Origin of the sequence: Shewanella sp. FJAT-52076 (assembly GCF_019457455.1) — a bacterium.
GTDB classification, from domain to species: Bacteria; Pseudomonadota; Gammaproteobacteria; order Enterobacterales; family Shewanellaceae; genus Shewanella; species Shewanella zhangzhouensis.
Genome location: NZ_CP080415.1, coordinates 816,200 through 1,046,885, shown reverse-complemented (window position 1 = coordinate 1,046,885; position 230,686 = coordinate 816,200). Strand labels below are relative to the sequence as shown.

Sequence of the window (230,686 nt, the reverse complement as noted above, 5' to 3'; positions counted from 1 at the left end):
GTCAATCCTGTAACTTCAGCAATTTACCTAAAGCTTAGTCAAGCTTTACCGAATTGCTGAAGATAAATGGCTGGCGGGATCTTTTTCATAAAAAAAGGAGGCCGTTGGCCTCCTTTTGCGAATGTAACATTGCTCAATGGCGTAGGGTTTCAAACAAATGGGCCTTGAGTGCGGCAAAGTCCGGCGCCAGATTGGCCGACAGAACCAGCTTATCAGCAACCGCCGCAAGCTCTGGAGGCAAAGGCAAGTCCAGGGACAGCTCATGGTCGACCACATCTTTGAACTTCGCCGGATGAGCCGTACCGAGGAAAATACCCCGCTCACCCTCGCCAAGCGTGATATTAAGCGCTTGTGCGGCAATGGCCGCATGGGGTTCAGACAAGTAGCCATCTGCCTGCAATGCCAGCAAAGCGCTACGGGTTTGTTGCTCGCCCAGCGCAACTCCATCAATCTCAGCAAGGGACCACCCCATGACCTTGGCGATGGCTTCCACACGAGGCCAGTTGCTGGGGTCGGCCACATCCATGGCATTGGACATGGTCGCCACTGTGGGTTTGACCTGCCAGTTTGCGCTGGTCAGATAGCGTGGCACAGTGTCGTTGCTGTTGGTGGCGGCCACAAAACGCTTCACCGGCAAGCCCATGGCCTTGGCAAAGAATCCCGCAGTAAGGTTACCGAAGTTGCCGCTGGGCACCGCAATAACAGGCGCATCTGCGTGATCCTTGCGATACTGGGCCACGGCCTCGAAGTAATAGCAAATCTGCGCCAGCAAACGGCTGATATTGATGGAGTTAGCCGAGTTAAGGTGCAACCCTTCACGAACATCCGCATCATCGAATGCCTGCTTCACCAACGCCTGACAGGCATCAAAATCGGATTCAACCGCTACCGTATGGATGTTGTTGCCAAGGGTGGTGAACATCTTTTCCTGCAGCAGGCTGATTTTACCCTTGGGATAGAGCACGCACACCTGCACCTTATCCAGCCCATAGAAGGCGTCGGCCACGGCAGCCCCGGTATCACCGGAGGTAGCAGTGAGAATAGTTAGCCGCTCATCACCGGCAAGCACATTCAGGCACTGGGCCATGAAGCGGGCACCAAAGTCTTTGAAGGCCAGGGTCGGGCCGTGGAAAAGCTCCAGGCAGTAACGCTTATCGTCCACTTTCACCAGCGGGACCGAGAAGGTAAAGGCCTTGTCAACCAAGGCATCCACCACCTCCTGACCCAATTCATCGGCGAGCCAGGCACCCAGCACTTTTTTACTGCGCTCAACAAAGGGTAAGGTCAACAGGGTTTCAACATCATCCAGCTTGGGAATATGAGTCGGGAAAAACAGCCCGCGGTCTTTACCCAGTCCCAGCTTTACCGCCTGGGAGAAACTTACCCGTTCATCGGGATGCTTAAGATTATAAAGTTCCATTGCGTATCCTTAACCTTTACTCGCTACGACTCGGGTGCCCCGCATATCCAGGCGGCACACGTGGGCAAATCCGCCCTCTGTAAGATAATGGGCTTCCAGCCAGGCCTTGGCCGCCTCAGCGGTCTCGGGGCTCGAAGTGACTGAAAAGAGCGTGGGGCCGCTGCCGGAAATGCCGCTGGTCAGCATACCAAGCTTAGCCAGAGCCTCGCGCGCCTCAACATACCCTGGGATGGCGGGGGCACGATAAGGCTCGGCCAGCACATCCTTGAGTACCGAGAGCGCCAGCGCTTCGTCCTGACGATAAGAGGCGTGCACGAAGGCCGACAGATGACGACCAAAATCGATAACCACTGACTTGTCGTAGCTGTCTGGCATCAGCGCCCGCATCTTGGCGGTAGACAGGGAAATCCCAGGATATGCCACCACCCAATACCAATGCTCAAAGCTGGGGATGGACTCGCAGATGCGCCCGGGCAGATCCAGCATCAGCTGCATGCCACCGAGATAACAGGGCGCCACGTTATCGTAATGCACAGAGCCGCTGATTTTTCCTTCAAACTCGCCCATCAGCGCCAGCAGCGCCTGCTCATCAAACGGCTTGTCGAAATACTCGTTCAGGGCATAGAGGGCTGCCACCACAGAGCTGGCACTGGACCCCAGACCACTGCCCACCGGCAGGTTCTTCTCAAGGGTCAGCGCAATACCAAGCTCTTCTTTGCCTAACCGCTGCAAGAAGAACTCGGCACATTGCCAAACGATGTTCTCCTTGGGATTGGCTGGCAGCTTGTGAACCCATGCACCAGTGGTGTTAAGCGTCAGCCCCGCATCCGCCTTGGCAATCATGACTCTGTCACCCAGCAAACTGCCGTCGATGGGCGCAAGTGCCGCACCGAGCAAATCGAATCCTACACCCACGTTACCCATGGAGGCCGGGGCATACACGGTCAAACTCATAAACTCACCTCGCGGGTCCAGTTCAGGGTACGCAGCAGGTCAGCAAAGGCGCCGGCCGCAGTCACATCGGTACCCGCACCATACCCCCGCAATACAAACGGAATGGGTTGATAGTATCGGCTATAGAAAGCGAGCGCATTCTCGCCGCCCTTTACGCTGAAGAGTGGATCATCCGCTCCCACGGCCTGAATACTCACCCGGCAGCCAGACTCATCAATCTGGCCCACGTAGCGCAGCACCTTGCCCTCACTGCGGGCGTTTTCCACCATGGCGGCAATCTCAGCATCCGCCTTGGGCAGATTGGCCATAAAGGTACTTACATCGCCACTGGCATCGAAGGATGCGGGCAGCACCGAGTCCACCACCACATCGTCAAGCTCAAGCTCCATGCCCACCTCTCGGGCGAGAATAAGCACTTTACGGGCCACGTCCATGCCGGAGAGATCATCCCTCGGATCCGGCTCGGTAAAACACTTGTCACGGGCGATGGACGTTGCCTCAGACAGACTCATGCCCTCTTCCAGTTTGCCGAAGATAAATGAGAGAGACCCAGAGAGTATGCCATTGAACTTATGGAGTTTATCGCCCGCACACAGTAGCTTTTTCAGGTTGTCGATAACCGGCAAACCCGCGCCCACATTGGTCTCGTACAGGAACTGACGTCTGTGCCTGAGCGCAGACTCACGCAGGGCACGATAGTAATCAAGGTCGCGGGTGTTGGCTTTCTTGTTGGGGGTCACTACGTGCATCCCGGCTTCCATCACCTCAAGATAGCGGTCGGCAATGGCTGCGGACGAGGTGCAGTCCACCAGCACAGGATTCAGCAGTTGCTTTTCTTTAGCCCAGGCAAGCATGGCACCAAGGTCACAGCCCGTTTCGCTGTCATTAAGTAGCCCCTGCCAGTTAGCCAGATCAATACCACGTTCATCCAGCAACATGTTGCGGGAGTTGGCGATACCGCAGACGCGGATGCTGATGTGCTGCTCTTTCAGCGCTTCAGCCTGATTTTTCACCTGTGCGAGGAGCCCCGCGCCCACGTTACCCGCGCCAACCAGGAATACATCCAGGTACTGCTGCACATCGAAAAAGCGCTGATGACAGGCGCCGATGGCATTTTGCACCTTGCGCTGCTCCACCACGGCGGAGATAGAGCGCTCAGAAGAACCCTGAGCTATGGCCCGGATATTCACACTGGCCTGTGCCAGCGCCGAGAAAAACTTGGCTGCGACGCCCTTGTGGGTGCGCATGCCGTCACCAATGAGGGACACTATCGCCAACCCGGATTGCATTTCCAGCGGTTCCAGCAGCTCACTCTTGAGCTCCAGCTCAAACTCCTGTTCCAGCGCCGATTGCACCTTGGCTGCATCTTTTCCTGCCACACAAAAGCTGATGGAGTATTCGCAGGAACTTTGGGTAATGAGGGAAACAGATACACCGGCGCGGGCGATAGCACCCAGGGTGCGGCTTGCCATACCTACCATACCTTTCATACCCGGACCTGACACATCAAACATGGTTTGATTGTCGAGGCTGGAAATGGCTTTTACCTGCAGGCCGGTTTCATCGGCCGCATTGGACACCAGGGTACCCGGGGCCTCGGGATTAAAGCTGTTTTTGATGTAGCAGGGAATGTGAAACTGGGCGATGGGCGCTATGGTCTTGGGGTGCAACACCTTGGCACCGAAGTACGACAGCTCCATGGCCTCCTGATAAGACAATTGCGACAGCAACTTGGCGTCAGCCACCACCCGCGGGTCGGTGTTATATACCCCATCCACGTCGGTCCAGATTTCACAGCTGCTGGCATCAAGGCAAGCGGCAAGCACGGCTGCCGAATAGTCAGAGCCGTTGCGGCCAAGCGTAACTGTACGCCCGTTTTCATCGGCGGCAGTGAACCCCGGCATCACCCAAACCCGTTTGCTGTCCAGGGGCAGCTGTTTGAATCTGGGTTTGCTGACACCTATGTCCACCACAGACTCAAGCGGCGTGCCGTGGGCTAAAAACAATGCCCGGGGGTCGAGTCTATCCGCGCTCAATCCGTGGGCGCTCATCAAGGCCACCATCAGCTCGGTGGACAGACGCTCGCCCGCCACCACAATTTCGGCACGCACGCCGTCGGGGCATTCTCCCAGCAAGGCCACACCTTCAAGACGTGTTTGCCATGCCTGTTTCTGTTCGGACAGCGCGGCAAACAGGTGTTCACGGCAATGGGATACCTGATGTTGACACGCATCATCAAACAACGCCTCAAACACACCGACAACCCGCCCAAGCACCGCCTGATAGTCACCGCCAGTGACGGCCACATCCACCATTTCCAACAGTCCATTGGTCACAGTAGCCGGCGCCGACAGCACGGCTGCGACTTGCGATGCTTTTGCCGCTTTGGCCACGATAGCGGCCGCCATATCAAATCGCTGCCAGTTGGCCAGCGAGGTTCCCCCAAACTTCATGACTTTCATCTTGCTACTCCGTTTACCTCGCTCGCCCCCAGAAACAAAAAACCCGCTCCTTTTGGGGGAGCGGGCCTTAGTGTTCATTCTTTTCAGGGTAAAATCAGCCCGCCCCCACTCCGGTAATGGTGGTGGTAGTAATAATAGTGGTTACTACTGCGCCTGACTGATGCATGGAAAAATCCACTTCCTGATTTAACTGAGCCCACAGAATTGCTTGTTTTGGCAATCCTTGTCAACCCCCAAAATCAAGTATTTTTTACAGATTGGCAACAATATTTCAGATACTGCAATCAATGATGTCAGTTAATGAAAATACCCCAATAAATATCCGTTATATACTTCATTTCCGCCACTTGACGTAAAGGTAATCCACGTCAGTTAAATAGCATCTAACCATCTGACTTTAAAATATTTAAAGCTGATTAAGCCTCTTGTGATTGAAATGTATTTCTACGCGGGCCAATCGGCGTTATCCAGACCGCACAGAAAAAAGTGGCCTAAGTTAACAATCACTGATGTAAATCATCGCCTGAGCATAAAAAGCAGAGTATTATGCGCGCACATTGCGAATATGGAGGCAGTATGAAAATCACCAAGAACAGTGCGGTAACCATCCACTATCGCCTGAGCGACAGCCAGGGCCAGCTGATTGAAAGTTCCTTCGAGGCCGATCCCATGGTGTACCTGCACGGTGCAGAGAACCTGATCCCGGGTCTTGAGAATGCCCTGGAAGGTAAACTGGCCGGTGATACCCTCGAAGTCACTGTTGACTGTGAACAAGCCTATGGTCCATACCACGATGGCCTGCGTCAGGAAGTGCCACTGGAAGCCTTTGGCGATATTCAGGACATAGTGCCCGGCATGCGCTTTATTGCTGAAACTGAAATGGGTCAGCGCCCTGTGCAAGTTACTGAAGTGCTTGAAAACACAGTTGTGGTTGACGGTAACCACCCACTGGCTGGCCAGTCACTGACCTTCTTTGTTGAAGTGAAAGATGTGCGTCTGGCGACCGATGAAGAAGTTGCCCATGGTCATATCCATGCCCACGGTGGCTGTGGTGGTCATCATCACCATCACGACGAAGGTGGATGCTGTGGCGGCCATGATCATGACCACGGTCACTGCGAACATGACCCAGAGAAAGAAGCCAAACCCGGCTGTGATGGTAACGGCGGCTGTGGCTGTCGCGGCTAAGCTGTAACGCTTTCTTATTAAATTTATGCAAAACGCCGATCTCTTTTGAATCGGCGTTTTCTTTTGGCCTAATATAAAACCCGGCAAGGACTGCCGATATTAAAAAAGGACCTTTACATGCTCAAACAGCCACTCTACGAAAGTCTCCCCTATCTGTGCATGTTGTGTGCAACTGCAACCCTGCTTTGGCAACAAAATACCCTCGCCCTGGCTGCAGGACTAATGCTTTTTTTTGTTGGGGCTCGGGTCTATATCCTTCGCTCTGATAATCGCCGCACCGATCCGGCGCGCAAGCGAAAAAAAGGAGGGTTACCCAAGGGGCTTTATGAACTGTTGCCATTTGCTTGCCTGGCCCTAAGCGTTTTACTGCTCGCCCAACCCGGCAGCGCCTGGCTTATCTTTCCTGCATTAATGCTGCTGGCATACGGGCTCTATGTGCTCGCAAGCCGTTCGAGCTATCGAGATCACCAGTTACCGTCTCAGGGCCATTTGTGATCAGCGGATATCGGCGGGGTCCGTTACTATCAATTTGGCTATCACAGCACGCTCAGCCTCATTCATGTGCTTGAGGTAATTAGAGCAGCGGGTGATGGTTGCAATGCTGATTTGGTATTCAGCGGCTATTTGGCGCTGGCTCAATTCACCGGCGAGCAGCAATTGGAATACCTTCAAACGCCCGGCGATGGCGCTGCGCTCTTCCTCGGTCAGCAATAACTGAAACAGAGTAATCAGCTCATCCCGCTCGGGATGGGTCAGTATTTTATCCAGAACCAAATTCCAGGACGCCCGCATAATATCCTCTCGGTCGGGGATCTAGTGATGTGCGGCAGTGTAGCAAGCCCCTGTCGGCTCTACAAACGCCCAAGAGAAGGTTTGCCAAACAAAATTTAACAAAATGCGTCATTTAGTTTGAGCAAGTTCCGGTTACAATGGCTGCCTTTACGTCTTACCCATTCACTCCACAAGGAAGAATAACAATGAAAAAGACATTGCTTTGCCTGAGCGCCCTGCTGGCTTTTGGTGCCAGCGCCAACAACTTCGAATCTGCCGATGACGCCATTCACTATCGCCAGTCAGCCTTCGGTTTGATTGCCTATCAGTTTGGTGACATGAGCGCCATGCTCAAAGGAAAGAAAGAATTCAATGCCGACGTGTTTGCCCAGCGCGCCGAAAACGTAGCGGCTCTCTCCAAGTTGCCTGCTGAAGGTTTTATCGCCGGCTCTGACAAAGGCAACACAGAAGCCCTGGGCAAAATCTGGGAAAACCAGGCGGACTTTGACAGCCGTATGAGTGAGTTCCGGGAAAATGCCGCCAAATTGGCCGTGGCAGCCAAAGGCAGCGACAAAGATGCCATCAAGGCGGCATTTATGAATACCGGCAAGAGCTGTAAAGGCTGCCACGACAACTACAAAAAAGACTAAGCTTCGGTTGTCTGATAAAAAAGCCTGCATCTGCAGGCTTTTTTAGTATTTCAGTATCACCCGTTACAGTGCCTGAATGGCTGGCCACAGCAATAAATAACCAACGGGTAAGGCAACGAGCACCAACAAAATCGCAGCTTTCCACAGCGGTGCAAAGCGGATATCTGATTTTACGTCAATGTCATCACGGCGCCTGCGGCCCGTCACCATGGCTCCCAGCAGCCTGTCTCCTTTGAGTAGGTGCCACACCACCGCCAATACATGCACCGCAGCAAGGATTAACAACAAATCGAAATTGCGCTTGTGAAGCCAGGTCATCCAGGAGGCGGTGTCACTGCTCACCATGCTGACCAGGGGGCCTTCGGTAAAGACTTCATCAGTGGCAAACAGGCCTGATATCAGCTGAAGAGCAAGACACAATAGCAGCACCAGCACCATGTAGCCGCCAAGCGGATTGTGGCCATGGTGGCCTTTCACGCCTTTGCTGACTGTCGTTTTGGCGTATTCCACTACGGTGAGCGGATGATGCAGAAAGTGCGCAAAGCGTGCGGTATCACTGCCAACAAAGCCCCACAACACCCTGAACAGCAGCAGCGCCATCAAACTATAGGCAAACACCTGATGCCATTGCATCTCGCCCACCTCGGCGCTCCACCAGAGCAATCCGAGCAAGGTCACCATCAACCAATGAAACAGCCTGACGGGCAAATCCCACACCTTGGCGTGCGTCATTACATCCTCCGCATACACAGGAAGTAGCCTTAAAAAGTATGGGGATGGTAATCAAATTGAGGGGGAAAGAGAAGGATATGAGTGTAAGCAGGGATGAGTTATCCATTCGAATATGCGCCTCTTTTGGGGCGCATTCAAGCAAATCCGGGGCTTTTTTGGGCTTTTGGGTTCAAGCGTTCAAATAAGAAGCGAACGATATTTCCGCCTTGATAAAACGTGATTTTACTCACGACTTTCAGATTTCAGCTTGGTAGTCTGAAGTCACGGAAACAAAAAAAGAGGCTCGACAATATGTTGAAAATCACCAGCAAACAGTTCGAAGTAACTACTCCTATCCGTGAACGTGTTGAAAGCCGCTTTGAAAAGCTCGCTCGTCACGATGTTCCGCTGATCAATCCACATATCATTATCAGCCAGGAGAAAACCCTCTTTAAAATCGAAGCCTCTGTTGGGGTACCACAAGGAGATTTATTTGCCCAGGCGAAAAGTGAAAACCTGTATGCAGCCATTACGGCCATGGGACAAAAGCTGGAGAAACAGCTCAATCGCCTGACCCACAAACCCGAAGCCAAGCGTGCCGATACCCAAGGGGTAGCCGACGAAGAAGTTGACTTCGAATACGACGATAAGGAGGAATACGCAGCTTGACCCCGTTCAATCACACGACAAAGCGCACCTCAGGGTGCGCTTTATTTTGTGCAACATATGCAGATTTTTTGATTGACACCCAAGGGCGCAGTCTTTAGTTTTAATGCCATGAAATTTACCGTGAACGCAGTTTTTACTTTCTTTTTTATTCACTTCCCCTGAGGAGGCGGATTTTCTGTGTAAAAACGAAAGTGAAAATTCAAAGCCTCCCACCACCGGGAGGCTTTTTTGTTCTTAGGCGATGCAGTTAATACCAACAGAGGTCAGCATGGAGAAACCACAGCCCCTGAGTGAAACCCGGGAGCAGATCACCGACATTGACAACACAGTGCTGCAATTGCTGGCACGGCGTCGGGAACTCAGCCTCGAAGTAGCTCGCAGTAAAGAAGTGGATGTGCGCCCGGTGCGCGATACCCAGCGCGAGCGAGAGCTGTTGTCGAGACTGGTGCAAAAAGGCCGCGAGCAAGGGCTGGACCCGCACTTTGTTATGCAGTTATATCAGAGCATTATCGAAGACTCGGTGCTGAACCAACAGGCCTATCTCCATGGCCGTGCCAACCCGGAAACCCAAAAACAACAGTATTGCATTGCTTATCTCGGTGCCCGAGGCTCCTACTCATACCTCGCCGCCAATCGATACTGTCAGCGCCGCCAGGTAGACATGGTGGATTTGGGCTGTCAGAGCTTCGATGAAATCGTTCATGCTGTCGAATCCGGTCATGCCGATTACGGATTCCTGCCAATTGAAAACACTTCTTCTGGCTCCATTAATGAAGTCTACGATGTGCTTCAGCACACCAGCCTGGCCATCGTGGGTGAAACCACCATCGAGGTGGGTCATTGCCTGCTGGCCAAACCCGGCACCAAGGCATCGGATATCAAGACTCTGTATGCCCATCCACAACCCATCAGCCAATGCAGCCGCTATTTGGCGCGCCATCCCGGGCTCAGACTCGAATACTGCGCCTCCAGCGCCGAAGCCATGGAAAAGGTGCAGGCTGCTGACAGCAAAGATGTCGCCGCCATCGGCAGCGCCGAGGGCGGTGCCCTGTACCAGTTGGAAGCAATCGAAAAGGGACTCGCCAATCAAAAGGTCAACCAAAGCCGCTTTATCGTTGTGGCCCGTAAAGCCGTGGCCGTGCCAGAGCAATTGCCCGCCAAGTGCACCCTCATTATGGCAACAGGCCAAAAGCCAGGTGCCCTGGTAGAGGCCTTGTTGGTGCTCAAGGCCAACAACCTCAATATGAGCAAGCTCGAGAGCCGCCCTATTCCGGGTACCCCTTGGGAGGAGATGTTTTATCTGGATATCGACGCCAATCTGGCCAGTGTCCCGATGCAACTGGCACTGAAAGAGCTTGAACGTATTACCCGCTTTATCAAGGTGCTGGGCTGCTACCCCTGCGAAACTGTGGCACCTACGCAGCTCTCCAACGCCCAGCTGCTCATTGAGCCCGAGCATTTCCGTGCCGATACACCCGAGTCCACCAAAACCCAGTCACAGGCTATCGACGATGCCCCTGCACGCCACAGCCTGGGGTACAAAGAAACTGCCAGCGAAGTACAAGCGGGCGCTTTGCTCGTCGGCAATGGTCATTCTAGTGCACTCGCACTGCTCTCTTTGCCGGATACCCTTGAAGGGTGCGAACCCTTCCTAAAGCAGCTAAAGGCGGCCGGTTTTGCAGGCCTTGTGCTGGATAATCTGTCAGAGCGACCAGAGCCCGCCAAAGCACTGGATGCCTGCACCAAGGCCGCAGAAAAGTTTGGTCTCATCACCGCGGCGGCCGTGAACAGGGAGGATGAACTCGAGCATGCCATCTCCCGGGTCGAGCTTATCCTGATAAAGGGCAAGCAAATGTTCAATCACCCCCTTCTCGAGCGCCTCGGTAAGCTGCATCTCCCCTTGGTGCTCGAGCGGAATACCATGGCTGATATTGACGAACTTCTGGCTGCTGCCGATACCATTCTGGCAGAAGGCAACCAACAGCTGATGCTGTGTGAGTCAGGGGTCAGCAGCTTTAAGAGCAGTACACGCGCCACTCTGGATTTGGCAGGTTTGGTAGAGCTTAAAGCGCGAAGCCACCTGCCGGTGTTGGTCAATCCAAGCTATGCGGTGACAGCAGAAGCCTGTCCGCGTCAGGCCAAAGCGGTCAAGCATCTGGGTGCCGATGGACTCATTGTGGAGGTCTCTCTGGATGCCTCAATCACTGACAGTCATCTGGGTGACACTTTGCGGCAGTTTTTCGTCTGAAGAAATAGAGAATGACAACGCAAAAGGGGCCAACATGGCCCCTTTTCGTTATTCAGATATTGGAGTCTGGCTTACCCAAAAGTATCTGTAGCCTCTTTGCGCTGAGGCACAGGTTGAATGGCAACCCCATCAACCAGACTCACCCACCCCTTGACAACCCGCAGTACAAACCAGGCAAGCACGACCACGAGCGCCGTTGCCGCCATCCAACCAGCTGGCAGCCAATACCAGGCCGCCGAACCCAGTACCAGCCCTAACATCGAGTTGCGTTGCCACTTAAGATGCGTGTCACAAATGCTGCAGCTATCAGTCTTGCGCAGTGACAGATTCAGGGCCAGGGCAAAGAGCACTGGAAGCACCAGAGGGAAGGCACTCATCATCCCATATTGCAAATGAATAAGGCTGGTGTCCTGGGCAGTGGCGTTGGGCAAGCTCAGTTGGGCCATAGTTCGCTCCGGTAAGGCTGACGAGAAACGGTGAATCGAACCGATTTCAAAACTGTGATCACGGCCCTGATTTAACCTTACTTTCCCATTGGGAAAAGCGCAACCATGGCCCCCAAAAACAGCCCAAGTATACCCACCAACACTGACTTAAAGCTTAAGGCTGATATGCGAAAGCGCCCGGGCAGAGCAAGCCAGCACCATACCATTGGCCTTGTCTTCTTCGGTCAGGGTCATCTCTGACAGCCTTTCAACATCCCCCTCCAGCACCTGACATTTGCAGGCACCACACACACCGCTGCGACAGGCGGCAATGATGGGTAGCTTTAGCGCCTCAATCCCCTCAAGCAGCACACCCGACTCGCCGAGAGGATGCAGCTTGTCTCCCACCTTCAGCATAAATCCCTGCCCGCTACTTTTGACGGGCGTGCCCTGCTTGCCAAAGCTTTCCTTGTGGAAGCGCGACATGGCAAATCCTGCATCCCTGACCATAGCCTCTACTCCAGCCATATAAGCCTCGGGGCCACAGACATACAAGGTTCTCTCACGCCAATCACTGACCAGGGAGTCCAATCCTGATAGCGTCAATCGCCCCGGCAGCGCGGTGGCATAGGGCCAGTCAGGGTAATTCCCCTGTTCGATAACGTACCCGAGACGAAAGCCACTGTGGTTATTGGCCATGGACTCAAGCCTGGGAGCGAATATCAGGTCATCGACGCTTTTGGCGCTGTGTACAAAAGCGATGTCGGCGCCCACACGGGTGTCAGTCAGCCAGCGGCTCATACTGAACATAGGCGTAATGCCGCAACCAGCGCTTAAAAACAAATACCTGTCGGCAGGAATATCCACCAGATTAAAGCTGCCAGATGGCCCCATGGCATCAAGGGCATGGCCAGGCCTTAAACTATCAATCAGATAGTTGGAAACCTTTCCCCCCTCGACCCGCTTAACTGTGATGCTGATGCTGTAGGGTCTGGATGGAGAAGACGACAGGGTATAGGCCCGGCTGTGGGGCTCACCGCCAATCTCCAGCAACAGGGTGATAAACTGTCCCGGTTTATAGCTGAAACGCACAGGTTCCCCTGCGGCTTCAAATCGAAACGTCACCACATCGTGGGTTTCATCCGTCCGTTCTATGCAGCAAAGACGAAAAGGCCCGGCGGCAGGTAAATTCTGCCAGGGTTTGGCTGCCAACAAGGCAGCGTCCCGGTGTTGACTCATAACTGGTTATCCCCAATACAATGTAAAAGACGGCGCCGTGCGCCGTCTTGCATCAACTCAGGCGACATTCAGAATCGCATTCAGATCGGCTTCAACCGTGGTGGTATTTTTAAGACCAAACTTGTCTTCGAGAACCTTGAGCAGATTTGGTGTCAGGAATGCCGGCGGTGTCGGACCGGTGCGAATATTCTTCACCCCCAGCGACAGCAGCGTCAGCAAAATCACGATTGCCTTTTGCTCAAACCAGGACAGCACCAGGCTCAATGGCAGCTCGTTGATATCGCACTTAAACACCTCCGACAGGGCAATCGCCAGCTGAATGGCTGAGTAAGCATCGTTGCACTGACCAATATCCAGCAGCCTTGGAATACCGTTGATGTCACCAAACTCCAACTTATTGAATTTGTACTTACCGCAGCCCAGAGTCAGGATCAGGCTGTCTTTCGGCGTTGCCTTGGCAAAATCGGTAAAGTAGCTGCGCTCGGCCTTGTCACCGTCACAGCCCCCGACCAGGAAGAAGTGGCGGATACTGCCATTTTTCACATTTTCGACCACGGCCGGAGCCGCTGCCATCAGGGCATTACGGGCGAAACCTATGGTGATCAGATGGGGGATCTCGTCATAGAGGAACCCCTCCAGCGACAACGCTTTCTCGATCACGGCAGAAAAGTCATCGCCTTCAAGGTGCACAACCCCCGGCCAGCCCACAATGCTGCGGGTAAAGATACGGTCGGCGTATTGGCCAACGTTGGGATCGATAATGCAGTTGGATGTCATCACCACAGCGCCGGGGAAGTTGGCAAATTCCTTCTGCTGGTTTTGCCAGGCACTGCCGTAGTTTCCTGCCAAATGGGGGTATTGCTTAAGTTTGGGATACGCCAGCGCCGGCAGCATCTCGCCATGGGTGTAAACGTTAATCCCCTTGCCCTGGGTTTGCTTGAGGATAAGCTCAAGGTCTTTCATGTCGTGGCCTGACACCAGAATCGCCTTACCCTTTACCGGCTTGGTATTCACCTGGGTGGGCTCCGGATGGCCGAAGGCAGCGGTTTCGCCCTCATCGAGCATAGCCATCACCTTGAAATTCAGCTGACCAATGTCCATGGCGGCGGTAAAAAGTGCATCGGCATCCACACTGTCGGTACCCAGGAAGGCCATGATGCGATGAAACTCAGCGGCTATCTCAGCGGATTGTTGCTCCAGTACCCGAGCGTGTTCCATATAGGCCGCAGCCCCTTTCAAACCGTAAAGGCACAAAAGCCTCAAGGCCATCACATCTTCGTGGATTTCATCCTTACCCAGGTTAGGCAGCGCCAGCCTGGCCTGCTCCAGCAGCTCTGGCTTGGAGGTCCCGAGCAGCAGGGAAGCGCTATCAGGTAAGGTATCAAGGCGAATGCCAGCCTGTTGGGCAGCCTCAATGCATTGGGTTTTGAGTTCGTTACGCAGACTCTCGGCCTTTCTTGCGTAGTCTATGATGCGTTCATCGTCGAAATTCACATTGGTCAGGGTCGCAAAGAAAGCCTTGGGCACAAAGGTATCGGCCTCGGTTACAGGAAGTCCCAACTCACGGGCTTTCACCGCCCAGGCGGAAACGCCCTTGAGCATATAAATAAGCAGGTCTTGCAGGTCTGAGGTTGCTGCCAGCTTGCCGCACATGCCCTGGGCATAGCTGCAGCCGTTGCCGGCGGGGGTACGAATGGTCTGTTCACACTGAATACAAAACACGACGTGGCTCCTTTTATTTTCATGCTTTATTTATGCATGTTAGGAGCGAAGGATACGGATATTACTGCATTTAAAAAGCAGCAAAACTCGGTTCCTTGAAGCAGATCATCTTAAGGAGTTGCTGATTTAAAATGAAAAAAGCGCCTTAATGGCGCTTTTTCAGCATAAAGAACAGCATCTTAAACCGAACGCATATCATTGACCGATTGCAGCATGGCGCGGCTCTCGGTGAGGAACTGTTGGGAGTAATTGCCAAACCAGTTTGAGACTTCATTAAAGCGGGCGATAAAACCGGCCCTGTCGCCTGCTTTCAGGAGCTCCAGCGCATCGCGGTAGTTATCGAGGAAGTCTGAAATCGCCGTCAGGCTTTCCTCCTGGGCAAAAATAATGTCGGCGTACAGCTCGCCGCTCTGGGCAAAGAGACGCCCCACCATCGCAAGCTCCAGCCGATATATAGGCGAGCTGAATTCAAGCAGCGTGTCTATATCCGCCTGCTCACGGCAAAGGTTCAGACCATACACAAACGATGAGAAGTGACGCATCGCCTGCACCAGCTGCATCGCCTTATCATGGCGACCCGCATCGGCCTCCACTAGTCTTGCACCCCAGATGCCAATTTGCTCCATCAGCCACTGGTACTTGTCCGGCGCACGGCCATGGCACACTACCACCACCTGTTTGGCCAGACTGCCCACGTCCGGACCAAACATGGGGTGCAAGCCCACCACAGGGCCCTTGTGAGTCTCCAACATGGCCTTGAGTGGCGCCCCCTTAATGGAGGTCAGGTCCGCCAAAATACAGTGCTCTGGGAGGTGAGCCAGGCGCTCACGGATAAGTGAGCAGGTAGCGGCAATAGGCACAGTCACCAATACCAGACCGGCACCAGCGAAAAGCTCATCGGCATGGTCCCAATCGTCTTTATCCAATAAACGCACTTCATAGCCGGACAAGGCAAACATCTGGGCAAACAACCTGCCAAGCTGTCCCTGACCACCAATGATGACGACATGGCCCAGCTCAGGATTCACCTGCTTGAAACCCACGTCTTTTTCGCTCATGTAGGATTCGCGCATCAGGCGTCTGAGAATATCTTCAATGAGCTGCGGGCTGATACCCATGGCTTCGGCTTCGGCGCGGCGTTTACCGAGCATGGCCGCCTCACGGGCAGGCGCGTAAATGGGCAGTCCCGCCGCATGCTTGACTGTTCCAACCTGTGCCACCAGATCGAGACGTTTCCTCAGCAGCGACAGCAACTGGCTGTCGACACCATCAATAAGGCCCCGTAAGTTCTCGAGCTCGGCGGTGGTCTTTTCACTCATATCAAATATCCTGTCAGCCATTGGCGGCCCTTGGGATGGCAAAACGGCCCGGGATCACCCCGGCGAGGGTCTTGGCGCCATCACGAAGCAAGGTTTCAGTACTCTGCCAGTCGATGCAGGCATCGGTAACAGATACGCCGTATTTAAGCTCAGACAGGGGTTTGTCACAAGGCTGGTTACCGGCATTCAGGTGACTTTCCAGCATTACGCCGATAATGGCGTCACTGCCTGCAGCCACCTGAGCAAACACGTCGCGACATACGGGGTCCTGACGGTTGTGATCTTTTGAGGAGTTGCCGTGACTGCAATCTATGACCAACTTGGGGTCGAGCCCGGCCCAGCGTACCTGCGCCTCACATTCGGCCACGCTGTCGACGTCATAGTTGGGCTTGCTGCCACCGCGCAGGATAATATGGCCATCAGGGTTACCGTTGGTTTGTAGAAGCGCTACCTGCCCTTGCTGGTTAATGCCCATAAAGCGGTGACCACTGGCGGCGGACTTCATGGCATTGATGGCCACATCCAGCTTGCCGTCGGTGCCGTTTTTAAAGCCCACCGGCATGGATAGGCCAGAGGCCATCTCCCTGTGGGTTTGAGACTCTGTGGTGCGCGCGCCAATGGCAGACCAGGTGACAAGCTCTGAAATGTACTGGGGGCTGATGGGGTCGAGTGCCTCTGTGGCCACCGGCAGTTCAAGCTCCGCCAGAAAAATCATCAACTCGCGGGCAAGACGCAGTCCCTTTTCCACATCGAAAGACTCATCCATGTCAGGGTCGTTAATCATTCCCTTCCAGCCCACCGTGGTACGTGGCTTTTCAAAGTACACCCGCATCAGAACAAAGAACTCATCTTTGAGCTCGTCATGGAGCTTTTTTAGCTTAAGGGCGTATTCTTTGGCGGCGGCGATGTCGTGGATGGAACAAGGACCCGCCACCACCAACAGCCGAGGGTCGCGCTTGTGTACTATGTTTGCCACAGTGCGGCGGGCGCGCAAAATATACTGGTACCCATGCTCAGACAATGGCAGTTCGCGTTTTAGCTCCTGTGGCGTGATAAGCACCTTTTCGGCGCTGATGTGCACATTGTTGATGGTATCTTGCTGCATGGGATCACCTTTTGTGTTTAACGACGCTGACGCTGCCCCATCGACAACCTCAGCTGACATCTATATATCCAACTCGTATTTTTGTAATGTTACACCATTACATTCGAGAGCACAGTGTGCCCGTTTACCCGACCGGGCGCAAGGCCAGTTGATAAAAATTCATTCAAAATTCGCGAAGATGGTGCCGAGAGGCGAGTGGAATGGCTTGGCTGTGGGGGCGTTGTGTTATCAGCACCAACAAAAAACCGCCACGAGGGCGGTTTTCTGTGCGAACACTTGCGTCTTTTTTAGGCGATTACTTGGTCGCCAGCTTCTCACGGATACGTGCAGACTTACCTGAACGCTCACGCAGATAGTACAGCTTGGCGCGACGAACGCGGCCACGACGCTTAACTTCGATGCTGGAAATCAGAGGGCTGTGAGTTTGGAAAGCACGTTCCACACCTTCACCGTTAGAGATCTTACGAACGGTGAAAGCAGAGTGCAGACCACGGTTACGCTTGGCGATAACAACGCCTTCGAACGCCTGCAGACGCTCTTTGTCACCTTCTTTAACACGTACCTGAACCACTACGGTATCACCTGGGCCAAAATCAGGAACGTCTTTTTTCATTTGCTCATCGTTGAGCATTTTGATGATGTTGTTCATGTAAACTCCATACTAGGATTAACTGAGCTACGACTTCTGTGGACTGTCCATTTCGTCGACAAACTGCGCCAGCAGGCGGGTTTGTTCGTCAGTCAGAGCTAGATTTTCAAATAATTCCGGCCTTCTTAAAAAAGTTCTTCCGAGACTTTGTTTAAGACGCCAGCGTCTAATGTCTTCGTGGTTGCCACCGAGCAGCACTGCCGGTACCTCCAGTCCATCCAAAGATTCGGGCCGGGTGTAATGAGGACAATCGAGCAAGCCGTCGGAGAAGGAGTCCTGCTCCGCCGAAGCCTGTTTACCCAGCACGCCGGGCACCAGACGGGACACTGCATCAATCAGGGTCATTGCCGGTAACTCACCGCCCGAAAGCACGTAGTCGCCGATTGACCATTCCTCGTCCACTTCAGTCTGAATGATGCGCTCATCGATACCTTCGTAACGTCCGCACACCAAAATCAACTTCTGTGTTTCTGCCAGCTCAGTTGCGCCCCGCTGTGTCAGCTTGCGCCCCTGTGGCGACAGATATATCACCTTGGCTCCGTCACCCGCCGCCGTTCTGGCAGCCTGGATGGCGTCCTTCAGTGGTTGCACCATCATCAACATTCCCGGGCCGCCGCCATAAGGTCGGTCGTCCACGGTTCTGTGTCTGTCATGGGTGAAATCGCGGGGATTCCACGTGTGCAACTCCAGCAGGCCATTTTTGATGGCCCGACCCGTGACCCCAAAATCAGTGATGGCACGAAACATTTCGGGAAACAGGGTGATTACCCCTAACCACATGTTTTGTACCTCGATTTAGAAGTCAGGATCCCAATCCACAATAATCTGTTTTTCTGCCAGCTTGACGTCAATGACAAACTGGTCAGGCAGATACGGAATCATACGTTCCGTTTTGCCGAAAGCATCTTTGGCGTTGGCCTTGACCATGAGTACGTCGTTAGAGCCTGTTTCCAGGATCTGATCCACCTTACCCAGGTTGTAACCCTTGGTGTTGAGTACCTCACAACCAATGAGATCGCGCCAATAGAACTCGTCTTCGGGCAACTCAGGCATTTGTTCGGCCAGGATCCCAATCTCACAGTTGGTGAGCATTTGAGCCTGCTCCCGGTTGCTGACCCCCTCAAGCTCGGCGACAACCGCCTTGCCGTGGAAGCGCCACTGGGACACCTTCACCTCGCGCCATTCGCCATGTTCTTTGAGGAGCCATGGAGAATAGTCGAAAATACCTTCAACGGAATCGGTATAGGCGGTGATCTTCATCCAACCCTTTACGCCGTAAGTAGAGCCGATTTTGCCTACTACTACAGGTTGTTGATTACTGCTCATCAATCTATACCTTCACGCCATTAAGCAGCAGCTTTACGGGCGTCTTTGATCAGCTTGGCTACGCGATCGGTAGTAGAAGCACCGTTGCCAACCCAGTGATCAACACGGTCCAGATCCAGACGCAGAGTTTCTTCCTGACCTTTGGCCAGTGGGTTGAAGAAACCAACGCGCTCGATGAAACGGCCGTCACGGGCGTTACGAGAGTCAGTTACTACGATGTTGTAGAAAGGACGCTTTTTAGCGCCGCCGCGAGCTAAACGAATGGTAACCATGCGTTTTTTTTCCTCTAATGATTTGCCAGAAGCAAAAATAAAAACTGGAACCCCGTGTTCGCAAAAGAGTCCCAGCAAGAAAGCCGGAGAATTTTACCTGAGTTTCAGGCGAATGCAACCGAAACTGGCCAATTTTACGGCTGCATTGAATCCGGGCTTAACGCCCGGGAAGCTTCATACCGCCGGGCATCATACCGCCCATGGCGCGCATCATTTTCTGCATCCCACCCTTGGAAGACATCTTCTTCATCATCTTCTGCATCTGGGTGAACTGCTTAAGCAGACGGTTAACGTCTTGAATTTGTGTGCCACTGCCCGCTGCAATGCGACGCTTGCGGGAGCCCTTGATGATATCAGGATTCTGACGTTCCCCCGGGGTCATGGAGTTAATAATAGCCTCCATTTGACGGGTCATTTTACCATCCTGAATTTGTGCCATGGCTTCCGGAGGCAGTTGACCTACGCCGGGCAATTTTTCCAGCAGGCCCATCATGCCGCCCATGTTTTTCATCTGCTGCAACTGCTCGCGGAAGTCTTCGAGGTCGAAATTGCCACCCGATTTGACCTTGGAGGCCAGCTTCATGGCTTTTTCTTTATCAACGCCGCGCTCTACCTGCTCAATCAGAGAGAGTACGTCACCCATGCCGAGGATGCGCGAGGCAACACGGTCAGGGTGGAATGGCTCAAGGGCATCGGTCTTTTCGCCAACACCGAGGAACTTAATGGGCTTACCTGTGATGTGGCGGATAGACAACGCCGCACCACCGCGTGCATCACCGTCCACCTTGGTCAGTACCACACCGGTCAGCGGCAGCGCCTCGTTAAAGGCCTTGGCGGTGTTGGCGGCATCCTGACCTGTCATGGCGTCTACCACGAACAGGGTTTCTATGGGCTTGACTGCCGCATGCAGCGCCTTGATTTCATCCATCATGGCTTCATCGACGTGCAGGCGGCCTGCGGTGTCGAGGATCACCACATCGATGAATTTCAGCTTGGCGTGTGAAATAGCCGCAGTGGCGATGTCGATGGGCTTTTGGCTCACATCGGAAGGGAAGAATTCCACTTCCACTTCTTTGGCCAGAGTTTCGAGCTGCTTGATTGCCGCAGGACGGTATACGTCAGCACTAACCACCAGTACAGATTTTTTCTGACGGGTACGCAGGAACTTGGACAGCTTGGCCACAGAGGTGGTTTTACCCGCCCCCTGCAGACCTGCCATCATGATCACAGCCGGAGGCTGGGCGGCGAGATTCAGGGCCTCGTTGGCCTCACCCATCGCCTTTTCAAGCTCGCTTTGAACGATTTTGACAAACACCTGACCGGGCGTCAGGCTCTTGGCCACTTCCTGGCCCACTGCGCGCTCTTTAACGGCGTTCACAAATTCACGGACAACCGGCAAGGCCACGTCGGCCTCAAGGAGCGCCATACGGACTTCCCGCAGGGTGTCTTTAATGTTGTCTTCCGTTAAGCGACCGCGACCGCTGATAGTCTTCAGCGTACGCGACAGTCTGTCGGTCAGGTTCTCAAACATCGTCCTGTGCAAACCTTTAATAATGTCAAATGTGGGCTTGTATTATAGCGATGCCTGCGGTTTATGCTACCTGTCCGCTTGCCTGTATGGATGCCGGGCAGAGAATACTTCGGCTAACAATCAGAATTGGCTAAAATTTGCAACTTACATCACTGCCCATTTGCGCAAGGGTCGTGTTATTCTAATTCCCAAATCAGCAATCCCGCTTTCGCATCGCGAAGCCCAAGAGAAACTAAAAGCAGGTTGTAATCCATGGTTCTTTTCTCTGCGTCAGCCATGTTCTTCTACTGTATCGCCCTGATACTGGTGACCAGTCGACTGTTTCACGCCGAAGGCCCAAACCGCCGTGCCGTTGCCGCCGTTGCTTCCATCGCTGTGGTATTGCACGCCGCCGCCCTGCAGCAAGCCATTTTTACCGACGATGGTCAGAACTTCAGCCTCACCAATGTGATATCACTGGTGAACTGGATTATCGCTTTCACCTTCAGCGTGCTGATTTTCCGTCTGAAAGTGATAGTGGTGGTGCCCGTGGTATACGCCTGCTCTGTCTTGTCGGTGGCGCTTTTATGGTTGGTGCCGCCCAAATACATTACCCATTTTGAGCACAATCCCGAGGTGCTGGCCCACGTGGTGCTGTCACTCATGGCCTACAGTGCACTGATGATTGCGGCACTTTATGCCATTCAGCTGGCGATGATCCAAAACAAGCTCAAGAAAAAGCAGCTGATATTAAGCCCGGCCATGCCGCCACTGATGACTGTGGAAAAACAGCTCTACCATTTGGTGATCATCGGCGTGATCCTGCTGAGCCTTGGTCTGGCAACCGGCTTTATCTTCCTTGATGACATGTTCGCCGAGGGTAAAGGTCATAAAGCCATTCTCTCCATCATGGCCTGGTTTGTGTACATCGCCATGCTGTGGCAGCAATACTCAGTAGGTTGCCGTATCCGTACCGCTATCGCCTACACCCTGACCGGTGCGACCCTGTTGTCGCTGGCCTATTTTGGCGCCCGCATCGTCAAGGAACTCATTCTCAGTTAAGTCCCCGCCGGGGGCTTAGCCCCTTGGCTAACTTGACACCCCTTTAAAATGCCAGTATTTACTTACATCTCCTGGCCATAGTGGAGCCTTTGCTTGGACGCGATATCGACCGGAACACTCCTGCTGTCGCTTTTAGTGTTAATCCTGATTTCTGCCTATTTCTCTGGCTCTGAAACGGCCATGATGTCTTTGAACCGCTATCGGCTCAGACACCTCGCCAGCAGCGGACACAAGGGCGCCAAACGTGCATCCAAGCTGCTGGACCGCCCCGACCGCCTGATTGGCCTTATCCTGATTGGTAACAACCTGGTGAACATCCTCGCCTCAGCCATAGCGACCATTATTGGTATGCGGATATGGGGTGACGTGGGTGTGGCCATCGCCACAGGTTTGCTGACCGTAGTGGTGCTGGTATTTGCCGAAGTCACCCCAAAGACAGTGGCCGCCCTGCATCCTGAGCGCATCGCTTACCCATCGAGCCTGCTGCTTAAATGGCTGCTGGTGATATTGCAGCCCCTGGTAAAAGTGATGAATATCATCACCTCCGGCATTTTACGGCTTATCGGTGTTCGCAACGTGGCGACCAATGATGCCCTGAGTCAGGAAGAGCTGCGTACCGTGGTACACGAGGCCGGCGCCCTTATCCCCCAGCGTCACCAGGACATGCTGCTGTCTATTCTCGACCTTGAGAAAGTGACGGTGGAAGACATCATGATCCCCCGCGCCGAAATTTATGCCATCAACGTCAACGATGATTTCAAGCAAATAAACCGTCAGGTGGTTACCAGTCCCCACACACGGGTACTGGTATACCGCGATACCATAGATGACGCCGTGGGCTTTATTCACCTGAGAGATGCCTTACGCCTGCAGTCCAAAGAAGAGTTCAGCAAAGCCACCCTGCTCAGGGCGGTAAAAGAGCTCTACTTTATCCCCGAGGGTACGCCCCTGAACGTGCAGCTGGCCAACTTCCAGCACAACAAGGAACGTATCGGTCTGGTGGTGGATGAGTACGGTGATATCCAGGGTCTGGTCACACTGGAAGACATTCTGGAAGAGATTGTGGGTGATTTCACCACTTCCATGGTGCCTACAGCCAGTGAGGAGATCCATCCCCAGGAAGATGGCAGCCTGCTGATAGATGCGAGTATCAACATCCGTGAGCTCAACAAAGAGATGAAGTGGGAGCTGCCCACGGATGGCCCGAAAACGCTGAACGGCCTTATCCTCGAATATCTGGAAGACATCCCCTCCCCCAATACCAGTTTGCGCCTCGAAGGCTACCCCATTGAGGTCATGGAGGTGGCAGAGAATATGGTGAAGACCGTGAGGGTGATGCCGGACCTGTATCAGGCCCCCGATAACGCAAAAAAGACGCCCTGAGCGTCTTTTTTCTTATCATGAGTCTCGTTAATCAAGCCGTCTTGCGGCCCGCTTCAAGGGCTCTTCGCAACGCTATGGCCTGTGGCGTAATCTCACGCTCGAGCGCTTTTTCGAGGCCCAGTGCAAAATACACCTCAGCCATCAAAAAGAAAGGCCCAATCAACAGCTGATTCATATCATCCACAAACGCCGGTTTTGCCTTTTCGTACTTATGGCCAATCAGTTGAAACACCCAGCCAATGATAAACACCACGGCAGCTATCCAGGCGACGTGGGGCACGGATGCCATCATGTCTGAGGTGTACAGCACCGGCAGGATAAACACCAGCATGCCAACGGCGAGGCGCACGTGCAGTTTAAGGTAGTAAGCCAGCACTATCAGGGTAAACACCATGGCTGCGCTGGCCTCACCCAGAGTGCCCAGTTCGAACCGGATAAGCCCAAGCCAAACAAAGGCTGACCAGATGATAAGCGGGATACCGACAAAGTGGGTTTTAATGTTGGTGGGGTTCAGGTGCACACTCTTATAGCGCGCAAGTTGCTCGGCTGCTGTCTTCATAACGCTCTCCCTGGCATAGATTCTTATTGTGGTTTTACTGCCCAAAGGCGGACTGAACACACATCATTTGGTACTAATGTACCAGTAAAGCAAAGAAAGCCGTCATTAACAAGCCACCTTTTACCGGCCATAAAAAAGGGAGCCTGGCTCCCTTAATCTCATGCTCTCTTAACAGAGTATGGCGGTTGCCACCGCATAATGCCGCTCATCGGCGATGGACAGACGGATTTGGCTGCCGCCGAGCTGCTGCATACGCGCCAGGGCGCCGTCAGTCAGGCGCACACAGGGGGCACCAAACTCATCGCTGTAGGTTTCAATATGTTGAAACGACACGCCGCGACCTATACCTGTACCCAGTGCCTTTGCTACCGCCTCCTTGGCGGCAAAGCGCTTGGCCAGGTACAACTCGCGCTGACCGCTGCCGACAAAAATCGCCAGCTCGGATTCCGTCAGTACCCGCTTGGCGAGCCTATCGCCGCCGCGCTCAAGTTGGCTGCGGATACGCTCAATCTCAACTATGTCTGTCCCCAGCCCCAACACTGACATTACTCGCCCCGGCGACCTTCAAGCATCAGCTGCTTCATATCGCGCACAGCCTTCTCCAGACCGTCAATGGCTGCACGGGCCACAATGGCGTGGCCGATATTGAGCTCATATAGCTCGGGAATGGCGGCGATGGGCTTGACGTTGTGGTAGTGCAAGCCATGGCCTGCATTCACGGTAATACCCAAGCCATGGGCGTATTTAGCCATGGAGGCGATTCGCTCAAGCTCGGTTTCTGCTTCGGCCTCGGTGTGGGCATCGGCATAACGGCCGGTGTGGATTTCGATATAAGGTGCGCCAACTTCGTGGGCCGCATCAATTTGAGCCTTGTCGGCATCGATAAAGAGCGACACCAGAATACCCTGGGCAGCCAAACGCTCGACAGCAGCACGGATTTTATCTTTCTGCCCAGCCACATCCAGTCCGCCTTCAGTGGTCAGCTCTTCACGCTTCTCGGGCACCAAACACACATAGGTGGGTTTGACCTCACAGGCGATATTGAGCATCTCTTCAGTTACGGCACACTCGAAGTTCATCCTTGTTTTCAGGGTTTTGGCCAGCAGGTACACATCGCGGTCGATGATATGGCGTCTGTCTTCACGCAGGTGAATGGTGATGCCATCGGCGCCGGCATGCTCAGCCACGGCGGCGGCATGTACCGGATCAGGGTAGTTGGTGCCACGGGCCTGGCGCAGGGTGGCGATGTGGTCGATGTTCACGCCCAGAAGAATGCGGCTCATCGGGTACTCCTTCAGAATTGTCTTGGCAATATTGACAGGCATTGTACTGAATCACTCCGTGCCTTGATATAGGCTGACACGCATTTGCCACTGGCAACAAACGCTTGTGTGAACTCAGCTTTTGTTTCGATTGGCAAAGAGTTGTCTGCTGACCAAGGGCTTATTGCCAACAAAGGGCGCCAATAAAAACCTGAGCAACTGCCGTGCTGCGGCAAAATCGGCTTCTGAGAGTTCCTTCTGTGCCAACGCAAGAATCGCCCGACCTGAAATGGCTTTTTCCAGTGTACTGGGGGCCAAGCCACCCTCGGGACAAGGCCTGTAGGCACATTCGGCACTGATGGCCGCGCCCAGGGTATCATCCGAGAGTGATGGACAGGCACCAAGCTCTTCAAGCAGTGCCAGCTCAAAGTATCTCAGTTGACTCTGGCAAAACCCCTTGGCCATGGACATCAGTGTCTGGTGATAGCTGAAAAACAGCCCCTCGCCCGCATGACTGTGGCTGAGGCAACGCATCAGGAGTTCATTGAGGTACATGGCGGCATAGAGAGCGTCGCCCTGCAGCGGAATGGCGGGGGCATAGGCTTCGGGCTGAATAAGGGTTCTGAGCTCACCCTTACCCGACAGTGAAAACAGTAGTGGCTGAAAAGGTTGCAGCAGCGCCCGGCTGGAGCGCTTGCCGCTGCCGAGCCGCACAATGGCATCGACCCGACCTGCGCCATCCACCAAGAGGTTTACGATGGCGCTGTTTTCCCGATAGGGACGCGAATGCAGCAGGTAACCCCTTTCCATCGCGGCCCCGGGATTAATCTTCGCCGTAACCCAGGCTGCGAAGGGCCCGCTCGTCGTCGGCCCAGCCGGATTTCACCTTCACCCACACTTCGAGGAACACCTTGTTATCGAACAGGCGCTCCATGTCTTTGCGGGCCTCGGTGGCGATAGTGCGAATACGCTCGCCTTTTTTACCAATAACCATGCGCTTCTGGCCATCACGCTCGACCAGCACCAGGGCATTGATTTGGTACACGCCGTTTTCCATCATTTTGAACTGCTCGATTTCCACTGTGGCATCGTAGGGCAGCTCATCACCGAGGAAGCGCATCAGCTTTTCACGGACAATCTCAGAGGCCATAAAGCGCTGGCTTCTGTCGGTTACATAGTCTTCCGGGAAGAAGAACACTGACTCGGGCAAAGATTCACGGGCCAAATCCAGCAGTCGTTCCACGTTGGTGCCCTGCTTGGCAGATACCGGCACTATGTCATCGAAGGGGTATTTCTTGGACACTTCGATAAGGTACGGGAACAGCTCTTCCTTTTCCTTGATACCATCTACCTTGTTGATGGCCAGCACAGTCTTGCGATGCTCGCCGCCGCGGCGCAGCTTGTTCAGCACCATTTCATCATCGGCAGTCCACTCCATGCCGTCCACCACAAAGATGACCATGGAGACATCGGCCAGGGAACTGGCGGCAGCACGGTTCATCAGGCGGTTAATGGCACGCTTTTCTTCAATGTGCAAACCGGGGGTATCGATAAAGACGATTTGATTCGGCCCCTCGGTGTGAATTCCCATAATGCGGTGACGGGTGGTCTGGGGCTTACGGGAAGTGATGCTGATTTTTTGCTTCAGCAACTTGTTGAGCAAGGTGGATTTACCTACGTTGGGGCGACCAACGATGGCCACCATGCCACAATAGGTAACATCGTAGTGCTCTTCGGGTTGATTCTGGCTGTTCATCTGTGCCAGCAAATCTTCCAGGCTTGGTTCGTTTTCCGGTACACCTGGTTCGGGTTTCTTGCTCATTGATTCAATAATTCCAAAACTTGTGCCGCCGCCATTTGTTCGGCTTTGCGGCGAGAACTGCCCACACCCACGACGGCATCGGCAAGGTCGGTCACCCGGCATTCCACGGTAAAGGTCTGATCGTGCGCCTCACCTTCTACCTGGGTCACCTGATATTCAGGCAGGGGCTTTTTCATCCCCTGCAAATACTCCTGCAGCAGGGTCTTGGCATCCTTTTGGCCAACCCCGGGCTTGATGTCGGCAAGCCTGGTTTCGTACCAGCCCAGCAATAAACTGCGGCAGGTTTCAAGGTCCGCATCCAAATACACGGCACCTATGATGGCTTCCACCGCATCCGCGAGGATGGATTCCCGACGGAAACCACCACTCTTGAGCTCACCGGGTCCCAGATTGAGGTAATCCCCCAGTTTGAACTCCTTGGCAATCACCGCCAGGGTATCGCCCCGCACCAGGGTGGCACGCATGCGGCTCAAGTCACCTTCGGTGGCCTTGGGAAACTGATGAAACAGCGCATCGGAAATCACGATAGAGAGGATGGAATCACCCAAAAACTCCAGCCGTTCGTTATGCTGGTTTGAGGCACTTCTGTGGGTCAGGGCCTGCTCAAGCAGACGGATATCGCTGAACTCATAGCCCAGGGTCCGGCATAGTCTCGGCAGATTTTTAATCGGCTCCATCATACTCACTGAATACCGCCTACACGCTCAAAACGCACGCCTGTGGGAACCCAGGTTGGTAGGACATCTGACGGCTTACGATCAAACTCGAAGCTTATCCAGATGGCCACGGCTTTACCCACAAGATTCTCTTCGGGCACAAAACCCCAGAAACGGCTGTCGGTACTGTTGTCACGGTTATCACCCATCACAAAGTACTGGCCTTCCGGCACCACAAACTCACCGGCTGGCGCACTGCCCTTACGATAGAACATGCCGCGCATGTCGGGGCGGGCAGGATTAATCAAAATTTCGTGCTCAACGTCACCAAGCTGCTCTTTGTAGTGCTTAAGACGCACGCCATCCTGCACAAACTCACTGTCACCGAGGGCAATACGGTCAACCTTGGCCGGGACGCTCTGGCAAATCTCGCCCTCAACACAGGCTCGTTGAATATAAAGCTCTTTGTTTTGATAAAACACGCGGTCTCCCGGCAGGCCTACCACACGCTTAATATAGTCAATTCTGGGATCTTCAGGGTATTTGAAGACCACCACGTCACCGCGCTGTGGCTTACCTGTGGCGATAACTTCTTTGCGCCACATAGGCTCTTTAATGCCGTAGCTGAATTTTTCCACCAGAATGAAGTCCCCTACCAGCAAGGTTGGCATCATCGAACCGGACGGGATTTGAAAAGGTTCATACAGGAATGAGCGCAGCACCAATACAAAGGCGATGACCGGGAACACAGAGTGTGCGGTTTCGACTATATAGGGTTCCTTGGTGATGGCTTCGACAGCTTCCTCTGACAGGTTAGCGTCGCCGGACTGTGCCACCGCCAATGCGGCCTTGCGCTTGGGGGCCTGAAACAGCACATCAAATAGCCAAATCAGCCCTGACACCAGGGTAACTATCACCAGAATTTGTGAAAAATACGCAGCCATTAACGGGTTAACTCCTTGGCATTAAAAGTGATTGGCTTAACTCTGCGGCAAACAGTTTTGACACAGAGCCAGTCGCTTTGGTGAGCACACCCAAAGGATCTGCTAACCAAAGCGCCGCATACTGCGGCGCCTTTATCGTTGTTTTACCTAAGCAGGGCTTAGGGAAGCAAGTAAAAGAGTGTGATCATTCGTTAAGCTTGAGCACTGCGAGGAAGGCTTCCTGAGGCACTTCCACGTTACCCAGTTGCTTCATCCGCTTCTTACCTTCTTTCTGCTTCTGCAACAGTTTCTTCTTACGGGACACGTCACCACCGTAACACTTGGCCGTTACATCTTTACGCAAGGCCTTCACGGTAGAGCGGGCAACGACCTGGTTACCCACGGCCGCCTGAATCGCGATATCAAACATCTGCCTTGGGATCAGCTCTTTCATCTTCTCCACCAGGGCAATACCCTTGTGACGAATGTTGGAGCGGTGGATGATCATCGCCAGCGCGTCCACGCGGTCGCCGTTGATGAGCACGTCCAGGCGTACCATGTCAGCAGGCTCGAAGCGAATGAAGTTATATTCCAGCGAGGCATAACCACGACTGGTCGACTTGAGGCGGTCGAAGAAATCCATCACCACTTCAGCGGCAGGAATATCGTAAGTCAGTGCCACCTGGTTACCGTGGTAAACCATGTTCTTCTGTACGCCACGCTTCTCGATACACAGGGTGATCACGTTACCCAGATACTCTTTCGGCACCAGAATGTTGGCCTGAACGATAGGCTCACGCATCTCTTCGATGTGGTTGATGGCCGGCAGATCGGACGGGTTATCTACATATACGGTTTCGCCGTTGGTCAGCAGCACTTCGTATTCCACGGTAGGTGCCGTGGTGATGAGGTCCAGATCGTATTCACGCTCCAGACGCTCCTGGATGATTTCCATGTGCAGCAGACCCAGGTAACCGATACGGAAACCAAAGCCGAGAGCCGATGAGGTTTCTGGCTCAAACTGCAAAGACGCATCGTTGAGGCTGAGCTTGTTCAGCGCATCACGGAAGCTTTCATAGTCGTCGGTGGAGATGGTAAACACACCGGCGTATACCTGAGGCTTAGCCTTCTTAAAGCCCGGCAGTGGCTTGTCGGCACCGTGCTTTGCCAGGGTCAGGGTATCACCCACGGGTGCGCCGTGAATTTCCTTGATACCAGCGATAACATAGCCAACTTGACCGGTTTTCAGCTCAGCCTGGTCTTTCATCTTCGGCGTGAAGATACCAACACGATCCGCGTTGTAGGTCTGGCCTGTGCTCATCACCTTGAACTTGTCGCCCTTCTTGAGCACACCGTTCTTGATACGCACCAATGACACAACGCCGAGGTAGCTGTCGAACCAGGAGTCGATGATAAGCGCCTGCAGTGGCGCCTCAGGGTCTCCTTCTGGGGAAGGGATCTGCGCCACTATGGTCTCGAGCACTTCATCGATGCCAACACCGGTCTTGGCAGAGCAGCGCACTGCATCTGTGGCTTCGATGCCGACTATGTCTTCAATCTCGGCGGCCACACGCTCAGGCTCGGCCTGGGGCAGGTCGATTTTGTTCAGTACCGGCACCACTTCCAGATCCATTTCCAGCGCGGTGTAACAGTTGGCCAGCGTCTGGGCTTCTACGCCCTGACCGGCATCCACCACCAGCAGCGCGCCTTCACAGGCAGCCAGTGAACGGGATACTTCATAGGAGAAGTCCACGTGGCCGGGGGTATCAATAAAGTTCAGCTGATAGGTCTCACCATTTTTGGCGGTGTAGTCTAGGGTCACGCTCTGGGCTTTAATGGTAATGCCACGCTCACGCTCAAGATCCATGGAGTCCAGGACCTGTTCGGCCATCTCACGGTCCGTCAGACCACCACACACCTGAATAAGGCGATCAGACAGAGTGGACTTGCCGTGGTCGATGTGGGCAATGATGGAGAAGTTTCTAATGTGTTTCATTCTTCGGTAATGACCAAACTAAAAATGGAAGACAAAATCAAAGGTGCGAAATTGTACCCGATTACGGGGGCAATACCAATCTGATCCGCAGGAAAGTCAGACTGCTTTAGTCAGGCAAGAGGGTTCCAGCGCTTTGCCCAGGCGGGCGAGGATGACGGGTTGAGTTTGACGCTCAAGATTTTTCGCGAGCCGCTTACCCCAGAGCCAGGCCACTATGGCCCCCAGCAGTGAAAACACCAGACTGGCAGTTTCACTGCCAAAGCTTAATGCTGAGCCAGCCATCTTGCCGCCGAAGGCCCCCAGCAGCAATCCGGCAAGCGGCAGCAGGTACACAAGCGCCGCTGCTTTGAGCAGCGCAGATTCAGGCAGACCGAGGCGGATAAGCTCACCGTCCTCAAAAGCCTCCGCGCTCTTGATTGAGAACTGTTGGGTTTTACCGGCAAAAGCACTGGCGATTGCACCTGTGCCACAGCTTTCACTGGCAGCACAGTGCCCACAGGCGGTTTTGACTTCCACTTCGACCGTCACCCAGCCAGAGGATTCGCCCCGCACGACACGGGCCAGCTCTTCCATCATGATGACTTGTCCAGTGCCAGACTGCGTATAATGCGACTCAGGGTCTCCATGGGCACTCGCCCTACCGCAACCACCTCAGCATTACCTACTTTTTCGCTGACAAGCCCAAGGCCATTGCGGGTCATAAGCTCGTCTGGCATGGGCACATTACCGGCGCGGCCTACATACACAGAGATGTTGGCGATGCCGTCGGTGATGGCGACATACTCCACCGGCTCCTGTGAGCCCATCAATCTGTGATGATCCCGCGCCACCACTTTGAAGCCTTCCGGCAGCCAGGTGAAGGTCCAGTTTTGACCATCGTGCCTGTCCAGTTGATTAATCACCGGAGGCCAGTCCTGCTTGGCCGCTTCCACCAAAAGTGGCGCAGGCTCTTCAAGCACCAGCAGTTCTACTACCATGATCTGCTCCAGCAACTCTTTCTCGTCGGTCAGCAGCTCATAGCGCAGTGGCAGATAGGTTTCCATATCCACCCAAACCTGCAGCGGATAACGGTGGGGATCGTTGGGTATTAAACGCACCAGCTGCCCGGGTCGACCTGCAATGCGGCTGCGGCCGCCCAGCACAAACTGGTAGCCCGCCTCGATGCCAGCAGGGTCATTGGCGAATACCACTGGCCACAACCCCTGAATTCTGTCGGCATTTACCGTAAACGCAGGCTGGTCGTGCTCGATAAAGGTCACTCGATTATCAATGCGAACCGCATTTTTTATGGGGCCATTGAGATGCTCAAGGAAGGCCACTTCCTGACCATTGACCTTGCCATGGAGATACACCAGAGGACGTATATGATCGGCCTGAAGATGAATGACCGACATTTTGAACTGTTCTTGATTGAGAGCCCGGCTCATTTCCTCAAGCCAGGCCTTGGCAGACAGGTCCTGGGCAGATACCGGCAGGACCATGGCCACGAGGGCCAGAAGAATGGATCGCAAGCTAACTCCTTCAGCGATTGACTGGAATTGGGGTTACCTCGCTATTGTCGTCCACAACCGCCCCGGTGTTCAATCTCTGCTGCAACATATGATCTTGCAGATAGGCGTTAATACGGCGACGCTGTTCGAGCAACTGATCGTTGGCATTGCCCTGATTCTGGTTGGCAACGGGTCCGGTTTGCAGGCTCACAGGCGTGGCTGTGCCGACCAGAGGACGGGTATTGAGTACTGGCAGTGGCGCATCGTCCTGGGTGCTCTGATAATTCTGCACACCAACAACGGCCATCAGTGCCACGGCGGCGGCGATACCGTACTGACCAAGCTGGCGCATCAAGGGAACAACCACAGCACGGGAGGGTGCCTGAGGAGCTTCGCGCTCAACCTTGGGTGCCAGGATAGTAGGCTCATCCTCGAGTGCGGCCGCGATGCGGGCAGACAAATCGAGTGGCATTGCCTGAGGCAATTCATCGCGCATGGCATCACCCATCAGGTGATAACGCTGCCACTTGGCATGAGAATCCGTATCTGCTGCAAGCTCGGCAAGAGTCTGACGATCGGTTTCGCCATCAACACTCGCAGATACCCATTCCTGTCCGGTCTTTTCCATTACTCAAGTCTCTCTTAAGGGTGCAAAAACATGGCTGACGTACCCTGAGGTTTCTCAGGACTCCAGCAGCGGCTGCAGCTTCCTGTCTATCACTTCCCGCGCCCGGAAAATCCGCGAACGTACCGTGCCCACAGGGCATTCCATCACGTTAGCGATATCTTCGTAGCTCATACCATCGAGCTCACGCAGGGAAATGGCCATCTTTAGCTCTTCGGGCAACTCTTCCAACGTCTCAAACACCACACGTTTGATTTCGTCAGACAACATCAGCCGCTCCGGCGAGGCAAACTCTTTTAATGCATCACTGCCGTCATAGTACTCGGCATCATCGGCATCCACATCGTTGGCCGGCGCTCTGCGACCCTGGGATACGAGATAATTTTTTGCCGTGTTGACCGCGATGCGGTACAGCCAGGTGTAAAACGCACTCTCGCCGCGGAAATTAGCCAGCGCCCGATAGGCCTTGATAAAGGCTTCCTGTGCCACATCGGCCACATCGGCCTGATTGCGCACATAACGGGAAATCAGGTTAATCACCCTACTCTGGTAACGGAGCACCAGAAGGTTGAATGCGTTTTTATCTCCCTGCTGCACCAGCTCTACGAGCTCTTGATCGCTTTTTTGTCCACTCATTCGAGCCGACTTCTCCCAAATCTAACACACTGATTTTTCAGTCGCTCGAATCATAACTACTTATGTAGACCAGCGTATATTGAAAAAGTTCTGCGATTTTTATTAAAAAAACCCCGACCGGGGCAAGTACCCTAAATTCCCAACAAGGTTTATCATAGCGGGACATTTGAATCCGTCATGATACCCGATGAAACAAGCAGTTGAACACCAGTCAGACATTCTGGTCATCGGCAGCGGTGCTGCTGGCCTGACTTTGGCACTCCATCTTGCTGAAAAAGCAAAGGTAATTCTGATTTCCAAAGGGCCGCTCAGCGAAGGGTCTACCCTGTACGCCCAAGGAGGCATCGCCTCAGTGTTCGACGAGGGCGACACCATTGAGTCCCACGTAGAGGACACTCTGGTGGCCGGAGCGGGTATCTGTGATGAGGCTGTGGTCACCTATACCGCCGCCAACGCCAAGGCCGCCATGCAGTGGCTCATCAGCTGCGGCGTGCCCTTCGATAAAGAAGAGCACATCACCAACGAAGCCCAGCCCTACCACCTGACCCGGGAAGGTGGCCACAGCCACAGACGCATTCTGCACGCAGCAGACGCCACCGGCAAAGCGGTGCAGACCACCCTCCAGGAGCTGGCCGCCAACCACCCCAACATTCAGGTGCTGGAACGCTACAACGCCATCGACCTTATTACCACCCGCAAACTGGGCCGCACCGGCAATCGGGTGCTCGGCGCCTATGTGTGGAACCGCAGCCAGGAGCAGGTTGAAACAGTGAAGGCCCGCTTTGTGGCGCTCGCCACAGGCGGCAGCTCCAAGGTGTACCAGTACACATCCAATCCGGACGTGGCCAGCGGCGATGGTATTGCCATGGCCTGGCGCGCCGGGTGCCGGGTGGCCAACATGGAATTTAACCAATTCCACCCAACCTGCCTGTACCATGCAGAGGCCCGTAACTTCCTGCTGACTGAGGCCCTGCGCGGCGAAGGCGCGTATCTGCGCCGCCCCGATGGCAGTCGCTTTATGCCGGACTTCGATGAACGCGCCGAACTCGCACCCCGCGATATTGTCGCCCGCGCCATCGACTATGAGATGAAACGACTGGGTGTGGACTGCATGTATCTGGACATCAGCCACAAACCGGCCGACTTTGTTATCAAGCACTTCCCCACCATCCATAGCCGCTGCCTGGAGTTGGGTCTGGATATTACCAAAGAGCCCATCCCCATAGTGCCTGCTGCCCATTACACCTGCGGTGGTGTGATGACAGATTTGCACGGTCAGACAGATCTCAACGGTCTCTATGCCATAGGCGAAGTGGCCTATACGGGTCTTCATGGCGCCAACCGTCTTGCCAGCAACTCGCTGCTGGAGTGCCTGGTGTTTGCCCGTGCCGCCGCCCAGGACATTGAGAGTTTGATGGGCAAGATTGCCATGCCGGGTCAGCTGCCCGCCTGGGATGAAAGCCGGGTGAGTAACTCAGACGAAGAAGTGGTCATCGCCCACAACTGGCATGAGCTGCGCCTCTTTATGTGGGACTACGTGGGCATAGTTCGCACCGATAAACGTCTCGAGCGGGCGCTGCGTCGGGTCACCATGCTGCAACAGGAAATTCAGGAGTATTACTCCAATTTCCGGGTCAGCAATAACCTGCTGGAGCTGCGTAACCTGGTGCAGGTGGCCGAGCTTATTATTCGCTGTGCCATGGCACGTAAAGAAAGCCGTGGCCTGCACTGTAACCTCGACCATCCTGAAAAACTCGACGTCTCGGGCCCTACGATTTTAACTCCTGAGCGTTAATGGACAGCAGCAAGCGGCATAAATCCCGATAAGGCCCGTCATCGAGCATATCGGCAAATACAAATCGAAGGCGGCCTTGGCCGCTTTCTTTTTTTATCAGCAAGATACAAGCGAGTGGCAACACCCAAGCCCGCTGCACCCTGTGACGCCCTTCGCTGTCATCCAGACAGCCGTTGTCGAATAACCCAAATTGCCAGTGCCAGATCTTGAGCCGCCACAGGGTGTGAATAAAGAAACCGCTAACCGCCGCGGCCATCAATAGCTGCAGCGCAAAAAACGGGAGGGGTAAATTGGCAGGCCAGGCGAGAAAGGAAGTAAGGAAAAGCGCCCAAAGGATCACCACGGCAAAGTACTGATCCTTTGAAGCAGAGACAGAAAAATTATGGCGCCGGACGTCCACGAACCGTGACTACCATGTCAGCAAGTTCAGGGTTCGGGCATTGCTCATGCCCCATAAACCAGGCAAAGAGCTCGGGATCTTCGCAGGCCAGCAATCTTACAAACACAGCCTTTTGCTCGTCGCTAAGTGCCTCGTAGTGGTTTTCCACAAACGGCTGGAACAACACATCCAGCTCCAGCATGCCACGGCGGCAAGCCCAGCGAACGCGGGCAGTACTCATCAACTCAGTCACTTATTGCTTCCTTAAGCCTCTGAAAATTTGTGGCCAAGTTTAACAGGAAATTGGCAACGGAACACCTTGGCGCCACCTAAGGAAGGTGCGAATCAGTCCCGTGCTTGCTCTGCGTGTGCTTAAAGTGGATAGATGCAAGGCACAGTTTGCAGTGAATGGCCCTAGTCCTTCGCAAGAACTGTAACGCAGCAGATGCCGCTGTAAGCCACTCCCTGCGGGGCTTAGATAGCAACACCATTTCGGCGTTATTCAACTTCTGCAGGACGGCGGGGGCGCCCAGCCATGCTATCAGTTGAATGCCTTGAACTGTCGCTGCTATCAAAGCCAGAGCTGTGCGACGACTTGTTCGCACCTTCCCTAAGACAGCAGTCTCGAATTTAAAAGCTCTGAACCTGACTGTCGAGCCCTGAAAACAGGTCATCAAAACGGGTTTCAAGCAATCGTTGAACCGCGGGATGCTGGATCATGCGTTCGGCGAACATCACATGATATTCCTCCCGCACATCCAGAGTCTCCCCCAGAACCCGCATGCCATGCCCCAAGATATCCTGCTTGTAAATCGACGGGGCGACAAAAATCCCTTGGCCGAAATAGCCAAAGGCTTTCATCATGGCCGCATCATCGAACTCCCCCAGAATACGCACTTCGAGGTTCTTTTCAGCAAACCAGCGGTGCAGCTGCTGCCCAAGGCTGGTGCGCTTGCCCGGGATGAGCAGCTTGTCTTCCTCCAGGCAGGCTGGGAAAGGCTTGGTGTAGGTTTTGGAAGAGAAGAAACTGACGCCGCACTCTCCCAACTTCTTGGACAGAATTTCCGGATATTTGAGCGACTCACCGGCACAGTCAGACAGGATCATGTCCAACTTATGCTCCCGCAATCGTGCCATCAGACTCTCGTGGGTAGCTTCATAACAGGCCAGACGCATACTGCCGTCTGTGGGCAACACAGACAGCAGTACCCTGCTCGACAGCGCCTTGGACAGGGCGTCGGCAATGCCAACCTCAAACAACATGGCGGCGTCTTTGCGGTAGTTCAGAATGTCCAAAAGCTCATAGCTTAAGTTGAACATCTTGTCAGCGTAGCGAAAAACCAGCTCTCCCAAATCAGTGGGTTCCAGCTGTCGTCCAACCCGCTTGAACAGTGCGCCACCCAGCCTGTCTTCCAGCGCTCGGATCTGCCCGGTGACGGTTTGTGGTGTTAAGCACAGGGCCTCGGCGGCTTTTACCACCGAGCCCTTGCTCTGTACCATCCAGAAATAATAAAGGTGGTTGTAATTCAGATGCTGCATTACTTAAGACGCTGACAATCTAGCAGGCTGTACATGGCCTGGGCCAGGCTTTCCTGATCCTTCACTTCACCAGAGCTCACGGCTTCGGTCAGTCCTTCCACCAACACATTGCGATCGGGAATTCGGTCCACACAATAGCGGCGATTGGCATCCTGGAAACGACTGCCGCCACGATACTTAAGTGCCCTGCTCTCAAATCCATCGGATTCAGGTCTGGCACCCAGTGCACTGGTTTTGTACATCAGAGCCCCATCAACCACGCCTTCAAGATATAGCTGGCACCCCGGGGAGCGACTGTCTTCAGAGCAGGTGTCGAGCGCTGATGCCGCGGCAAACAGCGGCAACAAGGATAATCCGAGGGCAGATACAATAGTGAGTCTCATATTCTTTCTCCTGCTTTAGGCAACACTTTTGACAACCAAAAATAGCCAATTACCGCAGCAAACAGTGAACCCAGCAAGATGCCAATACGGGCCAAATCGCCGTAGAGTTCGCCGCCATGCTCAAAGGCCAGAGAAGCAATAAACATCGACATGGTGAAACCGATACCACACATTACGGCCACCGGCGCTATCTGCTGCCAGCCAATCCCCTTTGGCAGCTCGGCCCAGCGCAGTTTCACCGCAAGATAACTGAACAGCAGCACACCTATGGGTTTACCCAACAGCAGCCCCAGGGCAATACCAACCGGCACGGGTGACAGTATGCTGTCAAATCCAACGTTCCCCAGCGGCACCCCGGCATTGGCAAAAGCAAACACCGGCAGAATGAGGAAGTTACTCCAGGGGTGCAGGCTGTGCTCAAGGTGCTCCGAGGGTGAACTGCCATCTTTGGCCCTCAGTGGAATACAGAAGGCGATAACCACACCGGCGAGGGTGGCGTGCACGCCGGACTTGAGTACGGCTATCCACAATATGATGCCAAGCACCCCATAAGGCGCGAGTGACGTTACGCCCTTACGATTAAGCGCCACCAACCCTGTAACGGCAATCGCCGCAATCACCAGGCTCAGCATAGACAAGTCGGTGCTGTAAAAGAGCGCGATAATCACAATCACACCCAGGTCGTCTATGATGGCGAGCGCCAGCAAGAATACTTTCAGCGCCACCGGCACCCGGTTACCCAACAGCGCCATAATCCCCAGGGCAAAAGCGATATCCGTGGCGGCGGGAATGGCCCAGCCGACCTTGGTAACAGGATCGTCAAAATTGAAAAACAGATAGATGGCTGCGGGAACCAACATACCACCGATGGCGGCAAAGGTAGGCAGGGACGCCTTGGACGGGCTCGACAAGGCCCCTTCCAGCAACTCACGTTTAACTTCCAGACCAATCAACAGGAAGAACAGCGCCATCAGGCCGTCGTTAATCCACAGCAGCAGAGGCTTGTTGATGTCCAGCGCCCCAAAACGAACCTGCATTCCGGTATTGAGAAACCCTTGATACAGGCCGGAAAGCGGTGAGTTGGCGAGCAACATGGCCAGTGCAACAGCCACCAGCAGCAAGATGCCACCGGCAGACTCCTGGCTCAAAAAATTACGAATAGCTTTTTCCATTTCGTTACCCCCAAATAAAGCGAATGCATTGAGTGTAGCGAAATAAGATTATCAAACATAATCGTAAGTTTCTGCCTGAAACCTCGAAATTTCCGAGGTATCAGGCGAAAGTTCACCCATTTTAGATGGCAACGGGCGCCTTGATGTGAGGATGGGGGTCGTAACCGCTGAGTTCAAAGTCTTCAAAACGGTAATCAAAAATCGACTCTGGATGGCGGACGATCTTCATGGTGGGCAGAGGACGAGGCTCCCGTGAGAGCTGCAATTGAGTCTGCTCCATGTGGTTGCTGTAGAGATGGGTATCCCCACCGGTCCAGACAAAATCGCCCAAGCCAAGATTACACTGCTGCGCCACCATCATGGTCAGCAGCGCATAACTGGCGATGTTAAAGGGCAGGCCCAGGAACACATCACAGGAACGCTGATAGAGCTGGCAGCTCAATTTGCCATCGGCCACGTAGAATTGGAAAAACGCATGACAGGGCGCCAGCGCCATCTTATCCAGCTCGCCCACGTTCCAGGCCGATACGATTAACCTGCGAGAGTCCGGCGTGGCCTTGATCTGTTCAATAACTTGAGAAATCTGATCAATATGGCGGCCATCCGGAGTTGGCCAGCTGCGCCACTGGGCCCCATACACTGGTCCCAGATTGCCTTCTTCATCGGCCCACTCGTCCCAAATCGACACCTTGTTTTCGCGCAGGTACGCCACATTGGTTTCGCCTTTCAGGAACCACAGCAGTTCATGGATGATGGAGCGCAGGTGGCACTTTTTGGTGGTCACCAGCGGAAACCCCTCATTGAGGTCAAAGCGCATCTGATAACCGAAAACCGAACGGGTGCCTGTACCGGTTCTGTCACTTTTATCTGTCCCCTTATCGAGGATGTGCTGCATTAAGTCGAGATACTGCTTCATCAGCGGGTTTCCTGTTTACGCAAAATCAAATAGAGACCGAAGAGGATCATCGGCAGAGAAAGAATTTGGCCCATGGTAATAAAACCAAGGTAAAAGCCCAAGTGTGCATCGGGCTGGCGTACGGTTTCAACGACTATCCGAAAGACGCCATAGCCCAAAAGGAACATGCCGGAGACGGCGCCCACCTTGTTGGTGTGTTTGGCAAACCACCACAGCAGCAAATACAGGGCAACACCTTCCAGCGCAAATTGATACAGCTGTGATGGATGCCTTGGCTCGGGTCCACCGGTGGGAAATACCATGGCCCAGGGTACATCGGATACCCGGCCCCACAGCTCACCGTTGATAAAGTTGCCAATACGACCAGCTCCTAGGCCAATGGGCACAACAGGCGCCACCATGTCTGCGACTGCGAAAAACTGCCTTTCCTGACGCCAGGCAATATAGACCATGGCGCTTATCACCCCGATAAGGCCGCCGTGGAATGACATACCACCCTCTGAAATCCGAAACAGGTACACAGGATCTGCAAGAAAGAGGTCGAAATGATAGAAGAGCACATAACCTAAACGCCCCCCCAGCACTACGCCGAGAAAACCATAAAACAGCAAGTCTGATACCTGCTCCCGGCTCCAAACACCGTTCGATTGGTCGGCTTTACGATTTAACAGCCACAGGGCCGCCAAAAAGCCTACGAGGTACATAAGCCCATACCAGCGCAAAGCCGGTTCAAAGCTCTGACCGAACAGCTCAAAGGGCCCAAACTTGGCAATGACTGGGTCGATGTCAGGAAAATTCAATGGCATGTCAGTTCCGGGGTAACCGAGTTGAGTTGGCTGAAGAACTTCACCCCATTACCAGGCGCAGGCCAATCAGGGTCAACAGCGCGGCAAAAATCTTCTTGAGCACGGCAGTTGGCCAGGTGCTGGCGGCCTTGGCACCCAAAGGTGCGGTCAGCATCGAGGTAGAGACTATGCCAAGCAACGCAGGCAAATACACATACCCCAGAGTAAAATCAGGCATACCCTGGGTGTTCCAGCCGGCCAGCACGTAACTGACACTGCCGGACACCGCAATCAGCAGTCCCGTAGCCGCCGACACGCCCACGGCAGTGCGCATGGCCACGCCAAAGTACATCATCAGGGGCACCAGCAGCACACCGCCACCAATACCCATCAAGCCGGCCAGTAGGGCAACAAAAAACACGGCGATAAAAATCAGTACCGCATGTGGCATGGGTTTGGCTGCTGCGGCTTTAAAGGGAAAGGCCATTTGCACAGCCATCAGGATCACGAAGATGGCGAAAGCTTGCCTGAGCTGTTCTGCGGGAATTTGCTCGGCAACAAACCCGGATACCAATGCGCCCACCAATACGGCGGGGGCCAATATCTTAAGCAGCTGAAAATCGATATTACCGCGGCCGTGGTGTGCCCGGGCTGAAGAGATGGAAGTTAAAATGATGGCCGACAGGGAGGTGGCAATGGCAACATGGGGTAAATAGTCGGCAGAAAATCCAACGCCTGGCAGCAAGTAAAGCAGGGCCGGCACTATCATGAGCCCACCGCCAATGCCCAGCAGACCCGCCATAAAGCCAACAAAGGCCCCCAGCGCCACACAACAACCAATCACCCAAAGTATTTGTTCCACACTTAAACCTTGCTGATTTCCTTGATGGGCCGATAGCTTAAAACATTCGCGTCCGGGATGCGAAATTATCCCAGGATGGCGCTCAGTTCCCGCGTATCGAGATATTCACGCACCAGTTCACGCACATCCTGCCCATTGGACATTTGCATCACCAGTGCAAGCAGTTGCTCCAGCTCGCTGCGCTCAACGCGCCGCAGCAGGTAATTTATTTTGGCAAGACTCCCCTGGTTCATGGAAAGCTCATCATAGCCCATGGCCACCAGCAGCAGCGCGCCCATGGGCTCACCGGCAAGCTCACCGCACACACTCACATCCAACCTGTGCTGGCGACATTCCTGCAACGCCAACTGCAGCGCCCGCAGAACGCCGGGGTGATATGAATCGTACAGGCTGCTGACGCGGGGGTTATTTCTGTCAACCGCCAACAAATATTGAGTCAGGTCGTTGCTGCCCACCGAGACAAACTCGACCCGTTGGGCAACTTCCCTTAGCTGGTAAAGCAGCGCCGGGACTTCCAGCATCACACCAACGGGAGGACGCGCCAGTGTTGGGTTAACGTCTGCCCTCAGTTCACTGAACGCCTGATCCAGATACAAAAGCGCCTCATCTATCTCATCGAGGCTGCTGACCATGGGCAGCAGAATTTTCAGATTGTCGGTGTCACCGGCCGCCTGCAGCATGGCCCTGAGCTGTACCAGAAACAGTTCGGGATGATCCAGTGACAGACGAATACCACGCCAGCCCAGGAAGGGGTTTTCTTCGGAGATAGGAAAATAGGGCAGCGGCTTATCGCCACCCACATCCAGAGTTCGCATCACCACGGGCCGACCGGCGGCCGACTGCAACACGCTGCGGTACACCTTTATCTGCTCGGACTCACTGGGGAAACGCTGCTGCAGCATAAAGGGAATTTCGGTGCGGTAAAGCCCAACACCATCTGCGCCATCGGCAATTTCGCTCGACACGCCACTCATGAGTCCCGCATTGAGATACAGATGAATACGATGACCGTCCAGGGTCAAGGCGGGCTCTTTCAGCTCCTCGGCGTACTGACGGTCGAGGGCCTTTTGGGCACTGATAAGATTGCGATACTCGTCCACCACGCTCGGCGACGGCGAAACCATCAAGATACCGCGGCTGGCATTGAGCACCAGAAGCTGCTTGTCCAGATTGGCCTGCAGCACCTGCTCAACCCCCATGATGGCAGGTACACCCAATGCTCTGGCCAGGATGGCCGCATGGGAGTTCACACCACCGGCCTCGGTCACTATCCCCGCCAGCTTTTGCCTTGGAAACTCGGCCAGCATGCTGGTGTCGGCTTCACGGGTCACCAGGATTACGGGCTTATCGGGGTCCAACATCATGCGGCCGGGCTCAATCAGTTGGCGAAGTACCCTCTGCCCCAAATCCCGAATATCGCTCGCCCGTTCCCGCAGATAAGCATCTTCCATGGTTTCAAACTGAGCCACGTAGCGCAGCGACACCCGGCTCACCGCGGTTTCAGCGCTACAACCCGCCAGCACTTCCCGCTGATATTCTCCGCCAAGGCTGGCGTCTTCCAGCAAAGACTGCAGCGAGGTGAAGATGGAGCTCAGCTCATCGTCATGGTCATTTTCAAACTTTTGCGCCAATGCCGTTAAGGCATCACGACTGCGCCCCATGGCCTGGCGTAACCGGCTCACCTCTGCGTCCACATCGGTCGCACAGGCTTCGGGTTGTTCCAGGGAGATTTCTCCGCCGATAACCAGAGCATGGGCAATGGCAACACCAGTGGAGGCGCTGGTGCCAGTGAATAGCACCTGATGATCCAGTGAATGCACTTCTGCGCGCCGTTTCAGGCCCCGAATGGCCATGGCAAGCTGCGCGGCCAGCGTCATCAGGAAGGCTTCTTCACCCTCATTGAACTGACGGGCCTTTGCCTGCTGCACCACAATAACGCCAAGCAATTGCTTTTGATAAATGATGGGGGCGGCCAAAAAAGCACGGTATTCGTCTTCGTTGGCCTCCGGGAACAGCTTGAATCTGGGGTGCAGATGGGCATCTGCGAGGTTAATGGCTTCTTCACGCTGGGCGACCAGACCAACAAGCCCTTCGCTGAGGGGCATCTTGACCCGGCCCACGGCGGATTTTTCAAGCCCATCGGTGGCAGATAACACCAATTGTTGTTGTTCGAGGATATAGATGGAACAACACTCTGTTTCCATGGCGGCCTTGGTCTGGCCTACCAGGGACTCGAGTGCCAACTCGAGGGTATGGGCCGACGCCACCGATTGTGTGATATCCCTGAGCGTATTGAGCACTGCCTTTATCTCCCCCGATTTTCAGACACGCCGTTAAGGTTACCGCCCTCTGTTTCGCTTACCCCGTGGAATTTCCCTTGCCTGCAGCGCTAGTGCCACAGGGGCAAACTCTTTCATCACCTTTCGGTAAACATCACGCTTGAACGACACAACTTGCCGAACAGGATACCAATAACTGACCCAGCGCCAGTCATCAAATTCGGGATGACCGGAGGAATTCAGGTTAATGGCGCTTTCCTGACTCTTGAGCATCAACAAAAACCATTTCTGTTTTTGCCCGATACAGACAGGTCTACTGTCTTGCCGTACCAAACGTTTGGGCAAACGATACCTGAGCCAGGATCGCGTTGAAGTGAGGATTTGTACGTGTTCAGGCCTCAGGCCCACTTCCTCATATAATTCACGGTACATGGCATCTTCGGCAGTTTCGCCGTCATCCAGGCCCCCTTGGGGAAATTGCCATGAATGTTGTCCAAATCGTCTGGCCCACATGACTTGGCCATAAGCGTTACAGATGATGATGCCCACATTTGCGCGAAAGCCGTCGCTATCAATCACATGGACTCCAAAGTACATAAATCGTAATAGAAGGATTGTTTCACAAAGCCAAGCCCGCAGCAAACCCCTATTTACTGGACTTCTTTGGATAATTTTCTGAGCCAAGCACTCTTATCAACAGAGCTTACTGAGCAAATTCGATTCTATCCACAAAATCTGTGGATATGTCTGTAGGCAAGTAACGAGAATCCTTGGAAATGTTCAATATTAGTTCAGATCGATGTAGATCAATCAATCACCAAAGCCATTTTATCCATATGTTTTTATTGAACTAATAAAACATAAATCGAAGAGCGTATGACTAACCACACAGGATCGCACAAAAATAAACCAAGTAGCTGACTACAGACTTTTGCCGCTCCTAACGCTCAGTTTTATGCACATCCCAGCACAGGGGTGATGGAAAATAATCGAGAAATGTGACGATATTTTCCGTTGACTCAGGGGATTTTCTCCAGTATTGGCAGGTTTGGTTGGCAGTTATCCCATAAATCTGTGGATAAATATGTGGGGAATAATGGGGAAATACGCGAGTAACTTTCATGTAATTGCGAGTCGTCAAATTTCACCTTTAAAAAATAAAATTAATACAATAAGTTAGTCGATACAATTATCGAAAAACTTATCCAAGCCAAAGTGAAGCTCAAAAATGCATCAATATTGATCTTATCCCCAAAGTGGGTAGAATCCGCTCCATGAACACTCCCCTCCCCCCGCAAAGTCTCGACGAATTGCTGAGCCGGGCCAAAATGATGGCAGGCCTTTCCCTTGGGCAACTCGCAGCAGGGCTGGGCTGGCCTGTCCCCGCAAACCTGAAGCGGGACAAGGGTTGGATAGGTCAGCTGATAGAACAGGAGCTGGGCGCCACCGCAGGCTCAAGACCGGAACAGGACTTTCTGCATCTGGGGGTGGAGCTCAAAACAATTCCCATCGATCGCACCGGTAAACCGCTGGAAACCACCTATGTGTGTGTTGCTCCGTTAATGAATACCCGTGGGCTGCATTGGGAGCAAAGTCTGGTAAAACACAAACTCGAGCAGGTGCTTTGGGTACCGGTAGAAGGCGAACGAGACATACCCGTCGCCGACAGACGCATAGGCACTGCTATTTTGTGGCGACCCACGCCACAACAGAGTGCTTCGCTTCGCCAGGACTGGGAAGAAATCATGGAGTTCATCGCCCTGGGTAAGGTGCATCGCCTCAGCGCAAGCCACGGTGAGGTGTTACAGCTTCGTCCCAAAGCTGCCAATGCAGCCGCCAAAACCGAGTGCATTATGGAAGATGGCACCGTCGGACTGACCAATCCCCGAGGCTTTTACCTTAAGATCCCCTTCACTCAAGCCATACTGCGCCAGGCTTTTGACTACTAGCCGTCATCGAATCGACACCTGAATTGATTCAGATCACGTTAAAGGCTGGTAATGAGGCATAGGTTTTCTATACACTAGCTCCTTCTTCGTAAAGGCTAATTTTTCGGGTTTTGAAGCTGCAGTGAGAGCGATTCGTCAGGCAAAAAAGCTGTTGTTTGCCATCCTGGCCTGGGGCATCGCCATGGCCGCCTTTGTGTTCTTTCGTTATGCGCAAACGCAAGACCTGCCCCAATGGGCGGTAGGCTCCGCCGATCTCGCGACACTGGCCATTTACATGGGGATCATCTTCGGCAGTCTGCACTGGATGTCCAATCTCATTGCCGATTTCAGTGCCATTAATCGCCTGCCTTATCTGTTTTCTGTGCTGTTCAAGGGACTTTTCCTGCTCCTTGGTGCTACCACCCTCGCCTATATCACCCAGTTTCTGAATATGTGGGCCATCGAAAACCACATGACAACACTCAGGCAGATGCTGACTGTCCATGTACTTTACAGCCCATCCTTCCAGGCACTGATTGTCTATCTGGTGGCGGTGCGAATGGGGCTCGCCTTTATTGAGCAGATGGCACTGCTGGTTGGCCCCAGGGTTTTATTCAATATCGGCCTTGGCAAATACCACAAGCCCAGATACGAGCAGCGGCTATTCCTCTACCTGGACATGGTCGCCAGCACCACCCACGCGGAATCCCTCGGGGATTATCGTTTCAGTCGCCTTATTCAGGACAGCTTCAGCCTGCTGTCAGACACGGTGGCCAATAACGAAGCCGAGATTTACCGCTATATGGGCGATGCCGTGCTGATCCATTGGCCGCTGAATGAAGGGATCCAGAAAGACCGCTGCATGAACATCTATTGGGAGTTCAGTCAGCAACTGAATTGGCAGCGGCAGTATTTTGAAGAGCATTATGGCTTTGTGCCCAAGTTCAAGGCGGCGGCACATTGTGGTCAGGTCGTAGCGGCCGTTGTCGGGGTGCAGAAGCAGGAAATCAGCTTCTTCAGTGACGTGCTCAATACCCTGGCGAGACTCCAGGATCAGTGCAATCCACTGGGCCAGAGAATGCTGATTTCAGGGGCGCTTGCGGCGCGGCTCGATAATGATGACAGTGACTACCAACTGAGTTCCCTCGGACCGGTGAAACTCAAAGGCAAACAACATTCCATTGAAGTCTTTGGCGTAACACCAAAGCGGGGCGACTGAAGTCTCGCCCCTTTATCCTGCTTGTGTGCTCAGCCCTGCCTGGATTCTCCACCGAGCAACTTTTCAATTTCCAACCCTAATGTTCTGAAAGTTCGGATGCGGCTGGTCGTTTGACGCCACACCAAACCTATATCCCGGTAAGGTGCGCTGCCCGGCGGATCCATGACCGCAAGCTCAGTGTCTTTGAGGATACCCGCATCAATGGCCATTTGTGGCAGGAAGGTGGTGCCCAGCTTACTGTTCACCATTTGCACCAGGGTGTGCAGGCTGGTTGCGGCAAAGGGATTAATCTTGTTGGAGTCGCCCAACTTACAGGCGCTGATGGCATGTCCTGTAATACAGTGTTCATTCTGAAGCAGAAAAATACTTTCGTCCGGTAACGCCTGATAGTCCACCGGCTGATGCACTTCATGGGACAAGTCCTGGTGCATCACCATCTTGAACGGATCGACTCCCACTTTCATGCTGTGAAATCCCGCGGTATCCACAGGCAAAGCCAGCAGCAGTAAGTCCAGTTCACCTTTACCAAGGGCATCGAGCAGGCGCTCGGTGGTGTCTTCCTTCAGCAGTAATACCATGTTGGGATAGTGCTGCTGACAGTGGCGCACCACCCTACTCAGTAGAAAAGGGGCAATGGTGGGGATACAGCCCAAACGGATTTCCCCGGTCATGGGTTCGCCCTGATTGCGCACCAACTCCACCAAATCATCCACATCGGTCAGGATTTTGCGGCAGCGGCCAACAACTTCTTCGCCGATGGCCGTAAACATAAATGACTTATGATCCCGCTCAATCAATTGATGCCCCAGTTGCTCCTCCAGGTTTTGAATACCACTGGAGAGGGTCGACTGACTGACATTACATACCTTGGCGGCGCGATTAAAATTCTGTTCCTGATAGAGATTCACCAGATAATAGAGATTTTTAAGGCTGGGAAGATGTTTCATTTTATCGATTACCGCCGCTTGGATGGATTGATAGGACACTTTGCACTTTAACACAGGCTTTACCTGAGTTCATAAGGTCCTCACGCGGATATGTGAGCAATATCTGCACAAGTGAAACACTCCAGGGTACAGCGATACCCCAGGGCCATGCAGCAGAGGCAGGGGTCAGGGTGAAAGTTGAGATCACGCTGACTAAATGCGAGTGCAACCGCATCGGGGAATACACACTGACGAAAGACAAACTGCCTTAATCAGCAGAGCCGGATGAGAGAGATAAAGTGAAAATTCAACGGGAGTAACCCGGTAAAACAAGCGCAATACAGTGGAGAGATTACTGTGGAAAGATTACAGGGCAGGTAATACAGGAGAGTTTACCGGCGCAGGCTAAGTATGCCTTACGCCGGTGGCAGCACCTATCAGGCTTTAGCCTGGAGGAAGGCTTTAAGTGCAGCGAGGTCGTCAAAGGCATGGGTGGCAATCACATCCAGCCACTGGACATGGCCGGCTTGCCAGCCTTCGTCATTGCCGTGTTGCAGCAATTGAGCATATTGCTGGATGCGCTTAAGACCAACACTGCCGGCCGCCCCTTTAAACTTGTGTGCCTCAGAGCAAAGGGTGTCCTTATCGCCGGCTTCCTTTGCCTTGACCAGGTTGCCCACATATTCGGGCATCAGCTGCTCAAACAGCACCACACTCTTGAGCAAGGTTCCGGCCCCAATCGCGCTGCAATATTGTTCAAGAGTGTTCAAATCCAAAATCTCGTCCAGTGCAGCAGTTGCCATCAAGGCCCCCTTAACAGTCATAAAATGGTCCACATCGGCAGTCAATTGCCGACAATACTATCGCACATAATACCTTCTCTGCCCCACGGTGCAACCGTATGGCGTTTCAGCTATGTGGATATTTTCCAATTTTAACAAATAATTAACCACTTATCGCCATTAAAGAGACTTAAGAAACTTACGTCTTTTTATCACTGAGGTAAGGATATTCAGTCAAACAGCCCTGCCCGCCCGTTTGAGCCAGAGTGCTGCAAATGGCTCCCATCCCCAACCATTTATGACCACACCAGTCGGGTGCCAATAACAAAGGCGGCCTGGCATGGGCCGTAACCCGATGGAAAATTATGTCAGCGGGGGTACGCTGAATAAGCTGTACCGCGGCGTTCACATAATCATCCAAACTCAAGGTATCCAGCCTACCTGCCCGCCATTGCCGTGCCATGATACTGCCCTCCACTATATGCAGTGGATGCAGCTTGAGGCCATCGACACCAAGTGCCAGCACCTGCCGGTGCGACTCTATGAAATCCTCTGAGGTCTCTCCGGGCAAACCCAAAATAAGATGGGTACAGACCTTGATGCCCAACCTTCTTGCACGGGTCACCGCATCGGCATACACGGCAAAATCATGGCCTCGATTGATTCTTTTCAGGGTGTCATCCCGGGCGGTCTGCAGCCCCAAATCCAGCCACACATCAATCCCCTGCTGTTGATAGTTAGCCAACAATTGCAGCACTGCATCGGGAACACAGTCTGGGCGTGTCCCCACAAATAGCCCCGCCACATTCCCAATCGACAGCGCCTCATCGTATCTGCGCTTAAGTACGGCAACCTCATCGTAGGTACTGGTGTAGGCCTGAAAATAAATGAAATACAGCGCATCAGTGCGCCCGGCCATCTGCCGTTTAAGTTGCGATGCGATATCAAATTGCTGCCCATCGTCGGCGTTGAAAGAAGGCACATGACAGAAGGTGCAGCCACCAATGCCGAGACTGCCATCGCGGTTGGGGCAGGTAAAATGCGCATCCAGGGTCAGCTTGCGTACACGCTTGCCAAACCGCAGACGGCAGTCATTACCAAAGGTGTTTACCAGCGCATCCAATGTGGGCGTTACGCTAACCGATTGAGACACAGGCGCCTCCATAAAAAAGAAAGCGCCAGTATGGACTCGTGGACTCGGTAACGCCCGGATCCAGGTCAAAGGGACTGCCTTTTTCCCATTTTTGCTGCGCCAGTCATCTTTATGGCGGGTAAAACAGGATGTTAGTCACAGTTTTTGAATAGTTAATCAATGGCATTTATTTAAAAACAAGCTACTGTGCCTGCAAAAAAAATCACTATTTGCAAACACCAAACAATCGCCGCCCCTGTTACATAATCGTAAACCAAAAAATAACGCAATTTTAAAATTGCTATAATTCATAATGTTATACAACGCTTTCACCAGTTGACGTTAACGTAACCCAATTATCAAAACTGTATGAAACATGATTTTTTACCCATGTTTTATGCAATCTTTAAGTTTGACCTTTGTAAATTCTCAGGATAATTTGGGAGATTCGGGTGCATATCTATCATTATCTTTTGCGTGATTCCCCGAGCAGTATCAGTCACAGGTTTTCAGGTGGGGAATTAGTATGAGCTTGTATCATCCCAGTTTTGAGCGGGACAATTGTGGATTTGGTCTGATTGCCCAGATGGACGGCGAAGCCAGTCACCGTATTGTGCGTACCGCCATTACCGGACTGGATCGCATGAAGCACCGCGGCGGCATAGCCGCAGACGGTCGCACGGGTGATGGTTGCGGCCTCCTGATGCAATTGCCCATCAAGTTTTTCGAGTCGATTGCCGCCGAAAATGACTGGCACCTGTCGCGCAAGTTTGCCGTCGGCATGTTCTTTTTAAGCCAGGATGAAGAAAAAGTCTCTGCCGCCCGCTTTGTACTGGAGCGCGAGCTTGAAAAAGAAACCCTCTGCATCGCCGGTTGGCGCGAGGTGCCGGTTAATCCCGATGTGCTCGGTGAAATAGGTAAAGCCAGCCTGCCACGTATCGTTCAGGTACTCATTAATGCGCCCATTGGTTGGCGTGAAAAAGACCTTGAGCGTCGCCTTTATATGGCCCGTCGCCGCCTCGAGCAGCAAATGACTGCCGACCCAGACTTCTATGTGGCCAGCCTTTCCGGTCAGGTGATTGTTTATAAAGGCCTGATGATGCCGGCGGACCTGCCCGCTTTTTACCCCGATCTGGCCGATCTGCGTCTGGAAAGCGCTATCTGTTTATTCCACCAACGCTTTTCAACCAATACCTCCCCCAAGTGGCCATTGGCTCAGCCATTCCGCTATTTGGCACACAACGGTGAAATCAACACCATTACCGGCAATCGCCAGTGGGCCCGCGCCCGGGCCTATAAGTTCAACTCGCCGCTGTTGCCCGATTTGCAGCAAGCTGCTCCCTTCGTAAACGAAACCGGCTCCGACTCATCCTCTTTGGATAACATGCTGGAAATGCTGCTCTCCGGCGGGATGGACCTGTACCGCGCCATGCGTTTGCTTATTCCGCCCGCATGGCAGAGTAACCCTGAAATGGACGAAGAGCTCAAAGCCTTCTACGACTTTAACTCCATGCACATGGAGCCCTGGGATGGCCCGGCAGGCATAGTCATGACCAACGGCCGCCACGCCGCCTGCGCGGTGGATCGTAATGGCCTGCGTCCATCCCGTTATGTGATTACCAAAGACCGCATCCTGACCCTGGCCTCTGAAGTGGGGATCTGGGATTATCAGCCCGACGAAGTGGTGGAAAAGGGGCGCGTAGGCCCGGGTGAGCTGTTGGTGCTCGATACCCTCAACGGCCGCCTGTATCAGTCATTCGAGATTGATAACGATCTCAAACGCCGTCACCCCTATAAAGAATGGATGGCGAAAAACAGTCGCACTCTCAAGAGCGCGGAAGAGATGAGCAACGAGCAGCACGGCGCCAGCGAATTCAGCCGCGATACCCTGCTGCAGTACCAAAAGCTGTTTGGCTACAGCCGCGAAGAGCTTGAGCAGGTCATTTGGGTGCTGGCAAGCCAGGGTGAAGAGGCCGTGGGCTCCATGGGTGACGATACCCCCATGGCGGTGCTGTCCAACAAACAGCGCTCGCTTTACGACTACTTCCGTCAGAAATTTGCCCAGGTAACCAATCCGCCCATCGACCCGCTGCGTGAAAAACACGTGATGTCGCTGGCGACCTGTGTAGGCCGAGAGCAGAACCTCTTTAACGAGACCACGGGCCACGCCTACCGGGTAATGTTTAACTCGCCTGTTTTGCTGTTCAGCGATTTCAATCAGCTGATGTCCCTCGATAAGGCCTATTACCGCGCCAATATCGTTGACCTCAACTACGACCCGGCAGAAGGGCTCGAGGGCGCCATTCGCCGCATCACAGATGATGCCGAGCGTCTGGCCCGCACCGGAACTACGCTGCTGGTGTTGTCTGACCGCGCCGTGGCCAAAAATCGCCAGGTGATCCCGGCAGCCATGGCGGTGGGCGCCGTGCAGCAAATGCTGGTATCCAAGAGCCTGCGCTGCGACACCAACATCATTGTGGAAACCGCCTCAGCCCGCGACCCACACCACTTTGCGGTGTTGCTCGGCTTTGGTGCCACGGCCATCTACCCCTACCTGGTGTATGAATCCATTGCGGATCTTGCCAAGCGCAATGACAGCGCCGACGACATGGTGGCCCTGATGCTGAACTTCCGTTACGGCATCGAGAAAGGGCTGCGCAAGATCATGTCCAAGATGGGTATCAGCACAGTCGCCTCCTACCGCTGCAGTCAGCAATTCGAGGCGATAGGTCTGGCTCGCGATGTGATTGAACTCTGCTTTAAAGGCGTGGTGAGCCGCATCGAAGGGGTGAACTTTGAGCACCTTGCCAAAGATCAGCAAAAGCTGCATCAGGCGGCCTTCCGCCCCCATGTTCCCTTGCAACAGGGTGGTTTGCTCAAGTACGTGGAAGGTGGCGAATACCATGCGTTCAACCCCGATGTGGTCAATACGCTGCAGGCGTCACTCATCAGCCGCGACTACAGCAAATATAAGGCATTTGCCAGGCACGTTGATGAACGTCCGGTGGCAATGCTTCGGGATCTTTTGGGCGTGAAAGGCACCCTCGATGCCATTCCTGCCGAAACGGTAGAAGCCGCAGCCAGCCTGTATCCCCGCTTCGACAGTGCTGCCATGAGTATCGGCGCCTTAAGCCCCGAAGCCCACGAGGCGCTGGCCATCGCCATGAACCGCCTTGGCGGCCGTTCCAACTCCGGGGAAGGCGGCGAAGATCCACGCCGTTTCGGTACCGAAAAGAACTCCGCCATCAAGCAAATTGCCTCTGGCCGCTTTGGTGTCACCGCCCATTACCTTATCAACGCCGAAGTGCTGCAGATTAAAGTGGCTCAGGGTGCCAAACCCGGCGAAGGCGGTCAGCTGCCCGGTCATAAGGTGAGTGTGGAAATTGCCGGGCTGCGTTATGCCCGTCCGGGCGTGACCCTGATTTCACCACCGCCGCACCACGACATTTACTCCATCGAAGATTTGGCGCAGCTGATTTTCGATTTGAAACAAATCAATCCCAAGGCTCTTATCAGCGTGAAACTGGTATCTGAGCCGGGTATTGGCACCATAGCCACCGGCGTTGCCAAGGCCTATGCCGACATGATTACCGTGTCAGGCTATGACGGTGGCACAGGGGCCAGCCCCCTCACCTCGGTCAAGTATGCCGGCTCGCCCTGGGAACTGGGCCTGGCAGAGGTGCATCAGGCTCTGGTGGACAACGGCCTGCGCCACAAGATCCGCCTGCAGGTGGATGGCGGCCTTAAAACAGGTACCGACGTTATCAAAGCAGCTCTCCTTGGCGCCGAAAGCTTTGGCTTCGGTACCGTGCCCATGATTGCGCTTGGCTGTAAGTATCTGCGGATCTGCCACCTGAACAACTGCGCCACCGGCGTGGCAACCCAGGATAAAAATCTGCGCGATAAACACTTCCACGGCTTGCCCGAGCGGGTGATGACTTACTTCGAATTTGTTGCCGAAGAAGTACGTGAATGGATGGCAAAGCTGGGCGTTGCAAAGTTTGAAGAACTGGTGGGTCGCAGCGACTGGCTGTACGCACTGGCAGGGCAAACCGAGAAACAGCATGGTCTGGACTTGTCCCCCATCCTGTATCAACCACAGGTGCGCGCGGGCTCCTCCAGAACCTGGAAAGAGATAAACCCACCGACGGATACCGGCGAATTGAACCAGCGTCTGCTGAAAGATGCCGCCGATGCCATCAGCCGCGGCGAAGGTTTCAGCGCCGCCTACAGCATCAACAACACAGATCGCTCAGTGGGCGCCGCCCTCAGTGGCCACATCGCTGCCTGCTGTGGTCTCAAGGGCACCAAGGCACCTGTCAGCCTGTCGTTTAACGGCACCGCCGGCCAGAGCTTTGGTGTATGGAACGCCCCCGGACTGGAAATGAGCCTGTGCGGTGATGCCAACGACTATGTGGGCAAGGGGATGTCCGGCGGTAAGCTGTCCATCTACCCGCCACTTGGCAGCGCCTTTCAGAGCGAGCGAACAGCCATTGTGGGCAACACCTGTCTCTATGGCGCAACCGGAGGTCAATTCTTCGCCGCAGGCCAGGCCGGGGAGCGCTTTGGTGTACGCAACTCAGGTGCCGTGGCCGTGGTGGAAGGACTTGGCGACAACGGCTGCGAATATATGACCGGTGGCATTGTGGTAGTTCTGGGTAAAACCGGGGTGAACTTTGGCGCCGGTATGACTGGTGGCTTTGCCTATGTGTTCGACCAGTTCGGCCGATTTGGCCGCAGGGTTAACACCGAAATGGTTGACACCCAAAAGGTGGAGTCAGCCATTCACCAGAAACACCTCAAGGGCCTGATTGAGGCCCACGTCAAAGAGACCGGCAGCGAACATGCCCGGGCGATTTTGAGTGACTTTGATAACTGGCTCGACTGCTTCGTGCTGGTCAAGCCGAAGAATGTAGCGGTGGCCGATCTGCTCAAGCTCGAGCAGCAGAGCCCTGAACTGGCAGTAAAGGCGGGGTAACAGCAAGATGAGTAACGACTTTCAGTTTATTCAGGTAGGCCGCAAAGACCCGACCAAGCAGCCCATCAAGCTGCGCGCAACACAGTTTATTGAAATTTATCAGCCTTTTACTCAGCCACAGGTCAACGAGCAGGCAGACCGCTGCCTGGACTGCGGCAACCCTTACTGTGAATGGAAGTGCCCGCTGCACAATTACATTCCAAACTGGCTGAAACTCGCCAAACAGGGACGCATCATGGAAGCGGCAGATCTGGTGCACGAGACCAACACCCTGCCGGAAATCTGCGGTCGGGTTTGCCCCCAGGACAGGCTCTGTGAAGGCGCCTGTACCCTGAATGATGATTTTGGCGCAGTAACCATAGGCAACGTCGAGAAATACATCACAGATACCGCCCTCGCCCAGGGGTGGCGCCCTGACATGAGTAAGGTCACGCCCCGCAAAGAGCGGGTGGCGATTGTCGGCGCTGGCCCTGCGGGCCTTGGCTGCGCCGATATCCTAGCCCGCAACGGCATCAAGGCGGTGGTGTTTGACAAGTATCCGCAAATCGGCGGCCTGCTTACCTACGGTATTCCCTCATTCAAACTGGATAAGTCGGTGATGCAAACCCGCCGCACCGTGCTGGAAGGCATGGGCATTGAGTTTCGTCTGGGTGTGACTGTGGGCAAGGACATCGCCTTCGCCGACCTGCTCAAAGATTATGACGCCGTATTCCTCGGCATGGGCACTTACAGCGCCATGAAGGCCGGGCTGCCCGGAGAAGACGCTGAAGGTGTACTGCAGGCATTGCCCTACCTGATTGGCAACACTATGTCGCTGCTGGGTCAGCAAAGCGAACAGAACCCCTATATCGACCTGGCGGGTAAAAAGGTAGTGGTACTGGGTGGCGGTGACACCGCCATGGACTGTGTGCGCACCGCAGTGCGTCAGGGCGCCAGCGAAGTCACCTGCGCCTACCGCCGTGATGAAGCCAACATGCCCGGCTCCCGCCGCGAGGTGCAAAACGCCCGCGAAGAAGGGGTGAACTTCCTGTTCAACCGCCAGCCGGTGGCCATCAAGACCGAAAACGGCGCCGTGGTGGGTATCGAGTGCATCGAGACCCGCATGGGCGAGCCCGATGCCAATGGCCGCCGCTCGGCCGAGCCAGTCCCCGGCAGCGAACAGCTCCTCGAAGCCGACGCCATCATCATCGCCTTTGGCTTCCAGCCAAGTCCGGCGCCCTGGTTTGCCGACTTTGATATCGCCTTGGATGACAAGGGCCGGGTCAAGGCCAGCAAAACCGATGACAATCCATTCCAAACCAGCAATCCAAAAGTGTTTGCCGGTGGCGACATGGTCAGAGGCTCAGATCTGGTGGTCACTGCCATCGCCGAAGGCCGCGATGCGGCACTGGGGATCCTCAACTATCTGGAATCGGCCAAGGCCTGATCCCAACAACAAGTTGCTTGTGTCTTGCGCATCCAAAGGCTCGCCTGAGGATGCGCTTTTTTATCTCTGCAGCTTGCCTGTGTGCCGCTCAATCGACTGTGGTATATTGGCTGCCATTCTCTAAAGCAGTTCAAAGGCAAGTTTATGAAAATTGGTATTATCGGCGCCATGGAGCCCGAAGTTGCTCACCTTATTGCTTCTCTGGAAAACCCTGTCGTCAGCCAGATAGCCGGCATCGAATTCACCCAGGGTGAACTCAATGGCAAGCAGGTCATAGTGACCCGCTCCGGTATTGGCAAGGTTGCCGCGGCGCTCGCCACCACCCTGCTTATCGATAAGTTTGCCCCCGATTATGTGATAAATACCGGCTCAGCCGGTGGCTTTGTGGACAGCCTGACCATTGGCGATGTGGTGATTGGCAGCGAAGTGCGTTACCACGATGTGGACGTGACGGCATTTGGCTATGAAATCGGTCAGATGGCCCAGCAGCCAGCCGCCTTTGTGTGTGATGCGCGCCTGGTGGCAGCCGCCAAAAATGCCGTGGCCAAACTGGGTGAAGTAAAAACCGTCGAAGGCCTTATCTGCACCGGTGACAGCTTTATTTGCGACCCGGTACGCACCGCCAAAATGCTGGCCGACTTCCCCACCATGGCCGCCTGTGAAATGGAAGGCGCCGCCATCGGCCAGGTCTGCCATCAGTTCGCGACTCCCTTCGTGGTGATCCGCTCCCTGTCTGATAATGCCAACAACGACAGCCCGGTCGATTTTGAGTCTTATCTGGTGAAGGCCGGACATCACTCGGCCCTGATGGTAATGGCGCTCATTGAAGGCCTGTAAATGACCGAAAGCCAGTTTGTCAGCCAGCTTATTGCCCTGGATGGAGCCTTGTTTGAAGGCTTCCTCATCATCCTGTGCGCGCTGCCACTGGCACGACTGGCTCCTTTGCCGAGGGAAATGCAGCCACTGGTGTGGTTTGGGGTGCTGGCAAGAGAGCTTGCACGCAAAGTGAATCACCCATCGCGAGGACCGCGCCAACAGCTTATCGCAGGCATCATGGCGACAGTGCTGCTGGTGCTGCCCTTTTGGCTTATCGTCGCCTTTTTGCTGGACTTGGCAGCCTTTCCCTGGTTTTTCGAGTTTTTAATTCTCTACCTCTGCCTGTCGGATGCCAGTTTTGCCCAGGTCGCCGAAGAGGTGCAACGGGCGCTGGGCCATGGCGATAAAGACAGGGCCAGAAAGCTGCTGAGTCAATATCTGTCACGGGATACCACCGAGCTGTCTGAGACAGGACTTGCCAAGGCCACCATCGAAAAACTGGTCACGGCCCCCATTTACGGCACCGCAGGAGTGGTGTTTTTCTATGCGCTGGCCGGTGCCCCCATGGTGCTGCTGGTGCGTATGCTCAAGCAGCTGGAGTTGGTGTGGCCCCCCATGTCACCGGATTTCCGTGCCTTTGTCGCGCCGGTTAATCAGCTGGTTTTGGCGCTGCTTTACATTCCTGCCTGGCTTTGGAGCCTGACACTCGCCATCGTTGGCGGCCCCAGCGGCTTTAAGGCCCTGCTAACCCCCAGACGCTGGCAGCCCCTGTCCAACGCCATGCGGGCGGCATATGTAGCCGCAACAGTGCTGAATACCGAGCTTGGCGGACCACACAAATACCGCGGCAGCCGGGTGGCCATCGATAAGGTCGGCAAAGGCCCCCTGCCCGATACGGCCAAAATCGGTGAAGCCATAAAACTGTCGAACCGGGCCTGCTTCAGCTGGTTGGCCTTTCTGCTGTTTTTACCCTTTGCATGGACCCTGCTCAGATACAGTCAGACGCTGTAATTTGTTAAGCGACACACTATAATGGCTCGCCTCAGGGGAATCTCTCCACTTTCCATAACGGGCACTCAACGTGTTAGAACAACTGCATATCTCGCTGACAACACCGGCGCTGCTGTTTCCGGCCATTTCATTACTGCTGCTGGCTTATACCAATAGATTCTTTTCACTGGCCGCACTGATACGAAGCCTCTCCAGTGGTAAAGAACCTGTGCATCAGAACCAAATCACCAATCTGAAAAAGCGAATTGTGATCATCAGACGCATGCAGGAAGCGGGCGTCAGCAGCTTTGCCCTGTGTGTGCTTTGCATGATTTTTATCTACATCGGCATGAATAAAACCGGCTCACTCATCTTCGGTGCCAGCCTCTTGTTACTGCTGTACTCGCTGATCCTCTCGGTTGTTGAAATTCGCATCTCAGTCGATGCGCTCAATATCCACTTGAAAGAGATGACCGAATGAGCTGGTTTTATTTTTTTGACCTGTGCGGCACCGCCGTGTTTGCGCTCACCGGCGCCCTCGCGGCCGGCAGGCACAGAATGGACCCCTTTGGTGTGACAGTACTGGCCGCCGTCACGGCCGTGGGTGGGGGAACCATTCGGGATGCCATTATCGGTGCTACCCCGGTGTTTTGGCTGCGTGACCCCAATTACCTGATTGTCATCCTGGCGACCGTGGGCTTTACCCTGGTGTTTATCCGGCGCCCCCGTAAAGTACCCCAATACACCCTGCCCATCGCCGATGCGCTGGGATTGGCTCTTTTTACCGTGATAGGCGCCCAAAAAGCACTCAGCCTCGGCCTTAATGGCATGTCTGCTGTGATCATGGGCTTGATTACCGGCGTGGGTGGCGGCATTATCCGGGATGTGCTCTGTCGCCAAATACCCATGGTGCTCAGAACCGAAATCTACGCAACCGCCTCCATTCTGGGTGGCATTGCCTATACCCTCAGCCTGCAATTAGGCATGAACAGCCAAACCGCTCTCTGGCTGTCGATGCTCAGTGCGCTGATCTTGAGGCTTGCGGCCATTCGCTGGCACCTTTCATTGCCGGCCTTCGACCTGAAAACCCGGAGAGACTGACTTTTGCGATATCTGGTGTTACTGCTTTATTTTCTGACGTCCTGGGCGACCGCCAGCAGCGGTGAGATGCCTGAAGAGCAGCAAATGGCAGTAAACTACATTCAAGCGCTGACCGAACATGACTACGCCGCTCTCGCCCGATACTACAATCGCGACAGTGTTTTTCAGGACAGAACCGCCGGACGCAAATACAAGGGTGGGCGTTTTATTATCGAATTTTTCGAGCGCGCCCACGCCGGTGTACTGGAATACAACTTCAGTATTGAGCACATGTACAACTCAGGCTCTCTGGTGGTCATGATAGGCAACTACCGTTTCAAGGGGCCGGGTGAACAATTCGGTAAGCCGGGTAAAATCATTGACGTGGCCGTGCCTGCGGTCACCACCCTGAGACTGGATATGCGCAATCACAGGGTGACCGAACACACCGACCTTATCGACTATCAGACCATGGCCGACCAGCTGTCCATGCAATAGAGGCCGTCTCTGCAAAAGGCAATGTCCCTGCAAAAGACGTTATGCGTTTAAAGACAGGGTGGGCAGCAAATCTTTAAAAACAAAACGGGCGCTTAAGGCGCCCGTTTTGTTTGATGAGATGAAAGAGCTGGATTAGCTCAATGTCACCTTGGCGAACTTACGCTTGCCTACCTGGAATACGGCGCTCAGACCGGCACTGAATACCTGCTTGGCATCTTCCAGCTTTTCACCGTCCATCTTCACCGCACCCTGCTTAATCATACGCATAGCATCGGAGGTCGACCCCACGAGACCGGCTTCTTTCAGCAGGTTGGCAACTGCCATGCCTTCGCCACCGGCGCTTAGGGTCACTTCTTCGATATCATCGGGGATGGCACCCTTCTGGAAACGGTCGATAAAGTTCTGGTGAGCGGCATCAGCAGCGGCCTGGTCATGGAAACGGGCAATAATTTCCTTGGCCAGCGCAATCTTGATGTCTCTTGGGTTGGCTCCGGCTTCCACATCGGCCTTGAACTGCTCAACTTCGGCCAGCGGGCGGAACGACAGCAGGTCGAAGTAGCGCCACATCAGCACGTCTGAAATAGACATCAGCTTACCGAACATTTCGTCCGGCGCTTCGCTCACACCTATGTAGTTGTGGGCAGACTTGGACATCTTCTTCACGCCATCCAGGCCTTCCAGCAACGGCATCATGATCACGGTTTGTGGCTTTTGACCTTCGGCCTTTTGCAGCTCACGACCCATCAGGAGGTTGAACTTCTGATCGGTACCACCCAGTTCAATGTCAGCCTTCAGTGCAACCGAGTCCCAGCCCTGCAGCAACGGGTACATAAACTCATGGATGGCGATGGGCTGACCGCTGCCATAACGCTTTTTAAAATCATCACGTTCCAGCATGCGGGCAACGGTTTGGTGGGAGGCCAGGCGGATCATGCCGGCAGCCCCAAGCTGTTCGAGCCAGCTGGAGTTGAATTCGATGCGGGTCTTGGCCGGATCGAGAATTTTGTACACCTGCTCCTTGTAGGTTTCGGCGTTGGCCAGAACCTGCTCACGGGTCAGTGGTGGACGGGTGCTGTTTTTACCACTAGGGTCGCCCACCATGCCGGTGAAGTCACCGATAAGGAAGATAACTTCGTGGCCCAGCTCCTGAAACAGACGCAGTTTGTTCAGAATAACCGTGTGGCCCAGATGGATATCGGGAGCGGTAGGATCGGCACCCAGCTTCACCCGCAGAGGACGGCCCTCTTTCAGTTTCTCAATCAGATCTGCTTCAAGCAGGATCTCGTCTGTGCCCCGTTTAATTTCTGCTAATACCTGGTCCAAATCAGCCATGTTGGCAGCTACCTCTGTGGTTATCCGATTTCAATCAAAGAGACCTATGTTACTTGTTAGCCTGGGCAAATGAAAGTGTGTACACTAGGCCCAATCGACAGGAAATAGGGATTTGGTACCCGGGTCAAATGACAAAGGTTATTACGCTTCTCAAGCTGCTCCCCAAAAAGCATCAGGTCATTCTGAGCATTCTTTTATTGTTAACCACAGTCACCCTGTTTTTCCCCTCTGAGGATGCCGAAGCCTCACGGCAAACCCCAGTAGCCAACGACAATATCGACTTTACCCTGCCCTTGTCACAGCGCACCCCCACGCCGCCAATGGGGCAGGCCGCAGACATAGACATAGCCGCTCCAAACGGTGAAAGCGTGCAGGAAGCCATGCCAAGTGCGAAAGCCAGCGCCACGCCATCCAACCGCGAAGTGGAGCATTTTGAAGTCTCCAGGGGGGACACGCTGGCAGCACTGTTTCAGCGTGCAGGACTCTCCAGCCGCGATGTTTACGAAATCACCCGGCTGCCGGAGGCCAAAAACAACCTGCTGAAAATCATGCCCGGGGAAGAAATTGTCATCATGAAAGATGACAAGGGTGAGTTTGCCGAGCTCAGCTACCGTATTGACGGGGTGTCGACTCTCACGGTGCAGCGCACCGAATCCGGATACAGCGAGCGAATCGATGTAAAGCAGCTGACCACACGAACCGATTTTGCCCAGGGCAAAATTTTCAGCAATTTTTGGACAGCAGCCGTGGATGCAGGCCTCAACAGTGGCCAAATCATGGATTTGGCCACTGTGTTTGGCTGGGACATCGACTTCGCCCAGGATCTGCAAAAAGGCGATACCTTCGCCCTGCTCTATGAAAAGCACTATGCCGATGGCGAGTTTGTGCGAAATGGTGCCATTCTGGCGGCCGAGTTTATCAACGACGGTAAACGCTACACCGCCGTGCGCTACGAAGACGGTAACTACTATTCCGAAAGTGGCCAGAGCATGCGCAAAGCCTTTTTGCGATCGCCGGTGGACTTCAATTACGTCAGCTCCAATTTCAATCCCAAGCGCCTGCATCCGGTAACAGGTCAGGTCAAGGCCCACAGGGGCGTTGATTATGTAGCCGCCATTGGCACACCGATTAAAGCCGCCGGCGCGGGCAAGGTGATAGAGGCTGGTTACAATCAGTACAACGGCAACTATGTCTTTATTCGCCATAACGGCACCTACACCACCAAGTATTTACACCTGAACAAGCGCAGGGTGAAGAAAGGTGATTCGGTAAAACAGGGGCAAATTATCGGAACGCTCGGAAAAACCGGCCGGGTAACAGGAGCTCACCTGCATTACGAATTTATCGTCAACGGGGTACACAGAAATCCCCGCACCATTGACCTGCCTAAAGCAGAATCCATCAGTAAAAAAGAGTTGGCTAAATTCAGCCGCATCAGCAAGGATTTGATGGCTAAAATTTCCTTTAACAAGCAACAGCAACTGGCGCTGGCGCCAGAGGGCAAGCAGACTCCATGAGCCAATCTTTGTTTATCGGACTCATGTCCGGCACCAGTATGGACGGCGTGGATGCCGTCCTGGTGGATTTCGACACCCCCTCCCCCAAACTCATCGCCACCCACACAGAAGCCATTCCGGAACACCTGTTCAAAGGGCTTCAACGTTTGTGCCAGCCCGGCCAGGATGAAGTGAATCGGCTGGGGCGACTCGACCGCAGCGTTGGCAGCCTCTTTGCCAAGGCCGTCAACAACCTGCTTGCCAGCAGTGGCATAGATAAGTCCCAGGTTGTGGCCATTGGCAGCCATGGTCAAACCGTCAGGCACATGCCCAACCTCGAGGTTGGGTTCACGGTGCAAATCGGCGACCCCAACACCATTGCCGCCGAAACAGGTATCGACGTGATTGCTGATTTTCGCCGCAAAGATATCGCCCTCGGTGGTCAGGGAGCACCGCTGGTCCCGGCATTCCACCAGCAGATTTTCGCAAAAGCAGATAAACGCCGGGTGATCCTCAACATAGGTGGTATCGCCAATATCACCTGGTTGCCGGGCAATGCAGAGGCGGTTCTTGGATTTGATACCGGGCCGGGCAACACCCTGATAGATGGCTGGGTACAGCAGGTAAGGCAGCAGGCTTTCGATCAGGACGGCGCCTTTGCCGCCAGTGGTAAAACCGATAATGCGCTCTTGGCCCAATTGCTGTCACATCCGTATTTTATGCAGCCATACCCCAAGAGCACAGGTCGTGAGCTTTTCAATAACGCCTGGCTGGAGCAGCAACTGGAAAAGTTTGGCTACCTCGACGAGGCCGATATTCAGTCAACTCTGCTGGACTTAACCTGCCACAGTATCGCGGCGGACATACTGAAGCTGTCAAACAGCGGCGAGCTGTTTGTATGCGGTGGTGGCGCCCTTAATATTGAGCTGATGAACCGCCTGCAGGCTCTGTTACCCGGGTTCACCATGACCACCACATCAGCGCTTGGGGTCGACCCCAAATGGGTTGAGGCCATCGCCTTTGCCTGGCTTGCCCTGCGCCATCATCAGGGACTGCCGGCCAATTTGCCCGCCGTCACAGGGGCAAAACGGGAAGCCGTACTCGGCGCGCGTTTCCCGGCGGCGTAACCAAGTCATCAATAAAAAAACGGCCGATAGGCCGTTTTTTTATTGATGGTCGCTCGCCTCAATGCAGCGCAGGATGCCTCAATCGCATCACATCACGCCTTGGATAGTTCCAGGACACCAGCACCAACTTTTGCTCTTTTTCCACCCACACCATGTTTTCCTGGCGGCTGATGCTGTTGGGGGGCAGCTCAATCAGCGGCCTGACCTCTGCCCTGGCAAAGTCAAAGTAACTGAGCAATGCCGAGCCCGAATGGCGCTGACGAAAGAAGACCCCGTCATCGGATACTGTCCAGTTGTAGCCGTCACTCATCAACTTCGCTCCCAGCACCTGCTCTGGCTTCCCGCCTTGCCATGGCATGCGCCAAAGCCCTCGTGGCCCGGTGCTGTAGCTGAAATAAAGCCAATCTCCCAATACCTGAAGACGCCGCACCATAATGGAAGACACCAGGGTTGGAGGTTTGTTATCCAGATGGAAGCGGGTCAAACCATCCACAGTGCTGGCCAGCAAAAAGCTGTCGTCTCCGCTCCATTCAGGACGGCCGTGGTTGATATAGGGCGACGCCACGACCCGGATGCTGTTGTCGCGAATATCCAGAATATGCAGCTTGTTACCCTCGTGATTGGTATCGGCGGCCACAAAGGCGATGCGACTGCCGTCGTGTGACCAGGCGGGCGAAGTGGCCTGACGTTTCAGTGAGGTGTGCATTTGCCGCCGCTGCCCGTCCACGTCCGAGGTCCAGATTTCATTGTGCTCTGACTCATTGGACACAAACACCAAGCGCCCGGCCTCGGGTGAGTAATCCGCATAACGCTGGCTGAAGTTGCCGTAAATCATCGGAAACGGTGCCTGGGGCACCTTGGCGAACGGATGCATAGTGACCAGCTGGCGATGGTTATTGTAGTGATAGAACACCAGCTCATCCGAGTCAGGCACAAACCGGGGGTAGCTTAAACCGTCCTGATCCAGTGAAGTGATTTCGCCAGTGTCGGTATCGATGAGATAACCGCCTCTGTTACCTGCCTCTTCGGTGCTGTACACAAGCCGCCGCCCGTCTCTGTGCCAGGAAAGACCACGGATATCTTCAATCCCCTGGGTCAGTCGTCGCTCACTGCCATCGGCGAGATGGCGTAAAAAAATGTCTTCCGAGATATCGCCAAAACGCCTGGCGATGGCCAGGGTTTGCCCATCGGGACTAAAGGCAAAATCCCGGTCGCGGTAGGGGCATTCGGTGTCGCAGGACAGGCGCACCGGCTCTGCCTCTTCACCGGTCAAATCCAGCAGGTATATGCCCGCATTCTTTTGTGGGGCATTGGTGGTGATAAACGCCAGGCTAGTGCCATCGGCGGTGAGGTCGATGGCCGTCGTGACACTGGTGCAATTGGCAAGGGGGGTGAGCCTGCCATCTTTCAAATCCAGCCGGGTTATCTTGCATTCTCCGCCAGACGCACTGGGGAAATATAGTGACTTGCCATCGTTAGACCAGACGGCACGCAGCTCATCGGAACTGTCCGGGGTGAGCTGTCTTGGACTGGCATCGGGATGCTCCAAATCCAGCTGAAACAGGCTGCCGTTTTTACCGGGCTGCTGGCCGCCATACACCAAAAAGCGGCCATCGGGGGACACACTGGGGAAACGCTCTGAGCCGCCATCGCTGGTAAGCCTGTCCACCCCGAATGGGCGGTGCAGCGTGTCTTTGTACCAATGGTGGCCCGCCACTGCCAACACCACTGCGAGGGTCAGCGAGCACCCCAACAAAGCCCAGCCCAAGAGACGACTCTTACGTTCGAGCCGCAATTGTCCATCTTCTGCGGGTAACTCGAATCTGGGTTCGATACAGAGGCGGTATCCGGTTTTACGGACTGTTTCTATTACCTCTCCCGCGCCGAGCGGTCCGAGTTGTTGCCGGAGGTGCCACACAGCGTTTGTGAGCGCCTTTTCGCCCACATAGGTATTGCCCTCCCAAATATCGTTGATCAGCGCCTCGCGGGTCACCACCCTGGGATACTGGTGAGCAAGATAAGCGAGCACTTCAACAAACTTGGGCTGCAGGGTGATGCGCTCCTGCGCACAGTCGGCAGAGGCGGGAAACAGCAGGCTATTGTCGCTCGCATCGATACGGCAACTGCCGAGGAAAAATACGCTCTGTTTGGTCTCAAGCATCACAGGCCATCAGGGTCTTATTGGGGTGACGTCCATATTAAAAGTGCACCGGGTGCATGACAAGTGAAAACACCTCAGACAAATTTATCCAACTGATTGTATTTAAATTAAATAGATAAAAAATAGAGATAGAAACAAGCAATAATCGAGGCACCTTTGATTGCCGCATCCGTCAACATTTTTTACAACCCGGTAATCAATCCGTCTGTGGGATCTTCCATGAAACTCTGCCGCCCGATACCGACCCTCGTAATAAGCAGTCTGCTCGCATTTCCACTCAGCCTGGCCAACCTTGCCGTCGCTGCCGAACAAGCGGCAGGCTATCAGCTACCGAGCTCATCTCTTGCAGCCTTGGTTGAACAGGCAAAACAGGACAAGGTGCTCTTGTCTCCTGATGGTTTTTGGCTATTAAGTTTAAGCCCCCAGGGCGCTCCGGACGTAAAGCAACTCGCTCAGCCCATGATGCGTCTGGGCGGAACGGAAATCGACAGCCATCGTCATCTGCCAGGCAAATTGCCCACCCTGTACGAGGAGCTGAATCTGAGGCGCGCCAGTGACATGCAGCCTCAATCCATTCCAGGGCTGAGCGCATTAATGCCAGTAATGGCGCCAAGGTTCTCTCCCGACGGTAAAACCCTGGCCTTAATAAGCCTCGCCACCGACCTGCCGAGTTTACACTTGATTGAGCTGGCATCGGGTAAGGTGCAGAAACAGGACTTAAGGCTCAATTTCAGTTTGGGGGTGAATTACCGCTGGCTGCCAGACAGCAGCGCCCTGCTGCTGCCTCTGGTTGTTGCTGATTCAGGTAAGGCGTCTATTTCAGAAAGCGCCCTTCCAGGCATGCCCGGAATCAAAGAGAGTCAACCCAATCAGGTGGCGAAACGTACCCACAGAAACCTGTTGAAAACGCCCGCCGATCACCAGGCCTTTGCACAGCAGGTGTTGAGTCAGTTGGTTTTACTCCCAAGAGAAGGTGAACTTCGCCCACTGGGAAGTGCTGGTTTTTTGCTGGATGCCGACGCCTCACCCGACGGCCGCTTTGTACTGATTGAGCAACTGACCGAGCCCTTCTCCAACAGAGTGCCCTACCGCGGCTTTGCCAAAGGCTACGAGGTCATGAGTCTGGCAAGCGGTGCAACCCTTTACCGCGTCGGGGTACCCGGCAGCGACACCGAGCGCGATGATGCTGACACGCCCGGCCCCGCGCCAAGGCTATTCCACTGGCAGGGCGAGGCCAATCTGGTGTGGGCCGAGGGAAATCGCAGCGAGGAAAAAAGTGTAAAGACGCACGAGCCCGACGCACCGGCAAAAGACGACTCGGTGCAAAAGCGCAGCGACACGCAAAAGGCTGAAGTGAGCTTCAGGGATACCCTCTATACCCTGAGTCCGCCTTTTAACATGCCCCCGAAAGTACTTGGGCAAACCCAGTGGCCCATCAGCGCCATCAATTGGCGCGATGATGGTAAGGCCTTGATAAGCCAACTCCGTCGCAGCAAGCAACTTATCAAAGTGAGCCTGCTAGCCCCCGCCACTACAATGACTGCCACTGAGAATACCGCCACAGCCTGGCAGGACTGGTATCAGATAAGCAGCAAAGATAAATATCAGGACCCGGGCACGCTGGTACGCGATCCCGTTACCCATCTCGTGGCGACCCGAAACGGCGCTATGTATCACTATGGCGATGGCCATTCAGACGAAGGAATGCGCCCCTTTCTGGCCACCAGCAAGGCGGGAGAAGCTCGCAGCCTCTTGTGGCAAAGTGCGCCATCGGCGTTCGAGCGGGTGGTGACACTGGAGTCTGTCTCACCACTTCGGCTGCTCGTGAGCCGGGAAACCCCGTCGCAGCCACCTCAGCTCTATCGGGTCTGGCCGGACAGCAATAAACGCGAAGCCTTGATACCGCTGGCAAAACGGCAAGCCTCCCTCGAAGGGATACAGAAGGAGCATATTCAGTTCACCCGCGCCGACGGCCAACCCTTATCCGGTACCCTCTATCTCCCGGCCAACTACCGCCCCGGTGATGGTCCGCTGCCGGTGCTGATTTGGGCGTACCCGAGGGAGTATAAAAATGCCGAAGTGGCTGCCCAGGTCGACTTTAATCCGCTCTCTTACCCCAGGCTGAGTCCGCTCAGCGCCCCGGCCATGGTGGCAGCGGGATTTGCGGTATTTGACAGGGTATCCATGCCCATTATCGGTGTTGGCAAAAATAAGCCCAACGATACCTTTCTCGAGCAACTCACTGCCAATGCCGAGGCAGCCGTCCGGGTGCTGACCGACAGAGGCATAGCCGAGCCAGGTCGCATCGCCGTTGGCGGGCACTCCTACGGCGCCTTTATGGTGGCCAACTTGCTGGCCCATACCGACCTTTTCGCCGCCGGTATCGCCCGCAGTGGTGCCTATAATCGCAGCCTCACGCCATTTGGATTTCAAAATGAGCGGCGTAACTATTGGGAGGCCCAGGCGCTTTACCAGCAGATGTCGCCCTTTAACGTGGCCGACAAAATCAATGAGCCGCTGCTGCTTATCCACGGCGAAGCGGATGCCAACTCGGGCACTTACCCCATGCAATCGAGCCGCTTGTTTGAGGCGGTTTCTACCCTCGGCGGTCAGGCCCGCCTGGTGACCCTGCCCTTTGAGGGCCACAGCTACAGAGCCCGAGAGTCCCAGCTGCATGTGCTGTGGGAACAGGAAGCCTGGCTTCGAAGCCATCTGTCACCCAAAGAAACGGCAGCCGCAGCGAATGCTGAGCCTCTGTAGTTAATAAGCCTGCGCATCAGATTCCCCGGGGAATGGCAAACCACAGCACTCTTTTTCCCCGGGTGAACAAATGTTACCATGCGGCCACAATCGGGCCGTGCCTTTTGCACGCTATTTGCCCCACCGAGAGAGTGCTACCCATGACCAAGAAAACACTGGCGCAAATCACCGCCATGACACCCGAAGCCCGTTACGACTACCTGGTTACCGAAGTTAAAGAACATAAGGAAATCTGGACGTTGCAGGATCAGGATGGTTGCGTAATGCTGACCACAGATGACGATGACTGCATCCCCATGTGGCCCTCTGAAGAGGCTGCTGCACTGTGGGCAGTGGACGAGTGGCAGGACTGCGAACCTCTGTCCATCCCACTCAATGAGTGGTTGGAGCGCTGGGTAGTGGGCATGCAGGACGACGATCTTCAGGTTGCTGTATTCCCGGTACAGGATGATTTGGGTGTAGTGGTACCACCCTGGGAACTCGAGAGCCGCCTGCAGCCCAAGACCCGCCACTGATAAGGGGGATGCATGACAGAGCAGAGCATTCCCAAGGCAACGCCCATGCCCAAGCGCTTGATAGCATTGATGTTTCTCTATACTGCTGCGGCAGTGAGTGGCATTGTAGCCAAACAGGGTGTGATCTTTTGCCTGTTGACCTTGCTGATGGTGGTGGCGGTATTTGCCCGCCAACGCGCAGGCTTGTGGTTTCTCAGGGGTTACACCCTGGTGCAACTTGCCATGGTCAGTATGCTGCCCTTCATTCTGGATCAAGGGGATGATGTGGCCACAGGTCCCAATACGCTGAACCTTGCCGGAATGCCCTTCGAGGCATCGGACTATGCCATTTTCGCCGTCCTGATTGCGCTGTGCATGGTGCAGGTTTGGCTGGTGTTTACGCACAAGGTAGGTAAGTTTTTCAATCGGGCTCAAAACTTCAACCTGATGAGCTGATGGGTATTCGTGACTGATGCGGATGCGTAATGCGGATGCGGATGCGGATGCGGATGCGGATGCGGATGCGTAAAAAGTTAAGCCGCCGAATCGCCAAATAAAAAAGCCGCCTTTAGGGCGGCTTTTTTATTAAAAGGCAAAAGAGCTTACACAGAGAAGCTGGCGCCACAGCCACAGGTGGTGGTGGCGTTGGGGTTCTTCACAAAGAAGCGTGAACCTTCCAGGCCTGAGGTGTAATCCACTTCACCGCCCATCAGGTATTGCAGACTCATGGGATCGACCACCAGCTGAACACCCTGCTTTTCCACGGTGAAATCGCCGTCGTTCACCTTTTCATCGAAGGTGAAACCGTACTGGAACCCAGAACAGCCACCGCCGGTAACATAAACACGCAGCTTGAGTGCTTCATTCTGCTCTTCATCGAGCAGAGCCTTAACTTTGGCAGCCGCTGCATCGGTAAAAGAGATGGGCATGGCTACGTCAGCTTGTTCAGTCATTACTACCTCGAACTTCAGATTGCTGCCCGGAATTATCCGTTACCTGACTATTTTGTTCAAGTATTATACCGGGCTCTTTTGTCTCCCCCGTCAGCATCGGCAGGCTGAATTCCTGCTCTGCCAGGGCGGCCTGATTATAACGCCCCTTGGAGACACGTATCTTGGCCTTGATGGTCGTCAATTGAAACTCTGCCGGGAATGTCACAGGCGTTTCAAGCACCTGGAAGTAACGGAAGTCGAAATTATCAAGCTTGGCGCCCACATCTTGCAGCTGCAGACTGGTCAGCTTGTTGTCCACCAGACCCACCAGGGTTAAATCCAGACTTCCTTTGATGTTTTGCCGCCGCTTTTGCAGCTGGGTTAACACCACCTTGAGCCTTTGTTGCCCCTCAACCGGGGATGCGGTGAGCTCCATCCCATGGATGGTAACGCCTTCGGCGTTTTCGTTGGGCGCCATCACAGCGCGGTAAAACGCCAGCTCCCGCTCAAGCTCCCGCTGTTTGGCGGCCTGCTCGGTGAACATGGTCTGCATCTGGACGTTGGCTTCCTTCTCCACGGCCAGCTCCAGATTGCGACTCGCCAGCAGTTGATTTTGGGTTTTCAGCTCCTCGGCCAACTGCTTGGCCCTGCCGCCACCGAGATTCAACACAGGTTGCTCCATCGACAGAGTCAAATGGTAGCTAAGGGCACCCAGTAAAAACGCGACCAGCATCAACAAAAACAAATACCAGCTCGAAGGGCGGAATTTGCGCTCCATCACTTGCAGCCTATCGAGCCAACGTTGATAATTCGCCATTGAATAACAGCCTCTTAGTAACTTTCGGTCCGCCGGACCTTCGACGGGGCAGAATAACAGCATAAGCATGGCAAAGGCCAGCACCCGGGGCCGATGCACAGGGCAGGCATGAAGATAAAGACCCGGCTCGAGGCGATGCGTCGACTCGCCCTCAGATATTTTCACACAGAACTCAGAGACAAGCTGTCCGAGGCGCGGATCAGTCTGCAACTGTGTGGTCTGGCCTTGTGTTTCGCGCTTATTGCGTCCCTGGTCATTATTTTGTTCCGCTTGCTGCTGGAAGGCGCCAACCACTACTCCGGCATAGAACGTATGGACATGGAAGCCATGGTGTACGACTGGCGGGCGCTGCTGCCGCTTATGGGCGCCCTGCTGATTTGGCTGGTTGCAACAATCGGCTCCAAACGTTACCGGCGCATGGGTATCGCCTATGTGCTGCACCGCTTTAAATTGCACTACGGCAAAATTCCTCTGCAATCTGCCCCCGGGCAGTTCTTTCAGGCGCTGATTGCCCTTGCCACCAACTTCTCTGTGGGCCGTGAAGGCCCGGCCATTCACCTTGGCGCAGTGAGTGCCAGCGTACTGGCGGAAAAGTTCAAACTCCCCGATAACAGCGTGCGCATCATGTGTGCCAGCGGCATAGCCGCCGGGATTGCGGCCACCTTTAACGCACCGCTGGCGGCTGTGGTATTTGTATTTGAAGTAGTGGTGCGGGAATACAAAATCCATTACTTCTTTCCCATCATGATCTCGGCTATCTGCGGCGCCCTCTCAAGCCAGCTGGTATTCGGCAACGTGCACGAATACGATGCCATTCAAGTGTTTCATATCCCGCTGGATCACTACCCCTTGCTGGCCCTGGGCGGCGTGGGGCTGGGCTGCGCTGCCGCCGCCTTTAACTGGACCCTGCTCAAAGTAACCGCCACTGGCCAGCACTGGCCCCTGATAGTCCGGCTGCTGCTGGCTGGCAGTATCACTACTGTTGTCGGCATCGCCCTGCCCCAGGCGCTGGGTTCGGGGGATTTGGCCATCAATGCGGTCATTGCCGATAACCCCGGGCTCTTGCTGCTGATAGCCTTGCTGATTGGCAAGATGATTGCCACCATTGCCGCCATCGGCCTTGGCATTCCCGGCGGACTTATCGGCCCACTGTACGGCATCGGCGCCCTGCTGGGGGGGATTCTCGCCCTTATCAGCGCCATGGTATTTCCCTCAATTGCGCCCTACGTGGGGCTCTATACCGTGATTGGCATGACGGCCATGATGGGAGTATGCCTGAGCGCGCCGCTGGCGGCCCTGGTGGCGCTCTTGGAGCTTACCAACGATGCCTCCATTATTTTGCCTGCCATGTTCGTAACTATTCCGGCGTTTCTGGTGGCCTATCAGTGGTTTCAAACCGAGTCGGTGTTTTTTAGGCAGCTGGACATCATGGGGCTGGGTTATAAGGTGCCACCTGTGAATCAGGGGCTGCAAAAAACCGGCGTGCGCGCTCTGATGGACAGGCGCTTCGTGGTGGTGAAAAACGATGACGAGTTGCTTCTTGAGGTGATGAAGCGCGCCGAGGGTCGCCCTGTAATGGTGCGAAGCGCCGAGGGCGAAATCCAGATGCTGCGCCTGGAAATGCAATCCTTTGAAGACAGCACCACGCTGTCGCGTCAGCCGATGCAAGGGTTGCCCGATACCGCCACATTAAACGAAGCCTACGAGATCCTCTCACCGAAGCGAACTGGCGAAGTTTATATTTATCAGGGAGATAAAGATAACCTGGTCGGCGTTATCGGCTGGACCAAACTGCAACAGGAAATTCGTTCCGGTCAGGTGTGATGGGCCGCAGGTAATTTAGCTGTCGCCATTTCAAAGCGCTGCCCCTTCTGCTATAGTTGCGCCTCAGCCAAACCCTACATAAACCAGGGGCGGAAAGGCCTTATCGCCACTCCCTCCCACAGCAATTGGAAAGCCGGCTGATGACTCAGTTCAAAGGATCTCACATCCTCTCCGTAAACCAGTTCAATCTGGACTCCATTCACACTATTTTCAATGTTGCCGAGCGTATGGCGCCCTATGCGTTACGGGAAAAACGTACCCGGGTGTTGGATGGTGCCATCTTGGGGAACCTGTTCTTTGAACCCAGCACCCGTACCCGGGTGAGCTTTGGCTGTGCCTTTAACCTGCTGGGCGGCCGCGTGGCCGAAACCGTGGGCATGGCCTCATCATCACTGTCCAAGGGTGAATCGCTGTACGACACAGCCCGTGTGCTCTCGACTTACTCAGATGTGATTGCCATGCGTCATCCCGATGCATACTCGGTGCGCGAATTCGCTGAGGGTAGCCGGGTGCCGGTGATCAACGGTGGCGACGGCCCCAACGAACACCCGACTCAGGCACTGCTGGATTTGTTCACCATCCAGAAAGAACTGAGCCACGCCGGTATGAGCATTGACGGCATGCACATCGCCATGGTGGGCGACCTCAAATTTGGCCGCACGGTACACTCGCTGTCGCGCCTGCTGTGCCTGTACAAAAATGTCAGCTTTACCCTGATTTCTCCCAAAGAGCTGGCAATGCCCGATTATGTGATAGCCGACATTGAAAATGCCGGTCATAAGGTCACAATAACCGATCAGCTGGAAGGCAATCTGGACAAGGCCGACATCCTGTACCTGACCCGAATTCAGGAAGAGCGCTTTCCCTCACAGGATGAAGCCAACAAGTATCGCGGCAAGTTCCGTCTCAACCGCAGCATTTACACCCAGCACTGTAAGTCCAATACGGTGATCATGCATCCGCTCCCCCGGGACTCACGTGCCCAGGCCAACGAGCTGGACAACGATTTGAACAGCCATCCGAACCTGGCCATCTTCCGCCAGGCCGATAACGGGCTGCTCATTCGTATGGCACTGTTTGCCCTGACATTGGGCGTGGACGAGCAGCTGGAAAAGTACGAGTGTCCGGTTAACTGGTATTCACGCAAGGCTGACTTCTAAGGGTCGGCCACTGACTTAAAGGATTGATACATGACCCGTTCCGAAACCTTGTTTGAACAGGCTAAAAAAACCATTCCCGGTGGCGTTAACTCACCGGTGCGCGCCTTCAATGGCGTGGGCGGTACCCCTCGCTTTATCGAAAAGGCCGATGGCGCTTATATCTATGACGCCGACGGCAAGGCCTATATCGATTACGTGGGCTCCTGGGGCCCGATGATCCTTGGCCACAACCACCCATCCATTCGCGAAGCCGTGCTTAAAGCCGTTCACAATGGTTTGTCTTTCGGCGCCCCCACCGAGCTTGAAGTCATCATGGCCGAGAAGGTCATCGAAATGGTGCCTTCCATGGATCAGGTGCGCATGGTGAGTTCCGGCACCGAAGCCACCATGAGTGCCATCCGTTTGGCCCGTGGCTATACCAAGCGCGACAAAATCCTTAAGTTTGAAGGTTGCTACCACGGCCACGCCGACTGTCTGCTGGTGAAAGCCGGCTCCGGCGCCCTGACTCTGGGTCAGCCAAGCTCACCCGGTATCCCGGAAGATTTCGCCAAACACACTCTCACTGCCGTGTATAACGATCTGGAATCTGTGCAGTCTTTCTTCGACCAGTATCCGGAAGATATCGCCTGTATCATCATCGAGCCGGTTGCCGGCAACATGAACTGTATTCCACCTGTGCCTGGCTTCCTGGAAGGCCTGCGCGCCCTCTGTGACAAGTACGGTGCCCTGTTTATCATCGATGAAGTCATGACCGGCTTCCGTGTATCCAGAAGCGGTGCCCAGGGCCACTACGGTGTGACCCCGGATCTCACTACCCTGGGTAAGGTGATTGGCGGCGGTATGCCTGTTGGCGCCTTTGGCGGCAAAAAAGAAGTGATGCAGTATCTGGCTCCGGCAGGCCCTGTGTATCAGGCAGGCACCCTGTCTGGTAACCCCATTGCCATGACCGCCGGTCTGGCGCAGCTCGACGCTCTGTGCGCCGACGGCCTGTATGAAGAACTGGCTGCCAAAACCAAGCGCATCGCCGAAGGCTTTAAGGCCGCCGCCGACACGCATGGTATCCCAATGGCCATTAACTATGTTGGCGGCATGTTCGGTTTCTTCTTCACCGACGAGCAGCACATCACCCGTTTTGACCAGGTGACCCGCTGCAATATGGACCACTTCCGCGCCTTCTACCACGGCATGCTGGACGAGGGTGTATATCTGGCACCGAGCGCTTATGAGGCAGGCTTCCTGTCTATGGCCCACGGTGACAAGGAAATTGAAGAAACCCTGGCCGCCGCTGACCGCGTGCTGGCGCGCATGAAGTAACTGCAACGCCCTGACGCTCGCCGTTACCGGGGCACTGCAAAACGAAAGGACGCCATTGGCGTCCTTTTTTTTGTATGAGCTCGTTTATATGAGCCCGCGAGTTTATGTGGGCTTGCATCGTTATTTTGGCATGAATGCTCTGCCAGCCGGTGGGCTTGACACAAACGGTCTCAAGTAATTTGGTTGACGTAGCAGGCTAGCTGCGTTTACCGGCAACGCTGCGCAGTATCAGAACTGCCAGCACCACTTGCGCCACCACAAGCAGGTGTTCCTTCATTATCGAAGGATTCTCCATCACCCCAAGACTCAGCAAGGTCTTGGCACTGACCACCAGCCATGCCAGCGAACCCAGCAGCAAAACGCTCTTCAGCAGAAATTGCATTTTCAGCGACTCCCCATCAATGACCTCAATCTCTCTATGGGCGCGCAAGGTACAGCTTAAAAATCCAACAATCAAATGTTGGACAGTATCAATTTGCAATCACTTGAAAGTGCAGCCGATATCAAAATGGCCCGCGGCTTTTAAGGTACGAGCCCCCGTATCAGTGACGACTTCATCCGTTACAACAAAATAACATTTGGCACATTGAACTGACGAACAAGCAGTATATCTGTCCATGCATCGAGTCGGCGCATTGCGGGCGTTAGCACAAACTACCAGAGGTTCACAAAACCCCAGGAATAAACTCTGGTTACCCGCCAATTTCCCGTGACAGAGTTCACGATTCTTAGACAAATTGTCTAGTGGTTAACAGTTGCGTTCTCATGGCGGTTATGGTCTGATCCGCACGCCCCTGGCGGCGATAACATAACCGGCTTAATCAATCCTTGATTCAGCTCGTTATTCAGGCCTGTTTATACAGGCGATACGGACCCCGAATCAGCAGTAGGACGTGCCTTTATGCTCCATACCTTTCTGATCATTCTGGCGATACTGGCCTTGCTCAGTATCATCTTTGAAGAAGTGACTCACCTCAACAAAGCCAAAACGACCCTGTTTCTTGGCTGTATTTCCTGGGTAACCCTGTTTATCGCCTCCGGCGGTGGTGAGCATACTGAGCTGGTTGCCCATGAACTCAATGAAAACCTGCTTGAAATTGCCACCCTCTGGCTGTTTTTGATGTCGACCATGACCTTTGTGGCCTACCTCAACGCCAAAGGCATGATCCAGATAATGGTGCAGAAGATATTCCCACAGCGGGTATCAGTGCGGATGCTGATGATCCAGGTGGCGCTGTTTGCCCTTATCCTGTCGGCCTTCTGTGATAACGTAACCGCGACCCTGGTATCCCTGGGGCTGTTGACCACCTTCAAGCTGGATAAACAAATGCGTCGCCGGATGGCGGTGCTCATTATCTTTGCGGTGAACTCAGGCGGTGTGGCCCTTATCACCGGTGACGTGACCACCCTGATGATCTTCCTCTCAGGCCACGTACACATCTCCGAACTGCTGATCCTCTTTATCCCTGCTGCGGTGAGCGTGTTCCTCTTGGCAATCCTGTTCTCCATGAATGCCAAAGGCGAAGTGAGCACCACCCCCATCAAGCGGGCTTATCAGCCGGTGGATATCGCCATTGCAGCGATTTTCTTTATCACCATCATCATGACCATGGCGCTGAACGTTCTCTTTGGTATTCCGCCGGTGCTGACCTTCCTGACCGGTCTGTCGGTAATGTTCCTCGTGGGCCATACCATTCGCACCGACAAGGAAGAAATCAAGATCCTCGAATATATTCGCCAGGTGGAATACGACACCCTGCTGTTCTTCCTCGGTATCTTGCTGCTGGTTGGCATGCTTAAAGAAATCGGCACCCTGGAGCTGCTGACCCAGGTTTACGCCATGCATGACCCCAATATCTCCAACTTTGTCACCGGTATGGGCTCGGCGATTCTGGATAACGTGCCTCTGACCGCAGCGCTTTTGAAGGCAGAGCCTGTGCTGTCAACGCCCGAGTGGCTGGGTCTGACCTATGCCGTGGGTGTGGGTGGCTCACTGCTGGTGATTGGTTCAGCGGCCGGTATCATTGCCATGAGCAAGGTAAAGGAACTGACTTTCGTCACCTACCTCAAGTACGTACCGTCTCTGCTGCTCTCTTACGTGGTAGGCTATGGCCTGACACTGCTGATTGCCTATCAGTTTTATGGCTGATGCTTAGTCGGAATGCAGACATAAAAAAAGGCGCCCTGGGCGCCTTTTTTATTGGGTGCTGTTCACACCAAGCTCAGCGGCATCAGATAGCCGGCACTTTAAAGGCCGTGCCATCGATGGAGAGCACCACATCCCGTGGTCGAATTTCGACAATACTCAGTGAGCCCTTGATGCTATCCCCCTCCTGCAACTCAGCGCCATCCACATTCAGCCAACGCTGACTGGGATCATTGGAGTACACATGGGCCATGATATTGAATTCAGGTACCTGCAACTGCAATCCCGCAGGTAAATCACCGTATCTGGGATAATCGGAAGATTGCGGAATGGTCGATACGGGCGCTGGCGTAACATCCCGGTTTGCCGACTCGGTAAACTCCACTTCTTTGAGCGCGGCCTCAAATGCCTGCACCAGCGCATCACCACTGAGCGTATTGCTGTCGCCGCGAGAGGCTGGTTTGGGTTCAGTGCGTTGCAGACCAAACTCCGCCGCCGCTTTGTCCACTTCAGCTTGCAGGGCGGCCATCCCCTGATCACGGGGAGCCCTGACATTCTGGCTCTGCGTCAATACCTGTCTTGGGCGCGACTCCTCAATTTGCATCACTTCATCGAAGGCTCGGCGCTGGTCGTCGGTCACCCCGGCGGCCATCAGGGCCTCCAATCGCGCAGCCCTTGCCTCAGCGGTTTCTTCTGCCACTTCATAGCTGAGACCCGCATCGGGGTCGACCGCAACGGGCGCCTGGTTGACCACGCCGTAGTCGGTGCTCAGGTTTACCGGAGCTGGCAGCGCCGCCTTGCCCGCAAGACGCACACCGCTGCCCGTATCACTGCTGGCGGAAATGACCGGCTCAGAATGGGCTTGCGTGACCGGTATTCGCGCCGCCAAGGCCTGAGTGGAGGCTGGATTTGAATGAGGCATAACAGCGTGGGCTGAGCCTGAGGGGCCATTGCCGGTACGCGCCTCCCCAGCCTGAGTTACCAACGGCAGGCTGCTTTGAGGCGCAGGCTGCAAAATCCAGAAGTTAACTCCCCAGGCCGCCGCCACCGCCAGCGACAGCGCCGCAGGCAATAGCAGCAGTTTTCCCGGCCGGATGGGCGCCTTTTCGGGTCGATACTGTGGACGCGGACTGGAAACGGGATCAAAGCCGTTCTCCTGTTGCTTACTGCGCGTTACAGCGTCAAGCAGGATAGACATCAGTACAGCCCTCCCTGAACCAGGCGTGGACCTTCATTGCTCAGGTACAGGTTGAGTTGCTGCAGGGTTTGACTGCCAGCGATACCATCGGCCTTGAGGCCGTGCTGACGCTGGAATAACTTGAGGCGATTCTCAAGCTCTGTATCAAATTCATTGACCAATCGTGGGGTGATTTTGTCGACCTTGGCCAAACCGTTTTCCAGCCATTGAACCTCTGGCTGTGGTGACGCAATACCGATTTCCCGAGGGCTGTAGACAGGCGCCTGCCAAAAGAGCTCAAAGGTCCCCGTGAAGTGGCGATTAAACCAATCCCGGTTAACCCAAAGTTGCTGTTCGGCCAGTTGCACCAGGAGCTCATCTCCATCCCGTTCAATCACGGTTACGAAGAACTCACCACCGGCGTCATCCATCATGTAGGCCACCGCCGGATAGTTAAGCTTGACCAGATTAAACCAGGTTCCCTGCTGCTGGAAGCACGACAACCCTTGCTCACGGGCCGACTCGCAGGGGCTGAGATCTTTTATCGGCGCCAGGCCCCAGGCTCCGAAGAGTGCGGCATAGGCCGTATCCAAACTGCGGCTTTGTGCCACAGCGTCCGTCAGCACCCGCTCGCGCACTTTTGCCTGACGGGCTTCGAGTTCAGCCAGCTCGGCCCCGGCATCCGTGATGCGGCTGATGGGCGAGCTTTCTGCCGAGACCTGGTTTTGTTGGGTGCTATCCGTGGCACTATCTGCCGGGCTAACAATCATTGTTTCGGATTGTGCACCAGACGAGGTTCCTGTCGATTCTGCTTGCAAGGACTCAATCGCGTTTTGATTCACTGTTACCGTCGGTTGCGACTCAGGCTGCTGCAACTCAGGCGCAGCCTGCACAGGGGCGTCCGCGATGGGAGACGCGAAGGATGTCGCCGCCGTCACGGGTTGATTGAAGTAATTAAAACCATACAGCGCCACGCCAAAGGTCAGGGCTGTGGCGAGCGTCAGCGGAAGTGGGCGCTCGTACCAGGATGGTCTTTGGGGTTCGAGTCCCAGAACTTCAACGGCAGCCTGACGCACCATCTGCTTATTGATAGGCACCCGGCTCTGGGCAAAGCCCGCCATCAGCGCCCTCTCGCACAGCAGATTAATGATCCTTGGAATACCGCCACTGGCCTTGTGCAGCGCCGTGATGGCGCCTGCGTTGAACAGGGGCTCAAACCGCCCTGCCACCTGCAGCCTGTGCTGCACGTACAGGCCGACTTCTTCTGCGGTAAGGGGTAACAGGTGATAACGGGCTGTAATGCGCTGAGCGAGCTGTCTGAGCTCCTGACGCTTAAGGAGTTGCTGCAGCTCAGGTTGGCCAATCAAAATCACCTGCAGCAGCTTTTTGGTATCAGTTTCGAGGTTGGTCAGCAGCCTGAGCTGCTCGAGCACCTCGGCCTTGAGGTGCTGGGCCTCATCGATAATCAATACGGTATTACGACCGGCGTTGTGGTTTTTCAGCAAAAAGCCGCTGATGAGGTCGGTCAGCCGCTTAAGGCTGGGTGATTCGCCATAGGGGATCTTGAGTTCATCACAAAGGGTGGCCAGCAGCTCAAGTTCGGTCAGGGCCGGGTTCAGAATAAAAGCAGTATCAGTAGTTTCGGGCAATTGACGCAACAGGCAGCGGGAAACAGTGGTTTTGCCGGTGCCGACTTCACCGGTCAGCAGTACAAAACCGCCGGTTTCGCCAAGCCCGTAGGTCAGGTGGGCAAGCGCCTCTCTGTGCCTGTCACTGAGGAACAGATACGTTGGATTGGGTGCAATGGAAAATGGGTTGTCCTTTAACCCATAAAACGCCTTGTACATGCCTTATCTATCCTTCTTGGGAACCGCCCAGTGCCAGCAGCTCTGGCCACCTGAATACAGCGAGTGGAGCCAAGGTAATGCCAGTGGCGGTCAATGTCAAAAAGTCTCCCCGGCCTTGAGGCATAGGCGGGGTTTTATTGCGCATCAGCTTATCTGCCGCTAAAAACCAGGTATGAGTATGGTCCACGGGCTGTCACTGTTATTCCGGTGCTCGTGTTAAGCTAACTGTATGACAGTTGGATGGATAACACATTGAAGACTTATCTGGTAGGCGGCGCAGTTCGGGATTCACTCCTCGGTCTTGAGGTTAAAGACCGGGATTATATGGTGGTTGGCGCAACCGTAGAGGAAATGCTGGCGGCAGGGTATCGTCAGGTTGGTAAAGACTTCCCGGTATTTTTGCACCCCAAAACCCAGGAAGAATATGCCCTTGCCCGCACCGAGCGAAAAAGCGGCACCGGCTACGGCGGCTTTGTCTGTCATGCGAGCCCCGACGTGACCCTCGAAGAAGACCTCAAGCGCCGGGATCTGACCATCAACGCAATAGCCATGGCAGAGGATGGCAGCCTGCATGACCCCTGGGGGGGCGTTGCCGACCTTGAAGCAAGGCTGTTACGGCATGTCTCCGGGGCCTTTGTGGAAGACCCGCTCCGGGTGCTGCGCGTCGCCCGCTTTGCTGCCCGTTTCGCGCCTCAGGGATTTACCGTCGCCCCTGAGACCCTGACATTAATGCGTCAGCTCACTGAAAGTGGCGAGCTTTTGCACCTGACCGCAGAGCGTGTCTGGCAGGAGCTGGAGAAGGTATTGGGCTGCGACAGTCCCCAGGTTTTTTTTGACGTTCTTAATCAATGTGGTGCGCTTGAGGTGCTGTTTCCGGAAATCCACGCTTTGTTCGGTGTGCCTCAGCCTGAACAGTGGCATCCTGAAATTGATACCGGGGTGCACACCATGATGGTGCTGGAACAGGCCGCCAAACTCACTCCCAATAAGCAAGTCAGGTTCGCCGCCCTGGTACATGACCTTGGCAAGGGCATCACCCCAAAGGCACTCTGGCCCAAACACCATGGCCACGGTCAAAAGGGATTACCCCTCATCAAAGCACTCTGTGACAGATTCAGAGTGCCCTCGGACTATAAAGAGCTGGCGCTTTGGGTGAGCGACGAGCATCAGAACATTCATAATGCGTTTGAGCTCAGGGCCGACACCATTCTCAGACTGTTTGATAAATTGGATCTGTGGCGCAAGCCCGAACGATTACCTCTGGTATTGGATGCCTGCGAGGCCGACATTAAAGGACGAACCGGATTCGAAAATAACCCCTATCCTCAGAAAAAATATTTATTGGACTGTTATAAAGCGACCCAAAAAATTGACGTTCGGGAAATAATTGACGCCGGTTTTACCGGGGCTGAAATCAAAAATGAATTGGCGAAACGCCGGCTTTCGGAAATAGGATTGATAAAAAACTCTGTCCAAAATCAATCAAAAGCTTCATCGGTGAAAAATTCTGACCTAGAAGCGTGAAATTTCTGCTTAAAACTTGTGGAATCTCTACTTGAAACTTGCAATTCACTGAATTTTAGATATGGTTATCAAGCGAATTGATGGATATTCGTAGCAAAAATTTTTGGCTATGACATAATTAGCCGGCTTCAGTTGCCTGGCAGCTGAAATGTCAAATCCAACCTATGTTAAGGGATGTTTTCATGAAAAAAGTACTGCTGATCGCCGGTGTTGCCATGACTGCTCTGCTGGGTGGCTGTGCCAACACTACCGCTCTGGAAGAAAGCGTTGCCAACCTGAGCAACAAAGTAGACCAACTGTCTGCTGACGTAAGTGCTCTGAAGTCTGAGCAAGGCCAGATCGCTGCTGACGCCAAGGCTGCTAAAGCTGCTGCTATGGACGCTCAAGCTGAAGCCAAGCGTGCTAACGACCGTCTGGACAACGTAGCTTCTTCTTACAAGAAGTAATGCTGTGTTGGTACCGGCAATGCTTTCGGGCGTTGCCGGTATTTTTTTACGTTTTTTTCACGATATTCCCACTTTCCAGCCAGTTATTCCCGCTTTTTGGCAAGAATGATCCGATAGTCCATTTCCAATCCGGAAAAATCCCCCTTTTCCATCGCCTTTAAACTGGCTTCTTTTACCCGCCAGGCCCAGGGAGCCATACCCATTAATACCTTGGCATCCGCCACACTGAGGGCATGGGTCCAGGAAATTGGGGTTTCACTTATCAACTCAAATTGGCCGGAAAGCTCCAACACAAATGGCTTTTCAGTTAATCCGTCATAAACAAATTCTTTAATTTGCCAAAGGTGTCTTGGCCCGGCTGCCAACATCAATAACAATCCGCCCGGTTTCAGTATTCGCTGCCATTCCTTTCCTTTGGTTGGAATATCCAGAAGCCACAGCATATCGGCTGATGCATCGGCAAAGGGCAGCGATTTAAGCGGTGTCAGGCAAACGGCCTCCATTCCGGATTTCGCTGCGGCAAAGGCTTCATTTTCAGACTCCAATGGACTGAATACCTTAAGCGGAATCTCATGCTCAGTCAGCGCTTGAGCCAACAACTTCCCAATCCAGGCATGCCCCGGCCCCAAATTGACGCAGTTGCGCTCGCTTGCCGAATCCTGGGTTTGCAGCACCTTCACCATGGCCTCCACAGCCGGCTGAAACAGGCCTGAGGTCAACAGAAATTGTCTGGCACGCAGTTCCTGACGGCTTTCGGCATTACGGGGTTTGTTGCCCTTGTAAAAGTCCCAATAGCCGATTTCTTTCTTGTCGAAGTGATGTTTGCCATCGCAATGCCAACCACGGGACTCTTCGTGAAAGTGCAACCGTTGACGACAAAGTGGACACTGAAACTCCATGAAAACTCCTTAAATCAAAGAGGCGGCCAATGCCGCCCCTTTGGTCAATCTGAATTACGCAAACGTTACAAATAAATAAAGCCACAGAGGAACACGCCCAGCGCCAGGCGGTAAATCACAAAGGGGGTCATTCCCATGCGACTGATAATTTTGAGGAAGAAATAAATACAGGCATAAGCCGCAATAAAGGACAGTATCGACCCCAGTGCCAGTGCATGCCAGTCAACCACATGATTTTCTGTGATGATGTCTTTGGTCATCAGCAGCGCCGCGCCCAAAATCACGGGGATGGACATTAAAAATGAGAAGCGGGCTGCCGCTTCCCGTTTCAGCCCCAGCATCAGGGCTGCTGTGATAGTAATACCACTGCGAGAGGTGCCGGGAATGAGCGCCAGCGCCTGCGCAATACCAATCAGCAATGCCTTGCGCCAGCCGGTTTGGTACTCGGTCATTTCATCTTTGGCAATACGGTCTGCAAACCACAGCAGCAAGCCAAAGATAACTGTGGTAATGGCAATAACTCCAGGACCACGCAAGTGGGTTTCCACCATATCTTTTGCCGTAAACCCCACGGCGATGGCAGGAATGGTGGCCAGGATAATCCACCAGGCGAGCTTGCTGTCATCGCTCTGTTGCCCCTTAAAGATGCTGGCAAGCCACGCCTTCAACATGGCCAGGATTTCGTGGCGGAAATAAATCACCACGGCCGCCAGCGAGCCGATGTGCACGGCAACGTCGAAAGACAAGCCCTGATCTTCCCAGCCAAACAGCTGCGCAGGTAAAATCAGGTGGGCCGAGCTGGAAATGGGCAAAAACTCGGTCAGGCCCTGAATCAGGGCAAGGATAATGACCTGCAAGGTATCCATAATATTCCTTTATTAAATGAGGGAATCGTCGTTCCAGGAAAAGGCCACCGGCCAAAGGCGCTGGCTTTGTTTATCGAATTGCTGCCAAAGCTCTGCATAAGTTTGTCCCGCCAACGGATGTACCCGTTCCGGGGCTATGTCTGCCAGAGGCCAGAGCACAAAGGCGTTGTAGCGAATTTCCGCCCTGGGCAGTTCGATGGGATCATGGCAAACCAGATCGCCAAAGAGCAGTAAATCCAAATCCAGGGTTCTGGCGCTGAATTTTTTGGCGCCGGGTTTACGGCCATTGTCCAGCTCAATCTGTTTCAGCAGCGCGACAAGGTCGCTGATGCCCAATGAGGTATCGGCGCCTATCACCATATTGAGGAAGTGCTCCCCTTCAAACCCCACGGCTTCGGATTGATATACGGGTGATAACCTAAGCTCCCCCAGATGTGCTCTCAGGGCGGTTGCGGCGTTTCTCAGGTATGTTTCCGGCTCGATATTACTGCCAACGCTGATATAGATGCGCGTCATGCTCATCAATCCCCGGCACTGCGCTCAATTTCAACGCCCACGGCCTCGGCCGTTTTTACGGCACCGGGTTTCATCACCCTGACCCGAACCCAGGACACCTTGAATTCTTCCAGCACGCAACGGGCCGCCATTTCGGCGACGGTTTCAATCAGCTCAATGGGTTTTTCAGTGATAAGGGCTGTCAGACGATTTGAGACAGTCTCGTAGCACAGGGCATGGCTGTAATCATCGGTGCCAGCGGCGGGTTTAATGTCCCACGCCATGTCCAAATCGAGAAACAGCGATTGCTGAATGGCTTTTTCCCAGTCGTACACACCGATAACGGTGTCGATACGCAGGGCACGGATCAGTACTTTATCCATGGCAGTTCCTGAGGTCTGACAAGCTTTGGCTCGCTTTGTCGGTATAATCCGCACGCCGATAGCGACAATCGATGGATTGCGCTTTCTCATTGGCGCCAAGGGCGTTAGGATAACACCTTAAGAATCAATATTTACCGGCCAGCGTGCCCAAAAATGAATCGAGTCCCACGATGGGCGACAAATGCCGTCACGGGAATGGCGGCGATAATACCTTAAGAAGTGAAAGGAAACCAAGTTGACCAGCGAAATAGCACTGACGGCGGTAATGATCCTCTGCGCCTATCTGGCAGGCTCAGTGTCCAGTGCTGTGCTCGTGTGCAAGCTCCGGGGCTTGCCGGACCCACGCACCCAGGGCTCGGGTAATCCGGGCGCCACCAATGTGCTGCGTATAGGCGGTGCCAGCGCGGCGGCCATGGTGCTCCTGTTCGATATGCTAAAGGGCGCCATCCCTGCCTATATCGGCTTTAAACTGGGTATCGACGCGGTATGGCTGGGGGTTATTGCCATCGCCGCCTGTCTTGGCCATATCTTCCCGGTGTTCTTTGGCTTTAAAGGTGGTAAAGGAGTAGCCACTGCCTATGGCGCCATTGCTCCCATCGATGGCTATCTGACTCTCTTGTTGATTGTCACCTGGATTGTGACCCTGCTTATCACCCGCTATTCATCGGTAGCGGCTTTGGCCACTGCCCTGCTCGCCCCGGTTTACACCTGGTGGCTGGATGACAGATTCACCATTCCGGTAGCCATGCTTTCAACCCTTATTCTTATTCGGCACAAAGACAACATAAAGAGACTGCTGAAGGGCGAGGAGTCCAAGGTGTCACGTAAACGGCGCCAGCAGCCTCAGGACTGATACCCTTAACCCAATAAAAATGGCGCCCAAGGCGCCATTTTTATTGATAAAGAGTTTATGGATAATGCGATGTGATCCAAACTCTTCCCTCTGTTTACACAGGCAGCAAGGTATCCAGGGGCCAGCGAGGCTGACCTTTTACCGCCAAATCTTCAATCTGTCCGGCTTTCAGGCGCTGCAAACCGGCATAAGCAATCATGGCACCATTGTCGGTACAGAATTCCCCACGGGGGTAGTACACCTTGCCGCCCAGTTTTTCCATCAGCTCAGCAAGACCTGCGCGCAGGCGCACGTTGGCACTCACACCACCGGCAATAACGAGGCGTTTGTAACCGGTTTGCTCCAGCGCACGGCGACACTTGATGGACAGGGTATCCACCACAGCCTCTTCGAAGGCACGGGCGATATTGGCGCGGGTCTGGTCATCGTCTGGCTCGGCAGCAATGGTATTGGCCACGAAAGTTTTAAGCCCGGAGAAGCTGAAGTCCAGTCCGGGTCTGTCGGTCATTGGACGCGGAAACTTGTAGTTGGCTGGCTGACCGGAAGCTGCGAGCTTGGCGAGACGCGGCCCCCCCGGATAATCGAGCCCCATCAGTTTGGCTGTTTTATCGAAGGCCTCACCGGCGGCATCGTCGATGGACTCACCGAGCACTTCGTACTGGCCTATGCCGTCTACTTTTACCAGCATAGAGTGACCGCCGGAAACCAGCAGCGCCACAAAGGGAAACTCAGGCACCTCGTCTTCCAGCATGGGCGCCAGCAAATGGCCTTCCATATGGTGCACACCCACGGCGGGCAGATTCCAGGAAAACGCCAACGAGCGACCTACGCAGGCCCCCACCAGCAGCGCCCCAATCAGGCCAGGGCCCTTGGTGTAGCAGATCCCATCCAGATCTTCGATTCGGGTATCGGCATTTTTCAGGGCTTCACGAATAAGCGGAATAATCTTGCGCACATGGTCACGGGAAGCCAGCTCAGGCACAACGCCACCGTAATCGGCGTGCAGTTTGACCTGACTGTACAGAGTGTGGGCCATCAGGCCTTTCTCTTCGTCATAGATGGCGATGCCTGTTTCATCACAGGACGTCTCGATTCCCAAAACCCGCATTTTGTGTCGTTTCTCCGCTGAAAAGGGCGGCCAATTCTACCCGTTAAGCTAGTATTACTCCAGTAAAGCCGCGCCTCAGATCCTCCGGTGATCCTTTTTAACCGGACTGGGGCTTTACATTAATTGCGGGTTCGGTTTAAAATTCCGCACCATTTTTAATCCTTCTTGGTAAGGGTGTGGCCGCGGGGTCATATCTGAACCAATACAATCTACACCTAAGGGGTGATGGCGTATGCCAATCGTTAAAGTACGTGAAAATGAACCATTCGACGTAGCTCTGCGTCGTTTCAAGCGCTCTTGCGAAAAAGCAGGTATCCTGGCCGATGTGCGTGCTCGTGAATTCTACGAGAAGCCAACTACTGCCCGTAAGCGCGCCAAGGCCGCTGCGGTTAAGCGTCTGGCCAAGAAGCTTTCTCGCGAAAACGCACGTCGCGTACGTTTATACTAATCCCTTATGAACCTGACAGAACAGCTTAAGGACGAAATGAAAAAGGCCCTTGTCGCCAAAGACAAGGTTCGCCTCGGTACTATTCGTCTGGCTCTGGCCGCCATCAAGCAGATCGAAGTGGACACACGCGAAACGCTGAATGATGAGCAAGTGCTTGCTGTCCTGACCAAAATGGTGAAGCAACGTCGCGATTCGATTGCCCAATATGAGGCTGCCGGTCGCAACGAACTTGCTGACGCAGAAGCGGCGGAAATTTCGGTTATCGAAACTTTCCTGCCAGCCCCACTGAGCGAAGCTGAAATCGCTGCACTCATTGAGGCCACCATTGCTGAAGTAGGTGCTGCCTCCATTGCGGACATGGGTAAAGTAATGGGAGCACTGAAGCCGAAAGTTCAGGGCCGTGCAGATCTGGGTGCCATAGGCCAACAGATCCGCGCCAAACTGCAATAATCGACTTTTGTGTATGAACAAGCCGTGCAATTGCGCGGCTTGTTTGTTTAACTGAGCTTTTAGGAAATTGAAGTAAGCAACGTGGCAATACCTCGTGATTTCATCAATGATCTGATAGCCAGAACGGACATAGTCGAGCTTATCGACCGTAAAGTGCCGCTCAAAAAAGCAGGTAAGAACTATTCTGCCTGTTGTCCCTTCCACAGCGAAAAATCACCTTCATTTACCGTCAGCAGAGACAAGCAGTTTTATCACTGTTTCGGTTGTGGCGCCCATGGCAATGCCATCGACTTCGTGATGGAGTACGACCGGCTTAACTTTGTCGACGCCATTGAAGACCTGGCTGGACAGCTGGGGTTGGAAGTCCCGCGGGAGCAAGGCACTGGTCCTCGCCGCGACGAGGGACTCGCCCGGGATCTGTACCAGCTGATGGAAGAGGCCGCGAGGCATTATCAGACACAACTGCGTCAGCACGCCGACAAGCAAAAAGTCGACGAGTACCTGGCACTGCGTGGGCTGAGCAAAGAAGTCGTTGAAGACTTCAGTATCGGTTTTGCCCCCGATGGCTGGGATGGCTTGTTGGGTCGCTATCGAACCAACCCGGATGCCCAGGACAAGCTGCTGACCGGCGGCATGTTGATTGAAAACGACGGTGGCAAGCGATACGACCGCTTCCGCGATCGTTTGATGTTTCCTATTCGCGACCGACGGGGTCGGGTAATAGGTTTCGGTGGCCGGGTACTGGGTGATGGCACACCAAAATATTTGAATTCGCCGGAAACGCCCATATTTCATAAGGGACAGGAACTCTACGGTCTCTATGAGCTGAAGCAAAAACATCGCGACCCGGAGCGGGTCATGATTGTGGAAGGCTACATGGACGTGGTGGCGTTGGCACAATTTGGCATCGACTACGCGGTGGCCTCACTGGGCACCTCGACAACCGCAGAGCAATTTCAATTGCTGCTGCGCAGTGCCAAAGAAGTCATCTGTTGCTACGACGGTGACAAAGCCGGTTATGAAGCCGCCTGGCGGGCCATGGAAACTGCCCTGCCCCTGCTCAAACCCGGCGACAAAGTAACATTTTTGTTCCTCCCTCAGGGAGAAGATCCGGACTCGCAAGTCCGTAAAGAAGGCAAAGAAGCCTTTGAAACGCGCATCGATAATGCGCTGCCACTGGCCGATTACCTGTTCGACACCTTGTCGCAGAAATACGGTACAGATAAAGGCAACCTGGCCAAGCAGGCCATTGCTCTGATTGAAAAAATTAAAGACACGGTTCTTGCCAATCTGCTGCTGGAAAACCTTGCCCACAAGCTCGGGATGAACTCCAGTGAAGATCTCAGGAAAAAACTCGGTCTAACAAGTATGTCCACAGGTCCCAAGGCGATGGCGCAAAAGGGACTCAAAGGACGGGGTACACCGCTGCGACTGGCCATTTCACTGCTGGTGCAACACCCCGAACTGGGACACAAACTGCCGGTTCAGCCGGCATTGAGCCACATTCGCATGACGGGTATTGAGCTGCTTATCCAATTGTTGGAGCTCACCCGGGAACAGGTGCTTTCCACCGCCCAACTGCTCGAGTCCTATCGTGACAGCGAGCATTGGGGGCCGTTAACCAAACTGGCCCAGTGGGAACACCAGATTGCCGAAGATAATGTGGCCCAGGAATTTCGCAAAGCGCTGGTATGGCTTAATAATCAATACATAGAGCAGCGCTACCAGGAGCTCAGCATCAAACCCGACTTAACCCGGGAAGAAAAGCTGCAACTCCAAAAGCTTATCGTTGTGATGAAGGGCATGAAGTAGGGCAAAAAACCGCCCCTTCCCTCTGGCACAGCCATAGGCAGATGGCTATAATTGACGATTTGCGCGACTTTGTGGTCCGGCCACGGGTGCGCTCGTTGTAACACTTACCCAAATTGGATGATATCTATGGATCATACTCCGCAGTCGCAACTAAAGATGTTGCTCGCCAAAGGTAAAGAGCAAGGTTACTTAACCTATGCAGAAGTGAACGATCACTTGCCTGCAGATATGGTCGACTCTGACCAGATCGAAGATATTATCCAGATGATCAATGACATGGGTATCCGCGTTTATGAAGAAGCGCCCGATGCCGATGAAATGATGATGTCCGAAGACAACACGGACGAAGATGCCGCCGAAGAAGCTGCGGCTGCGCTGGCCACAGTAGAAAGTGAACTTGGCCGCACCACTGACCCAGTACGCATGTACATGCGTGAAATGGGTACTGTTGAGCTGCTTACCCGTGAAGGCGAAATCGTTATCGCCAAACGTATCGAAGAAGGCATCAACACAGTTCAAAGCTCTGTGGCTGAATATCCACAGGCCATCTCCATGATCCTGGAGCAATTCGACCAGTTCGAAGCGGACGCCATTCGTCTGTCTGACATCATTTCCGGCTTTGTGGACCCCAACGAAGAAGACGTTGGTCCCACCGCAACCCATATCGGCTCAGAGCTTTCAGAAGAAGAGCTGGAAGATGAAGACGATATGGACGAAGACGAAGAGGAAGACGAAGACGGCGACAGCAGCGATGACGACGGCGCCAAAGGCCCGGACCCAGAAGTGGCCCGTGAGCGCTTTGCTGCCCTGCGCACTGCCTACGACAATGCCCTGAAAGTTATTGAAGTCAAAGGCCGTGCTCACCCAGAGTCGACCCGCGCTCTGTTTGAACTCGGTGAAATCTTCAAAGAATTCCGTCTGGTGCCCAAGCAGTTTGACCGTCTGGTCAAGAGCATGCGCGAGATGATGGACAAGGTTCGTGTTCAGGAACGTCTGATCATGAAGCTGTGCGTTGAACAGGCTAAGATGCCGAAGAAGAACTTCGTCAAACTCTTCACCGGTAACGAAACCGACCTGACCTGGTTCAACAAAGAAATTGAAGCCGGACGCCCCTACTCTGCCGATCTCAAATTGGTAGACGAAGACGTTCAGCGTTGCCGCACCAAGCTGGAAGCCATTGAAGTGGAAACCGGTTTGTCCATTGAATCCATCAAGGACATCAACCGCCGCATGAGCATTGGTGAAGCCAAGGCTCGCCGCGCCAAGAAAGAAATGGTTGAGGCCAACCTGCGTCTGGTAATTTCTATCGCCAAGAAATACACCAACCGCGGTCTGCAATTCCTGGATCTCATCCAGGAGGGTAACATCGGCCTGATGAAGGCGGTGGACAAGTTTGAATACCGTCGCGGTTACAAGTTTTCGACCTACGCGACCTGGTGGATCCGTCAGGCCATCACCCGCTCTATCGCGGATCAGGCCCGTACCATCCGTATTCCGGTGCATATGATTGAGACCATCAACAAGCTCAACCGTATCAGCCGCCAGATGCTGCAGGAAATGGGTCGCGAACCTTCACCGGAAGAACTGGCTGAGCGCATGGCCATGCCCGAGGACAAGATCCGTAAGGTACTGAAAATTGCCAAAGAGCCTATCTCCATGGAAACCCCAATCGGTGACGATGAAGATTCGCATCTGGGGGATTTCATCGAGGACACCACCCTCGAGCTGCCACTGGATAGTGCCACCAGCGAAAGCCTCAAGCAGGCTACCCACGAGGTGCTGGCCGGTCTGACTGCCCGTGAAGCCAAGGTACTGCGTATGCGTTTTGGTATCGACATGAACACCGACCACACCCTCGAGGAAGTGGGCAAGCAGTTCGATGTTACCCGTGAGCGTATCCGTCAGATTGAGGCCAAGGCACTGCGCAAACTGCGCCACCCAAGCCGTTCAGAAATCCTCAAGTCATTCCTGGATGATTAATCCTGACTGACACCACAAAGCCACCCCGGGTGGCTTTGTTTTTTCTGGGTATTTTTAAGGCTGCAGCCGATTTGATTACCCAATAACCAATTGAACACCAAGCTGGAATTTTGCGCCATTTGACCCGTGACAAGGCAAGACAAAGTTCGTATACTGCAAGCCGCCTTGGGTTCCACCCGGCAATATCCGGCCCCTTAGCTCAGTTGGTTAGAGCACACGACTCATAATCGTTAGGTCCACGGTTCAAGTCCGTGAGGGGCCACCAAATTCAAACAAAAACGCCTGCTAATGCAGGCGTTTTTGTTTTCAGCGCACTGCGTTATGTCTGCCCCGTCAAGCGAACCGGGTCAAGCAACCTCGCCAGCTCTTCAGCGTCTATGTCGGTCATCTCCAGCGCCACATCCAATATTGGCCGCCCTTCAGCGTAGGCTCTCTTGGCAATGTCGGCTGCTTTTCCATAACCCACTATCGGATTCAGCGCCGTCACCAAAATCGGATTTCGGCTAAGCTCTTTCGCCATACGCCCTTCACATACCTCAAACCCGTCGATGGCCTTGTCAGCCAGGGCCCTCATGGCATTGGTCAAAAGCGCAAGGGATGAGAGTAAGTTATCCGCTATCACGGGCAGCATCACATTCAGCTCGAAATTGCCCGACTGTCCGGCCACTGTGATGCAGACATCATTGCCTATGACCTGGGCACAGGCCATGGCAACCGCTTCGGGGATCACCGGGTTGACCTTACCGGGCATAATCGATGAACCGGGCTGCAGCACCGGCAAGCGGATTTCACCCAGACCCGCCAGCGGCCCGGAGTTCATCCAGCGCAAATCATTGGCAATTTTCATCAGGGTAACGGCCAGTGCCTTGAGTTCACCGGACAGCGCCACCGCCGTATCCTGGCTGGCAATCCCGGTAAAAAGGTGCGGTGCGGGCTGAAATGCCAGACCCGTAAGCAGATTCAGCTCATGGCAAAACGCCTGGGGGAATCCCGACGCGGCGTTAACGCCTGTGCCCACTGCGGTGCCCCCCTGGGGCAATTGCCATAGGGAGATGAGCTGCGACTGCAATTGCAGCTCTCTGGCATCCAACTGGCTGGCCCAGGTTTCGAGGCTCTGGCTCAAACGCACCGGCATAGCATCCATCAAATGGGTACGGCCCGTTTTCACAACTCCCTTTACGCTCGCCGCCTTGGTTCTGATACAGGACTTAAGATGCATCAGGGCTGGCAGAAGGCTCTTGGTCAACAAGCTTGCCGACGCCACCTGAATACAGCTTGGAATAACATCGTTGCTGCTCTGCCCAAGATTCACCTCGTCATTGGCGCTGACAGGGCGACCAAGACTCTCTGAGGCAAGCCGGGCCAGTACCTCATTGGCATTCATGTTACTGCTGGTACCTGAGCCGGTTTGAAACACATCCACGGGGAAGTGCTGCATCAGCGCCTTGTCCTGGCGTAAGGATAAAGCCGCTTCAGAGATAGCCTTACCGAAATCATTTGCCAGCACGCCCAATTGGCTGTTGGCACGGGCTGCGGCGGCCTTTATCAGCAATAGCGTCTCAATAAATGCCTTTGGCATCGGCTGGCCGCCAATGGCAAAGTTGTTCAGCGCCCGTTGAGTTTGCGCGCCATAGAGTGCCCCGGCGGGTACGATAACCTCGCCCATGCTGTCTTTTTCAATCCGGCTATCCATAATAACGTCCTGTTTGCGAAGGGCTTGTGCCTGTTGTCTGACCGCAAGGTGCCAGACATGGCCAGAAAACTGTCCTGCCACGCTGGTAACAAAACACGGCTGTAATATCAGTGTACGCCAAGGACAGATGGCGGGCTGCTCGATTCGCAGATACAAAAAAGCCCATGGGAACATGGGCTTTTTTAGCGTGGGGCGATTCAGTCATCCCGGGTTAATACTTCAAGCAGTTCAATCTCGAAGGTCAAATCCGAGTTTGGCGGGATCATATTGCCAATCTGGCGCTCACCATAGGCCAGATGTGATGGCACCTGTAAACGGCGCTTCCCACCGACCTTCATACCGATAATGCCCTGATCCCATCCCTTGATAACCCGGCCTGTGCCTATTACGCACTGAAATGCCTGGCCCCTGTCATGGGAGGAATCAAACTGGGTGCCATCGGCGAGCCAGCCCCGATAATGGGTGGTAATAAGGGCGCCCTTTACCGCCGCCTTACCCTCGCCCTCAATCACATCTTCTATTTGGAGTTCAGACATACAGACTCTTCTTTCACTATTTATCGATAAAGGCTGAGTGTACCACAGCAGATACCGGACACCCTGCCCAGGGCGGACACTCAAGGTGTCCGAAAGTGGTGAATTCGACCAACTGATAGTGTCCGGCCGGACAACCATTCACGAATGAAAACACAAACCCCTTTCATATCAAATAATTAAATATTGGCACGTTACCTGCTTACGTTACCTGTTAATTACTCAGATAACGCTCAGCCAACTTTAGATAAAAGAACAAGGAATTCACATGAAAATCACCGCATCTCTCGCTGCTTTGTCTCTGGTATTCGCCTCTGCCGCCACAATGGCAAACGAAAGCCAACAGCTGTCGGTATCGGCCAACGGATTAAAAGGCCTGAATGTCGAAGCCGGCGCCGGCAGTTTCATGCTCACCGGCAGTGATACCGACCGGGTACAGGTCGAGGCTGATATCTTCCACCCCAAAGGTGACAAGCCTGAGTTCACGCTGGAAGTTCGCGGCAACACCGCCTATCTGGTGGCCAAATTCCCCGAATCCTATTCATTTTCAGGCAAGTCGCCCTACATCAATGTCACTGTGACTATGCCCCAAACCCTGATGTTAGACCTCGTGGACGGTTCGGGCGACATCGAAATCCGCGGCCTCACGAGTGATATCCGGGTTAACGATGGCTCAGGCAACCTCCTTATCGAGGGTGGCAATCAGGTGTCCATCAATGACGGCTCAGGGGATCTGACCCTGACCAAGAGCACTGGTGATGTGGATATCAACGATGGCTCCGGCAATATCACAGTATCCGACATTTCAGGCAACGCCGACATCCAGGACGGCTCCGGTGATATCAGGGTAACGGCTGTCATGGGGAATGCCAAAATTCAGGATGGTTCCGGCAATATCTTCGTTGACCAAGCCAAGGGCAAGGTCGAAATCACCGACGGCTCGGGCAATATCAACGTCAAAAACGCAGGGGGCCTGATTATCCACTCAGATGGCTCTGGCAGCGTAAATACCGCCAATATTCAAGGTGATGTGATCCTTCGCTAAGCTGACCTTTCACAATCCAGTCTTCCCGGCGCTGAAGCGGTCCAGAGCTTGCCTTGGCCGTTTCGGCCCACCCTCAACTGTTAATGAGTTCAGCGCTTGCGGATAACCAGGGTCACCTGGCCAACGGTAATGCCAAACTTATTGATATCGCTCTTGTTAAGCAGGGTGTTTTCATCAATCAGATAGAGCCAGTCGTCAAAAGCAACCTCAACCTCGCTGCCATCGACCTTAAGGCGCATATCGTAGCGCCAGCGCAGGGCAAAGCCTTCGAGCTGCCCCTCGGCGACACCTAAAATATCATCGGCACGACCAAGCCAGCGGCCAACGCCCTGTGGTTCGAGCTGCCATACCCGGCGCTGCTTTTCCCCATCATCAAATACAAAGTCTTCTTCGAGGATGATGCGATTGTCTTCGAGTCGCCCCTGCATGGTGACCACAAAGCGGCGAGTGACCTTGCCACTGATGTCCTGCACCATGCCATGGGCATCAAGCTCTCCCACGAAAAATTTATCCAGCTTCAGCTCGTTATTTACGCCGCGGTAATCGTCGATGTCGGCGCTCTCGCAGCCCAAAAGCAGGGTTGCACTCAAAAGTAACACTAACAATCGCATGAAGTTTCTCCCAAAAGCTGTGCCCTGAGGCTGGGCTCACTGGTGTCGTCTCTAAGCCAAATCCCCAAAAAGGCCTGCATCAAGCCGGTGTCTTTCACGCTGCCAAGGGATTGACCGTTATGGAAAAACTCGCCCTGGCTTTCATCGCTTGCCAGCAGAAGCAGGGTATCGCCGCGCTGCACATCCACCCACAAAGGCGCAAGTTTAGCCAAAAACGCCTTAACCTGAGCTTCACTCAGGCCCTGCTTTTTCCACTCGCTGCCAGTGGCATCCAGCAAGTCTTTGGCCTCGATATCCCGCGAGTATTGAATTTCCAGCGCCTGGGGATAGCGCCCGAGCTGGTACTGACCATCGACGGTGTAAAGGCTTGCGTGGTAAAGCTCAAGCCACAGCCAATTCATCTTGCCTTTGCCCACCCGGCTCATGCCATCAAGAGGGTTATCCGCACTGACGGCGGCGCCCACAAAGGAGCTGAGCGCGACCAGCAGTAGCGCCCCTGACAGCCTTTTAAATGCTTTGCCAGCTGATGTTATCGCCATGACAGGTAGTCTCCGTTGCCTGGCAGCCTTTGCTGCAGCCAAAAGAAGCCGGGAATAATCGCTCCCCAAAGAGGCGCAATGAGCAGGAAGGTGAGCAGGTTGCCAAGGGGCATTACCACGGCGCCAAACTCGGCCCCGGCAATGTAGCTGCCAGCGCCGCCGAACACACCGGTAAATACCTGCACCCAGATGGGCTGGTTGCCAAGCCAGGCGAGACAATGCCCCATGGCGAGTAAAAAATGCAGCCACAGCAACATCAGCCACACTGGCATGGCGCTGAACTCATACACCCCGGCGTACATCAGCAGTGTGTCCATGGTCATGCCTACGAGTGCCAGTGGCAGTAGCTGAAAGTCCTTAAGCCGCGTTGGACTTAAGGCAAAATGCACCAGCAACAACAGACACAGCCAAATCAGCCCCTCGCCTTGCCAAAGCACTGCAATCCACCAGGCGGCAGTGTAAACAGCGGCGCTGACAAGCAAAAACCATTGCCGGGTCATAGGGGGCTCCTTTGATTTTTAAGGGCGCCAGCCAGGTCTTGCCGCCACCAGATGCACAGCACTTGTGGTGCGCTCCCAGAAGCCGCCTTCGCAGTAGCTCAGATAAAACTTCCACAAGCGGATAAAGCGTTCGTCGTATCCCAGGCTGCGAATTTGTGGCAGTTCGCGGTCAACGTTCTCGTGCCAATGCTTCAAGGTGCGGGCGTAGTCTTCACCGATATCGTCCAGACTCAGCATTACCATGTCGGTACGCTGGGCAAGCAGGTTTGCCATTCGGCTCACTGACGGCAAACAGCCACCGGGGAAGATGTATTTTTGAATAAAATCACAACCTTTTCGGTAGCTCTCGTACCTCTGGTCAGCAATGGTGATGGCCTGCAGCAGCATTAATCCATCGTCCTTGAGCAGACTTTCGAGCTTGATGAAGAATCCGGGCAGGTATTCGTGTCCCACGGCTTCAATCATCTCGATGGAAACCAGGCGGTCGTATTTGCCCTCCAGCAATCGATAGTCTTTTTTCAGCAGGGTGATCTGACCTTCCAGCCCGGCCTCACGAATGCGTGCCTGGGCATAGTCGTGCTGCGCATCCGAGATGGTGGTGGTCGTCACCTTGACCCCGTAATGGGTTGCCGCGTAAATGGCGAGCGCTCCCCAGCCGGTACCGATTTCCAGAAGCTCCATGCCCGGCGCCAATTTCAGGCGCTCACAGATGGTGGCAAGTTTGTGTTGCTGGGCCGCCTCCAGGGTTGCATTGACATCGGGATAGATGGCAGAGGAATAGAGCATCGACTTATCGAGAAAACACTCGTACAGGGCGTTGCCCAAATCATAATGCGCCAGAATGTTGCGTTTTGAACCTTCAATGCTGTTACGACTTAGCAGATGGCTGATTCGGTTGGTGACCCCTGAGAGGAACGCAAAGCGCTTCTCCAGCCTGTCCAATAACGGCAGGTTGGCGGCAAAGAGACGTACCACCTCGGTCAGGTCCGGACTGTCCCAGTGACCATCGATAAAGGACTCCCCCGCCCCAACGGAGCCGGATAGAAGCACCTCTCGAAAAAACCGTGGCGACTTCACGTGGATTACCGCCTGAGGTCCCTGATGGCTGCCAAACACCAGAGTTTCGCCATCACAAATCAGTCGAAGGCCACCGTAGGAGAGGCCTTTGAGAGCGGTCAATAAGATCCGTTGAGCCAAAGATTCCAGCGTCGATGAAGTGCTCTTATTGGCAACTGCGGTATTGTCCATGGTTATTTCTCCACCGGCCCGGGGTGGGCCACAAAAGTCACACCTTTTCGAAACAGGCTCAGGGCCTGCCGATAAATGCCATACAGGATATAAGCTGTAAGCATGGGAAAACGTTTAAAAAATTTATTCAACCCTGCCTTATCAAAGGCCTGACCATGCAGCCGTAAACCGGCACGAAACAACCGCTCACCGCCGTCACGCTCGTTATCGATTTGAAGGTGAAAGCGTTCATTATTGACCTCAACCTGCCAGCGATAACGCATATCCAGGGTCATAAAGGGCGAGACGTGAAACACCTTGTCGTTCACTGCCTGGCCCTTGTCGTGTGCCTCGGTTACATCAACCAGATAACAATGGCGCTCGTTCCAGGGCGTGTTACTCACCTCTGCAAGCAGGTAGCGCTGCACATCGCCATCACATAAAAAGAAGAAATTCACCGGGCTGAAGTAGAAACCGAAATGACGCACCTGGCCGGCAAACACCACCCGGTTAAGCTCTCCCTCGGCGCCAAGTTCCCGGGCTTTGGCCAGCACACGTGCTTTTAACGCCTGCACAGCGTTTTCAGGGGTATCTCCTTTGCCATGAGTGTTATCGGCGGGACCATTGGCAATCAGGTAATCAGCTGCGCGAAATCGCAGCGGCCGAAACCACAACAGACCAAACAGGCCACTGAGGTTTGCCAGCCCAGGCAGCTCGTCCAGATCCATCACCAGCATGGCCATGGGGTAACTGAAGCTGTGGCGCACCGCCCCCAGCCGCTGATGGCTCACATGGCCAAAAAAGATGCCGCTGTTCATGCGCTCTCCAGGCTGACACCAAAGCGCTGGCACACATCCAGGGCGCTTCTTACGCCATCTTCATGGAAGCCGTTGTACCAGTAGGCGCCGGCAAAATGGGTGTGCTGCTGGCCGCAGATATCCGCTCTGCGCGCCTGCGCCGCCATGGCAGCCGAGGAAAACACCGGATGGGCATAGCTGAACTGGCGCAGAATCTTGTCTTTGGCGATGGCATCGGTCTGGTTGAGGGTCACCATAAAATCAGGAGAGCCCGCTGGCAGCCGCTGCAAGGTGTTCATGTGGTAAGTCACCGCCGCCGGACGCTGGTTGTCTTCGTCGAGACGATAGTTCCAGCTGGCCCAGGCGGCTTTGCGTTTTGGTAACAGTCCCGTGTCTGTGTGCAGTACCACGTCATTGCGTCTGTAAGGCAAGGCGCCAAGGACTTCCCGCTCGGCATCTGAGGCATCGGTGAGCAGCTTCAGTGCCTGATCGCTGTGACAGGCCAGTACCAGCTCGTCAAACTCATGCCAATCCTGGCCATTTGTCTGAATAGACACCCCTTCGCCATGGCGTTTTACCGCAGTCACCGGTGTCGAAAGATGAATGCGCTCGGCAAAAGGTGCCACCAGCGCCGGAATATAGCTGCGAGAGCCGCCCTTGAGCACATACCACTGAGGGCGGTCGCTGACATTCAGCAGGCCATGATTGTGGAAAAAGCGCAGGAAAAACTTCAGCTCAAAGGCCGCCATATCATCCAGGCTCGATGACCAAATGGCCGCCCCCATGGGCAATATGTAATGCCGTGCAAAAAAGTCAGAAAATTGTTCTTTGGCCAATAACTCACCCAGGGTGTTGCAGGGGTATTGCCCTGACTCGATACAGGCCTTGCCAAGTTTATTAAACCTGATGATTTCGTTCAGAAACCCCCAAAACTTTGGGCTGAACAAGTTGCGCTTTTGGGCAAACAGCGTCGCCAGAGTGTGGCCGTTGTACTCAAGGCCACTGTCGAGATTGTGGACCGAAAAGCTCATCTCGGTGGGAATACTTGTCACCGACAGCCGTGACAGCAGCTTCTGAAAGTTAGGATAGGTGCGGTCGTTGAATACGATAAAGCCGGTGTCTATCGCATAATCTTTGCCATCGACAGTGACATCCACGGTGGCCGTGTGTCCGCCGAGATAATCATTGGCCTCGAACAGACTCACCTCGTGCTGGCCTGAGAGCAAATGGGCAGTGGTGAGGCCGGAAATTCCCGAGCCGATAACGGCAATTTTTTTCATCTCATCTTCCAATGGTGATATGTAAAAAGCTCAAATGGTCACAGGTGAATACTGCAATCGGCCTCATCTCAGGCTGACTGGCGACTGACATTGCTTCGGGCAATCAGGCCCCATACAGCGCCCGGCAACAGAGCCAGCAGCCGCATAGGCCACAGCAGCCTGCGCGGGAACTGAATACGGTCTTTTTCACTGGCAAGTGCATCAACAATACGCCGTGCCGCATCCTCAACTTCAATCCGTCCCGGCATGGGGAAATCGTTTTTGTCAGTCAGTGGGGTGCGCACAAAACCGGGTTCTATCAGGGACACGCCGATGTCAGCGGGTGCCAGATGCAATCGCAAGGTGCTTGCCAGATATGCCAATGCCGCCTTGGAGGCGCCATAGGCTTCGGCGCGGGGCAGCGGCAAGAGCGCGGCGCTCGAGCCCATCAGCGCCAACCGGCCCCCGGCGGCCAATGCAGGCAAAAAGGCCTCGAGGCAGTAGCCCACAGAAATCAGATTGGTTTCAATCACCCGGGCGAACAACTTCCCATCGAAGGCCTTGGGATTATCTATGTACTCGCAGCTGCCGGCGTTAAGGATGATAAGGTCAAGCTCACCATCCAGAGACGACGCAGCCTCCAGGCAAGCCAGTCGGTCACAGATGTTGAACGTCAGGGTGGAGAGTTGGCAGGCAAAGCGCGGATGGGCGTGCAATAAGGCATCCAGGCGGGCTCTATCGCGGCCACAGGCCACCACCTGCCAACCGGATTTAAGGTATTCCAACGCCAGCGCCTGGCCTATGCCAGAGCTGGCGCCTGTGATAAGTACCCGTCCGCTCAGCATAGTCATTACTTGCCCGCCCTGTGTTTAACCAGCCGCACCAGAGCGCCAAGGCCGGGAATATGCTCATACAGCATGGCACCCGCATCGAAGTAGTCTCTGTGGTAGTCCACTTTGTCTCCGTAGCCAATCTGGCTCACGCCATCCACACTGATGGGCTTTCCACCGGCCAGTTTGGGATGGGCAAAGGTCATGGTCCATACCAGCATGGCCTGTTTGCCATCATCCATCACCCGATGAAACACAAAGTCTATGCTGCTCAGATTTTGGTACAGATTGGCAAAGTAGTCCTTGAGTGGCCCAAGCCCTTCAATGCGGTGCATGGGGTCACAAAACACCACAGTGTCAGCGTATACCTCATCGAGCAGCGCGAGGTTATGGGCACCCAGCTGCTGATACAGCGCCATCAACTTTTCAATGGGCGCCGACGCGGCAGCATTAAACGGGTTATGTTCCATCTCACCTTGTCCGAGGGGATGATGTTCCACCGGACAGTGCACACCTGCATTCATTCCCTAACCCTTCTTCATCACGGACATCACATCCAGTGCCCTGACACGGGCGCTGCTGTGCTCAACAATCGGAGGCGGATAGCCGCTGTTATCAAACAGCCCCGGTCCACTTGCCTGGTGCAGTGACCTGGTGGGCCACTGCGCTATTTCTGGTAGGTACTTACGGATAAAGCGAGCGTCGGGATCAAATTTTTCCGACTGACTCATAGGGTTAAAGATCCGAAAATAAGGCTGGGCATCACAACCTGTACCGGCGGCCCACTGCCAGCCACCATTGTTGGCCGCAAGGCAGCCATCGATAAGTTGCTCGCGAAAATATCGCTCACCCCAGCGCCAATCGATAAGCAGATGCTTGGTCAGAAAGCTGGCAACCACCATCCGCAGGCGATTGTGCATCCAGCCGGTTTGATTGAGTTGCATCATGGCCGCATCCACCAGCGGATAGCCGGTGCGGCCGTGTTTCCAGGCCTCAAATTCTGTTTCGTCATTGCGCCAGCGAATGCCATCACCGAGAGCATTAAAGTTCTTCGCCATGCTGAGGCCCGGGAAAGCCACCAGCAGGTGACGGTAAAATTCGCGCCACACCAGTTCGTTCAGCCAGGTGCGGCCCGGCGAGGATTCATTCACAAAGACATCGGGAAAGTCTTCCAACAGCGCCGCCAGACACTGGCGGGGGGATATCACCCCAAGCGCCAGATAGGGAGACAGACTGCTGGTGCCATCGATGGCAGGAAAGTCGCGCTGCTCGCCGTAGCTGGCCATGGCCAGCTCCCGAAAGCGGGACAACTTTTCCAGGGCCGCCTCCTGACCAACAGGCCATTTATCAAGAGCCGGATCATCGTCAACCTCTCCCCAAAACGCGAAGGGGGTGAATGCCACCGGCGCTGCCACGGGCGCGGGCGCAGGGATAGGCCAAAGCGAGCGGGAAGCGGCTATTTCACGCCAGCGACGGGCAAATGGAGTAAATACCCGGTACATGGCGCCGCCCTGGTCCCGCTGCCCCTGAGTGACCACGCTGCCGGGGGGCAGCATGCAGTGTTCATCGGTCAGATTCAGCGGAAAACCTTTATCCAGAAGTGCCTGATCGCGCCTGCGCTCATCAATCTCGATTTGCGCCCCGGCGAAGATGCTGGAGATGCCTTTTTCTTTACAAAACGCCTTGAGGGCGGCCGCGGTTTGGTTAAAAAAATCCACCTTCAGCAATGACAGCGTAATCCCCATGTTGGCAAGCTCTTCACCCAACGCGTTGAGATTTGCCAGTAAAAAGCGCTGCTGACGCACGCCCATGTCATGCTGTTGCCACTGGCCCGGGCTGGCGATAAAGAGCGCATAAACCTTGCCACCACGGGTATTGGCATCCTCACACGCCCGGGTCAGCGCTTGGTTATCTATAGTGCGAAGATCCTGCCTGAACCAGACAAGTGCATTCATATTTTTATTCCGTATTTCAGCATCTTGTCAGTAAGCATATCGCAAACGCAGCGAATCCGGATGCGGATTAAGATACACCTGAGCGGCGATGTAGTCGTTTGGGTGTTCCCGCAGGTAATGGCGGATCAGGGTAATGGGCACCAACAACGGTTGTACTCCCTGACGATAGGCAAGAATGGCATCGCTGAGCTCAGCCTTTTGGCTGCCGGAGAGGAATTTTTTGAAATAGCCCTGAATGTGCTGCAGCGCACTGGTGTGGTTACGGCGGCTCGCCTTGTGCTTCAGCGCCGTCATAAAGCCATCGAAGTAAGCGTCAGCCACGGCATCAAGCTCCCCATCACCCGCCAGCAAGGGGCCGAGGGTGCGGTAAATCGCCGGGCTGTGGGATAACAACAGATACTTGTAACGGGCATGAAAGTCGGTCAGCGCCTTGCGAGTCAGCCCCTTTAAGCGCATACAGTGCCAATCGTGATAGGCATATACCCGGGTAAAAAAGTTTTCCCGTATGACAAGGTCATGGAGCCGACCTTCCTCTTCCACCGGCAGATGGGGGAAGCGCTTCATCACGGCCGCCGCAAACACGCCCACACCTTCTTTGAAGCCACCGCTGCCGTCAGCCTTATAAACAGGCACCCGCTCCATCCCGCAGGTGGGAGACTTGGCGCAAAAGAGATAGCCGCTGAGAAAACCGAGTCCATCGGCTTTTTCATTGCAGAAAGACTGCAGCTGCTCTGTCACATCAATGCTGCCATCGGCACTGCGCACCCTGATTTCACCCTCAATGCGAACCTGACGGATACTTTTGCGTGGCGCACCCATGCCAATCGCCATTTCGGGGCACACAGGGACAAAATCGAAATGAGGCTTCAACTCCTGCTGGCAGTAGGCAGAGTTCTTGTGTCCGCCATCAAAGCGCACTTGTTCTCCCAGCAAGCAAGCGCTGATCCCTATTTGAATCCGGTCAGGGGTGAATTTGTGCATGGTGCGTCTCCCGAATGTATTGATGGTATTGCAATTACTCGTTCAAGATACGTGGCAGGAGGCAAAAGAGATCACAGAAACACGCGGGATTAAAGCGATTACCGCCATCGACGGTCCAGTTGATGGTTTAGTCAGGCGGCAAGGATAAATTAATTGCCCCCGGCGCTATGCGGCTCTGTCATTGCGCGGCTTAAGGAATATTATTCCTGTGGACAGTAATGCATTGAATTAAAAAACTTTAGCCTGCCTAAAGACGCCAGGACGCGCACAGAATTGCACAGGTGTGCACGTCATCCGGGGCATCAAACATCTGCCCATATCGGCCTCAATGACGGTATGTCGCGTTCGAGCCTGCGCCTGGCCCCTGAGCCTCAACGGCGACCCGCTGACGTGCCTTCAACCAACGCACCAATTCACCAAGTGGCTTGGGCCTGCATACCAAAAAGCCCTGAACTATCAGGTTGGGAACAGACTCCAGGTATTGATAGTCTCTTGGGTCTTCCACGCCTTCGGCCACCACAGACACCCCCAATTGGCGCCCTATATCGAGCAGCGACTTGAGAATGGTCTGTGCCAATGGGTCCATGTGAATTCCGCGTACCAGGCTCATGTCCAACTTAAGTTCACTGATTGGCAGGCGGCACAGCTGAGTTAAATTGGTATACCCGGTCCCAAAATCATCGATGGCAACGCCAAAATTGTGCAGCCGCAACCGGGAAATTCCCGAATGTTGCGACTGCTTATCAAGCGCCTGATTTTCTGTTATTTCTACCGTTACTCTGCTGATATCAACCTGCCATTTTTGACAAAAGCTCAGCAGTCGACGGGGCCAATAGCTCTGGCCAAGCTGGGTAGGGGTAAGGTTGATAGACAAACGGGCGTGACGGCATTCGGGCTGTTGGCCAATTTCGGCCCACTCCTTCAGGGCAGTCCCTATCAACTGTTCAGACACCGCATTGAGCAGGTTATGACGCTCGGCTACGGCCATAAAACTTTCAGGGGTCATCAGCTGTAATTGAGCCCCCTGCTGCATCCGGCAAAGTACCTCAAAGCCTTCGATACGGCCGGTGCCCACCTCTACCTGGGGCTGGTAGTAAGGAACCACTTTATGTTGCATGATGGATTCTCGAAGCGATTGTAATGTCATGGCAGGTCTGGACCTGTTCAGCTCCGGCGCCATCATCAACAGGCGCTCAATACAGATGTTCAGCTGCGTTTTACATACCGGCTTCATCAAGGCGCCCAAGAGCCGCAAATGGGCACCGAGCACAATCTGAGAGGCCGCTTCTATGATACGGCTCTCCATGCCCGAAGCGATAATAACGCCGCCCCGGTATTCAAGGCCCGACAGCTTTGATAGAAGCTCAATGCCGTCCATTCCCGGCATATGCAAATCCACCACCAAAATCTGGTATCGGTCCCTGTGCTCCCGAAGGCGCTGCAATGCCTCGGAGCCATCATGGCAGTAGTCCACGCTGGTCACATCCAGTTCACTGAAATATTTGGATAACAGCTGGCAGTAACTGAGTGAATCGTCAATGATGAGCACATTCAATGGCATAATATGACTCCGGACAGTCTGGGTACCGGGCCACGAAAAAATCAGTTTCATCCGTGAAACCCATGATGGACATTCAGTTTCAGGTAACGCCCCTGATGCCCACGTTATTTTCCAAGCCTAGTTCAGGGACGACCCAAGTCAAACCCGTGACGTTAGACAAAAGTGGAGGCTAGGGGCAAAAAATCTGCTATACTTCGCGCCCCTTTGTGAAAAGGCATATTCCGACCAAGGTGCCTAACTTACAAAAAAGCCCTTGTGAATCGTCTATTTACGCCAGGAATCATCATGAAATTCGAATCCTACAGTTTTGCCCCCGAAATACTGCAAGCCCTCGCCGAATGCGGTTATGAAACCATGACCCCTATTCAACGGCTGGCCATTCCCCCTGTCCGTCGCGGCCAGGACGTATTGGCTTCTGCCCAAACGGGAACCGGGAAAACTGCGGCTTTCGCATTGCCAATCCTGCAAAAGCTGCTGGACAATCCCAAGGCCAGAGAAGCGACCAAGACCCGCGCGCTGATCCTTGCTCCAACCCGCGAGCTGACAGAGCAGATTGCCAACAATATCAAAGCCTATGCCAAGCATCTTGAACTGGCTGTCACCACAGTATTCGGTGGCGGGAAAACCGATGTTCAGGCGCAAAAGCTGCGTAAAGGCACAGATATCATAGTTGCCACACCGGGGCGCTTACTCGAGCACTTGCTGGCGGGTAACCTGTCGTTGGCCGCCGTTGAATTTTTGGTTTTGGATGAAGCCGACCGCATGCTGGATATGGGCTTTATCGCCGACATCCAAAAGCTCATCCAGGCCTGTAATAAAGAACGCCAGACCCTGATGTTCTCGGCCACCTTCTCCGGTGGTGTGCGCAAGCTTGCCGATGAGATCATGAAAAAGCACACAGTGCTGACTGCCGACAGACACAACACCGCCGCCACAACCGTGAGCCAGGTGGTCTACCCGGTGGAACAGCGCCGCAAGCGCGAGCTGCTGTCTGAACTCATTGGCCGCAAAAACTGGCAACGGGTGCTGGTATTCTCGGCAACACGTGAAGACTGTGAAAAACTCACCGAAGAGCTGAACCTCGACGGCATCCCAAGCGCGGTGATCCACAGTGAAAAAGCCCAGGGCACCCGCAGAAGAGCACTGAAAGACTTCACCGAAGGCAAAATTCGGGTGTTGGTATCCACGGAAGTGGCCGCCCGTGGTTTGGACATCCCGGACCTGGAGTATGTGGTGAACTTCGACCTGCCCTTCCTGCCTGAAGATTATGTACACAGGGTTGGCCGCACCGGCCGAGCCGGAAAGAGTGGTGTTGCCATCAGTTTTGTCAGCCGCGAAGAAGAGCGCACCCTGGCCGACATTGAAAAACTCATTGGTCAGCGCCTCAAGCGTATCATGATGCCAGGCTATGAAGTATCCAACCGTGACCTCTTGCTCAAGCAGTTGCAAAAGCGTCGCAGCTTCGCGAAAAAGACCCGGGTTGAGAGTGATGCCGTTGCCCAGGTGGCCGCCGAAAAGAGCATGGCCGGACGCCGCGTTAAGGTAAAAGTTGGCTCAACCGGAAACACCAAAAAAATCAAATAAGCACCCGGTGCCATTGATTCAAGATAAAAGCGGCCTTAAGGCCGCTTTTATTTTTTCTGTTGCACCCGAACCTGAAAGACATTGCCCCTACCGCCGGTCTTTGAACATACCTTTAGTTGCCAAGAGACTGTCATGAAATCCATACCCGCCATGAAATCCATACCCGCCGTGAAATCCATGTGCGCATTGTTACGTCACCTATTATCTAGCCGGCTTACACTGAGTTTGCTCACCTGTCTTCTGTCTGTTGGGCTTATCCAGCCCACCATGGCAAACCCCATTGCCGCCGACGAAGTGTCAGTTGCGCCACTGCTGAATGGCGAAACCATTCCCGATATCCAGCTCTTCGACAGCAAGGGCAAATCGGTCAGCCTCAAGGCGCTGAGCGCACAAAAGCCCACAGTATTCTTTTTCTACCGTGGCGGATGGTGCCCCTTTTGTAATAACCAATTGGGGCAACTCAAAGAAATCGAGCCCAAGCTCATTGAGCTTGGCTATCAACTGGTGGGGATAAGCCCGGACAGCCCCGAAAAGCTCGCTGAAGCAGCGGGAGAGCGTAAGCTCGACTATTTGCTGTTGTCCGATGCCAATATGGACGCGGCCAGAGCCTTTGGCCTGGCGTTTTTCACCAGTGAAAAAACCACCCAAACCTACCTGAGCCGCATGAAGCTTGAAAACCCGCTGTTCAAAACCCCTGAAGGCGATGAGCGTTTGGTGTTGCCGGTTCCCGCTGTGTACATCACAGATACCCAGGGCCTTGTTCACTTCCAGTATGTGAATCCCAATTTTCGGGTCAGGCCTGCCCCCAAGCTTATCCTGACAGCGGCAGAGCTTGCCCGCCAGCAGGGATAAAGCCGCTTTACAGTGCCAATTCGGCGTCCTTACAATAAGCGGCCTTTCAATGATGGATATGCTTATGTCGACGCCGAATTACAACGCTTCCCTGCTGGCCATGGCCACCGCCGCCCTGAACGCTCTGGATTCATCCCATGCCGGGGCCGCCCACGCCACCGAAGCGCAGCAAAGCCACTTCCTCTGTAGCTGGATGGCACAGGCGTTAAAAGACAAAAGCTTCGATAAAGCCATTGCCGGAGAGCTGACCCTCTGGGTACGGCAGGGGCGCAGTATGGGGGCATCGGCAAAGCTCAAGCGATTGCTGCAGACCATACGTCATCAGTATTCCACGCTGGCAGAACACACCAGCGGACTCGGCAGTGCCCTTGCTGCCATGCTGGACGAAGCCCGGCAACAGGAGGTCATTGTCTACACAGATACGCCCATCAAAACCAAACTCAAGCTGGATGCCGATGGCCAATCGTCTATCATTGTGTGCGCCGACGAATATCAGCAGCACATTCAGAATGGCGAGCTCATCAAGCCCATCAGCCTGTTTGTTCGCGCTGACGAAAAGTACCTTGCCAACCTTGCATTCAGTCATGGTCTCATGCTGACACAAGGCGATAAAAAATCGTCACTTATCAAACATCACAAGCGCTATGGATTGTTTCCCAAAAACCATCTGCCCTCTTTGGCTCTGCTGACATTTCATTAACAAAAGCGTAGAGTGAGAGGGAACCCACAGATGGAGCCCCGATGATGCTACGTGTTGCCCTCTATGCTCTGATGTTGTTTTCAATGGTAGCCGTGGCAGATAACACGCCCAATCCTCCCACTCTAAAGTATTGCATCACGGGGTCCAGCAGTTGGTACCCCTATTACATCCCCGACAGTCCACAGGCGCCGGGACTCATGTCTGAGTTGCTGCCGCTGCTGTTGGAGCGCGCTGGTGTAAAGGGGCAGAACGTGCCCTTGCCCCCCAATCGCACCAACCAGGCGCTGGCAAAAGGTACCCTGGATTTTGACATAGTCAGCCCCAGCTGGTTTGAACACGGGGATTTTGGTCCCCTGTTTGTAAAATCCGAGCCCATAATGCAAATCACTGAGCACATCATCACCCTGCCACAAAATCAGGAAAGATGGGCTAACATCAGCAGCATCAAGGGCAAGGAAATCGGAACCGTAATGGGGTATCTGTACCATGATGACCATGAGTTCATCCGTGCCGATTTCAAGTCAGAACAAGAGCTGATTAAAGCCCTGCATCGACAGCGGATAGGTGCCGCAATCAGCGGCGATTACACAGCCCTTTATTGGTCATCCAAGCTGAATTTGCCCATTGCCCTCGCCGCCAAACACTCGTCGGGGGATTTGGTATTCCGATTACGCAAGGAGCGCGCTGCCTTGCTGCCCGCCATCAACAGCGCCATCGCCACCTTAAAGGCCGACGGCACCATAGATGCCCTGATAGACAAGTACACCCACTCCATTGAAGCTACCCCGTGATGCTGAGTCCCAGTGAGTCCCGGTAGTGCATGTCCCAGCCTCACTGCCGGGTTTTCCTGAAAATGGGCTATGAAACCCGGCCCATACTGAAAACGTCGCCAATAAAAAAAGCGCCCACTGGCGCTTTTTTATTGGCAGTTCAGCGAGCCTGTCAGTCGGCCTTCGGCTCTCCAAGGCTATAACCGTTCAGTTTCACATTGGCCTGCTCCACCACCTGCATAGCCTGGGTGGTCAGGGCATTGTTGCCGTTAAGGAGGTCATTCAGACCACCGTGTGCCTTATCCACCAAGCCCAGCTCACGTAGCATGGCATCCACCACCGGGGCATTGGCACGGTAGTTGAGCGCCGCCTGGGTCACCTGCTCGGCAATACCGCCATTGGCAGCGCCTTCGCCGTTAGCCAGTGTGGCACCGTTTGCACCATAACCCTGCAAAATCTTAATGCCTTCAATGTTTTCCAGCGGTTTAACCGCATTGGCCACAATCTCCGGCAGGGCGCGCAGAATGGCGAGGGACTTTTGCAGCTCGATCTGTTCGTCACGGAGCACGTTTTCGGCCTCGTACAGCGCCTGCTTACCGGCCGCTTCCACCGCGTACACCTTCTCATCGGCCTCTGCCTTAAGCTTCTTGGCATCGGCATTGGCACGGGCTTCGGTGAGGATGGCGGATGAGCGGTCTTCTGCAGCACGCTTCTCCGCTTCGGCCTGAACCGTCACGCCCACGGCCTCACGCTCGGCTTCCTTGCGGGCGTCAATCACTTCAATCTCTTTGCGACGGTTGGCCTCGGCCACCTGACGCACAGTGATAACCGCTTCTTCTTTCTCTACTTTCAGCTTTTCAGCCTCGGCAGCGCGGGCTCGGGCGGCGGACTCTTCTTCCGACTTGGCAGCAACGGCAATTTGCTTTTCCTGCTCGGACACTTCGATGTCACGCTGCTGCTGAATACGGGCCTGCTCGATGGTTTTGCGCTTTTCGATTTCGCGAGTTTCGATTTCCCGGGTCTTTTCAATCTCGGCCGCTTCTACCGCACGTTCTTTGGCGATTTCCGCTTCACGCTCTTCACGGGACTTCTGCTCCCGCTGCTTGATGATTTCCGCCTTCTGCTCGGCGCGCTTGAATTCCAGCGCCTGCTGCTGCACCAGCTTGGCCTCTTCTTCGGCCTTTTTGATTTCCAGCGACTCTTTTTCGGCTTCGAGGTTACGCATCTCAATCTTGATGCGGTTTTCCTGCTGAATATCGTTGGTCTCTTTACGCTTTTCTTCGATGATTTTGGCCAGACGCGCACGGCCTTCAGCGTCGAACGCGTTATTTTCATTGAAGAAATCAAGCTCGGTCTGGTCAAAGCCGGTCAGGGAAACTGACTCCAGCTCCAGGCCGTTTTTCTCAAGGTCATTGGCCACGTTGTTTTGCACCCGCTGCACAAAATCGGCGCGCTGCTCGTGCATCTCTGTCATAGTCATCTCGGCGGCCACGGCACGCAGCACGTCAACAAACTTGGACTCCATCAGCTTTTTCAGCTCTTCCACCCGGGTAGTACGGGTACCCAGAGTCTGAGCCGCCATGGAAATGCCCTCGGCGTGAGGAGCAACCCGTAGGTAGAAGTCGGCTTTCACGTCCACCCGCATGCGATCTTTGGTGATAAGCGCGTCTTTCTGGGTCTTTTCCACTTCAATGCGCAGGGTATTCATATTCACATGGATGGTTTCGTGCAGCACCGGCAGTACGATGGCACCGCCATCCTTAACCACCTTCTCACCGCCAAAACCGGTTCGCACGAAGGCGGTTTCTTTGGTGGCACGGCGATAGAGCTTGGCGAAGATAAGCCCGATTACCAAAAGTCCCAATACCGCCACACCCGCTATCATCAGCATAAAGGTGCCGCTGTCGGTAAAAATTTGTGAGTTGTCCATCTAGCTTCCTTGTTATCTACAACAGTTTATTGAGTAAATTGACTGGCGGACCACACCCGGCCCACCCTGCGAATAAGCACTACCTGAGTGCCCTGAATAAATTCATCCCCGGCCACTTCGGGCTCCACCAACACATAGTGTTTTTGTTGAAACTGGTCTTTTACCAGCGCCTCTGACGGGTTGCCCTTTACCGCGCGGCCAAGGGTAATGGTTGCCACGCAGCCACTGAGTTCATCAATGGACAGGGCACTGCTTTCATTTTTGGGCAGCATGTCGGCCAGCGGCGCACCGAGGAAACGACAACCCAGCGCGGCGCCCGCAATGGCCAAAGGCACAGACATCCATTGCACCAGCGGCTGACCGAGTAAGCTGATAAAGAGGAAATTGACGCTGTAGCCGGCAATAACAAAGCAGGTCATGGCCAGCACCAGCCAAATCAGCAGGGGCAAGCGATTCAGACACAGCCAGCCAATCAAACCGGTGAGGCCACCGCCTGCGATATCTGCGTCCATATCGACATCGGCCAGATCCCAGTCTTTGAGCAGCCCCATCAGGCTCAGGCCAGTGACCAGTGCCAGGGCTTCGATTATCCCGAGCAGCAGAATGACAGTTAATACGATACTGAATGGAAAGTTTGCATCAGCAAATAAAAAGCCAAGCATTATCAACTCCTTGTACAGAATGCTATTCCGTGGCTGCGACTTTTGGTGCAAGAAATCCGAGCATATCAAAGCGTGAGTCTTTGCCAAGCATTTTTACCCGCTTTCGGGGCTTATCCGCTAAGATAGGCGCAAACCCATTAAGCACGCGAACCCATGACGACAAGTTACCTCAAGCTCAAGGGCCATTTTGCCCAGATCTCTCACTTTGAACACTTCAGCGCCCTGGGCGACTGGGATCAAGCCACCATGATGCCCATGGGCGGCAGCGAAGGCCGCAGCGATGCCATGGCAACGCTGGCAGGCCATATCCATGGGCTGCGCACCGCGCCCTGGTTGCTGGACGAAATCAATAACGCCGAGTCTGAGCCCCTTACAGCCAAGGAGCAGGCCAACCTGCGGGAGATGAAGTACCAGTGCCAGCAGGCCATCGCAGTACCCCAGGCGCTGGTCGAAGCCAAGACCAAGGCCGCCTATCAGTGTGAAAACGCCTGGCGTGAGCAGCGTAAACACAATGACTGGTCTGGCTTTAAACCCAACCTCGAAAACGTGATGGCACTGGTACGGGAAGAAGCCGGCCACCGGGCGGCAGTCACAGGGCTTTCTCTCTACGATACCCTGCTGGATAAGTTTGAACCCGGCATGAGAGCCGCCACCCTTGAAACCACCTTTGCCGGGCTTCGCAGCACGCTTCCCGGCCTTATCCAGCAGATCCTCGACAAACAGGCCAGCGAGCCTGTTATCCAGCTTGAAGGGCCTTTCGACATAGGCGCCCAGGAGAAGATAGGCCGTGAACTCATGGCGCTGCTGGGGTTTGATTTCAATCAAGGGCGTCTGGATGTATCCAGTCATCCCTTCTGCGGCGGCGTACCGGGGGATGTACGCCTCACCACCCGCTACCGGGACGATGACTTTACCGGCGCCCTGCTTGGCATCATCCACGAAACCGGCCATGCCCGCTATGAGCAGGACCTGCCATTGGCGCTTCGGGGGCAACCGGCCGGGCTTGCGCGCTCCATGGGTATCCATGAAAGCCAGAGTCTGTTTTTTGAAATGCAGCTGGGTGCCAGCAAACCCTTTATCGAGCTCATCACCCCCATCATCAACCGTCATCTGGGACGCAATTTCAGCGCCGATGCCCTGGTCAACCTCTATACCCGGGTCAAGCCGGGCCTCATCCGGGTCGATGCCGACGAAGTCACCTACCCCTGCCATATATTGCTGCGATTCGATGCCGAGAAAGCACTGATGGATGGCTCTCTGGCCGTGGCCGACTTGCCGGACTTCTGGTCTGCGGGCATGCAGGAGCTGCTGGGGATTAACACTGATGGCGATTATCGAAACGGCTGCATGCAGGACATCCACTGGACTCTGGGTGAACTGGGGTACTTCCCAAGCTATACCCTGGGTGCCATGTACGCCGCTCAGCTGCGCTTTGCCATGGAAAAAACACTGGGACCACTGGAGATCGCCATCGGCCAGGGGCGCCTTGGAGAGATTTTTGCCTGGCTTGAGCAGCATATCTGGTCACAGGGTTCACTCATGGATACCGACAGTCTCATCAAGGCCACCACCGGCGAAGCACTCAACTTCCGCTATCTGGAACAGCACCTGCGTCAGCGCTATCTGGGCGAATAACCCAGTCTCGGGTATAATTGCGCCCTTTGTGATTTGAACAGGCAGTAAACAAAGGGCGTACCATGCAACTCAGGGCGATTCAGGCCAACGATTGGCCGGCAATTCTCAACATTCAGGACGAATGCTACAACGCAGTGGATCCAGAGCCGTTACACGTGCTTAAAAGCAAATGGGAAGTCTCGCCAGACTCTTGTTTTGTGATGGAAAAAGACGGCCAGGTGCTGGGTTATTGTTTGGCACACCCCTGGGTGGAAACCACACCGCCTCCCCTGTATCACGCCCTGACCGAGCTGCCCACACCCAATACCCTGTATCTGCACGATATGGCAATTTCTGCCCGCGCCCAGGGCCTGGGTGCCGGTGGCAAGGCACTGTCCAAACTCAAGCAGCTGGCCGAGCGCTGGTCACTGAACTCTCTGTCTCTTGTGGCGGTTCAGGGCGCCGACAGCTACTGGCGCCGTCAGGGCTTTGCCGACAGCCAAAGCCTCAAATGCCTTGGCAGCTACAGTGACGATGCCAGCTATATGATACTGCCCCTGTGAGGCAATAATGCACCCAGCACTGACCACGGTTGCCCTGCTCTGCCTGTCGAATATCTTTATGACATTCGCCTGGTATGGACATCTCAAGTCGCTCAACCATAAACCATGGATAATCGCGGCACTGGTCAGCTGGGGCATCGCCCTGTTCGAGTACCTCTTGCAGGTACCGGCCAATCGCATTGGCTACACGGTAATGAACGTGGGCCAGCTTAAAATTTTACAGGAAGTGATTACACTGAGTCTGTTTGTGCCCTTTGCCTATTTCTATCTCAAAGAGCCATTGAAACTCGACTACCTCTGGGCAGGCCTGTGCATCCTCGGGGCTGTGTATTTTATTTTCCGCAGCGAATTCAGCTAAAAACAACGAAAGGGTTTTACCATGGCACGTCAGGTTGCTTACACCTATAAAGGCCAGGCAAAAGTGATTAACTTTGCCTACGACAAGTACCACGATATGTACGAGGCCGCAGCCGCCGCCGAAGGGGTGGACCTCACCCGCTTTCTGGCCATGGAACAACAGGTTGCCATGACGGCCAAAGGCAAGGGCGCCCTCAAAAGCTACCGTTTGAACGAATTTTCCCGCATGGGTTTTAAAGACATTCGCATGTTGCGGGACGATGAACAGGTCTGAATTATGATAAATCAAGAACATGCCAATTTTCCCCGCGCCGGTTTTTTCCGCCGCCTCGGGGCCATGGTGTACGACCTTATGCTGGCAGCCGCGGTGTGGATCCTCGCCGGTGTCGTCAGCTTTGCTCTCTTTGCCGTGCTGGTGAATGTGGGCCTGATTGACCGCGGCGGTCACGAGCACGTCATCGATGTGATGAATGCCAACTCCCTGTATCGCAATCTGAATTTTGCCTGGATACTGCTGTGTGTGGCGATGTTTTATGTGGTGTTTTGGAGCCGCGGCGGCCAAACCCTGGGCATGCGCGCCTGGCGTTTAAAGGTGCAGCACCCCAATGGCCAAAACTTGAGTTTTATCGCCGCTGCCGCCCGTCTGGTATGGTCGCTGTTTGGTCTGGGAAATCTGTTTATCCTCATCAATCCCGACAAACTGGCGCTGCAGGACAAGATGACCCGCTCCGAGGTGGTGGTACTGTCGGTGGAAGCCAACCAGATGAAAAACTGGCACGGTATGCAGTAACCCTTTTACGGGTGACATGGGCTGCATACGCACGCCACATGAACGTGCAAAACAGCAGCCAAATAACAAGGGCACCCCAGGGTGCCCTTGTTATTTGTGTTAATCAGCCTTCACACCGTTATGTATCAGCGTCGGATATAGAACACAGCCGCACCGGCGAATAAGAGCGCTGGCGCACCTGCCCCAATAAAGGCCGGCAGCTGGTAAACCATGGTCATGGGGCCGAAGATTTCGTTGCAGATATAAAAGCTGAAACCGGCCACCACACCCAGCAGTACCCTGGCGCCCATGGTCACGCTGCGAAGCGGACCGAAAACGAAGGACAGGGCAACCAGCATCATCACGGCCACAGTCACAGGTTGCATCAGCTTACGCCACAATGCCAACTCGTAACGGCTGGGGTCCTGGCTGTTAATGCGCAGATAATCCAAATAGCCCATCAGCCCCTGGATAGACAGGGATTCGGGTTTCACCGACACCACGCTGAGTTTGTCCGGTGTCAGGCTCGACTGCCAAATCTCGCTGTCGACTTCCTCCCTGACGATGGCGTCTTCGGTGATATGGGTTTTACTCACCCCCTGCATCTGCCATGCCTTGCCATCGAAGGTGGCCCTGCGCGCATTGACCACATGGTTGAGGCGCTCTTGCTGATCAAACTCGTACAGGGTGATGTTGCCCAGGGTATTGATGTCCGTCACTTCGCCTATGTTCACAAAGAGGTCACCATCTTTGGCCCAAATCCCGCGATGGGACTTAATCAGGCTGCCGCCGGAAATCATGGTGGCCTTAAGCTCGTTGGCGCGCTGCTCTGCGGCGGGCGCAACCCACTCGCCGAGTGCCATCACCAGCAGCATCAGAGGTATCGCGGTTTTCATGGCCGACAGGGTAATTTGCAGTCGTGACTGACCCGAGGCCTGCATCACCACCAATTCGGAGTTGGCGGCCATCATACCCAGGCCTATCAGAGCCCCCAGCAGCACCGCCATGGGGAAAAACATCTCGATATCACGGGGGATAAGAAACAGCACATACACACCGGCATCCATCATGGTGTAGCTGCCACGGCCCACCAGACGCAACTGATCCACCCACTTGATAATGCCGGACAAGCCAGTCAGCACCAGCAAACACAGGGACGAGGTACTGATAAGCACCCGGGCAATATACCAGTCCAGGATACTCATGCTGCGGCCCTCCGCTTGAAGCGACCACTGAGACGGGCACCCAGAGGCCGCTCTTTACCCAGCAGCATCATGCCCATCACGAGGGCCGACAGGTGTATCCACCACATGCCCAGAAACGCGGGAACCACTTCATCTTCCAGCGCCTTGCGCCCGGCCACCATCAGGCCGAAGTAACCCAAATACAAGAGGATTGCCGGCAGCATCTTGGCAAACTTGCCCTGACGCACATTGACCCTTGCCATGGGTACGGCAATCAGGGTCATCAGAGGGATAGCCAGGGGAATAGCAATACGCCAGTGCAGCTCGGCCACGGCTTCGGGGGTATTCTGGTCGAGCAACTGGTTTAGGGGCAATGCCGACATCTTGCGCCTGCGCTCGTCGACCTCCTGCTCCTTGATTTGCATACCATAGCCGCCAAACTCAAGCACCTGATAATCCAGGCTCTTGGGCGAACCCTGATAGCGAACGCCGTCGTTCAACTTAAGCTGCTGTGCGCCGGTGGCATCTTCCACCACCTTGCCTCCGGCGGCAGACACCAGATTAATCTGGCCATGTTCATCGTCGGGATCGGGCAACTGGGCCACGAACACCTTTTCCAGCTCGTTGTCTTTACCGATTTTCTCCACAAAGAGTACGGCGCGACCATCGGGACTGGTTTGAAAACGGCCCTGCACCAGGGCAGCCAGACCGGCCTCAGATTGTGCTTTTTCAAGCACCTGATTTTGGCGCTCTTCCGCCCAGGGTGTCACAAACAGGGATAAATAGCCGGTAAACAGCATATTGAGCACGGCCAGCAGCAGGGTCACCCGGGTGACATACCATTCACTCACCCCAACCCCGTGGAACACCACCATTTCGCTTTCGGCGTACATGCGCCCATGGGCCATCAAAATGCCCAGAAACAAGCTCAGGGGCAGCACGAGCACGGCAAGATAGGGTAGATTCAACCCAAGCAAGGTAACGACTAAAGAGGCAGGAAACTCACCGTCCGACGCGTCGGCAAGTACACGGACAAAATGCTGGCTGATAAAAACAGTCAACAGCACCAAAAGTACCGCGATTTGTGCCTTGAAAACTTCTTTGAAAAGATATCTAAATACAATCACAGGCAGGATCCGGTATCAAAACTTATCATTTTGCTGGTATCAGCCTAACATTCATGTAAACTGTCTACTTTTGATAGTTTTCTGACCAACACCATCACAAGGCGCCACGGCATTAAGCGCTGAGTAACAGGCCTTGGCGCAGAAACTTAGGCCCGATTTCGGGCACAAGCAGGCATTATCCAATAAATATAAAAATTTGTCTTTAAGAATCTAGGAGTGCTCATGGAGTTTAGCGTAAAGAGCGGCAGCCCGGAAAAACAACGCTCAGCGTGCATTGTTGTGGGTGTATACGAACCCCGCCGTTTGTCCGGCATCGCAGAGCAACTGGACAAGATCAGCGAAGGTTATATCAGCAATTTGTTGCGTCGTGGTGATCTGGAAGGCAAGCCAGGCCAGATGCTGCTTTTGCACCACGTGCCCAATGTGCTCAGCGAGCGCGTTCTCTTGGTAGGTTGTGGTAAAGAGCGCGAGCTGGACGAGCGTCAATACAAGCAAATCATCGCCAAGACCATCAACACCCTTAACGAAACAGGTTCCATGGAAGCCGTATGCTTCCTCACTGAACTGCACGTTAAAGGTCGCGATACCTATTGGAAAGTGCGTCAGGCCGTAGAAACCACCCAAAACAGTCTCTACAGCTTCGATACCCTGAAAAGCCGCAAGGGCGAGACCCGTCGTCCACTGCGCAAGCTGGTGTTTAACGTGCCTACCCGCCGTGAACTCACCGTGGGCGAGCGAGCCATTGAGCACGGTGTAGCCGTGGCCTCGGGTATGCACCTGTGCCGCGACGTGGCCAACATGCCGCCTAACATCTGTAATCCGGCTTACCTCGCCTCTCAGGCACGTCAACTGGCTGAAGTACACGAAAACCTGCAGGTGACTACCGTGGGTGAAGAGCAAATGGCCAAACTGGGCATGAACTCTTACCTCGCCGTGGGCCGTGGCAGTGCCAATGAGTCCATCATGACGGTGATGGAGTACAAGGGCGCCGTGGACAGCACCGCCAAGCCTATCGTGCTGGTTGGTAAGGGCCTGACCTTCGACTCGGGCGGTATCTCTCTCAAGCCGGGCGAAGCCATGGATGAGATGAAATACGACATGGGTGGTGCCGCCGGTGTTATCGGCACCATGAAGGCCATCTGTGAGATGAAGCTGCCGCTGAACGTAGTGGGTATTCTGGCTGGCTGTGAAAATATGCCTTCCGGCAATGCTTACCGTCCCGGTGACATCCTTACCACCATGAGCGGTCAAACCGTGGAAGTGCTGAACACCGACGCCGAAGGCCGTCTGGTGCTTTGCGACGTGCTGACTTACGTTGAGCGTTTCGACCCTGAGCTGGTAGTCGACACCGCCACCCTGACCGGTGCCTGTGTAATTGCGCTGGGTAAGCACGCCTCAGGCCTCTTCTCTTCCCACAACCCGCTGGCACACGAGCTGCTGAGCGCCGGTGAGCAAAGTGGTGACCGCGCCTGGCGCATGCCACTGTGGGATGAGTATCAGGACATGCTGGACAGTCCTTTTGCCGACATGACCAACCTCGGTGGTCGTCCGGCGGGCTCCATCACCGCAGCCTGTTTCCTGTCGCGCTTTGCCAAGAAATACAACTGGGCACACCTGGACGTAGCAGGTACCGCCTGGAACAGCGGTGCCAACAAGGGCTCTACCGGTCGTCCGGTTCCTCTGTTGACCCAGTTCCTGATAAACCGCGCCGGTGTAGAACAGGGCGAATAAGCCAAATAGCTGTTTTAAGCACATAAAAAAGCGAAGCCCCGGCTTCGCTTTTTTGTTGCTTGTAATCCGCTGGTTTCAGGACGCCTTGTCGATGCGCAGGTCCTGGGCACTGGTGGCGCGGCGGCGGCAAGCTTCACCAAAGGCCTTGAAAATCTTAATGGAGTCAGGATTTTCAAGGGCCTTCCACTCAGGATGCCACTGCACCCCAAGGGTGAACTGCGGCAGATAGGGAGCATGCAGTGCCTCCACCAAACCATCTTCGGCTACCGCCAGCGCTTCCAATCCCTTACCCAGGGTTTTAATGCCCTGACCGTGGAGCGAGTTCACTTCTATGGTGTCCCCAAGCAGCTTATGCAGCCAGGAGCCCTTCACCATGCTGATGCTGTGACTGGCACCATACTGCACCTCGGGCGGAGTGTCCGGATCTTCACGGTGATCGTTCAGATGGTCCTCATCATGTACCGTCTGATAAAGGTCGCCGCCAAAGGCGATATTCATCTCTTGCATGCCACGGCAAATACCCAGTATCGGCAAGCCCCGTTTAACGGCGCCCTTGATAAGCTCAATATCCACCAGATCCCGTGCCAAATCCTGCTTTTTTTCGGGCGTGAGATTTTCCTGTCCATAGAGGTTGGGGTCGATATTGGAGGCTGCACCGGAAAGGTAAACGCCGTCTGCCATGTCCAGATATTGTTCAATATCTGCCACACCAAAGCAGGTAGGGATAAGTAGCGGAATGCAGTCGGAAATGTCTACCACAGGCTGCATATATTTGTGGGTCATGACCTGATAGGCGTGGCCATTTCTGTCTTGCTGACCCATGGACATTAAAATGACCGGTTTTCGTTCTTGTCTTGCTGATTCTTGTTGTAAGGGCATAGATCACCTGATTTTCAAACGCGTTGAGTTCGCGCTTTGGGCATAGCCTGGCATGGTTAAAACCATACGCTTATCAGGATGATGCGTTGGTTTAAACGGCTCAGGACATGCCCAAAACCCGTACCTGCTACGTCCTTTTCAGGACGGCAATCACAGCACCAGCATGCCCAAAGGCGTTCAATATGTCAAACAGATGAAAACTTATTATTTACAACAGCAAACGGTATAGCCATGAAAATGCCCCAAATAACCGGGCAAGCAGAAGCGGCCAATCGCTAAGCATCAATGACTTGGCAAAGCCATTATCAGCTTTCGGCAATGCCGGCCAGATTGCTGCCAGCAGCGGCCGGGACTCTTGCCTTTTCACGGGCATCCGCACCCACCGCAATAGCCGAGTCCTGTGCCCACCAATCACTGCCGCTTCCCGGCAGGGTTAAACTCAGGGCCTCACCAAAAATCGGGGTGGCAATCTTCACCGACCGATCCCACGCCAGCGCCCGAATTTGCTCAAGGGGTTCAAACCAGTCGTGCAGCGCCAAATCAAAGGTGCCGTTATGGATGGGCACCATCACCTGCCCTTTTACATCCAGATGCGCCTGCAAACTCTCTTCCGGCATCATGTGAATATCGCGCCACAGCTCGTTGTAGGCGCCGGTTTCCATCAGGGTCACATCGAAGGGGCCAAGACGCTCACCGATTTCGGCAAACCCCGGAAAATAGCCCGAGTCACCGCTGAAAAACACCCGCGCCTGCTTACCGCGAATGGCCCAACCGGCCCACAGGGTTGAATCTCGGTCAAACAGTCCACGGCCGGAGAAGTGCTGCGCCGGGGTCGCGGTCAGCTCGATAGTGCCAAGTTGTGCAGACTGCCACCAATCCAGTTCAGTTATCCTGGCCTTATCGATGCCGAGGCGAATAAGGCGTTTACCCACCCCCAGTGGCATATAAAAGTGTTTTACCCGCCCTGCGAGCGCCTTGATGGCGGCGCTGTCCAGGTGATCGTAATGATCGTGACTTAAAATCACCCCATCGATGTCCGGCAGCGCCTCAATGGCAATGGGACTGGGATGAAAGCGCTTGGGGCCAGCCCACTGAAACGGGGAGGCGCGCTCACTGAATACAGGGTCAGTCAGCAACCATTTGCCATCGAGGTACATCAGCACAGTGGAATGACCCAGTCGATATAAGCGTGCCTGGGGCCGGGCAAGTTCGGCCTGGGTGATGGGTTCCAGTGGTACAGCGCTTTTCGGACTGGGGGCAGCGCGTTTGGCCCCCAGGTACGCCTTGATGATACCGACCAAATCCCCAAGACCTGCCCCATAGACCTTATGGCTATTGCGAAAACGGCCTTTGATTTTCGAGGCTTCACCGGCTTGCTGGGACATGCTGCACACTCCTGACTGGGTAGACGACACTGGGCACGAATAAGTAAACTACACTGTGCAGTTTACTTATGAATTTGGAAAAGTAAACTGCTCGGTGTAAAATTCAGCCATCTGATATCTCGAGTGGACACGACAAGGTGCAAACACCAAAACGAAATCGCAGTGAAATCAAACGCGAAGCCATAATGCTCGCCGCCAAGGAGTTATTTCAGACCCAGGGCGTGCAGGGGACCAGCATGGATGAGCTGGCGCGGGTGGCTGAGGTTTCCAAGCGCACCGTGTATAACCACTTCGCCAGTAAAGAGGCGCTGGTGCTGGAGCTGGTTGCCGAGCTGTGGCAATCCGCCAATGCCGATATCAAGGTGCGTTTTGTCAAAGACCAACCCCTGCATCCGCAGCTGCTTGAAGTCCTTAACGCCGAAATCGCCATCATGACCAACCCGGATTATCTCGAGCTGGTGCGGGTCGCCATTGGCCACTTTATGTTTCATCCCGGCGCGCTCAAATGTGAGCTTGAGAGCCGGGTCACCCACGAATCGGCGCTGCGCCGCTGGCTGTCTGAAGGCATCAAGTCCGGCGTTCTGCCCAAGCTTGATGTGAATGAAGTGGAAGCGACGCTGCATGGCATGATTAAGGGCGTGTGTTTTTGGCCGTCACTGATGCAACTGTGTGAACCGCTGCCCAAGGGCGAGCTTGAGCGCCTTGGCGCCGATATCGCCGCCTTTTTCGAGTTCAAATACTTAAGCGGCCGCCGCTAATCATCAGTCGGGCCACCATTAGGGTCGGCGCAGCGCGCCAATTTGCCCGCCCGGCTTTATGTCGGGCGCCCAACTAAGTTAGAATCCGGACTTATTGTTTACCCACAGGTTGTTTACGCACAGGCCCACCATGACCCAGGCACTTTTTTACGTACTTCCGCCGTCCCAAATGAGGGATGCTGCCGAGCTGCTGGCCTGCCGTCTGGCGGCGTTCCATTACCGCCGCGGCGCCTGGGTGTATATTCACTGCAACGATGAATCCCAAAGCTTCGCCATCGACGAGCAGCTTTGGCAGTTTGACCCCAACGATTTTGTGCCCCACAACCTCAAGGGCGAAGGGCCTCAGGGCGGCGCGCCGGTGGAAATCGGTCACGATCGCCTCGGGCCCTCAAAAAACCGCGGCATTCTGATAAATCTTGCAGAAAAAGTACCACCTTTTGCGGTACACTTTGGCCACTTTATCGACTTTGTCGCCGGTGACGAGGCCACCAAGGCACTGGCACGGCTGCGCTTTCGTGAGCTTCGCGGCCTTGGCATCGAGCCATCCACTCAGGATTTGGCGACACAACCCCTTAATCTAGTTTGAGAAAATCTGATCCCCATGGAAAAGACATACAATCCACAGTCCATCGAACAGGCCCTCTACCGCGTTTGGGAAGAAAAGGGTTACTTCAAGCCACACGGTGATGCCAGCCAGGGCAACTACTGCATCATGATCCCGCCGCCGAACGTCACCGGCAGCCTGCACATGGGTCACGCCTTCCAGGACACCATCATGGATACCCTCATCCGCTATCAGCGCATGAAGGGCAAAAACACCCTGTGGCAAGTGGGTACCGACCATGCCGGTATCGCCACCCAGATGCTGGTTGAGCGTAAGCTGGAAGCCGAACAGGGCAAGAGCCGCCATGATCTTGGCCGCGACGCCTTTATGGAAAAGGTATGGGAGTGGAAAGCCCAGTCCGGCGGCACCATCACCAGCCAGCTGCGCCGTATGGGCGCCTCCGTGGATTGGGACCGTGAGCGCTTCACCATGGATGAAGGCCTGTCCAACGCGGTGCAGGAAGTGTTCGTGCGCCTGTACGACGACAAACTGATTTACCGCGGCAAGCGCCTGGTAAACTGGGATCCCAAGCTGCACACCGCCATTTCCGATCTGGAAGTGGAAAACAAAGAAAAAGCGGGCCACATGTGGCACTTCCGCTATCCGCTGGCCGGCACCGAGCTGACCGCCGATGGCAAAGACTACCTGGTGGTAGCCACCACCCGTCCTGAAACCATGCTGGGCGACAGTGCCGTGGCCGTTCACCCCGAAGATGAGCGTTACGCGTCACTGATTGGCAAAGAAATCATTCTGCCTATCGTGAACCGCCGCATCCCCATCATCGCCGATGAATACGTGGATAAAGACTTTGGTACCGGCTGCGTTAAAATCACCCCGGCCCACGACTTCAACGACTACGAAGTGGGCAAGCGCCACAGCCTGCCGATGTTCAACATCCTCACCCAGGATGCCACCATCCGCGCCCTGGCCGAGGTACTCAACACCGACGGCAGCCACAACAGCGAGCTGGATGCCAGCCTGCCCGAGCGCTATGCCGGCCTCGACCGCTTCAAGGCCCGCGATGCTATTGTTGCTGAGTTTGAGACTCTGGGTCTCCTCGAAAAAATCGAGCCACACGCCCTCAAGGTGCCTTACGGCGACCGCTCCGGCGTAGTGATTGAGCCGCTGCTCACTGACCAGTGGTACGTTGCGGTACAAAAGCTTGCTCAGCCAGCCATCGAAGCGGTGGAAAACGGCGACATCAAGTTTGTGCCGCAGCAGTACGAAAACATGTACTTCTCCTGGATGCGCGACATTCAGGACTGGTGTATCTCCCGCCAGCTGTGGTGGGGTCACCGCATTCCTGCGTGGTACGACGAAGCCGGTAAGGTGTACGTTGGCCGCAGCGAAGACGAAGTACGCCAGAACCATAACCTCGGCGCCGACGTAAAACTGCGTCAGGACGACGACGTGCTGGATACCTGGTTCTCTTCTGCCCTGTGGACCTTCTCCACGCTTGGCTGGCCGGAAGAAACCCCAGAGCTCAAGACCTTCCACCCCACCGACGTGCTGGTGACAGGTTTTGACATCATCTTCTTCTGGGTTGCCCGGATGATCATGATGACCATGTACTTCGTTAAAGACGAAGACGGCAAGCCGCAGGTACCGTTCAAGACGGTATACGTAACCGGTCTTATCCGCGACGAACAGGGCAACAAGATGTCCAAGTCCAAGGGTAACGTACTGGATCCTTTGGATATGATTGACGGTATCGACCTTGAATCCCTGGTTCAGAAGCGTACCGGCAACATGATGCAGCCACAGCTTGCCGCCAAGATTGAAAAGAGCACCCGCAAGGAGTTCGAAAACGGCATCGAGCCACACGGCACAGACGCGCTGCGCTTCACCCTGGCGGCCATGGCCTCTACCGGCCGTGACATCAACTGGGACATGAAGCGCCTCGACGGCTACCGCAGCTTCTGCAACAAGCTGTGGAACGCCTCCCGCTATGTGCTGATGAACACCGAAGAGCAGGATTGCGGTCAAGGTGGGGGCGAGATGAAGCTGTCACTGGCCGACCGCTGGGTCATCGGCAAGTTCCAGGAAACCGTCAAAACCTTCGACGAGCACATCAACGCCTATCGATTTGATCTCGCCGCCAACACCCTGTACGAGTTCACCTGGAACCAGTTCTGTGACTGGTATCTGGAGCTGACCAAGCCAGTACTGCAAAACGGCTCTGAAGCCGAGCAGCGCGGCACCCGTCATACTCTGGTGACTGTACTTGAGCAGCTGCTGCGCCTGATGCACCCTATGATGCCGTACATCACCGAGACCATCTGGGATCGCGTGAAGCCGCTGGCGGGTGTTGAGGGCGACACCCTGATGCTGATGTCCTTCCCCGAGTTCGATGCCGCCAAGGTAGATGCCAAGGCCATGGCCGATCTCGAGTGGGTCAAGCAGGTGATTGTGGCCGTGCGTAACATCCGCGCCGAGCTCAACATTGCGCCAAGCAAGCCGCTGTCTGCCCTGCTGCGTGGTGTAAGCGATGAAGACAAGGCCCGCATCGAAGCCAACCAGGCCTTCTTCGGGACGCTTGCCAAGCTTGAGAGCATGACCATTCTCGCCGAAGGCGAAGCCGCCCCCATGGCCACCACTCAGCTGATTGGTGAAATGGAGCTGCTGATCCCTATGGCGGGCCTGATTGACGTTGCCGCCGAGATGGCCCGTATCGACAAGCAGCTGGAGAAGCTGACCGGTGAAGTGGCCCGTATCGAAGGCAAGCTGTCCAACCAAGGCTTTGTGGCCAAGGCCCCGGCTGAAGTGATTGAGAAAGAGCGTGCCAAGGCCGCCGACATCAAACGCGACATGGACAAGCTGACCGAGCAGAAAGCCGAGCTTGCCAAGCTGGAAGCCTGAGACGGTGTAAAGCCAAGTCTCTGACTCCGTAAAAAGCAGTAAAAAAGCAGCCATCTGGCTGCTTTTTTATTGGTTAATTTTTACTGAGCTCAAAAGCCTTTCTCAGTGCACCGTTTGATCAGTGCCGCTTAATCAATGCGCCGCTCAATCAGTGCGCCTTGGCACCAAGGCCGGTCAGCTCCACCGGGGTGACCATGGCGGCCGGGCTTAAGATTTGGCTTAAGGCATCGTCGCTCAAGAGCCCATCGCGGCGCACCAGCTCCGCCACACCTGCGCCGCTCAGCAGGGCTTCACCTGCGATACGGGTGGCGTTCTCATAACCGATGTGCGGCACCAGCGCCGTGACTATGCCGATGCTGGTGTTCAGGTGCTGCTCGCATTTGGCCTCGTTGGCTTCGATACCCTGAATACAGCGGCTATCGAGCATGGCGATGGCGCGGGTCAGCAAGGCGCAGTTATTCAAAAGGTTATAAACAATCACCGGCTCCATGGCGTTCAGTTGCAGCTGCGCCGCCTCGGCGGCCATGGTGATGGTCATGTCGGTGCCAATCACCTGAAACGCTACCTGATTCACGGCCTCAGGAATAACCGGGTTTACCTTGCCCGGCATAATGGAAGAACCCGGCTGCATCGCAGGCAAACGGATTTCCCCAAGGCCGGTGCGCGGACCACTTGAGAGCAGCCGCAGGTCGTTACTGAGTTTCGACAGCTTCACCGCCAGGCGCTTAAGCACAGATGACAGGGTCACAAAGGCACCCATATCGGTGGTGGCATCGATAAGATTGTCAGCCTGAATCACCGGCAGACCCGTGATATCGGCAAGGGCCTTCACCGCCAGCACGCCGTAAGCCGGATGGGTGTTAATGCCTGTGCCAATGGCGGTGCCGCCAAGGTTCACCACGCACAGCTCCTTGCAGGCATCGTCGATGCGGGCGATGTCCGACTTGAGGCTTGCGGCAAAGGCATCAAATTCCTGCCCCAGGGTCATGGGCACGGCATCCTGCAGCTGGGTGCGGCCCATCTTGAGGATATGGCCAAACTCGCGGCCCTTGGCCTCAAGGCTTAAGCAAATTGCCTCGATGGCGGTCTTGAGCGGCTCTACTGCTTCCACCATGGCCAGACGCGCCGCCGTCGGGTAGGCATCATTGGTGGACTGGGAGCAGTTCACATCGTTGTTGGGGTGCAGATGGCGATACTCGCCCTTGCCGTGGCCAAGCTTGGCAAGCGCCAGATTGGCAATCACTTCATTGGCATTCATGTTGGTGGAGGTGCCGGCGCCGCCCTGAATAAGGTCAACCACAAATTGGTCGTGCAGCGCGCCCTGGACGATGTCATCGCAGGCGGCGGCAATGGCGCTGGCCTTGCTGTCCGACAGCAGCCCCAGCCCATGGTTGGCGCGGGCGGCAGCGGCCTTTACCCTGGCAAGGGCGCGGATAAGCTCGGGGAAGGCGCTGATGGGGGTGCCGCTCAGGCTGAAGTTTTCCAGCGCTCTCTGGGTTTGAATGCCATACCAGGCGTGGGCAAGAACCGGGGCATCCCCCAGCAGGTCGTGTTCAATACGTGTATCCATCTTTATGGTGCGCTCCCGGACGCGGTCTTGGCTGGGCTGTCTCAATTGGGCTTGTTCTGGGGCAAGCCTGATTATTTCGCGCTATTACAGCAGCCTGCACTGCAATAAGGGAGTTGACGCACTGATGCAAACTGGCGCTGACTGGCGCAGTTTTAGCGACAAACAGCATCTGACGCAGTCTGTCGCACTTTGCCGCTTTTAGGTACACTTGGCGAACAGTTTCGAGCGATACGCGCGCCAATTGCCGCCGGGAATAATCACAGGTCTGCCATGCATCAGGAATTTGCCAAAAATCTTCGCCTCCTTTGCAGCTACTACCGCTCGGTAGCCGAGGTCTGTCGTCGCCTCGATATCAACCGGCCGCAGTTCAATCGCTATTTAAGTGGCAAGTATCGCCCCTCGGCCCATAGCCTGCGGCGCCTGTGCGATTTCTTCGGGGTAGAAGAGCATGAAATCCTCATGCCCCACAGCCAGTTTCAGCTGCTTATTCAGGTGCGGCCGCGCCCCAGTGAGCCTGTAAGCGAGGCGCCTGAGCTTGAGCATCTGGCCAGGCTGCAAAGCCTGAGTCAGGGGCTCGATAAGTACCTTGGCTATTACTTCGAATACCATCTGTCGATGGCCTTTCCGGGCAAGATTTTGCGCAATCTTATTTGCCTTGAGAAACAAGGCGGCAAGGTCTATTACCAACGCACCGAGCGCCTGCAGCAGGCCCCCGGTGAAAAGGTGTACCACAGCAAATATTTCGGTATGGCGCACCTCTTGGCCGACCGTATCTTTTTGATGGATTATGAGTCGCTTACCGGCAATCAGCTGACCCAAACCATCCTTATCCCCACCTTCAAGAGCCGGGTCGGCCGCTTAAGCGGTCTGCGCCTTGGCGCCTCGGCCAGCGGCGAGCGGATCCCCAGCTGCACCCGGGTGGTGTTCGAGTATCTGGGGCATCAGGTGGATATCCGCAAAACCCTTAAGCTTTGCACCACCTTGGACCCCGACAGCGGCCAGATAAGCCCTCGAATTCTGGAAGCGATTCAGAACGATATGGCGCCGGGCGAGCGCCACTTTCGCGCCCGCCACAGCTTTTAAACCACAGCGCAGTCCGCTTGACCTGCACTGGCAGCACAGGGCACACTTCTGGCTAGTCACCTGCAACCAAAGCCTTGAATGTCAAAGCGAATCATCGAGCTTAATCTCACCAATCTGCTGGCCGAAGGCGGCTACACAGCCAGCCTGCGGCTTGGCAGCGAAGCCCAGTCCGTTAACCTCATCATAGATACCGGCAGCTCGACCCTGGTGGTGCACGAAAGCGGCTATCAGGCAGCGAAGGACACCGAGCTTAAAGCCACCACCCTGGCCCAGGAAGTGAATTACGGCCTCGGCGGCTGGCTTGGCGCCGTGGTGCACACCCGCATACATGCCGGGGAGCTTGCCATGGCCAACACCCCGCTGGCACTGGTCCATGCCGAGGCTGAACACACCTTTTTGGATGCCGATGGTATCTGGGGCATGGCCTATCATCCCCTCAATCGCGGCTACGATCTGACCACGTACCTCACAAGCCACGGCATAGACCCGGCCAGCACCTTCCCCTGGCCCTTTCCCGATGAGGCGCATCCACTGGTTAAACAGCAGCTGGATGACTTTAAGGCGCTGCTCCCGCAACTGCCCGAAGAAGACGTGGCCACCTGCTTTACCCTGATGGAGGAGCGTGGCCTGTGCGCCAACCGCTTTACCCTGATAACCCGCCGCTCCAGTATCCACGTCACAGCACCGGATGCCTGCGCCAATACCCTCGCGGCCGATCCCCTCAATCAGGGACTGCTGATTTTAGGCAGCCATGAAGAAGATGCCGCGCCCAACCATAGCAGTGCGGTCGACCTCAAGGTGGTGCACGACCGCTATTACAACGTCAACTTAAAGGCGGTGCGCTGGCAAAACGATATCGATATTGCGCTGCCAACGGCGCAGGCAGCCCACCTCTGCCGGGGCTCCAGCAACGCCATTGTCGACTCGGGGGCTTCGCTGATTTGTCTGCCTGCGGTGGCCTTTACCCCACTGATGCAGCGGCTGTGGGCACTGTTACCCGACAGCAAGCAGCTGACTGCGCCTTTTATGGGCAATATCAGCCAAATTGTGGCAGCGCAAAAACAGGGCATCGACAGCAGCCAGCTCAAGCTCGACAGCTGGCCAAGGCTTGAATTGATATTTGAGGGCGAAAACGGTGAAGACGTCTGCCTTGGCGTGGATGCCCCCCACTACTGGCAGGTCAACGCGCCCGCCCACGGTAAGGCGGTATTTAAGCTCATGGGGCAACTGCCCCATTGGCCCGCCCAAAGCATACTTGGCTTGCCACTGTTTAATCCCTATCGGGTGGTGTTTCGCCGCGACCTGGGTGAGCAGGGCATTATCCGTTTTATTCCCCACCCTTCTTAGCCACCCCCTGTTAACCAAAGCCCTGTTAACCAAGGCCCCCTTAACCAACGCCCTCTTAACCAAAGTAAAGTAACGCCATGAAACAACTGATGAGTGAAAGGCTCACCCTGATCCCCATAGACACCAGCGACAGAGCGCTTGTGGTGGCGCTCAATACCGATGCACAGGTAATGACCTTTGTCGCCGAGCCCCAGTCTGTCGAGGCGGCCAACCGGATATTCGATATCATACTGCGTCAAACCCAGACGCAGCCGCCGAAAATGTACTGCTGGAAAATCACCACGGCGGCGCAGGCAACCGCAGTGGGGGTGATATCCCTGACCCGCATGAAAGGGGCGTATCAGGGATGGCTTGAAATCGGCGCCCTCAGCCTGCCAGCATTTTACGGCAAGGGATATATACCCGAAGCCATGGAGCTCGTCTGCGCTGACGCTCTGGAGCGTGACAAAATCAAAGGCATATACGCAAAGTTTCAGGCCGAACATCAGGCATCCTTGCGTATTACCCGCAAAACCCACTTCAGCACGCCACAACCCTCGGCTGATTTTCCCGGTTATCTTGAGTGCACCAGACGCAAAACTCGGTAAATCAGGTGTTTCCAATTCAGACACATCCTGTTAACTTAGCCCGCTAAGAACACCGAACTAAAGTGACTATGCCTGGAAGTCTCGTTTGTGTCGGCACCGGCATCTTGCTGGGCGGACACCTAAGCCCCCTCGCCCAAAACCTGATTGAACAGGCCGATGTGGTATTCAGCGGCATGTCAGATGGCTTTACCGAACTCTGGATTGAGGGGCTCGCCAAAGATGCCCGCAGCCTGCAACAGCATTACGCCGACGGCAAATCCCGCAACCTCACCTACAGCGAGATGGTCGATGCCATGCTCACTGAGGTGCGTTTGGGTAAAAAAGTCGTGGGCGCCTTTTATGGCCACCCCGGTATTTTCGCCAAGGCGCCCCACGAGGCCATAGCCACCGCCCGCGCCGAGGGCTTCGATGCGCGGATGATCCCCGGCATTTCTGCCGAAGATTGCCTTTATGCCGATTTGGGGCTGGACCCCGGCAAGACCGGCTGCCAACACTTTGAAACCACCCAGTTGATGCTGTATCAGCGCCGAATAGACCCAAGCGCGCTCCTTATATTGTGGCAACCGGCACTGGCCGGTGACCTGAGCATGGGCATTCGCCCCACCGGCCGCGCCGAGCGCGAACTCTTGGTAGAACTCTTAAGCCAGGACTACCCACTTAACCATGAGTGTATTCTCTACGAGGCCGCCACTACGGCGCTGCATAGTACCCGTATCGAGCGCCTGCCATTAAGTGCCCTGCCCCAGGCCAGGCTTGAGCTGCATACCACCCTGGTGCTGCCTCCAAGCCAGCCGCTCACGCCCAACAACCAGCTGCGTGCCCGCCTGCAAGCACTGGCAGACACGCAAACGCAAGGAACCCCGCAGGGCGCCACTGTACTGCCCTTTTCACGTAAAAAAGCGAACTAACCATAAGGAAGATAAGATGAATCAAGCTGTTGAAATTCTGACAAAACTGGGCACCGATACAACTGTGTCACTCGATACTCTGCCAGCCCACATCGCCGCCATGATCGAAGCTAAAGACATCGAAGCCCTGAAGGCCGAACTGGATGTGGCCAAGGACGTGTTTTGTATAATGTTTGCGCACGAGGACGATGACGAAGAAGAACAAAAACAAGAAGCAGAAACTACTCTGATACGCAACGCCTGCTAACCATAGCAGGTACTCATATTTTTGAATACAGCAAGTCATACAAACCACAAGAAGGAAGAAAAGATGAATCAAGCTGTTGAAATTTTGACCAAACTGGGCAGCAACACTGCCGTTTCGCTCGATGCCATGCCAGCCCACATCGCCGCCATGTTCGAGGCCAAGGACATAGAGGCACTCAAGGCCGAGCTTGATGTAGTACCAGACATCGTATGCATTTTCGCACCTGCCGAAGATCAAGAAAGCAAGGAAGACGAAGAGCAAGAAGAATCTCCGTCAAAAACGGAGATTGCAGCCTGTGCTTAGTGCACGAACCTTATTGATGATGGCCTGCTTTGTGCAGGCCATCACAGGTATATGCTGGGCAACAGATTGGAACGCTGAACTCAAAAATGCAGATCGCATCCGCTCCAGCGATAGCGAAGCTTTCAGTACAATTCTTAGTGAAATATCAGCCAATCAAAATGAACTATCTCCTTCGGAAAGTGATTATCTTGAATATTTAGAGGCTTACAAACTAATCTTTGATGGCGACTTCGTTGCTGCATTGGATGTTTACGAGAAATTATCCAAAGACGCTGTCAACCCAGACATCAAGTTCAGGTCGCTAATTTCACTAATTAACGCTTTTGCTATTCAGAGAAAGTGGAACGAAGGCCTAATATCGCTGGACAATGTTTTGACCCTTTTGCCCTCCATTCATGACCCCGAAATATCAGGCCTTGGTCTGATGGTTGCAAGTATCTTTTACAATCAGCTAGGGCAGTACTCCCTTGGACTTGAATACAGTAAACGCCTACAAAACGCACATAGCGATCCTCGAAATCAGTGCGCTGCTGAGCAACTAAAATTTGAAGCGTTACTTCAATTGGGATTGGCCCCAGATGAGTCGGCCAGTATTTTTTCCAATGGAGTTCAAGTGTGTAAGTCGGCAAAAGAAGCTGTAATTCAATCAAACATCATCCGCCTTTACGCCCAATTCTTGCTCGAAACCGATAACCAACCCTTGGCAGCCAAGGCATTGTTGGATGAAAACGAAGCTTTGGTACTGTCCGCCAAATACGCCCCTATAATTGCCATTTACCAAAGCTTGCAAGCCAAGGCCAACTGGGAGCTGGGGCAGCAGGAAAAAGCCTATCAACAGGCGTTGGCGGTGAGCCAATCGCCGGCGGCAGCCAATGCGCTGGAAGCCCTTATCCGTGCCAACAAGGTGCTGTTTGACTATCACAGCAGCCGCGGCAACAGCAAGGCGGCGCTGGAGGCCTACATCAAGTACGCCGAGGCCGATAAAGCCTATCTGGACGAAGTGAAAACCAAGACGTTGGCGTTTCAGTTGGCCCAGCACCAGAGCCTGGAGCAGCAAAACAAGATAAGCCTGCTGGATGAGCAGAATAAGCTCCTGAAGGTGCAGCAGCAGCTGGATCAGGCCCAGGCCTTCAATAACCGCCTGTTGATTGCCGTACTCTTTTGTATTGCCCTGGGCCTCGGTACCTGGGCCTGGCATTCCTGGCAGAGCCAAAAACGCCTCAGGCAACTGGCCGAATTCGACAATCTTACCGGGCTGTTCAGCCGTGGCCACTTTACCCAGGTGTCCCTGAGCGCGGTGGAGTACGCCAAAACCCTCAATGCCCCCATCAGCTGTATCCTGCTGGATGTGGATAAGTTCAAGCAGATTAACGACAGCCTGGGCCATGCCACCGGCGACTGGGCACTGAAAGAAGTGGCCAGGATCTGCAAAGAGCAGGTGCGGGAGTATGAGATTTTTGGCCGTATCGGCGGCGAAGAGTTTTGCCTGCTGCTGCCCGAGTGCGACCTAAAGCATGCCACCGAACTGGCCAATGCCATGTGTCAGGCCCTGAGAGGCGTGGATACCTCGGCTTCGGGACACGCCTTTGTGCTGACCGCAAGCTTTGGGGTAACCGACAACACCAGGGCGGGCTATTCCCTCGACAAGCTGATGGCCCAGGCCGACAAGGCCATGTACAGCGCCAAGACGCAGGGCCGCAATCAGGTACAGTGCTACTCTACCAGCCAATCCGTGCCGTCAACGCCGCAGGAAACGGTATAAGTAACGGCAAGGCCGCTGGAAACGACCTGAGCGTCCGGCTCCTGTACGTGAGTCAAGCAAAAAGGCCGCATAGCGGCCTTTTTGGTGGGCGTTTAACCGCCAAATCCACCGTTAGTCGGCGTCTTTAATCAGCGCGGCCAGGGTGAGCACACCGTGGGTGGTGGCACCGGCGGCCCACAACGCTCCTGCGCTGTCTTCAAAGGAGCCGGCAAGGTCCATGTGCAGCCACTTGGCATCGTCGCGTACAAAGCGCCACAGGAAGCCCGCAGCATTGGATGCACCACCGGCGCCGCCACCTTTCACAGGGCGGCTGTTGGCGGTATCGGCATAGGCCGATGGACACATGTCTTTGTGCCATGGGTCCAACGGCAGTGGCCATACCCGCTCGGCCACACTGCGGGCCTTTTCACGGGTCAGCGCAATCACGGCTTCGTCGGGCGAGAAGATAGCGTTGTAGTTACCGCCCACGGCCATCACGGCAGCGCCTGTGAGGGTGGCGGCATCGATAATGAGAGGTGCACCTGTGGCAGAGGCGGCCTGCAAACCGTCGGCCAGCACCAGGCGGCCTTCGGCGTCTGTATTGACCACTTCCACTGTCACACCGTTCTTGTAGGTGAGGATATCGCCAAGCTTATAGGCACGGCCGCTGACCAGGTTTTCGGCGCAGCACAAAAACAGCTTAACGCGCTTGTTCAGGCCATTTTTAATGGCCAGCCCCAGTGCGCCCGTGATGGTGGCAGCGCCGCCCATGTCGCACTTCATATTGAGCATACCTTCGCTGGCCTTGAGGCTGTAGCCGCCCGAGTCGAAGGTAATGCCCTTGCCCACCAGGGCCACAGACACAGGGGCATCGGCGCCCAGCGGGTTATAGTCCAGCTCCAGCATCGCCGGTGGACGCTCGCTGCCGCGCCCAACGGCGTGGATACCAATCCACTGCTCTTCCAGCAGTTGCTCGCCTTCGATGATGCGAAAGCTCACCTTGTCGCCACCGAGTTCTTTAATCCAGTGACCGGCCTGAGTGGCCAGTTTCACCGGTGACAGGTTTTCCGGGGTCTCGTTGGTGAGCTGGCGCACAAAGCGGGCAGCTTCCATGCGCGAAGCCAGTTCGCTCTGGGTGGCCTCATCGCCGGTCCAGCTGATGTCCCAGCCCGCCTTGGCGGTCACAAAGCCCTGAGCAAACACCCACTGGCGATTAAGATCCCAGCCCTCGCCTTCCAGTGCAGCGCTGGCAATGCCCTGACTGCGCAGTTTGCGGGCGGCCATCTGGATTTGACGCAGGACATCGGCGCCCTGCAGATGGATGCGGGCCAGATTGCCTTCGAATGTGATGTCGGCCTTGCCCCAATGGGCTGCCGGGGCTTCCTGGGTGAGGGTTACACGCATGGCTTGTGTCATCTTGCTTCCTTTTTCTGTGTTATTGGCGCCGGCTAGAAACACTGTGCCCAAAGCATTGCGCTTGAAGCAGGCGATATGCCACGAGTGTACCCCAGAAGGCCAAGGCGCTTAAAGTGGCCCCGGGGTTTCGACACGGCGGGCGGTAAAAAACGGGGCCGGGACTCTGCACGCCGATACAGGGACATGACCGTGCTTTTACAGTACACTGCCAGCTTTTGCGCCCCAATCGGTGCCTGTGGCAGTGTCGCCCGTAACGGTGCCGCCAGTTACGGCAGCAGGCCACTGCCCGGCCAAAGGAGATGCCATGGAATACGCAGCCCCCCTGTCCAGCGCTGTGCTCATCACCCGCTATAAACGGTTTTTAGCCGATGTGACCCTGGACGATGGCAGCCAGACAACCCTGCACTGCCCCAATACCGGCTCGATGAAAAACTGCCTGTATCCCGGCAAGCGGGTGTGGTTTTCCACTTCGGATAATCCCAAACGCAAGTACGCCCACACCTGGGAGCTGGCCGAAGATGACCGGGGTAATTTGATTGGCATTAACACGGCGCGGGCCAATCAGCTTGCCGAAGAAGCCATTGGGCTGGGGCAGATAACTGAGCTTCAGGGCTACGAGCTAATCCGCCGCGAAGTGAAGTATGGCAATGAGAACAGCCGTATCGACCTGCTGCTCAGCGGCGGACAGACACCCGACTGCTATATCGAAGTCAAAAGTTGCACCCTGCTGGACAATGACTGGGGGCTGTTTCCCGATGCGGTATCCACCCGAGGGCAAAAACACCTGCGGGAACTGATGGAGATGAAACGTCAGGGCTACCGGGCCGTGCTGCTGTTTGTAGTGCAACATCAGGGGATCCACAGGGTGGCGCCCGCCGAGGCGATAGACTCCAAATATGCCGCGCTGCTCCGGGAGGCCATGGCCGCGGGTGTTGAAGTGCTGGCTTATGGATGTATGATGAATAACAAAGGCTTGCAGTTAAATATCCCGATACCTTTCCACTCTGGCACCGAGTAAATCGGCGCTTAAAATTTGAAAATCGGCCGATTAGCGGACATCATCAAAGAATTCACAGGTGCTCATGTAAAATGTTTGCCTCACTTGTTTTATTTTGATATAGATAGCGGCCGTTCTAAGTGACGCCCGAACAACGCAAAGAATACAGGAGATGCGTTATGCCTGAAGGCACTAAAAAACTTGGCGTACTCGCTATCGCAGGTGTAGCGCCTTACCAGGAGCAACCTGGTGAGGAGTATATGAACGACCAGCAGTTGGGCCATTTCAAGAAGATCCTTGAAGCCTGGCGCAACCAGCTGCGTGAAGAAGTCGACCGCACCCTTTCGCACATGCAAGACGAAGCCGCCAATTTCCCCGATCCAGTCGACAGAGCCGCTCAGGAAGAGGAGTTCAGTCTGGAGCTTCGTGCCCGCGACAGAGAACGTAAACTCATCAAGAAGATTGAAAAGACGCTGCAAAGAATCGAAGACGATGACTTTGGTTTCTGCGACTCTTGCGGTGTGGAAATCGGCATTCGCCGTCTCGAAGCCCGCCCAACGGCCGATCTCTGTATCGACTGTAAAACGCTGGCAGAGATCAAAGAAAGGCAGATGGCCGGTTAATCCCCATCCACTGCAATTCGAAAGCGGGGCTCAGGCCCCGCTTGGCATTTCAGGAATCTGTTAACAGCGCCATGTCTTATCCTCCCTACATTGGCCGTTTTGCCCCCTCTCCCTCTGGCTCACTGCATTTTGGCTCGCTGATTGCCGCGCTGGGCAGCTACCTGCGCGCCCGCAGTCAGGGCGGACAGTGGCTGGTGCGCATTGAGGACATAGATCCGCCACGGGAAGTACCCGGCGCCGCCGATGACATATTGCGTACCCTGGATGCCTTTGGATTGCACTGGGATGGCGAGCTGATGTACCAAAGCCGACGCACCGAAGCCTATCAGGCCAAAATCGATGGGTTGCTGGCAAGCGGCGAGGCTTATTTTTGCCAGTGCAGCCGCAAGCAAATTCAGGCCATGGGCGGGGTTTACGATGGCCGCTGTCGCCACCTTGGCCACCAAAGCGGTGCCATACGTATCGTGAATCGTGCCCGGGTGAATCATTTTCATGATGGCCTGCTGGGCGAGGTGACAGTGCCAGAGAGCTTTGCCGCCGAAGACTTTATCATCAAGCGCAGCGATGGCCTTTACGCCTACCAGCTTGCGGTGGTGATGGACGATGCCGAAACCGGCATTACCGAGGTGGTGCGCGGTGCCGACCTGATTGAGGCCAGTTGTCGCCAGCTGAGCCTGTTCAATCAATTCGGCCATCAGGCGCCCGCCTGGATGCACCTGCCACTGGCCTGCGCCGAGGTAGGATTCAAGCTGTCGAAGCAAAACCATGCCACGCCGGTGGACAAGGCCAATCCCCTGCCTGCACTCAAGGCTGCGCTGGCCTTTTTGGGCCAGCCAATACCCGATGCACACAGCGTTGAAAGCCTGCTGGCACAGGCAGTCGCGGACTTTTCTGTGGACTCTATTCCAAGGCGGCGGGAAATCCTGATTGACAGTGGTGGCTAAGGCGCCTGCACACTGTCAATTGACCCCGTTTGGGGTTATCATAGCCGCCAGATTTTTAACCCCTAGTTAAGCTCAAGAGGTGTACCATTTTTCGCCGTATCACTCAGTTCTGTAAGCAACTGTTCGCCGAGGGCGAGCAGCATCCAACGACAGAATCGATTCAGCAGGGTGCCGACAATGCACAGGGCCTGAGTCTGAGCATCACGCCCCGAAATGCCCACACCATCTCGCGCAAAAACATCAGTGAAAATGCGCTCAAGGTGCTTTATCGCCTGAACAAGGCGGGTTACGAGGCCTTTTTGGTGGGTGGCGGTGTGCGCGATCTGCTGCTGGGTCTGGAGCCGAAAGACTTTGACGTGGTGACCAACGCCACCCCCGAAGACATCAAAAAGCTGTTCCGCAACTGCCGTTTGGTCGGCCGCCGTTTCCGTTTGGCCCATATAGTCTTTGGCCGTGACGTGATTGAAGTGGCTACCTTCCGTGGTCATCACGGCAATGAGGATGGCGACAAGATTTCCAAGGCCAATGCCGAGGGACGCCTGCTGCGGGACAACGTGTACGGCTCTATCGATGAAGACGCCGAACGCCGCGACTTTACCGTAAACGCCCTCTACTACGACATCAGCGACTACTCTATCCGCAGCTATGGCGGCGGTATGGAAGATCTCAACGACGGCGTACTGCGCCTGATTGGCGATCCCGAGACCCGCTACCGTGAAGACCCGGTGCGCATGATCCGCGCCGTGCGTTTTGCCACCAAGCTGGGGATGCGTATCGAAGAGGTTACAGCCGCGCCAATCCGCAAGCTGGCACCGCTGCTGCGTGACATTCCGGCCGCCCGCATGTACGAAGAAGTGCTCAAGCTGTTTTTTGCGGGCAAGGGCCAGGCAAACTATCAGATGATGCAGGAATATCAGCTGTTTGCGCCGATTTTCCCGCTGCTGGCCGACACCATTGCCGACTCGCCAAAAGGCCACTGTGCCCGCATGGTGAACCTGGTGATGCGTAATACCGACATCCGGGTAATGGAAGACAAGCCAGTCACACCGGCCTTCTTCTATGCGGCCCTGCTGTGGTATCCGCTGAAAAGCCGCGCCGAAGAAATTGCCAACGAGAGTGGCCTGAGCCTGTACGATGCCTATTTTGCCGCCATGGGCGATGTGCTCGAGCAGCAATGCCAGACCATTTCGCTGCCCAAGCGCTTCAGCGTGCCGGCCCGGGATATCTGGCAGATGCAGCTCAGATTCGAGCGCAGCCAGGGCACCCGAGCCTTTAAACTGATGGAAAACCCCAAGTTCCGCGCCGGTTACGATTTGCTGCTGATGCGCGCCGAAATTGAGGGTGGCAATCTGCAAAAGACCGCCAACTGGTGGCAGTCGTTTGTGGAAGCGCCGGAAGAAGAACGCGGCAATATCGCCCGTGGCGGTGCCAAGAGCGATGCTCCCCGTAACCGCAAGCGCCGGGTGCGCCGTCGCCCCCGCAGTGAAGGCGGCAGCGGTGAAGGTGCCAGGGCTCACACCGGCAGCGACAGCTGAATATGACCCAGGTTTATGTGGCTCTCGGCGCCAATCTCGCCGAGCCCATCAGCCAACTGAACAGGGCCTGCGAGGCCCTGTTGTCCTTGGCAGCCCCGGGCAGTTTCAGGGTATCGCCCTACTATGGCAGTTGCCCCATGGGCCAGGTCGCACAGCCCGATTACGTGAATGCCGTCGCCTGCTTTGACACTGAGCTTGAGCCGCTGGCGCTGCTGGATGCCCTGCAAGCCATTGAACTTGAGCAGGGCCGTGAGCGCCTGGTGCGCTGGGGCCCCCGTACCCTGGATTTGGATTTGGTGCTGTATGGCAATCAAGTGATTTGCAGCGACAGACTCACAGTGCCCCACTACGGCATGAAAGACCGCAGTTTTGTGCTTATTCCGCTTGAATGCCTGACTCCGGGGCTGATGTTGCCCTGTGGCACCCCAGTCCAGAGCCTTATCACCCAGGCAATGCGGGACGAGCTTCACCAACTGACACCCTGCGATTGAAGTCAGACCTCAGTTGGCTTATAACTCCACTTCACACTCGCTGGTAGAGAAACGCATTATGTCCAAAGTCACCACCTCGACCCTGATGAAGTTTAAACAGGAAGGGAAAAAGTTCACCGCGCTGACCGCTTATGATGCCAGTTTTGCCGCCGCTTTTGACAGTGAGGGCGTTGATGTCCTGCTGGTGGGCGACTCGCTGGGCATGGTACTGCAGGGGCACGAGGATACCTTGCCGGTTACTGTGCAAGACATTGCCTACCACACCCGCTGTGTGCGTCGCGGTATTTCTCGCGCGCTGCTGATAGCCGACCTGCCCTTTATGAGTTATGCCACCGTGGAGCAGACCATGACCACGGCCACTGCCCTGATGCAGGCCGGTGCCAACATGGTGAAACTGGAAGGTGGTGAATGGCTGCTGGAAAGCGTGAAAAAACTCACCGAGCGTGGCGTGCCCGTGTGTGCCCACATCGGCCTGACACCTCAGTCGGTGCACGTTTTCGGAGGCTTTAAGGTACAGGGCCGCGATGCCGACAATGCCCAGCGTATTTTGAATGAAGCCAAGGCACTGGAAGCCGCAGGCGCCCAGCTGCTGGTGATTGAATGTATTCCGGCGTCGCTGGCAAAGGCCATTACCGAGGCCCTGACCATTCCCGTGATTGGCATTGGTGCCGGTAAAGACACTGACGGCCAGATTTTGGTGATGCACGATGTACTGGGCATCTCCAGTGGTTATATTCCACGTTTTTCAAAGAATTACTTAAAGCAGACCGGTGAAATCCGCGCTGCGGTACGCGCCTTTATTGACGAAGTGGCCGATGGCAGCTTCCCTGGCCCAGAACACACCTTTAATTGAGACACAGATGTACACAACCGCTGTAATCGATGAAATCAGACGTCAGGTGCGCCAGTGGCGCGCCAATGGCGAAACCGTGGCCTTTGTGCCCACCATGGGTAACCTCCATGCCGGGCACATCACCCTGATAAAAGAAGCCACACAACGTGCCGACCACGTGGTGGCCTCGATTTTCGTCAACCCCATGCAGTTTGGTAAAAACGAGGATCTGGACGCCTACCCTCGCACCCTGGCAGAAGATCAGGCCGCGCTGACCGCCGCCGGTTGTGAGCTGCTGTTTACCCCAACGCCTGACATCATTTATCCCAAGGGACTGGATGCCCAGACCTATGTGGAAGTGCCGGGCATTTCCGATGAGCTGTGCGGTGCCAGCCGTCCGGGCCATTTCCGTGGCGTGGCCACCATAGTGCTGAAGCTGTTTAACATAGTGCAGCCCGATGTGGCCCTGTTTGGCCGCAAGGATTATCAGCAGCTTCTGGTCATTCGCACCATGGTGGAAGACCTGTCTTTGCCGCTGGAAATCATCGGCGTGGAAACCGTGCGCGAAGCCAGTGGCCTTGCCATGAGCTCCCGCAACGGTTACCTGACCGCCGATGAAAAGGCCCGCGCCGCCGCCCTCAAGGCCGCCCTGGATGCCCTTGCCGCACAAATCGCTGCAGGCAGCACCATCGCTGCCGCCATCGCCAAGGCCAATACGTCCCTGATGGATGCCGGGTTCCGCCCGGACTATCTGGAAGTGCGCAGCGCCACCACCCTGGCCCTGCCCACGGATGCCGACAAGGAACTGGTGGTGCTCGGTGCCGCATACCTTGGCAAGGCCCGCCTGATTGATAATCTGGTTTTCAGCCGCTAAGGTTAAACAGACATACGAAGGGAGCCAAGGCTCCCTTTTTTATTGTCGCGAAGACGGTAAATTCGTCACCAAGTACATATTTTAACTGGTGTTTTTTATTGACGTGCGCCATATTATTGGCAGTCACACCCGAAAGCCGAGAAGGTTTTGGGAACCAGGTTTTTACACAGAATCAAAAGGATGTGCCACCCATGCGAGCCCTTGCTCCCTTGCTGCTATGTCTGTTGCCGCCCATGGCGAGCGGCGCGGACACCATTTATAAATGCATCAAGGATGACAGGGTGGTGTATTCCCAGACCAATTGCCCCGGCGAATACCACCAGCGCGAGATGGCGTTTGAGTTTGGCCTGACCCGGGAAGTGGACTCGGACAAACCCAAGGACCCCAACGATCCCCTGACCGAACTGTTAAACGGGAAAACCATTACCAGCGAGAAGATGCTGGCGCTTATCGACAGTGAAATCTATCGCCTGAATCAGGAAAACAGCTACATAGAGGTGCTGCGGGCCAGCGAGAAGAAAAAGCTGGATCGCAAACGCTTTTGGCGAGGCGCTCCGGAAACCGATCCGGAGTTTTTAAAAGAAGTGGCGGCGATGAACCAGAGATTTGATGAAATGAAAGGCGCCAACGACGCCTCCATTTCGTCCCTCAAGGCAAGGCGGGACACAGTTGCCACCGCCGATGCCCACTAGGCTGGACGGCCACCCCGGCCGCTGTCAGCTGCGAAGTCCAATACCCCGTGAAATCAGGTAATACGCCAGATACCACAGCCCCACACACAGGCTCAGCATCACAGCAAAAGACACGCCCAGACTCAAATCTGCCACCCCGAGAAAGCCGTAGCGGAACAGGTTTATCATGTAAACCACGGGGTTTAAGGTAGAGACCGCATGCCAAAAGTCAGGCAGCAAGGAAAGCGAATAGAACACCCCACCCAGATAGGTCAGTGGCGTCAGCACGAAAGTGGGGATAATGCTGATGTCATCGAAGCTCTTGGCAAACACCGCATTGATAAGCCCGCCCAGTGAAAAGAGCACAGAGGTAATAAACACGGTCACAGCCACCAGCCCCAGATGATGGATGCTCAGATCAACAAAGCTCAATGCGACCAGGGTTACTATCAGGCCCACGCAGAGACCACGGGCCACGCCGCCACCCACGTAACCGGCAATCATAACGTAATGGGGCACGGGCGCCACGATAAGCTCTTCGAGGTTGCGCTGAAACTTGGCGCTGAAGAAGCTGGATGCCACGTTGGAGTAGGAGTTGGTGATGACCGACATCATGATGAGACCGGGGGCAATAAACTCCATATAGCTAACGCCGCCCATTTCGCCGATACGGCCGCCCACCAGATTACCAAAAATCATAAAATACAGGGTCATGGTGATGGCTGGTGGCACCAGAGTTTGCACCCAGATACGGGTGAAACGGGTGATTTCTTTAATCAGAATGCTTTTGAAAGCGGTCAGGTACAAGGCCTTCATCTCAGTTGTGGCTCCCCGTTGCTTTGGCCTGTTTGGCCCCTTCCACCAGCGCCACAAACAGCTCTTCCAGACGGTTGGCTTTGTTGCGCATCGACAGCACCTCTATGCCCTGCGCCGACAGCTGGGCAAAGAGTTGATTGAGGCTGTGCTCTTTGGCGATATCCACCTCGAGGGTGTGATTATCTACCAGGCGACACTGGATCCCATCAAGGGCTGGCAGTGCGTCGACATCACGCTTCAGATCCAGGATAAAGGTTTCCATATTCAGCTTGGCCAGCAGCTTTTTCATGCTGGTGCACTCCACCAGATCCCCTTTGTCGATAATGCCGATATTGCGGCACAGCATTTCGGCTTCTTCGAGGTAGTGGGTGGTGAGAATAATGGTAACGCCCTGACGGTTAAGCTCGGTTAAAAAGCTCCACATGGAGCGGCGCAGCTCAATGTCCACCCCGGCTGTGGGCTCATCCAGAATAAGCAGCTTGGGTTCGTGCATCAGGGCTCGGGCAATCATCAGACGGCGCTTCATGCCGCCGGACAGCTGACGGGACGGGCTGTTACGCTTCTCCCAAAGATCCAGCGCGCTGAGGTATTTCTCGGCCCGCAGCAAGGCCTCAGGACGGGGCACACCATAGTATCCGGCCTGATTGACCACGATTTGCAGTACGGTTTCAAACTGGTTGAAGTTGAATTCCTGCGGTACCAGCCCGATACACAGCTTGGCGGCCTCAAGCTGCCTGTCGATATCATGGCCAAAGACTTCTACTTTGCCGCTGCTCTTTTGCACCAGCGAACTGATAATGCCTATGGTGGTGGACTTACCGGCACCGTTGGGGCCGAGCAGGGCAAAAAAGTCCCCCTTGGCCACTTCAAGGCTGATGCCCTTGACTGCCTCCACACCGCCTTTGTAGGTTTTCTTCAGCCCTTCTATTCTGAGTGCCACCCCAGTTGCAGCCTCTGTCATTGCTTCCCCTCGCTGAACCTGAATTTAAAACCAACTGTCTTGATGCCTTAAACAAAAGCGGGGGCCAAAGCCCCCGATTTCACCCTGACCCGCTTATTCCTGCGGGATCACCTTGGCGATATAAGGCAGGTTACGATACTTCTCGGCATAGTCGATACCGTAGCCAACGATAAACTCGTCGGGAATGGTAAAGCCGACAAAATCCACGTGTACATTCACTTCACGGCGCTCTGGCTTATCCAGCAGGGTGCACAGGGCCAGACTCTTTGGCTCACGCACCAGCAGGAGTTCACGCACCTTGGACAGGGTGTTGCCCGAATCGATGAGATCTTCAACGATAAGCACATCACGATCGGCGATATCTGACTGCACGTCTTTGAGGATCTTCACATCGCGGGAGCTGGACATGGCATTGCCGTAGCTGGAAACGCACATAAAGTCGATTTCCACATGGCCCTTGATACGGCGACACAGGTCAGCCATAAAGACCGCGGATCCCTTGAGCAGACCTACCATCAGCAGGCGTTCGCTGTTTTCATAGTGGGCGTTGATACGCTCGGCCAGTTCATTGAGTTTTTGGTCAATCTCGGCGGCCGAGATCATCTCTTCGATGGTGTGTTTCATAATACTCTCAATTATCAGAAGCTTGTGTGGCGCCTTCGCCACCATAACCCCAGCGCCTGGTCAGGCTGTGGGCTACGCCCAAATGGTCAAGAATTCGTGCGACTAGGAAGTCTACCAGATCCTGCACCGATTTGGGATGGTGATAGAAGCCCGGCGCCGCAGGCATAATCACCGCGCCAAGCTGGGTCAGCTTGAGCATATGTTCCAGGTGGATGGCATTAAACGGGGTTTCCCTTGGCACCAGAATGAGTTGGCCGCGCTCCTTGAGCACCACATCGGCGGCGCGCTCCAGCAGATTGTTGCTCATGCCGGTAGCAACCGCTGCCAGGGTACCGGTGGAGCAGGGACAAATGACCATCTGTTTTGGCGCAGCCGAGCCTGATGCCGGCGGCGAAAACCACTCATCTTTACCCAGCACCACCAGCTCACCGGCGTCGCAGCCAATAAAGCCACGGATTTGGGCTTCGGCCTTCGCGCCATCGGCCGACAGCTTAAGGCCCTCTTCGGTGGCAAACACCACCCGGGCGGCGCTGGAAATCATTAAAAACACCCGGTAATCGGCTTCAAGCAGGCATTTGAGCAGCTTAAGGCCGTAGGGTGCGCCGGAGGCACCCGTCCAGGCAAGACTGATGCTGTTTAGCTTTGGCATCAGGGGCTGATGTTCATTCATCTTGATTCACTTCTCTTAAGCGGTTCAGGCCAGCTTGGCAGCAATGGCTGCCTTCAGCTTGCCATGGATACCACCAAAGCCGCCGTTGCTCATCACCACCAGTTGGTCACCGCTCTGTACCCTGGCAGCCACCTTGGCCACTATGCTGTCGATATCATAGTCTACATCCACCGGCAGCGGTGCCTGGGCCATGGCATCGCGGATATCCCAGCCGATATTGTCGGCCTGATAGAGGAAAGCCTCGTCGGCCAGCGCCATGGACAAGGCCAGGGTGTCCTTGTGAACACCGCGTTTCATGGTGTTTGAGCGGGGCTCCAGCACCACAAAGATACGGGCATTCCCCACCTTGGCCCTGAGCCCCTTGAGGGTGGTTTCGATGGCCGTGGGATGGTGGGCAAAGTCGTCGTACAGGCTCACACCGCCAACCTCACCAATCAGCTCCAGCCTGCGCTTGGGGGGCATAAAACCGCTGAGAGCTTCGATGGCTGCCGCCGGGGCAACGCCCACGTGGCGCGCGGCGGCGATGGCCATGACCGCGTTTTCCATGTTGTGGCTGCCGATAAGCTGCCAGTCAAGCACGCCCTGCACTTCACCGCCAAACAGCACTTCAAATTGATGGCCATCGGCCGCCAGTGGTCTAACTGACCAATCGGCGTCCGCCTGATGGCTGAAGGTTTCCTGCTCGCTCCACAGTCCCTTGTCGATAACCTCGGCAACCGCTTTGCTGTCTTTGGGCCAAATCACCTTGCCACAACCGGGCACGGTGCGGATGACATGGTTAAACTGGCGCTGAATATCGGCAAGCGAGTCGAAAATATCGGCGTGATCAAACTCGAGGTTATTGATAACCAAAGTTTTTGGCTGATAGTGAACAAACTTGGAACGCTTGTCGAAAAAGGCGCTGTCGTACTCGTCGGCCTCGACCACAAAGAAGGGGGAGTTCCCCAGACGGGCCGATACGCCAAAGTTTTGCGGCACGCCACCAATCAGGAAGCCCGGCTCATAGCCGCAATGTTCCAATACCCAGGCCAACATGCTGGAGGTGGAGGTTTTACCGTGGGTACCGGCCACCGCCAGCACCCAGCGACCTTGCAGAATATGGTCGCGCAAAAATTGTGGCCCTGAGGTATAGGCCATGCCCTTATTGAGCACGGCTTCCACGCAGGGATTGCCCCGGCTCATGGCATTGCCAATCACCACCAAATCCGGTTCGCTTTCAAGCTGCACAGGGTCAAAACCCTGAATGAGTTCAATGCCCTGCTCTTCGAGCTGAGTGCTCATGGGCGGATACACGTTGGCATCCGATCCTGTGACCTTGTGTCCCATGGCCCGCGCCAGCAGCGCCAGACCACCCATAAAGGTGCCGCAAATCCCGAGAATGTGTACGTGCATAGGCTCCTGCCAATTCAGGTACGAAATTCATACCCAAAAGAATTGAAAAATCAGCGGCCATTGTACCTTCGCCTCCCCCCAAAGGCGAGCTTGGCTCGGTCAGTGGCCTTGACCCTCAGCACAAAAAAATTTCGCCGCCCGCCCCCATGGCAGGGCCTTTCGGGCAAGGCTAGAATGCTCGCCGGTTTGCCACCCAAGATCCCCGGGGTGTGCAGCCCCAAGCCCCCAACCCCTATCGGAATCCATATCCCATGTTGTCTCACACGTTTCGCCCCTGGGCCACGGCCCTGTTGTGCACACTGTTTTTGCAGGCCTGTGTTGCCCCCATGTTACTGCTGTCACCCCAGAGCCAACTGCTGTGGGCCCTGATGAAACCCTTGGTGGGACTGGATCCAAACGAAGTAAACCTGCTGCAGCAGCCCATGATAAGAAGCCGCCTGGAGCCCCTGCTGGGCGAGCATTACGGCACTGCCGTGAGCCTGCTGCAAACCGCTGATGAGCTGCAACAGGAAGGCCCGCTGTTTTATCTGGTGTCCCGCTACACGCCTGTGCCGGAGATGGCCGAAAAAGCCGGGTTTGTGTGGAACAGCGATACCAACCAGATGGCGGTGATGCTGATAAAGGGTGATGTGACCCAGGTCTTCGCCGAGCCGCTGCAGCAGGCCGTGCAGGGCACTCTGGCTTCGGCCGTTCCCACCTGGCCCAGCGCCCTTGAACCCTTTGCTCAAAGCGCCACCTCACTGAACCAAAACCAGAGTAACGCAGGAAAGGAAGCCATGAACCCGATGCCTGGGCCGCTTGCCACAGTGCCGCCCCAGGTTCCGGTTATTGAACACCAATAACAAGAAGGGCCCTCACTGGAGGGCCCTTTCTGACAACCAAATTGCGCAAGCTTTACACCAAAAAGCGCCCCACATTACCCGACAGCCCAGTGCCAATCTGGGCGATTTCGTCGGCCGCCTCCCGGGTGCGCCTGACAACACCGATACTCTCCTGAGAGAGCAAATTCAGTGAGCTGATATTCTGATTTACCTCATCCACCACCTTGCTCTGCTCCTCTGTGGCGGTGGCAATCAGGTAAATCAAATCCTTGGTGCGGGACACAGCCTCATCCACACCGGCAAGTGCCCGGGTGATGCTGCCAGACGCCTCGACCACTGAGTCCACCTGACGGGTGCCTGAGTCTATCGCCGATACGGCTTCACTGACTCCGGCCTCGAGCCCGGCAACCATGCGCTGGATATCCTCGGTGGATTGCTGGGTACGGCTCGCCAATGTTCTGACTTCGTCTGCCACCACGGCAAAGCCGCGCCCCTGCTCACCGGCCCTGGCCGCTTCGATGGCCGCATTCAGTGCCAGCAGGTTGGTTTGCTCGGCAATGCCCCGAATAACGTCCAGCACTGTGACGATTTGCTTGGACTCGGAGGCAAGATTCTGGATCACCTCGCTGGCATGGGAGACCACACCGGCCAGTTGCTGTACCCGATCAACCGATTGGCCCACCACGGTACTGGACTCCTTGATAAGGGTATTGGCATGCTCGGTATCGCTGAGGGCATTTTGGGAGCTGGCGGCCACTTCGTGTACGGCATGGCTCAGTTGATGCACTGCCGTGGCGATTTGCTCCAGATTGGCATTCTGCTCCGAGGAAATTTTTTCGCTCTCTTTGGCCGAATGATTGAGGCCTACTACCCGGGCATCCAGTGAAACCGCATCACTTTTGATGGTCGAAATCAGTTGCTGCAGCTTCATCATCAGGCCGTTAAAGGTTCTGGCCAGCAGCGACAATTCGTCACGGCCGCTGTCATCGAGCCTGCCACGCAGGTCCCCTTCCCCATCACTGATGGCGGCAATCATGGTATCGAGCTCTTCTACCCTGGAGGTGACCAATCTGGGGCCATACACCACGCTGATGATGCTGGCCAGCACCACCAGAATGATGATGCCAAACAACAGATTAATACCGCGTTGACTGGCTTCAAGCGCCTGACTGGTGACCTCATCTGCCTTGTTTTTTACCCATTCGCCGGTTTTGTCGTAGTGCCCGCGCAGTGCCTGAAACAAGGGTTCCACCACTTCATTGTTGTAGTTGGCGGCAGCCAGAGAACTCTGGCTATCCGCCATGGTAAACACCTGAGTGGCGGCTGCGAGCCAGGCATCGTATTCTCGCTGAAACTGAGCTTTGTTGCTCTGCAGCTCTGGATACTCCTTAAGCAGGCTCATCACCAGCGCCATCCTGTCCAGCGCCTGCTTGGCATTTTCATCGAAGTCCTGGCGGTATTTATCCCCACCTGACTGCCCGAGCAAACGGTACTGCACGTAATTTTGGCTGGCAGTAAGCGCCTGATAGAGATCCCGGTCGGCATTCAACCCCGCATCCACCGCCGACAGAAAGGTGGTCGCCACATTTTTGGCATCGGACGATAACCGCTTGGCGTTTAAAATACTCACCACTGCAATGGCAACCGTCATGACCACGATGACAACCAGCGGAATCGAAAACTTGGCTCTGATAGTTAACTCATTGAGATTCATATTTAATTTTCCTATTCTGATGTCTCGAGTGGCTGCGAAAGCGCTCAGGCTTTGTGCATGCAGGAACAAAATGCCCTCAGAAAAATGTAGCACAGCAGAAAAAAGCGGTAGCTTCAAAACTGACACTAATGCCTTGATAAGATAGCGCCGAACGCTAACCAGAGCCGATTGCCGGGACGACGCGAAGGCGACGATAATCATGCGGTCTCAGTAGAGAAGAGAGCACAGGAAACATTCAGCACAGTGATTGGTGCGTTTGACAAAGCCGCCCAGCGGCGATAACCCTGAGCGTAGCAGCTCTACTTGATGGGACAGAGTGACGAAGACAATGACGTCAGCTGCGACAGCAGGCATCGGATTTAAACGTCATCAATGGGAAGTGAAACATCCTGCAAGCTGATCTCACGACTGACAAAGCCGTCGAGTTAATATGGCCCTGAGCGTAGCAGCGCTACGTGATGGGACAGAGTGACGAAGACAATGACGTCAGCCGCGAGAGCAGGCAGCAGGATCAGTAGTCGAAGCCGGATTGGGCTTTGACTCCTGCCTCAAACGCATGCCTCACACACTCAATCTCACTCACGGTATCGGCAAGCTCCAGCAGCTGGCGGTGGCAGTTACGCCCTGTGACTATCACGTGTTGGTGGGGCGGCCGGTTTTTCAGGGCCGTTAACACCCGCTCCAGGTCCAGATAGTGGTAGCTCAACATATAGGTAAGTTCATCCAGCAGGATAAGGTCCAGGCTGTCATCCTTAAGCCAGGTCTCGGCCACGGCCCAGGCTTTTTCGGCTGCGGCAGTATCGGTTTCACGGTTTTGGGTTTCCCAGGTAAAACCCGTGGCCATGACTTCAAAAGGCACGCCAACACCTTCAAGCAGGTTACGCTCGCCGCAGTCCCAGCCGCCCTTGATAAACTGCACTACGGCGGTCTTTTTACCGTGGCCAACGGCGCGGGCAACAGTGCCGAAGCCGGCGGTGCTCTTGCCCTTGCCGTTACCTGTGATAACCATGAGCACGCCCCGCTCAATGGTCGCGGCGGCCACCTTGGCGTCCACGGCTTCCTTTACCTTTTGTTGCCTTGCCTTGTGGCGCTCGGCCTTGATTTCAGTCATCCAAATGTCCTGATAGCGTCATTAAAAGAGAGAATTGAGCCTGGCCATATCCAGGTGCTCAGCCAGAGTATCCGCCAGTCGGTCGAGCTGCTGCTCTCTGTGTTCCTCCAGCGACGAGCCCCGGCCATCACCGCGATAACCAGCCCAGGCGAGCACCGCATCCAGCGCCGCCGGGGTATCGAAAATGCCGTGAAGATAGCTGCCGAAGATGGCGCCATCGTCGCTGATGCAGCCCCGGTCGCTGGCAGGGTTGCCATTGTCGTCCACCAAAAACAGCGGCCTTGTAAGCTGTCCCAGCACTGTGGTGCGGCCACAGTGAATTTCATAGCCGCTTACCGCCACGGCACCCTCGCCGAGGCTAAGTTCTCCCGAAACATTGGCCAAAACCTTGGTGCCTTCAAGCTCGGTGATCAGGGGTAAAAGCTCCAGCCCATCAGTGCTGCCGGGCGCATCTTCTATGCCGTCGGGGTCATCGATTTCTATCCCCAGCATCTGATAACCACCGCAAATGCCCATCAGTTTGCCGCCGTACCTCAGGTGCTTTCGAAGGGCAGAGTCAAAGCCCCTGACTTTGAGGCATTCGAGATCGGCGCGCACATTCTTGCTGCCGGGCAGTATCACAAGGTCGGCGCCCTGCAGAGCATCAGGGCTGGCACTCTGAATATCCAGATAATCAAAATCCACCCCCGGATGCAGCCGCAGCGGATCAAAGTCGGTGTGATTGCTGGTGCGGGGGTACACCAGCACCCTCACCCGGAACCCGGCGTCGGAATCAGCACCCACTTGCTGATAGGGCACCAGCGCATCTTCGGCGTCCAATAACAGGTTGTGCAAATAAGGCACCACACCCAGCACGGGCTTGCCGGTATGGGCCTCGAGCCAATCCAGCCCCGGCTGCAGCAGGCTGATATCTCCGCGGAAGCGGTTTATCACAAAGCCCTTGATGCGCGCCTGCTCTGATTCTGACAGCAGCGCCAGGGTGCCCACCAGCTGGGCAAACACGCCGCCCTTATCAATGTCGGCCACTAAAATCACCGGACAGTCCACCGCTTCGGCAAAACCCATGTTGGCGATGTCATTTTCCCGCAGGTTGATTTCGGCTGGGCTACCGGCGCCCTCCACCAGCAGGTAATCGAAGGACTGCTGAAGACGATTGAAAGATTCCAGCACGGCATCCATGGCCATGGCCTTGTATCCCTTGCCCTCGGGGCCGAAAAAGGCCGATGCTTCGAGGGACGTGAGCGCCTTGCCATGAACTATGACCTGCGCCCGGGTGTCTGAGCCCGGCTTGAGCAATATGGGATTAAAATCGGTATGGGCTTTCAGCCCACAGGCTGCGGCCTGCAGCGCCTGGGCGCGGCCAATCTCACCGCCGTCTTCGGTCACAGCGCTGTTGAGGGCCATATTCTGGGGTTTGAAGGGCGCCACCTTCAGGCCTTGTCTGGCCAGCAGGCGACAAAGCCCGGCGACCAAGGTGGTTTTACCGGCATCCGAGGCCGTGCCCTGGATCATCAGCGTAGAAGCGCCCATGGGTTATCCTCCCATTTCAGCGTTGATGGCGGTGCCTTTCAGCGCCAGCGGCATCCCGGCCACCACCAGGGTCACCCTGTCGGCGATGGCGGCAATGGCCTGATTGAGCCACCCCGCTTCATCCACAAACTGGCGGCTGAGTTCGCCCAAAGGCACTATGCCTGAGCCCACTTCGTTACTGACCAGCCACAGCTGTCCACGAAAATCTCCAATGGCTTTCAGGAGCTCCTTACGTGCCTCGGTCATCTTCTGAGGCTTTGCCATCAGGTGATTGGTCAGCCATAACGTCAGGCAGTCCACCAGTACCGGCCGTGTCTCACCGGACAAGGCGCTGAGCTGCGCAGCCAAATCCAGCGGCGCTTCGATAAGGTGCCATTGGCAGTGTGCCTCTGCCCTGTCTTGCTGGTGACGGGCGATACGGGCCGCCATCTCATCATCCCCCGCAGTGGCCGTGGCAAGGTAAATCCCTCGGTGCGAAACCCGGGCAACCTGAGTCTCGGCAAAACGACTCTTGCCACTGCGGGCGCCACCGAGAACCAGATGGATCATGACTGACTCCACAGCAGCAGGAGCACTGAACAGACTTCAAGTTCAGGCATTGTCTGACAGGCGCCCTTAAGCGAATAAGCGCACACTGAGTAGCCTACAGCAGTGTTTGACCGGGCGATGACAGGCACACTCACGACTGACTCCACAGCAGCAGGAGTACCAGATAGACCACCAGCTCGAGTATTTGCTGACAGGCGCCCAGGGTGTCTCCCGTGTAGCCACCGATATGGCGTGACTGCCAACGGGCCAGCAGGCTGCGGGCCACAAAGAGGGTGATGAGTATCACCAGCGTCGCGCCCACGCCGGTAAGCAGCAAACAAATCACCCCGGCACTGAGCACTAAAAACAGCACTTCATCCCAATGCATCGACTGAGCCAGGGGCTTGGCTTTGCTTTCGGCATCTTCGCGCACATAGGTATGGTTGAAAATAATACTGGCGGCGAAGGCACGGCTTAAGGTATGCCCCAGCACCAGACCACCCACCACGCTGGAAACCGAGTAGAGTGCCAGTTCGCTTAACAGCTGAAATTTAAGCAGTAATGCCAGAACCAGCGCGAGAGAACCATAGGATCCGACCCGGCTGTCTTTCATGATTTCGAGCTTGCGCTCCCGCTCGAAGGCACCGCCAAAACCGTCTGCGGTATCGGCAAGGCCATCTTCATGAAAGCCGCCGGTGAGCAGCACAGTGGCAATCATGGCCAGCACCACGGCAACGGAGGCAGGAAAGATAAACTGGGTCAGGTAAAACACCAGGGCGGCGATAAGCCCAACCAGGGTGCCCACCAGGCCAAAGTAACGACTGGCGCGGTTTAAGCCTTCGCCGCTGTAATCGAGTTTTACCGGCACAGGAATGCGGGTAAAAAAAGTGAGCGCCAACAAAAACAACTCAAGTTCACGCTTAAAGGTCGACATAACTGCTCCCGCCCTAAGGCGTTACATCTGTAATTCCGGCGTCGCTGAAGCTCGCCATTTCACGATAAAAATTAGCCGCAGCCTGCACCAGTGGCAGGGCCAATGCCGCCCCCGTACCTTCACCGAGACGCATATCCAGGCTAAGCAGCGGCTCGGCCTCAAGGTGCGCCAGTATCAGCCCGTGGGCACGCTCTGCAGAGCGATGAGCAAAGATAAGGTATTCGCGGCTTTGGGGGAACATGTTCACGGCAGCGAGTGCGGCCGTGGTGGCAATAAAGCCATCCACCAACACAGGAATTCCCAGCTCGGCAGCCCCCAACATGGCGCCGGTCATCTCGACAATTTCAAAGCCGCCCACACAGGCAAGGATGGATTCGGGGCTGGTTAGCATATCCAGATGCAGCAAGAGCGCCTGCTCCACCAGCATCTGCTTGCGCTTGAGGGTGGCTGCATCCACCCCTGTGCCCCGGCCAACGCAGTCTTTGGCCTCAAGCCCCATGAGCGCGGCCATCACGGCGGCAGCGCTGGAGGTATTGCCAATGCCCATTTCCCCCAAAGCAATAAGATTGGTGCCTTCGGCGTGGTGGGCACGCACCCGTTCACGGCCAAAGGCGAGGCCATGTTCCACCTGACCAAGGGTCATGGCGGCGCGCTTGTGAATGGGGCCTGTGCCTGCGCCGAGGCGACAATCGGTCACACCCATCTCCCCTGGCGGCGCGCTGAGCATACCGGCGTCGATGATTTCAAGCTGCCAACCGAGCTGGCGGCAAAATACATTGATGGCAGCGCCGCCGCTGGCAAAGTTGGCGACCATCTGAGCAGTTACCTCAGGCGGAGCTATGGATACACCGGCACTGGCAATGCCATGGTCGGCAGCAAACACCAACATGGCGGGGCGCTTAATTTCCGGCGAATCGCCCAGCAGCCGCGCCAGATGCGCCGCCAGGGGTTCGAGCGCCCCCAGGGCGCCCCTTGGCTTGGTTTTATCGTCGATACGCGCCTGGATTTGCTCATCCCGTTCGCGGCTGACGGGAGATATATCAAACATCAGATATCCTTATTCACTCCTGCGGCCAAAGAGCAGCGTCAGGAAAAACACACTGCCAACCACAGCAGTAATCACCCCCACAGGCAGCTCCTGTGGCGGCAGTAAACTGCGAGTCATCACATCGACCCACACCATAAAAAGTCCACCCAGCATGGCCACAATCAGCAGCGACTGACTGCCGGGAAACAGCAATCGGGTGATGTGGGGGATCATCAGCCCCACAAAACCAATGCCACCGCAGCTGGCTACCAGCACGGCTGTCATCAAAGAGCACATCAGCAAACTGATAATGCGCAGTTTGGCAACGGATACCCCAAGGGCATGGGCAGTTTCATCACCGGCACTGAGGGCAAAGAGCTGCCGCCGAACCAGCAGCAAAAAGCCCACAAAGGCGCCAAACACCAACCAGGGCAACCAGAGCAGATCCCATGCGGCGCGGGCAAAGCTGCCCAGGCTCCAGAATATCACCGACGCCGTCACCTGGGGGCTTGAAAAATATAGAAGCAAACTGCCGAGGGCGCCGAATAAAAAGGAGGTGGCAACCCCGGAAAGCAGCATGCGCTCCACCTGGCTTTGCAGCCCAAAGCCACTGAGGGTGAGCACCACCAACACAGAGGCACTGGCACCGATAAAGGCCCCCAGCGGCAGGCCGATGGCGAGCAGCACCCCGTGGGTAATTCCCAGGCTGAGTACCACAATCGCCCCCAGGCTGGCACCGGCACTGATCCCAAAAAGATAAGGGTCAGCCAGGGGGTTTCGGGTCACCAGTTGCAGCGCCCAGCCGGAGAGCGCCAATCCCGCGCCACACACAAAGGCCAGGAGGATACGCGGCAACCTCAGCTCCAGCAGAATGCGGCTGTCGAGATAGGCCACATCGGCGGGGCGCTCGCCAATCAGCGCATGCAGGTACACCGACATGGCCTCGCGAAAGCCGATGTCCACGGCGCCAAAAATACTGGCCAGTACCGGCGATAACAGACAGGCCAGAATAAGCGCCAGCACCATCAGCTCCCGGCGTCCGAGCGGGGTTAACAGGGCTTTGAGGGCAGTCACAGGCTCACCTCTTTGCGGCCTTGGGGGGCGGTGCGTGCATCATAACCATAGTAGTAATGGATGAGCGGACGGCCATGCTGGGGGTGAGGCTCTACCGTGGTGCACACCCCAAATACAGAGGCGAGCATGGCCTCGGTGAGCACTACCTCAGGCGTGCCCGAGGCTTCCAGGCGGCCACGGGACATCAGCAGCAGCTCATCGCACAGGGCACTGGCCAGGTTCAGGTCGTGGATGGTGCAAATCACGCAGATATCCAGGCGTTTGAGGAGTTCCAGCACTTCGATTTGAAAGCGCACATCCAGGTGGCTCGTGGGTTCATCCAGGATCAAAAACTGCGGCTTTTGCACCAGCGCCCGAGCAATGAGGGCCCGCTGTTTTTCACCACCGGACAGCTTGCCAAAGGGTTGGCGGCCATAGCCTTCGAGCCCCACTTCCGCGAGAGCCGCTACAATGCCGGCCTTGTCGGCGGCGCTGTCGGCAGCAAGCCAGCCCTTGTGGGGGATAAGCCCCATGGCAACAACGGCTTCGGTGGAGAGATCAAACAGGGGCGGTAATTCCTGGGGTACCACGGCCACGGCGCGGGCAAAGCTGCGCCTGGAATAGAGGTGAATGTCCTGACCATTGAGCAGTATGCTGCCACTGTCCGGGCGAATATAGCGGTACAGGCAGCGCAGCAGGGATGACTTGCCGGCGCCGTTGGGGCCAATAACCCCATACATACCCTTGCCGGACAGGGCAAAGCTTACGCCGTCCAGCAGCGGCCGCTCCCCTACCCGCCAGCAGAGGTTGCTGACTTCGATGGCCGGGGTCATGGTGTTACCCCATTAAACAGGTACCCGGGTTCCCTCTGGGGAACGGGCATGGCAATTTGGCTCATATCACTCCACCGGGTAACCCGCCCGGACAGGGAAAGTAAAAGAAGCACAGGGGCAGGTATCCTGACTCGGGGGAATTCCCCCACACAGTTGCGGGCACAGTCCGGGCTGATACCTTATGGTATGTCCCCGGTTCCCTTTTCATGTCGGGTTGGCTTGGCCCCCGACACCCCTGGCATTTATGGCCGGAGCAGTGACTCCGGTCCGCAGATTATCAGACCTTTCACCTACCTGGTAAAGGGCCAAAAGACTGGGTGAAGCGCAATATTCTCAGCTGCCCCAGAGTAATCGCCCCTGCCAGCCACCATTTGTGCGGTACCAACGGGTGTGCACCCGGGCGCCGTAATCCAGCTCCAATGCCCCATAAAAACCCGCTGCCCGCCCCGCCCCCAAAATAGCGGCCATCAGGCAACGGATAACGCCGCCGTGGGTCACCACCCACAGTGGCCCGGCATCATTAAGCGGCGCCTGTGCCAGCAGCCCTTGCAGCGCCTCTGCCACCCTGGCTTCAAAGGCGTGCATGGGCTCGCCGCCCTCGGGCGTTATGGCCCAGGGGTCTTGCCACCATGCCTCCATTGGAGCGGTTTGCCAGAGCAGTGCTATGGACTGCCCATCCCAGACGCCAAAGTCCATCTCGGTTAGCAGAGGCTCAAAAAGTATGTCTGGTGGATTACTCCCGGGGTGTGCAGCTGTGATTTCAGCCTGCAAGGCTTGTGCGAGCCGCGCGCAGCGCTGCAAAGGCGATGAGATGATTCGGGCAGGTACCGCCATGTCACGGGCCTTGCCGGCAATGGCGATGAGGGCACCTTCACTGGGCTGGGCATCGCTTCGTCCCCGCAGCACGGCGCCATCTTCACACTGGCCATGGCGCCAGAAAATAATGTCAAGGGGTGACATCTGGACATGGCTTTTGTCGTCCAGTGAGTCCCCATGAGCTTTGGCGTTATCCTTTTCCACAGCCACCACAGCGTCAGCGTCTTGCCTGTGCATCTTGCTCTACCCCGTTTTTATATCAGCGTCCTGTGGCGGCCTCTTTCAGGTCTTACCCAGACCTGGGGCTGGCCTCACTGCTGGTGCCAGGCGCGTCGCTTGCTCCTGAGCCTTCGCTTGCCCCTAAAGCTAAGTTTCGCGTATTATGGACGTCTATACGTATAAATGTCCAAATCAAATTAAGCGGGCGCCGTACCGGTTTTACCTTTTCAGCGGCATCAACCCGGCTTAGGCTACACAGGACAGTCACTTTTTTGTACTTTGCAGGTGTTTTTTATGGCAACTCCAGTGTTATCCCAGGCGACCAGGGCGCTTGCCCACAACCGTCAACAGCGACTGAACGAGGATCTCTCCAAGCGTATTCTTATCCTCGACGGCGCCATGGGAACCATGATCCAGGGCCACAAGCTGGAGGAAGAACACTATCGCGGCAGCCGCTTCGCCAACTGGCACTGTGACGTAAAAGGCAATAACGACCTCTTGGTGCTCACCCAGCCTGAGATAATCAAGGGCATTCACCGCGAGTATCTGCTGGCCGGTGCCGATATCATCGAGACCAACACCTTTAACGCCACCACGGTTGCCATGGCCGACTATGAGATGGAGGCGATCTCGGCCGAGATTAACCTTGTTGGTGCCCGCGTCGCCCGTGAAGTGGCCGATGAAGTGGAAGCCCAAACCGGCATCCCCCGCTATGTGGCCGGCGTACTTGGCCCCACCAACCGCACCTGCTCCATCAGCCCGGATGTGAATGACCCGGGCTACCGTAATATCCACTTCGATGAGTTGGTGGCCGCCTACCGTGAGTCCACCGCCGCTCTGATTGAAGGCGGCGCCGATATCATCATGGTGGAAACCATTTTCGATACCCTGAACGCCAAGGCGGCACTGTTTGCCATCGAATCGGTTTTTGATGAGGTTGGTCTGCGCCTGCCGGTGATGATCTCCGGCACCATTACCGATGCCTCCGGCCGCACCCTGACCGGCCAGACCACCGAAGCCTTTTATAACTCGCTGCGCCATATCAAACCCATCAGCATGGGCCTTAACTGTGCCCTGGGGCCAAAAGAGCTGCGCCCTTACGTGGAAGAACTTGCCCGCATCAGCGAATCTTATGTGTCGGCCCACCCCAATGCGGGCCTGCCAAACGAGTTCGGCGGCTACGATGAAACGCCCGAAGAAATGGCCGACATCATAGTCCAGTGGGCCATCGAAGGCATGCTGAACATAGTCGGCGGCTGCTGCGGCACCACTCCGGATCATATCCGCGTTATCCGCGAAGCCGTTGAAAAACACGCCCCCCGCAAGCTGCCGGAGATCCCGGTTGCCTGCCGTCTCGCCGGGCTTGAACCGCTTACCATCAGTGCCGACAGCCTGTTTGTAAACGTGGGTGAGCGCACCAACGTCACAGGCTCAGCCAAGTTTTTGAAACTGATTAAAGAAGGCCAATACGAGACCGCGCTGGATGTCGCCCGGGATCAGGTGGAAAACGGCGCTCAGATCATCGATATCAACATGGATGAGGGCATGCTGGACGGCGAAGAGGTGATGACCACCTTCCTCAATCTGGTGGCCTCGGAGCCTGAGATCAGCAAGGTGCCCATCATGATTGACTCCTCCAAGTGGGAAGTCATAGAGGCGGGCCTTAAGTGCGTGCAGGGCAAGTGCATCGTCAACTCCATCTCCCTTAAAGAAGGCGAAGACAAGTTTATCGAGCAGGCCACTTTGGTGAAGCGCTACGGCGCCGCCGCCATCATCATGGCCTTCGATGAAACCGGCCAGGCCGACACCCGTGCCCGCAAAATTGAAATCTGTACCCGCGCCTATCGCATTCTGGTGGACAAAGTCGGCTTCCCGCCGGAAGACATTATCTTCGACCCCAATATTTTTGCCGTGGCCACCGGCATCGAAGAGCACGACAACTACGCGGTGGACTTTATCGAGGCGGTGCGCGACATCAAGGCCACCCTGCCCCATGCGATGATTTCCGGCGGCGTGTCCAACGTGTCCTTCTCGTTCCGTGGCAACAACCCTGTGCGTGAGGCCATCCACGCCGTGTTCCTCTACCATGCCATTAAAGAAGGCATGGACATGGGCATTGTGAACGCCGGGCAGCTGGCGATTTATGACGATATCCCCGCTGAGCTTAAAGAGCGGGTCGAAGCCGTGGTGCTTAACCTGCCCTGCCCTGTGGCCGACTCAAGCAACACTGAGCAGCTCCTTGAAATCGCGGAAAAATATCGCGGCGGCGCTGGCAGCGGTGCCGGTAAAAAAGAAGATTTGGAATGGCGCAGCCTGCCGGTGAACAAGCGCCTTGAGCATGCGCTGGTAAAAGGCATTACCGAATTTATCGACGCCGACACCGAAGAAGCCCGACAGCAGGCCACCCGTCCGCTGGATGTGATTGAAGGCCCGCTGATGGACGGCATGAACGTGGTGGGCGACCTCTTTGGCGAGGGCAAGATGTTCCTGCCCCAGGTGGTTAAATCCGCCCGGGTGATGAAAAAGGCCGTGGCCTATCTAAATCCCTTTATCGAGGCCGAAAAGGTCGCCGGCCAAAGCAACGGCAAAGTGCTGATGGTCACGGTAAAAGGCGACGTGCACGACATCGGCAAGAACATAGTCGGCGTGGTGCTCGCCTGTAACGGCTACGAGGTGATTGACTTAGGCGTTATGGTGCCGGTGGAGAAAATCGTCGAAGTCGCCAAAAAAGAGCAGGTCGACATCATCGGCATGTCGGGGCTGATCACCCCGAGCCTCGATGAAATGGTGCATAACGTGAAAACCTTCGAGCGCGAAGGGCTCACCATTCCCGCCATCATCGGCGGCGCCACTTGCTCGAAAATCCATACTGCGGTAAAGATTGCGCCCCACTATCCCCACGGCGCCATTTATATTCCGGATGCGTCCCGCGCCGTGCCCATGGTGAGCAAACTCATCAACGATGAGACCCGCGATGCCACCATCAAGACCACCTACGATGAATACCATGTGATGCGCGAAAAGCGCCTTTCACAGGCCAAGCGTAAGGAAATTGTCTCCATCGAGGCGGCGCGGGAAAACCGCTGCCAGCTCGACTGGGCCAACTACCAGCCAAAGGTGCCCAACAAGCTTGGCATTCAGGTGTTTGAAGACTATCCGCTGGATGACTTGGTCGATCGCATCGACTGGACGCCGTTTTTCCGCGCCTGGGAACTGCACGGCCACTTCCCGCGCATTCTCGACGACGAAGTAGTAGGCGAAGAGGCCCGTAAGCTGTACGCCGACGCCAAAGCCATGCTGCAAACCATCATCGATGAAAAGTGGCTTACCGCCAAAGGGGTGATTGGCCTGTTCCCGGCCAATACCATAAACCATGACGATATCGAGCTTTACACCGACGAGAGCCGCAGCCAAGTGCTGATGACCACCCATCATCTGCGGATGCAAATCGAGCGGGTGGGTAACGATAACTTCTGTCTGTCGGACTTTGTTGCCCCCAAAGACAGCGGTGTGGCCGACTACACCGGCGGCTTTGCGGTGTGCGCAGGCCACGGTATCGATGAGCATCTGGCACGCTTTGAAGCCAACCACGATGATTACAACGCCATCATGCTCAAGGTGCTGGCCGACCGTCTGGCCGAAGCCTTCGCCGAGCGCATGCACGAGCGGGTGCGTAAAGAGTTCTGGGGTTATGCCAGCGACGAAAACCTCGACAACGAGGCGCTTATCCGCGAGAAATACCGCGGCATCCGTCCCGCCCCCGGCTACCCCGCCTGCCCGGATCACACCGAGAAGGGCCTCTTGTGGGATTTGCTCAAACCCAACGAGTGCATTGACCTCAATATCACCGAAAGCTTCGCCATGTACCCCACAGCGGCAGTAAGCGGCTGGTACTTCGCCCACCCACAGGCCCGCTACTTTGGCGTGACCAACATCGGCAAGGATCAGGTAGAAGACTACGCCCGCCGTAAGGGGATGACCGTGGCTGAAGCGGAGAAGTGGTTAACACCAGTGCTCGACTACGATCCAGAGTGACCGTTGGCACTCTTTAAAAATAAAAACAAAAGCCGCATTGAGCGGCTTTTGTTTTTTGGGCTGACGCCCGATTGTGGCTGCCAGCCCCTTGTTCACTAATTACCTAATGACTCACTGCAATCTCTGCCTTGCCTCATCACTGGCTGTGAGCCTTCGCAAATCCCCATCCGTGACACGCTGCAAGTACATCCCTGTAAGCTCGACGACAGCATCCATGCTGTCGACGGTCACTATTGGGGATATGCCAGTGTTTGGTGCAACCTTCCACAACCGTGTTATGCCTGTCCTGACTGATTCGCCCCCTACGCTCGAGAGAAAATCAGCGTTGATACCTAACGACCAAAACTGTATCGATCCACAGTATGATTTTAAAAATGACGTTTTTTGCGTTCCGCATCAGTCTGTCCTTGCGTACTATTTCTGAAACATTTTTTATAACATGTAGAATTTCAACAGCTTACAACTGCTGCGCGAAACAAAGCGAGCGCAAATCATGCTCATGCGCACTTTCCACCCAGAACGATTTTTGTTAAGTTGAAAATCAAATTTAAAAACAGTGTGTTGTGTGAAATCTTACTAAGTGGTCCGATGTAAGATTATGCGCATGCGCACTATACAACTGTTATGTGAATAGGAGGAACTATGGAGTACAAACTGAGAGTGCAGTCTTTAATTGACGAGATGGCAAATGTCGTTTGTGACTTTATCCAGGCTTCAGAGTCCGGCTTTAATGATGGTTGGGTTCCTGCTACATACATCAAGGACCAGCTTGAGTTAAATAAGTCTGCATACCCGCAAGGGAATAAAATTGATAATAAAACGGGTTGGTTCTTTGCTACAATTGCTCGTCATTTACAAGACGAAAACAAGGTCTTGTTTAAAAAGATCGGCGGTCGGTCATATTACAAAACCTGTGATTAAAATAGTGCTCTTAGGCCGATAGGGGTAATAGGTGGGGGACTGGCAATCCCCATGACGATTGTTGGCTCTGTAGCCCTTTTGTTGTTTGTGTTGCGTTACGTAAGTATTAGATTGGTTCCATCGGATCAAGACAGCATTAAGGAGGTGTCTATGGTTAAAACATTAAAAGCTCGTACTCGTATATTTTTAAGCTCTGTTGTTGAAAGTTTATGGGCTACTGGAGTCGGGGTCGTTGCGGGACACCTATCCGCCTAAGTGCATTATTCACATAACAAACGCATCAAGCCGCCCCCTGAAATGCGGGGGCTGGTACGCCAAAACTACACGGCATTCAGTTTTGTGCTTCGCCCAAGTTTAAACCAAATGCCGCTACGTTTTGTCGCCCCTTATGCGGGCGTTATATTTCATAGGTCAGCATGACGATCTTTTTCTATACAAAGACAGATGAGTTTGGCGAATTCAGTAACTTCTCAAAGTTCGGTGTTGAGATGGACGGGGTTTGGTGGCCCACGGTGGAACACTACTTTCAGGCTCAAAAATTTGAGGATAAAGAGCATCAAGAAAGAATCAGAACAGCCTATACCCCCAAAATAGCTGCTGAACTTGGCAGGAGCCGGAAAGTAGCTATAAGAACTGATTGGGAACAAGTTAAGGATAACATTATGTATGAAGCCGTCCTGAAAAAATTCAAAACCCATCCTATGCTCGCCGAATTACTTAAGTCTACAGGAGCCCAAGACATCGTTGAGAATGCGCCGGGTGATTATTACTGGGGTTGCGGTCAAGATGGGACTGGCCAAAATAAACTAGGAAAGATTTTGGCTAGGGTTCGCGATGAAATATAACAAGTTGCTGTTATTCGTTACGGCCACAAAAAGCGTGGCCTCCACCGGACGCGCTAACGCGCGCCGCAAAGCAAAGCGTTAATTGCACATACAGAGGGAAATACTGTGCCTAGAAAAGTAGTAGAAACATCTATAGGGAATACTTCCATTAAGTTCGAGAACACTTGGTTTAGTGGAGCAAAGCTCTTCGTTGATGATGAGTTAGTCGTTAAAGACAACTCCCTTTTCTCTTTAGATAAAAAAACACCGTTTGTTTCTAAGAAGATAGTCGTTGATGGTGCTGTACACTTAATAGAAGTGTTTGTTTATGCACTTTGGGATGTGAAAATCAAACTCAATTTGAACGGTAAATACGCTGCTGGCGACAAGTTCTAGCAATTAACAATTCGCTGTAGCAAAACGGCCCTAAATACACCGCTTCGCGGCGGGCTGTTGGATTCGCTCCTTCGACGCTCACCTCGCGGCTGCTTTGAGCGTTGACGAAGGAGACAGGACAGGCATAGCCTTCCTGCGCCCCAACTTGAGCTTCTGCACAAAGGCTATTTCCCCGAGCGGTTCAGTACAACGAGTGCGATGCCGCCGAGGACGGCGGTGGAGCAGAGGATGAGTCTGAGGCTGAGTGGTTCGCCAAGCAGTAACAGGCCGCCGAATGCGACCATGATGGGTACGCCGAGCCGGACGGTTGCAGCCGTGGTAGCGAATTAATAAGACAATTAAACCTTTTTTGTAGGGGACTGATTGGGCCGCCTCAGCGCAATCATTTGGATTTCAGTAAACGGGCGCTTCATTCGCCTGGTGTTCGTGGCAAGGGGGCGTGTCGGGGTTTATACCTTAAGGGCATACACCGGCGGCACGCAGGAGGACCCTATGAATACGCCGTTAACCGATGAGGCTCTGGACACCCTGTTCCGCACGGCCCGCACCCACGGCCACTGGCTGGATAAGCCCGTTTCCGATGAGACTTTGAAGCAAATCTATGAACTGATGAAATGGGCCCCCACCAGCGTCAATGGCAGCCCGGCGCGGATACTATTTCTGCGCAGTGAGGCTGCCAAACAGCGGCTGTTACCGGCGCTGGCCTCGGGCAATGTAGAAAAAACCATGACGGCGCCGGTGACCGCCATCATAGGCTACGATCTGCGCTTTTACGAACGCTTACCCAAGCTTGCGCCCCACAATCCGGCAATGAAAGATATGTTTATCAAGGCACCGGAGCTCGCCGAGGTTACCGCCCGGCGCAACAGTTCGCTGCAGGGGGCGTATTTTATCCTCGCCGCCCGCGCACTGGGGCTGGACTGCGGCCCCATGTCCGGCTTCGATAATGCCAAGGTGGATCAGGAATTTTTCGCTACCGGTCAGCAGGCCTACCCCGATGAGCAGGAATTTTTCACCACTGGCTGCACCCGCAGTAACTTCCTGTGTAATCTCGGCTATGGCGACAGCAACAAGCTGCATCCCAGGCAACCGAGGCTGAGTTTCGACGAGGCCTGTCAGCTACTTTGATTAAGTGCTGTGGATAGGCGAGCCGCTTTTGCTTCACCAGCAGCGGCAGAGCTTATGATACTCAGCAAAAGGCTGGACTTTCATTAGGCTTAAAAATGCCTCAAACATTCACGCCGTGGGCCGCTTCTCGCTTCAAGCTGCCCGTCAGTCAGATTAATGAAATTTAAAGGTTGGTGTCGTAAGCTGATATCGCCTTGATTCTTATCCGGCTTACACCGGTAGCTAACAAAAGAGGCATGCCTTTCTGTGGCCCCAAGGAATATCGCCACAGCAGGGCATCGAGAGGAAAACCTCGGCAAGAGGTGAATTCCCAACGACTGTGGATAGCGCAATCCTGGAGCCCATTGCATGAACAAGATCCATTTAATAACAGCGCTCTGTCTGTTTCCGCTGCTGTCAAACGCGGCTGACGACACTAGCACTACTGCAACCAACACAGTTGCAAGCACCTCCGAGCGGCTGCTCAGCGTCGAGCGCCTGTGGCAACTCGAGCGAGTCGGCTCGCCTGTGGTGTCACCCAACGGCCAGTACATCATAGCGCCGGTCACCCGTTTCGATGTTAAAGAAGACAAGGGTTACACCCGTCTGTGGCTGTTTGACCGCAACGGCAACAAGCAGCGCCCCATCACCGCCGAAGGCCTCGGCGCCAGTGAGCCCGTATTCTCCCCCGACAGCAGCACACTCGCCTTTGTCAGCAAGCGCGATAAAGACGACGCCGGTCAGATTTACCTGCTGCCGATGACAGGCCCGGGCGAAGCCCAGCGCCTGACCGAGGTGCCCACAGGTGTGTATGGCATCAAGTGGGTCGGCAAGCACCTCTACTTTATCGCCAATGTGTGGCCGCAAAAGAGCTGGGATGAGATGGCCGAGCAACTCAAGGCCGACAAAGACAAGAAGCTGTCGGCCCGTCAGTGGAATGCCCTGCCCTATTCCCAGTTCGACCACTGGATTGATGAAAACCGTCAGGCCCATGTATTCCGTATTGCTGCCAGCGGCGGCGAAGTAGAAGCCATCACCCAACCCCTTGGCCGCGAGCTGCCTCGCTCCAGCCAAAGTTCAGGTGACTACGATATCGATGCCAATGAGCAGTATATCGCCTTCACCTCAAACGGCTGGGACAATCAGGTTGACCCCAATATCGACCTCTTCCTCGCCCGCATCGGCGGCAATCAGGCCGACAACCTGACGCCGGACAACAAGGCGCCGGATGACAGCCCTAGCTTCAGCCCCGATGGCGATACCCTCGCCTTCAGTCGCCAGCATATTCAGGGCTTTTATGCCGATACGTCGCGGTTGATGCTGTATGACATGGACAGCAAGAAGCTTAAATCCCTTACCGATGGCTGGGATCGTTCCCTGGGCAGTTTCGTGTGGAGCAAGGATGGCAAGAGCCTGTTCAGCAACATCGATGACGCCGCCACCCAGCGCCTGTATCAAATCGATGCCAAAACCGGCAAACCCAGGGCCATCACCAAGGCCACCAGCTTTGGTGCCCCGGCCGTTGCCGACAAAAACACCCTGGTTGCCACCAATGACAGCTTCCTCTATCCCCCACGCCTGGTGACTGTGGATGTAAAGAGCGGCAAAACCACCCGTCTGGACACGTTCAACGATGAGCTGCTGAGGCAAACTGATCTTGGTCATTACGAATCGGTGACCTACAAGGGCGCAGACGGCAAAGACATCCAGATGTGGGTGCACTACCCACCGGGTTTTGACAAGAGCAAGAAATACCCGCTGTTCCTGCTCATTCACGGCGGTCCGCACAATGCCATTGGTGACTCGTTCAGCTACCGCTGGAACGCCCAGACCTTCTCCTCCTGGGGTTATGTCACCGCCTGGCCAAACTTTCACGGCTCCAGCGGTTTTGGGCAGGAATTTGCCGATGCCATCAACCCTGACTGGCGCACCAAGCCGCTGGCGGATATTCAGGCCGCAACCAAATACTTTGAGGCCCAGCCCTGGATTGATACCGAGCGCATGGTGGCCGGTGGTGCGAGCTACGGCGGCTACCTGACCTCGATACTGCTGGGCACAGAGCATCCGTTCAAGGCGCTGCTCATTCATGCTGCCGTGTATAACATGTACTCGCAAATGGCAGCCGACTTTGCCGTGCACAGCACCCGCTTCGGCGGCTTTTGGGAAAGCCCCGAGATCTACAAAACTATCTCGCCCCACTATCACGCCGACAAGTTCAAAACCCCGACTCTGGTTATTCACGGTCAGCTGGACTACCGCGTACCTGTGGGTCAGGGCTTTGAGCTGTTCCGCACCCTGCAAACCAAGGGCATAGAGTCGCGGATGATTTACTTCCCCGACGAGAACCATTGGATCCTCAAACCCAATAACTCCATTTATTGGTACAACGAAGTCAAAGACTGGATGACCCGCTTCGCCGAGCCGGGCGCACGCTGATTATCCCTGCCAACGGCCCCGCATTGCGGGGCCATTTTTTAGCCGGCGTTCAAGTGTTCGACAGAGCGATCTCATTGTTCTTTCAACCTAGTACGACCAGCAAGATTGCGCCTTGGCTAAGCCCGACTATCCCTATAAACTCCGTGACCAAGATCACAGCCGCATTTTGAAGGACAGCCCACGTGCCGATATTCAACGCCTTTGACAGCAAATCCCGCACCAGCGATCTCATGGGTGGGGTAACCGCAGCCATAGTGTCGCTGCCCCTGGCACTGGCCTTCGGTGTGGCCTCCGGCGCCGGCGCCCAGGCCGGTATTTACGGTGCCCTGCTGGTGGGCCTGTTTGCCGCCCTCTTTGGTGGCACCCGCACCCTGATTTCTGAGCCCACGGGCCCCATGACTGTGGTCACCACAGCAGTGATTGCCAGCTTCACCGCCACCCATCCCGACAAGGGGCTGGCCATGGCCTTTACCGTGGTGATGCTCGCGGGTCTGGTTCAGATTATCCTCGGCGCGCTCAAGTTCGGCCGCTACATTACCCTGATGCCCTACAGTGTGATTTCCGGCTTTATGTCGGGCATCGGTGTGCTGCTGATTATTCTGCAGCTGCCCAATCTGGTGGGAGTTGCCGGCATCTCCGGCGGCGCAGTGGGGGTTATCGAAGCCCTGCCAACGCTTATCGGCAATATCAAATGGCAGGAGCTGGCGCTGGCGCTTTCGGCGCTGGCGCTGATGCAAATTGTGCCCAAGCTCATCAAGATGCGCTTGCCACCCCAACTGCTGGCGCTGGTGTTTTGTACCCTCGCCTCGGTGTTACTGCTGGACATAGAGGATGTGCGGCGTATCGGTGAAATCAACATCGGTCTGCCATCGCTGATTATCCCCACCTTTACCTACGGTGAACTGACCCACATGCTCATCAGCGCCGTGATGCTGGGGGCCCTTGGCTGTATAGACTCACTGATTACCGCTGTGATTGCCGACCGCCTCACCCGGGTTGAGCACAACTCCAACAAAGAACTGATTGGTCAGGGCCTTGGCAATATCGCCTCGGGCCTTTGCGGCGGCCTGCCCGGCGCAGGCTCCACCATGGGCACTGTGGTCAACATCCAGGCCGGTGCCAGCAGCGCCCTCTCCGGCGTGGTGCGGGTACTGACCCTGCTTATCGTGTTTTCCCTCGCTGCGGGCATAGTGGAATACATCCCCATGGCGGTGCTGGCGGCCATTGCCTTTAAGGTTGGTTTGAATATTCTCGACTGGGCCTTTGTGAAGCGTGCTCACCAATTGTCACGCTCGGCAGCCATGACCATGTATGTGGTCATGGTGCTCACCGTGTTTGTGGATTTGATTGTGGCCGTGGGTGTGGGCATGTTTATCGCCAACCTTATCACCATCGACCGCCTGTCACAGTTGCAGGAGCGCAACATCAACGCCATCAACGACTCGGGTGAAGCCTCCGACATGCGCCCCAACGAAAAGCGCATGTTGGATGCCATTAACGAGAAATCCAATACCCTGCTTTTGAGCCTGAGCGGCCCTATGATTTTCGGCGTCGCCAAGACCCTGCAGCGGGAGTCCATTGCGGTGAAATCTGCCGAGACCCTGGTGCTGGATTTGTGCCGGGTACCCTACATGGACTCCACCACCGGCCTTGCCATCGAAAACGTCCTGCTGGACGCCAAAGACTGTGGCTGCAATGTGTATCTGGTGGTGCCGCGCAAATACAGCTGGGAAGCCAACTTCATCGACCACCACAGCGATCTGCCCATTTTCCACAGCCGCGCCGATGCGCTTTCAAGCCTCGCCGCCTCGCTGGGCATTGAAGTGGACGAACTTAACGCCAAGGCCGCCAAACCAGGCGGTGCGGCAGTGGGCAAGGCGACATCCGGCAGTGCCTCACTCTGAGGCACTGGCATTCGCTGCGGTAGTTGATGGATGCCCCGATACTCACTAAGCCGGGCAGGATTTACTACGTCAGTATTCGCCAAGCGAAGGATGTTCAACTTCGATACTGCGGTGTCGGTGGCACTTGGGATGCCATGTGCCCCTCTCTATGGAAAGCCGAAACGAAGGAGCGGCCTTGCCCGCCGCCCTATCCGCGCCCCACATCACGACCTTTCAAAAGGCCTATCCCCTGTTTAAATTAATAAAAACCATATTAAACAACAGTGCCTATTATTGAAAATCACCAGATACGTCAGGCTTTCAGCAAAGGCAATAATTTCCCGGCGAGCCAATCGTAATAAGAGTCCCCACCATGGAAGTAATCCGGACTACCATCGGAATAAACCAAAGTTGAAGCGTAAGGCATTGGATCGCTTATCTCTTCATTAAAAATACGTGCCGCATGAAAGAACTCAACACCCATCTGCTGCCACACATATTCCATCGCATCCATGTAGGCCATCATTAAGGGTGCCATTCCCTTGGACTCGTCAAAGCACTGCCAGAATGGGGTATCTGAAATCACCAGTATCCTATGTCCCTGTTCCTTTAGGCGAAACACGATAGTCATTTGGTCTCGCATTTTTGCATCGAAAAACTCCACATAGTCTTCCATTCCAATCTGATTCAACCTGTCTGGGCGCTCAGCTTTCATCCACTGCACAAACGTGGACACAGTCTGATGGGTTTGCAGCCCAATATTGGTCAATACCCAGGACTCCGACTGACGTTGAGCCTTACATAAGCTGTCGAGGTTGTTAACTATGGGCTGCCATAGGCGCCGGGATTCTGCGCTTTCTAATGGCACCATGATGTCCGCATCTCTGGTCAAGGTGAATTTATGCTGAGCGAATCCGGAACCATTCATCACCATGCCACCACAACAGGACTGACCAAGCCGCTCAAAAGACTTGGCCAACTTGCCAAAATGGCTATCACCTATGAGGGTCAGCAGTGTGCCCAGATCACTAGATGTGTCCTTCTTAATGGCATCCAGCATTTCATCATCGCATGCCGCTTCAATGTGGCTTGCTTCTGGTGTTTGCTTACCATTTAACAATTCAGCCCAATGCCGCATCACATAGCCAACGCCTTTTTCAGATACGGTGCGCCGATTTTCCAGATAGCGAAAGTCTTCCGGTAAGGGGGTGGTGATAAGTTCAAACGAGGGGAAGTAGCTGACATCATCCCGCCCTTGGCAGAATGCCCCCGCAACAGCCCGCAGGACCGATTTGGAATAGCCGTTGGCCACCAACACGTGGTCATCAGTGGCTGTGGCCGTCAAAGGGACAGGTGATACCGTCAGCACAAAACGTATATCGGGGTTTACAGCTTTAATTTGCTGGAAAAGCTCACTAAGATCAGAAAATATTTCCTGATAATTAAATACCTTAAGTTGGTATTTTTCAGGATCATACTCACCAAACTTCACCCCTGGGCAACTTGGATAGCAAATGCCGTTGCAATCGATCCAGGCCTCAATCAGTCCAAGGGTAAAAATAAAAGATTCACTTTGTGCCAACTGAGCTCGGGTTTCCTCCATCGCCAACGTCCTGAACGCCAGTAACTCATCCAGTGATTGATAGCCCGTTTCGGCAGCTCTTGGTAATAACAAATCATAGTAGCGGCTGGACTGTGCCTCAAAGTGCACGCTGTGCTGCGATAATTCTTCATCGGAACAAACAAACCACTGCAGCAAAGAGCGGGGGGTGTAGATATTGCCAAACGCAAAGCTCGATACTTCATCGAGGTTTAGCTGGCTTCTGTTATAAGAATAATTATTTTGCGTCAACCAGTTACCTATATGCAGAGCAAAACAGGAACCTGCCGATGAAATCCGATGGTGAGGTTCAATGTTGAACTTTGGCGTGAGCATGTTGAAGTTTTCAAGCCCCGTACGAATGTTGGCAACAGCGGTTCGCCAGAAAATCTCATCACGGGAAGAATCATAGGGTAGTGCAAGTGCCATGGTCTAAACCTCCTTGTCAGAGTTCAGCAATTCCAGTCGTTGGCCCCATTGCCAAAAGTTTGGCCATGGGGCATATGTCCTGAAACAATGCACAAATCAAGCCAATAAGCGAAAGTTACAGCTCTCTCAATTTTTGCTGAAAATAAACTTATCGATAAGATCATTTATAAACATGTTCATCAAATCAGGCTTACAGCTCTAATCCCTCACGCAAGGCAAGCCTTTCCCTTACTGGCAGAGCAAGCGGCATTGAGCCGCATTAGGAGCCACATTGAAAAAGATGTGCTTAAGCACTCTGCCCACACCTGCTTTACCCCGCTATTCAGTCTTGAGGCAAATGTGGCGCTTTGTTGCTACAATAGCCACGCTTTGGGGTTGGGTAAGGAAGGAGTTGGCACAGAGATGTCGCCCAAACAATTCACACTCAGCCCCACTCCGATAGCGATAACCATTACAGAACGCCATTTCAGTGACCCGGCAAACGCCCGGTTAGCCACCACAGGATACTTTCCTTGAGCAATTCAGATACCCAGCCTTCACTGGCTTTTTCCACCCTTAAGCTTAAAACCGAACTGCTTGAGAACCTGTCCTCCATGGGTTACCACGAGATGACACCCATTCAGGCCCAGAGTTTGCCGGCCATTCTGGCGGGTGAGGATGTGATTGGTCAGGGCAAAACCGGCTCAGGCAAAACCGCTGCCTTTGGTCTGGGTTTACTGAACAAGCTGGATGTGAAGCGTTTTCGCATTCAAACCCTGGTGCTGTGCCCTACCCGTGAGCTGGCCGATCAGGTGGCCCAGGAAATCCGCACCCTCGCCCGAGGTATCCACAACGTCAAAGTCCTTACCCTTTGCGGCGGTGTGCCCATGGGGCCTCAGGTGGGCTCGCTTGAGCATGGCGCCCACATCATTGTGGGTACGCCGGGGCGGATTGTTGATCACCTGGAGCGCGATCGCCTCGATTTGAGCAATCTCAATATGTTGGTGCTCGATGAAGCCGACCGCATGCTGGAAATGGGCTTTCAGCCGCAGCTGGATGCGATTATTGCCAGAAGCCCGAGGGAGCGCCAGACCCTGCTGTTCAGCGCCACCTTCCCCGAACAGATTCAAACCATTGCCCAGCAGGTGATGTATAACCCCGTGATGGTGAAAGTGGCCACCACCCACGAGAAGAGCACCATTGCCCAGCACTTCTTCCATCTGGAAGACGATGCTGCCCGCATGCAGGCACTGCAATTGTTGCTGCTTGAGCACAAACCCGAGAGCGCGGTGGTGTTCTGTAACACCAAGCGTGAAACCCAGAAGGTGGCCGATGATCTTACGGCCGCAGGTTTCAGCGTACTGGCGCTCCATGGCGACCTTGAGCAGCGCGACAGGGACGAAACCCTGCTGCAATTTGCCAACAAGAGCGCCTGCGTGTTGGTCGCCACCGACGTGGCCGCCCGAGGTTTGGATATCGATGCCCTCGATGCGGTATTCAACTACCACGTGGCCCACGACACAGAGGTGCACATTCACCGTATTGGCCGCACCGGCCGTGCGGGCAGCAAGGGCGCCGCCTTTACCTTCTTTAATGACAAAGACGGCTACAAGATAGCGTTGTTAGAAGAGTATCTGGAGCGCGACATTCAAAGCGAGCCGCTGCCCTCAGCAAGCCTCCTTGGCAGCATGCCCAAGGCGCCAGCCATGATCACCTTGCAAATCGACGGCGGTAAAAAAGATAAGCTGCGCCCCGGCGATATCCTGGGTGCCCTCACCGGCCAAAACGGCATCGAAGGCGGCCAGGTGGGCAAAATTCTGGTGACAGACTACCGCGCCTATGTGGCGGTTGACCGCAAGGTGGCAAAGAAGGCCCTGGGTAAAATCACCTCCGGCCGTATTAAAGGCAAGTCGTACCGCGCCTGGCTGATGAAGTAAGCCAGGTTTGCAAATAGAAAAAGGGCAGCACAGGCTGCCCTTTTTGTTTTTCCGGAGTGTTTAGCTGTAGGTAACCTTTTCAGCGGTCTGTATCGCCTGGCATTTCCTGTCGCAGTGACAGAGATTAGCAGCCAGTCAGCAAGCGCTTGTTGAGTCTGTCCAGATCCATACTGCGGCCACGTACCGTGATGCGCATGCCCGACTCATGGTACTGCTCATCGATGACCTGCATCCTGCCATGAACGTCGCCCAACAGGGCGCTGGCAGCGTAGGGAATGTTAAAGCAGGCACTGAGCATCTGATTGGTGATGGCATCGAGTATGGCCTGATGTACCCGTGACACATCCTCTGGAGCCAAGGCACTGATTTGAAGCGCATCGGGGAACTCCTGCGCCAGTGCCGAGCGCACATCTTCGCAGAGGCAATCTACCTTGTTTAAAAGCAGCAGCCTGTCTTTTCCACCCAGATTGATTTGTGCCAGCACCGAGCGCACCACCTCAAGCTGGCTGCGAAAATCGACATCACTGGCGTCCACCACATAGAGCAGCAAACTGGCGTCTTTGGCCTCTTCCAGGGTGGAGTGAAACGCTGGCACCAAGTCATGGGGCAGCTTATTGATAAAACCCACAGTGTCTGAAATCAAAATTCGCGGCTGGGTCTGGGGAGCGAGTGCCCTTACCGTAGTATCCAGGGTGGCGAAGAGTTTGTTTTCCACCAGTACCTCGGAGCCTGTGAGCGCGCGCATCAGGGAGGACTTACCGGCGTTGGTGTAACCCACCAGCGCTGCCGTTGGCGTATCGGCACGACTGCTTTTTTGCTCCTGCATTACCTCCTGCACCTTTTTAAGGTCACGCCTCAGCTCCGCCTGCTTGTCACGGATAGCGCGGCGCTCAAGCTCGATGGCGCTCTCACCCACGCTGCGGCCGCCGGTGCGCTGTCTATCACCGCCATGCTCGCGGCGTATCCGGGGCGTTAAATAGTTAAGCCGTGCCAGCTCTACCTGCAAGCGCGCGGTTTTACTGCTGGCATGGCGACTGAAAATCTCGATGATAATGCCTGTGCGGTCAAACACCTCAACCCCAAGGGCATCCTCAAGGTTTCTGAGCTGCATTGGGCTTAAGTCGCAGTCGAACACCACCACATTGGCATGCTGACGCTGACTGCCCGCCAAAAAGGCCTCCAGCCCAGCTTCATCTATGTTGGCGAGGGAATCGTCGGCCTCGTCCAAGGAGCCTGTCATGCGGGCCAGCTGCTCCAGCTTGCCTGTGCCAAGCACCGACAGGCGCTTGGTGGACTGCTGCCTTTGGGTTTCTGTCCCGTGTACGGCAAAGCCAAGGGTGCTCACCAGTCGGGCCAACTCCGCGAGGGAGCTTTCCACCTCTTTGGCACCTATGTTGGGGGTATGGATGGAGATGAGCAGCGCACGGGTGGCGGCTTGTTCCTGGATTGGGGGCATAGTGGCTCACTGCGAGGGCAGACCTGATTCAGGCGGAAGACTCCACAGCCATTACCTGGGCTGTGATGCCGACGTTATACGAGAGATACGCCCAAGAATCCAGCATCAGGGCCCAGGATAAAAAAATATTTTTTTGTCAGGCTCAGAACACTTAAATGGCCGGTTTTTTGCCGGCTCATAAGGCCTGTAAAAGGGCAGCCTGTGCAAAAAACGAGGCTTTGCCGGGAAGGCCAAACGTTCGCTTTTTCCCTGCGGCTGAAAGATTTTTACCGGCCGCCGTGTCTATTGATGCATCAGCGAACCCCTTCTCTAATCATCAAATGGAGTTGCCATAAACATGGTCAAACACGCATCCCTCGCCAAGGTCTGCTTTATCACCAGCCTCAGCCTGATTTCATCCGCCAGTCTGGCCAGCGAAAAAAGCATTGCCGAGTTGGTGGACGCCGTGAATGGCACCCTGGATGATGCCAGCCGAGAGGCGGGCAAACAGGTCAAACTCAGGAACCACGCCAAAGGCTTTTGTACCTCCGGCAGTTTTATCCCTGCAGCTGAGTTGCAGCAGCAACTGGATATTCCGTTTTTCAATCAGGGACCGATTAAGGTCACAGCACGGTTTTCCTTAGGCGGCACCAATGCGAACTTATCCGACAAAACCCCGGGGCGCTTTATGTCGCTTAAAATAGACGGTGAAAAAGAAAGCCTTAACTTTGTTACCACCAATGTGCCCATCTTCTTTGCCAGTAATCTGGATGACTTTTACAGCTTCCAAACCAAAATCAAGGAAGGGCCGCAAGGCAAGCAATGGCTTAAGGACAATAAGCCAGATGCCAAACGCTTTCTCGATTATGTGGCGCAGCTGCCACCGAGCCCCAGCTTCGCCAACAGCCGCTACTTTGGTGTAAACAGCTTTTATTTTCGTCAGTCTCAATCTGACAAGACAGCAGAGCCCATTGCCGGGAAGTGGATTTTTGAGCCGCTGGCAGGCACTGCGGCCCTGAGTAAAGATGAGCTTGCCAAAATGGATGACAATTTCCTCAAAGCCGAGTTGCTGACACGCATCGAAACACAAGCTGCCGAATGGGAGCTCTACATTCAGCTGGCCGAAGCAAGCGATATCATCAACGATCCCACCGTCAGTTGGCCGGATTCCCGCCCCCGCTTATTGGCAGGCAAACTGGTGATTGACGGGAAAAGGGACAGTGCCCCTGAGGTTAGCCAGTGCGGTGACGGCATCTTTAATCCTGTGCTGTTACCAAAGGGCATTACCCCTTCTGCCGACCCGATACTCAATGCCCGCACACCGGCGTACATTGAATCCTTTATTCGCCGCAGATAAGCCTTCTCCAGCGAAATGCCCGGCCAGAATCAAGGCCGGGCGGCATGCCATCCATGCGCTTACACTGCACTTCGCACACACGGTGCAGGCATCAACTTCTGCAGCCAAGTCTGCTAGAATCGGCACATCTTGATGTTTGACCGATGTTGAAGGAAACGCGATGAACCCCATTATTGCGCTGCTTAAAGAGCACAATGTGAGTGATGAGCAGGTAAAGAGCCTGTTCCAGACCCTGACCGAAAACCCGCTGATGGCCATGGGTGTGCTGGGTCAGCTTGGTATTGCCCCGGAAAAACTCCAGGGCCTGATGATGCTGGTGATGCAGAATCCCGGGCTGATTAAAGAAGCCGTGGAAGAGCTGGGGCTGGATTTTGCCAAAGTTGAGGCTGCCAAGGCCCGGTTTGATGAGAGTCAGACTCAATAAATGCCTGCTTCGCCCAGATAAGGGCCCTTAACGTAAAACAAACGGCAGAATCCAATTCTGCCGTTTTTATTGGTGTTCAGGGGATATTGACGTCAATACAGGCCCGGTTTCGTCCCTGACTTTTGGCGCGGTACAGGCGTTTATCGGCCTCGCCTATCAGGGCCTCTGCGCTTTGGTAGTCGGCGAGCCAAATCATGCCCCCCATACTCACAGTCAAAATGCCGGTTGCCGATGTCGGGTGGCTGATAGCCAGTTCGGCAATGGCCCCCTGAATACGTTCAATCACCCGCTCTATCCCGGTTTTTGGGGTATTGGGCAGTACGACCACAAACTCTTCACCGCCATAGCGGGCCACCAAATCTGCAGGGCGCCTGCAGCTTCCCCCCAGCGCCTGTGCCACCGAGCGCAGCGCCTCGTCCCCCATCTGATGACCAAAGCTGTCGTTGTACTGCTTGAAATAGTCGATATCCACCATCAGCACACAAATCGCCTGGGATTGGCGCCTGGCCAACATCAGCTGAGTCTCGAGGTATTGATCAAAGAAATGGCGGTTTTTCACCCCTGTCAGGCCATCCAAAAAAGCAAGCCGACGCAATAAATCACTCTGGCGTTTAAGGGTCACCTGGGCCTTGATGCGATTTTTGAGGGTGGTGGCGTTAAAGGGCTTGGAAATAAAATCCACAGCACCTGCATCCCAGCAGGCGTTTTCGTCATGTTGACCTTGCAGGCCGGTAATAAAAATAACAGGGATATTAACCAGATCAGGATGCTGCTTCATCAGTTTACAGGTATCGAGGCCGCTGAGTTCGGGCATGATGACGTCCATTAATACCAAGTCAGGCAACATCTCCAGGCAGATTTCAATGGCACGTTTCCCAGAGGTGGCCATCAGCACCTGGTATTGGTCTTTGATGATGTGATGGACTATCTGAATGTTGGATGGCTTATCGTCAACTATCAGCACCTTGGGCGGTCCATCATCTTTACCTTTGAATGGCTGCTCCTGATTTATCATCCTATCCTCTCTAATCCCTCAAAAGCCGATAATAGAACAAGTGATTGATTAAAATCCAAGTTGTTTGCTGCATCTACCAGCTTCCCGGTCAGCTCAGCATCCTGCTCTGCCAAAGGTTCCCGCAGGCTTGCCAGCAAATCCAGCGCAGCCATATCCGACTGGCTCAGGAGCTGTTGCAGCGTGATTAGCTGTGCTGCCAGTTCAGCCTGTGGCAGTGCAGTCTGTGAGACTGCCGCTTCACTTTGGGCCTGTGGCGACAGCAACGGCTGTAACTGCTCAAGCAACGAGATAGCCTCAGGCAGAGCCCTCAAGACCGCCTCATCGGGCGCCACCTGTACATCGGTGTCGGGGTGACAATTAGCCTCGGCATTTCTGAGGATCTGGGCGAGTGCCGTCAATCCGCAGCTGGCTGCACCACTTTTAAGACTGTGATACTGAATTCGTGCGTCTTTCATGGCAATGTCAGGTACTGACAGACAGCGCTGCGCCTCGCTTATATCCAGTAAAAACTGATCGATGACCCTGTTATAAAGCTCACGGTCACCCAAGCGCTTGCAGGCTTCTTCCAAGTCAAGGCCATTCGTTTGTGAAAATTGTCTGACAGACTGCGGCAGTGCATCCTTGGGAATAGGCATCCCGGCTACTTCCGACGGCAGGGACGCAGCAGCCAAGGAGTCCGCATCATCTGCCAACGCTTCGCTGGGCCTCATCACGTGGTCGGGTGTACTGAGGTACTGAAGCAATTTCGTCGCCACCACGTCTATCTCAAATGGCTTTGCTATGTGGTCGTTCATGCCCGCATCCCGACAAGCCAGCTTATCTTCCGGCATGGCGTTGGCGGTCATGGCAATGATGGGCAAGTCGGCGAGCATAAGCTCGTTGCGAATTCTACGGGTGGTTTGGTAACCATCCATCCCCGGCATCTGAATATCCATCAGCACCAAATCAAACTGCTGACGGGTGAGAATCTCCAATGCCTGAAATCCATCCACGGCCTCGGTAACCTCGGCGCCAAGCTGACCCAACAAACTGGTGGCAACCAGGCGATTGGTGGCGTTATCTTCAACCAGCAGCAGCCGCCTGCCAACCAGACTCGGTGCCAACGGCAGATGAGACAACATATTCAAGCTATCGTCACTGTGGCGCTCCACCACACTTTGCAGGCAACGACTCAACATCTCACGGGTCACGGGTTTGATCAGGGTGGCATCAAACTGCTCTTCCCGATGCTTGAGCTGCGCTTCGAGCATGGCCTGACTATAGGCGGTGACGATAATAATACCGGGCTGCCTGGAAAGAGACGCCAGATGACGTACCCATGAGGCCAGTTCCAACCCGTCCAGTCCGGGTAACTGCCAATCTGCCAAGAGCACATCGAACGAGTCAGGTGCCATGCGCTCTATCGTGTTCATGGCGGTTAAACCATTATCCAGTGCCGTGACCTCACACCCCAGATCACGCAGCAGCTCACTGAACACCAGGCGGGACGTATGGTTGTCTTCCACCAGCAACACCTTCATACCACTGAAGCGGGCTCCCGGGCTGCATTTAGTGGCATCAAACCCCAGCTGCACATCGATGATGAAGGTACTGCCTACACCTGGGCTGCTGGTGACGCGGATTTCCCCCTTCATCAAATGCACCAGCTCACGGGTAATGGCCAGGCCAAGACCCGTGCCACCATAGCGGCGTGAAATTGAAGAGTCGGCCTGTGAAAATCCTTTGAATATAATGGCCTGCTGCTCTTCGGTCATACCGATACCTGAGTCCTGGATTTCAATATGCAGGTGACAGACACCGTCTTCTCCCAGGTCGGCATCAATACGGGTAACTATGTTGCCCGCCTCGGTAAACTTGATGGCATTGGTTAACACATTCAGCAGAATTTGCCTCAGCCTGAGGCTATCGCCAATCAGCTGATCCGGCACGATGGATGCGACCTGATATACCAGCTCAATGTCTTTTTGCTGCACCTGGGATGACAGAATGCTGCCCATTTCCCCAAGCAGTTGCTGCAGCGAAAAGCCTTGCCGCTCAAGTTCTATCCGGCCTGCTTCAATTTTGGAAAAGTCCAGAATGTCATTTAAGAGCGCCAGCAGGGATTTGGCTGCCTGTTGGGTCTTTTGCAAATAGTCCCTCGGCCGCGGTGGCAGTTCGGTCTGCAATGTCATTTGCAAAAGCCCGAGTACCGCGTTCATGGGGGTACGGATCTCATGACTCATATTGGCCAAAAAGTCTGACTTGGCACGGCTTGCCTGCAGCGCCTGCTCCCGGGCATCGGCAAGCTCTCGCTCACGCTTTAACTGCTCTGTGAGGTCATAGGCAATCCCCAGATACCCCATGATGCCCTTATCTTCACCGTAGAGAGTCGTGACGCTGAGTTTTACCGTGAAACGGTCGCCATTTTTACTCACATAGGTCCAGTTGTGAGAGTCTACTTTGCCCTGTCTTGCCTTGGCGACAAAGGCATCGAAGCCGGGCTCTACCGGGGTGCCCAGTTCTTCTGTGAGCTGCGCCGCCCGGCGCACCACTTCCTCTTCAAGGTGGAAAATGGCCGGGGTTTGCAGCCCAATCATCTCCTTGGCGCTGTAGCCAAGCAGGCGTTCGGCCGAGGGGTTAAACACTGTGATAGTGCCCTCGGGATCCGTCGCAATAATGGCATAAGCCGCCGCATTCAAAATGGTCCGCTGCAGAACGCCCATTTTTTCAAGCTGTGAGGTCCGCTCATGCACCAGTTGCTCAAGCTTGGCCTTGGCACTGAGCAGGGCTTTTTCTTCGGCACTGGCCAGCTCGCGCCGATGTTGCAATACCACCGCACGGCGCATCCATATCAGTTGGCCACTGTATACCAGCACGGCTATCAGGAGGCTGGTAAGCCAGGCGTCGAGCAAAGTTGACCGGGGTTCCGGCAAAGCCATACGCTGGATGAAGGCGGGATCCGGTGACAGGCTCAAGCGCCAGTCCCGGCCAAACAAACTGATATTGGCGTCTACCTGATGTTGGGTTTGTGCCACATCATGGGCACCACGCTGGAAAAACAGCTGTGACGTTTCATCGGTCACATCATAAATAGCCAATGCCAGGTGTTCTTCAAGGCCTGAGATGGTGCTGAGCACCTCGTCAATCAGGATGGGGGCATAACTCCAGCCAACCAGATTAGCCATGCCAGTCCCGGAGCTGGCTTCAGGGCCAGGAGTTCGATATACCGGCATCAGAATCAAAAACCCCTGCAAACTTTTCTGACTTGCCTGTACCAGGGTGATGGGGCCTGTCAGGGTAACGCTGTTTTCCCGTGCCGATCTCAGTGCTGCCTGACGCCGGTTGGTCTCTGAGCCTATGTCCAAACCAACGGCCTGTTTGTTGCGGGCTTCGGGCTCAATAAAGCGGATAACAAAGAGATCTTCCTGGTGGGGATTTAGCTGACGAAGAGCGAAGTTACCATCTGGCCGTTCTTTGGCACTGTTTTCGAGGAACACGTCCAACGCGGGAACCGACACATATTGAATAAAACCAAAGCCCCGGGCGCCGGGGAACTCATGGCTGTAATCTCGGCTTTGGGTGTATAACTGCATGCGGGCATAGTCAAAATTATCAACACCATAGGTGAGCATCGCCCCACGTACACCCCTTAGCCCGTATTGATAAAGGGATACTTTTTCTGTCACCCCGGTACTTATCTGCTGTAACCTTTCCGCCATGATCTCTTTGATACGCTGATCATTTTCGAGGCGTTGCCCGTCGGCCAATTGGCCACCAACCACATAACCCAGAATTAAAATTAACGCGGGTACCCAAAGGGAGAATAACGACTGACGTGATAAGGATGGCTTCAGCAAATGAGTCCCTGGCATGAGTCCCTCTGTTCAATGAGGTCGTGTATAACGCGCTGAAAAAAGGTGTGGCTTAAATAATAGACCGCTATGCCTGCAGGCGCATACTCTTTTTTCCCTTTATCCTCTATGGGTTAGCGTCTTAGCTGGACCACCAGAGCAATGCCCCCGAGCACGGCAAAGGCACTGACAATCAGCCGCATGCTCATGGCCTCGCCAAGAAGCAGCCAGCCACCAAAGGATGCGATAATGGGCACACTGAGCTGCACTGTGGCTGCCGTGGTGGCTTCCAGTCGTGGCAGCACCGAGTACCAGAGTGCATAGCCAAGCCCCGATGCCAACGCCCCCGAGGCGACACCATAGACCACGCCAATGCCGGAGAGATTGATTCCCTGCCCAGTCACTTCGGCCAGGCTGCTTAATGCCAAAAGCCCATAGAGCACCAACGCCAGAGGCACGGCGCGGACAAAGTTGCCCGCTGTCGCCGCCAAAGGCGATGCGACGCCTCTCCCCAACAGGGAATAGGCCCCCCAACAGCAGCCTGCAAGCAACATCAGGGCCGCACCAAATGGGTCCGGAGAGGCCACGCCCGGGAGCAAAAACCATCCCAATCCCACCATGGCAAGCACAACACCAAACACTTGCAGCGGCCCCAATCTTTCCCCGGCCCAGAAGCCATAACCAATCATGGAGCCCTGCACCGCACCAAAGAGCACCAAGGCGCCAGTGGCTGCACTCAGGCTGTGATAAGCAAAGGAGAAGGCAGCGGCGTATCCCAACAAGGCAGTGGCAGAACGCCAATTGCCAGCAAGCGCCTGCCCCTTCCCCTGTGCCAGGGCCAACATCGCCAGCACCACAGCACCACTGACCATACGCACCAGAGTAAAACTGGCGGCATCTATGCTGCCCGAGGCCAGCGCCTCGCGGCACAGCAAGGAGTTGGCGGCAAAGGCCAGCATGGTCATCGCGGTCAAAAACCACAGTCGGCTGTTCCAGCGCTGAGACTGGTTTTTTGGGGTATCGATCATCTTGTTTCCATCCAGTCTGCCCGCCATAAACCACTCATTTCTTCTCTAATAAAAACAATCTATTAAGCAACATCAAACCGAACCACCAGAGTTAAGCCAAATCGCTTACCGCTGGGGTTGATACATGCCATCAGCACCGCAGGAATGGCGCTCAAAAGGCGACGCAGTACACCATTACGCCCAGCTGTCAGAGCAGGGTAAACCAAGGCCCCGATTGCCCCAATTTGGCGCGAGTCAGACAACAAAATCTAAATTACAGATTAAAACAATCGCTATTAATCATTTAGTACGATCAAAACTTTACCACTACCTTCTAAAGCGTTCCAAGGATCCGGGTGAAACGCACCTCTGGTTATTCACTCCGGTTATTCACCCCGGTCCATCACCGGACATGGCCCCTGCCGTGTCATATAACAACCGGCACAGTCAATATTGACACTGTGCCCCAAGGACAGGATACGCAGATGAAACGCACGCTCCCAACCTTGTCAGCCTTGGCGCTGTCACTGTCGCTGGCATTGGCCGCAGGCCAAACCCAGGCGGCCGAAACCACCACCAACAGCTATTGGTGGCCAGAACAACTGGATCTGTCTCCCCTTCGTCAGCATGGCAGCGAGTCCAACCCCTATGGTGCAGATTACGACTATGCCAAGGCGTTTGGCAGTCTGGATCTGGCGACGGTAAAGGCCGATATCAAAACCGTCCTCACCACCTCTCAGGACTGGTGGCCAGCCGACTACGGTCACTATGGCCCTTTCTTTATCCGCATGGCATGGCACAGCGCCGGTGTATACCGCATTTTTGATGGCCGTGGCGGCGCCAGCGGTGGACAACAACGTTTTGAACCCCTGAACAGCTGGCCCGACAACGTCAACCTCGACAAGGCACGCCGACTGCTGTGGCCCATCAAGCAAAAGTATGGCAGCAAAATATCCTGGGCCGATCTGATGGTACTGGCCGGCAACGTATCGCTTGAGTCCATGGGCTTTAAAACCTTCGGCTTTGCCGGCGGTCGCACTGACGACTGGGAAGCCGAGCGCGTAGATTGGGGCCATGAGAAAAAATGGCTCGACAACAAACGCCACAACGAAAAAGGCGAACTTGCCAAACCTCTGGGCGCCACCCAGATGGGCCTGATTTACGTGAATCCGGAAGGCCCCAATGGCGTACCTGACCCGCTGGCCGCCGCCAAAGACATCCGTGAAACCTTCGGCCGTATGGCCATGAACGATGAAGAAACCGTAGCCCTGATTGCCGGTGGTCACACCTTCGGTAAGGCCCACGGTGCACACGATCCCGCCAAATGCGTGGGTGCAGACCCTGCCTCAGCGGGAGTTGAAGCTCAGGGCCTTGGCTGGAAGAACAAGTGTGGCAAGGGCCACTCCGAAGACACAGTCACCAGCGGCCTGGAAGGCGCCTGGTCTGTCAGCCCAACCCAGTGGACCATGCAATATCTGGATAACCTCTACGGTTTCGAGTGGGTACAGTCCAAGAGTCCGGCCGGCCACATCCAGTGGATCCCCGCCAACGGTGCCGGTGACAATCTAGTGCCTGACGCCCACGTGCCCGGAAAGCGCCACGCGCCCATCATGTTCACCACCGATATCGCCCTCAAGGAAGATCCCAGCTACCGTGAAATCACCAGCCGCTTCCGTGAAGATCCCAAAGCGTTCGAACTGGCCTTTGCCAAGGCCTGGTTTAAGCTGACCCACAGAGACATGGGGCCAAAAACCCGTTATCTGGGCGGCGATGTACCTGCCGAAGCCCTGATTTGGCAAGACCCGATCCCGGCGCTTGATCACGCCCTTATCGACACCAATGATATTGCTGCCCTGAAATCGGCCATACTGGCTTCCGGCATTGCTGTCCCTGAGCTGGTGCGCACAGCCTGGGCCTCTGCGGCCAGTTTCCGTGGCACGGATATGCGTGGTGGCGCCAACGGTGCCCGTCTGCGCCTTGAGCCTCAGCGCAACTGGGAGGTCAACAATCCCAAAGAGCTGGCCAAGGTGTTGCCAAAGCTTGAGAAAATCCAGAAGGATTTCAACAAGTCACTCAAGGGTGGCAAGAAAGTCTCTCTGGCTGATGTGATAGTGCTCGCCGGTGGTACCGCCATCGAACAAGCCGCCAAGTCTGCCGGTTACTCGGTGACAGTGCCCTTCACCCCGGGCCGTATGGATGCCACCGCTGCCCAGACGGATGTCAGCTCTTTTGCGGTACTTGAGCCCAAGGCCGATGCGTTCCGTAACTTCTTCAGCGAAGAAAGCTATCTGCCACCAGCCAAAGCCCTGGTTGAAAAAGCCACTCAGCTGACCCTGTCGGTACCCGAGATGACCGCACTGGTAGGCGGCTTACGGGTACTTGATGCCAACAGCAACAAGGCAAAGCATGGTGTCTTTACCGACAAACCAGGGACCCTCAGCAATGATTTCTTTGTGAATCTGCTGGATATGTCTACCCGCTGGGAAAAATCCCCCAAGGAAGCAGGTCTCTACCAGGGCTTTGACCGTCAAAGCGGCAAGCTCAAATGGACAGCCACCCCAGTGGATCTGATTTTTGGCTCCCACGCCGAGCTGCGTGCCGTAGCCGAGGTCTATGGTGCCAACGACGGTAAAGACCGCTTTATCGAGGACTTTATTGCCGCCTGGACCAAGGTGATGAATCTGGACAGATTCGATATCTAACGTCACTTCTGTCGAATACACCCAGGTAGTGGTTTTGCTACCCCTAAAAGCCCGCAAGTATTACCTGCGGGCTTTTTCTTGCCGCCTAACCCTAGTACAGAACCTGTTTCGAACGACTCATTTAACTTACTCTGAGTGACATTTATTCGACTTCCTGGGCGGCTTTTTTGGGCAATCTATCGCGCACCTCAAACCAATTCACATGGGTGTCGTAAAACACATGGGCCATGGGCAACTGAACTATGGGGTCGTGAAAGCAGGCACGGACTATGTGTAACTCACCCGGCCAGCGGCTGGAGGTAAAAAACAAACTGCTGCCGCAGCGACGGCAAAATCCCCGCCGCGCCGCCTGTGATGAGGCAAACCATTGCAGCTGCTGCTCAGGGTCGCTGATGCGCGCAGCCAGTTCATTCACCCCAAGCCAGGTCACAAATGCCGCCCCATGGGCATGTTGGCACTGTGTGCAGTGGCAATGGGCGACCCACTTGGGTGGCAAATCGATTTCCACATGAATGGCGCAGCACAGGCAAGCGCCGCGGGCAATTGGGGAGCTATCCATAACAGTGTTCACCCGGCTCGACTCAACAAAGGATATTGCGATTGTTGGCAACAACAGGCTCACTGTCCAGTGAACCGGCCGTTTAAGCACCACCCTCCCCCTGCGGGAGCCGGGGCTACCGGCTCATCATACAGGTTTCCAATTCGGCCTCTGACTTGCCCGATGCCTTTTCCATGGTGGCAGACAGGCACACATCCAGCGCCTCATAATCTTGCTGGTGGCTGTATTCGCTGTGGCAGTGCCTGAGCTCCCTGACCACCGCTTGCTCCAGCGCGCCCTGACTCATGCCGGCACAGGCAGACACGACTTTGAATACGCCGTTACCGCGCATGGTTTGGAGCGTCTGCTGTAGTCCCTGTTCGAACAATTCGGCGGATAACTCGGGTTCTTCCGAGGCGTTCGCAGCAGCGGGGAGCAAAACGCCAAGGAGCAGAGGCAATATCAAAAAGTGTTTCATGGGTAAGTTCCTTTTACTCGGGTAAATATCCGTGCCTGTGTTGGCGTTGACGTTATGGCCGCACCACTAAAATGAGCCACTGCACACCTTAAAGAAACGCCTCTGGCCACACATCAATCCTTGGAATGAGATTTATCCCCCTAAGCAGGAATAAGCGCTGAGACCTACACTTTAGTCCTGTGCCTGCATGGGCGGCACAGTTCTGTAATCATAAGGAGAGATTCTGATGAGAGTCAGTCAATGGAAGCGACTTGGTATGGTATCGGCCCTGGCCCTGGGAATGACCGTGGGCTCAGCTCAGGGGGCTGGTTATTTAAAAATTGGCGATATCAAGGGCGAAAGCCAGGACAATACCCACAGGGAGGAAATTGAACTTCTCAGCTGGAGCTGGGGTACAAGCAATGGCATGAATAACGCAGGCAGCCTCTGCGTTATGGATGTTGCTTTGGTCAAATATACCGACAGCGCCACCGTCGATATTTTGATGGGGCAAATGATGGGCACTCAGTATCCCGATGCCGAAATTTCCATTACCCAGAGCGGCACCGCCCGCACTGAGGACTACTTTAAGATGCGCATGCGCAATGTCACTGTAACCAGTTATCAAACCGGTGGCGGTGGCCATGATCGCATGACTGAGAACATCACTTTGCATTTCGATGAAGCGTCAATTGAGTACCGTCGTCCCGGGCCGGATGGCAGCCCAGGCGCCCCCGAAGTCACCCGTATCAGTTCCAGCAGCCATAAGTGCCGCTGAGCCCGGCTCTGGGCACATTCATGGATGTGCCCAAGCCCGGGATTTTGGCAGAGCACATACCTAATCGAGGTCATTCAGGGTTGCCATTCCCAGTTGGCGCATTTGCCGACCAATCCAATCGGCGCGTCGGTTCATGTAGGCCGTAGGGGGATCGATGCGATATGACCAGGGGTTGGGGAGCAAGGCGGCCAGCAAGGCGGCTTCTCTGGAGCTGAGCTTGCCCGCCCCCTTGTTGAAGTAATATTGGGAGGCGGCCTCCACCCCGTAAATTCCCGGGCCAAATTCCACGATATTCAGGTAAAGCTCCAGAGTACGCCGCTTGCCACTTAAGGTATCCAACAGCACAGCAAACCAGGCTTCCAGCCCTTTACGGACCAGACTTCGGGAAGACCAGAGAAACAGGTTCTTGGCCGTTTGCTGGGTTAAGGTACTGGCACCGCGAAGGGGCTCCCCCGGATCTCTGTCTTCGATGGCCGTTTTAATGGCCACAAAGTCGACGCCGTTGTGCTGGGTAAATCGCTGATCTTCAGAGGCGATGACCGCCAATTGCATATTGGCCGCTATTTTCTCCAGCGGCACCCACTGGTGGCGCACCTGAATATTGTCTTTGGGGGGGAACAGCGCCCTGTCGATACGCCAGGCCCAGGTGGGTGGATTGATAAAGCTGACCATCAGCACCAATGCCAAAGACAGCAGCAGAAAAGCCAGCAAGAGTCGAAAACTCCAGCGCCAGAATCCGCGCCAACTGCGGACGAGTAACCCGGGCTTGTTGCTACATGCCTGATTCTTTTCAGACATGACAAATGCCCCTGACCCTACATTCTGGGTGAATCCGCTTCATTCTCATTTCAACACTCGACTCATATCCGTATTTCGTCTTCTGGCCTGAGGGGAGACGGCTAATCCAAGCCGGGCAGCAAATAAACCCATTTGGGATCCTGGCTCCAGGGTTTGATGATTTTGCGTTTTTTATCCTTGGTGTAGAAGCACTTGCCAAAAAGAATAATTCCCGCACCTTCAAAGTCAGCCCGTTCTTTAATGCCAAATCGTTTGAGCAGAGCCTCGCGGACATCAGAGATACCAATGCCCACCTCACGGCTGTCGGTGGGATTTAGCCAATTCATGTCGTTATCCGCATGGGACAAGGTACCCCAATACATGCGCGGCGCGCCTTTTTCCGTAGGAATCGCATCGGCAAAATTCACAAACAGGTTTTTCGCACGCCAGCGGTGTACCTCATCGGTGTAGACCCAAAGGTCCGAGCCAGCAAGCTCACTGCCCCGCAATAAACTCATGAGCAGTTTTTTAAGCCCGAGTTTTGGGGTCTGCAGCGTATCCTCTGTTTGCCCGGCCGCCTTGGCTTGAGTATTGGGTGTGTGTTGCGAATGGACATCGTAGCAACCCTGCGGCTCCCTGACGGATGAGGCGGTGGAATGACCGGTACTCTTGCGCCCAAGCCGCACCGGCGCATCAAAATCAATACTCAGGCCGTCTTCCTGTTCAATGGCCTGACGCACGGCCGCAATGTCGGCCTCATGTTCTTTGCTGGAGCTCGATGGACGATATTCGGGGCAATTATCACTGTGGTAGAGGGAGCCAAAGCAAGCCGCCTTGCCATCGCTTGAGGCGCGGCGAAAATAGGCCCGCGCGCCGCATCCCAGGCAATACAGCGATTGCCTGAGCTGCTCCTGCGTGGCTTCATCCAGCTTGGCAAACCCGTAAACGGAAAAGACCCTGGGTGCTTGTCCCGGCTCTTCACAACGCACATCCAGCATAGTTCAACTCCCAAGGCCACCTGGGTTTATCCTCCGGCTATCGAAGCACAATGGCAAGTCAAAGCGGCTGATTTATCAAGAAAACTGCTTCAGCCACTGGGCAAAGGCCTGTTTGGGCATGGCCCCGGCCTGTTGCCCCAGTATCTTGCCCCCCTTGATAACCATCAGCGTGGGAATGGAGCGAATGCCGAAGCGCGCCGCCAGAGCCTGCTGGGTTTCGGTATCCAACTTGCCGAAACGAAAACCGGGTTCAATCTCCGCCGCTGCCGCGTTGAACACCGGAGCAAAGCTTTGGCAGGGGCCACACCATGCCGCCCAAAAGTCCACCACCAGAGGCAGCTCAGATTTGACGGCATGGGCGTCGAAGTTGGCGGCGGTCAGTTCAATCGGTGCACCGGTAAACAAGGGCGATTTACAGCGACCACAACTGGGGGCGTCGCTGAGTCGGTCGTCGGGCACCCGGTTCAGGCCGTGGCATTGGGGGCAGGCAAGGATCATAACAATGGCTCCAAAAAGAAGGCGGGATGACACAAAACATGGGGGCAGCGCGCCGCCATTACAAGGCGAAAAAGCCAGCATTATTCACTTTTGCTGCCAACTCTTTCAGGGTAAAACACAGGCGAGCAAAGTGCCGACTGGCTGGCACAAATGAGCGAAGCCAAAAAAGCCATGGGCGCGATAAATGAAGCGCAGGCCCTGCACAGCCGTGCCATGGCACTGGCCGAAGCTCAGGGGCTGGAAAGCTGGGAATACTGGGAGCTGAATCCGAGGCGTTTTTAATATCCTGCACGGCCCTACGAGCGAAATGAGCAACAAAAAAGGCGCCTTGGGCGCCTTTTTCGTTGAGCTTAACGGCTCACCCTCACTTCCGGTGAGCTCATTAGCGCCAGCATGGGGTTGGCTGCCATCACTCTGGTATACATCAGCTTGCCGATAATCAGCCCCGCCACAAAGCCACCGATGTGGGCCCAGTAAGCCACACCCTCACCCGCCATGTACAAGCCAAAGATGTTAAACGCGAGCCAAATGCCGAAGAACACCAAAGGTGACACCTTCTTTTGAAACACGATGAACATAAAGGTCAGGCTGGCATAGCGAAACCACAGCAGATACATGCCGAACAGGCCGGCGATGGCGCCGCTGGCGCCCACCATGTAGATATCACTGCCTGGCTCGGAGATGATTTGCGCCGCCGCAGCCGCGAGACCACACACCAGATACAGCCCCAAAAAACGTGCCCGGCCCAGGGCATCTTCCAGGTTATCCCCCACCACGTAGAGGAAGTACATGTTGCCCGCGAGGTGAATGATGTCGCCATGGAGGAACATATGACTGAACAGGGTCCACACATGGCTGCCGTGCATCACCTGATTTGGCACGAGGGCAAACTGCTCGAATATGGGATCTATCATCGACAAGTCGAAGCCGTAGACCCCAAAGATCACCAAATTCAAACCCAGCAACCACCAGGTCACCACGGGCTTGCTTTTAGGCTTGAGATTGAACTCCACCGGCATTTGCGACAAAAACTGGAACAGCCAGGTTTTGACACTGATTTTGCCGTTAAGCTCTGCCAACGCCTGACGCACCCGGGGAGACTGCACCACCTTGTCGCACTCATGCTTGTCGAGCCAGACACCGCGGCAGGAAGGGCATACGTCTATTTCGATTTCAAACTCCTGCATCAGGTGGTAGCGCTCCAAAGTGCAGTCACAGCCGTGACAGTGACGCTCCGAGCGCCCCAGATGCGCCCCCATGGACTGTTCAAGCACTACGGCATCATCGCCGTTGTCGGCCGTTGACAGGGCCCGGTCCAACTCACCATATTCAAACCAGAGACCGGCACACTTTTGGCAGGTGTCCACCTGCTCACCGTGAAATTCAAACACCCTGAAACTTTGATGCTGACAGCCGGGACAGGTTAATTGCTTGTTCATTTCGACGCCTCCAATACCCCAGCCTGGCGCAGCGATTCACCGAGCGCCTCATAATTGATTTTCAGTGCCGGCAAGGTGTGCTGTTCCATGGACGCTATCACCACCCGCAGCTCTTTTACGCCATAGGTGGGCCCATAGAACTTGGATTCCAGCTTGTCGATAATATCCGCCGACTGGCTATGAAAGCGCCGGGAGGCCGAGAGAATTTCCGATGGGGTTTCCAGGGTGCTTTGAGAGTAGCGCATGTTTTCCCACACGAAGGTGGCCACTGCGGGATGGTGCCGCTTGATATCGAAGGGGCGCTCTTTTTCTATCTTATCCGCATACGCCGTCAGAATTTGCACGTTGTCGGCCAGCTCATCGTAAAGAGCGTGGCGCAGGTGATAGTTATTTTGCTGACTCATCAGCGAATCAAACGCGATGGCCTGGGATAAGCCTTCTTTCGCGGCCAGATAGACGCCCGCCACGGTGGCGATAATCATAAAGACCTGGCTTATCCAAAAACTGGTTTTCACCAATTCCTGATTGTCCAGTCGCAGCGAATGTCGCGGGGTGTCGGCGTGGGCCTGAACGCCCGGCGCTACAGCCACAGGGCTCTGACTTTCGATATCCATATCAAGGTACTCCTAATCCTTGGATTTCATTAACGATTTAATGAAGGGGGTGAAAAGAGTCCAAGGATACGCGCCGAGGCCACTGTAAACCAGTGCCAAGATCAAAAAATCCATTTAAGGGTCCGGCGGATTAACGCCTGTGCATCCAACGCCAAACCATACCCATTACCGACACACAATATGCATAAATGGGAAAATCAGGCTATTGTGATTATCCGTCGTTGGCGTATAACTAAAGTACTGCTAAGGCAGTGACGGCACACGTTGGAGGCGTGACATGACCCATGAAAGCACCCACCAAGAAGGCCACAGGGAGAAAGCTGACCGGCGGCATGGTAGTCCCAGTAATCTGGACCACTGGAACAAACTCACCACTGCACAGAGGTTTGCATTTTATACGCTGGCGAAACTTGGCTATCAGTTACTCTTTGTCCGCGGACAACAGAGCCAGCCTTTGGCCATCACCCGCCAGGATGCAAGACTTGCAACCATAAATAGCTGGGGGGATATCGACTTCGCCCCGGACATACAACTGCGCCAATAGCGAAAAGGAGCCATGAGGCTCCTTTTCTTATACTGCTATTACCGCTATTGCTTGTTGGGCATTCAAGCTGCCTGACTTGCCACAGCGGTATCGGATTCTGCAATCAGCATAACAGCCGCACGGCCCAGCAATTGGTTGATGGTCCGTTCGCCCTGAGTGCCCAGCTCCAGCATGGCGCTTTCACGGGCGCCACTGATGGCACGAAACTGTGTCACATCACGCTCAGCTGAACCACAAAGACTGAAGAAGAGTTTCAGTACGGCCCGATAGTGGGACTCGCGCATCGCCTGCATCCAGCTGCGCTCCAGCGCTTCAACGCTGGAAAAGTCCAGAGCTGCCATAAACAGGCGGCCAATACGTGCATCCAGACGTACCAAAAAGTCCGTTTTCTTCGGGAAGTGGTGGCTGATACCAGTCCGGCTGATCCCGGTCGCTTCTGACAGCGTTGTGTATGACATAGCGTCGAAACCAATACTCAGGATTTGCTTGAGCGCCTCATCCATGATCTGGTTAATGGTCTGCTCAGTCTGCACCTTGGAACGTTTCGCCATGAAATGTATCCCCCGTTGTTATATTTGTTGCGCAGAGCTTACCAAAGCATTAGAGGGATTACTGCCAGAAAAATGGCATTCATAAGAGTATCTGACTTTCGTTCAGCCAGTGTTCAGCTAAAAACCGAACACCATGCCAAATCGCTAACCCTTGATTAACATATGCTGTCTGCTGAGCCATTGATGGGCGTTGTTTGGCCCCATCAGCAAACCGAGGGTGGGCGCCAATACGGGGCGTAATTGCGGTTTTCGCCAGTACATATAATGGGGCATATTCCGGGTGTTACCGGATTGAAAAAGATTATGCAAAAGGCTGGCAAACTCCTGCAGCTCTTCGTCAGACCACTGGGGAAGGCTTGGGTAAAAATCCTGGCAAAAAGCACCAAATTCAGCGAATAACGCCAGTTCTTTGGCATCATACCTGTTAAGTAGCGGGAGTAAGTAAAGAGAGCTCCAATGGGACAACTGGTTAACGTCATTGATAGCCTGCAGATTACGGCGATGAAACTGCTGCCAGGCCAGAGTGAGACTGCCTTTCTCTCTGGCAACCCGCCAATAAAGGTAGGCATCGGCCAGCCATTCCTGCTCACGCACGCTGAGGATGTCCGGCAGCACAGAGCCTTGCAGGGCTCTGACCTCCAAATGGCCAATCTCGTGCCACAGGGTTAAGGTGGATTGTTCTGCCAACGGCAGCTCCAGCAGAGCCCCTGAGATTATGGCACTCTCGCGACTTGGGGTGCGCTCAGGTGCCATCACTATCACCCCGGCTATCGCAGGGTGAGAAACCGGCGTCACCAACGCGGCGCGATACCCCAAAAGTGCCGGGATATCCTCAGGTAATTGCGCCGTCACCTCTTGCGGCAGGCTGGCAAGGCAGGAAGGTATTGCGGCGAGCTCACAGAGAATCACCTCCTTACCCGCCACAATGACCTGTTTAGGGTTGTGTAGACTGCCACTGAACTGCGCCGCATTCAGACCACTACAGGCCATCAACAACAGCAGATTCAGTGTCAGTCGCCACTGCATCAGTGGCGGCTCATGATGTTCTGAATGATGGCTGTGGTCGACACACCATCTTCAAAGCCAAGCACCTTCACCTGGCCGCCATTGGCAATCACCTCGGCGCCACCGGCAATGTCTTCCACCTTATAGTCGCCGCCCTTTACCAGGAGGTCTGGCAGGAGTCTGGCGATAACCCGCTGGGGCGTGTCTTCACTGAAGGGCACCACCCAGTCCACCGAGGCAAGCCCGGCGAGCACCGCCATGCGTCTGTCGACTGAGTTCACCGGACGGCCATCGCCTTTCAAACGGCGCACCGAGTCATCATCATTCACGGCCACAATCAGGCGATCGCCAAGGGCCTTGGCCTGGGCGAGATAACTCACATGACCTGCGTGGAGAATATCGAAGCAGCCATTGGTCATCACTACCCGCTCGCCGCGAAGCTTGGCCTGCTCCAGGGCATACACCAGCTGATCTTCACTCACGACACCAATGCCTGACTCGCCCTGATGGGGTTTCAGGGCTTCAATCAGTTCGATACGGCTGACTGTGGATGTGCCCAGCTTGCCGACTACCACACCGGCGGCGGTATTGGCGATGGCACAGGCCTGAGGCAGCTCAGCACCGGCGGCAAGGGCCGTGGCCAAGGCCGAAATCACGGTATCACCGGCACCTGTGACGTCGTATACCTCACGGGCCACGGTGGGGATATGCAGTTCGGGAGCCTTGGGCGTAATCAGGGTCATGCCCTTTTCAGAGCGTGTCACCAAGAGCGCATCCAATGCCAGGTCCTGAAGCAGCTTTTGGGCCTTTTCAACCAAATCCGCTTCGCTGGTCACAGCCCCCACCACGGCTTCAAATTCACTCATGTTCGGAGTCAGCAGGGTTGCGCCCCGGTAGCGGGCAAAGTCACTGCCTTTGGGGTCTACCAGTACCTTGACCCCTTTGGCACGGGCTCTGGCAATAAAGTCGGCGGGTTCACCCACGGCGCCCTTGGCATAGTCCGACAGGATAACCACGTCCACATCGTCGAGGCGCGCTTCGGCCCGAGTCAGCAAGGCATCACTGCTTTGCTTATCAAAGGCTTCTTCAAAGTCGAGTCGGATGAGCTGCTGATTGCGGGACAATACCCTGAGCTTGGTGATGGTGGGCTTATCTTCCACCACCAGCCAATGGGGTTCAACGCCAAGGGCTTGCACGCCGCGAGTCAGGGCATCTGCGGTATCATCCTGTCCCACCAGGCCTGACAACTGCACCTTGCCACCGAGGGCGGCGATGTTCAGCGCCACGTTGGCGGCGCCGCCTGGCCTGTCTTCAATCTGATTGATGCGCACCACGGGCACAGGGGCTTCGGGGGAGATGCGTCCGGTCGGTCCCACCCAATAGCGGTCCAACATCACATCCCCAACAACCAAAACCCGGGCCTTCTCAAAAGCTGGCAGCGTAACCTTCATAGTACTCACATTGAATTTGCCGAAACTAAAAGCGGATTGTACCCAATTTTCTCCCGCTGTTGCGCATGTTTTGCGTTAGAATAAGCACGAATTTTTGCAACAGAGCGAGCCCCAAGTGGTAGAAAGTGCCCAATTTTCCAATCACCTGTATCACCCCAAGTACTGGCTGTTATGGCTGGGTGTAGGATTGATGCGCGCCTTGTCGCTACTGCCCCTGCATTGGCAGATGTCCCTGGGTAAAGGACTTGGCCGACTGGTAAGGATATTGGCTGGCAGTCGCAGTAATACCGCCAGACGTAATCTGGAACTTTGCTTCCCCGACATGAGCGACGCCGAGCGCGACGCCCTGTTCAAACGCAACTTCGAAGAAACCGGCAAAGCCGTGTTCGATACCATTTGCGCCTGGTGGTGGAGCGATGAGCGCATACAGCAGCATATGCGCATCAAGGGGGCCGAACATGTTGAGCAAACCGTTGCCGCGGGTCAGGGCATTATCCTGTTTGCGGTACATTGTTTGCCGCTGGAAATGGGCGCGCGGATTTTTGGTCAGTTTCAGCCCGGCGTGGGTGTTTACCGCCCCCACAACAATGCGGTGATGGAATATCTGCAAGTGAAAGGACGCCTGCGCTCCAACAAGGCCCTGGTGCCCAAGCGCGATTTGCGTCAGATGGTGCGTTGCTTGCGGAATGCCGAAGTGATCTGGTACACGGCCGATCAGGATTTTGGCCGCTCTTCCGCTGTATTTATTCCCTTCTTTGCGGTGCCCGATGCCGCCACCATCACGGGAGCCACCACCCTGGCCAAGCTGGGCAAAGCCAGGGTTCTGCCGTTTTTTGTGGAGCGGGACGCTGATGACAAGGGCTACAGCATTGAGATTTTGCCGCCGCTGGAAGACTTCCCCGGTGAAGACGAAACCGCCGACGCCATTCGTGGCAATCAGGTGGTGGAGTCGCTGATTTCCCGCAATCTGCCGCAATACATGTGGCTGCATCGCCGCTTCAAGACGCGCCCGGAACAGGACGCGCCGTCACTCTACAAGTAACAGCGTCTCGAATTCGCATCAGATACCAGCACCTCAACCTGCCTTGAGCTTCAAACCAAGGCAGGTTGGACAATCCCCTTCCATGGTGCGCACCACCCAATCACAGCCCTGCCACTCAAAGCTGTCACCCTCTACCGGGTTGCGGCCAAGCTTTTGATGCATCAGGTCTTCCAGTGTCAGCCCCACCTCGTCTTCATGCAGGTTAAAACCATAAAGCGGCGCCAAATCCGCAAGACGTACCGAGGTAGCCAACATAAAGTCACCGAAAAAGCCTGCCATGGACGGGTTTTCCGGCGCCTCACTGAAGAGCTGACTGAGGGCGGGCAAGTCTTTGGCCTGACCGAGCACGCACAGCACATCGTCGGCAGCAAGCTCGGTACTGCCCGAAGGGTGCAGCAAATTGTTCCCCCGGAACAGCGCCGCAATGCGGGTGCCTTCCGGCATCGACAAACGCCTTAATGGCTCGCCCACACACCACTTATTGGGCTTGAGACGATAGACAAAAATTTCCCATTCACTGGCAGGAAAGATGTCGACTCCCGCGCGGCTGATGGGCTCAGGCTTGGGCGGCAAACTGACTCTGGCGAGCTTCATCGCCAAGGGCAAAGTTGAGCCCTGGAGCAGCAAAGAGACCAGTACCACACAAAAGGCCAGGTTGAAGTAGAGCTCGGCATTGGGCAAGCCGGCCATCATGGGGAACACCGCCAGGATAATGGGCACTGCGCCCCTCAGGCCCACCCAACTGATAAACCAGCGCTCCCTTGCCACAAAACGCTTGAAGGGCGCCAGGCTTACCCACACGGCCAACGGCCGGGCGATAAAAATCATCCCCAGCGCCAGTACCAGTCCGGGTACCAGAACCTCGAGCAGCGATGACGGCGTCAGCAGCAGTCCCAGCACCAGGAACATGCCAATCTGCGCCAGCCAGGTCAGGCCGTCCATCACAGCGAGCGTACTGTGTTTTCCGCGCATGCCGCGATTGCCAAGGAACAAACCATAGAGATAGATAGACAGGATACCGCTGCCACCGAGCAAGCTGGACAGAGCAAACAGCAACAGGCCGCCTGCCAGCACCAGAATGGGATAAAGTCCATCTGCCAGCACGCTACGGTTGACAAGATGCCATATCAGGTACCCCCCACCGAAACCGGCGGCCATCCCCATACCGGCCTGAAGCGCCAGGTCGCGCATCAGCCCGGGACCATCAAACTCACCGCCGGCGGCTATCATGGCAATCAGGCTGACGGTGAGAAACACGGCCATGGGATCGTTACTGCCCGATTCAATTTCGAGGGTCGAACCCACGCGCTCGTTCAGCGCCCGGCCCTTGAGCAGCGAAAACACCGCGGCCGCATCGGTACTGCCAACGATGGCACCAATCAGAAGCCCCATCAGCAAATTAAGGTCGAACAGCCAGGCGGCCAGCAAGCCGGTCAACACCGTGGTAATGGCCACTCCAAATGTCGCCAGGGAAAGCGAAGGCCAGAGCGCCAGCCGGAAGCTGCTCATCTTGGTTCTGAGGCCACCATCCAGCAGGATAACCGCCAGCGCCAGGTTACTGACCAGGTAGGCCGTGGAGTAATCGTTGAATTGTATGCCGCCGGGACCATCCTCACCGGCGAGGATCCCCACTCCCAGGAATACCAGCAATATGGGTACACCCAGTCGGGAAGACAGGGGGCTTAACACCACACTGAGCCCCACCAGCAAGGCGCCGACCAAAAACAACAAATTCATGTTTTCTGCAATCATTGCGCCTCCCTATCAAGAAATCGCGACAATTATACAGACAAAATGTGACAAAACGGTATTTTAAAGCAAATTTAATGTCGAAAAACCAAAAGTAAAACTCCTGTTTTATATTGGTTTTTACTGCTTAACATTCATTTAGCCCACTCACCCTGCAGAGTCGGCAGCTTCAAGCAAGATCTTGCCAATATTCATCAACACTAAACAATGTCATTTAAACAACCGTAATGTCCTTATGACATCAAATGCCGTTGTCACAAAAACAATTCAATAAAACAAATTAACAGTAAGTATTTATAATTACTGAATATTTAATAATGGCACGCATTCTGCCTTATAGCGATGACATTAGAACAAGCGCTAGAGAGGCCACAATGAGTTCACTTCGCAAAACGGCAATTGCACTGCTAATAGTGCTGATTGCCTCCTTCACAGTACTGCTGAGCCTTGGCAGTGAAATCTATCGGGAGATGCCTCCCATTCCGGATGCCTTCACCAGTGAAAGCGGTCAAACGCTTTACAGCAAAAACGACATCCTTCGCGGCCAGCTGGTTTGGCGCTCCATGGGTGGGCACCAACTGGGCTCTATTTGGGGCCATGGCTCCTATGTGGCGCCCGACTGGTCAGCCGACTGGTTACACCGTGAGGCCGAAGCCTGGCTCAACATCAGCGCCAACAACCAGTATGGCAAAGCCTTTGCCGAGCTGGACAAGTCACAGCAGGCCGCGCTTGAACAGGCTCTGCGGGACGATATGCGCCGCAACACCCTGTTCAACAACGGCGATAAACTGGAAGTCCCACTGAGCGCAACACGCATTGAGGCCATTGGCAAGGTGGTTGAGCACTATGTGGCACTTTTCGGTGACGATGCCTCCATGCAAACCCTGCGTGAGCAGTATGCCATGAAAGAAGGCACCATCCCCGATCTGGCAAACCGTCAGCAGCTCAACGCCTTCGTATTCTGGAGTGCCTGGGCGGCCATCACTGAGCGCCCGGGTGAAACTTACACCTACACCGCCAACTGGCCCTACGATCCTCAGCTTGGCAATACCCCCACCTCGGACAATATCGTCTGGTCGATTTTGAGCATTGTCACCCTGATAGCCGGGATTGGTGGTCTGGTGTGGTATCACGCTGCCGGTAAGGCCCATCCACTGCCAGAGCCTGCAAAAGAAGACCCCCTGTTCCGCTTCAAGCCTACCCCATCACAAAAGGCCGTGGGCAAGTATTTCATCACCGCCATAGGCCTGTTCCTGCTGCAAATAGTGCTGGGGGGCATCACGGCCCACTACGCGGTGGAGGGTCAACAGTTCTACGGTCTGCCACTGGCCGAGATCCTGCCCTATTCAGTCACCCGTACCTGGCACACCCAGCTGGCCGTGTTCTGGATTGCCACGGCCTGGCTCGGCACGGGTCTTTACATAGCCCCTGCACTGTCCGGCTATGAGCCCAAATATCAGCGTCTTGGTGTAAATGTGCTCTGGGCCGCCCTGGTTGTTGTGGTGCTGGGCTCCATGGCCGGTGAATGGTTGGGGGTTCAGCAGTATTTCAGCCTCGACAACAATTTCCTCTTTGGCCATCAGGGCTATGAATATGTGGATCTGGGTCGCGTATGGCAGATCCTGCTGCTGGCAGGCCTGATGATATGGCTGACTCTGGTGACCGCCGCCATTCGTCCCGCCCTTAAGCTGCAGGGTGAAATGCGTCCGGTGATATGGGTGCTCTACGCCTCCTGTGTTGCCATCGGACTCTTCTACGGTGCCGGCCTCTTTATGGGCAAACACACCAACCTGGCGATGGCCGAATACTGGCGTTGGTGGGTGGTACACCTGTGGGTAGAAGGCTTCTTTGAAACCTTCGCCACCTCGGTTATTGCCCTGCTGTTGGTTCGCCTGGGCCTTATCCGTGCCCGCAACGCCAATGCTGCCGTGCTCTTTGCCACTGTTATCTTCCTTACCGGTGGCCTGATCGGCACCCTGCACCACCTGTACTTTACCGGCACCACCAACTCCATCATCGCCTGGGGCTCCATCTTCTCGGCACTGGAAGTGGTTCCCCTGGCTCTGATTGGGTTTGAGGCCGTTGAAAGCTATCGTCTGCGCCATGCCGCGCCCTGGATGCAGCGCTACCACTGGGCCATCATGTTCTTCGTCGCCACCGCATTCTGGAACCTGGTCGGTGCCGGCGTACTCGGCTTCCTGATTAACCCCCCAATCTCGCTCTACTTTATTCAGGGCCTGAACACCACCGCAACCCACGGCCACGCCGCCTTCATGGGCGTGTACGGCATGCTGGGCATAGGTTTGATGCTCTCCTGTCTGCGCGGCCTGACCCTGGAAATGCCCTGGAATGAGAAGCTGCTCAAGGGCGCGTTCTGGAGCCTGAACCTGGGCCTGGCAGCCATGGTATTCATGTCGTTGCTGCCAATGGGTATCACCCAGTTCTTCGCTGTGATTGAAAACGGCTACTGGTTTGCCCGCTCACCGGCGGTTATTCACTCCTCCACGGTGGAGACCCTGGTGTGGATGCGGGTGTTTGGCGACGTTATCTTCAGCGTCGGCGGCCTGCTGCTGGCCATGTTCCTGGTGGATATCGTTCGCAAGGCGTTGTCACGCCGCACCGTGGCCGCTATTCAAACCTCCACTATCTAACCTTAACGGGGGCGCTGTGCGCCCCCATGTCAAAATGACAATCTCACCCAACCAGAGTATGCTGACCCCAACGCTATTTAGTTCGGGGCAGCCTACCTCAATGCCACTCAGCCAAACCCTGCTCACCCGCATCGCACTGGATATCACCTCCGGCCTGTCACACCGTGACCGCTTTGCCAGACTGGTGGACACAGTCAAAGCCAATCTGGGTTGTGATGCCGCCGCACTGCTGGAGTTCCGCGACCGTCACTTTGTCCCCCTTGCAACCGCAGGGCTGGCCGAGGACGTGGCCGGACGCCACTTTGCCATCGACAGCCATCCGCGCCTCGAGGCCATCGCCAGAGCGGGCGACCTGGTGCGTTTCCCCGCCGACAGCGCCCTGCCGGATCCCTACGACGGCCTAATTCCCAATCAGGAAGACAGGCTCCACGTGCATGCCTGCATTGGCCTGCCACTGTTTGACGACGAAAAGCTGATTGGCGCTCTGACACTGGATGCTTTCGACCCACAGCGATTCGATAATCTCGGCACCATGGAACTGAGGGCACTTGGGGCCTTAAGTGCGGCGTCTTTGAAAAATGCCCTGCTGCTGGATAAATTGGAGCGGGTGTCGCTGCTTGGTCACGGCAGCCGCGAGGCAAACAACGATACCCCACCCATGGTGGGCAATGCCCCCGTGATGGAGAGCCTGCGTCAGGAGATACTCGCGGTGGCAGGCACGGATCTGAGTGTACTCATACTCGGCGAAACAGGTACAGGTAAGGAGCTGGTCGCCCGCGCCGTACATCAGGCCAGTCCACGGGCAGGTAAAGCACTGGTGTACCTCAACTGCGCCGCCCTGCCGGAGTCTGTCGCCGAGAGCGAACTTTTTGGTCACGTGAAAGGGGCCTTTACCGGCGCAATCAGTCACCGCAGCGGTAAGTTCGAAACCGCCGACAAGGGCACCCTGTTTTTGGACGAAATCGGTGAGCTGCCACTGGGACTGCAGGCCAAGCTGCTTCGGGTATTGCAATACGGTGATGTGCAGCGCATCGGCGATGACCGCAGCCTCAAGGTGGATGTGCGCATCATTGCCGCTACCAATAAGGATTTGAAACAGGAAGTCCTGGCGGGCCGCTTCCGCGCCGACCTGTACCACCGCCTCAGCGTCTTCCCACTCCACGTGCCGCCGCTTAGGGAGCGCCCGGAAGATCTTGGCCCCCTGTGCGGTCATTTTCTTGAGCAGAGCCGCAAGTCCCTCGGGCTGTCGGTGCTCAGAATAAGACCCGATGCCCTGAGCCGCCTGAAAAACCACGACTGGCCGGGCAATGTGCGCGAGCTTGAACATGTGATAAAAAGGGCTGCCACCCTGGCCAGAGCCGCCAGCGACGACGGCGCCGTGATGATAGAGCCCCAGATGCTTGCCATCGGCGGCCAGAGCGCGTCTGTACCCGTGCAAAGCCCGGTTGCGGGCGCTCAGGTGGAAGGCAAAAACCTCAAGGAGGCCACAGATGCATTTCAGGCGGCCTATATAGGTCAAATTCTCAGCGCCAATCGTGGTAACTGGGCCTCCACCGCCAGAGCCCTCGGGCTGGATCCCGGTAACCTGCACCGGCTCGCCAAGCGCCTCGGATTGAAATAATTATTGTCAAATAGCAGTTGAAATTCTGCGCGAATTCGATGAGGATGCCTGCTCTGCCATGGAGTCAGACATCAAGGTATCCCACAGGCTCAGGATTGTGCCGCACCAGTGAGAGTCAATAGAGTCAGATGAAACCTGTTTTTAGCCTCGTCATATTTTTCAGCCTCATCAGCTTTTGCCAATCGGCACTGGCGGTGATCTATCCCCTGCCCGCCAAAGACAGTCGTCTGGTGGGGGAAATTCAGTATTATGTTGTCCCTGACGACAAGCGTACCCTCGAGGATATCGCCTCGCAGTTCCAGTTGGGTCTGTCAAACCTGATGGAAGCCAACCCCGGGGTCGACCCCTTCCTGCCCAAACCCGGCAGCACCCTGATCATTCCTCACCAGTTAATCCTGCCCGATGCGCCGCGGGAAGGCATAGTGATCAACATCGCCGAGATGCGTCTCTACTATTACCCCAAGGGTAAAAAAATCGTTGAAGTGCTGCCCATAGGTATCGGTCAGGTAGGCCGTGACACCCCGGAAAACTGGGTCACCACGGTGCAGCGCAAACGCGCCAACCCAACCTGGACCCCCACGGCCCGCATTCGCAAGGAATATGCCGCCAAAGGCGTGACCCTGCCCCCCGTGTGGCCGGCAGGCCCCGACAACCCAATGGGCCTCTTTGCGCTCTATATCGGTAATCTCTATGCCATTCATGGCACCAACGCCACCTTTGGTATTGGTTTACGGGTAAGCCAGGGTTGTGTGCGTCTGCGTGACACCGACATCGAGCACCTGTTTAACAGTGTGCCCGTGGGCACCCGGGTGCAGTTTGTGAATCAGCCCATCAAGGCCACCGAAGAGCCCGATGGCGCGCGCTACCTCGAAGTGCACCAGCCGCTGTCACGCACTCAGGCCGAATTTGATTCCGCCGAGCCTGTGCCGCTGACGCTGCCCACGGCCATCAGCCGCTTTGTGGCCCATGCCGAAACCGACTCCTTCGTATTGAAGCGTCTGCTGGAAGCCCGTACCGGCATGCCAACCCGCATCAATCCCTGAGTTGGGATAACCCGATAAATAAAAACAGCCACTTTAAGTGGCTGTTTTTATTTTGGCGCTGAAACGCCCACCAAGCTTAATTACCCAACACGCTAAATTGCCCGGCGAGATGCTGCGTCACAGTGATGAGCAGGCAGATTCCCCGTCATTCCTGTGGCGCATATGCCCTCAGCGTTTAACTCAATTCCGGTGCCAACATGTTCACAAAGGTGTTCATGGCGGCGGCATTGGCCAGAATGCGTTGATCCAGCGGCTGCTGGCCCGGAGTCTCACTGCAGCAACCCACGCGGGCACCGCTGCGAACCAAAAAGGATTCGAATGAGGTATCGAAGTGGTTGAAAATCACGCCGCTGCGTACCGGACAGTTGTCGACATCGCCATCGGCGGCAATGGGGAAATACTGCCCCAGTGCATCCCGCAAGCTGTGACTGAAACGGCCGGGCGCCTGGCTTGGCTCAAAGGTATACACATAGGTGTCTGTCAGCAGCACGTCTTCATGACAGGTGAGGATGCCATCACGGCTGGCCACCTGCAGCAGGTGGGCGTGTTCAAGCAAGATGCGCCCTTCTGCCGAGGTATCATCGCCGGGCTTGGCTTTGCCATTTTCAATAAAAAAGCCGCGATTGGGGTTTTCACCCAGTTCATTGAACCTGTGCCCTTTGGCAAACCCGGTGGGGTTAACCAGCGGCAATACGCTCAGATTTACCCGCTTGAACAGCTCGCCATCCAGCTGCGATAAAAAGTGCAACAGCCCCCAGGGACCGGCAGACTCTTCACCGTGGAAACCGGCGCTGATAAGCAAATTGGGCAAACCGGCTTTCTGCCCGGGTGATTGCAACAGATACAACGGATGGTGCCCTGCCTGCCCCAGGATTTTGCTGCCAAGACCAAGGCGCTCTGTCTCAATGGCAAGCAGGCTGTAAAAACGTTGGATGTCGGTGCTTTGACATTCAAATATCTCACTGCGCCAGACAAAGGTTTGGAAGGGTGAACGACTCATAACGGGCATCCTTGGCTTAAAAACAAGAGGGTGGAAAGCTCTTGCCATCATATCAGTAATGATGAAAAACTGAATGCCATTCCAAAGGCTTGGGGAAGATATTCATGGGATTGCTGGCAGTACTTGGCCTGTCGATGATGACACTCGCGCCCCTGTCCGAATGCCAGTTCGATGACCAGCCGTTAAGGCATCTGGATGACGCCGTAGAGACAAGGCAGCTTGATAACGGTATCCGCCTGTTTTGGCTTCCAAAGGCCAACAAACAAAGCATCACCCTGGCAAGCCGCTTTGCGGTGGGCTCTCGCCACGAATCCCAGGGACAAACCGGCTGGGCCCATTTGTTTGAGCATCTGCTTTTCAAGGGCAGTCGCCAGGCCCCCGGCGATGGTTACAGCCAACTGATGAACGCCATGGGTGCCAGCTTTAATGCCAGTACCCTGTTCGATGACACCCGCTACTACACCCGAATCCCCGCCGAGGGGCTGGCCTTTACCCTGGCACTGGAGCGGGACCGCTTTGAGCATCCCCAATTTGCTGCCGAAGCTATTACCAATCAGCAAAAAACCGTGCTGGCGGAAATGGCACAAACCATAGATAACCAACCCTACTTTCGTGCGGCAATGACCTTTTTGCTGAGTCAGGCGGCAGATACCCCCTACCGTCACGCCATTATCGGCAATCGCGCCGACATTCTCGGTGCCGATGCGAACAGCCTTAAGGCCTTTCATGAGCGTTTTTATCGGCCATCGCGTCTGAGTATGGCGCTCACCGGTGCTCTGCCGGGGGATGTTGAAACCCAGGTCAGCACCCATTTTGGCAACTGGCAAGAGCCGGCGCAGTCACCGGAAACAGCAGGGTTCGACCAAGGGGCACCAGCGGATGACGCAGCGACGCCAGATTTCACTCCTCGCGCTCCCGTGCATGGCGAAGTCATAGATGAAAGAGCCCCCTGGCCCGGGCTTCTGATGGCCTGGCACACAGTGGGGCGCAGTCACCCGGATGCCGCCGCCATCAAGTTATTGGAACTCAGGCTATTTCAGCGTATCGCCAGCAGCATCGAACGCGCCGGCATCAGTGGCAAACAGAGCCTGCTGCACTATTCCCTGCCACTGGAAATGGAGCACCACGGCATGACCAATCTGGTGCTGGTGCCCCGGGCCAGTGTGAGTCTGGATACCCTGGCTGCGGGTATCGAAATGCTGATAGACCAGGCCGCCAGTGAGCCCATGAAAGGCACCGAACTTTGTCAACTCAAGCAACTCTGGCTCGCCGACTACCAAGCGCAGCTCAGCAGTGATGAAACCCTAGCGCAGTGGCTCGCCGCAAGCCCTGCCACTGACAATGCACAGCCGCTGCTCAGCCCTTGGCTTAGGGTACGGGATGTCAGTGAAGACGACCTGATACGGGTGGCGCAGCGCTATTTTGCAGGCCACAGCGTCAGGCTCGACCTGAAACCCGCATGGCACACCCGCCTTGGAAAAGGCCTGCTGGAATGGCTCCCGGAAAGCTGGGCCGAAGGCCTTGAGGAGCTGGCATTATGAACGCCAAAACACGCCTGCTGTTGGCCATGCTGGGCGCCATCTCACTGATTGGCTGCCAGCATAAGTCGCTGGAATATGAGCCCATTGCGGCGCCGGTCCTTGCCGACTTCAGCACACCAGTGCTGCTCGCCACGCCAGTTGCCAGCTATGCTTCCGACAACAGAGTCAGCAACAACAATGCCCCAGTGACTGGCATTGAGCCACACAAGGGGATTCCCTTTCCAGTGCTGCAGCCTGCCGTCAATCCACCGCGACTGGCACGCGGCATGTCCATGGCAGATGAGAAAGAATGGTTGAGTTTTCACCGGGACGAACGGCTTGAGGCAACACACCTTGTTATTACCACAGCAGGGGTGCTCACTTCAGGCCCTCTCATCGTCAGGCAAATGCAGACACAGCTGCGCCTCGATGCGCTGGCGGGGGAGCGCTGCGCCGAAACCCTGAGTGTCATCGCAAGGCCACACAGTTTGGTATTTTCCAGTCGCTGCGATGGGCCAGAGCCCCTGCTGATAAGGGTAATGAGCCTGTTCAAGCGCTTCGGTGCCCTGGATAAGGACAACAGCGACAGGGTGATACAGGAAAGTCGGCTCGCAAAACACATAGAGGCGTTCAGCGGTAGGGATATAGACAGGCTCTGGGCTGAGGTTGTACTGGGTAAATCACACCCTTATTTATCACTTTATAATGACGCTGAAGCAGGACAACAGGCCATTTCAGATGAAGTGGGCAGATTGGCAAGCCAGGGGCGCTGGCACCTTATCGCCGCCACGACGCCCGAGTCTTTGATGAGCACAGCCGAGCCTGCTTTCACTGGGGTTAACTCCGGCGCCATTCTGGTTGAGGGAGCTGAGGTTGACCGAATTGAGGTTAAAACTTTCGAGGTTAAGACTATCGAGGCCTTCACTGAACAGCACCTAAACACAGGAAAAATACTGTACCTGCTGAATGCCCCAGGGCAAGTGCAGTCACAAGTCCGGGTTGGCTACTCACTTCCCCCCACCGGCAACAGCGCCCCCTGTAAAGCCACGGCAGCACTGCTGGGGCGCAGTCAGGCTGGGCGCCTGTTTTACGACCTGCGCAGCCGCCGGGGCCTGACATACGGCGTGTATGGCAGCTGTATCGATAATTCCCTGAGCCGCACCCTGAAATTCTACGGTTCAAGTGCCACCGAAAGCACCGGCGCCTTCGTGCGGGGCATACTGGATCATCTGAGTCTGCTTGGCAGCGCATCGCCAAGTGATGCCGAGCTGCAGGCGCTGGACAGCTATCTTATCGGTCAGCACAAGGTCCTTGCCGACAGAGAAGGGACGGCTCTGGGAGAGTGGCTCGCTATGCTCGAACACGCCCGTATAAGCGGCGATGACACTGACCTGCCCGAATACCTGCCATCCCCCTTGGTACGGGCAGCAGACATGGGTGACTTCCCGGCGCAGTATTTACGCGCTGCCCCCTGGGTCGTTATCAAGGGTGATGCCAAATTACTCCTGCCTGATCTGCAGCAAAAACTCCCCGATTGGGTGATAAAACACCTGGATAAGCTGCCCTGAAAACCCATCGATTTTTACATTTGCGTTTAAAACACTGAGCCAGTCGCGGCAAAAAATGCACCAAAAACCCATATCAAAAAGATTAAAAGCCGCTATTGGCAAGGGCTTCAAGTCCAAAAGGGTATTTAGTCCTTCAGGCGGCTGAACACTAAAATTTTTTGAAAGGGAGTTTTAGTACCAGCCACCACAGAGGAAAGTACCATGGGTCATTTTTCACGGGTCCTCGTCGCTACCGACGATGGGCTACATGCCAAGCCTGCGTTGCGAAAGGCGGTTCACTTAGCGAATCAAAGCCATGCAGATCTCACCATGTTAAGGGTTCAGCTCCCAAAGCAGGCAGGGCTTAGTCAGTGGTTACAGCAATTACTGACGGCCCCAAACATCAGCCATCAACGCCAAAAACACCCCAGCTATCCAGACAAAGACATACGTCTGGTGCTTAAACATTGTCATGCCCCAACACTCGCCAACGCCGTACTCGATGAGCTCAGCCAACGTGATTACGATTTGCTGATCCTGGAGCATCACGAGTATTCAGCCCTGCGCTGCGAATTTGGCCATACCGAAGATTGGCAGCTGTTGCAGCAGGTGCCTATTCCCGTGCTTTTTGTCAGTAACGACCCCTGGGAAAACGACGGCAAACTGCTGACCGCGTTGGAAGTGGATGATGAAGACGAAAGCCATCGTCAATTTAACCGTCAGCTGTTGGATGTGTCAGATGAGCTGGCACGCATGCTGCGAATGGAGCTGCACCTGCTGACCTGTTACCAGGCCCACGATATGAGTGTGTCTTTTGATAACAGGGATTTGAATCATCACACCTGGGTTGCTGAGCAATGGCGGCGCCTGCGCCAAACTGCCGAGCCCCTGGCACTGGAAGACAAACGCCTGCATCTGGCAGCGGGACTGCCCGATGACATGGTGCCCGAAGCCGCACGTCAGTGGCACAGCAACCTGGTTGTGATGGGTGCCAGCGAGCACACCAGTATGCTGAGCGCCTTGAAAGGCAGGGCATCGGAGCAGCTGCTCAATCAGCTTAAATGCGATGTGCTGGCACTCAAGCCCCAACACCCACAACTCCATTAAACCTGTCTCGTCACAGCGACATAGCAAATCATGTCGCCATCGTCTCAACCACATGCACAAAGCTTGAAGGCGCCCGACGAGGCGCCCGCTTGGTGAACGGGTTGCCTTCACCAGGCAGCAAAGAGCAATAAAAAACGCGGCAATGCCGCGTTTTTTTAATTTATTGAATTACATACGATTAGCAGGTGCCGCAGGCAGGTCTGACGCCCCCTGGGTGTTAAGCGCACTGGAATCGCTGTCCGGGGTCAGCGGGCGACTTTGCGCACCGGGCTCCAGCGCAGCAGGCTGGGCGTCATCTGCCCCACCCGTATCGGTTTCAGTCCCCTCGGCATCAAAGCCATTTTCCAGCAGCAAAGCGTTGCCTGCTTCCATGGCGTCTGTGTCTTCGGCAAAGTAGTCACCGTGCTGACCATTGATATTTTCCGATCCCAAGTCTGATGCGTCGTCAGCGGCGGTCGCCATCAGTGTCTGACTCTGGTGTTCCAATGAAGGCGCTGCGGCCTGTTCATTCATTTCCGCACTGGCAGCACTGCCGGCCTGATACCCATCTTTAATCCCCTGAATAAAGCCGGTTTGGGTAACCAGATACCCAAGCCCAAGCGCCGCAGCGATACCGAGCACCAACTTTAAATGCCCCTTACGCCCCTCAGTTGGCAAGCTCACCTGTGTGCCCGCCGGCAATTCCACAGGCTCGGGCCCACGCTTTCGGCTGCCCATAAACTGGCCGCCTTCGAAGATTTCCATCTGATTACTGGCCACTTCACCTTCCACCACGCCACCGGCGATGATGGTTAATTTTTGGCAGCTGAGTTTACCCCTGAAGGTGCCGCTGACATTCAGCTCATGACAGCTGAGTTCTCCCTCGATAAGACCACCCTGCTCTATCTTTATTTGGCCTTTGGAGCTCACCCGACCGTGCAACTGGCCCGATACCAAGGCCGCACTTTCCAGCATCATCTCGCCTTCAAGCCGGGTACCGGCGCCAATAAATGTGATCCCTTGTCCCTTGCTCATGGGTTCTGTCTCCAGCCTCGACGGGGGCAATATCCTGCCAGGTAAAAATGTGGCGCAAATGTTAAACAGAATTTGCTGTCAGGGCAAAGAATAAAACGCCACTTTGGGAGGTGGAAACCAACTAATCTTCCACCAGCGGCTTACCGGAGAATTCGGCCAGATGTTTACCCGCCTCCATCATCTGGCTGTTGAAGCCCACCAACAGTCGCTCCCGTTGCCCCTGTTTACCCAGGACCAACAACTGGTACTTGTTCCTGTCGCCGCCACGGCGGGTGACCACGAAGGCCTGGATATCCTCAAGTTTGACTTGCACTTGCAGCAGGGTATAGAGGCTGCTGATCCGGCGCCTGAGAAGCCCCCGCCCCTTGTCGATGGTCACCCTGTGGTTGGCAAACAGGCAGTGCCAGCTGAAACTGGCCGTGAGTGCCCACAGCAACATGTGCCTGCCATTGCCGTTAAAGCCAATGCCCGAAAATATCAGCGTGGGGATTAGCGGAATAATCCCCAGAATCACCAGCGCAACCCGGTTCCCCAGCACCAGGCTGCCACGGGCGTCACTCTCTTTGACCCATTTCATCGGTTCAGTTGCCCCCGCATCAGTAGCCCAGCCATAACAGCAGCGTTCCCAGTGCGATGAACACCGGCAGTGGCAGTAACGCACGCCAAAAGGAGCCGCGCACCCTGGCGAAGGCCGTCTGCACTGCGGGGTTTGAATCTGCTTTGCCATCAGCCCCCAAGGCTGCGTCTGGGTGTCTATCCGGCGCCATTTCGCCATCAAAGGCACCCGCAGCTTGTATCGGCCGGGCCTTTGGATATTCGCTTATCCGCTCCATGGCCATGGCACCGGTTTGCGCAGCAAGAAGCTTTGCCAACGTCAGAGTTTCGGCCTCCTCACCTATGCTGTAACGGGACAGACGCTTGCCTGCCTCAACCGACAGCCAGCAGCCCTTATCGAGCTGCACCACCGGCTCGGCCACCAGGGAGACAGAGCCTGCGGGCCAGCGCTCAATGTCTTTCTCGCCACGTCCCCAAAAGCTGCGTCTTCTAACCAGGTTACCGGGTGCAAACACCAGATGCTCACGGTAGCCCAGCATTACCAGTGCCAGGGGCAGCAACAGCGCGGCACACACCCCATAGATCACTGCCTCATTGCCTTTCAGCACCAAAGACATAAACAGCGACGCCCCCATTGGCACCAGTGCAATGGCGCCGTATATCACCCGCTGGCTTTGACGTTCGCTGCGAAAATACCAGTGACCTTCGGCATCTTTGTGAAGGTGCATGCGAGCGCCCCGCCCCAATTGGCGGGGATCCAGCCCATGGGCTGATGTGTGTGGTTCAACCACATCGGATGGAGCTTGTTTCATCATTTATCAGCCTGCCGGGCAATCTGTGATGGCTAGGGGCGTACCCGTGCGTTCGGCCAGGGCAAATTTTTCTGCCTGCAAAGCAGGCGCGAGCCCCTTGGTTATTACCACCAAAGCCCCGGTATCCACCTGGGATTGAAGCCCGGCGCAGTCGATGCGCTCCAGCTGCAAGGTCGCGTTTTTGAGCGACGCTATAGTCGACCAGTCTGTCACTGACACCTGGCTCAGCTGGAACATATTCACCGCCGAAAAGCTTGAAAAACTCTGCAGTTGCACCTGATTCAGCAGCAATGAATGGAGCGACTGTGGCAGTCGGGTACTGGTGTGATTGACGCTGCCATCTTCCAGTGACAGAGTGCCAAGCTGACTGAAGAATTGGAGGTCATCAAGGCTCACGCTCGCCCCCTTGAGCGGGCAGGAAAGGAGTTCAAGCTCATGTGTAAGACTGACTCCAAAGCGCTTTGCGGCGGCCTTGATGCACTCGCCTATCACGGGGTCGGTAAACTGCATTGCCGAGATGGGCATACTAGCCCGTGGCACTGCCCCATCATCCGGTGAGTCGTCATGCTGTGAGTCGTCATGCTGTGAGTCGTGCCGGATTGAGTCCATTTCGGCTGAAGCATCCTCGCCCGACTCGCTTTCGTGCATGCCAGCCAGATCTTCATTCAGGGTCGTATCCGTATCCAGATCAGCATCTGTATCTTCACCGGCCAGTGCCGCCATCAGGGCCATGGCAAGGGCATTGCCATTATCACCGGATAACCCCTGAGACATTGCCGGCACATCATCTGCCAGCACACAGGTGCGGAAGGTTTCCCCCAGCTCCATGACAGATAACACCCGGCCGTGGCTGATGCTCATGTCCATCACCGCCTGATAGGCAGCGCCCTGGTCGGCAATGGCGCCATAGCCCTTTAGACGCTCAATGTATGCGTCTGTCTCTTCCAGGGCCTCATCCACCCGCGCCAGAGGGGCCGGGTCTTTGCAATGGCTCTTGGCCGGCATATCGCCGATAAGTTTTGCCAGGGCGTCACGGTACTGGCCAGCGAGGACACGCTGATCTTTTGCATCGGCTAAAAATCGCGCGGGCCAGCCTTCACCCAGCAGCGCCCGGGCATCCCCATTGTGCCTTTCCAGACCATTTTGGAATGCCTCATCGTCCCGGCCATGGCGTTTGGTACGTCCCTTATACAGGAGCGGCTTGGTTTGGGCTTCAAATTCGGCGATAAGGCTGTCTCTGTCCGCAGCCAGTGCCGGACGCGCAGCCAGTGCAGACAGGGCAATAACGCCCATCAGGGCGTAAGAAACGACCGGGAGCGAAGGCGTCTGCCGGGTGGGATGTGTTTGGAATATATGGGCGTGAAAAAAAGCGCGCTTGAGCATAATCTCGTCCCTGTTATTTGCTGATGTGCGTCCATGAGCCTTACAGGATACGTTGCAAATTGAAGGATTTAAAGGCTTTTAGCCCCTGAGTTTGCGCCCAATGACTGTGGCAATTTGTGCGAAGGCACCCGCAAGAACACGGTAAAACGCCCGATTAAACACCTCGATGAAAACCGAAAGCGTCCATCTGCCGGTCCTTGGATAGAAAACCGGGATAAAAAACAGGGCGCCCAAAGATGGGCGCCCGCAACAGCATCTGAACCGCCTTTATCAAAGACCGTTCAGGTGAGCCCTGAGCGTGGGCGAAAAGCTCGCGTCATAGCTTAGCCACAACCAATTCAATGCCCTTGAATCAAAGCTCCGGTTGAGGTCGACCTCGTAGAGACTGCCCTGCTCCAATAGCCAGTATTCACCGTCATCCAGGCCCACAAGCTCCGGCGGTAATCCCTCAACAACCTCGATATGCAGCATTGGGGCGCCATTTAGTGCCGTCTGCAGTGACCATTCATAGGTCATGTCCTGCCCCGCCACCACCTCAGACTTGATAATAAAGCGATTTTCATCAATCAGTTGATAAGCGCCATCATCAAATTCGTAGCGCCACAGCGCCTCGATAATGGCCACCGAGTCTATCTCAGCCGCCGGGGTATCGAAGCCGTGGCTGAGGGCGCCTTCAGAGCGGCAAAGCACATCGCCGGTTTGCTGATATTGCAGGCGATAAATGGTATCCGGCCAGCTGATGCTGCTTAGCTTAAGGGGCGCCGGCAGGGCTGCAATCAGGGTTTGAAATTCAGAGTCGTCGGCGCTGAACTTGTCCACCGTCATCACCACGGGCACATAGGTGCCTTCATACACCCGGGTGAGGCGATTATCCAAGGTGATGGGCTCTGGCACTTCATAACCGTCGGCACCATTGGGGCCTATCCACTGACTGAGCTCTGTGTTCCAGCACTCTGACGCCAGCGCTTCACCGCCAAGTTCCGTCCGGGATACCACCCCGTCGCTGACGGTGACCAACAGACTCGATTCAATACTGCCGGCTCTGAGCTCGGCAAACACCTTGTCTCCCACAGTCATCAAATTGAACAGGTGGCTTTCGCCATCATCTTCAGCTTCATTCTTGGCAAGTAAGGCCCAGTCCTGGTCCCACATCAGGCGCTCATCGATGGGCGAGGTGATATAGCCAAGATTCTTCAGCACATCGCTGACGCGATAGCGTAAATTCAGCGGGTCGGTGGCGAGCCAATCCGTCATAGACATACCGGCTTCCCCGGCAAGAGACTGCAACAGGGTTTGGCTGACAAAAAGCACTTCTTCGGCGGCGAGTGCCTCGGACAGCTGGCCATCAATCAGCGCCTCAATATGATTTAAAAGCGCCAGCGCATCGGTAAAGGCCTGTGTTCCGGTCTCGGCGGCGCTGACCGCATAGGGGTTCTGTGCATCAACACCGAAAATAGTCGGCAACAGCAGTTTAAGCCGTGCCGATATGGCAATGGCATCGGCGGTATCTGCCCCCTCAAGTCGCCTGACCTCAATATCGGTAAGGGGATTGATGATGCCGCCGTGCTCTTTTCGTGCCAGCAAGCGCTCGGTTACGGGAGGTGGTGACACAGCGGCCGAGCCTGGTGCCCGGGTAGGGGCGCCTGCAAGGGCGGCAGATTTGGGCGTCATCGCCAAAGGAGCTATCACAGCAACCGAAGCGGCCTGCGGCAACTCTGCCACCAACTGATAGTCGGGCGTCGCCTCCAGGCTTTGCCACTCAAGGGTAAAGGCACCTTCGGCATCGCTGATGGCATCGGGCTCATCGCCATCACAGCTGGCATTGAAATTTAAGTCAGCACACACTGAAGCGCCCGCCACAGCGCCGTTAAAGCTTACCGAGCCCACCACCTTTTGGGCATATTCTGGAGTCGTTGGCGGCTCAGTATCCGAATCTGAGCCACCGCAGCCGCCCGCCAATGCACCCACTACCGCCAATGCCAACACATTGCGGGCGTATTTGAATTTCATCATGGAAACATCCTGTATGGCCCACGGCCATCTCCATCAAACATCCATAAAAAAGGGCGGCAATATACCGCCCCCCACTGGCTCACAATCAGAAATACAGCTGTTCTACCTGCTTGCCATCCACCAGCAGCTCACACTTATCGGCGGTGCTGTTTTTGGAAGATTGAATGGCACCGGCAATGGCACCGAATGCCCCACCCTGACGGCCAAGCACTGAACCAAAATAGCAATTTCCTTTGATATTCATATCCTTGTATTTGGCGCTCAGATTCTGGGTTGGGGTGTAGGGTGGGAAAGAACCCTGCATGATGGGATCGCCATTCACCTTCAGCACCAGCAGATTTTTACGCTCATCAAAGCTGCCACCGAAGGTGAGTTCAACACCTTCCACGGCCACTTTTTTGTCCTGCGCAACCCGCGGTGGCGGCTCGGTGGAAGAACAGGCAGCAAGACCCGTTAACGCGACGACCAGAGAGAGATACTTCAATTTCATTTTCAGATACTTCCTTTTTGGGTAAAAATCCAGTTTTGCTATTAATAATCAATGCATTGCAAAAATATAAAGGCTTATTTGAGCAGGTTGTACATGTACCATTTGCCCTCTTTCAAACCGAACTGACAATGGCTGGTTCGGACGGTAGACTTGCCGCTGCGACTGTCTGTGGAGTCAAAGCTGTAGGTGACCCATACCACCTCCTCAAGTCCACGGTCGACGGCTTCGCCCTGTACTGTCTCGTTTTCAGATTGCTGGGCGTTTTCAAACCAACGCACCCCATCAATGCTGAAGTTGTTGATGCCGGTATAGGGCTTCACAAAGGCCCAGTGGTGGATCTTTTCGATGTGCGCCATGTACATGCTGTCGGGCATATCCAGGGGCAAAAAGAGTTCCTTCATCAGCGCCAGATCTTTGTTGGTGACTATGTCGACCGCCTTTTTGCAGTTTTCCCGCAGCACAGGAAATTCCGCATCCTGAGCAACAGCGGCGGACGATGCCAAAGCGGTTATCAGGGTCAGTACCAGGGTTGTTTTTGTTTTCATATGGGTGGTCACTCCTGTGAAAAAGCCGGACATCCTGTGGATGTCCGGCGGTGTTATCAGGGATTTTTCACCGGGCATTCTGTCACAGTTTCAGCGGAAGCTGATGCAGATTCAGGCTGTAATGCCAACACCTTAGGTACACGCTGGGGTGCTGGTGAGGCACCGGTATCGCCACTGGCTGCCACCTGAATACGGTAATTTTTGTGGGTATCCGGGCAAAGGTCCCGACCCGACAACGCATCACCGCTGACGCTGGTCACATCGCCTTCAAACTCTATGTAGTAGGTGGCGATGCCGTCATCGGCGCGGATCCCTGTGAGGGTGACAGTGTGCTCGCCGTCCTCCAGGGACACCGGAATCGGACCCACGGCGCGTTTGGGCTGATTGTTGTCGTACAGCACCTTGCCGTTCACCGACAACTTGAATACGTCGTCGTTGATATTGCCGTTATCACCAAAGGTAATAAGCACCTGGCTGGCACCGGCAAAGGGATACTCGTTACTGAGATCCTCAGCCACACCCACAGTGACATAACCACTGACGATACCATTGGGCACAATCACCACCAGGGTATCGGTTGAGGCCGACTTCACTGCCGCCACCAGGCGTTCGCCACCGCCGCCACTGAAGGTGACTTTGTTCCCCATGGGCTGCTTGCTGAAGCCAATACCCGTAATAACCACTTCTTTACCGGCCGTGCCCCTGGCAGGGGAAATATTGGCGATGGTCAGCTCGGTGCCAATCAGGATTTCATAGGGCACTTCAGACACATCATCCCTGTGGTGTACCTCTACTCTCAGAGGCCCAACGGCTGACTGGATCTGGTCGATGCGATTGAGCTCAAATACCAGCTCGGTGCCCTGTTTATTCACCGTGTTGAACTCGGTATTCAGCTCCTTGTTGCCATTGCCGGTATCGAATACCTTCACTTCGGGTTTCGCATCACCAAACTTGCTCTTCACCACGGCCATACCGCTACCCACAATGGTGAAGCGTTTGATCTCATTGGTCTTCTGAATCGCTCTTGGGGTAATGTCCGATGCCTTCAGGCCCCAGGTCACCACGTAATCGAGCTTGGTGGGCACCACGGCCAAGTCCTTTACCGTGGACGCCATATCTATCATGGCGTCAGCCAGCTGGCTGGCCTCGTAAGCGGCGGTGATTTGCCCCCAACCGGGAATAAATTTCTCGGCCACTTTTTGGATCATCTTGTTGATGAAGTAAGTGGAGTCGATTTCGCAGGCGGTCAGAATCGCCATGGTGATTGGCCCGTAGGAAGCCAGGTTGGCGGGATCTGAAATTACAGCTTTGATTTCCTTGCTGTAAATCTCTTTCCCCAGGCTTTCCGCGAGGTTAAGCCAGTCAACATCCGTCGGGTTGTCTTTGGCCATGATCTTATCGATCTCGGTGCTGATTGCCGGCAGATATTGATAAACCGCCTTGACGATGGCCAGCGCCGTGGCTTCTTTCTTGTACTTGCTGTCGTTCAGATCAACACCGGCGGCGTTGAACAGAATCGAGTAAAAGCGAATCACCACGTTGTCGATGATGGTGCGGATTGCCAGCATCTTGCGGGCATCCTGTGCACGCTTGTCGTAGTCCGCCGCGCCTTGCAGGGTAAAGGGGCTGGGGCCAAAAATGCCATCCACACCCGGGGTGATAATTTGGTACAGACAATCTTTGTACACGCACTTATCGATGAGCGAGTCGGCAGACCAGAGAGAAAAGCCCAGCCAGGTGCCTGTTTGGGGGCCCAGCATGCCAGAATCCCAGGGGGTGGTGATGTGCTCCTGCAGAGGGCTGTTAAGGGCTTGCTCATCCATGTTGATTGAGCCTGTGGCAGGGTCCAGCGGATACACCCGGGCGCTGAGGTAAAGCTGGCTGCGGTTTTGCAGCTCCACACAGCCGTCGGCATTCAGGATTTCATACCATTTGGGATCCACACCGGCGCCGCAGTTATTGAGGATTTCACTGGAATTCTCGGCAAAGGTGGTGGCCTCCAGTGACATATCAAACGCGTCCCAGGTGCCATTGGTTTCCGGGTACGAGACTATGCTGGGCTCAATATGGGACAAATGGGTATTGTCTGCGGCCTGGGGGGCTGCGGGGGCCCTGGCCCGGGCTTTTGCCATCGCGGGATGACGGGCCGAAAGCTCCTCTTTGATGGCCGCCTCATGGCGCTTCAGTAAGGCAACTGTGGCATCGCTGCGATCTTTAAAGGCAAAGAAATCGCTGTCGGCCATCAACTGCGCTGTGGCATCGGCGACATAGACAGCATAGGCGTCGGTGGTTTGCAGCAAGGCCACAAAGGCATCGGTACTCAGGCCCCTGGCATCGGCATAAAAGCTTAAGTGCAGCACCATATTGGCCAGCGCCGTGCTTTCGAAGCTGAAATCAATTTCGGTGTCGTCCACCCGGTAGAACGCGCTGAGGTAAGACTCAAGCTCACCCTGCTCGTTGCGGGTGTAAGTGAACACCACTTCGGGCAGGGTACCGGCCTTGGTTATGTCGTAGCTGCTGCCACTGATATCGTTGGCAAATTCAGGATAGATACCGCCGATGGCCGCCAATGGCCTGGGTGCGCTGGACGATACCTTCACCGCAACCGTCTGCTGGACAATAAAGGTCACCAGGTTACTGGTACCGAAACTGTTGGTGACATAGTAGCTGCCACCGGTTACCCCCTCGGGCACAGTCACGCTCAGGGTGTTGGCATCAATCAGGCTGACAGAGCTTGCCAACTTGTTGAAGAACACCGTGGTATCTTCATCGAAATTGTCACCGCTGAGGGTGATTTGCTGTCCGGCGCGCAGCTCCACCGGATTGCTTTTCAGCAGCAAAGGCAGGGTGGCATCGCCGATTTCTATGGGAAAGGCCTCTGACTTATCTGTACCCGACACCACAGACAGGCGGCCTTTTCCCGCCACCTCGGGGAGCGTGAATCGTAAGCGGGTAATCTGGCCTTCACGCACTGTTTGGGTCGGGAACAGGTTGAAATCCTGACCATTGATATTGGCCACCAGCAGCGGACTCTCGGGCGCTGTGGGATAGCCTTCTACCCACAACTCGAAACTGTCACCGGCGCGGATAAAGTTGAGGATGCTGCTGTCGTCAAACAGGGTGCGAAGCTCTGAGACAAAGAGATCGCCCGGAGCCTGCCAAACCACACTCCTGGCTGGAACGAGACGCTGCAGGTCATTGACGTCAAATATGCCGTCGTTGTCATCGTCCAGATCCAGATGATCGATAAAGCGGTCGCCGTCTGTATTGAGTGGATCGGCCGGGTCGCCCCCTTCCACGGCGTCATCAATGCCGTTGCCATCGGCATCCAGATCCAGAAAGTTCGGCTTCAAATCCCGGTCCAGATCGCTTAAACCTTCAACGGCATCGGCAAAGCCATCACCATCGGCGTCGCTATCACGCCAGTTGGGCTGGCCATCGCCATCGATATCCGTGCCAATAAAAGCCAGGGTGCCGGAAAACTCCAAGCCATCAATGATGCCATCGGCATCCAAATCCTGATTTTCGACATCGGAGCCCAGGGCTAACTCTTTCTCGTCGTCGAAAGCATCAACATCGGCATCCACAAACATGGTGACCTGATAGCTCAAATCGGGCTCACCGGAGAAGGCTTCATCTATCACACTCAGGTGGTAAGTACCGGCTTCATGGAGCTGAAAATTCACCACGTAGACATTGGGGCTCTGGCTCTTGTGCAGCACAATATCGTTCTGCACCAGCCCCTGCTCGTTGGAGACATACACCTGGGGCAGGAATCTGGGTGACTGGGCGTACAAATAGGCGGTGAGCGACCTGGGTTCAGTCAGCGAAAAGCGATAGAGATCGCCCTTATCCAGCTCGGAGGAAATCACCCCCTTAACCACCACACCGCCGTCGAGACTGATGGGCGTAGCCACCCCGGGGTTATCGTTGGGCTCTGCTTCATTGAAGCTGGGGTACTGGCTGCGCTCGGCATCGAATGGGTAATCATCCCTGTCATCCGGGATGCCATCGCCATCTTCATCTTTGTTTTCCCAGGTACCCACCTTGTCCTCATCACCGGGCGTGGTGGGCGGTGTAGTGGGGTTGCCCGAATCCGGTGGCGTGGTAGGCGGATTGGTGGGTGTACCACCCTCCCCAGGCTCGAGTTCGCCGTTACAGCCGCCCAGAGCCAAGGAGCTGGCAATCATCAACGCCAGCGTGAGCTTTTTATGGTTCATCGTTATTCCCTTATCACTTACATCCTGAAGGGGGTTTGCATCCGCATTATCCCCTGTGAAACCATGGCCAAATACACATCCCCGGTGGCGGCGCCCAGGGCATTGCAGGCAAGCTGCTCATTGCCGGGCAGGTACTCTATCGAGGTAATAATCTTTTCAATCATATAGTTGGCAAAAGGCACCACCAATTTGTGGCACCAGCGCACTTCTATCTGCAGTAAATTGGCGTCCTGAATATTGAGCTTACGGCCGTCACCCACATCCTTTTGTGCCGTGCTGCGATACATGAGGTTGTCGTTGGGGATTTCGTATACCGAGTTGTTGTTGACCCGGGCACGATACTTAAAGCGGTCAAACACCGCCTGGGTGGGGCTCAGCACTGTGAGTCTGCTTTGCAGCGCCACGGCGGCTCTGGCTTCGATCATGGCCAGTTGTGCGTCTGCCCATCCGGTCTCACGGACATACAAGGGCACCAGGCCTTCGGCCAGCGCCCGAGTCATCGCGCTGCGGCTGCCATGATCCAGTGCACCGGCACGTACCGCCTTGGCGGTGGCCGAATCCAGCGTGGTTTTAGCCACATACACAAACGCCCACTGCACCGCCAGCATCATCCCAAGCAGCACAAAGGGGATGAGAAGCGGCAACACCAGATTGAATTCGAACATGGCCTGACCGCGCTGAGTTCGCCGCAGGTGCAATTTCATTGCATACCCACCTGGGTGCTGGCGCCGGGTTCCCGTTGCAATTGATTGAGAGCGTCCAACAGGGCGCTTATCTGCCTGCCCACGGGGGAGTCTTTGTCACCGCGGCGCTCGATGGACTCCAGTATTTCGGTGGATTGCTTGATACGTACCAGGCCCATGTTGTACCAGGCCTTTTGATTATCCGGCTCCAGTTCGACACAGCGTTGGTATGCAGCGATGGCCGCATCGTGGCGGCCGGTACGGGTATAGATGTTACCCAGACGAAACCAGGCGGGGGCATAGTTGGGTACCGACTGCAGCACCTGCAGATACTGGCTTTCGGCCTGGTCCAGCTTTGCCATCTTATAGGCAGCTTCGGCCTGGGATTGCAGCGCCATAATCTGGGGATTGCCGCTGTGCTCGGGTTTATTGGCAGTTGAACTGCACGCCATCAACATCAGACTCAGGGCCACAGGGGCCAATATCTTACTCATTTTATCCATTGAAAATTATCTCCCACACGAACTTGCATTGCGGCCACAGCGCCGGGGGCCAGCTCCATTACCTGAAATGCCCCCACGCAGGAGGCGCTGCGCCAGGGGCGCAGTTGCTCGGTTGTTTTCAGCACCCGTAACTCTCTGTCCAGAAAAACCAAATCCAGTGCATAGCCCATCCAACAGGTGTGTATCGAGCCACAGCGATTGATGAGCATGGCTTCGTTTGCTGCCAATTGTGGCCTGCCCAATAGCCCCCTCAGCCTGAGCCAGGGGGTATTGGCCAGCCACACCTGCAACGCCGAACCACTGGATGTATGTGTGAATTGCGCGCGTTTCATGTCACATCTCAAACAGGAATTTGGACAGGATGGGGAACAGCAAAATCAAAAAGGTCACCGGGAAGATAAACATGATGAGGGGGAACATCAGTTTGATGGGCGCCTCCATTGCCTTCTTCTCGGCCCGCTGGAAACGTTCAACCCGGCGTTGATCGGCCTGGATCCGCAGGGTGTAACCCAGACTCGCCCCGGTACGCTCTGCCTGTGCCAACGCACTGACCAGGCTGTTGAGCTCGCTTATCTGTACCCGGTCGGCCATGTTGCGAAAAGCCTGTGCCCGGGAGATACCGGCACGCATATCGCGGATCACCTTTTCAAACTCGATTTTCAGCGGGCCATCGGGACCGCGTTCCACCGCCTGGGCAATGGCCGCAGACATGTTGAGTCCGGCCTCGATGGCCATGGTCAGGTAGTCGAGGTACACAGGCAGCACCTTGACAATTTGTTCCTGGCGCGTACGGCGCAGGTCATTCAGGGTCAGCATGGGCAAAAAGTAACCGGCAATGGCAGCCAGCAGCAGGTAGTTAGCCGACAGTTCGTCCAGCATCCAGCAACCGAGCCACACGATGAAGATGGCAAACAGAGTGCTCAGGATGCGAATGGCAAAGTACTGCTCCGCCGTCATCAGGTACGACAAACCGGACACCTGCAGCTTTTTGGCGATACGCTCCAGATAATCCACGCTGAGCTTTTCGCTGAAGTAAAAGGCCACCACATTCACCAGCGGCCAAATCAGCTTGAGCCCGGGGGTGAGTGGGTCCATAAACTCCCGGCGCTCGTCGGGGACCCGCCGGTAAATGCGGGAGCAGGACACCAGCAAAAAAATCAGCGCCAGGGTATAGAAGGTAACAATCAGATTAACCATGGCCGCTCCTACACATCGATAGTGATGATTTTTTTAATGGTCATGTAACCACCAAAGAGCAACAGGGATGACACGGCTATCACGGCCCAGCCCACAGGCTCGGTCAGGATACGGCCCATGGACACAGGCTCCATATGATACAGGGTGAAGCCAATCGCCACCGGCAGCAGGGTCATGACTATGCCCTGCATCTTGCCCTGTGAGGTGAGCGAGGTGATCTTGCCTTCCATCTCGATTTTTTTACGCAGGGTTTCAGACAACCGCACCAGCACCTCGGCCAGGTTGCCGCCCACATCGCGGGAGATTTGCATGCCCGCCACTACCAGCTGAAACTCGCTCTCGGGGATGCGTTTGTAGACGTTATCCAGCGCCGTGTTGAACTCCACCCCCAGCCGCTGCTCACGCAAAAACAACTGGAACTCCTGCTTGATGGGTGCATCCATTTCTTCGGCCATAAACTCGATGGCGTTGGTCACGTTGGCACCGGCCTGCATCGACGCCGCAATCATGTTGAGCGCATCCGGCAACTGGTGCACAAACTTGCGCCTGCGCCTTTGGTGCAGGTAGCGGTAGAGATAACGGGGCAAGAGTGCCAGCAGGACACTGAGCAAACCCCCCACCACCCAGGAGCCGAAAAACAGGCGGCCGAAGAAAGGGACTGAGACCAGGGTCAGCACGTTAAGCAAAAACAGCTGGCCCGGCTCAATAAACAGGAACATGTCGGCCAGGTTGGTACTGGCCGAGGTGGTAAAGGTTTCCCGGTATCGTTTGGCCAGCGACTCACCCAGATGCTTGGCAGACCACACCAGCACTGTGACTGAGACAAAGGCCAGGACCATGGCGAGTATCAGATCACCCATAGCGCGCATCCCTGTCGAAGATATCCAACTGAACCCGCACGCCCCGTCGGCGCAGAGACTCGTAAAACTCGGGAATGGTACCTGTGGCGGTATAAAACCCCAGCACCTTGCCCTGCTCGCTGAAACCGGTCTGCTGGAACTTAAAGATTTCTGACAGCTGCACAGTGCTGCCTTCCATCCCGGTGACTTCACAGATACTGGTGATGCGCCTCGAACCATCCGAGAAGCGCGATTGCTGCACTATGATATTGACCGCAGAAGCAATTTGTTCGCGAATGGCCTGAATGGGCAGATCCATGCCCGACATCATCACCATCACTTCCAGGCGCGAGATACAGTCCCTTGGCGAGTTGGAGTGAGCCGTAGTAAGAGAACCATCGTGGCCGGTATTCATGGCCTGCAGCATGTCCAGCGCCTCACCGCCGCGGCACTCACCAATCACCACCCGGTCGGGCCGCATCCGCAGACAGTTTTTCACCAGATCGCGAATTTCAATGGCACCCTTGCCTTCCTGATTGGGCGGTCGCGCCTCCAGAGAAACCAGATTGGGCTGATACAACCTGAGCTCCGCCGCATCCTCCACGGTAATGATGCGCTCATCTTCCGGGATAAAATTCGACAGTACGTTGAGCAAGGTGGTTTTACCCGAGCCGGTACCGCCGGAAATCACCACGTTGCACTTCTGCTTCACCGCCATTTCCAAAAAGTCCGCCATGTGCTGGCTCATGGAGCCAAAGCCCACCAGGTCGCTGGCACCCAGACGGCGCTGCATAAATTTACGGATGGTGATGCAGGGGCCCTTGAGCGCCAGCGGCGGGATCACGGCGTTTACCCGCGACCCGTCCTTCAAACGGGCATCCACCATGGGCGAGCCTTCATCGATACGCCGACCTATGGGCGCCACGATACGCTCGATGGCACCCAGCACCGCCTGATCGTCTGAGAAGGAAATATCAGACAGATACAGCTGCCCGGACTTTTCATAGAAGATTTGGTCGTGGCTGTTGACCATGATTTCAGTCACATCTGCGTCGGCAATCAGGGCCTCAAGGGGACCCAGGCCAATAGTCTCATCCAGCACCTCGCGGATAAGATCGGTGGCGGAAATTGTCTCGGGCAAAGCCATCTGGCCAACGATGTGCAATATCAGGGCTTCGCTCTGTTCACGAAGCTCGATATCACTCATTTCATTGACATTAACCCGGCGCAAATCGAACTGCTTTAAGAGTTCCCTGTGCACCTGTCGGCGCCAGTGGTTGCGCAGCTTGATTTGCTCACGCTCAGGCGTTTGCCCGTCGAGGGGCTTACCTTTTCCGGTGGCAGCGGCGCCCGTGGATGCACTGACACTGGCTGACGCACTGACGCTTGAGGGGGCTGCAGGGGCAGGTACCTCTGTGGCATCGGGGCCCGCAGGCGTCGAGTCCGGCGCAGCGGATTCGGTGGCAAATCCGCTGCCGCTGTCTGAGTCCTGTACCCGAATAAAATAATCCCCAATCTGGATTTTATCCGTGTACCTGAGGGGGCCGAACAGCTTCTCCCGCTGCTCATTCACCTTAAGGCCGGTCATGCTGCGGTTATCTTCTATAAAGATGCCGTCATCTTCCCGGCGCAGCGTAGCGTGGTGACGGGCCACCTTGATGCCCCGAAGCACAATCAGGTGCCCCGGGTCCTTGCCGATATGGCACTCACGGTGAATACAGTTGAATTCACCGACCTTGGTTCCCTTGGTCGTACTGACGATGATGTTAAACATGGCAGCTCCTAATCCAGAATGTAAAAAGCTTCCAGTTTCGCCGCATCGTCAACCAGCTCCCGGGCACGGGAGAGGGACTTCTCATGGCTTTCTTCCCCGGGATACACCACGGTGGGGGTCACAAAAATCACCAGCTCGGTTTTTTCCTCACGGAAATTACGGGACTTGAAGAGCTCACCGAGAATGGGGATGTCTCCGAGGAATGGGAACTTATTGACTACCTTGGACATTTCGCTGTTTACCAGCCCGGAAATCACCATGGTTTGCTTGTTTTTAACGTTAATCACAGACTCGGTACGACGGGTCAGAAAACCCGGGGCGCTGCCCTCGAGCTGGATGGATGGGTCGACGGCGCTCACCTCGGCCATCACCCGGCTGACGATATTGTTATCGGCATCCACCACGGGCTCTATGTTCAAACGTATGCCGTATTCCTTGTACTGGATATCCACCGAGCCTACGCCGCTGACGGTGCGGATAGGGATCTCGCCGCCGGCGAGGAAGCTTGCGGCTTCGCCGCTGCGGGTGGTCAGGTTGGGCTCGGCCAGCATGCGGGCATCACCCTTTTCAGCCAGCAACTGAATTTGGGAGCCGATACCTGTCACTATGCCGAAGTAACTCCAGCCACGGGTATCCAACACCCCAATGGCATCGGACACGGCGCCGCCTATGCTGTTGGCATATTGGCCGGGCGACGACACGCTGAAAATCGGGTTGGCGGTAAACGCCTTGGCGGCCCCAAAGGCGGGACCCGACATGACGTTTTCCCATTGCACGCCAATGTTGTTCAGGGTGGACTTGTTGAACTCAACGATTTTGACTTCCATCTTCACCATGGGCTCGATGGACTTACCGTATTTGACGTACTTAATCAGGGGCAGGATGTTGTCCTTGCCATCCAGCACCTTCTCCAGGGTCTCACGCTGGGAGGCATCGGCCTCACCGTGGATCACAATCACACCGTCCGACTCTGTCACTTCGATGGAGGGAAACTCGGCCAGCATCCGCTTCATGGTCCCCACTGTGGTCTGGGCGTTTTCTTTGGTGACCACCACACTCAACTTGCGCACTGTGCCGTCTTTTTGCCAGAGCTGAATATCAGACAAGCCTTCGCTCTCGCCGATAAGAATGACATTTTTCTCGTCCAGCACCTTGGCGCTGAGCACGCCACCGTTACCCACCACAACCCGCTCAACGTTGGCAATCTTATAGAGCTCTACCGCACCCACATATAGCTTAAGCGGTTGATTGTTATGAGCATAAGCGACCGAAAGCAATACTGAGCAGAGTGCCCAGCCTAAAATCATCAGTTGGTTAATTGTTTTCATAATGCGGTGTTAACTTTTCCCTGAGCTAATTCGTCCATCAATTCTTTTGGTAAGGGGTATTCCTGGAAGCTGCTCTTGAGTCCACTTCCCCCCGTGATGTATTCAACCTGGTGGCTGCCTTTGTCGCCTGAGGTACCAAAAATCTGATCGCCAAACATATTGGTTACGGCAACGGGGGCAGACTCGGCTTTGTTACGAAGCAGGGTGACAAACTTGCCGCGGCCTTTGGCAAGGGAAACCCGAATAGCATCCTCGGTGGACAGCGCCAGGGTGACTGTGTTGTAAGAATCGGGGTTGTCGTAGAGCGAGTTCACCAGCTCGGGATGCACATCTATGCTGCGCTTGCCTGTGGCCAATACCTGAGCCTTTTCAATCAAGAGCTCCATTTTGACCCGCTCGCTGTCACCGTTTTCCACTGTGTAGCTGAGGAAGAGATCCACCAGATCTGAGGGAACCAACATGCCCGCTGTCGAGTTTTCTTCATTGATGTCGATGGTGACGGCGCGCTGGCCTTCCTGCAGCAGATCTGAAAACTGCTTGGTTTTGAATCCGGGCAGATAGGCACTGATAAGCGGCCGCCCAGGGGACATTTCGCTCAGCAGCATCTGGCCTGCCACTTCATTGAATTGGGACGGACGAATAGCATCCAGTGGGATGACATCGGCGCGGATAGAGCGAACCGACATATTGGTTTCGTCGACTATGTCGCCTTTACGCAGCTCCTGGGTGGCGACCACCACATCCACCATTTTCACATTGCTGTTTGACAGCTCGGCTCTGATTTCCTGTTCTTTGACAATGAAATAATTCTTTGTTGCCCAGGCGGCCAAGCTGCCGAGCACCAAAGCTATCCCCAGCAAGACCCAGTTAAAGTCTATGCGTTTCGACTGCATTTCGATGATTTCCTTATTTGACTTAAAACGGCAGTGGCGGCTGAGACTTTGCGTGGGCAAAAGCCGTATACCAGGTCTTCAACGCATCCCTGCAAATTTCCATTACGTTGCGTCCGTCCGTGTCCGGATTAATGGGCACCAGGAGCGCGGCAATCAGCGCCCCGCACACCAGGAGATACTCCAGTGACGATTGGCCCCGGGCGAATTTCTGTCTCACAGGCCCTCCGACATTTCATTGGCGACTATGTGAGTGCGTCCCTGCTCAGACTTGATGCTCAGGTCCAGAAAGCTGTTTTCCCGGTTAAGACGCAGCACCGCCTGATTGACTGAGGGCTCCAGTATTCCTACCACCTCGTGCCATCCCCGGCTGGTGTAATAGTTTTTGTAATAGTGATAACTCTCAGACACCCTGCGTTCACTCACCAACACCACGGTACGGCCACGTTTAAAGAGATCCACCGAGCTGATATCCGACAACACTGTGGTACCTGACAAGGAGGGGAATTTCTGGCTGCTTTGGGTTTCAAACTCCGAAAAGCCGAGGTTTTGCGAAATCCCCACATATGCCAGAGTCGAGTCGTATTGGCTGCGAATGCGCGCCGTAAGCAGGAAAGGCGGCTGCCAGCTGTTGATGATGACGTCGCCATCAAGGGTGTTTTTATCGAACTTTTCGCTGCGGTCTTTCCATTGCTGTTCATAAAAGTCAGCCACCACCAAAGCACTGCCGGGATAGTCGAGCACCCAGGTCTTCATCGGCAGTCCCATAAAGTTCATGTTATCCGCGACGATTTGCGCCCTGCCCTTGTCCGGGAACGGCATGTCCGGCCACTCGTCGGCCCGAACCGAGAGGCTCACAACCAGGCTTATCAGTAACAACCAACGCATCATTTTCCTCCGTCACCGCAGTTGGCCGAACCATAGTTACAGAGCCGGTTTGCGGGTAATGCTTCCACGTCCGTGTGGCCAAATCTCAGGCTGTTTGGCTTGATTTCGCGGCCAAAGGGGATAAGCCCCAGGACCTTTTGCAGCAAAGTCACGGGCTTGATGTCTGCGTACTTGGTCAACACCAGCCGCTCGGTTTGGCGTTTTGCATGTGCAGGGCCACCGGCATTCCAGGCGTTGGTCAGCAGTGCGCTCTTGCTTTCAATTTTCAGTTCCAGCGCTTCCATGGGGTCGCCATCGGCTCCTTTCAGGGGAAAGACGCGAAACTTCTCCAGTTTGGTTCCCACATTGGCCACATAGAAACGATTGCGGTCCAGTGCAAAGCCGGTGTAGGACAGCAGGTTTCTTGCGGTGCCCACACTGGTCTCCCACAGGCCCGGTGCTTTACGCCCTGTAACACTGGCCGCCAGGCGGTCTGCCCCCTTGTTATCCTCGGGGGTTTCATTGGCAGATTTGAGCAGCAGTGACTGGGTTTCATCGGGGGACAGGGTGTGTTTGAGCAGCGAATGGCTCTTGTCCTGCCAGCTCCACTCTTCGGTATAGTTGCTGCGCACCGCCTGGCCGTTTTGCTGATAGAAACGCCAGGGCAATTCGGCATTCAGATTGGCCTCTGTTTTACTGGCATAGTGGAACTGGCCACCGGGAAACTCACGGGGCCTGTCCACCCGCCACACTGTGCGCTCCCAGGCGGCGTACTGCGCTGCCTGGGTATTTCGGTGTTTGACCTCGGAAATCTTGTGCAAAAACGGCAGCAACAGCAGCGTGGGGATGATAATAAAGGCCATCGCGATGGCGCTTTCAACGAGAGCCTGTCCCTTTTGGTGCTTCATCAACAACTCCTACAAGGCCGCAGTCAGTACGTAAACCCAGCGACGGTCAGCACCTGAGTTATCAGTCAGATGGGGCTGCCAGAAAGGGTTGTACAGGTTGCCGTATTCGCTGCGACCATCCTTGCGCCGCCAGGCCGTGAGATCCTGGGGCCGCGAGTAGAACACGCTGGCGGATGCCATGGCCGACATACGGTCGCCATACATTTCTTCGTTGGTGGCCGGGTCTGTGTTGTCGTGCCCCACATCGAGTCTGGCGCTGGTACGGATACGGTTTTGTGGCTTGGATACTACGATGGCGATGTTCCTGGTCTCACTGACACTGTCACCGTCTTTGTCCAGCGCGTAAAAGGGTTGCACCCCGTCGTAATTACCGCGGGTTTCTTCGTTGTAGGTGGCCAGGTTGGTGGCGCTGCGGTTTACACTGCGGCTGGAACCCCACACCTTGTTGCCGGAGACATTGCGCAGGCTCTTTCTGTCATCGGAACGGGTACCGCCCCAACCAACCGGGATCTCGCCGCCACGCCATTTGCACCGAAATCGCTTACAGCTCCAGCGTTCGAGGTGAATGCCCAGGGTGTGGGCCGAGGTCCAGGTTTCACCCTCGCGATCGCCGTTTGAAATCAGGTCGCTGCCACCGGCCTTTTTGGTTGCCCAGCGCAGCGGCCAGAATCTCAATGACCAGGGAAATCCGAGTTTGTAATTTGAGCCCTTGGTAAAGCCATCCCTGGAGTTTGACGTGACGGCCAGAAAGTCTTTGTACTGGGTACCGTCTCTGGATTTGTCCCGACTGAATCTTTGCTGGAAATCCATCCAGATATGTCTGACATCTTCCAGTGCCAGGGGGTTTTGCATTAAATCGAGTCGCGCAGCAGGATCGTTGGCCTTGACCACCTCCATGGCGGTATCTATGCCACCGACCAGTCCCGCGTAATTCACCGCAACCTGGGCGGTGCTGATGGCCTTGAGGAGAATGTTTTCCACATTCACCATGGCCTCGAAGAAGGGCTGTGCTCCCTGGTTGATGGTATTGGTGACCCTGGCGACCGCATTGATTGCCTGACCAAGATAAGGCACCCAGCACAGCAGGGTACAGGCGTTATCGGTGAAGGTGTCGGTCATATTAAACCAGGCAGACAAGCCCACCATTTGGGCCACGGCAACCTGATTGGCGACGGCGGCCCTGTTGGTATAGGCCTTGAAATTCATATCTCTGGCAACGATGTTTGCCAGACTGTACACAGTATTGTCTGCGGTATTTTGTAGCCTGGTGCCCTCGTGATTGAGCTGGGATGCATTAAATCCAAACAGCATCGCCATCACGGTAAAGCCAAGCAAAATGAGGGACAGGACCATGGCCTGGCCGCCTTGACGAGATTTCAACATCCTTGCTTCTCCGGCAATCCTTTATCGCCCTGGGTCAGTCCACCACGGGACCCCCACCTCCAGTGCCACCACCGCCTGTGGAGTCTCCTTCGGCAGCCTGATTTGCGCCCTCGTTGTAATTGCCGAGGTTATAATTCCGGTTGGCCACACTGGCCGAGGCATCTGCTGCACCCTGTGCGGCATCTATGTTGCCCTGGGAGTCACGTCCGGAAAGCTCGGTGGAAATACCCGCAGCCTGATTACGCAAGGTTTTGCCAAAAAAGCTGAAGGCGCCGATGGCGGCGATGGCTACCAGAGCCAAAACCAGCACATACTCTACTGTCGACATCCCGGTCTGTGCTTGCTTCATGTTTCCCTCCTTGAAAACCAGAACAAAAGGCAGCAGTCTGCACTGCTGCCTTTGGAAGTACTGCTGGGTAGGATCAGTTGCTGGCGGCAGACTTGTTCGCAGCTTCGTTGTAGTTACCCAGGTTATAGTTCTGGTCAGCTACGTCTTTTCCATCGTCTGCGGCATCTTGGGAGGCTTTAATATTATCAGCGGCATCACGACCGGATAATTCAGTCGCCAAACCTGCTACCTGGTTACGCAGTGTTTTACCGAAGAAGCTGTATACACCAATGGCAGCAATGGCTACCAAAGCCAGTACCAGCACATATTCTGTTGCAGCCATACCCTTTATCTTACGCTTTTTCATGAATCACTCCTTGAAACATAAATAGAACAAATATTCGGCGAAATTATCACACGTATTCGTATGCCCTTCTATTACCCTCAAAGATAAAAATAAAAGCATTTTCACACCCCGAAGGATTAATGCATTAGTATGAGGAAATCAGGTGAACACGACCCTTCAATTTATTCTTACGATAAATATTTTGAAGGTGCATCTTAACGGTATTTGGTGAAATATTAAGCGACTCAGCGATTTGTGTATTACTCATTCCTTTGAATATACAATCCACCACTTTTTGCTCTTTGAGGGTAACGTCCAATGACGGTTTCCTGGTCACAGGAACTCCACCAAACTCTTTCATCTCAAGGATATAAGATGACAAGGTTCGAATGGAGTAAAGCATTTCCCCCTTGGCGACCCTATCGATTGCAGAGAGCTGAGCCACCAGAGGACAGCCAATTGCCAGCACGCCGTGAAAGCCTGCCCGAATATAATCCAGCTCATCATCCTGTTGAATAGAATTAACCAAGGCAATATATGCAATATGCACACTGCGCTGTAAAACCGTGGGCTTTGAGTTAGGTTCAGATTTATCAACAAGATGAATTTCAGACACAGACAGCGAGCCATTAACAGAAATGACTCTTTTAAAACATCCACCATTTGTCTGATATAGATTTCTTAATTCAGGCAAAAGTTCCAAGCCAGCCCCGACCAATTTCAGGCTGACCTCTTTTTTGATATCCATATAGCTCTCAGGGTTTATTCATATTAACAATACTTAAACACGGCAAATAAGGACTTTTCTGTGTGCTTGTTATATGATTGGCGTCCTTGCCCTTATTTACGCTAAAGCAAGAAAGGCCCGCTGAAAAGGATTTTTTATGGGACAAAATACGTTAATATTTGTATCACTGCTCGCCAGCCTGGCCTCACCAGTTAATGCAACCGGACTGTTCGGTCCATTCCCTGATGCAAAGTATCCCGAAGAAAAACGCATCCATTTTACGCCTGTTAACCTCATCACGGCCGCCGATGGCAAAGACTTCACCCTTCAGGTCGTTTCAGGGCGACTGACCCGCAATGCGTTCGAACTTCCGGACTCTTATCCGCTGGCACTGGTGATGAATAACTATCTGGCTCAACTTAAAAAATTAAATGCCGAGGTGTTATTTCACTGTGAGACTGAAAGCTGTGGCGATGGCTGGGCCATGCGGGATCAACTGGCACCGCTGATTACTGTGGATACCAGTTATCCAGGCGCATACGTGGCGGCAAAACTGAAAGGTGCAGACGGGGATGTCTACAGCAGCATCTACGCCTTTCACCGTGAGGGCAGTTACACCAAGGTGCAGCTTGTTACCCTGGAAGGCATCCCCGAGCCTCTGGGCCTTGTTGAAGTAAACAGCGACTTTTTACAGCAGGCCCCGGAAGACCTGGTCATGGAAGACAGACACGGTGACGATGTCCGCAGCTCCGCCGATCATCCGCTTATCGGCCGCATGCCAGGCAGCTATATCACGCGTTACAAGCAAACCAATCTTACCCAGGTTCCCGTCATAGCTGGCATCAACGGAGCCGACATTCAGACCCAATCTCTGGACGCCAGGCTCACCGAAATTCGTTACCAGATGCCCGAGCGTTACTCGCTGTTTGAAATCAACAGCAATTACGCCGCAGCTGCACAAAAGCTTGCCGCAGAGCAGGTGTTTCACTGCAAAGGCACGGCCTGTGGTGATGATGACCGCCTGATAAAAGCCATGGGATTGTTCCAGGATGATGCCGAGGATAAATGGCAGGAATATCAGCTGTATAAATTGAGTCGGCCACAGGGCGATGTGTATTTCGATATTTATAGTCAGGGACGTTACGATGCGACGCCCGGAGATACCACACTCAGGGTCATGGAGCTTTCAGCCCTGAAGGCTGACAGGGTCACCATCAACCTCGACGCCCTCAACGACGCCATCTCACAAACCGGCAGGGCAACCCTGGATGGCTTGCTGTTTGACTTCGACAGCGACCGGATGCTGCCCGAATCACAGCCGGTGCTGGACGTACTGGCGACCTACCTCAAGCAATATCCCGCTAAAGGTTTCTACGTGGTTGGCCATACCGATGACAAGGGAGAGCGCACCTATAACCAGAGGCTGTCGCTGCGGCGCGCCGATGCCGTTATTAAAACCCTCACCGGGCAGTATCACATCCCGGCGTCACAATTAACCGCCCATGGCAACGGGGAGTACAGCCCGGTGGCAAGCAATGAAAACGCCGCAGGACAGGCACTCAACCGCAGAGTGGAATTGGTGCTGCGTTCGGACAAGGACTAACCGGCTTTTTTGCTAAGCATCAAAGACTTAAACGGACAAGGATTTACAGCAGTATGAAAAGACGTATTTTCACCTGTGCCATGGCAATGTATCTTCCGGCCTCATTGCTGCCAACGCAAACAGTTGCAGCCGATTTCCCCACGCTTTTTTCGGTCTTTCCCGAA

The 230,686-nt window shown here is 55.0% G+C and carries 213 protein-coding genes, 1 tRNA gene, 1 riboswitch and 1 other annotated feature (1 of these 216 only partly in view); of the genes, 87 read left to right on the top strand and 127 right to left on the bottom strand.

Features of this window, described 5'->3' with window-relative positions; translation table 11 throughout:
- Window positions 1-133: 133 nt before the first annotated feature.
- From thrC to thrA, 3 genes are read right to left on the bottom strand one after another with little or no spacing between them, the layout of a single operon-like run.
- Window positions 134-1,420 carry a threonine synthase gene (gene thrC, locus K0H79_RS04590; RefSeq protein WP_220077473.1) on the bottom strand — a complete coding sequence of 429 codons (1,287 nt, stop codon included), beginning with the start codon at window positions 1,418-1,420 and terminating at the stop codon, window positions 134-136.
- Between the two features lie 9 nt (window positions 1,421-1,429).
- Window positions 1,430-2,374: a homoserine kinase gene (thrB, locus tag K0H79_RS04585; protein WP_220077472.1), complete on the bottom strand. Its 945-nt coding sequence runs from the start codon at window positions 2,372-2,374 to the stop codon at window positions 1,430-1,432.
- Window positions 2,371-4,836: a bifunctional aspartate kinase/homoserine dehydrogenase I gene (gene thrA / locus K0H79_RS04580; RefSeq protein WP_220077471.1), complete on the bottom strand. Its 2,466-nt coding sequence runs from the start codon at window positions 4,834-4,836 to the stop codon at window positions 2,371-2,373. The genes thrB and thrA overlap by 4 nt, the downstream gene beginning before the upstream one ends.
- A gap of 576 nt (window positions 4,837-5,412) precedes the next feature.
- Between thrA and slyD the strand changes: the two genes are divergently transcribed.
- Complete coding sequence (gene slyD, locus K0H79_RS04575; RefSeq protein ID WP_220066983.1) at window positions 5,413-6,024, top strand: peptidylprolyl isomerase; 612 nt, start codon at window positions 5,413-5,415, stop codon at window positions 6,022-6,024.
- A 117-nt stretch (window positions 6,025-6,141) separates the two neighbouring features.
- Window positions 6,142-6,519 carry a hypothetical protein gene (locus tag K0H79_RS04570; protein ID WP_220066982.1) on the top strand — a complete coding sequence of 126 codons (378 nt, stop codon included), beginning with the start codon at window positions 6,142-6,144 and terminating at the stop codon, window positions 6,517-6,519.
- Here K0H79_RS04570 and trpR read toward each other — a convergent pair whose 3' ends face one another.
- Window positions 6,520-6,816: a trp operon repressor gene (gene trpR, locus K0H79_RS04565; protein ID WP_011759019.1), complete on the bottom strand. Its 297-nt coding sequence runs from the start codon at window positions 6,814-6,816 to the stop codon at window positions 6,520-6,522.
- A gap of 185 nt (window positions 6,817-7,001) precedes the next feature.
- On the opposite strand from trpR, the gene K0H79_RS04560 reads away from it, so the two are divergent.
- Complete coding sequence (locus tag K0H79_RS04560; RefSeq protein WP_220066981.1) at window positions 7,002-7,445, top strand: cytochrome c; 444 nt, start codon at window positions 7,002-7,004, stop codon at window positions 7,443-7,445.
- A 63-nt stretch (window positions 7,446-7,508) separates the two neighbouring features.
- Here K0H79_RS04560 and K0H79_RS04555 read toward each other — a convergent pair whose 3' ends face one another.
- Window positions 7,509-8,177 carry a cytochrome b/b6 domain-containing protein gene (locus tag K0H79_RS04555; protein WP_220066980.1) on the bottom strand — a complete coding sequence of 223 codons (669 nt, stop codon included), beginning with the start codon at window positions 8,175-8,177 and terminating at the stop codon, window positions 7,509-7,511.
- A 291-nt stretch (window positions 8,178-8,468) separates the two neighbouring features.
- On the opposite strand from K0H79_RS04555, the gene hpf reads away from it, so the two are divergent.
- Together hpf and K0H79_RS04545 are read left to right on the top strand one after the other, a co-directional pair.
- Window positions 8,469-8,825: a ribosome hibernation-promoting factor, HPF/YfiA family gene (gene hpf / locus K0H79_RS04550; RefSeq protein ID WP_220066979.1), complete on the top strand. Its 357-nt coding sequence runs from the start codon at window positions 8,469-8,471 to the stop codon at window positions 8,823-8,825.
- 107 nt (window positions 8,826-8,932) lie between these two features.
- Window positions 8,933-9,058 (top strand) — a sequence feature (Phe leader region).
- A gap of 35 nt (window positions 9,059-9,093) precedes the next feature.
- Window positions 9,094-11,073: a chorismate mutase gene (locus K0H79_RS04545; protein WP_220077470.1), complete on the top strand. Its 1,980-nt coding sequence runs from the start codon at window positions 9,094-9,096 to the stop codon at window positions 11,071-11,073.
- Window positions 11,074-11,144: 71 nt separating this feature from the next.
- On the opposite strand, the gene K0H79_RS04540 is transcribed toward K0H79_RS04545, so the two are convergent.
- From K0H79_RS04540 to ffh, 10 genes are all read right to left on the bottom strand, one after another.
- Window positions 11,145-11,519: a hypothetical protein gene (locus K0H79_RS04540; RefSeq protein ID WP_220066977.1), complete on the bottom strand. Its 375-nt coding sequence runs from the start codon at window positions 11,517-11,519 to the stop codon at window positions 11,145-11,147.
- A 147-nt stretch (window positions 11,520-11,666) separates the two neighbouring features.
- Complete coding sequence (locus K0H79_RS04535; protein ID WP_220077469.1) at window positions 11,667-12,737, bottom strand: hybrid-cluster NAD(P)-dependent oxidoreductase; 1,071 nt, start codon at window positions 12,735-12,737, stop codon at window positions 11,667-11,669.
- A 57-nt stretch (window positions 12,738-12,794) separates the two neighbouring features.
- Window positions 12,795-14,459 (bottom strand): hydroxylamine reductase, encoded by a 1,665-nt coding sequence (hcp, locus tag K0H79_RS04530; RefSeq protein WP_220077468.1) that lies wholly within the window; start codon window positions 14,457-14,459, stop codon window positions 12,795-12,797.
- Window positions 14,460-14,638: 179 nt separating this feature from the next.
- Window positions 14,639-15,778, bottom strand: coding sequence for a bifunctional chorismate mutase/prephenate dehydrogenase (tyrA, locus tag K0H79_RS04525; RefSeq protein WP_220077467.1), 1,140 nt, complete (start codon window positions 15,776-15,778; stop codon window positions 14,639-14,641).
- Window positions 15,779-15,791: 13 nt separating this feature from the next.
- Window positions 15,792-16,883, bottom strand: coding sequence for a 3-deoxy-7-phosphoheptulonate synthase (locus K0H79_RS04520; protein ID WP_220077466.1), 1,092 nt, complete (start codon window positions 16,881-16,883; stop codon window positions 15,792-15,794).
- A gap of 295 nt (window positions 16,884-17,178) precedes the next feature.
- On the bottom strand, window positions 17,179-17,532 hold the full coding sequence (gene rplS, locus K0H79_RS04515; protein ID WP_011759009.1) for a 50S ribosomal protein L19: 354 nt from the start codon (window positions 17,530-17,532) through the stop codon (window positions 17,179-17,181).
- A 27-nt stretch (window positions 17,533-17,559) separates the two neighbouring features.
- A complete protein-coding gene (trmD, locus tag K0H79_RS04510) occupies window positions 17,560-18,312 on the bottom strand; it encodes a tRNA (guanosine(37)-N1)-methyltransferase TrmD (RefSeq protein ID WP_011759008.1) in 753 nt (250 codons plus the stop codon).
- A 15-nt stretch (window positions 18,313-18,327) separates the two neighbouring features.
- Window positions 18,328-18,858, bottom strand: a complete 531-nt coding sequence (rimM, locus tag K0H79_RS04505) for a ribosome maturation factor RimM (RefSeq protein WP_220077465.1) — start codon at window positions 18,856-18,858, stop codon at window positions 18,328-18,330.
- 20 nt (window positions 18,859-18,878) lie between these two features.
- A complete protein-coding gene (rpsP, locus tag K0H79_RS04500; protein ID WP_011759006.1) occupies window positions 18,879-19,130 on the bottom strand; it encodes a 30S ribosomal protein S16 in 252 nt (83 codons plus the stop codon).
- Window positions 19,131-19,287: 157 nt separating this feature from the next.
- Window positions 19,288-20,661, bottom strand: a complete 1,374-nt coding sequence (ffh, locus tag K0H79_RS04495; RefSeq protein WP_220066971.1) for a signal recognition particle protein — start codon at window positions 20,659-20,661, stop codon at window positions 19,288-19,290.
- Window positions 20,662-20,913: 252 nt separating this feature from the next.
- On the opposite strand from ffh, the gene K0H79_RS04490 reads away from it, so the two are divergent.
- Complete coding sequence (locus K0H79_RS04490) at window positions 20,914-21,702, top strand: inner membrane protein YpjD (protein WP_011759004.1); 789 nt, start codon at window positions 20,914-20,916, stop codon at window positions 21,700-21,702.
- A 93-nt stretch (window positions 21,703-21,795) separates the two neighbouring features.
- Window positions 21,796-23,085: an HlyC/CorC family transporter gene (locus K0H79_RS04485; RefSeq protein WP_220066970.1), complete on the top strand. Its 1,290-nt coding sequence runs from the start codon at window positions 21,796-21,798 to the stop codon at window positions 23,083-23,085.
- Window positions 23,086-23,116: 31 nt separating this feature from the next.
- Here K0H79_RS04485 and K0H79_RS04480 read toward each other — a convergent pair whose 3' ends face one another.
- From K0H79_RS04480 to rpoE, 12 genes are all read right to left on the bottom strand, one after another.
- The gene (locus K0H79_RS04480) at window positions 23,117-23,644 is read right to left on the bottom strand and encodes a DUF962 domain-containing protein (RefSeq protein WP_220077464.1); all 528 of its coding nucleotides are present in this window, start codon (window positions 23,642-23,644) and stop codon (window positions 23,117-23,119) included.
- A gap of 168 nt (window positions 23,645-23,812) precedes the next feature.
- Window positions 23,813-24,190 (bottom strand): holo-ACP synthase, encoded by a 378-nt coding sequence (acpS, locus tag K0H79_RS04475; protein WP_220077463.1) that lies wholly within the window; start codon window positions 24,188-24,190, stop codon window positions 23,813-23,815.
- Entirely contained in the window at window positions 24,190-24,927 is a 738-nt protein-coding gene (gene pdxJ, locus K0H79_RS04470; protein WP_220077462.1) for a pyridoxine 5'-phosphate synthase, read from the bottom strand. Before pdxJ ends, acpS begins: the two co-directional genes overlap by 1 nt.
- A gap of 114 nt (window positions 24,928-25,041) precedes the next feature.
- Window positions 25,042-25,716 (bottom strand): DNA repair protein RecO, encoded by a 675-nt coding sequence (gene recO / locus K0H79_RS04465; protein ID WP_220077461.1) that lies wholly within the window; start codon window positions 25,714-25,716, stop codon window positions 25,042-25,044.
- 13 nt (window positions 25,717-25,729) lie between these two features.
- Window positions 25,730-26,728, bottom strand: coding sequence for a GTPase Era (era, locus tag K0H79_RS04460; protein ID WP_220077460.1), 999 nt, complete (start codon window positions 26,726-26,728; stop codon window positions 25,730-25,732).
- Complete coding sequence (gene rnc / locus K0H79_RS04455; protein ID WP_011758997.1) at window positions 26,725-27,405, bottom strand: ribonuclease III; 681 nt, start codon at window positions 27,403-27,405, stop codon at window positions 26,725-26,727. Before rnc ends, era begins: the two co-directional genes overlap by 4 nt.
- Before the next feature lie 5 nt (window positions 27,406-27,410).
- Complete coding sequence (gene lepB / locus K0H79_RS04450; protein WP_220077459.1) at window positions 27,411-28,328, bottom strand: signal peptidase I; 918 nt, start codon at window positions 28,326-28,328, stop codon at window positions 27,411-27,413.
- Window positions 28,329-28,512: 184 nt separating this feature from the next.
- Window positions 28,513-30,303, bottom strand: coding sequence for a translation elongation factor 4 (gene lepA, locus K0H79_RS04445; RefSeq protein WP_220066964.1), 1,791 nt, complete (start codon window positions 30,301-30,303; stop codon window positions 28,513-28,515).
- A gap of 96 nt (window positions 30,304-30,399) precedes the next feature.
- Window positions 30,400-30,879: a SoxR reducing system RseC family protein gene (locus tag K0H79_RS04440; RefSeq protein WP_220077458.1), complete on the bottom strand. Its 480-nt coding sequence runs from the start codon at window positions 30,877-30,879 to the stop codon at window positions 30,400-30,402.
- Window positions 30,876-31,814, bottom strand: coding sequence for a MucB/RseB C-terminal domain-containing protein (locus K0H79_RS04435; RefSeq protein WP_220077457.1), 939 nt, complete (start codon window positions 31,812-31,814; stop codon window positions 30,876-30,878). Before K0H79_RS04435 ends, K0H79_RS04440 begins: the two co-directional genes overlap by 4 nt.
- A gap of 10 nt (window positions 31,815-31,824) precedes the next feature.
- A complete protein-coding gene (locus tag K0H79_RS04430) occupies window positions 31,825-32,421 on the bottom strand; it encodes a sigma-E factor negative regulatory protein (RefSeq protein ID WP_220077456.1) in 597 nt (198 codons plus the stop codon).
- A gap of 54 nt (window positions 32,422-32,475) precedes the next feature.
- Window positions 32,476-33,054: an RNA polymerase sigma factor RpoE gene (rpoE, locus tag K0H79_RS04425; RefSeq protein WP_011758991.1), complete on the bottom strand. Its 579-nt coding sequence runs from the start codon at window positions 33,052-33,054 to the stop codon at window positions 32,476-32,478.
- 187 nt (window positions 33,055-33,241) lie between these two features.
- Here rpoE and nadB point away from each other — a divergent pair, with 187 nt between their 5' ends.
- On the top strand, window positions 33,242-34,849 hold the full coding sequence (nadB, locus tag K0H79_RS04420) for an L-aspartate oxidase (protein WP_220066960.1): 1,608 nt from the start codon (window positions 33,242-33,244) through the stop codon (window positions 34,847-34,849).
- Here nadB and K0H79_RS04415 read toward each other — a convergent pair.
- From K0H79_RS04415 to rppH, 10 genes are all read right to left on the bottom strand, one after another.
- The gene (locus K0H79_RS04415) at window positions 34,824-35,189 is read right to left on the bottom strand and encodes a protein YgfX (protein ID WP_309304489.1); all 366 of its coding nucleotides are present in this window, start codon (window positions 35,187-35,189) and stop codon (window positions 34,824-34,826) included. The two genes, nadB and K0H79_RS04415, sit on opposite strands and share 26 nt — an antisense overlap.
- A 40-nt stretch (window positions 35,190-35,229) precedes the next feature.
- Window positions 35,230-35,469 (bottom strand): succinate dehydrogenase assembly factor 2, encoded by a 240-nt coding sequence (locus tag K0H79_RS04410; protein WP_220078088.1) that lies wholly within the window; start codon window positions 35,467-35,469, stop codon window positions 35,230-35,232.
- 389 nt (window positions 35,470-35,858) lie between these two features.
- Window positions 35,859-36,767, bottom strand: a complete 909-nt coding sequence (gene nhaR, locus K0H79_RS04405; RefSeq protein WP_220066958.1) for a transcriptional activator NhaR — start codon at window positions 36,765-36,767, stop codon at window positions 35,859-35,861.
- Window positions 36,767-37,150 carry a hypothetical protein gene (locus tag K0H79_RS04400; protein WP_220066957.1) on the bottom strand — a complete coding sequence of 128 codons (384 nt, stop codon included), beginning with the start codon at window positions 37,148-37,150 and terminating at the stop codon, window positions 36,767-36,769. Before K0H79_RS04400 ends, nhaR begins: the two co-directional genes overlap by 1 nt.
- Window positions 37,147-38,322, bottom strand: a complete 1,176-nt coding sequence (nhaA, locus tag K0H79_RS04395; RefSeq protein WP_220077455.1) for a Na+/H+ antiporter NhaA — start codon at window positions 38,320-38,322, stop codon at window positions 37,147-37,149. The genes K0H79_RS04400 and nhaA overlap by 4 nt, the downstream gene beginning before the upstream one ends.
- 121 nt (window positions 38,323-38,443) lie before the next feature.
- On the bottom strand, window positions 38,444-39,238 hold the full coding sequence (thyA, locus tag K0H79_RS04390; protein ID WP_220077454.1) for a thymidylate synthase: 795 nt from the start codon (window positions 39,236-39,238) through the stop codon (window positions 38,444-38,446).
- On the bottom strand, window positions 39,238-40,044 hold the full coding sequence (lgt, locus tag K0H79_RS04385) for a prolipoprotein diacylglyceryl transferase (RefSeq protein ID WP_220066954.1): 807 nt from the start codon (window positions 40,042-40,044) through the stop codon (window positions 39,238-39,240). Before lgt ends, thyA begins: the two co-directional genes overlap by 1 nt.
- A gap of 40 nt (window positions 40,045-40,084) precedes the next feature.
- Complete coding sequence (locus tag K0H79_RS04380) at window positions 40,085-40,885, bottom strand: sulfite exporter TauE/SafE family protein (protein WP_220077453.1); 801 nt, start codon at window positions 40,883-40,885, stop codon at window positions 40,085-40,087.
- Between the two features lie 65 nt (window positions 40,886-40,950).
- Window positions 40,951-43,185, bottom strand: a complete 2,235-nt coding sequence (gene ptsP / locus K0H79_RS04375) for a phosphoenolpyruvate--protein phosphotransferase (RefSeq protein ID WP_220066952.1) — start codon at window positions 43,183-43,185, stop codon at window positions 40,951-40,953.
- 39 nt (window positions 43,186-43,224) lie between these two features.
- Complete coding sequence (gene rppH / locus K0H79_RS04370; RefSeq protein WP_041409684.1) at window positions 43,225-43,743, bottom strand: RNA pyrophosphohydrolase; 519 nt, start codon at window positions 43,741-43,743, stop codon at window positions 43,225-43,227.
- 695 nt (window positions 43,744-44,438) lie between these two features.
- Between rppH and mutH the strand changes: the two genes are divergently transcribed.
- Both mutH and K0H79_RS04360 read left to right on the top strand, forming a co-directional pair.
- Window positions 44,439-45,113, top strand: a complete 675-nt coding sequence (gene mutH, locus K0H79_RS04365; protein WP_220077452.1) for a DNA mismatch repair endonuclease MutH — start codon at window positions 44,439-44,441, stop codon at window positions 45,111-45,113.
- Between the two features lie 121 nt (window positions 45,114-45,234).
- Window positions 45,235-46,311: an adenylate/guanylate cyclase domain-containing protein gene (locus K0H79_RS04360; protein WP_220066950.1), complete on the top strand. Its 1,077-nt coding sequence runs from the start codon at window positions 45,235-45,237 to the stop codon at window positions 46,309-46,311.
- 29 nt (window positions 46,312-46,340) lie between these two features.
- On the opposite strand, the gene oxyR is transcribed toward K0H79_RS04360, so the two are convergent.
- The 3 genes from oxyR to K0H79_RS04345 all read right to left on the bottom strand — a co-directional run bounded on the left by oxyR (window position 46,341) and on the right by K0H79_RS04345 (window position 49,184).
- Window positions 46,341-47,258 (bottom strand): hydrogen peroxide-inducible genes activator, encoded by a 918-nt coding sequence (gene oxyR / locus K0H79_RS04355; protein ID WP_220066949.1) that lies wholly within the window; start codon window positions 47,256-47,258, stop codon window positions 46,341-46,343.
- 416 nt (window positions 47,259-47,674) lie between these two features.
- Window positions 47,675-48,040, bottom strand: a complete 366-nt coding sequence (locus K0H79_RS04350) for an Hpt domain-containing protein (protein ID WP_220077451.1) — start codon at window positions 48,038-48,040, stop codon at window positions 47,675-47,677.
- A 178-nt stretch (window positions 48,041-48,218) separates the two neighbouring features.
- Window positions 48,219-49,184: a TIGR01212 family radical SAM protein gene (locus tag K0H79_RS04345; protein WP_220077450.1), complete on the bottom strand. Its 966-nt coding sequence runs from the start codon at window positions 49,182-49,184 to the stop codon at window positions 48,219-48,221.
- Between the two features lie 493 nt (window positions 49,185-49,677).
- On the opposite strand from K0H79_RS04345, the gene gltB reads away from it, so the two are divergent.
- The 7 genes from gltB to K0H79_RS04310 all read left to right on the top strand — a co-directional run bounded on the left by gltB (window position 49,678) and on the right by K0H79_RS04310 (window position 58,939).
- A complete protein-coding gene (gene gltB / locus K0H79_RS04340; protein ID WP_220077449.1) occupies window positions 49,678-54,129 on the top strand; it encodes a glutamate synthase large subunit in 4,452 nt (1,483 codons plus the stop codon).
- 7 nt (window positions 54,130-54,136) lie between these two features.
- Window positions 54,137-55,555, top strand: a complete 1,419-nt coding sequence (locus tag K0H79_RS04335; RefSeq protein WP_220077448.1) for an FAD-dependent oxidoreductase — start codon at window positions 54,137-54,139, stop codon at window positions 55,553-55,555.
- 144 nt (window positions 55,556-55,699) lie between these two features.
- Window positions 55,700-56,392 (top strand): 5'-methylthioadenosine/S-adenosylhomocysteine nucleosidase, encoded by a 693-nt coding sequence (mtnN, locus tag K0H79_RS04330; protein WP_220077447.1) that lies wholly within the window; start codon window positions 55,700-55,702, stop codon window positions 56,390-56,392.
- Window positions 56,393-57,382, top strand: a complete 990-nt coding sequence (locus K0H79_RS04325; RefSeq protein ID WP_220077446.1) for a cobalamin biosynthesis protein — start codon at window positions 56,393-56,395, stop codon at window positions 57,380-57,382.
- A gap of 82 nt (window positions 57,383-57,464) precedes the next feature.
- Window positions 57,465-57,842, top strand: a complete 378-nt coding sequence (locus K0H79_RS04320; RefSeq protein ID WP_220078087.1) for a DUF2721 domain-containing protein — start codon at window positions 57,465-57,467, stop codon at window positions 57,840-57,842.
- Window positions 57,839-58,462 (top strand): trimeric intracellular cation channel family protein, encoded by a 624-nt coding sequence (locus K0H79_RS04315; RefSeq protein ID WP_011758969.1) that lies wholly within the window; start codon window positions 57,839-57,841, stop codon window positions 58,460-58,462. Before K0H79_RS04320 ends, K0H79_RS04315 begins: the two co-directional genes overlap by 4 nt.
- Window positions 58,463-58,528: 66 nt before the next feature.
- Window positions 58,529-58,939 (top strand): nuclear transport factor 2 family protein, encoded by a 411-nt coding sequence (locus K0H79_RS04310; RefSeq protein ID WP_258405524.1) that lies wholly within the window; start codon window positions 58,529-58,531, stop codon window positions 58,937-58,939.
- Between the two features lie 132 nt (window positions 58,940-59,071).
- Here the strand turns inward: K0H79_RS04310 and tyrS are convergent, their stop codons facing one another.
- Window positions 59,072-60,271 carry a tyrosine--tRNA ligase gene (gene tyrS, locus K0H79_RS04305; RefSeq protein WP_220077445.1) on the bottom strand — a complete coding sequence of 400 codons (1,200 nt, stop codon included), beginning with the start codon at window positions 60,269-60,271 and terminating at the stop codon, window positions 59,072-59,074.
- A gap of 128 nt (window positions 60,272-60,399) precedes the next feature.
- On the opposite strand from tyrS, the gene K0H79_RS04300 reads away from it, so the two are divergent.
- Window positions 60,400-61,788: a peptidoglycan DD-metalloendopeptidase family protein gene (locus tag K0H79_RS04300; RefSeq protein WP_220066939.1), complete on the top strand. Its 1,389-nt coding sequence runs from the start codon at window positions 60,400-60,402 to the stop codon at window positions 61,786-61,788.
- A complete protein-coding gene (locus tag K0H79_RS04295; RefSeq protein WP_220077444.1) occupies window positions 61,785-62,894 on the top strand; it encodes an anhydro-N-acetylmuramic acid kinase in 1,110 nt (369 codons plus the stop codon). The genes K0H79_RS04300 and K0H79_RS04295 overlap by 4 nt, the downstream gene beginning before the upstream one ends.
- Window positions 62,895-62,952: 58 nt before the next feature.
- Here the strand turns inward: K0H79_RS04295 and K0H79_RS04290 are convergent, their stop codons facing one another.
- Window positions 62,953-65,055 carry a winged helix-turn-helix domain-containing protein gene (locus tag K0H79_RS04290; RefSeq protein WP_220077443.1) on the bottom strand — a complete coding sequence of 701 codons (2,103 nt, stop codon included), beginning with the start codon at window positions 65,053-65,055 and terminating at the stop codon, window positions 62,953-62,955.
- A gap of 219 nt (window positions 65,056-65,274) precedes the next feature.
- Between K0H79_RS04290 and K0H79_RS04285 the strand changes: the two genes are divergently transcribed.
- From K0H79_RS04285 to K0H79_RS04275, 3 genes are all read left to right on the top strand, one after another.
- Window positions 65,275-67,815, top strand: coding sequence for a prolyl oligopeptidase family serine peptidase (locus tag K0H79_RS04285; RefSeq protein ID WP_220077442.1), 2,541 nt, complete (start codon window positions 65,275-65,277; stop codon window positions 67,813-67,815).
- Between the two features lie 140 nt (window positions 67,816-67,955).
- Window positions 67,956-68,330 (top strand): DUF2750 domain-containing protein, encoded by a 375-nt coding sequence (locus K0H79_RS04280; protein ID WP_041409682.1) that lies wholly within the window; start codon window positions 67,956-67,958, stop codon window positions 68,328-68,330.
- 12 nt (window positions 68,331-68,342) lie between these two features.
- Window positions 68,343-68,765 (top strand): hypothetical protein, encoded by a 423-nt coding sequence (locus tag K0H79_RS04275; RefSeq protein WP_220077441.1) that lies wholly within the window; start codon window positions 68,343-68,345, stop codon window positions 68,763-68,765.
- Between the two features lie 146 nt (window positions 68,766-68,911).
- Here K0H79_RS04275 and erpA read toward each other — a convergent pair whose 3' ends face one another.
- Entirely contained in the window at window positions 68,912-69,262 is a 351-nt protein-coding gene (erpA, locus tag K0H79_RS04270) for an iron-sulfur cluster insertion protein ErpA (RefSeq protein WP_220066934.1), read from the bottom strand.
- Window positions 69,255-70,058, bottom strand: coding sequence for a DUF6776 family protein (locus tag K0H79_RS04265; protein ID WP_220066933.1), 804 nt, complete (start codon window positions 70,056-70,058; stop codon window positions 69,255-69,257). Before K0H79_RS04265 ends, erpA begins: the two co-directional genes overlap by 8 nt.
- A gap of 108 nt (window positions 70,059-70,166) precedes the next feature.
- Here K0H79_RS04265 and K0H79_RS04260 point away from each other — a divergent pair, with 108 nt between their 5' ends.
- The 3 genes from K0H79_RS04260 (at window position 70,167) to hemL (ending at window position 74,356) form a co-directional block, all read left to right on the top strand.
- Window positions 70,167-71,882 (top strand): chloride channel protein, encoded by a 1,716-nt coding sequence (locus K0H79_RS04260; protein WP_220077440.1) that lies wholly within the window; start codon window positions 70,167-70,169, stop codon window positions 71,880-71,882.
- 140 nt (window positions 71,883-72,022) lie between these two features.
- Window positions 72,023-73,042: an aspartate carbamoyltransferase gene (locus tag K0H79_RS04255; RefSeq protein ID WP_203326185.1), complete on the top strand. Its 1,020-nt coding sequence runs from the start codon at window positions 72,023-72,025 to the stop codon at window positions 73,040-73,042.
- A 30-nt stretch (window positions 73,043-73,072) separates the two neighbouring features.
- Window positions 73,073-74,356, top strand: coding sequence for a glutamate-1-semialdehyde 2,1-aminomutase (gene hemL, locus K0H79_RS04250; RefSeq protein WP_220077439.1), 1,284 nt, complete (start codon window positions 73,073-73,075; stop codon window positions 74,354-74,356).
- Between the two features lie 196 nt (window positions 74,357-74,552).
- On the opposite strand, the gene K0H79_RS04245 is transcribed toward hemL, so the two are convergent.
- A complete protein-coding gene (locus tag K0H79_RS04245; RefSeq protein WP_220077438.1) occupies window positions 74,553-74,738 on the bottom strand; it encodes a hypothetical protein in 186 nt (61 codons plus the stop codon).
- A 519-nt stretch (window positions 74,739-75,257) separates the two neighbouring features.
- Between K0H79_RS04245 and nhaD the strand changes: the two genes are divergently transcribed.
- Window positions 75,258-76,505, top strand: coding sequence for a sodium:proton antiporter NhaD (gene nhaD, locus K0H79_RS04240; RefSeq protein WP_220077437.1), 1,248 nt, complete (start codon window positions 75,258-75,260; stop codon window positions 76,503-76,505).
- Window positions 76,506-76,587: 82 nt separating this feature from the next.
- Here nhaD and K0H79_RS04235 read toward each other — a convergent pair whose 3' ends face one another.
- Complete coding sequence (locus K0H79_RS04235) at window positions 76,588-77,700, bottom strand: general secretion pathway protein GspB (protein WP_220077436.1); 1,113 nt, start codon at window positions 77,698-77,700, stop codon at window positions 76,588-76,590.
- On the bottom strand, window positions 77,700-79,526 hold the full coding sequence (locus K0H79_RS04230) for an ExeA family protein (protein ID WP_220077435.1): 1,827 nt from the start codon (window positions 79,524-79,526) through the stop codon (window positions 77,700-77,702). Before K0H79_RS04230 ends, K0H79_RS04235 begins: the two co-directional genes overlap by 1 nt.
- A 252-nt stretch (window positions 79,527-79,778) precedes the next feature.
- Here K0H79_RS04230 and K0H79_RS04225 point away from each other — a divergent pair, with 252 nt between their 5' ends.
- Entirely contained in the window at window positions 79,779-81,050 is a 1,272-nt protein-coding gene (locus K0H79_RS04225) for a multifunctional CCA addition/repair protein (RefSeq protein WP_220078086.1), read from the top strand.
- 182 nt (window positions 81,051-81,232) lie between these two features.
- Window positions 81,233-81,496: an Lpp/OprI family alanine-zipper lipoprotein gene (locus K0H79_RS04220; RefSeq protein WP_011758950.1), complete on the top strand. Its 264-nt coding sequence runs from the start codon at window positions 81,233-81,235 to the stop codon at window positions 81,494-81,496.
- A gap of 83 nt (window positions 81,497-81,579) precedes the next feature.
- Here K0H79_RS04220 and K0H79_RS04215 read toward each other — a convergent pair whose 3' ends face one another.
- From K0H79_RS04215 to folB, 4 genes are all read right to left on the bottom strand, one after another.
- A complete protein-coding gene (locus K0H79_RS04215) occupies window positions 81,580-82,395 on the bottom strand; it encodes a putative RNA methyltransferase (protein ID WP_220077434.1) in 816 nt (271 codons plus the stop codon).
- Between the two features lie 65 nt (window positions 82,396-82,460).
- Window positions 82,461-83,261, bottom strand: coding sequence for an undecaprenyl-diphosphate phosphatase (locus K0H79_RS04210; protein WP_220077433.1), 801 nt, complete (start codon window positions 83,259-83,261; stop codon window positions 82,461-82,463).
- Between the two features lie 12 nt (window positions 83,262-83,273).
- Window positions 83,274-83,777 carry a 2-amino-4-hydroxy-6-hydroxymethyldihydropteridine diphosphokinase gene (gene folK, locus K0H79_RS04205; RefSeq protein ID WP_220077432.1) on the bottom strand — a complete coding sequence of 168 codons (504 nt, stop codon included), beginning with the start codon at window positions 83,775-83,777 and terminating at the stop codon, window positions 83,274-83,276.
- 5 nt (window positions 83,778-83,782) lie between these two features.
- Window positions 83,783-84,139 carry a dihydroneopterin aldolase gene (folB, locus tag K0H79_RS04200; RefSeq protein ID WP_220077431.1) on the bottom strand — a complete coding sequence of 119 codons (357 nt, stop codon included), beginning with the start codon at window positions 84,137-84,139 and terminating at the stop codon, window positions 83,783-83,785.
- A 265-nt stretch (window positions 84,140-84,404) separates the two neighbouring features.
- On the opposite strand from folB, the gene plsY reads away from it, so the two are divergent.
- Window positions 84,405-84,992: a glycerol-3-phosphate 1-O-acyltransferase PlsY gene (gene plsY, locus K0H79_RS04195; protein ID WP_011758945.1), complete on the top strand. Its 588-nt coding sequence runs from the start codon at window positions 84,405-84,407 to the stop codon at window positions 84,990-84,992.
- Window positions 84,993-85,086: 94 nt separating this feature from the next.
- On the opposite strand, the gene tsaD is transcribed toward plsY, so the two are convergent.
- Entirely contained in the window at window positions 85,087-86,100 is a 1,014-nt protein-coding gene (gene tsaD, locus K0H79_RS04190; protein WP_220066922.1) for a tRNA (adenosine(37)-N6)-threonylcarbamoyltransferase complex transferase subunit TsaD, read from the bottom strand.
- Window positions 86,101-86,332: 232 nt separating this feature from the next.
- Here tsaD and rpsU point away from each other — a divergent pair, with 232 nt between their 5' ends.
- From rpsU to K0H79_RS04165, 5 genes are all read left to right on the top strand, one after another.
- Window positions 86,333-86,548, top strand: coding sequence for a 30S ribosomal protein S21 (rpsU, locus tag K0H79_RS04185; protein WP_011758943.1), 216 nt, complete (start codon window positions 86,333-86,335; stop codon window positions 86,546-86,548).
- Between the two features lie 6 nt (window positions 86,549-86,554).
- Window positions 86,555-86,998: a GatB/YqeY domain-containing protein gene (locus tag K0H79_RS04180; RefSeq protein ID WP_220066921.1), complete on the top strand. Its 444-nt coding sequence runs from the start codon at window positions 86,555-86,557 to the stop codon at window positions 86,996-86,998.
- Window positions 86,999-87,079: 81 nt separating this feature from the next.
- Window positions 87,080-88,810: a DNA primase gene (gene dnaG, locus K0H79_RS04175; protein WP_220077430.1), complete on the top strand. Its 1,731-nt coding sequence runs from the start codon at window positions 87,080-87,082 to the stop codon at window positions 88,808-88,810.
- Window positions 88,811-88,936: 126 nt separating this feature from the next.
- Window positions 88,937-90,790, top strand: a complete 1,854-nt coding sequence (gene rpoD / locus K0H79_RS04170) for an RNA polymerase sigma factor RpoD (RefSeq protein WP_220077429.1) — start codon at window positions 88,937-88,939, stop codon at window positions 90,788-90,790.
- A gap of 188 nt (window positions 90,791-90,978) precedes the next feature.
- Window positions 90,979-91,055, top strand: a tRNA-Ile gene (locus tag K0H79_RS04165).
- A gap of 54 nt (window positions 91,056-91,109) precedes the next feature.
- Here the strand turns inward: K0H79_RS04165 and K0H79_RS04160 are convergent.
- On the bottom strand, window positions 91,110-92,483 hold the full coding sequence (locus K0H79_RS04160; RefSeq protein ID WP_309304485.1) for a class II fumarate hydratase: 1,374 nt from the start codon (window positions 92,481-92,483) through the stop codon (window positions 91,110-91,112).
- Window positions 92,484-92,680: 197 nt separating this feature from the next.
- Window positions 92,681-93,019, bottom strand: a complete 339-nt coding sequence (locus tag K0H79_RS04155) for an FKBP-type peptidyl-prolyl cis-trans isomerase (protein WP_220077428.1) — start codon at window positions 93,017-93,019, stop codon at window positions 92,681-92,683.
- 265 nt (window positions 93,020-93,284) lie between these two features.
- Between K0H79_RS04155 and K0H79_RS04150 the strand changes: the two genes are divergently transcribed.
- Window positions 93,285-94,061, top strand: coding sequence for a DUF4097 family beta strand repeat-containing protein (locus K0H79_RS04150; RefSeq protein ID WP_220077427.1), 777 nt, complete (start codon window positions 93,285-93,287; stop codon window positions 94,059-94,061).
- An 89-nt stretch (window positions 94,062-94,150) separates the two neighbouring features.
- On the opposite strand, the gene K0H79_RS04145 is transcribed toward K0H79_RS04150, so the two are convergent.
- The 11 genes from K0H79_RS04145 to K0H79_RS04095 all read right to left on the bottom strand — a co-directional run bounded on the left by K0H79_RS04145 (window position 94,151) and on the right by K0H79_RS04095 (window position 104,321).
- A complete protein-coding gene (locus K0H79_RS04145; RefSeq protein WP_220077426.1) occupies window positions 94,151-94,672 on the bottom strand; it encodes a DUF3833 domain-containing protein in 522 nt (173 codons plus the stop codon).
- Window positions 94,660-95,211: a chalcone isomerase family protein gene (locus K0H79_RS04140; RefSeq protein ID WP_220077425.1), complete on the bottom strand. Its 552-nt coding sequence runs from the start codon at window positions 95,209-95,211 to the stop codon at window positions 94,660-94,662. The genes K0H79_RS04145 and K0H79_RS04140 overlap by 13 nt, the downstream gene beginning before the upstream one ends.
- The gene (locus tag K0H79_RS04135) at window positions 95,202-95,711 is read right to left on the bottom strand and encodes a DUF2878 domain-containing protein (RefSeq protein ID WP_220077424.1); all 510 of its coding nucleotides are present in this window, start codon (window positions 95,709-95,711) and stop codon (window positions 95,202-95,204) included. The genes K0H79_RS04140 and K0H79_RS04135 overlap by 10 nt, the downstream gene beginning before the upstream one ends.
- Before the next feature lie 18 nt (window positions 95,712-95,729).
- Window positions 95,730-96,959: a cyclopropane-fatty-acyl-phospholipid synthase family protein gene (locus tag K0H79_RS04130; protein WP_220077423.1), complete on the bottom strand. Its 1,230-nt coding sequence runs from the start codon at window positions 96,957-96,959 to the stop codon at window positions 95,730-95,732.
- Between the two features lie 2 nt (window positions 96,960-96,961).
- Window positions 96,962-97,756: a DUF1365 domain-containing protein gene (locus tag K0H79_RS04125; RefSeq protein WP_220077422.1), complete on the bottom strand. Its 795-nt coding sequence runs from the start codon at window positions 97,754-97,756 to the stop codon at window positions 96,962-96,964.
- The gene (locus tag K0H79_RS04120) at window positions 97,753-99,015 is read right to left on the bottom strand and encodes an NAD(P)/FAD-dependent oxidoreductase (protein ID WP_220077421.1); all 1,263 of its coding nucleotides are present in this window, start codon (window positions 99,013-99,015) and stop codon (window positions 97,753-97,755) included. Before K0H79_RS04120 ends, K0H79_RS04125 begins: the two co-directional genes overlap by 4 nt.
- Before the next feature lie 68 nt (window positions 99,016-99,083).
- Window positions 99,084-99,845, bottom strand: coding sequence for an SDR family NAD(P)-dependent oxidoreductase (locus K0H79_RS04115; protein WP_220077420.1), 762 nt, complete (start codon window positions 99,843-99,845; stop codon window positions 99,084-99,086).
- Window positions 99,845-100,348, bottom strand: coding sequence for a nuclear transport factor 2 family protein (locus K0H79_RS04110; RefSeq protein ID WP_258405474.1), 504 nt, complete (start codon window positions 100,346-100,348; stop codon window positions 99,845-99,847). Before K0H79_RS04110 ends, K0H79_RS04115 begins: the two co-directional genes overlap by 1 nt.
- 3 nt (window positions 100,349-100,351) lie before the next feature.
- Window positions 100,352-101,779, bottom strand: a complete 1,428-nt coding sequence (gene phrB, locus K0H79_RS04105) for a deoxyribodipyrimidine photo-lyase (protein ID WP_220077419.1) — start codon at window positions 101,777-101,779, stop codon at window positions 100,352-100,354.
- A gap of 27 nt (window positions 101,780-101,806) precedes the next feature.
- Window positions 101,807-102,760, bottom strand: coding sequence for a DUF523 and DUF1722 domain-containing protein (locus tag K0H79_RS04100; RefSeq protein ID WP_220077418.1), 954 nt, complete (start codon window positions 102,758-102,760; stop codon window positions 101,807-101,809).
- Between the two features lie 325 nt (window positions 102,761-103,085).
- Complete coding sequence (locus K0H79_RS04095) at window positions 103,086-104,321, bottom strand: EAL domain-containing protein (RefSeq protein ID WP_220077417.1); 1,236 nt, start codon at window positions 104,319-104,321, stop codon at window positions 103,086-103,088.
- A gap of 285 nt (window positions 104,322-104,606) precedes the next feature.
- On the opposite strand from K0H79_RS04095, the gene K0H79_RS04090 reads away from it, so the two are divergent.
- The 4 genes from K0H79_RS04090 to K0H79_RS04075 all read left to right on the top strand — a co-directional run bounded on the left by K0H79_RS04090 (window position 104,607) and on the right by K0H79_RS04075 (window position 108,248).
- Complete coding sequence (locus K0H79_RS04090; RefSeq protein ID WP_220077416.1) at window positions 104,607-105,905, top strand: DEAD/DEAH box helicase; 1,299 nt, start codon at window positions 104,607-104,609, stop codon at window positions 105,903-105,905.
- 177 nt (window positions 105,906-106,082) lie between these two features.
- On the top strand, window positions 106,083-106,757 hold the full coding sequence (locus K0H79_RS04085) for a peroxiredoxin-like family protein (protein WP_408733382.1): 675 nt from the start codon (window positions 106,083-106,085) through the stop codon (window positions 106,755-106,757).
- 64 nt (window positions 106,758-106,821) lie between these two features.
- Window positions 106,822-107,457 carry a DUF2913 family protein gene (locus K0H79_RS04080; RefSeq protein WP_220077415.1) on the top strand — a complete coding sequence of 212 codons (636 nt, stop codon included), beginning with the start codon at window positions 106,822-106,824 and terminating at the stop codon, window positions 107,455-107,457.
- A 41-nt stretch (window positions 107,458-107,498) separates the two neighbouring features.
- Complete coding sequence (locus K0H79_RS04075; protein WP_220077414.1) at window positions 107,499-108,248, top strand: transporter substrate-binding domain-containing protein; 750 nt, start codon at window positions 107,499-107,501, stop codon at window positions 108,246-108,248.
- Window positions 108,249-108,399: 151 nt separating this feature from the next.
- Here the strand turns inward: K0H79_RS04075 and K0H79_RS04070 are convergent, their stop codons facing one another.
- Both K0H79_RS04070 and K0H79_RS04065 read right to left on the bottom strand, forming a co-directional pair.
- Window positions 108,400-110,157, bottom strand: coding sequence for a flotillin family protein (locus K0H79_RS04070; RefSeq protein WP_220066902.1), 1,758 nt, complete (start codon window positions 110,155-110,157; stop codon window positions 108,400-108,402).
- Window positions 110,158-110,183: 26 nt separating this feature from the next.
- Window positions 110,184-110,819 (bottom strand): YqiJ family protein, encoded by a 636-nt coding sequence (locus K0H79_RS04065; RefSeq protein WP_220066901.1) that lies wholly within the window; start codon window positions 110,817-110,819, stop codon window positions 110,184-110,186.
- A gap of 153 nt (window positions 110,820-110,972) precedes the next feature.
- On the opposite strand from K0H79_RS04065, the gene K0H79_RS04060 reads away from it, so the two are divergent.
- From K0H79_RS04060 to K0H79_RS04040, 5 genes are all read left to right on the top strand, one after another.
- Complete coding sequence (locus tag K0H79_RS04060; RefSeq protein WP_220077413.1) at window positions 110,973-112,454, top strand: carboxypeptidase M32; 1,482 nt, start codon at window positions 110,973-110,975, stop codon at window positions 112,452-112,454.
- Between the two features lie 62 nt (window positions 112,455-112,516).
- A complete protein-coding gene (locus K0H79_RS04055) occupies window positions 112,517-112,996 on the top strand; it encodes a GNAT family N-acetyltransferase (RefSeq protein WP_220066899.1) in 480 nt (159 codons plus the stop codon).
- 7 nt (window positions 112,997-113,003) lie between these two features.
- Window positions 113,004-113,354, top strand: coding sequence for a DMT family protein (locus K0H79_RS04050; protein ID WP_011758917.1), 351 nt, complete (start codon window positions 113,004-113,006; stop codon window positions 113,352-113,354).
- A 21-nt stretch (window positions 113,355-113,375) separates the two neighbouring features.
- Window positions 113,376-113,627 (top strand): DUF2960 domain-containing protein, encoded by a 252-nt coding sequence (locus K0H79_RS04045; protein ID WP_220077412.1) that lies wholly within the window; start codon window positions 113,376-113,378, stop codon window positions 113,625-113,627.
- Window positions 113,628-113,630: 3 nt separating this feature from the next.
- The gene (locus tag K0H79_RS04040) at window positions 113,631-114,143 is read left to right on the top strand and encodes an RDD family protein (RefSeq protein WP_220066898.1); all 513 of its coding nucleotides are present in this window, start codon (window positions 113,631-113,633) and stop codon (window positions 114,141-114,143) included.
- Window positions 114,144-114,268: 125 nt separating this feature from the next.
- Here the strand turns inward: K0H79_RS04040 and lptG are convergent, their stop codons facing one another.
- Both lptG and lptF read right to left on the bottom strand, forming a co-directional pair.
- The gene (gene lptG / locus K0H79_RS04035; RefSeq protein ID WP_220066897.1) at window positions 114,269-115,327 is read right to left on the bottom strand and encodes an LPS export ABC transporter permease LptG; all 1,059 of its coding nucleotides are present in this window, start codon (window positions 115,325-115,327) and stop codon (window positions 114,269-114,271) included.
- Entirely contained in the window at window positions 115,324-116,433 is a 1,110-nt protein-coding gene (gene lptF, locus K0H79_RS04030; protein WP_220066896.1) for an LPS export ABC transporter permease LptF, read from the bottom strand. Before lptF ends, lptG begins: the two co-directional genes overlap by 4 nt.
- 222 nt (window positions 116,434-116,655) lie before the next feature.
- Here lptF and pepA point away from each other — a divergent pair, with 222 nt between their 5' ends.
- Window positions 116,656-118,164: a leucyl aminopeptidase gene (gene pepA, locus K0H79_RS04025; RefSeq protein WP_220077411.1), complete on the top strand. Its 1,509-nt coding sequence runs from the start codon at window positions 116,656-116,658 to the stop codon at window positions 118,162-118,164.
- Window positions 118,165-118,239: 75 nt separating this feature from the next.
- Here the strand turns inward: pepA and K0H79_RS04020 are convergent, their stop codons facing one another.
- Window positions 118,240-118,992 (bottom strand): gamma-glutamyl-gamma-aminobutyrate hydrolase family protein, encoded by a 753-nt coding sequence (locus K0H79_RS04020; RefSeq protein WP_258405473.1) that lies wholly within the window; start codon window positions 118,990-118,992, stop codon window positions 118,240-118,242.
- 356 nt (window positions 118,993-119,348) lie between these two features.
- Entirely contained in the window at window positions 119,349-120,428 is a 1,080-nt protein-coding gene (locus K0H79_RS04015) for an MBL fold metallo-hydrolase (RefSeq protein ID WP_220077410.1), read from the bottom strand.
- Window positions 120,429-120,565: 137 nt separating this feature from the next.
- On the opposite strand from K0H79_RS04015, the gene K0H79_RS04010 reads away from it, so the two are divergent.
- The 3 genes from K0H79_RS04010 (at window position 120,566) to K0H79_RS04000 (ending at window position 124,649) form a co-directional block, all read left to right on the top strand.
- Window positions 120,566-121,186: a TetR/AcrR family transcriptional regulator gene (locus tag K0H79_RS04010; RefSeq protein ID WP_220077409.1), complete on the top strand. Its 621-nt coding sequence runs from the start codon at window positions 120,566-120,568 to the stop codon at window positions 121,184-121,186.
- Window positions 121,187-121,316: 130 nt separating this feature from the next.
- A complete protein-coding gene (locus K0H79_RS04005; protein WP_126165928.1) occupies window positions 121,317-121,772 on the top strand; it encodes a DNA polymerase III subunit chi in 456 nt (151 codons plus the stop codon).
- A 15-nt stretch (window positions 121,773-121,787) separates the two neighbouring features.
- On the top strand, window positions 121,788-124,649 hold the full coding sequence (locus K0H79_RS04000; protein ID WP_220077408.1) for a valine--tRNA ligase: 2,862 nt from the start codon (window positions 121,788-121,790) through the stop codon (window positions 124,647-124,649).
- Window positions 124,650-124,797: 148 nt separating this feature from the next.
- Here K0H79_RS04000 and K0H79_RS03995 read toward each other — a convergent pair whose 3' ends face one another.
- Window positions 124,798-126,219, bottom strand: a complete 1,422-nt coding sequence (locus tag K0H79_RS03995) for an aspartate ammonia-lyase (protein ID WP_220077407.1) — start codon at window positions 126,217-126,219, stop codon at window positions 124,798-124,800.
- A gap of 270 nt (window positions 126,220-126,489) precedes the next feature.
- Here K0H79_RS03995 and K0H79_RS03990 point away from each other — a divergent pair, with 270 nt between their 5' ends.
- The 7 genes from K0H79_RS03990 to K0H79_RS03960 all read left to right on the top strand — a co-directional run bounded on the left by K0H79_RS03990 (window position 126,490) and on the right by K0H79_RS03960 (window position 132,456).
- A complete protein-coding gene (locus tag K0H79_RS03990) occupies window positions 126,490-127,302 on the top strand; it encodes a helix-turn-helix transcriptional regulator (RefSeq protein WP_220077406.1) in 813 nt (270 codons plus the stop codon).
- Window positions 127,303-127,380: 78 nt separating this feature from the next.
- Window positions 127,381-128,649: a pepsin-like aspartic protease gene (locus K0H79_RS03985; protein ID WP_220077405.1), complete on the top strand. Its 1,269-nt coding sequence runs from the start codon at window positions 127,381-127,383 to the stop codon at window positions 128,647-128,649.
- 77 nt (window positions 128,650-128,726) lie between these two features.
- Window positions 128,727-129,236, top strand: a complete 510-nt coding sequence (locus K0H79_RS03980) for a GNAT family N-acetyltransferase (RefSeq protein WP_220077404.1) — start codon at window positions 128,727-128,729, stop codon at window positions 129,234-129,236.
- Window positions 129,237-129,304: 68 nt separating this feature from the next.
- Window positions 129,305-130,144, top strand: a complete 840-nt coding sequence (locus tag K0H79_RS03975; protein ID WP_220077403.1) for an SAM-dependent methyltransferase — start codon at window positions 129,305-129,307, stop codon at window positions 130,142-130,144.
- Between the two features lie 16 nt (window positions 130,145-130,160).
- Entirely contained in the window at window positions 130,161-130,391 is a 231-nt protein-coding gene (locus K0H79_RS03970) for a hypothetical protein (RefSeq protein WP_220077402.1), read from the top strand.
- A 63-nt stretch (window positions 130,392-130,454) separates the two neighbouring features.
- Window positions 130,455-130,694 carry a hypothetical protein gene (locus K0H79_RS03965; RefSeq protein ID WP_220077401.1) on the top strand — a complete coding sequence of 80 codons (240 nt, stop codon included), beginning with the start codon at window positions 130,455-130,457 and terminating at the stop codon, window positions 130,692-130,694.
- A 613-nt stretch (window positions 130,695-131,307) separates the two neighbouring features.
- Entirely contained in the window at window positions 131,308-132,456 is a 1,149-nt protein-coding gene (locus K0H79_RS03960; protein ID WP_258405472.1) for a GGDEF domain-containing protein, read from the top strand.
- A gap of 111 nt (window positions 132,457-132,567) precedes the next feature.
- On the opposite strand, the gene pepB is transcribed toward K0H79_RS03960, so the two are convergent.
- Window positions 132,568-133,851, bottom strand: coding sequence for an aminopeptidase PepB (gene pepB / locus K0H79_RS03955; RefSeq protein ID WP_220077400.1), 1,284 nt, complete (start codon window positions 133,849-133,851; stop codon window positions 132,568-132,570).
- Between the two features lie 304 nt (window positions 133,852-134,155).
- On the opposite strand from pepB, the gene sfsA reads away from it, so the two are divergent.
- The 8 genes from sfsA to K0H79_RS03915 all read left to right on the top strand — a co-directional run bounded on the left by sfsA (window position 134,156) and on the right by K0H79_RS03915 (window position 140,839).
- The gene (gene sfsA, locus K0H79_RS03950) at window positions 134,156-134,869 is read left to right on the top strand and encodes a DNA/RNA nuclease SfsA (RefSeq protein ID WP_220077399.1); all 714 of its coding nucleotides are present in this window, start codon (window positions 134,156-134,158) and stop codon (window positions 134,867-134,869) included.
- Window positions 134,870-135,027: 158 nt separating this feature from the next.
- Entirely contained in the window at window positions 135,028-135,471 is a 444-nt protein-coding gene (gene dksA / locus K0H79_RS03945; RefSeq protein ID WP_011758897.1) for an RNA polymerase-binding protein DksA, read from the top strand.
- Window positions 135,472-135,542: 71 nt separating this feature from the next.
- A complete protein-coding gene (gluQRS, locus tag K0H79_RS03940; RefSeq protein ID WP_220077398.1) occupies window positions 135,543-136,415 on the top strand; it encodes a tRNA glutamyl-Q(34) synthetase GluQRS in 873 nt (290 codons plus the stop codon).
- A 260-nt stretch (window positions 136,416-136,675) separates the two neighbouring features.
- Window positions 136,676-137,950 carry a polynucleotide adenylyltransferase PcnB gene (gene pcnB, locus K0H79_RS03935; protein WP_309304484.1) on the top strand — a complete coding sequence of 425 codons (1,275 nt, stop codon included), beginning with the start codon at window positions 136,676-136,678 and terminating at the stop codon, window positions 137,948-137,950.
- 2 nt (window positions 137,951-137,952) lie between these two features.
- Window positions 137,953-138,441: a 2-amino-4-hydroxy-6-hydroxymethyldihydropteridine diphosphokinase gene (gene folK, locus K0H79_RS03930; protein ID WP_220077397.1), complete on the top strand. Its 489-nt coding sequence runs from the start codon at window positions 137,953-137,955 to the stop codon at window positions 138,439-138,441.
- Window positions 138,442-138,499: 58 nt separating this feature from the next.
- Window positions 138,500-139,294, top strand: coding sequence for a 3-methyl-2-oxobutanoate hydroxymethyltransferase (panB, locus tag K0H79_RS03925; RefSeq protein ID WP_203326132.1), 795 nt, complete (start codon window positions 138,500-138,502; stop codon window positions 139,292-139,294).
- Window positions 139,295-139,301: 7 nt separating this feature from the next.
- Window positions 139,302-140,147 (top strand): pantoate--beta-alanine ligase, encoded by an 846-nt coding sequence (panC, locus tag K0H79_RS03920; RefSeq protein WP_220077396.1) that lies wholly within the window; start codon window positions 139,302-139,304, stop codon window positions 140,145-140,147.
- Between the two features lie 191 nt (window positions 140,148-140,338).
- Entirely contained in the window at window positions 140,339-140,839 is a 501-nt protein-coding gene (locus tag K0H79_RS03915; RefSeq protein WP_220066880.1) for a DUF4124 domain-containing protein, read from the top strand.
- Window positions 140,840-140,863: 24 nt separating this feature from the next.
- On the opposite strand, the gene K0H79_RS03910 is transcribed toward K0H79_RS03915, so the two are convergent.
- The 5 genes from K0H79_RS03910 to mpl all read right to left on the bottom strand — a co-directional run bounded on the left by K0H79_RS03910 (window position 140,864) and on the right by mpl (window position 145,281).
- A complete protein-coding gene (locus tag K0H79_RS03910; protein WP_203326129.1) occupies window positions 140,864-141,634 on the bottom strand; it encodes an ABC transporter permease in 771 nt (256 codons plus the stop codon).
- A 1-nt stretch (window position 141,635) separates the two neighbouring features.
- Window positions 141,636-142,595, bottom strand: coding sequence for an ABC transporter ATP-binding protein (locus tag K0H79_RS03905; RefSeq protein ID WP_220077395.1), 960 nt, complete (start codon window positions 142,593-142,595; stop codon window positions 141,636-141,638).
- A 93-nt stretch (window positions 142,596-142,688) separates the two neighbouring features.
- Window positions 142,689-143,219, bottom strand: coding sequence for a hypoxanthine phosphoribosyltransferase (gene hpt / locus K0H79_RS03900; RefSeq protein ID WP_011758888.1), 531 nt, complete (start codon window positions 143,217-143,219; stop codon window positions 142,689-142,691).
- A 7-nt stretch (window positions 143,220-143,226) separates the two neighbouring features.
- On the bottom strand, window positions 143,227-143,868 hold the full coding sequence (locus tag K0H79_RS03895) for a flavin prenyltransferase UbiX (protein WP_220078080.1): 642 nt from the start codon (window positions 143,866-143,868) through the stop codon (window positions 143,227-143,229).
- 45 nt (window positions 143,869-143,913) lie between these two features.
- On the bottom strand, window positions 143,914-145,281 hold the full coding sequence (mpl, locus tag K0H79_RS03890) for a UDP-N-acetylmuramate:L-alanyl-gamma-D-glutamyl-meso-diaminopimelate ligase (protein WP_220077394.1): 1,368 nt from the start codon (window positions 145,279-145,281) through the stop codon (window positions 143,914-143,916).
- Window positions 145,282-145,532: 251 nt separating this feature from the next.
- On the opposite strand from mpl, the gene K0H79_RS19290 reads away from it, so the two are divergent.
- Complete coding sequence (locus tag K0H79_RS19290; RefSeq protein WP_258405471.1) at window positions 145,533-146,123, top strand: hypothetical protein; 591 nt, start codon at window positions 145,533-145,535, stop codon at window positions 146,121-146,123.
- Window positions 146,124-146,175: 52 nt separating this feature from the next.
- Here the strand turns inward: K0H79_RS19290 and K0H79_RS03880 are convergent, their stop codons facing one another.
- The 9 genes from K0H79_RS03880 to K0H79_RS03840 form a co-directional block, all read right to left on the bottom strand.
- Window positions 146,176-147,816: a methyl-accepting chemotaxis protein gene (locus K0H79_RS03880; protein WP_220077393.1), complete on the bottom strand. Its 1,641-nt coding sequence runs from the start codon at window positions 147,814-147,816 to the stop codon at window positions 146,176-146,178.
- A gap of 511 nt (window positions 147,817-148,327) precedes the next feature.
- Window positions 148,328-148,927, bottom strand: coding sequence for a cob(I)yrinic acid a,c-diamide adenosyltransferase (gene cobO, locus K0H79_RS03875; RefSeq protein WP_220077392.1), 600 nt, complete (start codon window positions 148,925-148,927; stop codon window positions 148,328-148,330).
- A 21-nt stretch (window positions 148,928-148,948) separates the two neighbouring features.
- The gene (locus K0H79_RS03870) at window positions 148,949-150,457 is read right to left on the bottom strand and encodes a cobyric acid synthase (RefSeq protein ID WP_220077391.1); all 1,509 of its coding nucleotides are present in this window, start codon (window positions 150,455-150,457) and stop codon (window positions 148,949-148,951) included.
- Between the two features lie 3 nt (window positions 150,458-150,460).
- On the bottom strand, window positions 150,461-151,006 hold the full coding sequence (cobU, locus tag K0H79_RS03865; protein ID WP_220077390.1) for a bifunctional adenosylcobinamide kinase/adenosylcobinamide-phosphate guanylyltransferase: 546 nt from the start codon (window positions 151,004-151,006) through the stop codon (window positions 150,461-150,463).
- A 130-nt stretch (window positions 151,007-151,136) separates the two neighbouring features.
- Window positions 151,137-151,919: an adenosylcobinamide-GDP ribazoletransferase gene (locus tag K0H79_RS03860; RefSeq protein WP_220077389.1), complete on the bottom strand. Its 783-nt coding sequence runs from the start codon at window positions 151,917-151,919 to the stop codon at window positions 151,137-151,139.
- 13 nt (window positions 151,920-151,932) lie between these two features.
- Window positions 151,933-152,967 carry a nicotinate-nucleotide--dimethylbenzimidazole phosphoribosyltransferase gene (gene cobT / locus K0H79_RS03855; RefSeq protein WP_220077388.1) on the bottom strand — a complete coding sequence of 345 codons (1,035 nt, stop codon included), beginning with the start codon at window positions 152,965-152,967 and terminating at the stop codon, window positions 151,933-151,935.
- Between the two features lie 9 nt (window positions 152,968-152,976).
- Window positions 152,977-153,972, bottom strand: a complete 996-nt coding sequence (locus K0H79_RS03850; protein WP_258405521.1) for an iron ABC transporter permease — start codon at window positions 153,970-153,972, stop codon at window positions 152,977-152,979.
- 44 nt (window positions 153,973-154,016) lie between these two features.
- A complete protein-coding gene (locus K0H79_RS03845; RefSeq protein WP_220077386.1) occupies window positions 154,017-154,832 on the bottom strand; it encodes an ABC transporter ATP-binding protein in 816 nt (271 codons plus the stop codon).
- Window positions 154,833-154,930: 98 nt separating this feature from the next.
- A riboswitch (cobalamin riboswitch) is annotated at window positions 154,931-155,084 on the bottom strand.
- A gap of 81 nt (window positions 155,085-155,165) precedes the next feature.
- Window positions 155,166-155,885 carry a histidine phosphatase family protein gene (locus K0H79_RS03840; protein WP_220077385.1) on the bottom strand — a complete coding sequence of 240 codons (720 nt, stop codon included), beginning with the start codon at window positions 155,883-155,885 and terminating at the stop codon, window positions 155,166-155,168.
- 276 nt (window positions 155,886-156,161) lie between these two features.
- Here K0H79_RS03840 and metH point away from each other — a divergent pair, with 276 nt between their 5' ends.
- The 7 genes from metH to K0H79_RS03805 all read left to right on the top strand — a co-directional run bounded on the left by metH (window position 156,162) and on the right by K0H79_RS03805 (window position 167,490).
- Window positions 156,162-159,902 (top strand): methionine synthase, encoded by a 3,741-nt coding sequence (gene metH / locus K0H79_RS03835; protein ID WP_220077384.1) that lies wholly within the window; start codon window positions 156,162-156,164, stop codon window positions 159,900-159,902.
- Between the two features lie 642 nt (window positions 159,903-160,544).
- Window positions 160,545-160,823: a hypothetical protein gene (locus K0H79_RS03830; RefSeq protein WP_220077383.1), complete on the top strand. Its 279-nt coding sequence runs from the start codon at window positions 160,545-160,547 to the stop codon at window positions 160,821-160,823.
- A 416-nt stretch (window positions 160,824-161,239) separates the two neighbouring features.
- Window positions 161,240-161,668, top strand: a complete 429-nt coding sequence (locus K0H79_RS03825; RefSeq protein WP_220077382.1) for an NADAR family protein — start codon at window positions 161,240-161,242, stop codon at window positions 161,666-161,668.
- A 105-nt stretch (window positions 161,669-161,773) separates the two neighbouring features.
- The gene (locus tag K0H79_RS03820) at window positions 161,774-162,043 is read left to right on the top strand and encodes a hypothetical protein (protein ID WP_220077381.1); all 270 of its coding nucleotides are present in this window, start codon (window positions 161,774-161,776) and stop codon (window positions 162,041-162,043) included.
- 492 nt (window positions 162,044-162,535) lie between these two features.
- Window positions 162,536-163,171 (top strand): malonic semialdehyde reductase, encoded by a 636-nt coding sequence (locus K0H79_RS03815; RefSeq protein ID WP_220077380.1) that lies wholly within the window; start codon window positions 162,536-162,538, stop codon window positions 163,169-163,171.
- Window positions 163,172-163,519: 348 nt separating this feature from the next.
- Entirely contained in the window at window positions 163,520-165,586 is a 2,067-nt protein-coding gene (locus K0H79_RS03810; RefSeq protein WP_220077379.1) for a S9 family peptidase, read from the top strand.
- 182 nt (window positions 165,587-165,768) lie between these two features.
- On the top strand, window positions 165,769-167,490 hold the full coding sequence (locus K0H79_RS03805) for a SulP family inorganic anion transporter (RefSeq protein WP_220077378.1): 1,722 nt from the start codon (window positions 165,769-165,771) through the stop codon (window positions 167,488-167,490).
- 292 nt (window positions 167,491-167,782) lie between these two features.
- Here the strand turns inward: K0H79_RS03805 and K0H79_RS03800 are convergent, their stop codons facing one another.
- On the bottom strand, window positions 167,783-169,498 hold the full coding sequence (locus tag K0H79_RS03800; RefSeq protein WP_220077377.1) for a GSCFA domain-containing protein: 1,716 nt from the start codon (window positions 169,496-169,498) through the stop codon (window positions 167,783-167,785).
- Between the two features lie 512 nt (window positions 169,499-170,010).
- Here K0H79_RS03800 and dbpA point away from each other — a divergent pair.
- On the top strand, window positions 170,011-171,414 hold the full coding sequence (gene dbpA, locus K0H79_RS03795; RefSeq protein WP_220077376.1) for an ATP-dependent RNA helicase DbpA: 1,404 nt from the start codon (window positions 170,011-170,013) through the stop codon (window positions 171,412-171,414).
- A 124-nt stretch (window positions 171,415-171,538) separates the two neighbouring features.
- Here dbpA and hflX read toward each other — a convergent pair whose 3' ends face one another.
- On the bottom strand, window positions 171,539-172,870 hold the full coding sequence (gene hflX, locus K0H79_RS03790; RefSeq protein WP_220077375.1) for a GTPase HflX: 1,332 nt from the start codon (window positions 172,868-172,870) through the stop codon (window positions 171,539-171,541).
- A 337-nt stretch (window positions 172,871-173,207) separates the two neighbouring features.
- On the opposite strand from hflX, the gene K0H79_RS03785 reads away from it, so the two are divergent.
- Window positions 173,208-174,206 carry a catalase family peroxidase gene (locus K0H79_RS03785; protein WP_220077374.1) on the top strand — a complete coding sequence of 333 codons (999 nt, stop codon included), beginning with the start codon at window positions 173,208-173,210 and terminating at the stop codon, window positions 174,204-174,206.
- A 160-nt stretch (window positions 174,207-174,366) separates the two neighbouring features.
- Window positions 174,367-174,630: a DUF2999 family protein gene (locus K0H79_RS03780; protein WP_220066857.1), complete on the top strand. Its 264-nt coding sequence runs from the start codon at window positions 174,367-174,369 to the stop codon at window positions 174,628-174,630.
- Between the two features lie 76 nt (window positions 174,631-174,706).
- Here the strand turns inward: K0H79_RS03780 and K0H79_RS03775 are convergent, their stop codons facing one another.
- The 3 genes from K0H79_RS03775 to K0H79_RS03765 all read right to left on the bottom strand — a co-directional run bounded on the left by K0H79_RS03775 (window position 174,707) and on the right by K0H79_RS03765 (window position 180,503).
- The gene (locus K0H79_RS03775) at window positions 174,707-175,645 is read right to left on the bottom strand and encodes a diguanylate cyclase domain-containing protein (RefSeq protein ID WP_220066856.1); all 939 of its coding nucleotides are present in this window, start codon (window positions 175,643-175,645) and stop codon (window positions 174,707-174,709) included.
- Entirely contained in the window at window positions 175,642-179,496 is a 3,855-nt protein-coding gene (locus tag K0H79_RS03770) for a response regulator (RefSeq protein WP_220077373.1), read from the bottom strand. Before K0H79_RS03770 ends, K0H79_RS03775 begins: the two co-directional genes overlap by 4 nt.
- Before the next feature lie 113 nt (window positions 179,497-179,609).
- A complete protein-coding gene (locus K0H79_RS03765) occupies window positions 179,610-180,503 on the bottom strand; it encodes a DMT family transporter (RefSeq protein ID WP_220077372.1) in 894 nt (297 codons plus the stop codon).
- A gap of 464 nt (window positions 180,504-180,967) precedes the next feature.
- Here K0H79_RS03765 and katG point away from each other — a divergent pair, with 464 nt between their 5' ends.
- Window positions 180,968-183,184, top strand: a complete 2,217-nt coding sequence (gene katG / locus K0H79_RS03760; protein WP_220077371.1) for a catalase/peroxidase HPI — start codon at window positions 180,968-180,970, stop codon at window positions 183,182-183,184.
- Between the two features lie 142 nt (window positions 183,185-183,326).
- Here katG and K0H79_RS03755 read toward each other — a convergent pair whose 3' ends face one another.
- Both K0H79_RS03755 and K0H79_RS03750 read right to left on the bottom strand, forming a co-directional pair.
- Entirely contained in the window at window positions 183,327-183,743 is a 417-nt protein-coding gene (locus K0H79_RS03755) for a GFA family protein (protein WP_220077370.1), read from the bottom strand.
- 115 nt (window positions 183,744-183,858) lie between these two features.
- Window positions 183,859-184,200: a hypothetical protein gene (locus tag K0H79_RS03750; protein ID WP_220077369.1), complete on the bottom strand. Its 342-nt coding sequence runs from the start codon at window positions 184,198-184,200 to the stop codon at window positions 183,859-183,861.
- A 226-nt stretch (window positions 184,201-184,426) separates the two neighbouring features.
- Here K0H79_RS03750 and K0H79_RS03745 point away from each other — a divergent pair, with 226 nt between their 5' ends.
- A complete protein-coding gene (locus K0H79_RS03745) occupies window positions 184,427-184,957 on the top strand; it encodes a type VI secretion system tube protein Hcp (protein ID WP_220077368.1) in 531 nt (176 codons plus the stop codon).
- A gap of 60 nt (window positions 184,958-185,017) precedes the next feature.
- Here the strand turns inward: K0H79_RS03745 and mtgA are convergent, their stop codons facing one another.
- From mtgA to trxC, 3 genes are all read right to left on the bottom strand, one after another.
- On the bottom strand, window positions 185,018-185,755 hold the full coding sequence (gene mtgA / locus K0H79_RS03740) for a monofunctional biosynthetic peptidoglycan transglycosylase (protein ID WP_220077367.1): 738 nt from the start codon (window positions 185,753-185,755) through the stop codon (window positions 185,018-185,020).
- A 101-nt stretch (window positions 185,756-185,856) separates the two neighbouring features.
- Complete coding sequence (locus K0H79_RS03735) at window positions 185,857-186,732, bottom strand: hypothetical protein (protein ID WP_220077366.1); 876 nt, start codon at window positions 186,730-186,732, stop codon at window positions 185,857-185,859.
- 75 nt (window positions 186,733-186,807) lie between these two features.
- On the bottom strand, window positions 186,808-187,230 hold the full coding sequence (gene trxC, locus K0H79_RS03730; protein ID WP_220077365.1) for a thioredoxin TrxC: 423 nt from the start codon (window positions 187,228-187,230) through the stop codon (window positions 186,808-186,810).
- A gap of 150 nt (window positions 187,231-187,380) precedes the next feature.
- Here trxC and K0H79_RS19285 point away from each other — a divergent pair, with 150 nt between their 5' ends.
- Window positions 187,381-187,512 carry a hypothetical protein gene (locus tag K0H79_RS19285; protein ID WP_258405470.1) on the top strand — a complete coding sequence of 44 codons (132 nt, stop codon included), beginning with the start codon at window positions 187,381-187,383 and terminating at the stop codon, window positions 187,510-187,512.
- A gap of 68 nt (window positions 187,513-187,580) precedes the next feature.
- Here K0H79_RS19285 and K0H79_RS03725 read toward each other — a convergent pair whose 3' ends face one another.
- Window positions 187,581-188,669 carry a rhomboid family intramembrane serine protease gene (locus tag K0H79_RS03725; protein ID WP_220077364.1) on the bottom strand — a complete coding sequence of 363 codons (1,089 nt, stop codon included), beginning with the start codon at window positions 188,667-188,669 and terminating at the stop codon, window positions 187,581-187,583.
- Window positions 188,666-189,283 carry a hypothetical protein gene (locus K0H79_RS03720; protein ID WP_220077363.1) on the bottom strand — a complete coding sequence of 206 codons (618 nt, stop codon included), beginning with the start codon at window positions 189,281-189,283 and terminating at the stop codon, window positions 188,666-188,668. Before K0H79_RS03720 ends, K0H79_RS03725 begins: the two co-directional genes overlap by 4 nt.
- 277 nt (window positions 189,284-189,560) lie before the next feature.
- Between K0H79_RS03720 and K0H79_RS03715 the strand changes: the two genes are divergently transcribed.
- On the top strand, window positions 189,561-189,827 hold the full coding sequence (locus K0H79_RS03715; protein ID WP_220066843.1) for a hypothetical protein: 267 nt from the start codon (window positions 189,561-189,563) through the stop codon (window positions 189,825-189,827).
- A 62-nt stretch (window positions 189,828-189,889) separates the two neighbouring features.
- Here the strand turns inward: K0H79_RS03715 and K0H79_RS03710 are convergent, their stop codons facing one another.
- From K0H79_RS03710 to hldE, 3 genes are all read right to left on the bottom strand, one after another.
- The gene (locus K0H79_RS03710; protein ID WP_220066842.1) at window positions 189,890-190,378 is read right to left on the bottom strand and encodes a TetR family transcriptional regulator; all 489 of its coding nucleotides are present in this window, start codon (window positions 190,376-190,378) and stop codon (window positions 189,890-189,892) included.
- Between the two features lie 144 nt (window positions 190,379-190,522).
- Window positions 190,523-191,404 carry a hypothetical protein gene (locus K0H79_RS03705; RefSeq protein ID WP_220077362.1) on the bottom strand — a complete coding sequence of 294 codons (882 nt, stop codon included), beginning with the start codon at window positions 191,402-191,404 and terminating at the stop codon, window positions 190,523-190,525.
- Window positions 191,404-192,834, bottom strand: coding sequence for a bifunctional D-glycero-beta-D-manno-heptose-7-phosphate kinase/D-glycero-beta-D-manno-heptose 1-phosphate adenylyltransferase HldE (hldE, locus tag K0H79_RS03700; protein ID WP_220077361.1), 1,431 nt, complete (start codon window positions 192,832-192,834; stop codon window positions 191,404-191,406). The genes K0H79_RS03705 and hldE overlap by 1 nt, the downstream gene beginning before the upstream one ends.
- Window positions 192,835-192,949: 115 nt before the next feature.
- Here hldE and K0H79_RS03695 point away from each other — a divergent pair, with 115 nt between their 5' ends.
- On the top strand, window positions 192,950-193,876 hold the full coding sequence (locus tag K0H79_RS03695) for an LpxL/LpxP family Kdo(2)-lipid IV(A) lauroyl/palmitoleoyl acyltransferase (protein WP_220077360.1): 927 nt from the start codon (window positions 192,950-192,952) through the stop codon (window positions 193,874-193,876).
- Window positions 193,877-193,909: 33 nt separating this feature from the next.
- On the opposite strand, the gene K0H79_RS03690 is transcribed toward K0H79_RS03695, so the two are convergent.
- Window positions 193,910-195,628, bottom strand: coding sequence for a potassium/proton antiporter (locus tag K0H79_RS03690; protein WP_220077359.1), 1,719 nt, complete (start codon window positions 195,626-195,628; stop codon window positions 193,910-193,912).
- A gap of 371 nt (window positions 195,629-195,999) precedes the next feature.
- Between K0H79_RS03690 and K0H79_RS03685 the strand changes: the two genes are divergently transcribed.
- The 3 genes from K0H79_RS03685 (at window position 196,000) to K0H79_RS03675 (ending at window position 200,940) form a co-directional block, all read left to right on the top strand.
- Window positions 196,000-198,276, top strand: a complete 2,277-nt coding sequence (locus K0H79_RS03685) for a nitric-oxide reductase large subunit (RefSeq protein ID WP_220077358.1) — start codon at window positions 196,000-196,002, stop codon at window positions 198,274-198,276.
- A 100-nt stretch (window positions 198,277-198,376) separates the two neighbouring features.
- Window positions 198,377-199,897 (top strand): nitric oxide reductase transcriptional regulator NorR, encoded by a 1,521-nt coding sequence (gene norR / locus K0H79_RS03680; protein WP_220077357.1) that lies wholly within the window; start codon window positions 198,377-198,379, stop codon window positions 199,895-199,897.
- Between the two features lie 128 nt (window positions 199,898-200,025).
- Window positions 200,026-200,940 carry a L,D-transpeptidase family protein gene (locus K0H79_RS03675; protein WP_220066835.1) on the top strand — a complete coding sequence of 305 codons (915 nt, stop codon included), beginning with the start codon at window positions 200,026-200,028 and terminating at the stop codon, window positions 200,938-200,940.
- Window positions 200,941-201,115: 175 nt separating this feature from the next.
- Here the strand turns inward: K0H79_RS03675 and K0H79_RS03670 are convergent, their stop codons facing one another.
- A complete protein-coding gene (locus K0H79_RS03670; protein WP_220066834.1) occupies window positions 201,116-201,940 on the bottom strand; it encodes a M14 family metallocarboxypeptidase in 825 nt (274 codons plus the stop codon).
- Window positions 201,941-202,044: 104 nt separating this feature from the next.
- Here K0H79_RS03670 and K0H79_RS03665 point away from each other — a divergent pair, with 104 nt between their 5' ends.
- From K0H79_RS03665 to K0H79_RS03655, 3 genes are all read left to right on the top strand, one after another.
- A complete protein-coding gene (locus tag K0H79_RS03665) occupies window positions 202,045-203,481 on the top strand; it encodes a pitrilysin family protein (protein WP_220077356.1) in 1,437 nt (478 codons plus the stop codon).
- Entirely contained in the window at window positions 203,478-205,028 is a 1,551-nt protein-coding gene (locus tag K0H79_RS03660) for an insulinase family protein (RefSeq protein ID WP_220077355.1), read from the top strand. Before K0H79_RS03665 ends, K0H79_RS03660 begins: the two co-directional genes overlap by 4 nt.
- A gap of 201 nt (window positions 205,029-205,229) precedes the next feature.
- A complete protein-coding gene (locus K0H79_RS03655; protein WP_220066831.1) occupies window positions 205,230-206,114 on the top strand; it encodes a universal stress protein in 885 nt (294 codons plus the stop codon).
- Window positions 206,115-206,282: 168 nt separating this feature from the next.
- Here K0H79_RS03655 and K0H79_RS03650 read toward each other — a convergent pair whose 3' ends face one another.
- The 23 genes from K0H79_RS03650 to K0H79_RS03540 form a co-directional block, all read right to left on the bottom strand.
- On the bottom strand, window positions 206,283-207,128 hold the full coding sequence (locus tag K0H79_RS03650; protein WP_220077354.1) for a polymer-forming cytoskeletal protein: 846 nt from the start codon (window positions 207,126-207,128) through the stop codon (window positions 206,283-206,285).
- A 121-nt stretch (window positions 207,129-207,249) separates the two neighbouring features.
- Entirely contained in the window at window positions 207,250-207,705 is a 456-nt protein-coding gene (locus K0H79_RS03645; protein ID WP_220077353.1) for a hypothetical protein, read from the bottom strand.
- 19 nt (window positions 207,706-207,724) lie between these two features.
- On the bottom strand, window positions 207,725-208,498 hold the full coding sequence (locus K0H79_RS03640) for a hypothetical protein (RefSeq protein WP_220077352.1): 774 nt from the start codon (window positions 208,496-208,498) through the stop codon (window positions 207,725-207,727).
- 3 nt (window positions 208,499-208,501) lie between these two features.
- Window positions 208,502-209,878, bottom strand: coding sequence for a hypothetical protein (locus tag K0H79_RS03635; protein WP_220077351.1), 1,377 nt, complete (start codon window positions 209,876-209,878; stop codon window positions 208,502-208,504).
- Between the two features lie 270 nt (window positions 209,879-210,148).
- Window positions 210,149-211,891: a hypothetical protein gene (locus tag K0H79_RS03630; protein ID WP_220077350.1), complete on the bottom strand. Its 1,743-nt coding sequence runs from the start codon at window positions 211,889-211,891 to the stop codon at window positions 210,149-210,151.
- Window positions 211,892-211,976: 85 nt separating this feature from the next.
- Window positions 211,977-212,381: a hypothetical protein gene (locus tag K0H79_RS03625; RefSeq protein WP_220066825.1), complete on the bottom strand. Its 405-nt coding sequence runs from the start codon at window positions 212,379-212,381 to the stop codon at window positions 211,977-211,979.
- A gap of 74 nt (window positions 212,382-212,455) precedes the next feature.
- Window positions 212,456-212,926 carry a hypothetical protein gene (locus K0H79_RS03620; RefSeq protein ID WP_220066824.1) on the bottom strand — a complete coding sequence of 157 codons (471 nt, stop codon included), beginning with the start codon at window positions 212,924-212,926 and terminating at the stop codon, window positions 212,456-212,458.
- Window positions 212,927-212,982: 56 nt separating this feature from the next.
- Window positions 212,983-217,146: an IPT/TIG domain-containing protein gene (locus K0H79_RS03615; protein ID WP_220077349.1), complete on the bottom strand. Its 4,164-nt coding sequence runs from the start codon at window positions 217,144-217,146 to the stop codon at window positions 212,983-212,985.
- 17 nt (window positions 217,147-217,163) lie between these two features.
- Complete coding sequence (locus tag K0H79_RS03610; RefSeq protein WP_220077348.1) at window positions 217,164-217,850, bottom strand: TadE/TadG family type IV pilus assembly protein; 687 nt, start codon at window positions 217,848-217,850, stop codon at window positions 217,164-217,166.
- Complete coding sequence (locus K0H79_RS03605; RefSeq protein ID WP_220077347.1) at window positions 217,847-218,332, bottom strand: tetratricopeptide repeat protein; 486 nt, start codon at window positions 218,330-218,332, stop codon at window positions 217,847-217,849. Before K0H79_RS03605 ends, K0H79_RS03610 begins: the two co-directional genes overlap by 4 nt.
- Window positions 218,320-218,664 (bottom strand): DUF192 domain-containing protein, encoded by a 345-nt coding sequence (locus K0H79_RS03600; protein WP_220077346.1) that lies wholly within the window; start codon window positions 218,662-218,664, stop codon window positions 218,320-218,322. The genes K0H79_RS03605 and K0H79_RS03600 overlap by 13 nt, the downstream gene beginning before the upstream one ends.
- A 1-nt stretch (window position 218,665) precedes the next feature.
- Window positions 218,666-219,529 (bottom strand): type II secretion system F family protein, encoded by an 864-nt coding sequence (locus tag K0H79_RS03595; protein ID WP_220077345.1) that lies wholly within the window; start codon window positions 219,527-219,529, stop codon window positions 218,666-218,668.
- A gap of 8 nt (window positions 219,530-219,537) precedes the next feature.
- Complete coding sequence (locus tag K0H79_RS03590) at window positions 219,538-220,389, bottom strand: type II secretion system F family protein (RefSeq protein WP_220077344.1); 852 nt, start codon at window positions 220,387-220,389, stop codon at window positions 219,538-219,540.
- Window positions 220,382-222,142: an ATPase, T2SS/T4P/T4SS family gene (locus K0H79_RS03585; RefSeq protein ID WP_220077343.1), complete on the bottom strand. Its 1,761-nt coding sequence runs from the start codon at window positions 222,140-222,142 to the stop codon at window positions 220,382-220,384. The genes K0H79_RS03590 and K0H79_RS03585 overlap by 8 nt, the downstream gene beginning before the upstream one ends.
- 8 nt (window positions 222,143-222,150) lie before the next feature.
- Entirely contained in the window at window positions 222,151-223,470 is a 1,320-nt protein-coding gene (locus tag K0H79_RS03580; protein WP_220077342.1) for a type II and III secretion system protein family protein, read from the bottom strand.
- Window positions 223,467-224,363: a Flp pilus assembly protein CpaB gene (gene cpaB / locus K0H79_RS03575; protein WP_220077341.1), complete on the bottom strand. Its 897-nt coding sequence runs from the start codon at window positions 224,361-224,363 to the stop codon at window positions 223,467-223,469. Before cpaB ends, K0H79_RS03580 begins: the two co-directional genes overlap by 4 nt.
- Window positions 224,364-224,385: 22 nt before the next feature.
- Window positions 224,386-224,580 (bottom strand): class III signal peptide-containing protein, encoded by a 195-nt coding sequence (locus K0H79_RS03570; protein WP_011758823.1) that lies wholly within the window; start codon window positions 224,578-224,580, stop codon window positions 224,386-224,388.
- A complete protein-coding gene (locus K0H79_RS03565; protein ID WP_220066813.1) occupies window positions 224,577-225,248 on the bottom strand; it encodes a hypothetical protein in 672 nt (223 codons plus the stop codon). Before K0H79_RS03565 ends, K0H79_RS03570 begins: the two co-directional genes overlap by 4 nt.
- Complete coding sequence (locus K0H79_RS03560; protein ID WP_220077340.1) at window positions 225,248-226,135, bottom strand: hypothetical protein; 888 nt, start codon at window positions 226,133-226,135, stop codon at window positions 225,248-225,250. Before K0H79_RS03560 ends, K0H79_RS03565 begins: the two co-directional genes overlap by 1 nt.
- A gap of 9 nt (window positions 226,136-226,144) precedes the next feature.
- Window positions 226,145-227,518 carry a pilus assembly protein TadG-related protein gene (locus tag K0H79_RS03555; protein ID WP_220077339.1) on the bottom strand — a complete coding sequence of 458 codons (1,374 nt, stop codon included), beginning with the start codon at window positions 227,516-227,518 and terminating at the stop codon, window positions 226,145-226,147.
- Window positions 227,519-227,552: 34 nt separating this feature from the next.
- Window positions 227,553-227,867 (bottom strand): Flp family type IVb pilin, encoded by a 315-nt coding sequence (locus K0H79_RS03550; protein ID WP_220066810.1) that lies wholly within the window; start codon window positions 227,865-227,867, stop codon window positions 227,553-227,555.
- 73 nt (window positions 227,868-227,940) lie between these two features.
- Window positions 227,941-228,213, bottom strand: coding sequence for a Flp family type IVb pilin (locus K0H79_RS03545; RefSeq protein ID WP_011758818.1), 273 nt, complete (start codon window positions 228,211-228,213; stop codon window positions 227,941-227,943).
- 124 nt (window positions 228,214-228,337) lie between these two features.
- A complete protein-coding gene (locus tag K0H79_RS03540; protein ID WP_220077338.1) occupies window positions 228,338-228,940 on the bottom strand; it encodes a LuxR C-terminal-related transcriptional regulator in 603 nt (200 codons plus the stop codon).
- A 136-nt stretch (window positions 228,941-229,076) separates the two neighbouring features.
- On the opposite strand from K0H79_RS03540, the gene K0H79_RS03535 reads away from it, so the two are divergent.
- Window positions 229,077-230,522 carry an OmpA family protein gene (locus K0H79_RS03535; RefSeq protein ID WP_220077337.1) on the top strand — a complete coding sequence of 482 codons (1,446 nt, stop codon included), beginning with the start codon at window positions 229,077-229,079 and terminating at the stop codon, window positions 230,520-230,522.
- 53 nt (window positions 230,523-230,575) lie between these two features.
- Window positions 230,576-230,686 carry the 5' end (the start) of an OmpA family protein gene (locus K0H79_RS03530; protein ID WP_220077336.1) on the top strand. 1,344 nt of this gene lie beyond the right edge of the window, so only the first 111 of its 1,455 coding nucleotides appear in the window; it begins with the start codon at window positions 230,576-230,578; its stop codon lies off the right edge, out of view.

Excerpts from the sequence above, each read along its gene's own strand:
- K0H79_RS03600 (WP_220077346.1), bottom strand. The coding sequence starts at position 218,664 with ATGAAACGCGCGCAATTCACACATACATCCAGTGGTTCGGCGTTGCAG.
- K0H79_RS04345 (WP_220077450.1), bottom strand. The coding sequence starts at position 49,184 with ATGGAGGCGCCTGTGTCTCAATCGGTTAGCGTAACGCCCACATTGGAT.
- K0H79_RS03640 (WP_220077352.1), bottom strand. The coding sequence starts at position 208,498 with ATGATGAAACAAGCTCCATCCGATGTGGTTGAACCACACACATCAGCC.
- K0H79_RS03565 (WP_220066813.1), bottom strand. The coding sequence starts at position 225,248 with ATGCGTTGGTTGTTACTGATAAGCCTGGTTGTGAGCCTCTCGGTTCGG.
- K0H79_RS04005 (WP_126165928.1), top strand. The coding sequence starts at position 121,317 with ATGACCCAGGCACTTTTTTACGTACTTCCGCCGTCCCAAATGAGGGAT.
- mutH (WP_220077452.1), top strand. The coding sequence starts at position 44,439 with ATGAACACTCCCCTCCCCCCGCAAAGTCTCGACGAATTGCTGAGCCGG.
- K0H79_RS04155 (WP_220077428.1), bottom strand. The coding sequence starts at position 93,019 with ATGTCTGAACTCCAAATAGAAGATGTGATTGAGGGCGAGGGTAAGGCG.
- cobU (WP_220077390.1), bottom strand. The coding sequence starts at position 151,006 with ATGATCCATCTGGTTCTCGGTGGCGCCCGCAGTGGCAAGAGTCGTTTT.
- K0H79_RS03665 (WP_220077356.1), top strand. The coding sequence starts at position 202,045 with ATGGGATTGCTGGCAGTACTTGGCCTGTCGATGATGACACTCGCGCCC.
- thrC (WP_220077473.1), bottom strand. The coding sequence starts at position 1,420 with ATGGAACTTTATAATCTTAAGCATCCCGATGAACGGGTAAGTTTCTCC.
- K0H79_RS03995 (WP_220077407.1), bottom strand. The coding sequence starts at position 126,219 with ATGGATACACGTATTGAACACGACCTGCTGGGGGATGCCCCGGTTCTT.
- K0H79_RS03905 (WP_220077395.1), bottom strand. The coding sequence starts at position 142,595 with ATGACAGAGGCTGCAACTGGGGTGGCACTCAGAATAGAAGGGCTGAAG.
- mtgA (WP_220077367.1), bottom strand. The coding sequence starts at position 185,755 with ATGTCTGAAAAGAATCAGGCATGTAGCAACAAGCCCGGGTTACTCGTC.
- K0H79_RS03715 (WP_220066843.1), top strand. The coding sequence starts at position 189,561 with ATGACCCATGAAAGCACCCACCAAGAAGGCCACAGGGAGAAAGCTGAC.
- K0H79_RS03970 (WP_220077402.1), top strand. The coding sequence starts at position 130,161 with ATGAATCAAGCTGTTGAAATTCTGACAAAACTGGGCACCGATACAACT.
- K0H79_RS03705 (WP_220077362.1), bottom strand. The coding sequence starts at position 191,404 with ATGCAGTGGCGACTGACACTGAATCTGCTGTTGTTGATGGCCTGTAGT.
- K0H79_RS04520 (WP_220077466.1), bottom strand. The coding sequence starts at position 16,883 with ATGCAGCAAGATACCATCAACAATGTGCACATCAGCGCCGAAAAGGTG.
- rnc (WP_011758997.1), bottom strand. The coding sequence starts at position 27,405 with ATGGAGCCGATTAAAAATCTGCCGAGACTATGCCGGACCCTGGGCTAT.
- K0H79_RS04145 (WP_220077426.1), bottom strand. The coding sequence starts at position 94,672 with ATGCGATTGTTAGTGTTACTTTTGAGTGCAACCCTGCTTTTGGGCTGC.
- K0H79_RS04350 (WP_220077451.1), bottom strand. The coding sequence starts at position 48,040 with ATGGCAACTGCTGCACTGGACGAGATTTTGGATTTGAACACTCTTGAA.
- lepA (WP_220066964.1), bottom strand. The coding sequence starts at position 30,303 with ATGAAACACATTAGAAACTTCTCCATCATTGCCCACATCGACCACGGC.
- K0H79_RS03580 (WP_220077342.1), bottom strand. The coding sequence starts at position 223,470 with ATGAAAACAATTAACCAACTGATGATTTTAGGCTGGGCACTCTGCTCA.
- K0H79_RS03980 (WP_220077404.1), top strand. The coding sequence starts at position 128,727 with ATGAAACAACTGATGAGTGAAAGGCTCACCCTGATCCCCATAGACACC.
- K0H79_RS03725 (WP_220077364.1), bottom strand. The coding sequence starts at position 188,669 with ATGAACAAGCAATTAACCTGTCCCGGCTGTCAGCATCAAAGTTTCAGG.
- era (WP_220077460.1), bottom strand. The coding sequence starts at position 26,728 with ATGAGCAAGAAACCCGAACCAGGTGTACCGGAAAACGAACCAAGCCTG.
- nhaR (WP_220066958.1), bottom strand. The coding sequence starts at position 36,767 with ATGCAGCATCTGAATTACAACCACCTTTATTATTTCTGGATGGTACAG.
- K0H79_RS04055 (WP_220066899.1), top strand. The coding sequence starts at position 112,517 with ATGCAACTCAGGGCGATTCAGGCCAACGATTGGCCGGCAATTCTCAAC.
- K0H79_RS04180 (WP_220066921.1), top strand. The coding sequence starts at position 86,555 with ATGAACCTGACAGAACAGCTTAAGGACGAAATGAAAAAGGCCCTTGTC.
- thrB (WP_220077472.1), bottom strand. The coding sequence starts at position 2,374 with ATGAGTTTGACCGTGTATGCCCCGGCCTCCATGGGTAACGTGGGTGTA.
- K0H79_RS03985 (WP_220077405.1), top strand. The coding sequence starts at position 127,381 with ATGTCAAAGCGAATCATCGAGCTTAATCTCACCAATCTGCTGGCCGAA.
- K0H79_RS04325 (WP_220077446.1), top strand. The coding sequence starts at position 56,393 with ATGACCGAAAGCCAGTTTGTCAGCCAGCTTATTGCCCTGGATGGAGCC.
- K0H79_RS19285 (WP_258405470.1), top strand. The coding sequence starts at position 187,381 with ATGAGCGAAGCCAAAAAAGCCATGGGCGCGATAAATGAAGCGCAGGCC.
- K0H79_RS04110 (WP_258405474.1), bottom strand. The coding sequence starts at position 100,348 with ATGAATGCAGGTGTGCACTGTCCGGTGGAACATCATCCCCTCGGACAA.
- ffh (WP_220066971.1), bottom strand. The coding sequence starts at position 20,661 with ATGTTTGAGAACCTGACCGACAGACTGTCGCGTACGCTGAAGACTATC.
- K0H79_RS04295 (WP_220077444.1), top strand. The coding sequence starts at position 61,785 with ATGAGCCAATCTTTGTTTATCGGACTCATGTCCGGCACCAGTATGGAC.
- K0H79_RS04060 (WP_220077413.1), top strand. The coding sequence starts at position 110,973 with ATGACGACAAGTTACCTCAAGCTCAAGGGCCATTTTGCCCAGATCTCT.
- K0H79_RS04430 (WP_220077456.1), bottom strand. The coding sequence starts at position 32,421 with ATGGAAAAGACCGGACAGGAATGGGTATCTGCGAGTGTTGATGGCGAA.
- K0H79_RS04135 (WP_220077424.1), bottom strand. The coding sequence starts at position 95,711 with ATGACCCGGCAATGGTTTTTGCTTGTCAGCGCCGCTGTTTACACTGCC.
- pepB (WP_220077400.1), bottom strand. The coding sequence starts at position 133,851 with ATGACACAAGCCATGCGTGTAACCCTCACCCAGGAAGCCCCGGCAGCC.
- K0H79_RS04245 (WP_220077438.1), bottom strand. The coding sequence starts at position 74,738 with ATGCAATTTCTGCTGAAGAGCGTTTTGCTGCTGGGTTCGCTGGCATGG.
- K0H79_RS03625 (WP_220066825.1), bottom strand. The coding sequence starts at position 212,381 with ATGAAATTGAAGTATCTCTCTCTGGTCGTCGCGTTAACGGGTCTTGCT.
- K0H79_RS04560 (WP_220066981.1), top strand. The coding sequence starts at position 7,002 with ATGAAAAAGACATTGCTTTGCCTGAGCGCCCTGCTGGCTTTTGGTGCC.
- K0H79_RS03660 (WP_220077355.1), top strand. The coding sequence starts at position 203,478 with ATGAACGCCAAAACACGCCTGCTGTTGGCCATGCTGGGCGCCATCTCA.
- trxC (WP_220077365.1), bottom strand. The coding sequence starts at position 187,230 with ATGATCCTTGCCTGCCCCCAATGCCACGGCCTGAACCGGGTGCCCGAC.
- slyD (WP_220066983.1), top strand. The coding sequence starts at position 5,413 with ATGAAAATCACCAAGAACAGTGCGGTAACCATCCACTATCGCCTGAGC.
- sfsA (WP_220077399.1), top strand. The coding sequence starts at position 134,156 with ATGGAATACGCAGCCCCCCTGTCCAGCGCTGTGCTCATCACCCGCTAT.
- norR (WP_220077357.1), top strand. The coding sequence starts at position 198,377 with ATGCCACTCAGCCAAACCCTGCTCACCCGCATCGCACTGGATATCACC.
- tyrS (WP_220077445.1), bottom strand. The coding sequence starts at position 60,271 with ATGGCTGATTTGGACCAGGTATTAGCAGAAATTAAACGGGGCACAGAC.
- K0H79_RS03780 (WP_220066857.1), top strand. The coding sequence starts at position 174,367 with ATGAACCCCATTATTGCGCTGCTTAAAGAGCACAATGTGAGTGATGAG.
- K0H79_RS03965 (WP_220077401.1), top strand. The coding sequence starts at position 130,455 with ATGAATCAAGCTGTTGAAATTTTGACCAAACTGGGCAGCAACACTGCC.
- K0H79_RS03915 (WP_220066880.1), top strand. The coding sequence starts at position 140,339 with ATGCGAGCCCTTGCTCCCTTGCTGCTATGTCTGTTGCCGCCCATGGCG.
- nhaA (WP_220077455.1), bottom strand. The coding sequence starts at position 38,322 with ATGGAAAAAGCTATTCGTAATTTTTTGAGCCAGGAGTCTGCCGGTGGC.
- K0H79_RS04260 (WP_220077440.1), top strand. The coding sequence starts at position 70,167 with ATGAAGATAAAGACCCGGCTCGAGGCGATGCGTCGACTCGCCCTCAGA.
- phrB (WP_220077419.1), bottom strand. The coding sequence starts at position 101,779 with ATGAATGCACTTGTCTGGTTCAGGCAGGATCTTCGCACTATAGATAAC.
- cpaB (WP_220077341.1), bottom strand. The coding sequence starts at position 224,363 with ATGCAGTCGAAACGCATAGACTTTAACTGGGTCTTGCTGGGGATAGCT.
- K0H79_RS04255 (WP_203326185.1), top strand. The coding sequence starts at position 72,023 with ATGACTCAGTTCAAAGGATCTCACATCCTCTCCGTAAACCAGTTCAAT.
- panC (WP_220077396.1), top strand. The coding sequence starts at position 139,302 with ATGTACACAACCGCTGTAATCGATGAAATCAGACGTCAGGTGCGCCAG.
- K0H79_RS03785 (WP_220077374.1), top strand. The coding sequence starts at position 173,208 with ATGGTCAAACACGCATCCCTCGCCAAGGTCTGCTTTATCACCAGCCTC.
- K0H79_RS03605 (WP_220077347.1), bottom strand. The coding sequence starts at position 218,332 with ATGGATAAAATGAGTAAGATATTGGCCCCTGTGGCCCTGAGTCTGATG.
- K0H79_RS04090 (WP_220077416.1), top strand. The coding sequence starts at position 104,607 with ATGAAATTCGAATCCTACAGTTTTGCCCCCGAAATACTGCAAGCCCTC.
- panB (WP_203326132.1), top strand. The coding sequence starts at position 138,500 with ATGTCCAAAGTCACCACCTCGACCCTGATGAAGTTTAAACAGGAAGGG.
- K0H79_RS04280 (WP_041409682.1), top strand. The coding sequence starts at position 67,956 with ATGACCAAGAAAACACTGGCGCAAATCACCGCCATGACACCCGAAGCC.
- folB (WP_220077431.1), bottom strand. The coding sequence starts at position 84,139 with ATGGATAAAGTACTGATCCGTGCCCTGCGTATCGACACCGTTATCGGT.
- K0H79_RS04410 (WP_220078088.1), bottom strand. The coding sequence starts at position 35,469 with ATGAGTACTGCCCGCGTTCGCTGGGCTTGCCGCCGTGGCATGCTGGAG.
- K0H79_RS04400 (WP_220066957.1), bottom strand. The coding sequence starts at position 37,150 with ATGAGACTCACTATTGTATCTGCCCTCGGATTATCCTTGTTGCCGCTG.
- K0H79_RS03615 (WP_220077349.1), bottom strand. The coding sequence starts at position 217,146 with ATGAACCATAAAAAGCTCACGCTGGCGTTGATGATTGCCAGCTCCTTG.
- K0H79_RS04290 (WP_220077443.1), bottom strand. The coding sequence starts at position 65,055 with ATGCTTGAGACCAAACAGAGCGTATTTTTCCTCGGCAGTTGCCGTATC.
- K0H79_RS04235 (WP_220077436.1), bottom strand. The coding sequence starts at position 77,700 with ATGTCTATCCTGCTTGACGCTGTAACGCGCAGTAAGCAACAGGAGAAC.
- plsY (WP_011758945.1), top strand. The coding sequence starts at position 84,405 with ATGATCCTCTGCGCCTATCTGGCAGGCTCAGTGTCCAGTGCTGTGCTC.
- K0H79_RS03620 (WP_220066824.1), bottom strand. The coding sequence starts at position 212,926 with ATGAAAACAAAAACAACCCTGGTACTGACCCTGATAACCGCTTTGGCA.
- K0H79_RS04095 (WP_220077417.1), bottom strand. The coding sequence starts at position 104,321 with ATGCCATTGAATGTGCTCATCATTGACGATTCACTCAGTTACTGCCAG.
- K0H79_RS03850 (WP_258405521.1), bottom strand. The coding sequence starts at position 153,972 with ATGGTGCTGGCGCTTATTCTGGCCTGTCTGTTATCGCCGGTACTGGCC.
- K0H79_RS04555 (WP_220066980.1), bottom strand. The coding sequence starts at position 8,177 with ATGACGCACGCCAAGGTGTGGGATTTGCCCGTCAGGCTGTTTCATTGG.
- folK (WP_220077397.1), top strand. The coding sequence starts at position 137,953 with ATGACCCAGGTTTATGTGGCTCTCGGCGCCAATCTCGCCGAGCCCATC.
- K0H79_RS03775 (WP_220066856.1), bottom strand. The coding sequence starts at position 175,645 with ATGATAAATCAGGAGCAGCCATTCAAAGGTAAAGATGATGGACCGCCC.
- K0H79_RS03975 (WP_220077403.1), top strand. The coding sequence starts at position 129,305 with ATGCCTGGAAGTCTCGTTTGTGTCGGCACCGGCATCTTGCTGGGCGGA.
- gluQRS (WP_220077398.1), top strand. The coding sequence starts at position 135,543 with ATGTCTTATCCTCCCTACATTGGCCGTTTTGCCCCCTCTCCCTCTGGC.
- folK (WP_220077432.1), bottom strand. The coding sequence starts at position 83,777 with ATGACGCGCATCTATATCAGCGTTGGCAGTAATATCGAGCCGGAAACA.
- K0H79_RS04115 (WP_220077420.1), bottom strand. The coding sequence starts at position 99,845 with ATGACTATGCTGAGCGGACGGGTACTTATCACAGGCGCCAGCTCTGGC.
- K0H79_RS03735 (WP_220077366.1), bottom strand. The coding sequence starts at position 186,732 with ATGCTGGATGTGCGTTGTGAAGAGCCGGGACAAGCACCCAGGGTCTTT.
- nhaD (WP_220077437.1), top strand. The coding sequence starts at position 75,258 with ATGCTCCATACCTTTCTGATCATTCTGGCGATACTGGCCTTGCTCAGT.
- K0H79_RS04315 (WP_011758969.1), top strand. The coding sequence starts at position 57,839 with ATGAGCTGGTTTTATTTTTTTGACCTGTGCGGCACCGCCGTGTTTGCG.
- K0H79_RS04275 (WP_220077441.1), top strand. The coding sequence starts at position 68,343 with ATGACAGAGCAGAGCATTCCCAAGGCAACGCCCATGCCCAAGCGCTTG.
- K0H79_RS03830 (WP_220077383.1), top strand. The coding sequence starts at position 160,545 with ATGGAGTACAAACTGAGAGTGCAGTCTTTAATTGACGAGATGGCAAAT.
- K0H79_RS04050 (WP_011758917.1), top strand. The coding sequence starts at position 113,004 with ATGCACCCAGCACTGACCACGGTTGCCCTGCTCTGCCTGTCGAATATC.
- K0H79_RS03770 (WP_220077373.1), bottom strand. The coding sequence starts at position 179,496 with ATGCCAGGGACTCATTTGCTGAAGCCATCCTTATCACGTCAGTCGTTA.
- K0H79_RS04480 (WP_220077464.1), bottom strand. The coding sequence starts at position 23,644 with ATGAAGACAGCAGCCGAGCAACTTGCGCGCTATAAGAGTGTGCACCTG.
- rpoD (WP_220077429.1), top strand. The coding sequence starts at position 88,937 with ATGGATCATACTCCGCAGTCGCAACTAAAGATGTTGCTCGCCAAAGGT.
- cobT (WP_220077388.1), bottom strand. The coding sequence starts at position 152,967 with ATGTTTGATATATCTCCCGTCAGCCGCGAACGGGATGAGCAAATCCAG.
- hpt (WP_011758888.1), bottom strand. The coding sequence starts at position 143,219 with ATGAAACACACCATCGAAGAGATGATCTCGGCCGCCGAGATTGACCAA.
- rpsP (WP_011759006.1), bottom strand. The coding sequence starts at position 19,130 with ATGGTTACCATTCGTTTAGCTCGCGGCGGCGCTAAAAAGCGTCCTTTC.
- K0H79_RS04130 (WP_220077423.1), bottom strand. The coding sequence starts at position 96,959 with ATGGACAATACCGCAGTTGCCAATAAGAGCACTTCATCGACGCTGGAA.
- K0H79_RS04020 (WP_258405473.1), bottom strand. The coding sequence starts at position 118,992 with ATGTCCATGGGTCAGCAAGACAGAAATGGCCACGCCTATCAGGTCATG.
- tsaD (WP_220066922.1), bottom strand. The coding sequence starts at position 86,100 with ATGCGGGTTTTGGGAATCGAGACGTCCTGTGATGAAACAGGCATCGCC.
- K0H79_RS04015 (WP_220077410.1), bottom strand. The coding sequence starts at position 120,428 with ATGTCCCAGCAAGCCGGTGAAGCCTCGAAAATCAAAGGCCGTTTTCGC.
- K0H79_RS03815 (WP_220077380.1), top strand. The coding sequence starts at position 162,536 with ATGAATACGCCGTTAACCGATGAGGCTCTGGACACCCTGTTCCGCACG.
- K0H79_RS04075 (WP_220077414.1), top strand. The coding sequence starts at position 107,499 with ATGATGCTACGTGTTGCCCTCTATGCTCTGATGTTGTTTTCAATGGTA.
- cobO (WP_220077392.1), bottom strand. The coding sequence starts at position 148,927 with ATGACTGAAATCAAGGCCGAGCGCCACAAGGCAAGGCAACAAAAGGTA.
- K0H79_RS04540 (WP_220066977.1), bottom strand. The coding sequence starts at position 11,519 with ATGGCCCAACTGAGCTTGCCCAACGCCACTGCCCAGGACACCAGCCTT.
- K0H79_RS03610 (WP_220077348.1), bottom strand. The coding sequence starts at position 217,850 with ATGAAATTGCACCTGCGGCGAACTCAGCGCGGTCAGGCCATGTTCGAA.
- K0H79_RS04070 (WP_220066902.1), bottom strand. The coding sequence starts at position 110,157 with ATGGACAACTCACAAATTTTTACCGACAGCGGCACCTTTATGCTGATG.
- thrA (WP_220077471.1), bottom strand. The coding sequence starts at position 4,836 with ATGAAAGTCATGAAGTTTGGGGGAACCTCGCTGGCCAACTGGCAGCGA.
- lgt (WP_220066954.1), bottom strand. The coding sequence starts at position 40,044 with ATGCCATTGAATTTTCCTGACATCGACCCAGTCATTGCCAAGTTTGGG.
- hflX (WP_220077375.1), bottom strand. The coding sequence starts at position 172,870 with ATGCCCCCAATCCAGGAACAAGCCGCCACCCGTGCGCTGCTCATCTCC.
- trpR (WP_011759019.1), bottom strand. The coding sequence starts at position 6,816 with ATGCGGGCGTCCTGGAATTTGGTTCTGGATAAAATACTGACCCATCCC.
- K0H79_RS03675 (WP_220066835.1), top strand. The coding sequence starts at position 200,026 with ATGAAACCTGTTTTTAGCCTCGTCATATTTTTCAGCCTCATCAGCTTT.
- K0H79_RS03630 (WP_220077350.1), bottom strand. The coding sequence starts at position 211,891 with ATGATGAAATTCAAATACGCCCGCAATGTGTTGGCATTGGCGGTAGTG.
- K0H79_RS04490 (WP_011759004.1), top strand. The coding sequence starts at position 20,914 with ATGGTTCTTTTCTCTGCGTCAGCCATGTTCTTCTACTGTATCGCCCTG.
- recO (WP_220077461.1), bottom strand. The coding sequence starts at position 25,716 with ATGGAAAGGGGTTACCTGCTGCATTCGCGTCCCTATCGGGAAAACAGC.
- rpsU (WP_011758943.1), top strand. The coding sequence starts at position 86,333 with ATGCCAATCGTTAAAGTACGTGAAAATGAACCATTCGACGTAGCTCTG.
- K0H79_RS04570 (WP_220066982.1), top strand. The coding sequence starts at position 6,142 with ATGCTCAAACAGCCACTCTACGAAAGTCTCCCCTATCTGTGCATGTTG.
- oxyR (WP_220066949.1), bottom strand. The coding sequence starts at position 47,258 with ATGAAACATCTTCCCAGCCTTAAAAATCTCTATTATCTGGTGAATCTC.
- K0H79_RS04085 (WP_408733382.1), top strand. The coding sequence starts at position 106,083 with ATGTGCGCATTGTTACGTCACCTATTATCTAGCCGGCTTACACTGAGT.
- K0H79_RS04300 (WP_220066939.1), top strand. The coding sequence starts at position 60,400 with ATGACAAAGGTTATTACGCTTCTCAAGCTGCTCCCCAAAAAGCATCAG.
- K0H79_RS04210 (WP_220077433.1), bottom strand. The coding sequence starts at position 83,261 with ATGGATACCTTGCAGGTCATTATCCTTGCCCTGATTCAGGGCCTGACC.
- K0H79_RS03550 (WP_220066810.1), bottom strand. The coding sequence starts at position 227,867 with ATGAAGCAAGCACAGACCGGGATGTCGACAGTAGAGTATGTGCTGGTT.
- K0H79_RS04080 (WP_220077415.1), top strand. The coding sequence starts at position 106,822 with ATGTCGACGCCGAATTACAACGCTTCCCTGCTGGCCATGGCCACCGCC.
- K0H79_RS03635 (WP_220077351.1), bottom strand. The coding sequence starts at position 209,878 with ATGCTCAAGCGCGCTTTTTTTCACGCCCATATATTCCAAACACATCCC.
- K0H79_RS03750 (WP_220077369.1), bottom strand. The coding sequence starts at position 184,200 with ATGAAACACTTTTTGATATTGCCTCTGCTCCTTGGCGTTTTGCTCCCC.
- K0H79_RS03800 (WP_220077377.1), bottom strand. The coding sequence starts at position 169,498 with ATGGCACTTGCACTACCCTATGATTCTTCCCGTGATGAGATTTTCTGG.
- K0H79_RS03655 (WP_220066831.1), top strand. The coding sequence starts at position 205,230 with ATGGGTCATTTTTCACGGGTCCTCGTCGCTACCGACGATGGGCTACAT.
- K0H79_RS03690 (WP_220077359.1), bottom strand. The coding sequence starts at position 195,628 with ATGATTGCAGAAAACATGAATTTGTTGTTTTTGGTCGGCGCCTTGCTG.
- K0H79_RS04285 (WP_220077442.1), top strand. The coding sequence starts at position 65,275 with ATGAAACTCTGCCGCCCGATACCGACCCTCGTAATAAGCAGTCTGCTC.
- K0H79_RS04230 (WP_220077435.1), bottom strand. The coding sequence starts at position 79,526 with ATGTACAAGGCGTTTTATGGGTTAAAGGACAACCCATTTTCCATTGCA.
- K0H79_RS03650 (WP_220077354.1), bottom strand. The coding sequence starts at position 207,128 with ATGAGCAAGGGACAAGGGATCACATTTATTGGCGCCGGTACCCGGCTT.
- K0H79_RS03540 (WP_220077338.1), bottom strand. The coding sequence starts at position 228,940 with ATGGATATCAAAAAAGAGGTCAGCCTGAAATTGGTCGGGGCTGGCTTG.
- K0H79_RS03825 (WP_220077382.1), top strand. The coding sequence starts at position 161,240 with ATGACGATCTTTTTCTATACAAAGACAGATGAGTTTGGCGAATTCAGT.
- K0H79_RS03585 (WP_220077343.1), bottom strand. The coding sequence starts at position 222,142 with ATGTTTAACATCATCGTCAGTACGACCAAGGGAACCAAGGTCGGTGAA.
- erpA (WP_220066934.1), bottom strand. The coding sequence starts at position 69,262 with ATGACTGAACAAGCTGACGTAGCCATGCCCATCTCTTTTACCGATGCA.
- K0H79_RS03555 (WP_220077339.1), bottom strand. The coding sequence starts at position 227,518 with ATGTTGAAATCTCGTCAAGGCGGCCAGGCCATGGTCCTGTCCCTCATT.
- K0H79_RS04310 (WP_258405524.1), top strand. The coding sequence starts at position 58,529 with ATGCCTGAAGAGCAGCAAATGGCAGTAAACTACATTCAAGCGCTGACC.
- K0H79_RS03545 (WP_011758818.1), bottom strand. The coding sequence starts at position 228,213 with ATGAAAAAGCGTAAGATAAAGGGTATGGCTGCAACAGAATATGTGCTG.
- K0H79_RS03845 (WP_220077386.1), bottom strand. The coding sequence starts at position 154,832 with ATGACCCCGGCCATCGAAGTCAGCAACCTCTGCTGGCGGGTAGGGGAG.
- gltB (WP_220077449.1), top strand. The coding sequence starts at position 49,678 with ATGAGCTTGTATCATCCCAGTTTTGAGCGGGACAATTGTGGATTTGGT.
- K0H79_RS03670 (WP_220066834.1), bottom strand. The coding sequence starts at position 201,940 with ATGAGTCGTTCACCCTTCCAAACCTTTGTCTGGCGCAGTGAGATATTT.
- nadB (WP_220066960.1), top strand. The coding sequence starts at position 33,242 with ATGAAACAAGCAGTTGAACACCAGTCAGACATTCTGGTCATCGGCAGC.
- tyrA (WP_220077467.1), bottom strand. The coding sequence starts at position 15,778 with ATGAGTGAAAAGACCACCGCCGAGCTCGAGAACTTACGGGGCCTTATT.
- K0H79_RS04215 (WP_220077434.1), bottom strand. The coding sequence starts at position 82,395 with ATGGAGTTTCAGTGTCCACTTTGTCGTCAACGGTTGCACTTTCACGAA.
- K0H79_RS04545 (WP_220077470.1), top strand. The coding sequence starts at position 9,094 with ATGGAGAAACCACAGCCCCTGAGTGAAACCCGGGAGCAGATCACCGAC.
- K0H79_RS03720 (WP_220077363.1), bottom strand. The coding sequence starts at position 189,283 with ATGGATATCGAAAGTCAGAGCCCTGTGGCTGTAGCGCCGGGCGTTCAG.
- rpoE (WP_011758991.1), bottom strand. The coding sequence starts at position 33,054 with ATGAGTGGACAAAAAAGCGATCAAGAGCTCGTAGAGCTGGTGCAGCAG.
- rplS (WP_011759009.1), bottom strand. The coding sequence starts at position 17,532 with ATGAACAACATCATCAAAATGCTCAACGATGAGCAAATGAAAAAAGAC.
- trmD (WP_011759008.1), bottom strand. The coding sequence starts at position 18,312 with ATGTGGTTAGGGGTAATCACCCTGTTTCCCGAAATGTTTCGTGCCATC.
- metH (WP_220077384.1), top strand. The coding sequence starts at position 156,162 with ATGGCAACTCCAGTGTTATCCCAGGCGACCAGGGCGCTTGCCCACAAC.
- K0H79_RS03685 (WP_220077358.1), top strand. The coding sequence starts at position 196,000 with ATGAGTTCACTTCGCAAAACGGCAATTGCACTGCTAATAGTGCTGATT.
- K0H79_RS04150 (WP_220077427.1), top strand. The coding sequence starts at position 93,285 with ATGAAAATCACCGCATCTCTCGCTGCTTTGTCTCTGGTATTCGCCTCT.
- K0H79_RS04065 (WP_220066901.1), bottom strand. The coding sequence starts at position 110,819 with ATGCTTGGCTTTTTATTTGCTGATGCAAACTTTCCATTCAGTATCGTA.
- K0H79_RS04120 (WP_220077421.1), bottom strand. The coding sequence starts at position 99,015 with ATGAAAAAAATTGCCGTTATCGGCTCGGGAATTTCCGGCCTCACCACT.
- K0H79_RS03765 (WP_220077372.1), bottom strand. The coding sequence starts at position 180,503 with ATGATCGATACCCCAAAAAACCAGTCTCAGCGCTGGAACAGCCGACTG.
- dksA (WP_011758897.1), top strand. The coding sequence starts at position 135,028 with ATGCCTGAAGGCACTAAAAAACTTGGCGTACTCGCTATCGCAGGTGTA.
- K0H79_RS04265 (WP_220066933.1), bottom strand. The coding sequence starts at position 70,058 with ATGGCGAATTATCAACGTTGGCTCGATAGGCTGCAAGTGATGGAGCGC.
- K0H79_RS03840 (WP_220077385.1), bottom strand. The coding sequence starts at position 155,885 with ATGCACAGGCAAGACGCTGACGCTGTGGTGGCTGTGGAAAAGGATAAC.
- mpl (WP_220077394.1), bottom strand. The coding sequence starts at position 145,281 with ATGCACGTACACATTCTCGGGATTTGCGGCACCTTTATGGGTGGTCTG.
- K0H79_RS04440 (WP_220077458.1), bottom strand. The coding sequence starts at position 30,879 with ATGATGGAAGAGCTGGCCCGTGTCGTGCGGGGCGAATCCTCTGGCTGG.
- K0H79_RS04000 (WP_220077408.1), top strand. The coding sequence starts at position 121,788 with ATGGAAAAGACATACAATCCACAGTCCATCGAACAGGCCCTCTACCGC.
- K0H79_RS03755 (WP_220077370.1), bottom strand. The coding sequence starts at position 183,743 with ATGGATAGCTCCCCAATTGCCCGCGGCGCTTGCCTGTGCTGCGCCATT.
- K0H79_RS03990 (WP_220077406.1), top strand. The coding sequence starts at position 126,490 with ATGCATCAGGAATTTGCCAAAAATCTTCGCCTCCTTTGCAGCTACTAC.
- K0H79_RS03895 (WP_220078080.1), bottom strand. The coding sequence starts at position 143,868 with ATGCCAAAGCTAAACAGCATCAGTCTTGCCTGGACGGGTGCCTCCGGC.
- lepB (WP_220077459.1), bottom strand. The coding sequence starts at position 28,328 with ATGGCTGCGTATTTTTCACAAATTCTGGTGATAGTTACCCTGGTGTCA.
- K0H79_RS04045 (WP_220077412.1), top strand. The coding sequence starts at position 113,376 with ATGGCACGTCAGGTTGCTTACACCTATAAAGGCCAGGCAAAAGTGATT.
- katG (WP_220077371.1), top strand. The coding sequence starts at position 180,968 with ATGAAACGCACGCTCCCAACCTTGTCAGCCTTGGCGCTGTCACTGTCG.
- K0H79_RS03560 (WP_220077340.1), bottom strand. The coding sequence starts at position 226,135 with ATGAAGCACCAAAAGGGACAGGCTCTCGTTGAAAGCGCCATCGCGATG.
- K0H79_RS19290 (WP_258405471.1), top strand. The coding sequence starts at position 145,533 with ATGTTGTCTCACACGTTTCGCCCCTGGGCCACGGCCCTGTTGTGCACA.
- K0H79_RS04140 (WP_220077425.1), bottom strand. The coding sequence starts at position 95,211 with ATGGCGATAACATCAGCTGGCAAAGCATTTAAAAGGCTGTCAGGGGCG.
- hpf (WP_220066979.1), top strand. The coding sequence starts at position 8,469 with ATGTTGAAAATCACCAGCAAACAGTTCGAAGTAACTACTCCTATCCGT.
- pdxJ (WP_220077462.1), bottom strand. The coding sequence starts at position 24,927 with ATGAGCCGCATTCTTCTGGGCGTGAACATCGACCACATCGCCACCCTG.
- K0H79_RS03870 (WP_220077391.1), bottom strand. The coding sequence starts at position 150,457 with ATGGGCGCTTCTACGCTGATGATCCAGGGCACGGCCTCGGATGCCGGT.
- K0H79_RS03595 (WP_220077345.1), bottom strand. The coding sequence starts at position 219,529 with ATGGTTAATCTGATTGTTACCTTCTATACCCTGGCGCTGATTTTTTTG.
- rimM (WP_220077465.1), bottom strand. The coding sequence starts at position 18,858 with ATGAGCAGTAATCAACAACCTGTAGTAGTAGGCAAAATCGGCTCTACT.
- K0H79_RS04160 (WP_309304485.1), bottom strand. The coding sequence starts at position 92,483 with ATGGATAGCCGGATTGAAAAAGACAGCATGGGCGAGGTTATCGTACCC.
- K0H79_RS03880 (WP_220077393.1), bottom strand. The coding sequence starts at position 147,816 with ATGAATCTCAATGAGTTAACTATCAGAGCCAAGTTTTCGATTCCGCTG.
- mtnN (WP_220077447.1), top strand. The coding sequence starts at position 55,700 with ATGAAAATTGGTATTATCGGCGCCATGGAGCCCGAAGTTGCTCACCTT.
- K0H79_RS03590 (WP_220077344.1), bottom strand. The coding sequence starts at position 220,389 with ATGGGTGATCTGATACTCGCCATGGTCCTGGCCTTTGTCTCAGTCACA.
- hemL (WP_220077439.1), top strand. The coding sequence starts at position 73,073 with ATGACCCGTTCCGAAACCTTGTTTGAACAGGCTAAAAAAACCATTCCC.
- K0H79_RS04535 (WP_220077469.1), bottom strand. The coding sequence starts at position 12,737 with ATGAGTCAACACCGGGACGCTGCCTTGTTGGCAGCCAAACCCTGGCAG.
- K0H79_RS04125 (WP_220077422.1), bottom strand. The coding sequence starts at position 97,756 with ATGAACAGCGGCATCTTTTTTGGCCATGTGAGCCATCAGCGGCTGGGG.
- K0H79_RS03910 (WP_203326129.1), bottom strand. The coding sequence starts at position 141,634 with ATGAAGGCCTTGTACCTGACCGCTTTCAAAAGCATTCTGATTAAAGAA.
- K0H79_RS03810 (WP_220077379.1), top strand. The coding sequence starts at position 163,520 with ATGAACAAGATCCATTTAATAACAGCGCTCTGTCTGTTTCCGCTGCTG.
- K0H79_RS03745 (WP_220077368.1), top strand. The coding sequence starts at position 184,427 with ATGAGAGTCAGTCAATGGAAGCGACTTGGTATGGTATCGGCCCTGGCC.
- K0H79_RS03535 (WP_220077337.1), top strand. The coding sequence starts at position 229,077 with ATGGGACAAAATACGTTAATATTTGTATCACTGCTCGCCAGCCTGGCC.
- K0H79_RS04220 (WP_011758950.1), top strand. The coding sequence starts at position 81,233 with ATGAAAAAAGTACTGCTGATCGCCGGTGTTGCCATGACTGCTCTGCTG.
- pepA (WP_220077411.1), top strand. The coding sequence starts at position 116,656 with ATGGAGTTTAGCGTAAAGAGCGGCAGCCCGGAAAAACAACGCTCAGCG.
- K0H79_RS03860 (WP_220077389.1), bottom strand. The coding sequence starts at position 151,919 with ATGTCGACCTTTAAGCGTGAACTTGAGTTGTTTTTGTTGGCGCTCACT.
- K0H79_RS04335 (WP_220077448.1), top strand. The coding sequence starts at position 54,137 with ATGAGTAACGACTTTCAGTTTATTCAGGTAGGCCGCAAAGACCCGACC.
- lptG (WP_220066897.1), bottom strand. The coding sequence starts at position 115,327 with ATGAGTATCCTGGACTGGTATATTGCCCGGGTGCTTATCAGTACCTCG.
- thyA (WP_220077454.1), bottom strand. The coding sequence starts at position 39,238 with ATGAAGCAGTATCTCGACTTAATGCAGCACATCCTCGATAAGGGGACA.
- K0H79_RS04100 (WP_220077418.1), bottom strand. The coding sequence starts at position 102,760 with ATGCACAAATTCACCCCTGACCGGATTCAAATAGGGATCAGCGCTTGC.
- K0H79_RS03645 (WP_220077353.1), bottom strand. The coding sequence starts at position 207,705 with ATGAAATGGGTCAAAGAGAGTGACGCCCGTGGCAGCCTGGTGCTGGGG.
- K0H79_RS04040 (WP_220066898.1), top strand. The coding sequence starts at position 113,631 with ATGATAAATCAAGAACATGCCAATTTTCCCCGCGCCGGTTTTTTCCGC.
- acpS (WP_220077463.1), bottom strand. The coding sequence starts at position 24,190 with ATGTCAGTGTTGGGGCTGGGGACAGACATAGTTGAGATTGAGCGTATC.
- hldE (WP_220077361.1), bottom strand. The coding sequence starts at position 192,834 with ATGAAGGTTACGCTGCCAGCTTTTGAGAAGGCCCGGGTTTTGGTTGTT.
- K0H79_RS03710 (WP_220066842.1), bottom strand. The coding sequence starts at position 190,378 with ATGGCGAAACGTTCCAAGGTGCAGACTGAGCAGACCATTAACCAGATC.